The sequence below is a fragment of the Pseudobacteroides cellulosolvens ATCC 35603 = DSM 2933 genome (assembly GCF_001262605.1).
GTDB lineage: Bacteria > Bacillota > Clostridia > Acetivibrionales > DSM-2933 > Pseudobacteroides > Pseudobacteroides cellulosolvens.
Genome location: NZ_LGTC01000001.1, coordinates 5,837,501 through 6,068,186 on the forward strand (window position 1 = coordinate 5,837,501; position 230,686 = coordinate 6,068,186).

Annotated in this window: 192 protein-coding genes, 5 tRNA genes, 1 other RNA gene and 4 pseudogenes (2 of these 202 cut by a window edge); 113 read left to right on the plus strand and 89 right to left on the minus strand. The window is 34.1% G+C overall.

The window, feature by feature from the left end; genetic code table 11:
- Together gyrA and noc are read right to left on the minus strand one after the other, a co-directional pair.
- Positions 1 to 606, minus strand: the start of a protein-coding gene (gene gyrA, locus Bccel_RS24180) for a DNA gyrase subunit A (RefSeq protein ID WP_036943217.1). The gene continues 1,920 nt to the left of window position 1, outside the view; 606 of the gene's 2,526 nt are visible here — the first part of the coding sequence; the start codon lies at positions 604 to 606; the stop codon falls past the left edge of the window.
- Positions 607 to 842: 236 nt separating this feature from the next.
- A complete protein-coding gene (gene noc / locus Bccel_RS24185; RefSeq protein WP_036943220.1) occupies positions 843 to 1,724 on the minus strand; it encodes a nucleoid occlusion protein in 882 nt (293 codons plus the stop codon).
- Positions 1,725 to 2,059: 335 nt separating this feature from the next.
- On the opposite strand from noc, the gene Bccel_RS24190 reads away from it, so the two are divergent.
- Genes Bccel_RS24190 through Bccel_RS24200 form a run of 3 tightly spaced genes read left to right on the plus strand, consistent with a single transcriptional unit; the run spans position 2,060 to position 6,892 of the window.
- A complete protein-coding gene (locus tag Bccel_RS24190; RefSeq protein WP_036943223.1) occupies positions 2,060 to 3,070 on the plus strand; it encodes a hypothetical protein in 1,011 nt (336 codons plus the stop codon).
- Positions 3,071 to 3,088: 18 nt separating this feature from the next.
- Positions 3,089 to 4,636: a stalk domain-containing protein gene (locus Bccel_RS24195; RefSeq protein WP_036943225.1), complete on the plus strand. Its 1,548-nt coding sequence runs from the start codon at positions 3,089 to 3,091 to the stop codon at positions 4,634 to 4,636.
- A gap of 3 nt (positions 4,637 to 4,639) precedes the next feature.
- The gene (locus Bccel_RS24200; RefSeq protein WP_036943228.1) at positions 4,640 to 6,892 is read left to right on the plus strand and encodes a stalk domain-containing protein; all 2,253 of its coding nucleotides are present in this window, start codon (positions 4,640 to 4,642) and stop codon (positions 6,890 to 6,892) included.
- 135 nt (positions 6,893 to 7,027) lie between these two features.
- Here the strand turns inward: Bccel_RS24200 and Bccel_RS24205 are convergent, their stop codons facing one another.
- From Bccel_RS24205 to rpmH, 9 genes are all read right to left on the minus strand, one after another.
- Positions 7,028 to 11,884, minus strand: a complete 4,857-nt coding sequence (locus Bccel_RS24205) for a Kelch repeat-containing protein (protein WP_050753797.1) — start codon at positions 11,882 to 11,884, stop codon at positions 7,028 to 7,030.
- Between the two features lie 295 nt (positions 11,885 to 12,179).
- A complete protein-coding gene (gene rsmG, locus Bccel_RS24210; protein WP_036943231.1) occupies positions 12,180 to 12,899 on the minus strand; it encodes a 16S rRNA (guanine(527)-N(7))-methyltransferase RsmG in 720 nt (239 codons plus the stop codon).
- Positions 12,892 to 14,805, minus strand: coding sequence for a tRNA uridine-5-carboxymethylaminomethyl(34) synthesis enzyme MnmG (gene mnmG / locus Bccel_RS24215; protein WP_036943235.1), 1,914 nt, complete (start codon positions 14,803 to 14,805; stop codon positions 12,892 to 12,894). Before mnmG ends, rsmG begins: the two co-directional genes overlap by 8 nt.
- 14 nt (positions 14,806 to 14,819) lie before the next feature.
- Positions 14,820 to 16,193: a tRNA uridine-5-carboxymethylaminomethyl(34) synthesis GTPase MnmE gene (gene mnmE, locus Bccel_RS24220; RefSeq protein ID WP_036943237.1), complete on the minus strand. Its 1,374-nt coding sequence runs from the start codon at positions 16,191 to 16,193 to the stop codon at positions 14,820 to 14,822.
- Positions 16,194 to 16,297: 104 nt separating this feature from the next.
- A complete protein-coding gene (jag, locus tag Bccel_RS24225; protein ID WP_036943240.1) occupies positions 16,298 to 16,918 on the minus strand; it encodes an RNA-binding cell elongation regulator Jag/EloR in 621 nt (206 codons plus the stop codon).
- On the minus strand, positions 16,919 to 17,755 hold the full coding sequence (locus Bccel_RS24230; RefSeq protein WP_036943243.1) for a YidC/Oxa1 family membrane protein insertase: 837 nt from the start codon (positions 17,753 to 17,755) through the stop codon (positions 16,919 to 16,921).
- Between the two features lie 23 nt (positions 17,756 to 17,778).
- Complete coding sequence (gene yidD / locus Bccel_RS24235; RefSeq protein ID WP_152966180.1) at positions 17,779 to 17,988, minus strand: membrane protein insertion efficiency factor YidD; 210 nt, start codon at positions 17,986 to 17,988, stop codon at positions 17,779 to 17,781.
- The gene (rnpA, locus tag Bccel_RS24240; protein ID WP_036943249.1) at positions 17,988 to 18,338 is read right to left on the minus strand and encodes a ribonuclease P protein component; all 351 of its coding nucleotides are present in this window, start codon (positions 18,336 to 18,338) and stop codon (positions 17,988 to 17,990) included. The genes yidD and rnpA overlap by 1 nt, the downstream gene beginning before the upstream one ends.
- Positions 18,339 to 18,449: 111 nt before the next feature.
- Positions 18,450 to 18,584, minus strand: coding sequence for a 50S ribosomal protein L34 (gene rpmH, locus Bccel_RS24245; protein ID WP_036943251.1), 135 nt, complete (start codon positions 18,582 to 18,584; stop codon positions 18,450 to 18,452).
- Between the two features lie 623 nt (positions 18,585 to 19,207).
- Here rpmH and dnaA point away from each other — a divergent pair.
- The 6 genes from dnaA to gyrB all read left to right on the plus strand — a co-directional run bounded on the left by dnaA (position 19,208) and on the right by gyrB (position 25,756).
- Entirely contained in the window at positions 19,208 to 20,539 is a 1,332-nt protein-coding gene (gene dnaA, locus Bccel_RS24250) for a chromosomal replication initiator protein DnaA (RefSeq protein WP_036943255.1), read from the plus strand.
- A gap of 308 nt (positions 20,540 to 20,847) precedes the next feature.
- Positions 20,848 to 21,954: a DNA polymerase III subunit beta gene (gene dnaN, locus Bccel_RS24255; RefSeq protein ID WP_036943258.1), complete on the plus strand. Its 1,107-nt coding sequence runs from the start codon at positions 20,848 to 20,850 to the stop codon at positions 21,952 to 21,954.
- 28 nt (positions 21,955 to 21,982) lie between these two features.
- The gene (yaaA, locus tag Bccel_RS24260; RefSeq protein ID WP_036943261.1) at positions 21,983 to 22,189 is read left to right on the plus strand and encodes a S4 domain-containing protein YaaA; all 207 of its coding nucleotides are present in this window, start codon (positions 21,983 to 21,985) and stop codon (positions 22,187 to 22,189) included.
- Positions 22,190 to 22,216: 27 nt separating this feature from the next.
- Positions 22,217 to 23,329 carry a DNA replication/repair protein RecF gene (gene recF / locus Bccel_RS24265; RefSeq protein ID WP_242853142.1) on the plus strand — a complete coding sequence of 371 codons (1,113 nt, stop codon included), beginning with the start codon at positions 22,217 to 22,219 and terminating at the stop codon, positions 23,327 to 23,329.
- 132 nt (positions 23,330 to 23,461) lie between these two features.
- Positions 23,462 to 23,731 (plus strand): extracellular matrix regulator RemB, encoded by a 270-nt coding sequence (gene remB / locus Bccel_RS24270; protein WP_036943268.1) that lies wholly within the window; start codon positions 23,462 to 23,464, stop codon positions 23,729 to 23,731.
- A gap of 45 nt (positions 23,732 to 23,776) precedes the next feature.
- A complete protein-coding gene (gene gyrB, locus Bccel_RS24275; protein ID WP_081927014.1) occupies positions 23,777 to 25,756 on the plus strand; it encodes a DNA topoisomerase (ATP-hydrolyzing) subunit B in 1,980 nt (659 codons plus the stop codon).
- Positions 25,757 to 25,802: 46 nt separating this feature from the next.
- On the opposite strand, the gene Bccel_RS24280 is transcribed toward gyrB, so the two are convergent.
- Entirely contained in the window at positions 25,803 to 26,072 is a 270-nt protein-coding gene (locus tag Bccel_RS24280; protein ID WP_036943272.1) for a TMEM165/GDT1 family protein, read from the minus strand.
- 762 nt (positions 26,073 to 26,834) lie between these two features.
- On the opposite strand from Bccel_RS24280, the gene Bccel_RS24285 reads away from it, so the two are divergent.
- The 7 genes from Bccel_RS24285 to Bccel_RS24315 all read left to right on the plus strand — a co-directional run bounded on the left by Bccel_RS24285 (position 26,835) and on the right by Bccel_RS24315 (position 32,384).
- Complete coding sequence (locus Bccel_RS24285; protein WP_036943478.1) at positions 26,835 to 27,614, plus strand: ParA family protein; 780 nt, start codon at positions 26,835 to 26,837, stop codon at positions 27,612 to 27,614.
- Complete coding sequence (locus Bccel_RS24290; protein WP_036943275.1) at positions 27,611 to 28,471, plus strand: ParB/RepB/Spo0J family partition protein; 861 nt, start codon at positions 27,611 to 27,613, stop codon at positions 28,469 to 28,471. The genes Bccel_RS24285 and Bccel_RS24290 overlap by 4 nt, the downstream gene beginning before the upstream one ends.
- Positions 28,472 to 28,762: 291 nt before the next feature.
- Positions 28,763 to 29,260: a DUF4446 family protein gene (locus Bccel_RS24295; protein ID WP_036943277.1), complete on the plus strand. Its 498-nt coding sequence runs from the start codon at positions 28,763 to 28,765 to the stop codon at positions 29,258 to 29,260.
- Between the two features lie 141 nt (positions 29,261 to 29,401).
- Positions 29,402 to 30,145 (plus strand): tetratricopeptide repeat protein, encoded by a 744-nt coding sequence (locus tag Bccel_RS24300; RefSeq protein ID WP_036943282.1) that lies wholly within the window; start codon positions 29,402 to 29,404, stop codon positions 30,143 to 30,145.
- A gap of 247 nt (positions 30,146 to 30,392) precedes the next feature.
- Positions 30,393 to 31,664: a serine--tRNA ligase gene (gene serS / locus Bccel_RS24305; RefSeq protein WP_036943285.1), complete on the plus strand. Its 1,272-nt coding sequence runs from the start codon at positions 30,393 to 30,395 to the stop codon at positions 31,662 to 31,664.
- Positions 31,665 to 32,197: 533 nt separating this feature from the next.
- Positions 32,198 to 32,288 (plus strand) — tRNA-Ser (locus Bccel_RS24310).
- A 4-nt stretch (positions 32,289 to 32,292) separates the two neighbouring features.
- Positions 32,293 to 32,384 (plus strand) — tRNA-Ser (locus tag Bccel_RS24315).
- Positions 32,385 to 32,566: 182 nt separating this feature from the next.
- Here Bccel_RS24315 and pssA read toward each other — a convergent pair.
- The 3 genes from pssA to Bccel_RS24330 form a co-directional block, all read right to left on the minus strand.
- The gene (gene pssA, locus Bccel_RS24320) at positions 32,567 to 33,124 is read right to left on the minus strand and encodes a CDP-diacylglycerol--serine O-phosphatidyltransferase (protein WP_036943288.1); all 558 of its coding nucleotides are present in this window, start codon (positions 33,122 to 33,124) and stop codon (positions 32,567 to 32,569) included.
- A 532-nt stretch (positions 33,125 to 33,656) separates the two neighbouring features.
- Complete coding sequence (locus Bccel_RS24325; RefSeq protein ID WP_036943291.1) at positions 33,657 to 34,172, minus strand: hypothetical protein; 516 nt, start codon at positions 34,170 to 34,172, stop codon at positions 33,657 to 33,659.
- Between the two features lie 104 nt (positions 34,173 to 34,276).
- Positions 34,277 to 34,852 carry an S-layer homology domain-containing protein gene (locus Bccel_RS24330; RefSeq protein ID WP_036943293.1) on the minus strand — a complete coding sequence of 192 codons (576 nt, stop codon included), beginning with the start codon at positions 34,850 to 34,852 and terminating at the stop codon, positions 34,277 to 34,279.
- A gap of 248 nt (positions 34,853 to 35,100) precedes the next feature.
- Between Bccel_RS24330 and Bccel_RS24335 the strand changes: the two genes are divergently transcribed.
- Positions 35,101 to 35,613, plus strand: a complete 513-nt coding sequence (locus Bccel_RS24335; protein ID WP_036943294.1) for a hypothetical protein — start codon at positions 35,101 to 35,103, stop codon at positions 35,611 to 35,613.
- A 90-nt stretch (positions 35,614 to 35,703) separates the two neighbouring features.
- Here the strand turns inward: Bccel_RS24335 and Bccel_RS24340 are convergent, their stop codons facing one another.
- Positions 35,704 to 37,422 (minus strand): VanW family protein, encoded by a 1,719-nt coding sequence (locus tag Bccel_RS24340; protein WP_050753798.1) that lies wholly within the window; start codon positions 37,420 to 37,422, stop codon positions 35,704 to 35,706.
- Between the two features lie 400 nt (positions 37,423 to 37,822).
- On the opposite strand from Bccel_RS24340, the gene Bccel_RS24345 reads away from it, so the two are divergent.
- The 9 genes and pseudogenes from Bccel_RS24345 to ssrS all read left to right on the plus strand — a co-directional run bounded on the left by Bccel_RS24345 (position 37,823) and on the right by ssrS (position 44,515).
- Complete coding sequence (locus Bccel_RS24345; RefSeq protein ID WP_036943297.1) at positions 37,823 to 38,437, plus strand: NUDIX hydrolase; 615 nt, start codon at positions 37,823 to 37,825, stop codon at positions 38,435 to 38,437.
- Between the two features lie 50 nt (positions 38,438 to 38,487).
- On the plus strand, positions 38,488 to 38,973 hold the full coding sequence (locus Bccel_RS24350) for a YfcE family phosphodiesterase (RefSeq protein ID WP_036943300.1): 486 nt from the start codon (positions 38,488 to 38,490) through the stop codon (positions 38,971 to 38,973).
- Between the two features lie 364 nt (positions 38,974 to 39,337).
- Positions 39,338 to 39,559, plus strand: a pseudogene (locus tag Bccel_RS29230) (DUF2508 family protein); the annotation flags it as partial.
- A 132-nt stretch (positions 39,560 to 39,691) separates the two neighbouring features.
- Positions 39,692 to 41,353 carry a YceG family protein gene (locus Bccel_RS24355; protein ID WP_036943305.1) on the plus strand — a complete coding sequence of 554 codons (1,662 nt, stop codon included), beginning with the start codon at positions 39,692 to 39,694 and terminating at the stop codon, positions 41,351 to 41,353.
- Positions 41,354 to 41,718: 365 nt separating this feature from the next.
- On the plus strand, positions 41,719 to 42,297 hold the full coding sequence (locus Bccel_RS24360; protein WP_036943308.1) for a TerD family protein: 579 nt from the start codon (positions 41,719 to 41,721) through the stop codon (positions 42,295 to 42,297).
- A gap of 91 nt (positions 42,298 to 42,388) precedes the next feature.
- Positions 42,389 to 42,970, plus strand: a complete 582-nt coding sequence (locus tag Bccel_RS24365; protein WP_036943311.1) for a TerD family protein — start codon at positions 42,389 to 42,391, stop codon at positions 42,968 to 42,970.
- Between the two features lie 12 nt (positions 42,971 to 42,982).
- A complete protein-coding gene (locus tag Bccel_RS24370; protein ID WP_036943314.1) occupies positions 42,983 to 43,663 on the plus strand; it encodes a TIGR00266 family protein in 681 nt (226 codons plus the stop codon).
- Positions 43,664 to 43,846: 183 nt separating this feature from the next.
- A complete protein-coding gene (locus tag Bccel_RS24375; RefSeq protein WP_036943317.1) occupies positions 43,847 to 44,104 on the plus strand; it encodes a putative Se/S carrier protein in 258 nt (85 codons plus the stop codon).
- A gap of 203 nt (positions 44,105 to 44,307) precedes the next feature.
- A non-coding RNA gene (gene ssrS, locus Bccel_RS29235) (6S RNA) lies at positions 44,308 to 44,515 on the plus strand.
- 75 nt (positions 44,516 to 44,590) lie between these two features.
- Here the strand turns inward: ssrS and Bccel_RS24380 are convergent.
- Positions 44,591 to 45,892: a hypothetical protein gene (locus tag Bccel_RS24380; protein WP_050753799.1), complete on the minus strand. Its 1,302-nt coding sequence runs from the start codon at positions 45,890 to 45,892 to the stop codon at positions 44,591 to 44,593.
- A gap of 181 nt (positions 45,893 to 46,073) precedes the next feature.
- On the opposite strand from Bccel_RS24380, the gene Bccel_RS24385 reads away from it, so the two are divergent.
- The 5 genes from Bccel_RS24385 to Bccel_RS24405 all read left to right on the plus strand — a co-directional run bounded on the left by Bccel_RS24385 (position 46,074) and on the right by Bccel_RS24405 (position 53,831).
- Positions 46,074 to 46,997 (plus strand): hypothetical protein, encoded by a 924-nt coding sequence (locus Bccel_RS24385; protein ID WP_036943320.1) that lies wholly within the window; start codon positions 46,074 to 46,076, stop codon positions 46,995 to 46,997.
- Positions 46,998 to 47,500: 503 nt separating this feature from the next.
- Positions 47,501 to 48,430 carry an AAA family ATPase gene (locus Bccel_RS24390; RefSeq protein ID WP_036943323.1) on the plus strand — a complete coding sequence of 310 codons (930 nt, stop codon included), beginning with the start codon at positions 47,501 to 47,503 and terminating at the stop codon, positions 48,428 to 48,430.
- A gap of 42 nt (positions 48,431 to 48,472) precedes the next feature.
- The gene (locus Bccel_RS24395) at positions 48,473 to 49,768 is read left to right on the plus strand and encodes a DUF58 domain-containing protein (RefSeq protein WP_050753800.1); all 1,296 of its coding nucleotides are present in this window, start codon (positions 48,473 to 48,475) and stop codon (positions 49,766 to 49,768) included.
- 152 nt (positions 49,769 to 49,920) lie between these two features.
- Positions 49,921 to 52,251, plus strand: coding sequence for a DUF4129 domain-containing transglutaminase family protein (locus tag Bccel_RS24400; RefSeq protein ID WP_036943326.1), 2,331 nt, complete (start codon positions 49,921 to 49,923; stop codon positions 52,249 to 52,251).
- Positions 52,252 to 52,298: 47 nt separating this feature from the next.
- Positions 52,299 to 53,831: an extracellular solute-binding protein gene (locus Bccel_RS24405; protein ID WP_036943328.1), complete on the plus strand. Its 1,533-nt coding sequence runs from the start codon at positions 52,299 to 52,301 to the stop codon at positions 53,829 to 53,831.
- A gap of 156 nt (positions 53,832 to 53,987) precedes the next feature.
- Here Bccel_RS24405 and Bccel_RS24410 read toward each other — a convergent pair whose 3' ends face one another.
- Positions 53,988 to 59,180 (minus strand): protein kinase domain-containing protein, encoded by a 5,193-nt coding sequence (locus tag Bccel_RS24410; RefSeq protein WP_036943331.1) that lies wholly within the window; start codon positions 59,178 to 59,180, stop codon positions 53,988 to 53,990.
- Positions 59,181 to 59,322: 142 nt separating this feature from the next.
- Complete coding sequence (locus Bccel_RS24415; RefSeq protein ID WP_036943334.1) at positions 59,323 to 60,297, minus strand: GDSL-type esterase/lipase family protein; 975 nt, start codon at positions 60,295 to 60,297, stop codon at positions 59,323 to 59,325.
- Positions 60,298 to 60,704: 407 nt separating this feature from the next.
- On the opposite strand from Bccel_RS24415, the gene Bccel_RS24420 reads away from it, so the two are divergent.
- Positions 60,705 to 62,561 (plus strand): LTA synthase family protein, encoded by a 1,857-nt coding sequence (locus Bccel_RS24420; protein WP_050753801.1) that lies wholly within the window; start codon positions 60,705 to 60,707, stop codon positions 62,559 to 62,561.
- Positions 62,562 to 62,685: 124 nt separating this feature from the next.
- Here Bccel_RS24420 and Bccel_RS24425 read toward each other — a convergent pair whose 3' ends face one another.
- The 9 genes from Bccel_RS24425 to Bccel_RS24465 form a co-directional block, all read right to left on the minus strand.
- Positions 62,686 to 63,474, minus strand: a complete 789-nt coding sequence (locus tag Bccel_RS24425) for an NADH-quinone oxidoreductase subunit B family protein (protein WP_036943337.1) — start codon at positions 63,472 to 63,474, stop codon at positions 62,686 to 62,688.
- Positions 63,475 to 63,507: 33 nt separating this feature from the next.
- Positions 63,508 to 65,091 (minus strand): hydrogenase large subunit, encoded by a 1,584-nt coding sequence (locus Bccel_RS24430; RefSeq protein WP_036943340.1) that lies wholly within the window; start codon positions 65,089 to 65,091, stop codon positions 63,508 to 63,510.
- Between the two features lies 1 nt (position 65,092).
- Positions 65,093 to 66,574 (minus strand): hydrogenase 4 subunit F, encoded by a 1,482-nt coding sequence (locus tag Bccel_RS24435; RefSeq protein WP_036943343.1) that lies wholly within the window; start codon positions 66,572 to 66,574, stop codon positions 65,093 to 65,095.
- A gap of 21 nt (positions 66,575 to 66,595) precedes the next feature.
- The gene (locus Bccel_RS24440; RefSeq protein WP_036943346.1) at positions 66,596 to 67,252 is read right to left on the minus strand and encodes an NADH-quinone oxidoreductase subunit K; all 657 of its coding nucleotides are present in this window, start codon (positions 67,250 to 67,252) and stop codon (positions 66,596 to 66,598) included.
- Positions 67,245 to 68,204 (minus strand): respiratory chain complex I subunit 1 family protein, encoded by a 960-nt coding sequence (locus Bccel_RS24445; RefSeq protein ID WP_036943349.1) that lies wholly within the window; start codon positions 68,202 to 68,204, stop codon positions 67,245 to 67,247. The genes Bccel_RS24440 and Bccel_RS24445 overlap by 8 nt, the downstream gene beginning before the upstream one ends.
- A 64-nt stretch (positions 68,205 to 68,268) precedes the next feature.
- Entirely contained in the window at positions 68,269 to 70,320 is a 2,052-nt protein-coding gene (locus Bccel_RS24450; protein WP_036943352.1) for a proton-conducting transporter transmembrane domain-containing protein, read from the minus strand.
- A 144-nt stretch (positions 70,321 to 70,464) separates the two neighbouring features.
- The gene (locus tag Bccel_RS24455; RefSeq protein WP_050753802.1) at positions 70,465 to 71,253 is read right to left on the minus strand and encodes a helix-turn-helix transcriptional regulator; all 789 of its coding nucleotides are present in this window, start codon (positions 71,251 to 71,253) and stop codon (positions 70,465 to 70,467) included.
- Between the two features lie 228 nt (positions 71,254 to 71,481).
- Positions 71,482 to 72,450 (minus strand): hypothetical protein, encoded by a 969-nt coding sequence (locus Bccel_RS24460; protein ID WP_050753803.1) that lies wholly within the window; start codon positions 72,448 to 72,450, stop codon positions 71,482 to 71,484.
- Positions 72,451 to 72,577: 127 nt separating this feature from the next.
- The gene (locus Bccel_RS24465; protein WP_036943355.1) at positions 72,578 to 73,669 is read right to left on the minus strand and encodes a response regulator; all 1,092 of its coding nucleotides are present in this window, start codon (positions 73,667 to 73,669) and stop codon (positions 72,578 to 72,580) included.
- 319 nt (positions 73,670 to 73,988) lie between these two features.
- Here Bccel_RS24465 and Bccel_RS24470 point away from each other — a divergent pair, with 319 nt between their 5' ends.
- The 15 genes from Bccel_RS24470 to Bccel_RS32880 all read left to right on the plus strand — a co-directional run bounded on the left by Bccel_RS24470 (position 73,989) and on the right by Bccel_RS32880 (position 88,229).
- Positions 73,989 to 76,724: a hybrid sensor histidine kinase/response regulator gene (locus Bccel_RS24470; protein WP_152966082.1), complete on the plus strand. Its 2,736-nt coding sequence runs from the start codon at positions 73,989 to 73,991 to the stop codon at positions 76,722 to 76,724.
- 32 nt (positions 76,725 to 76,756) lie between these two features.
- Entirely contained in the window at positions 76,757 to 77,833 is a 1,077-nt protein-coding gene (locus tag Bccel_RS24475; RefSeq protein WP_036943357.1) for a response regulator transcription factor, read from the plus strand.
- 366 nt (positions 77,834 to 78,199) lie between these two features.
- Positions 78,200 to 79,459: an urea ABC transporter substrate-binding protein gene (gene urtA / locus Bccel_RS24480; RefSeq protein ID WP_242853143.1), complete on the plus strand. Its 1,260-nt coding sequence runs from the start codon at positions 78,200 to 78,202 to the stop codon at positions 79,457 to 79,459.
- A gap of 129 nt (positions 79,460 to 79,588) precedes the next feature.
- Positions 79,589 to 80,497, plus strand: a complete 909-nt coding sequence (gene urtB, locus Bccel_RS24485; RefSeq protein WP_036943359.1) for an urea ABC transporter permease subunit UrtB — start codon at positions 79,589 to 79,591, stop codon at positions 80,495 to 80,497.
- Between the two features lie 12 nt (positions 80,498 to 80,509).
- On the plus strand, positions 80,510 to 81,634 hold the full coding sequence (urtC, locus tag Bccel_RS24490) for an urea ABC transporter permease subunit UrtC (RefSeq protein ID WP_036943361.1): 1,125 nt from the start codon (positions 80,510 to 80,512) through the stop codon (positions 81,632 to 81,634).
- Positions 81,624 to 82,373 (plus strand): urea ABC transporter ATP-binding protein UrtD, encoded by a 750-nt coding sequence (gene urtD, locus Bccel_RS24495; RefSeq protein WP_457920566.1) that lies wholly within the window; start codon positions 81,624 to 81,626, stop codon positions 82,371 to 82,373. Before urtC ends, urtD begins: the two co-directional genes overlap by 11 nt.
- A gap of 1 nt (position 82,374) precedes the next feature.
- A complete protein-coding gene (urtE, locus tag Bccel_RS24500; protein ID WP_036943366.1) occupies positions 82,375 to 83,070 on the plus strand; it encodes an urea ABC transporter ATP-binding subunit UrtE in 696 nt (231 codons plus the stop codon).
- A gap of 56 nt (positions 83,071 to 83,126) precedes the next feature.
- Positions 83,127 to 83,429 (plus strand): urease subunit gamma, encoded by a 303-nt coding sequence (ureA, locus tag Bccel_RS24505; RefSeq protein WP_036943369.1) that lies wholly within the window; start codon positions 83,127 to 83,129, stop codon positions 83,427 to 83,429.
- Between the two features lie 14 nt (positions 83,430 to 83,443).
- Positions 83,444 to 83,815, plus strand: coding sequence for an urease subunit beta (gene ureB, locus Bccel_RS24510; RefSeq protein ID WP_036943371.1), 372 nt, complete (start codon positions 83,444 to 83,446; stop codon positions 83,813 to 83,815).
- Position 83,816: 1 nt separating this feature from the next.
- Complete coding sequence (ureC, locus tag Bccel_RS24515; RefSeq protein ID WP_036943374.1) at positions 83,817 to 85,535, plus strand: urease subunit alpha; 1,719 nt, start codon at positions 83,817 to 83,819, stop codon at positions 85,533 to 85,535.
- A gap of 105 nt (positions 85,536 to 85,640) precedes the next feature.
- Positions 85,641 to 86,102, plus strand: coding sequence for an urease accessory protein UreE (ureE, locus tag Bccel_RS24520; RefSeq protein WP_036943375.1), 462 nt, complete (start codon positions 85,641 to 85,643; stop codon positions 86,100 to 86,102).
- Positions 86,074 to 86,796: an urease accessory protein UreF gene (locus tag Bccel_RS24525; protein ID WP_036943378.1), complete on the plus strand. Its 723-nt coding sequence runs from the start codon at positions 86,074 to 86,076 to the stop codon at positions 86,794 to 86,796. The genes ureE and Bccel_RS24525 overlap by 29 nt, the downstream gene beginning before the upstream one ends.
- Before the next feature lie 13 nt (positions 86,797 to 86,809).
- The gene (gene ureG / locus Bccel_RS24530; protein ID WP_036943381.1) at positions 86,810 to 87,418 is read left to right on the plus strand and encodes an urease accessory protein UreG; all 609 of its coding nucleotides are present in this window, start codon (positions 86,810 to 86,812) and stop codon (positions 87,416 to 87,418) included.
- 2 nt (positions 87,419 to 87,420) lie between these two features.
- On the plus strand, positions 87,421 to 87,864 hold the full coding sequence (locus Bccel_RS32875) for an urease accessory protein UreD (RefSeq protein ID WP_476748366.1): 444 nt from the start codon (positions 87,421 to 87,423) through the stop codon (positions 87,862 to 87,864).
- 47 nt (positions 87,865 to 87,911) lie between these two features.
- Positions 87,912 to 88,229, plus strand: a complete 318-nt coding sequence (locus Bccel_RS32880; RefSeq protein ID WP_476748378.1) for a hypothetical protein — start codon at positions 87,912 to 87,914, stop codon at positions 88,227 to 88,229.
- Between the two features lie 75 nt (positions 88,230 to 88,304).
- Here Bccel_RS32880 and Bccel_RS24540 read toward each other — a convergent pair whose 3' ends face one another.
- The 3 genes from Bccel_RS24540 to Bccel_RS24550 form a co-directional block, all read right to left on the minus strand.
- Positions 88,305 to 91,820, minus strand: a complete 3,516-nt coding sequence (locus tag Bccel_RS24540) for a WG repeat-containing protein (protein WP_036943386.1) — start codon at positions 91,818 to 91,820, stop codon at positions 88,305 to 88,307.
- Positions 91,821 to 92,117: 297 nt separating this feature from the next.
- Positions 92,118 to 92,531, minus strand: a complete 414-nt coding sequence (locus Bccel_RS24545) for a hypothetical protein (protein ID WP_036943389.1) — start codon at positions 92,529 to 92,531, stop codon at positions 92,118 to 92,120.
- A complete protein-coding gene (locus Bccel_RS24550; protein WP_036943392.1) occupies positions 92,521 to 92,739 on the minus strand; it encodes a helix-turn-helix transcriptional regulator in 219 nt (72 codons plus the stop codon). Before Bccel_RS24550 ends, Bccel_RS24545 begins: the two co-directional genes overlap by 11 nt.
- A gap of 212 nt (positions 92,740 to 92,951) precedes the next feature.
- On the opposite strand from Bccel_RS24550, the gene Bccel_RS24555 reads away from it, so the two are divergent.
- Genes Bccel_RS24555 through Bccel_RS24565 form a run of 3 tightly spaced genes read left to right on the plus strand, consistent with a single transcriptional unit; the run spans position 92,952 to position 94,853 of the window.
- Positions 92,952 to 93,335, plus strand: a complete 384-nt coding sequence (locus tag Bccel_RS24555; protein WP_036943394.1) for a GntR family transcriptional regulator — start codon at positions 92,952 to 92,954, stop codon at positions 93,333 to 93,335.
- Positions 93,328 to 94,188, plus strand: a complete 861-nt coding sequence (locus tag Bccel_RS24560; protein WP_036943396.1) for an ABC transporter ATP-binding protein — start codon at positions 93,328 to 93,330, stop codon at positions 94,186 to 94,188. Before Bccel_RS24555 ends, Bccel_RS24560 begins: the two co-directional genes overlap by 8 nt.
- Entirely contained in the window at positions 94,185 to 94,853 is a 669-nt protein-coding gene (locus Bccel_RS24565) for an ABC-2 transporter permease (protein ID WP_036943398.1), read from the plus strand. The genes Bccel_RS24560 and Bccel_RS24565 overlap by 4 nt, the downstream gene beginning before the upstream one ends.
- A gap of 110 nt (positions 94,854 to 94,963) precedes the next feature.
- Here Bccel_RS24565 and Bccel_RS24570 read toward each other — a convergent pair whose 3' ends face one another.
- Together Bccel_RS24570 and Bccel_RS31785 are read right to left on the minus strand one after the other, a co-directional pair.
- Entirely contained in the window at positions 94,964 to 97,027 is a 2,064-nt protein-coding gene (locus Bccel_RS24570) for a sensor histidine kinase (protein WP_050753804.1), read from the minus strand.
- On the minus strand, positions 96,949 to 98,355 hold the full coding sequence (locus Bccel_RS31785; protein WP_050753805.1) for a response regulator: 1,407 nt from the start codon (positions 98,353 to 98,355) through the stop codon (positions 96,949 to 96,951). The genes Bccel_RS24570 and Bccel_RS31785 overlap by 79 nt, the downstream gene beginning before the upstream one ends.
- Before the next feature lie 570 nt (positions 98,356 to 98,925).
- Between Bccel_RS31785 and Bccel_RS24580 the strand changes: the two genes are divergently transcribed.
- The 7 genes from Bccel_RS24580 (at position 98,926) to Bccel_RS24610 (ending at position 108,912) form a co-directional block, all read left to right on the plus strand.
- The gene (locus Bccel_RS24580) at positions 98,926 to 100,506 is read left to right on the plus strand and encodes a DUF342 domain-containing protein (RefSeq protein WP_036943400.1); all 1,581 of its coding nucleotides are present in this window, start codon (positions 98,926 to 98,928) and stop codon (positions 100,504 to 100,506) included.
- On the plus strand, positions 100,496 to 102,460 hold the full coding sequence (locus Bccel_RS24585; protein WP_050753806.1) for a GAF domain-containing protein: 1,965 nt from the start codon (positions 100,496 to 100,498) through the stop codon (positions 102,458 to 102,460). The genes Bccel_RS24580 and Bccel_RS24585 overlap by 11 nt, the downstream gene beginning before the upstream one ends.
- Entirely contained in the window at positions 102,457 to 103,599 is a 1,143-nt protein-coding gene (locus Bccel_RS24590; protein ID WP_036943403.1) for a metallophosphoesterase family protein, read from the plus strand. Before Bccel_RS24585 ends, Bccel_RS24590 begins: the two co-directional genes overlap by 4 nt.
- Positions 103,596 to 106,262 (plus strand): ATP-binding protein, encoded by a 2,667-nt coding sequence (locus Bccel_RS24595; RefSeq protein ID WP_036943406.1) that lies wholly within the window; start codon positions 103,596 to 103,598, stop codon positions 106,260 to 106,262. Before Bccel_RS24590 ends, Bccel_RS24595 begins: the two co-directional genes overlap by 4 nt.
- A gap of 15 nt (positions 106,263 to 106,277) precedes the next feature.
- Entirely contained in the window at positions 106,278 to 107,210 is a 933-nt protein-coding gene (locus tag Bccel_RS24600; RefSeq protein WP_050753807.1) for a C40 family peptidase, read from the plus strand.
- Between the two features lie 271 nt (positions 107,211 to 107,481).
- On the plus strand, positions 107,482 to 108,072 hold the full coding sequence (locus Bccel_RS24605) for a PilZ domain-containing protein (RefSeq protein WP_036943409.1): 591 nt from the start codon (positions 107,482 to 107,484) through the stop codon (positions 108,070 to 108,072).
- A gap of 195 nt (positions 108,073 to 108,267) precedes the next feature.
- On the plus strand, positions 108,268 to 108,912 hold the full coding sequence (locus tag Bccel_RS24610; protein ID WP_050753808.1) for an SMI1/KNR4 family protein: 645 nt from the start codon (positions 108,268 to 108,270) through the stop codon (positions 108,910 to 108,912).
- Between the two features lie 101 nt (positions 108,913 to 109,013).
- Here the strand turns inward: Bccel_RS24610 and Bccel_RS24615 are convergent, their stop codons facing one another.
- Genes Bccel_RS24615 through Bccel_RS24630 form a run of 4 tightly spaced genes read right to left on the minus strand, consistent with a single transcriptional unit; the run spans position 109,014 to position 111,267 of the window.
- On the minus strand, positions 109,014 to 109,277 hold the full coding sequence (locus Bccel_RS24615; RefSeq protein WP_036943412.1) for a hypothetical protein: 264 nt from the start codon (positions 109,275 to 109,277) through the stop codon (positions 109,014 to 109,016).
- A complete protein-coding gene (locus tag Bccel_RS30465; protein WP_036943417.1) occupies positions 109,277 to 110,011 on the minus strand; it encodes a hypothetical protein in 735 nt (244 codons plus the stop codon). Before Bccel_RS30465 ends, Bccel_RS24615 begins: the two co-directional genes overlap by 1 nt.
- The gene (locus tag Bccel_RS24625) at positions 109,998 to 110,894 is read right to left on the minus strand and encodes an ABC transporter ATP-binding protein (RefSeq protein ID WP_036943420.1); all 897 of its coding nucleotides are present in this window, start codon (positions 110,892 to 110,894) and stop codon (positions 109,998 to 110,000) included. The genes Bccel_RS30465 and Bccel_RS24625 overlap by 14 nt, the downstream gene beginning before the upstream one ends.
- A 1-nt stretch (position 110,895) precedes the next feature.
- Positions 110,896 to 111,267, minus strand: coding sequence for a GntR family transcriptional regulator (locus Bccel_RS24630; protein WP_036943422.1), 372 nt, complete (start codon positions 111,265 to 111,267; stop codon positions 110,896 to 110,898).
- A 181-nt stretch (positions 111,268 to 111,448) separates the two neighbouring features.
- Here Bccel_RS24630 and Bccel_RS24635 point away from each other — a divergent pair, with 181 nt between their 5' ends.
- The 6 genes from Bccel_RS24635 to Bccel_RS24660 all read left to right on the plus strand — a co-directional run bounded on the left by Bccel_RS24635 (position 111,449) and on the right by Bccel_RS24660 (position 117,334).
- Positions 111,449 to 111,652, plus strand: coding sequence for a DUF6954 family protein (locus Bccel_RS24635; RefSeq protein WP_036943425.1), 204 nt, complete (start codon positions 111,449 to 111,451; stop codon positions 111,650 to 111,652).
- A gap of 135 nt (positions 111,653 to 111,787) precedes the next feature.
- Complete coding sequence (locus Bccel_RS24640) at positions 111,788 to 112,273, plus strand: MarR family winged helix-turn-helix transcriptional regulator (RefSeq protein WP_036943427.1); 486 nt, start codon at positions 111,788 to 111,790, stop codon at positions 112,271 to 112,273.
- Positions 112,274 to 112,443: 170 nt separating this feature from the next.
- Entirely contained in the window at positions 112,444 to 113,610 is a 1,167-nt protein-coding gene (locus Bccel_RS24645) for an ArsA family ATPase (protein ID WP_036943429.1), read from the plus strand.
- A 1-nt stretch (position 113,611) separates the two neighbouring features.
- Positions 113,612 to 113,830 carry a hypothetical protein gene (locus Bccel_RS24650; protein WP_036943432.1) on the plus strand — a complete coding sequence of 73 codons (219 nt, stop codon included), beginning with the start codon at positions 113,612 to 113,614 and terminating at the stop codon, positions 113,828 to 113,830.
- Between the two features lie 30 nt (positions 113,831 to 113,860).
- Positions 113,861 to 115,000, plus strand: coding sequence for a DUF6688 domain-containing protein (locus Bccel_RS24655; RefSeq protein ID WP_050753809.1), 1,140 nt, complete (start codon positions 113,861 to 113,863; stop codon positions 114,998 to 115,000).
- Positions 115,001 to 115,117: 117 nt separating this feature from the next.
- Complete coding sequence (locus Bccel_RS24660) at positions 115,118 to 117,334, plus strand: sialate O-acetylesterase (protein WP_050753810.1); 2,217 nt, start codon at positions 115,118 to 115,120, stop codon at positions 117,332 to 117,334.
- A gap of 86 nt (positions 117,335 to 117,420) precedes the next feature.
- On the opposite strand, the gene Bccel_RS24665 is transcribed toward Bccel_RS24660, so the two are convergent.
- Both Bccel_RS24665 and Bccel_RS24670 read right to left on the minus strand, forming a co-directional pair.
- The gene (locus Bccel_RS24665; protein ID WP_050753811.1) at positions 117,421 to 117,867 is read right to left on the minus strand and encodes a hypothetical protein; all 447 of its coding nucleotides are present in this window, start codon (positions 117,865 to 117,867) and stop codon (positions 117,421 to 117,423) included.
- 146 nt (positions 117,868 to 118,013) lie between these two features.
- Positions 118,014 to 119,231 (minus strand): MGDG synthase family glycosyltransferase, encoded by a 1,218-nt coding sequence (locus tag Bccel_RS24670; protein ID WP_050753812.1) that lies wholly within the window; start codon positions 119,229 to 119,231, stop codon positions 118,014 to 118,016.
- 219 nt (positions 119,232 to 119,450) lie between these two features.
- Between Bccel_RS24670 and ypeB the strand changes: the two genes are divergently transcribed.
- The 4 genes from ypeB (at position 119,451) to Bccel_RS24690 (ending at position 123,376) form a co-directional block, all read left to right on the plus strand.
- Positions 119,451 to 120,842, plus strand: a complete 1,392-nt coding sequence (gene ypeB, locus Bccel_RS24675) for a germination protein YpeB (RefSeq protein ID WP_036943435.1) — start codon at positions 119,451 to 119,453, stop codon at positions 120,840 to 120,842.
- Positions 120,843 to 121,037: 195 nt separating this feature from the next.
- Positions 121,038 to 121,841 carry an RNA polymerase sigma factor gene (locus Bccel_RS24680; RefSeq protein WP_036943437.1) on the plus strand — a complete coding sequence of 268 codons (804 nt, stop codon included), beginning with the start codon at positions 121,038 to 121,040 and terminating at the stop codon, positions 121,839 to 121,841.
- Between the two features lie 67 nt (positions 121,842 to 121,908).
- Positions 121,909 to 122,187 carry a hypothetical protein gene (locus Bccel_RS24685; RefSeq protein ID WP_036943440.1) on the plus strand — a complete coding sequence of 93 codons (279 nt, stop codon included), beginning with the start codon at positions 121,909 to 121,911 and terminating at the stop codon, positions 122,185 to 122,187.
- Positions 122,188 to 122,299: 112 nt separating this feature from the next.
- A complete protein-coding gene (locus Bccel_RS24690) occupies positions 122,300 to 123,376 on the plus strand; it encodes a type II CAAX endopeptidase family protein (protein WP_050753813.1) in 1,077 nt (358 codons plus the stop codon).
- A gap of 116 nt (positions 123,377 to 123,492) precedes the next feature.
- Here Bccel_RS24690 and Bccel_RS24695 read toward each other — a convergent pair whose 3' ends face one another.
- Both Bccel_RS24695 and Bccel_RS24700 read right to left on the minus strand, forming a co-directional pair.
- Positions 123,493 to 124,551 carry an ATP-binding protein gene (locus tag Bccel_RS24695; protein ID WP_036943447.1) on the minus strand — a complete coding sequence of 353 codons (1,059 nt, stop codon included), beginning with the start codon at positions 124,549 to 124,551 and terminating at the stop codon, positions 123,493 to 123,495.
- A 41-nt stretch (positions 124,552 to 124,592) separates the two neighbouring features.
- Positions 124,593 to 125,567 carry a DnaD domain protein gene (locus tag Bccel_RS24700; protein ID WP_036943449.1) on the minus strand — a complete coding sequence of 325 codons (975 nt, stop codon included), beginning with the start codon at positions 125,565 to 125,567 and terminating at the stop codon, positions 124,593 to 124,595.
- A gap of 263 nt (positions 125,568 to 125,830) precedes the next feature.
- Here Bccel_RS24700 and Bccel_RS24705 point away from each other — a divergent pair.
- Positions 125,831 to 125,906 (plus strand) — tRNA-Val (locus tag Bccel_RS24705).
- A gap of 105 nt (positions 125,907 to 126,011) precedes the next feature.
- Here Bccel_RS24705 and Bccel_RS24710 read toward each other — a convergent pair.
- From Bccel_RS24710 to Bccel_RS24720, 3 genes are all read right to left on the minus strand, one after another.
- The gene (locus tag Bccel_RS24710; protein ID WP_036943451.1) at positions 126,012 to 126,962 is read right to left on the minus strand and encodes a helix-turn-helix domain-containing protein; all 951 of its coding nucleotides are present in this window, start codon (positions 126,960 to 126,962) and stop codon (positions 126,012 to 126,014) included.
- 69 nt (positions 126,963 to 127,031) lie between these two features.
- Entirely contained in the window at positions 127,032 to 127,334 is a 303-nt protein-coding gene (locus tag Bccel_RS24715) for a hypothetical protein (RefSeq protein ID WP_036943454.1), read from the minus strand.
- Positions 127,335 to 127,387: 53 nt separating this feature from the next.
- Positions 127,388 to 127,630 carry a hypothetical protein gene (locus Bccel_RS24720; RefSeq protein ID WP_036943456.1) on the minus strand — a complete coding sequence of 81 codons (243 nt, stop codon included), beginning with the start codon at positions 127,628 to 127,630 and terminating at the stop codon, positions 127,388 to 127,390.
- A gap of 195 nt (positions 127,631 to 127,825) precedes the next feature.
- Between Bccel_RS24720 and Bccel_RS24725 the strand changes: the two genes are divergently transcribed.
- The 3 genes from Bccel_RS24725 to Bccel_RS24735 all read left to right on the plus strand — a co-directional run bounded on the left by Bccel_RS24725 (position 127,826) and on the right by Bccel_RS24735 (position 128,980).
- A tRNA-Thr gene (locus tag Bccel_RS24725) sits at positions 127,826 to 127,901 on the plus strand.
- A gap of 459 nt (positions 127,902 to 128,360) precedes the next feature.
- Positions 128,361 to 128,822 (plus strand): hypothetical protein, encoded by a 462-nt coding sequence (locus tag Bccel_RS24730; RefSeq protein WP_152966084.1) that lies wholly within the window; start codon positions 128,361 to 128,363, stop codon positions 128,820 to 128,822.
- Positions 128,823 to 128,906: 84 nt separating this feature from the next.
- Positions 128,907 to 128,980, plus strand: a tRNA-Arg gene (locus Bccel_RS24735).
- A gap of 145 nt (positions 128,981 to 129,125) precedes the next feature.
- On the opposite strand, the gene Bccel_RS24740 is transcribed toward Bccel_RS24735, so the two are convergent.
- Both Bccel_RS24740 and Bccel_RS24745 read right to left on the minus strand, forming a co-directional pair.
- Entirely contained in the window at positions 129,126 to 130,550 is a 1,425-nt protein-coding gene (locus tag Bccel_RS24740; RefSeq protein WP_036943462.1) for a site-specific integrase, read from the minus strand.
- A 15-nt stretch (positions 130,551 to 130,565) separates the two neighbouring features.
- Positions 130,566 to 130,811 (minus strand): hypothetical protein, encoded by a 246-nt coding sequence (locus tag Bccel_RS24745; RefSeq protein ID WP_050753814.1) that lies wholly within the window; start codon positions 130,809 to 130,811, stop codon positions 130,566 to 130,568.
- An 83-nt stretch (positions 130,812 to 130,894) separates the two neighbouring features.
- Here Bccel_RS24745 and Bccel_RS24750 point away from each other — a divergent pair, with 83 nt between their 5' ends.
- The 5 genes from Bccel_RS24750 (at position 130,895) to Bccel_RS30470 (ending at position 134,804) form a co-directional block, all read left to right on the plus strand.
- Complete coding sequence (locus Bccel_RS24750) at positions 130,895 to 131,116, plus strand: helix-turn-helix domain-containing protein (RefSeq protein ID WP_036943464.1); 222 nt, start codon at positions 130,895 to 130,897, stop codon at positions 131,114 to 131,116.
- A 3-nt stretch (positions 131,117 to 131,119) separates the two neighbouring features.
- Positions 131,120 to 131,362, plus strand: a complete 243-nt coding sequence (locus tag Bccel_RS24755; RefSeq protein WP_036943467.1) for a hypothetical protein — start codon at positions 131,120 to 131,122, stop codon at positions 131,360 to 131,362.
- An 11-nt stretch (positions 131,363 to 131,373) separates the two neighbouring features.
- Entirely contained in the window at positions 131,374 to 133,629 is a 2,256-nt protein-coding gene (locus Bccel_RS24760) for a virulence-associated E family protein (RefSeq protein ID WP_050753815.1), read from the plus strand.
- Between the two features lie 533 nt (positions 133,630 to 134,162).
- Complete coding sequence (locus Bccel_RS24765) at positions 134,163 to 134,477, plus strand: hypothetical protein (protein ID WP_036943470.1); 315 nt, start codon at positions 134,163 to 134,165, stop codon at positions 134,475 to 134,477.
- A gap of 150 nt (positions 134,478 to 134,627) precedes the next feature.
- The gene (locus Bccel_RS30470) at positions 134,628 to 134,804 is read left to right on the plus strand and encodes a hypothetical protein (protein WP_154673481.1); all 177 of its coding nucleotides are present in this window, start codon (positions 134,628 to 134,630) and stop codon (positions 134,802 to 134,804) included.
- Positions 134,805 to 134,870: 66 nt separating this feature from the next.
- On the opposite strand, the gene Bccel_RS24770 is transcribed toward Bccel_RS30470, so the two are convergent.
- The 5 genes and pseudogenes from Bccel_RS24770 to Bccel_RS30475 all read right to left on the minus strand — a co-directional run bounded on the left by Bccel_RS24770 (position 134,871) and on the right by Bccel_RS30475 (position 141,201).
- On the minus strand, positions 134,871 to 136,268 hold the full coding sequence (locus tag Bccel_RS24770) for an IS1182 family transposase (RefSeq protein ID WP_036936122.1): 1,398 nt from the start codon (positions 136,266 to 136,268) through the stop codon (positions 134,871 to 134,873).
- A 34-nt stretch (positions 136,269 to 136,302) separates the two neighbouring features.
- Entirely contained in the window at positions 136,303 to 136,581 is a 279-nt protein-coding gene (locus Bccel_RS24775; protein WP_050753816.1) for a hypothetical protein, read from the minus strand.
- Positions 136,582 to 136,647: 66 nt separating this feature from the next.
- Positions 136,648 to 137,718: pseudogene (locus Bccel_RS24780) on the minus strand (IS256 family transposase); the annotation flags it as partial.
- 218 nt (positions 137,719 to 137,936) lie between these two features.
- Positions 137,937 to 140,654 carry an HD domain-containing phosphohydrolase gene (locus Bccel_RS24785; RefSeq protein WP_050753817.1) on the minus strand — a complete coding sequence of 906 codons (2,718 nt, stop codon included), beginning with the start codon at positions 140,652 to 140,654 and terminating at the stop codon, positions 137,937 to 137,939.
- Positions 140,655 to 141,063: 409 nt separating this feature from the next.
- Positions 141,064 to 141,201: a hypothetical protein gene (locus Bccel_RS30475; protein WP_154673522.1), complete on the minus strand. Its 138-nt coding sequence runs from the start codon at positions 141,199 to 141,201 to the stop codon at positions 141,064 to 141,066.
- A 236-nt stretch (positions 141,202 to 141,437) separates the two neighbouring features.
- On the opposite strand from Bccel_RS30475, the gene Bccel_RS32885 reads away from it, so the two are divergent.
- Positions 141,438 to 141,710, plus strand: coding sequence for an RHS repeat-associated core domain-containing protein (locus tag Bccel_RS32885; RefSeq protein ID WP_050753818.1), 273 nt, complete (start codon positions 141,438 to 141,440; stop codon positions 141,708 to 141,710).
- Between the two features lie 194 nt (positions 141,711 to 141,904).
- On the opposite strand, the gene Bccel_RS24795 is transcribed toward Bccel_RS32885, so the two are convergent.
- From Bccel_RS24795 to Bccel_RS24805, 3 genes are read right to left on the minus strand one after another with little or no spacing between them, the layout of a single operon-like run.
- Positions 141,905 to 142,765 carry a glycine betaine ABC transporter substrate-binding protein gene (locus tag Bccel_RS24795; protein WP_036945760.1) on the minus strand — a complete coding sequence of 287 codons (861 nt, stop codon included), beginning with the start codon at positions 142,763 to 142,765 and terminating at the stop codon, positions 141,905 to 141,907.
- A gap of 20 nt (positions 142,766 to 142,785) precedes the next feature.
- Positions 142,786 to 143,616 carry an ABC transporter permease gene (locus Bccel_RS24800; protein ID WP_036945762.1) on the minus strand — a complete coding sequence of 277 codons (831 nt, stop codon included), beginning with the start codon at positions 143,614 to 143,616 and terminating at the stop codon, positions 142,786 to 142,788.
- A gap of 7 nt (positions 143,617 to 143,623) precedes the next feature.
- Positions 143,624 to 144,811 carry a quaternary amine ABC transporter ATP-binding protein gene (locus tag Bccel_RS24805; protein ID WP_036945764.1) on the minus strand — a complete coding sequence of 396 codons (1,188 nt, stop codon included), beginning with the start codon at positions 144,809 to 144,811 and terminating at the stop codon, positions 143,624 to 143,626.
- Positions 144,812 to 145,209: 398 nt separating this feature from the next.
- On the opposite strand from Bccel_RS24805, the gene Bccel_RS32890 reads away from it, so the two are divergent.
- Positions 145,210 to 145,362 (plus strand): hypothetical protein, encoded by a 153-nt coding sequence (locus Bccel_RS32890; RefSeq protein ID WP_242853218.1) that lies wholly within the window; start codon positions 145,210 to 145,212, stop codon positions 145,360 to 145,362.
- A 275-nt stretch (positions 145,363 to 145,637) separates the two neighbouring features.
- Here Bccel_RS32890 and Bccel_RS32680 read toward each other — a convergent pair.
- The 4 genes and pseudogenes from Bccel_RS32680 to Bccel_RS24825 all read right to left on the minus strand — a co-directional run.
- A pseudogene (locus Bccel_RS32680) lies at positions 145,638 to 146,078 on the minus strand (RHS repeat-associated core domain-containing protein); the annotation flags it as partial.
- A gap of 171 nt (positions 146,079 to 146,249) precedes the next feature.
- Positions 146,250 to 146,534 carry a hypothetical protein gene (locus tag Bccel_RS24815; protein WP_036945768.1) on the minus strand — a complete coding sequence of 95 codons (285 nt, stop codon included), beginning with the start codon at positions 146,532 to 146,534 and terminating at the stop codon, positions 146,250 to 146,252.
- Between the two features lie 164 nt (positions 146,535 to 146,698).
- Positions 146,699 to 147,031, minus strand: coding sequence for an IS110 family transposase (locus Bccel_RS24820; RefSeq protein WP_050753819.1), 333 nt, complete (start codon positions 147,029 to 147,031; stop codon positions 146,699 to 146,701).
- Between the two features lie 19 nt (positions 147,032 to 147,050).
- Positions 147,051 to 147,542, minus strand: coding sequence for a hypothetical protein (locus Bccel_RS24825; protein ID WP_050753820.1), 492 nt, complete (start codon positions 147,540 to 147,542; stop codon positions 147,051 to 147,053).
- A 113-nt stretch (positions 147,543 to 147,655) separates the two neighbouring features.
- Here Bccel_RS24825 and Bccel_RS24830 point away from each other — a divergent pair, with 113 nt between their 5' ends.
- From Bccel_RS24830 to Bccel_RS24845, 4 genes are all read left to right on the plus strand, one after another.
- Positions 147,656 to 148,408, plus strand: a complete 753-nt coding sequence (locus Bccel_RS24830) for a hypothetical protein (RefSeq protein ID WP_036945973.1) — start codon at positions 147,656 to 147,658, stop codon at positions 148,406 to 148,408.
- Positions 148,405 to 149,907, plus strand: coding sequence for an anti-sigma factor domain-containing protein (locus Bccel_RS24835; RefSeq protein WP_036945975.1), 1,503 nt, complete (start codon positions 148,405 to 148,407; stop codon positions 149,905 to 149,907). The genes Bccel_RS24830 and Bccel_RS24835 overlap by 4 nt, the downstream gene beginning before the upstream one ends.
- 265 nt (positions 149,908 to 150,172) lie before the next feature.
- Positions 150,173 to 151,075: an IS982 family transposase gene (locus Bccel_RS24840; RefSeq protein WP_050753351.1), complete on the plus strand. Its 903-nt coding sequence runs from the start codon at positions 150,173 to 150,175 to the stop codon at positions 151,073 to 151,075.
- A 126-nt stretch (positions 151,076 to 151,201) separates the two neighbouring features.
- On the plus strand, positions 151,202 to 153,661 hold the full coding sequence (locus Bccel_RS24845; protein ID WP_036945378.1) for a glycoside hydrolase family 9 protein: 2,460 nt from the start codon (positions 151,202 to 151,204) through the stop codon (positions 153,659 to 153,661).
- A gap of 299 nt (positions 153,662 to 153,960) precedes the next feature.
- On the opposite strand, the gene Bccel_RS24850 is transcribed toward Bccel_RS24845, so the two are convergent.
- The 5 genes from Bccel_RS24850 to Bccel_RS24870 all read right to left on the minus strand — a co-directional run bounded on the left by Bccel_RS24850 (position 153,961) and on the right by Bccel_RS24870 (position 157,856).
- A complete protein-coding gene (locus tag Bccel_RS24850) occupies positions 153,961 to 154,890 on the minus strand; it encodes a homocysteine S-methyltransferase family protein (protein WP_036945376.1) in 930 nt (309 codons plus the stop codon).
- A 137-nt stretch (positions 154,891 to 155,027) separates the two neighbouring features.
- Entirely contained in the window at positions 155,028 to 155,933 is a 906-nt protein-coding gene (locus tag Bccel_RS24855; protein ID WP_242853203.1) for an XAC2610-related protein, read from the minus strand.
- 112 nt (positions 155,934 to 156,045) lie between these two features.
- Positions 156,046 to 157,080 (minus strand): S66 family peptidase, encoded by a 1,035-nt coding sequence (locus Bccel_RS24860; RefSeq protein WP_036945375.1) that lies wholly within the window; start codon positions 157,078 to 157,080, stop codon positions 156,046 to 156,048.
- 120 nt (positions 157,081 to 157,200) lie between these two features.
- Positions 157,201 to 157,653: a hypothetical protein gene (locus Bccel_RS24865; RefSeq protein ID WP_036945374.1), complete on the minus strand. Its 453-nt coding sequence runs from the start codon at positions 157,651 to 157,653 to the stop codon at positions 157,201 to 157,203.
- Entirely contained in the window at positions 157,650 to 157,856 is a 207-nt protein-coding gene (locus tag Bccel_RS24870; protein ID WP_036945373.1) for a helix-turn-helix transcriptional regulator, read from the minus strand. Before Bccel_RS24870 ends, Bccel_RS24865 begins: the two co-directional genes overlap by 4 nt.
- Before the next feature lie 1,631 nt (positions 157,857 to 159,487).
- Here Bccel_RS24870 and Bccel_RS24880 point away from each other — a divergent pair.
- Positions 159,488 to 160,216 (plus strand): alpha/beta fold hydrolase, encoded by a 729-nt coding sequence (locus tag Bccel_RS24880; RefSeq protein WP_036945371.1) that lies wholly within the window; start codon positions 159,488 to 159,490, stop codon positions 160,214 to 160,216.
- Between the two features lie 126 nt (positions 160,217 to 160,342).
- Here the strand turns inward: Bccel_RS24880 and Bccel_RS32215 are convergent, their stop codons facing one another.
- Complete coding sequence (locus Bccel_RS32215) at positions 160,343 to 160,465, minus strand: hypothetical protein (protein WP_276326176.1); 123 nt, start codon at positions 160,463 to 160,465, stop codon at positions 160,343 to 160,345.
- A 137-nt stretch (positions 160,466 to 160,602) separates the two neighbouring features.
- On the opposite strand from Bccel_RS32215, the gene Bccel_RS24885 reads away from it, so the two are divergent.
- Positions 160,603 to 161,484 (plus strand): alpha/beta hydrolase, encoded by an 882-nt coding sequence (locus tag Bccel_RS24885; RefSeq protein WP_050753821.1) that lies wholly within the window; start codon positions 160,603 to 160,605, stop codon positions 161,482 to 161,484.
- Positions 161,485 to 161,640: 156 nt separating this feature from the next.
- Here Bccel_RS24885 and Bccel_RS24890 read toward each other — a convergent pair whose 3' ends face one another.
- The 3 genes from Bccel_RS24890 to Bccel_RS24900 form a co-directional block, all read right to left on the minus strand.
- Complete coding sequence (locus tag Bccel_RS24890; RefSeq protein WP_036945370.1) at positions 161,641 to 162,303, minus strand: hypothetical protein; 663 nt, start codon at positions 162,301 to 162,303, stop codon at positions 161,641 to 161,643.
- Positions 162,304 to 162,603: 300 nt separating this feature from the next.
- Positions 162,604 to 163,239, minus strand: coding sequence for an HNH endonuclease (locus tag Bccel_RS24895; protein ID WP_082225160.1), 636 nt, complete (start codon positions 163,237 to 163,239; stop codon positions 162,604 to 162,606).
- On the minus strand, positions 163,194 to 163,523 hold the full coding sequence (locus Bccel_RS24900) for an RNA-dependent RNA polymerase family protein (RefSeq protein ID WP_050753823.1): 330 nt from the start codon (positions 163,521 to 163,523) through the stop codon (positions 163,194 to 163,196). Before Bccel_RS24900 ends, Bccel_RS24895 begins: the two co-directional genes overlap by 46 nt.
- A gap of 72 nt (positions 163,524 to 163,595) precedes the next feature.
- Between Bccel_RS24900 and Bccel_RS24905 the strand changes: the two genes are divergently transcribed.
- From Bccel_RS24905 to Bccel_RS24940, 8 genes are all read left to right on the plus strand, one after another.
- Positions 163,596 to 163,811, plus strand: coding sequence for a hypothetical protein (locus tag Bccel_RS24905; RefSeq protein ID WP_036945366.1), 216 nt, complete (start codon positions 163,596 to 163,598; stop codon positions 163,809 to 163,811).
- A gap of 33 nt (positions 163,812 to 163,844) precedes the next feature.
- On the plus strand, positions 163,845 to 164,366 hold the full coding sequence (locus tag Bccel_RS31800) for a tyrosine-type recombinase/integrase (protein WP_036945365.1): 522 nt from the start codon (positions 163,845 to 163,847) through the stop codon (positions 164,364 to 164,366).
- Positions 164,363 to 164,746: a tyrosine-type recombinase/integrase gene (locus tag Bccel_RS24915; RefSeq protein WP_036945363.1), complete on the plus strand. Its 384-nt coding sequence runs from the start codon at positions 164,363 to 164,365 to the stop codon at positions 164,744 to 164,746. The genes Bccel_RS31800 and Bccel_RS24915 overlap by 4 nt, the downstream gene beginning before the upstream one ends.
- Positions 164,739 to 165,110 carry a hypothetical protein gene (locus tag Bccel_RS24920; RefSeq protein ID WP_050753824.1) on the plus strand — a complete coding sequence of 124 codons (372 nt, stop codon included), beginning with the start codon at positions 164,739 to 164,741 and terminating at the stop codon, positions 165,108 to 165,110. The genes Bccel_RS24915 and Bccel_RS24920 overlap by 8 nt, the downstream gene beginning before the upstream one ends.
- A gap of 47 nt (positions 165,111 to 165,157) precedes the next feature.
- Positions 165,158 to 165,445, plus strand: a complete 288-nt coding sequence (locus Bccel_RS24925; RefSeq protein ID WP_050753825.1) for a tyrosine-type recombinase/integrase — start codon at positions 165,158 to 165,160, stop codon at positions 165,443 to 165,445.
- A gap of 211 nt (positions 165,446 to 165,656) precedes the next feature.
- On the plus strand, positions 165,657 to 169,178 hold the full coding sequence (locus Bccel_RS24930; RefSeq protein ID WP_050753826.1) for a tetratricopeptide repeat protein: 3,522 nt from the start codon (positions 165,657 to 165,659) through the stop codon (positions 169,176 to 169,178).
- Positions 169,179 to 169,448: 270 nt separating this feature from the next.
- Positions 169,449 to 170,651, plus strand: a complete 1,203-nt coding sequence (locus tag Bccel_RS24935) for a glycosyl hydrolase (protein WP_081927234.1) — start codon at positions 169,449 to 169,451, stop codon at positions 170,649 to 170,651.
- Positions 170,652 to 170,967: 316 nt separating this feature from the next.
- Positions 170,968 to 173,250 (plus strand): diguanylate cyclase, encoded by a 2,283-nt coding sequence (locus Bccel_RS24940; RefSeq protein WP_036945362.1) that lies wholly within the window; start codon positions 170,968 to 170,970, stop codon positions 173,248 to 173,250.
- A 337-nt stretch (positions 173,251 to 173,587) separates the two neighbouring features.
- Here the strand turns inward: Bccel_RS24940 and Bccel_RS24945 are convergent, their stop codons facing one another.
- The gene (locus tag Bccel_RS24945; RefSeq protein WP_050753827.1) at positions 173,588 to 175,180 is read right to left on the minus strand and encodes an anti-sigma factor domain-containing protein; all 1,593 of its coding nucleotides are present in this window, start codon (positions 175,178 to 175,180) and stop codon (positions 173,588 to 173,590) included.
- Positions 175,181 to 175,193: 13 nt separating this feature from the next.
- Complete coding sequence (gene sigI / locus Bccel_RS24950; RefSeq protein ID WP_242853224.1) at positions 175,194 to 175,928, minus strand: RNA polymerase sigma-I factor; 735 nt, start codon at positions 175,926 to 175,928, stop codon at positions 175,194 to 175,196.
- Between the two features lie 179 nt (positions 175,929 to 176,107).
- Between sigI and Bccel_RS24955 the strand changes: the two genes are divergently transcribed.
- The 3 genes from Bccel_RS24955 to Bccel_RS24965 all read left to right on the plus strand — a co-directional run bounded on the left by Bccel_RS24955 (position 176,108) and on the right by Bccel_RS24965 (position 183,174).
- Positions 176,108 to 177,040, plus strand: coding sequence for a hypothetical protein (locus Bccel_RS24955; protein WP_050753828.1), 933 nt, complete (start codon positions 176,108 to 176,110; stop codon positions 177,038 to 177,040).
- Between the two features lie 224 nt (positions 177,041 to 177,264).
- Positions 177,265 to 182,517: a diguanylate cyclase gene (locus tag Bccel_RS24960; protein ID WP_036945684.1), complete on the plus strand. Its 5,253-nt coding sequence runs from the start codon at positions 177,265 to 177,267 to the stop codon at positions 182,515 to 182,517.
- Positions 182,518 to 182,976: 459 nt separating this feature from the next.
- The gene (locus Bccel_RS24965) at positions 182,977 to 183,174 is read left to right on the plus strand and encodes a cold-shock protein (RefSeq protein WP_036945685.1); all 198 of its coding nucleotides are present in this window, start codon (positions 182,977 to 182,979) and stop codon (positions 183,172 to 183,174) included.
- Between the two features lie 111 nt (positions 183,175 to 183,285).
- Here Bccel_RS24965 and Bccel_RS24970 read toward each other — a convergent pair whose 3' ends face one another.
- Positions 183,286 to 184,125, minus strand: a complete 840-nt coding sequence (locus Bccel_RS24970; RefSeq protein WP_036945686.1) for a CvfB family protein — start codon at positions 184,123 to 184,125, stop codon at positions 183,286 to 183,288.
- 342 nt (positions 184,126 to 184,467) lie between these two features.
- Between Bccel_RS24970 and Bccel_RS24975 the strand changes: the two genes are divergently transcribed.
- The 3 genes from Bccel_RS24975 (at position 184,468) to Bccel_RS24980 (ending at position 187,117) form a co-directional block, all read left to right on the plus strand.
- A complete protein-coding gene (locus Bccel_RS24975; RefSeq protein ID WP_036945687.1) occupies positions 184,468 to 185,955 on the plus strand; it encodes a methyl-accepting chemotaxis protein in 1,488 nt (495 codons plus the stop codon).
- A gap of 242 nt (positions 185,956 to 186,197) precedes the next feature.
- Positions 186,198 to 186,581, plus strand: a complete 384-nt coding sequence (locus Bccel_RS29245) for a LysM peptidoglycan-binding domain-containing protein (protein WP_051983574.1) — start codon at positions 186,198 to 186,200, stop codon at positions 186,579 to 186,581.
- Positions 186,569 to 187,117, plus strand: a complete 549-nt coding sequence (locus Bccel_RS24980; protein WP_050753829.1) for a TolB family protein — start codon at positions 186,569 to 186,571, stop codon at positions 187,115 to 187,117. The genes Bccel_RS29245 and Bccel_RS24980 overlap by 13 nt, the downstream gene beginning before the upstream one ends.
- Before the next feature lie 288 nt (positions 187,118 to 187,405).
- Here Bccel_RS24980 and Bccel_RS24985 read toward each other — a convergent pair whose 3' ends face one another.
- From Bccel_RS24985 to Bccel_RS25005, 5 genes are all read right to left on the minus strand, one after another.
- The gene (locus tag Bccel_RS24985) at positions 187,406 to 188,767 is read right to left on the minus strand and encodes an IS1182 family transposase (protein ID WP_338053617.1); all 1,362 of its coding nucleotides are present in this window, start codon (positions 188,765 to 188,767) and stop codon (positions 187,406 to 187,408) included.
- A gap of 89 nt (positions 188,768 to 188,856) precedes the next feature.
- Positions 188,857 to 189,759: an IS982 family transposase gene (locus Bccel_RS24990; protein ID WP_050753112.1), complete on the minus strand. Its 903-nt coding sequence runs from the start codon at positions 189,757 to 189,759 to the stop codon at positions 188,857 to 188,859.
- 115 nt (positions 189,760 to 189,874) lie between these two features.
- Positions 189,875 to 190,162 (minus strand): transposase, encoded by a 288-nt coding sequence (locus Bccel_RS24995; RefSeq protein WP_050753830.1) that lies wholly within the window; start codon positions 190,160 to 190,162, stop codon positions 189,875 to 189,877.
- Between the two features lie 133 nt (positions 190,163 to 190,295).
- Entirely contained in the window at positions 190,296 to 191,255 is a 960-nt protein-coding gene (locus Bccel_RS25000) for a hypothetical protein (protein WP_036943522.1), read from the minus strand.
- A 33-nt stretch (positions 191,256 to 191,288) separates the two neighbouring features.
- Positions 191,289 to 191,879 (minus strand): RNA polymerase sigma factor, encoded by a 591-nt coding sequence (locus Bccel_RS25005; RefSeq protein WP_050753831.1) that lies wholly within the window; start codon positions 191,877 to 191,879, stop codon positions 191,289 to 191,291.
- A gap of 221 nt (positions 191,880 to 192,100) precedes the next feature.
- Between Bccel_RS25005 and Bccel_RS25010 the strand changes: the two genes are divergently transcribed.
- The gene (locus Bccel_RS25010) at positions 192,101 to 193,735 is read left to right on the plus strand and encodes a sensor histidine kinase (protein WP_050753832.1); all 1,635 of its coding nucleotides are present in this window, start codon (positions 192,101 to 192,103) and stop codon (positions 193,733 to 193,735) included.
- Between the two features lie 130 nt (positions 193,736 to 193,865).
- On the opposite strand, the gene Bccel_RS31805 is transcribed toward Bccel_RS25010, so the two are convergent.
- Both Bccel_RS31805 and Bccel_RS25020 read right to left on the minus strand, forming a co-directional pair.
- Positions 193,866 to 194,144 (minus strand): sunset domain-containing protein, encoded by a 279-nt coding sequence (locus Bccel_RS31805; RefSeq protein WP_050753833.1) that lies wholly within the window; start codon positions 194,142 to 194,144, stop codon positions 193,866 to 193,868.
- Positions 194,145 to 194,194: 50 nt separating this feature from the next.
- Positions 194,195 to 194,857, minus strand: a complete 663-nt coding sequence (locus tag Bccel_RS25020; protein WP_050753834.1) for a thermonuclease family protein — start codon at positions 194,855 to 194,857, stop codon at positions 194,195 to 194,197.
- 353 nt (positions 194,858 to 195,210) lie between these two features.
- Between Bccel_RS25020 and Bccel_RS25025 the strand changes: the two genes are divergently transcribed.
- Entirely contained in the window at positions 195,211 to 198,384 is a 3,174-nt protein-coding gene (locus Bccel_RS25025) for a hypothetical protein (protein WP_050753835.1), read from the plus strand.
- Between the two features lie 14 nt (positions 198,385 to 198,398).
- Complete coding sequence (locus Bccel_RS25030; protein WP_420848050.1) at positions 198,399 to 198,857, plus strand: RCC1 domain-containing protein; 459 nt, start codon at positions 198,399 to 198,401, stop codon at positions 198,855 to 198,857.
- Between the two features lie 174 nt (positions 198,858 to 199,031).
- On the opposite strand, the gene Bccel_RS25035 is transcribed toward Bccel_RS25030, so the two are convergent.
- Positions 199,032 to 200,753 carry an ArnT family glycosyltransferase gene (locus Bccel_RS25035; protein WP_036943524.1) on the minus strand — a complete coding sequence of 574 codons (1,722 nt, stop codon included), beginning with the start codon at positions 200,751 to 200,753 and terminating at the stop codon, positions 199,032 to 199,034.
- A gap of 315 nt (positions 200,754 to 201,068) precedes the next feature.
- On the opposite strand from Bccel_RS25035, the gene Bccel_RS25040 reads away from it, so the two are divergent.
- The 3 genes from Bccel_RS25040 (at position 201,069) to Bccel_RS25050 (ending at position 204,408) form a co-directional block, all read left to right on the plus strand.
- Positions 201,069 to 202,094, plus strand: coding sequence for a hypothetical protein (locus tag Bccel_RS25040; RefSeq protein WP_036943526.1), 1,026 nt, complete (start codon positions 201,069 to 201,071; stop codon positions 202,092 to 202,094).
- A 229-nt stretch (positions 202,095 to 202,323) separates the two neighbouring features.
- A complete protein-coding gene (locus Bccel_RS25045; protein ID WP_036943528.1) occupies positions 202,324 to 203,874 on the plus strand; it encodes a phytoene desaturase family protein in 1,551 nt (516 codons plus the stop codon).
- Between the two features lie 54 nt (positions 203,875 to 203,928).
- Complete coding sequence (locus Bccel_RS25050; protein WP_036943530.1) at positions 203,929 to 204,408, plus strand: glutathione peroxidase; 480 nt, start codon at positions 203,929 to 203,931, stop codon at positions 204,406 to 204,408.
- 1 nt (position 204,409) lies between these two features.
- Here Bccel_RS25050 and Bccel_RS25055 read toward each other — a convergent pair whose 3' ends face one another.
- Positions 204,410 to 205,645 (minus strand): MFS transporter, encoded by a 1,236-nt coding sequence (locus Bccel_RS25055; RefSeq protein WP_036943532.1) that lies wholly within the window; start codon positions 205,643 to 205,645, stop codon positions 204,410 to 204,412.
- Positions 205,646 to 205,718: 73 nt separating this feature from the next.
- Positions 205,719 to 207,788, minus strand: a complete 2,070-nt coding sequence (gene fusA / locus Bccel_RS25060) for an elongation factor G (protein WP_036943533.1) — start codon at positions 207,786 to 207,788, stop codon at positions 205,719 to 205,721.
- Positions 207,789 to 208,348: 560 nt separating this feature from the next.
- Here fusA and Bccel_RS29255 point away from each other — a divergent pair.
- The 4 genes from Bccel_RS29255 to Bccel_RS25080 all read left to right on the plus strand — a co-directional run bounded on the left by Bccel_RS29255 (position 208,349) and on the right by Bccel_RS25080 (position 215,385).
- On the plus strand, positions 208,349 to 209,977 hold the full coding sequence (locus Bccel_RS29255; RefSeq protein WP_081927030.1) for a pectinesterase family protein: 1,629 nt from the start codon (positions 208,349 to 208,351) through the stop codon (positions 209,975 to 209,977).
- Positions 209,978 to 210,075: 98 nt separating this feature from the next.
- On the plus strand, positions 210,076 to 212,025 hold the full coding sequence (locus tag Bccel_RS25070) for a stalk domain-containing protein (protein ID WP_050753837.1): 1,950 nt from the start codon (positions 210,076 to 210,078) through the stop codon (positions 212,023 to 212,025).
- Positions 212,026 to 212,122: 97 nt separating this feature from the next.
- On the plus strand, positions 212,123 to 213,217 hold the full coding sequence (locus tag Bccel_RS25075) for a radical SAM protein (RefSeq protein WP_036943535.1): 1,095 nt from the start codon (positions 212,123 to 212,125) through the stop codon (positions 213,215 to 213,217).
- A gap of 290 nt (positions 213,218 to 213,507) precedes the next feature.
- Positions 213,508 to 215,385 carry an APC family permease gene (locus Bccel_RS25080; protein WP_036943537.1) on the plus strand — a complete coding sequence of 626 codons (1,878 nt, stop codon included), beginning with the start codon at positions 213,508 to 213,510 and terminating at the stop codon, positions 215,383 to 215,385.
- A gap of 232 nt (positions 215,386 to 215,617) precedes the next feature.
- Here the strand turns inward: Bccel_RS25080 and Bccel_RS25085 are convergent, their stop codons facing one another.
- Positions 215,618 to 216,439 carry an MBL fold metallo-hydrolase gene (locus Bccel_RS25085; RefSeq protein WP_036943539.1) on the minus strand — a complete coding sequence of 274 codons (822 nt, stop codon included), beginning with the start codon at positions 216,437 to 216,439 and terminating at the stop codon, positions 215,618 to 215,620.
- Between the two features lie 188 nt (positions 216,440 to 216,627).
- Here Bccel_RS25085 and Bccel_RS25090 point away from each other — a divergent pair, with 188 nt between their 5' ends.
- On the plus strand, positions 216,628 to 217,122 hold the full coding sequence (locus tag Bccel_RS25090; protein ID WP_036943541.1) for a metallophosphoesterase family protein: 495 nt from the start codon (positions 216,628 to 216,630) through the stop codon (positions 217,120 to 217,122).
- A gap of 55 nt (positions 217,123 to 217,177) precedes the next feature.
- Here Bccel_RS25090 and Bccel_RS25095 read toward each other — a convergent pair whose 3' ends face one another.
- From Bccel_RS25095 to Bccel_RS25105, 3 genes and pseudogenes are all read right to left on the minus strand, one after another.
- Positions 217,178 to 218,743: a vWA domain-containing protein gene (locus Bccel_RS25095; protein WP_050753838.1), complete on the minus strand. Its 1,566-nt coding sequence runs from the start codon at positions 218,741 to 218,743 to the stop codon at positions 217,178 to 217,180.
- A gap of 114 nt (positions 218,744 to 218,857) precedes the next feature.
- The gene (locus Bccel_RS25100; protein WP_036943543.1) at positions 218,858 to 220,249 is read right to left on the minus strand and encodes a sensor histidine kinase; all 1,392 of its coding nucleotides are present in this window, start codon (positions 220,247 to 220,249) and stop codon (positions 218,858 to 218,860) included.
- A pseudogene (locus Bccel_RS25105) lies at positions 220,249 to 220,930 on the minus strand (response regulator). The gene Bccel_RS25100 and the pseudogene Bccel_RS25105 overlap by 1 nt, the downstream one beginning before the upstream one ends.
- A gap of 370 nt (positions 220,931 to 221,300) precedes the next feature.
- On the opposite strand from Bccel_RS25105, the gene Bccel_RS25110 reads away from it, so the two are divergent.
- The 3 genes from Bccel_RS25110 to Bccel_RS29850 all read left to right on the plus strand — a co-directional run bounded on the left by Bccel_RS25110 (position 221,301) and on the right by Bccel_RS29850 (position 224,703).
- Positions 221,301 to 223,535 (plus strand): glycoside hydrolase family 9 protein, encoded by a 2,235-nt coding sequence (locus Bccel_RS25110; protein WP_036943545.1) that lies wholly within the window; start codon positions 221,301 to 221,303, stop codon positions 223,533 to 223,535.
- Positions 223,536 to 223,823: 288 nt separating this feature from the next.
- Entirely contained in the window at positions 223,824 to 224,036 is a 213-nt protein-coding gene (locus Bccel_RS25115) for a hypothetical protein (RefSeq protein WP_036943546.1), read from the plus strand.
- Positions 224,037 to 224,466: 430 nt separating this feature from the next.
- Positions 224,467 to 224,703 (plus strand): hypothetical protein, encoded by a 237-nt coding sequence (locus tag Bccel_RS29850; RefSeq protein WP_160317755.1) that lies wholly within the window; start codon positions 224,467 to 224,469, stop codon positions 224,701 to 224,703.
- 35 nt (positions 224,704 to 224,738) lie between these two features.
- Here Bccel_RS29850 and Bccel_RS25125 read toward each other — a convergent pair whose 3' ends face one another.
- On the minus strand, positions 224,739 to 226,901 hold the full coding sequence (locus tag Bccel_RS25125; protein ID WP_036943550.1) for a substrate-binding domain-containing protein: 2,163 nt from the start codon (positions 226,899 to 226,901) through the stop codon (positions 224,739 to 224,741).
- Positions 226,902 to 227,063: 162 nt separating this feature from the next.
- Between Bccel_RS25125 and Bccel_RS25130 the strand changes: the two genes are divergently transcribed.
- Positions 227,064 to 227,654: a dockerin type I domain-containing protein gene (locus Bccel_RS25130; protein ID WP_036943551.1), complete on the plus strand. Its 591-nt coding sequence runs from the start codon at positions 227,064 to 227,066 to the stop codon at positions 227,652 to 227,654.
- 19 nt (positions 227,655 to 227,673) lie between these two features.
- Here the strand turns inward: Bccel_RS25130 and Bccel_RS25135 are convergent, their stop codons facing one another.
- The 4 genes from Bccel_RS25135 to yedF all read right to left on the minus strand — a co-directional run.
- Complete coding sequence (locus Bccel_RS25135) at positions 227,674 to 227,952, minus strand: sigma factor (protein WP_050753839.1); 279 nt, start codon at positions 227,950 to 227,952, stop codon at positions 227,674 to 227,676.
- A 347-nt stretch (positions 227,953 to 228,299) separates the two neighbouring features.
- Entirely contained in the window at positions 228,300 to 229,409 is a 1,110-nt protein-coding gene (gene mnmH, locus Bccel_RS25140; protein ID WP_242857045.1) for a tRNA 2-selenouridine(34) synthase MnmH, read from the minus strand.
- Positions 229,410 to 230,399 carry a selenide, water dikinase SelD gene (gene selD / locus Bccel_RS25145; protein WP_050753840.1) on the minus strand — a complete coding sequence of 330 codons (990 nt, stop codon included), beginning with the start codon at positions 230,397 to 230,399 and terminating at the stop codon, positions 229,410 to 229,412.
- A gap of 76 nt (positions 230,400 to 230,475) precedes the next feature.
- Positions 230,476 to 230,686 carry the 3' portion of a sulfurtransferase-like selenium metabolism protein YedF gene (yedF, locus tag Bccel_RS25150; protein ID WP_036943553.1) on the minus strand. The gene runs 125 nt beyond the window's last position, so the window shows 211 of its 336 coding nt (coding positions 126-336); the start codon falls outside the window, past its right edge; the stop codon is at positions 230,476 to 230,478.

Consider the following 230,686-nt stretch of genomic DNA (forward strand, 5'->3'; position numbering starts at 1 on the left):
AATGATTTTAATAATTCCATCTATAACCTCACCCAAATTGTGTGGAGGTATATTTGTAGCCATACCAACTGCTATACCGGATGAACCGTTTACCAAAAGGTTTGGAAATCTTGACGGCAATACAACAGGCTCCATTTCATGCTCGTCAAAGTTTGGCTTAAAATCAACAGTATCTTTATTTATGTCGCTGAGCATTTCCATTGATATTTTTGAAAGCCTTGACTCTGTATACCTCATGGCAGCAGGAGGATCACCGTCTACAGAGCCAAAATTACCATGCCCATCAACAAGCATGTATCTTAATGAAAAGTTCTGAGCCATACGAACCATACTATCGTATACAGCTGCATCACCATGGGGATGGAATTTACCCAAAACTTCCCCGACAGTAGTTGCACATTTTCTATGCGGCTTATCCGGATTGAAGCCAAGCAGAGACATAGCATATAAAATTCTTCTGTGAACAGGTTTCAATCCATCCCTTACATCAGGCAGTGCACGGTCAGCAATAACACTCATGGCATAATCTATGAATGATTTTTTCATTTCAGATTCTATATCAACTGGTATAATCCTTTGTTCCCTTACTTCATTTGAATCTGGCATTAAATTTACCCCTTTTCTAGATTGCTATATATTTTTCCTAAAAATTACAAAGATTTTTAAAGAAAAATTTCACCACTACTAATTTTAATAAAGTTTTCAATGACTGTCCACTTTTTTTAAACTTTTTTTACTTTAACTTATGTAAAACTTTACAGCTAGGCACCTATATTGATATAACTACTAATAAATTAAAGGGAACAGAATCATCTGTCCCCCGTTTAACATTCTTTCTATTATTAAGTATTACCACCTTTAGGTATTCTTATAATAAATTCCATGTACTCTCCCCTGTCCAGTTGCGCAGCCTTCGCATTCACTCCTGATTTCTTCATCAGATCTATGGCTTGCTTAATGGTATTTACAAATATTCTAATATCTCTTATGGCCTTTGTAAATTTCTTTTCATGTACCGCTTCTCTTCCATTACTATTGCTGCCTGAATTATTTATATTGCTTGGTCTGTTTGTGTATCTCTCAATTGCCCTGTCCACAAGCTCCTCCGTTTTTTTTACATTCATACCCTTTTCACATACATGCTTTAATACCTTCATCTGTATTTGTTCATCGTGCAGCTTAAGTAGTGCACGTGCATGCCTCTCAGTCAGATTATTGTCCTTAAGGATTTTTTTAACCAATGGTCCTAATTTAAGAAGTCTTATTTTATTTGCAATAGTAGATTGGCTTTTACCTATTTTCTGTGCAAGCTCATCCTGAGTAAACCCATGGTCCTTAATGAGATTGTTGTATCCCTCTGCCTCTTCCATATAGTTTAAATCTTCTCTTTGCAAGTTTTCTATTAGTGCAATTACAGCAGAATCATTATCATCTATGTTCACTACAATTGCAGGAATTTCTTCAAGCCCTGCCATTGTAGCAGCCCTTAGTCGCCGCTCTCCTGCTACCAGTTCATAAGTACTGTTTGAAATTCTTCTTACATTAATAGGTTGAATAACTCCATACTGCTTAATTGACTCACATAATTCTTCCAGAGAAGAAATATTAAACTGCTTTCTCGGTTGATAAGGATTGGGTCTAATATTCTCAATCCTTATGTAAGACATGTTTTTAATACTTTCCTTCTTAACATTTCTTTCTTCTTGAACCCTGTTTTCCAGCATAATATGCACCATCCTTTGTATATTTTTTCCATCACGACCCATCTACCAGATGTCATTTTCTTTTGTTATTGGCATTAAAATACAAATAGTATATTCTCTTCCTTTTTTTTAAATCCTTTTTTTTATTAATGGAATCGTTCGTCCAAATGCCTCATATTGCAACATTTTACTAGCTAATTTAGTATAATAAAGATTATATTTTCTTTATTTATGTTAATCTATGTCAAATTTTGTCGAAAACTTTTTTTACCACTGTTTTTTCTTGATAGTGATGAATTTGTTTGATATTTAGTGTAAAATAATTATAATGTTTACGTAATAAAGGGGGTAATACAATGGCTAATAATTATGATATAAAATCACTTCTAGAAATAATTTTTAATGTAACAAAGAAAAATGCTAAGATTTTAGCACATCAATACTTATTAAAAGATGTCTCCATCATCTCAAAATGGAGGAGTAATGTGGCTCTTCCAAGAAACTATGATATAAGCAAAATTGTAGAGTTTGTTGATGATGAGTCTACTGCATCACAAAAAAGGATAATAAGAGATGATATAGAAAAGCTTCTTATGAATTCAAACATTAATAATAATCTAAAAGACATTGTCATTAGCATGAATGATTTTAACGATTTTTTAAGAGAAGCCATAAGTGTATCGATATCTAATGCTGAACAATCTCAATATGGTATTGAAGTATGCAGTGATAATAATGAAACTGACAATAATTCAGTAAAACAAATTTCCGATAAATCAGAAAACAGGTATACAGGTGTTGTTGAACTCGATCTTTTTCTTCCGGAAGATGGTAATTTAGATAACCTTTCAGGTGCAGGGATTGAATTTAAAGGAAAGGTTAATATTACTCCAAAGAAAAAAGTTGTAAAAGTTGCCAATTACTTAAGAAGCCGCTCTGTTTTCGGTGTTGTATTAGTTTGGATTTTTACCGGTACTTTGATAGCACTTTTCACCGGCTTACAGAATACCAACTTTTTTGTTTTTGGTTCAAAGGATGCTATTGTACAGACAACACCTACTCCATTTCCTTCTATAAAAAAACCTCAGGCATCCTTACAAGCTATTGTGCCTGCTTCAGCAGTTATTTCACCTACTGCTGTACCTGTACATAAGCCCACTCCTTCAAAGAAGCCTACTGATAAGGAATTAGCAGTAAGTAAAACCGTGAATAATAACAAGACAAATGTAAAGACAAATAACAATACTAAAAGCAAGACTAAAAATGAAACTACTATTAAATATAGCAACAATAATATAAGCCTTAATGGTCAGGATCAAGCCCTTGTTTTTGGGGAAAATAATGCTGTCAGCATCGAAAAGGATTAATATAAGTGGGAGATTTTAATGAAAAGCAAGCACATTTTATTTTTAAAAATTTATATACTAGTAGTACTCTTAATTAATTCCCCTTTTATAAGAGTTAATGCAAAAGATACTAGAATAACAACTGACAGCTTAAATATAAAAGATGCCAGGACTGAAACAATTAATGGCACTATTTATCTGCCTTTAAGGAACATTTTCCAATCATTAGGATGGAAGGTTTATTGGAGTTCTAAGGAAAAGTCTGTAAAATGTGTTTGTGACAACGGGGAAATTAACTTCAAACTTGGAAGTAAAGAAATTTATATTGATAAAACGTATAGTTTGATGGATTCTCCTTTTATAATAATTAAAAATAAAAGCTACATACCTAAAAAATTTATTACTCAGCAGTTTGGAATTAAAGCTAGATGGAATAAAAAAGGCAATATTATTATAACATCAGATAAAGATACCACTAGCGTTACAGTTAATGGAGGAAACAACATTGTAATTGTAGGAGACGGAATAATTGTTAATATATTTGAACCCTGCAACGTGGATACCATAAACGATATGATAAGCTATTCCGACAGGCTTCTTGCCTTTAATAATCCTGAGGAAGCCATAAAAAAGTATAACGAAATACTTGATAATATTTCTAAGGATGAAACGCCTGATGTATATGCCCATGTTATGAACAATATGGCAAATGCATACAGCAAGCTTTCAGAGTACAAGCAAACTAAAAGAAATATAAGTATTGCCATAAAATATTACCATGAAGCCATCGCATATTATAAAGATATTGAGGATACAGCAAACTATTCAATATTATTAAATAATCTTGGCAGCGCATATAGAGTATTGTGCAATATAACAGGTAATAATTCATTATTAAAGACTTCCATTGATTTATACAGGGAGTCTCTTAAATTTTATACACTAACCAAATATCCTATGGATTATTCACTAATACAATATAATATGGCCAAGGCCTATTCCGATATGGACAATTTTGATTTATCAATAGATTGTCTTTTAGAAGCAAAGGAAATTTTTACAAAAGTTCTTGAAAAATACACAATTGATAAATCACCCTCTTGTTATGCCCTTATTCAGTACAATTTAGGTTCAATCAATTTTATGCTTAAGGGCATATATCCATTAAAAGGAAGCACAGACAATCTATCAAACTATTTTAATGAAGCGTTAAAAGTGTGGACAGCAGAAAGTTATCCCATGAATTATGCCAAAGTTCATCAGTATTTAGGCTATATGAATATGAAATCATATGAAAACTCAGACATAAAAGAATATTTGTATACAGCAAAAGAAGAGTATAATGAGGCTTCCAAGTTTTATTCATTAGATCGCAGCCCATATAAATATGCTGAAATAAATTACGATCTGGGTTACGTTGAATTTCTTATAGCAAAGCTGAACAATAATGAGGATAGTATTTTAAATACTATATGCTGCTATCAAAACTGTCTGAAGGTTTTTAATATTGATGAATACCCAAAACATCATAAATCAACCCTTTCTGCCATAGAAAAATTAAACAATATAAAAGAGGATGTGAAATAACAAATGATAAAGATAGAAAAGAATATTCTCATGCTTTTCATTTTTTTTTGTCTTTTTACTTTTTTGAATTGTACACCCATATACGCTGCTTCAGAAGAGTATAAGATAAAAATAAATAATACTGAAGTTCAATTTACCATGGCACCGATAAAAGAAAAAGGCAATTTACTTGTGCCAATAAGAGAAATGTTTGAGATATTTGGATATAGCATTAATTGGAATGCTGCCTCCAAGTCTGTTAGTTGTGAAAAAAACACCAGTAAGGTTACATTTAAACTCAATGACAAGATTGCAATAATAAATGGTAAAAATATTGATCTCCCGGTTCCTATTTCAATAATCAAAGGCCGGATATACGCTCCTGTAATTATTATAAGCCAGGGCCTTGAACTCAAAACAGATATTTTAGAAAAGGAGAAAGCAGTTTGTTTCACAAGTAAAAACGGGTCTTCTATTTCGGTATCTGGATCCGATAATTTAGTTGCTGTAGGACAAAATATAATTGCAAGTGTACTTTACAAGGATAAAAAATTAAACAGCATATACAATGGAATTGAATCTGCAAATAAACTCTTTATGAATAAGAATTATCTTGGTGCCATTCATAGTTATGATAAAATACTAAAAAGCATATCCAGTGTAAAAAATCCTGGAGAGTATGCACTGGTAATGACTAATATGGGCAGCTGTTACTCAGAACTTGCACTCTTTATAAATAAAGAGGAAAACACACTAAAAGCAATATCCATATTCCAGGAAGTTTTGAATAAAATAAATGGCAGTAATTTTTCCATAGAAAGAGCAAATGCTTACAAAAACCTGGGCAATGCATATATCAATTTATTTAGGATTCGCAATGCTGAAGAAAACATTAAAAAATCCTTAGAAGCTCTTAATGAATCATTGAAGCTATATGACAAAGAAAAAAATGCACTTGATTACTCATATGTCCAACTTTTAAGGTCATTTTCCTTTTATACAATTGCCAATTTAAAAGACACCGAGGTAAACCTGTTTAAGGCAATTAAAGCAAATTATGAATCTTTAAACTCTTATAATGGTGAAAAAACATCAAAGCAATATATTGAGATTATAAAAATAAGAGGTCTTATTATATTATCAACATTTTATATTACAGGTAACATTGAAAATCTTAATAAAGCATTGGAAAGTTTTAAATATGCCTTAAAATATATTAACGAAAAAAATGAACCTTATGAGGCTGCTCAGATTAAGTATTATATCGGTAGTATTTATGATCTTATGACTACAACAGAGCCAAAGACAGAATACTTTGAAGAAGGAATCAGCTATTATAAAAAATCTCTTGATTTCTTTACTGTTGATAAATCTCCTGATGGTTTTGCCCTAATTCAAAACCAATTGGGTATTATGTACTTACAGCTTTCCAGATATTCAAATTTTGATGAAAATATTAAAAAATCTCTCGCAGCACTTGATGAGGCTGCTAAAATATACACAGTTGACCAATATCCTAAATATTATGCAAACGTTCAGTATGGTTATGCAGTTGTATTTAGCAGAATTGCAACTTACAAAAATGCTAATGAATCAAATGAGTATATTAATAAATCAATAAATGCTTTTAATAATTCACTAAAAATAAACACATATGAGAAATATCCCATAGATTATGCAAAAACATTAATTGAAATGTCAAATACTTACTATATACAAAGTAAAAAATTAGGAGGTTTGGAACCCATCCATAAAGCTATAAAATGCTGTGAGGAATCCCTAAAAGTATATACATGGGAAGATGAACCTTTGTATCACGCATATGCTCTGTCATATATTTCAACATACTTAGTCTATCTTGCAAGTCTTGATGAAGAACCTTTAAAAAATTCTATACGAGCTATAGACGTGTGTTCAAAAGCACTGGAGATCTTTAAACTTGAAAGCTTCCCTGAATATTATGCATCTATTAAAGAAAACTCCGGTATGGCCTATGAGATTCTTTCTAAAATTGAAAACAAAGATGAAAATATCATTAAGAGTATAGATAATTTTAAGGAATGTTTGAAATATTATTCATTACAAACCTTTCCTAATTATTACGCCAGCACTAATAAGAATCTTGGTGATTTATACTTGTTATTATCGGACATACAAAATAAAGAAGAAAATAAAAAGTTGGCAGCTGATTGCTATAACGAGTCATTGAAGTTCTATACCGATAAAGATAAAATTTATCCAGAAATATTGGAAAAAATAAAGCTGGCAGAGCAATAGTTTGTTTGAGTAATTATTTGAGGTCTATCATTCCTTATCAAATGTCAACAAACGGGTCATGGCATGTTGACATTTGATACTTCAATTTCTGGAAATTTGTGATTTCTGCCAGCTGAATAAACTGTTATTTTGTATCTACTGTTGCACAGGGAACTTTGATATCTTGCCTTGAGCAAACATAAGAATATGTCCCATATCTAATCCGTTTACCAAACCATTTCCATCTACATCAGCAGCTAATTGTCCATACTGGTATGTAAAACCCGAATTTGATCCTAACATATAACTTCTAAATGTTTCGGTATCATTCATTGAAACTGTTGAGTCTCCATTAACATCACCATATATGAATATATCAACAGATCCGTTATTTAACTTAAGCCCATCATATTGGAAATCAGGTGACTTATACAATTTGCAACCGCTTCTTTCCAAAGTAAGAGGTGTACTTCCTATCACATTTACACTATCAAATACATCAAATTCAATATTGGCAAATATGCCATTTGTTTTAATCAATTTCTGAAATACCATATCTCCGGTAAATATTACTTTGATCCTTCCAATTATACTGTCAACAGTATAAGTAAGATGGCATCCTTCCGAAATAGCATTTCCAGCTGTAATATTAGATACAGTGAGCTTTGCTGGGTCATACGACACCTCTGCCTCAGCATTATAAATACCATCTGTAGGAACATTATTTATTGTTAACGGTATAGATTTTCTACCGGCCCTAGGCTCCATCACACTGTTTCCTATAGTAAGTGAAGTTAAAAAGTCATCAGAAGAATATACATTGTCCAATGCAATGGCGATATCAAAGTAATATAGCCCTCCTAGTGCAAAAACCTTATTGTCTGCATACTCAATCCTGTGTCTATATGCGTTATTATAAGCAAAGCTTCCTTTTCTCACCCAGGTTTCTGTTGCAGGATCATATTCTCTTAAATTTTCACTTTTACTTCCAACAACATATATCTTATTATTCAAACTAAATGTACCAAACTGTAATTCTTTATCCGGCATTGGATTTTTAATCGTCCATTTATTTGCTGAAGGGTCATACTCTTCTATAGAATCCAGTATGTTGTCCTCATTTCTTTCATCCTGTCCTCCTAATGCATATATTTTTCCGTTTGCAACACCAACACAGTGGTTATTTCTTGGTATATTCATAGCAGCCAGAGTTTCCCATTTATCATTTACAGGATCATACCTTAAAACATTACCACCCATTGATCTTTCATAAAACTCATTTTCTGCATTATAAACAGCCTTAATACCACCTACAACATATATATAACCGTTTAACGAAACAGCTTGATGCATATACCTTCTCTCAGGCATTTTACTTTTAGTGGTCCATACCTTTTTAATTGGATCATATTCATACAAAGTGTCATAAAATTCTGATGCACCCAAGTGAGAATTGGAACCTCCGCAAAGGTATATCTTCTCATTTACAGCAGCGGCAGCAGCATTCACTCTTACATCAGGAATACTTGGGCAAAGAGTCCATTTATCAGTTGATGGATCATATTCTTCAACTTTATCAAGATCCTTAAATTCATAGTTTTGTCCTCCAAAACCACCAAATGTATAAATTTTACCATTTAACGCAGCAGAGGCAAAAAATGATTTTTGATAATTCATATCAGCTTTTTTGGCCCACTTTCCTTCATCGGTATTGTAGGAAAATACTTTATTTTGATATGCCATACCGTTATTACCGCCGATTATTAACAGTTTGCCTTTAAGTACAACCGATGTATGACCATATAATTGTGTTGGTAAAGAAATCCTTTCTGCTATTAATCCTGTTTCCGGATTATATTCCTCAATCTTATCAGAATTTTTTCCACCCGCTGAGATAAGAATTCCATTTATCTGTGAAAGTGAAAAATCTGAATTCCATTTGTTTAAATCTTTCCTCACAGTCCATTGATCTAATGACAGGTTATATTCTTCAACAGAATTCAAATTTGTTGTGCCATTTACGCCACCTAATACAAAAACCGATCCGTCCTTTACAGATATACCGAAATTACTCCGTGCCGTGGGCATCTGTTTTCCTGAAGACCATGTATCATTTACGGGATCATATATTTCTACTATATTTAATGGCTTTCCATTATTACCGCCTATGGTATATATCTTTCCATCTGCAAATACCGCACCTAAACCGCTTCTCGCAGTAGTCATGGGTGTTTTTTTAGTCCATAAACCGGTTAAAGGATCATACTCTTCAACAGTATTTAGGTATGAACCGTTATAACCCCCTATAACGTAAATTTTTCCATTACTTGCTTCAACAGCTGCCATACCTGTTCTAGCTATTGACATACTTTGCTTGCTTGTCCATATATCATTTTCAGGATCATATTCCTCAACTGTATTTAAATAAGTTTCAGAATCATTATTTCCACCAAAAACATAGACTTTACCACTAGTTGCCGCTAAAGCTGCAAAATCCATTCTTGCCTCTTTCATGGAAGCTTTTGTTTCCAATCCGCAATCTAATGTATTAATTGCTATTTTATTTGAAGGTTCACTTGCATTATTAGTTGTTCTTGCTCTTACAAAGAAATTATATTGGGTTTTTGGTTCAATTGATGTAAATGAATAATTGGTATTAACTGTTTGAAGCATTAATCCTCCTTCAAAATATACATCATAAAAGGTTGCCTCATTAACAGGCTGCCATTTCAAATTAATTTTACTTGTTGTTACGTCAGCTTTAACAACTGGATTATCCAAAACAGTAGATGTTGTTATTGTATTACTCCAATCACCTGTTTTAACAGAATTTTTAGCTCTCACCTTATATAGATGCTGTTTGTTATATTGAAGATTCTCGTGATTATAGTTAGTACCTGTCAAACTTATAATTGTTCCATCAACTGAAATATCATACCCTGTAGCACCTGGCACTGCATCCCAGCTTACATTAATTGAATTTGTAGATGAAGAAGCTTTTAAATTTTTGGGTGTGCTGAAGAAATCATAGGAAGCAACCAATGCAAAGGGTTGTGGTCCTTTTGAAACGCTATATCCTGATACCTCTATCTTATACATACCTTTTGCAGGATTATTAATTATTACATTTTCAACATTATTTAATCTATCAACTTCAGAATTATAAGGTGCTGTAAAGTCATTACCATTATAAACAACCGTTCCATCCGGAGATGTTACCTTTAAGTCCAAATCATTAACAAGAGCACTTGGAGCAGTTGAAGTGCCTGGATAATCTGTCCAAACTAAAGTAATCTTAAGGGGCTTGTCAGAGTTCTTGACATAGCACCCTGACTGATATCTTTTGTTTTTTCCCGTAATCAATGATGAATTCTGATCTATAATTTTCGTAGAATATAATGAGTCATATATGCTAACTTTTCCCCAACCCTTTTCATATGAATACCCATTAGTTAATGATCCATTTATAATTAATGATTTTATAAGGGCGGCACTTGGGTTTGTAATACCCTTCCTCTTTTGTAAAAATTCACGAATTACAGCAACAGTACCGGCTGTAAGAGGTGTGGACATTGATGTTCCACTCATGTACGTATAGCCCTTATTTCCTTCATCCCCGAGCATTCCTGATTTAGTTGATGATATAAAAGATCCTGGAGCGACTACATCAGGTTTTATTCTTCCATCTTTACACCCATAACTGGAAAATAGGGCCCTTTCATCAGGATTATCCGACATTGATAATCCATTTTGAAACTCTATATAAGGTCTGAAACTTTCTGATGCACCAACTGTTATACAGTTCTTGGCTGTTGCAGGTGAACCAACTGTACCGGGACCATTTCTACCCTCATTACCCGATGAAAATAAAATAGTCATATCTTTGTGTTCCCACAAAAACTTGTCCACTTCTGCCGATCTTTCAGTATATGACCCCTCAGCTTTGGAACCCCATGAATTTGTGTGGATTCTTGCACCATTTGTATAAGCCTCCTCAAGCAAATTATACAGGGTATCAGGATAATTTACATAACCTTCAGCACCAGGACCAATATCCTGCATAATGAGATTTGCCTTAGATGCTGTTCCTTTTATTTTTCCACCTGATATCTGTCCACTGCCTAAAACCGAACCTGAAACATGAGTTCCATGTCCATTTCTATCAGCACCGTCTTCACCATTTTCATCAATTATTTTAATTACTCTTCCTGTAAAATCACTATGAAGAGTATTATTTTTAAGTCCAGGATTTCCTTTATCAAGTCCCGTATCTGCAACACAGACAGTCTGACCTTCACCTTCATATGCCATGCTCTCTGCTGATTCAAAACCCATTATGCCCCTTGCAATATCATTGTTAATTTTTAATTCATAAGCTTTCTCAATAAACTTTACAGATTTGACTTTTGATATATCAATCAACGATTTACGTTTTACTTTTACTTTTTTAAGCTGGCTTTTCTTTTTTACTTTTGATATACCATCCTTATTAATTTCTTTTATGACATCACTGCAGTCAATATCAAAAGTGCTTATTGCTACATCTACTTCCTCCTCAAGCTCCTTCTCATTGCTATTATTGATTTCTTCCATGAGTTCCGGGTCTATTTTATATTCATCCAAATATGGAATAACATCTCCCACGCACTCAAATTCATTTACTTTTTCTACCGTATCAGGATGCATAAATGCCAAAAAAGAGAATTTAGGAATGTAATCAAGTAAAGTTACTCCAACATCTGTAACCATATCCTTCATTTCTTCTGTAATGGGTCCTGTAAAAGATATTATGTACGGACTGCTTTCATTTGAAGCCTTACTCTTAAACCTCTTTTCAGCCGCTTTCCTTTTTGTATTTTCTACATCGCTTTCAATAGTAGCTGCCTTTAAATGAACTTTAAATTGCTTCATTCTATTCTCTCTTCCGGCTGCAAATGAGCCTATGCTCATGCCGGCACTTGATACTAATATTGATACTGATAATGCCGATGCTATTATCTTTTTAAATTTCATTTTGTCCCCTCCAATGTAATTAAATAATCTAAATAAAATAACAATACATTTTACTTTGATAGGCAAATGTAAAAGATCAATCACAAAAAATATAGAATTACTTATTAATTCCGTCATAAGCATAAACTTATATTAATTATAAAGAATTTTAGAATATACATTGTGAAAAAAATTGAAAAATCAGTGAAAAGAATTGAATTATTTTTGCGGGCTATTTAAAAACCCGCAAAAATTAATGGACAGTATAAAATTTCTTAGATAAATAGTATTTTAGTCATTTATAAAAACATACAAACTATAATATTGGCTCCTTTGTTGGCTTTCCTGCTTTTCTGGGATATTTTTTCGGAGTACTTTTTATTTTCTTAACAATAACTATATTTCTTACTGCATCAGTAAATGGTAGATTAATATTTTCTATCTTTTCAATTTTTCCACCTAACACATCAAGTGCTTTATTTGAAGCATCAACCTCTTCAGTACTGTTTCCCTTCATTGCAATAAAAATTCCTCCTACTTTAACAAAAGGCAGACAATACTCGAGAAGCACAGGAAGATTGGCAACCGCTCTTGCAGTTGCAACATCATATTTTTCCCGGTTTTCTTCCATCATACCAAAATCCTCTGCCCTCCCATGGCATGCCCTTATATCTTGAAGCTTCAGCTCACTAATTACATTATTTAAAAACTTTATTCTCTTATCCAATGAGTCAAGAAGTGTTACATTTATTTTATCAAAGGCTATTTTAATAGGTATCCCTGGAAATCCTCCACCCGTTCCTACATCAATTAGTTTTATTTCCTTATTTTCCAAATAGGGAATTATACTAAGAGAATCAATAAAATGCTTTATTATTATTTCTTTATCATCCTCAATAGCCGTTAAATTAATCTTTTGGTTCCACTCCTTCAGTATATCCTTATACTTAATTAGTTCACCTATTTGACTATCGGTTAATAAGACAGAATACTCCTTTGATCCTGCTATCAGCATATCTACTATACCATTACTCATCTTTAGCCTGACTCCTTCTATCTCTGTTTCTTTGCTCCATATAAACCAAAAGAACAGATATATCGGCAGGAGAAACTCCTGTTATTCTTGAAGCCTGTCCTATTGAATCAGGCTTTATATTATTTAACTTCTGCCTTGCTTCAATCCTAAGCCCATCTATCTCCAAATAGTTTATATCCTTTTCCAGCTTTCTCTTTTCAAGCTTTTTAAACTGTTCAACCTGCAAAAGCTGTCTTTTTATATATCCGTCATACTTGATAGATATTTCAACCTGCTCCTTTATGGCAAAACTTAGCTCTTCTTCTCTATCATCTATTTCGGAAAGTGATTCATAATTTAGTTCGGGACGGCGTAACAATTCCGAAAGCTTGGCACCGCTTTTTAAAGGCGTGCTGTGCATTCTCTCCAAAAATATATTTACTTTCTGACTTGGAGGAATTACCTTTTTTTCCACTCTCTCTATTTCCCTGTTAATCTTATCTCTCTTTTCCTCAAATTTCCTATATCTTTCTTCAGTTATAAGACCAATTTTGTACCCAATAGGAGTGAGCCTTAAATCTGCATTATCCTGCCTTAAAAGAAGCCTGTATTCCGACCTTGATGTCATCATCCTGTATGGCTCCTTTGTTCCTTTTGTCACTAGGTCATCAATAAGAACTCCTATATATCCTTCAGATCTATCTATAATGAGGGATTCTTTACACTGTATTTTTAAAGCTGCATTAATTCCGGCAACAAGACCTTGAGCCGCAGCCTCTTCATAACCGGAACTACCGTTAATCTGACCTGCTGAATACAATCCGTTAATATCCTTAGCTTCTAGAGTAAGATTAAGCTGAGTAGCATTTATACCATCGTACTCTATTGCATATGCACTTCTCATAATAGATACATTCTCAAGACCGGGCAAGGATTTAACCATCTTTATCTGGACATCCTCAGGAAGGCTGCTTGACATACCTTGAAGGTACATTTCCTCTGTATTAAGACCCATTGGCTCTACAAAAACCTGATGACTTTCCTTGTCCGCAAACCTTACAACCTTATCTTCAATTGAAGGACAATACCTTGGACCTACGCCTTTAATATCACCGGAAAATAAAGGAGATCTATGAAGGTTCTCTTTAATTATTCTGTGAGTTTCTTGATTTGTGTAGGTTAACCAGCAAGATACCTGCTCTTTGTTAATCTCTTCAATCTCAAATGAAAAAGGTACAATTCTTTCATCACCGGGCTGCTCTGTCATCTTAGAAAAATCTACGCTTCTGCTGTTTATTCGTGCAGGAGTTCCTGTCTTAAATCTGAAAATTTCCAGGTCCAGTTCCTTAAGGCTGTCAGAAAGCTTATTAGCTGGAAATAGACCATCAGGTCCTCCACTGTAACTCACATCACCAATTATAATCCTTGCCTTTAAATATGTTCCAGTAGTAAGTATCACTGCTTTGCACCTGAAAATAGCACCAGTATGGGTTTTAACACCAATTATTCTTCTTTTCCCGCCTTCATCAGTTTCGGAGAGAAGGTCAATTATTTCAGCCTGCTTTATATCCAGATTATCTTGTTTTTCCAAAGTATGCTTCATTTCAATCTGATATCTTCTTCTATCAACCTGCGTCCGCAAGGAAAACACTGCAGGTCCCTTTGCAGAGTTTAACATCTTTGATTGGATAAACGTTTTATCTGTGTTTTTTCCCATTTCTCCACCAAGTGCATCAATTTCTCTTACAAGGTGGCCTTTTGCTGTACCACCTATACTTGGATTACATGGCATATTTGCTATGCTGTCAAGATTAATTGCAAATAAAACGGTTTTACACCCCATCCTAGCCGAAGCCAATGCTGCTTCACAACCAGCATGTCCAGCCCCAACAACTACAACATCATAATAACCTGCTTCATAATCCATAGCTAAAACCCCTTCTATTTTCCAATACAAAATCTTTTAAAAATCTCATTGAGAACCTGCTCATTTACTGACTCTCCGGTTATCTGCCCAAGATAGTAAGCTGCGTCCTTAATGTCTATAGTAATCATATCAAGAGGCATTCCTCCATCATAAGCAGAAAGTGCATTATCAATACTCACCATACACTTATCAATCATGTTTTTATGTCTTATATTTGTAAGTAGAATTTCATCATTTAGTCTAAGGCTGCCTTTATTAAAGAGCCCTGTTAGTTCTTCCTCAATTTTCTCTATTCCGCTGCCTGTTTTTATTGATATCTTAATTAAATTATAATCTTTGAAATAATTCTCAATTTCTTTTATTTTATCATTGCTTGATATATCAATCTTATTTAGTATTACAATATTTCTTTTATTCCTTACCTCATTAAATATTTCAATATCTTCACTTATTATTCCAGCCTCACCATCTATCATCATTATAGTAAGATCCGATTCATTAACTGCTTTTTTTGCTCTCTCTACCCCAATTCTCTCTACTACATCCTCTGTTTCTCTTATACCTGCAGTATCAATGAGCTTTATCGGAATACCTTTTATATTTATATACTCTTCAATTATGTCTCTTGTTGTACCGGGAATATCAGTTACAATAGCCTTGTTTTTGCCGCTCAATTCATTTAGAAGAGAAGACTTTCCCACATTAGGCCTTCCTACAATAACAACATTCAAACCTTCCCTAATCATTCTTCCGTTTTCAAATGTTTCTGATATATTGTAAATCAGACTCTTTATAGGCTTTAAGCTTTCATAAACCATATCCCCTGTTATTTCCTCAATATCATGCTCAGGGTAATCAACGGTCACTTCAATATGAGCAATAAGCTCTATAAGCTTTTCCCTTACTTCCTTAAGCTTTTTTGAAAGCTTGCCTTCTAATTGATTAAGTGCTGCTTTAGAACCAGCATCAGTTTTTGAATTTATTAGATCAATTACTGCTTCTGCTTGTGATAAATCTATCCTGCCATTTAAAAAAGCCCTTTTTGTAAACTCCCCTGGCTCTGCTATGCGGGCACCTTCCTTAACAATTAACCCTAGTATCTTTCTTAATACAATTATTCCTCCATGGCAGTTTATCTCAACTACATCCTCTTTTGTAAATGATGCAGGCCTTTTCATTTTTGATACCAGCACCTCATCAAGGGTTTCATGGCTTGAAGGATCAATTATCTTACCGTAATTTATTGTATGAGTTTTAATATTTTCAAATTCTACAGCTCCCTTAAAAATTCTTGAGGCTATTTTAAAAGATTTTTCACCGCTTATTCTTATTATTCCAATTCCTCCTGTGCCAGGAGGCGTTGATATGGCAGCTATAGTATCTTCCATAAAGTATGCTCCTTCTTTAAACTTCTCAATTAAAGGCCCAAGAGTAGCCTCCTGAGCCTTATAATATCCAACAAAATCTTTAATTATTAATATTTAGCCATAACCTATTTCATAGTGATTACAACTTTTCTATTTGGCTCGTCTCCAACACTATAAGTTCTAACGCTATTATTATTCTGAAGAGTAGAATGTATAACCCTTCTTTCATATGGATTCATAGGCTCAAGAGTAATATTCTTTCTATACTTTACAACCCTGTCTGCAAGCCTGTTTGCAAGATTTATAAGAGTTTCTTCCCTTTTCATTCTATAGTTTTCTACATCAACAACAACTCTTTTATAATCATCATTGTCCTTATTAATAACAAGGCTTGACAGATATTGAATAGAATCAAGGGTTTCTCCTCTTCTTCCAATCAAGATACCTATATCATTACCTTTAATATTTAAATTAACTGCTTCATCGGTTTCTGACAGCTCAACTTCAGCCTTAACATTCATCTTTTCAAATAACTCATATAAAAACTTTTTGGCCTTATCTCCCTTAGACTCACGAACAGTAACCCTAACTTTGGCCATCTTGTTTCCAATTATCCCAAAAATACCTTTATTACCTTCATCAAGTACTTCAATATCAACTTTATCTTCATTAAGATTAAGTTCTTCCAAAGCCAGTGAAACAGCTTCCTGTACTGTTTTTGCAGTTTTTTCTATAGAATAAGCCATTTATGCGTTCTGAACCTCCTTCTTTTTTGCCATTAGTTTATTAATAAACAATTGTTGGAAAATCTGAAAAATACCACCTACTATCCAATAAAGTCCCATACCTGCTGGAAATGAGAAAGAGAAAAACAATGTCATCAAGGGTCCCATAAACAACATGGACTTTTGCATTGGATTATCCATTGGCGTAGTAGATGTAACCATGGATAATTTAGATGATATATATGTAGTTGCAGCCGCTAAAATCGGTATCAACAAAAGTAAAAAATTAGTTTTATAGTCTGCTGAAGGAACAGTTCCAAGGTTAACTCCAAGGAATCTGAAACCATTCTCCATACCTTCTATTACATTTGCAATATTGGTAGTTATAATATCTCCAACTTTATTTATATCAAAATTTTTAATAATATCAATTTCCACATAACCCTTATTAGGTAATTTTAATACATTTGCTAATTTATCAATTGTATCAGGTCCAATATCTATCATATATCTTAATGGCTTTTGAATAACCTGCCATAAAGCAAGCAATATAGGCATCTGAATTAATAAAGGCAAACACCCACCCATAGGATTATAATTGTTTTCCTGATATAGCTTCATGCTTTCCTGTTGAAGCTTTTCCTTGTCGTTTTTATATTTAGTCTGAATTTCCTTTAATTTTGGACCTAGTTCCTGCATTTTTGCCATATTATTATATTGTTTAATCATCAAAGGCAAAAGTATAATCTTTACAAATATTGTAAATATAATAATAGCTATACCATATGATTTAAAAGCTAAATTATTATAAATAAAGTACAATATATCCCCAAAAGGTTTTGCAATAAAATCTAACATATTTTATAAAATACTCCTTATTCTTACTTTACTGGGTCATATCCTCCTGGATGAAAAGGGTGACATTTAATTATCCTTTTCACCGATTTCAGTACACCTATAAAAGCACCATATTTCATAATTGATTCTACAGCATATTGTGAACAGGTAGGATAAAATCTACAACTCGGCCTTTTTAAAGGTGAAATATACTTTTGATAAAATTTTATTAAATATATTAAAAAATTTTTTATCAATTTATTTTCTCCTGTTCAAATATATTAAGTTTCTTTAATAAATATTTCATTTCCTTTTTTATTTCAAAAAAACCAGGCATATCTTCAGAAGATCTTACTACAAAGACTATGTCAAAGCCATGCTTAATATGCTCTTCAACCAGCCTGTAGTTTTCTTTTACCAACCTTCTTATCCTGTTTCTTTTAACACTCTTACCAACTTTTTTACTCACAGTAATTCCAAGCCTGTTTTTGTCAATATAATTTGAGAGGGTATATAAAGTAATGTACTTACCGACATAAAAACGTCCTTTTTTATAAACCCTCATAAACTCATGGTTTTTTTTAAGAGGAATAGTTTCTATCATAAGCTATAATTTATCCTCATACTAATAATTAAATACCTAAAAAATATATTTAATATTAATTATTTCTAAATTTATAATATATTAAACAAAAAGACCACAGAATTTGCGGTCTTAAGCTGTTAATACTTTTCTACCTTTTAACCTGCGTCTTCTTAAAACTTTTTTTCCGTTAGCAGTACGCATTCTCTTTCTAAAACCATGTTCCTTTTTTCTTTGTCTATTTTTAGGTTGATAGGTTCTTAACATTTTAATTACACCTCCGTTTCATAAAAGCGGTAAAACCTTGATAAATACAAGATATATAATCAATTATATTTCATATTTATTCATATTTTAAAGAAATCAAACCAATTATATATTATATTATAAAGACATGTCAAGAATCTATTTTTATTGCCCCATAAACAAAGTTTGCATATATAGCTTATCAATACTAAATATTGAAAAGCTATATATGTAATAACTACATTTTGTATCTAGTTTTTTAGATTATTTTTTAAAAACTGGTAACCTATTTATTTTTAAAATTAATTGTGGATAAATATGAATTTTACTTAAAAATTTTGTGGATATCTTATTGAATATTGATTAAAAGTCTGATATATTTAATATGCTTATTGACTTTGGAATATTTTAAAATTGTGTATATAGTTATACACAATATGTCAATAATCTATAAAAATTAGTTTTACAAAAGATAATTTACAATTCAATTTGGGAATTTACAAAATTTTTTCCCTAAATAGTTTTAAGAAATAAATCTATTATTTTATACATAATGGTTTATTTTTTTTCTTCATCAGCTTAAAAATGTTTTCAAAACATATATTTTACGACCTGTGTATTTTTTCTTTAGTTTGGAGGATTTTATGAGTTATCAATTAACCGATTTGTGGAATAAAACGCTAGAGCTTCTTAAAACAGAGCTTACAGAGATAAGCTTTAATACATGGATAAACTCCATTGAGCCCTTATCTTTGACAGCAAATGCAATAAACCTTGGTGTACCTGACGAATTTAACAAGGGTATACTTGAAAGCAGATATTTAAAATTGATAAAAAATGCGGTAAAGCAGTTAACATACAAGGAATATGCAATTAACATCCTAATTCCATCACAGGAAGATGTTAAAAAGAATTCAATCGATGGTAATAGTATACATGATGAACAAGTAATTTCTGTATTAAATCCAAAATATACATTCGATACATTTGTGGTTGGTAACAGCAATCGTTTCGCTCACGCAGCATCACTCGCCGTAGCCGAAACACCTGCAAAAGCATACAACCCTCTTTTCATGTATGGAGGTGTTGGACTTGGCAAGACACACCTTATGCAAGCAATCGGTCATTACATATTGACACAGAATCCATCTCAGAAGGTGCTGTATGTGTCATCGGAAAAGTTTACAAATGAGCTTATCAATGCAATTAAGGATGATAAAAACGAAGAATTTAGATCAAAGTACAGAAACATAGATGTACTTCTAATAGATGATATTCAGTTTATAGGCGGTAAAGAACGTACTCAAGAGGAATTCTTCCATACCTTTAATGCACTATATGAATCAAATAAACAAATTATTCTCTCCAGTGATAAGCCTCCCAAGGAAATAAAAACATTGGAAGAAAGACTTCGTTCAAGGTTTGAGTGGGGACTTATAGCAGACATACAGCCTCCTGATCTGGAGACTAGAATAGCTATATTGAGAAAAAAGGCTCAGCTTGAAATGCTGGATGTTCCAAATGACATTATGGTTTTTATTGCTGACAATATAGCATCAAATATAAGAGAGCTTGAAGGTGCTTTAAACAGAGTTATTGCTTATGCTTCCCTAACTCAAAGTGAAATCAGCATTGATTTAGCAAGCGAAGCCTTAAAGGACATGCTCTCCAATAATAATACTAAAGTGATAGATTGTAACTCAATTAAAGAAATAGTTTCCAGATACTATAATATAAGGGTAGAAGAATTTAAATCAAAAAAGAGAAATAGGGAAATTTCCTATCCAAGGCAGATAGCCATGTACCTTTGCAGAGAACTTACCGATATGTCGCTTCCGAAAATAGGCGATGAATTTGGAGGCAGAGATCATACAACAGTAATACATGCATGCGAAAAAATATCTGAAGACATTGAAACAAATTCTGAAACAAGACGTGCAGTTAGTGAGCTAAAGAAAAATATTCAAGGTAAATAAGGTTTTATTTATCTAAAAAATAAAGTTACCTTTAATGGTAATCTTATTTTTTAATATAGAGATTAATTTAAAGTTAGATTTAAATTTTATCAACATAAATTGTGTATATGGGTATAAGTTATTGTGGACAACTTTTAATGTTAAAACTTAACTTTATACTGTTGATAATTTTATAACAGATATCAACAATTAATTAACAATCTTAAACATGGGAAATAATCCGCGTTGTATCGGTTATTAACAAAATCAACAGCACTTATTATTATTATTACTGAAAAATTATTAATTATTATAAAGGAGGAACTTGGATGAAAGTTATTTGTTCGAAGGAAAAATTACTTGAAGGAATAAATATAGTGCAAAAGGCTGTATCTACAAAAAGTACCATGCAAATACTTGAAGGGATACTGCTAAAAGCGGGAAATAATTTTAAGTTGACGGGTAATGATCTGGAAATTGGAATAGAATGTACAATAGAAGCGGATATAAGAAGAGAAGGATCAATAGTAATAAATTCAAAAATGCTGGGGGACATAGTAAGAAAGCTACCCGAATCGGAAATTCTGATTGAGGTAAAGGATAATGGAAAGGTCATAATAGAGTGTGAGAATTCGCATTTCGAGATTAAGGGCATTCCATCGGAAGGATATCCCGAACTTCAAATGATAGAAAACGAAAATATGTTTGTTTCTACTCAAAATATATTACGTGACATGATAAGACAAACTATATTTGCTGTTGGATTTGATGATAACAGGCCTGTCCTAAAAGGAATACTTATAGAATCAAATGGAAAGGAACTTGACTTTGTCGCTATAGATGGTTTTAGGATGGCACAAAGAAGAAGGGTATCAGAAGAAGAATTTAGCTTAATAAAAGTTATAGTACCAGGTAAAACAATGAATGAAATTGTTAAAATATTGCAGCCTGAAGATGAAGAAATGAAAATTATAAGTTCAAAAAATCATGTTTTATTTGATTTAAATAATGTTAAAATATTATCTAGGATAATAGAAGGTGAGTATTTGGATTATAAAAGTATTATACCTTCAGATTATGATACAGAGGTTATTGTTGAAAAAAAGGAATTTTTAAGCAGCTTGGAAAGAGCATCTTTAATATCAAACGAAGAAAAAAAGTATCCGCTTAAATTTGATATAGAGGATGAAAAAATTATATTGTCATCAAGTACTGAACTAGGTACAGTTAGAGAAGAGATTAGAGTTGAAATGACTGGGAGAAAAATGGAAATAGGTTTTAATCCAAGGTACTTTATTGAAGCACTAAAAGCGATCGATGAAGAAAGAATAAAAATAGTATTTACATCTGAAATAGGTCCAAGTACTATATTTCCAATAAGCGGGGAAGAATTTGCGTATATGGTTTTACCTGTAAGAATGAATAAAGATACATAAGTCGTGGGATTTACAAAAGGAGTAAAAAATGGAAAAAGTAAAAATAGATACTGAGTTTATTAAGTTAGATCAATTTTTAAAATGGATGAGTATAGTTGGGTCAGGTTCAGATGCAAAGGAAATAATTTATAATGGTTGTGTATGTGTAAACGGAGAAGTAGAGATTAGAAGAGGTAAAAAATTAAGACCTGGAGATATTATTGAAGTTGATGAAAAAAAGTTTATAATAGAATAGGCCGGGATAAATTTGTATATAGATAGAATGTTATTGAAGAATTATAGAAACTATAGTTTTTTAGAGGCCAGTTTTAATAATGGCTTTAATATTATTTACGGAAACAACGCTCAAGGGAAGACTAATATTTTGGAAGCTATCTATTTATGCACAACCGGTAGATCTCATAGGACAAATAAAGATAATGAACTTGTTAAATATGGAGAAGATAAATATTTTGTAAAAGTACTATTTAGCAAAGAAGAAAGAAATGACAATAGTATTGAAATAAATTATAGCAAAAAAGAAAAGAAAAGTATTTTAATAAATGAAATTGCTATTAAAAAAATTGGAAATTTAATGGGACAGCTAAATTCAGTAATGTTTTCGCCTGAGGATTTACAAATAATTAAAGAAGGTCCTTCAGAAAGAAGAAGGTTTATAGATATAGCTTTAAGTCAGTTAAAGCCATCGTATTTTTATAACCTACAGCAGTATCTAAGAATTTTAAATCAGAGGAATTATCTTCTTAAAGAAATTTATTTAAGAAAAGAAAGCATCACTACTCTGGATGTTTGGAATCAAAGCCTTGCTGAAACTGGATCAAAAATAATTGCCGAAAGAATAAAATTTATTAAATGTTTATATAAAATAGCTGAAAAATATCATAAAAATATTACTAATGAAAAAGAAAAACTTGAAATAAAATATATTTCTTCAATTAGGATTGATCCGGGAAGAGATGATATAAAAAATATTTTTTTAAAAAGACTTGAAGAAGAAAAGAGTAAAGAAATTCAAAAAGGTACTACTCTTGTAGGTCCACAAAGAGATGATCTTGATATATTGATAAACGGTACAAGCTTGAAGCAATACGGCTCACAGGGGCAGCAGCGTACAGCTATATTATCACTGAAGCTTTCAGAGTTGGAAATTGTTAAAGAAAGCAGTGGTGAATATCCAATATTACTTTTAGATGATGTAATGTCTGAGCTTGATTCAAAAAGAAGAGAGTATTTGATAGAAAATATAAAGAATATACAAACATTTATTACATGTACAGATAAGAATGAATTTATAAAAGGTATTGATAAAGAAACATGTTTTATTAAAATAGAAAATGGTAAAATTGTTAATAATATTAATGAAAACGAAGGTTGAAAATAATATTATAATATATTTAGTAATTTTTATAAAACGAATTTGCACTTTCGTTATACTTAATATAAAATATATAAGATATATATAAATAAATAAAATATAAAATAAATCCTTGAATCAGGAGGAAAACGAATGTTTTTACACATTGGAGGAGATGTAGTTCTTCCATTAAAAAATATAATTGCTATTATGGATATAGAAACTACTACTATATCAAAAGATTCTAAAGATTTTTTAAAAATAGCGGAGGAAGAGGGTTTCATAGAAAGTATATCGCAAGATCTTCCCAAATCTTTTATTATTACAGAGATTGATAAAAAAAGTAAGATATATCTTTCTCCAATATCATCTGTTACTTTACAAAAACGTTCAGGATTTATAAATGATATATCAAATATATAAAAATTAAAATATTTATAATTTTTAATATAGAATGTGGAGGAAAAGATGCAAGAAGAGGATAAGATAATTGAAGATGAAAATATAGAAAAAGATAGTAATATACTGGAAAAAGAGAAGAATAAAGCTGCTTATGACGAAAATCAAATTCAGGTTTTAGAAGGGTTGGAAGCTGTAAGAAAACGGCCCGGAATGTATATTGGAAGCACTTCTAGCAGAGGGCTTCATCATTTGGTTTATGAAATTGTTGATAATAGTATTGACGAGGCGTTAGCAGGATACTGTTCGGAAATAACAGTTATAATAAATAAGGACAACTCTATTACAAATATAGATAATGGAAGAGGGATTCCAATAGGTATACACCCAAAAATGGGGATACCCACAGTGGAGGTTGTTCATACAATTTTGCATGCAGGTGGTAAGTTCGGCGGTGAAGGATATTCAGTTTCAGGTGGATTGCATGGTGTCGGTGCATCTGTTGTTAATGCTCTATCTGAATATTTGGAGGTGCAAGTTGCAAGGGATGGAAACATATATAGGCAAAGATATGAAAGAGGAAAAGTAGTCACTGATTTGGAAGTAATTGGGAGTAAAGAAACTACAGGAACAAAAACTATATTTAAACCTGATCCGGAAATATTCGATGAACTTGTATACGACTATGATATATTATTAAACAGATTTAGAGAGCTGGCTTTCTTAAATAAAAATATAACTATTAAATTAATAGATGAAAGACCTGAGGAAAGAATTGAAAAGGTCCTTCATTATGAAGGCGGTATAATATCATTTGTTGAATACAATAACAGACATAAAGAAGTACTGTTTAAAAACCCTATATATATTGAAGGACATAAAGATGGGTCTATCGTAGAAATAGCATTACAATTTAACGATTCATATGTTGAAAATATATTCAGTTTTGCAAATAACATAGCAACTACTGAAGGGGGAACACATTTAACAGGTTTTAAAACTGCTATTACTAAAGTATTTAATGATTACGCAAGAAAATATAATTTTATAAAAGAAAATGATAAGAATTTACAAGGTGAAGATATAAGAGAAGGCATGACAGCCGTTATTAGTGTAAAGATACCTGAGCCTCAGTTTGAAGGACAAACTAAAACAAAATTAGGTAATAGTGAAATGAGAAGTCTTGTAGAAAATGTAGTTAATGAAAAACTAACAGATTTTCTAGAAGAAAATCCTTCAATATCAAAGACAATTTTAGAAAAGTGTATAACTGCAGCAAGAGCAAGAGAGGCAGCAAGAAAAGCAAGAGAATTAACCAGAAGGAAAAGTGCATTGGAATCTACAACTTTGCCTGGAAAATTAGCTGACTGTCAGGAAAAAGATGCATCATTATGTGAAATATATATTGTTGAGGGAGATTCCGCAGGAGGATCTGCAAAGCAGGGAAGGGATAGAAAATTTCAAGCTATACTACCTCTTTGGGGAAAAATGCTCAATGTTGAAAAGTCAAGAATAGATAAGGTTTATGAAAATGAAAAGTTACTTCCTGTTGTAACTGCTTTAGGTGCTAGCATAGGTGATGATTTTGATATTTCAAAGTTAAGATATCATAAAATTATTATTATGGCTGATGCGGATGTAGACGGTTCACATATTCGAACACTTTTGCTGACATTCTTCTTTAGGTATATGAAGCCTCTTGTTGAAGCCGGACATATTTATATAGCACAACCTCCATTGTATAAGGTATCAAAGGGAAAAGAATTCTTTTATGCTTATAACGAAAAGGAAGTTGATAAACTTAGTATTGAAAGGCAATGGAAAAAAGAAGAATGTTCTATTCAAAGATATAAAGGTTTAGGTGAAATGAATCCTGATCAGCTTTGGGAGACAACAATGGACCCATCGAAAAGAACTATACTAAAAGTAGAATTGGAAGATGCAGTAGCTGCAGACGAGATATTTACAATATTGATGGGAGATAAAGTTGAGCCAAGAAAAGAGTTCATAACAAATCATGCAAGAATGGTTACTAATCTTGATATATAGTAAAAAATAAATATTCTAAAAAATATAAAAGGCCTTAAATGGCTTTTTATATTTTACCTGATAACAAGAGAATTCCAATAATAATAAATGCTCCGCCGGAAATTAATTGTATATAGTATATTGGAATATACTTGTGTAATAAGGATCCTGCGAAAACACCTAATAAAGAAGATAATATAAGTGCTAAAGAGGACCCTAAAAATACATGCCAAATCGAATTTGATTTTGATGCAAGCATCATTGTAGAAAGTTGTGTTTTGTCACCTAATTCTGCGATAAAAACTAAAATAAATGTTGTAAAGATTGTTTTTAACACGTTATTACTCCTTTATAATTTTATTTATATAATTTAATTATGTTCATAAAATTATATGAGGATTGGGTTATATAATATTCTTAATAAATGATATTTTTAAAAGAAGTTTACATAATTAATTGAATTCTAATATAAATATATAACTAACCATAAGAAAATAAATATTTGTCTTGTAATTTAAATATCATATAATAAACTCAATGAAATGTACTATTAAACAATTAAAAGATGATTATATTTAATAATATATAAGCATTTATGTATAAAGTCAAAATAAATAAAAATTTTTTTGTAATAATAAAGATTTAATTATAAATTCTACTTTAAGAGACTGATGAGTTTAAAAGTATTGGTGAATTATATATCTGTATATAAATTTTAAAACATAAATTAATGTTTCACGTGAAACATTAATTTATGTTTAGATTATGTATTTTTATAAAAAAAGTTTGATAGATTTAGTAATTATTTATACAATATTAAATAAAATAGCTAATTAAAAATATATTTGTGATATTGTTTATTAAATGTATATAATTTATATTGAAAAAAAAGTCTAAGAGATATAACATATATATATTAGCCTAATTAGATATTTAAAGCTATATAAATATTCGTAAATGTGCATTTATATGAATATTAATAACTTTCTAATTAAATGAAATAAATATCTAAAGCGAATATTTAAAATTAGTAGATAATACAAAGTATAAAATTATCTAAAGAATTAAGTTAATAATAATATCTGGAGGAGTGGTGTTGTTGGCAAAAATTATTTCAATTGCAAACCAAAAAGGGGGAGTTGGTAAAACTACCACAGCAGTTAACCTTAGTTCCTGCCTAGCATATAAAGGTAAAAAAGTTTTAGTTATTGATATAGACCCTCAGGGTAACACAACAAGCGGTCTTGGTGTTGATAAAAAAAATATTGATTTATCAATATATGATGTACTTATAAACGATGTGGATATTAAAAATACAATGGTTGATACAGCTATAGAGGGATTAAAATTGTGTCCTTCAAATATTCAGCTGGCTGGAGCTGAAGTTGAACTAGTTTCTATGATGTCAAGAGAAACGAGGTTAAAGTTATCAATTTCATCTATAGTTCCCCATTTTGATTATATAATAATTGATTGCCCACCTTCTCTTGGTTTATTAACTTTAAATTCTTTAACAGCATCTAACACAATACTAGTTCCTATTCAGTGCGAATATTATGCTTTAGAAGGACTAAGTCAATTGATGAATACTGTAAAGCTAGTACAAAAACATTTAAACAATAAATTAGATGTTGAAGGTGTTGTACTTACTATGTTTGATGCAAGAACAAATCTTTCAATTCAAGTAGTGGAAGAAGTGAAAAAATATTTTAAAAACAAAGTTTATAGAACAATAATTCCAAGAAACGTAAGGTTAAGTGAAGCACCAAGTTTTGGACTTCCTATAATTCTTTACGATCCAAAATCCAAGGGTGCAGAGTGTTATTTAGAATTAGCCGAAGAAGTCATAGAATATACTGAGGAGATGAGTAAATTATGATTAAAAAAGGCTTAGGAAAAGGTTTAGGTGCTCTAATTGATGAAGGAACAACTAATGAAGATAAGGGAATAATGGAATTAAAGATTAATGAAATAGAGCCAAATAAAGGACAGCCTAGAAAATACTTTGACGACGATAAACTTACTCATCTTGCCGAGTCAATTAAACAACATGGAATAGTACAACCTATAATTGTAAAGAATGAAGATGGTGTATATAGAATTGTAGCGGGTGAAAGAAGGTGGAGAGCTGCAAGAATTGCAGGTCTTACAAAAGTCCCTGTACTGTTAAAAGAGCTTTCAAATAAGCAGGTAATGGAAATTGCTTTAATTGAGAACATTCAAAGAGAGGATTTAAATCCAATAGAAGAAGCTGAAGCATTTGAAAAGCTCATAAAAGAATATAATATGACACAAGATGAAGTTGCAAGTGTAGTTGGAAAGAGTAGATCTGCTATAGCAAATACAATAAGATTGCTGCATTTAAACACTACAATTAAGGAATATTTAATAAATGGTTCTTTGAGTTCAGGACATGCAAGGGCTTTGCTTTCTATTGACGATGAAAAAATACAGGAAAAAGTAGCAGAAGAAATAAAAAATAGTGGGTTGAATGTAAGAGATACTGAAAAGTTAGTTAAAAAGTACTTAACAAAGAAAAAAACGCATAAGGAAAATAATAGAAATGATAATTATAATGCCATTGAAGAAAGATTAAAAGATATACTAGGAACAAAAGTACAAATAGTAGAAAAGAATAAAAAAGGAAAAATTATGATTGAATATTATTCCTTGGAAGAGCTGGATAGAATTATTGAGATGGTAGAAGTTATGTCTACTAAAAAAACGACCTCCTAAAATTAAAAATAAGACAAGAAAATTAGATGGGTAATATAATATCATGTAAGAAATAAAAATTTGTTAAATGGCATAATAGAGAGTTTTAAAACGTACAATTCAAAATTATATAGTTTATTATAATAAAATATAATTGAGACAGAATAATAATGTTATAATTTTTTTTATGAAAATTTAAATGTTTCACGTGAAACAATATATTATTTATTTATATAAATTAAGATCTTTATGAAATAAAATATATTTATAAATTAATATTATTATACAAAAGAAATATAAAGGAGATATACTATGGATTTCTCTTTAGAAAATTTAAATATTGAAACAATAATTATTTTTTCCATAAACTTCGTTTTTAGTTTCATATTGTTTTTATTACTTATCTCAAATAGATCAAAAGTAAAAAAATTAAAGAGAAAGTACAATAGGTTTATGAGTTTGGAAGGAGAAAGAAATTTAGAAGAGTTGCTTAATATTATTATGGATAGAACAGATTCTATAATATCAGAAAATAAAGAAATAGATAATAGGATAACTAATATAGATAAAAAGCTAGTAAATTGTATTCATAAAGTTGGAGTAATTAGATACAATGCATTTGAAAATATGGGAAGTGATTTAAGTTATTCTATTGCTTTGCTTGACAGCAATGATAATGGTATTATTATAAGCGGAATTTACTCAAGAGATAGTTCTTCAACTTATGCAAAGCCTATTATTAATGGAAATTCGAAATATATGTTGTCTGAAGAAGAAGTACAAGCTTTAAATGAGGCTAAGAAAAATTAATTTTACACTATTATTTTTATTAAAGAAACATATATATATTTGCTATAAATTTGACTTGATTGTTGACTAATTCGTCAATATTAGATAATAAAAAAATAATTTTATCATTACTTAATTATTATATGTAAAGGTGTGAGATAGTTGGGCGATAAAAAAAATATAAAGAAGACGGTGTGGCTATATGCAGTTATACTTTTTACAAGTGCATTTGTTGTACTTTTATTAACATATTATAGCCAAATTAAGACTGATAAGAGTTTAAATGAATATATAGGTAAATTAACAAATGAAGAAAAGAAAAGTCTTCTGTATCAAAATAACTTAAATAGTGCCCTTGAAGAAAAGAATAATTTAAACAAGGAGATTGCTAATTTAGAGAAACAATTGGAGAATGAAAAAAATAAGTTGAAAACATCTAAAAATGAAATTGAAAATGTTAGAAAAAATTATTTAGAGACTATGAACTCATACGATCAGCTTTTACTAGCAAAAAAAGAATATGATAATAAAAATTATGTTAAAAGTGCAGATATATTAATGAATAATTGCGATAATAATAACTTGAATTCCATAGGAAAGGATATGTATAATAATTTATCAGTCGATGTATTTGATAAAGCTGCAAGGGATTTATATATGCAAGGTTATAAGAGCTATAAGCAAAAATTATATTATGATGCTATTCAGAAATTCGGAGATTCTTTGAATTTTTCAAAACATAATTACTTGTCAGATGATTGTTATTATTTAAAAGCATATTCATATTTAAATATTGGTGACAAGGTTAATTCAAGAAAAGATTTTGAAGAAATATTGAATAATTATAAAGATTCAAGCTACACAAAAGAAGTTAAAAGGCTTCTTAAGGTGTTAGATAATTACTAAAATATTGCTAGATTAATAATATAACCTTTAATTTATATGTTTTGCAATAATAATATTACATTTTTTAATATTGCAAAACATTTTCATTGATCAATGTTTTTTGAAAGATTCATTATCTTAATTCAAATGAAGGTGGTTCAACTGCATTTGCTAATGTTAAATCTTTTTTGCAACATATGTAGATTAATATGGTTTAATATAGTATAATTATTAAAAGTTATTAAAAGACAAAAGGGGATAAGGACTTATGATTGATTTAAAAACAATAAGGAGTAATCCGGAATTATTGAAGAAAGCACTTCAAAAAAGAAAAGAAAATTTTGATATCGATGGTTTTTTAAAACTTGATGAAAATAGAAGAGATATTATTCAAAATGTTGAACAATTAAAAAATAAACAGAATGTTACATCAAAACTTATTCCTCAATATAAAAAAGAAGGCAAAGATGTAGCTTCTTTAATGGACGAAATGAAAGCTTTATCTGATGATATTAAGGAATTAGATAATAAAGTAAGATCATTAGATGAAGAGATAGAAAAAATAATGCTGACTATTCCTAATATTCCTAATGAGAGTGTTCCTATGGGAGATACCGATGAGGATAATGTTGAAATCAGAAAATGGGGAGAACCGAGAAAGTTTGATTTTGAGCCGAAGGCACATTGGGAAATAGGTGAAAACTTAAATATACTTGATTTTGGAACAGCTGCTAAGGTTACCGGTGCCAGATTCACTTTTTATAAAGGATTGGGGGCAAGGCTGGAAAGAGCTTTAATGAATTTTATGCTGGACTTGCATGTTGACAAGCATGGATATACAGAGGTTTTTCCGCCATTTATGGTTCATAGAAATAGTATGGTAGGCACAGGTCAGTTGCCTAAGTTTGAAGAAGATTCATTTAAGGTCAATGGTACGGATTATTTTCTTGTTCCAACAGCAGAAGTACCTGTTACCAATATGTATAGAGAGCAAATACTTGATGAAAAAGATCTACCAATAAAACACGTAGCTTATTCAGCATGTTTTAGAGCTGAAGCAGGTGCAGCCGGCAGAGATACAAGAGGTCTAATAAGACAGCATCAGTTTAACAAGGTTGAATTAGTTAAGTTTACTACACCAGATACATCATATGATGAACTTGAAAAACTTACAAAAGATGCTGAAGAAGTTCTGCAAATACTTGGTATACCATATAGGGTAGTTAAGATATGTATCGGAGATTTAGGATTTACAGCAGCAATGAAATATGATTTAGAGGTTTGGATGCCAAGTTATAATAGATATGTGGAAATATCATCATGTAGTAATTTTGAATCTTTCCAAGCTAGAAGAGCAGGTATTAGGTTTAGAAAATCTGTAAAAGACAAGCCTGAGTTTGTTCATACTTTAAATGGTTCAGGAGTAGCAATAGGAAGAACAACAGCATGTATATTGGAAAATTACCAACAAGCAGATGGCTCTGTGATAATTCCTGAGGCATTAAGGAAATATTTTAATTCTATGGAATTATTAAAATAATAATATGTTAGCAAATTACAATTAACGTAGATATATGTTTAAATTTATAAATGAATATATCACAATTGTAAATAAATAAAATATAATATGATCTGGTTGTATTAAAGTAATTGTTATGTAATGACTAAGATATTACATCCGATATAAATCTATATATGTTACGAAAAATCTTTTACATTAGCAAATGCAGTTGAATCGTCTGCATTTGTATTATAAAAAATGAATTTTTCGCAACATATGAATCAAGGAAAATGTTTTGCAATAATTAAAACTGTAAAATGATTATTGCAAAACATATAGTTTTGAGAATTTAAGCTGGTATGTTAGAGAGAAATTATCAGCGGCAGTTATATTTGAGTCATTACTAATTACTACTTACTTGTTATATATAAAAGACAAATGTGTATAATATTAATTGAAATATTGATATTCTGACCTAATTTTAAATGGTAAAAACTTTAAATAAAATATTAGTGATAAAGTATTGACATAATGAGAATTTCAATGTAAAATATAATTCGTCGCTTGTTAATGGAGAGATGGTCGAGTTGGTTTAAGGCACCGGTCTTGAAAACCGGCGTAGTCGTGAGGCTACCGTGAGTTCGAATCTCACTCTCTCCGCCAATATGGAGAAGTACCCAAGCAGGTCGAAGGGGACGGTTTGCTAAACCGTTAGTCCGAGCAATCGGAGCCAGGGTTCGAATCCCTGCTTCTCCGCCATAGTTTAAGAGAATAACGGTACTGTTTTTATTTTGAAAGATAAAAACAGTACCGTTATTATTTTATTTCTACAAAAATTAGCATGAACTTCAATGAATAGAGGTTGAACTGAAATAAAGAATGTTATGAAATAAAATAGGCATTCACTATAAATATGAATGCCTTGTTTTAAATAATAAGTATTATATTTTTTTAAACTTTATTTTACTAACCATTAGGAAAGAGAGAACAATAACCATTCCGATTAGTATATATGAATTAATTTGAGAATACTTGTTACGTAACATTGAGAAGCATGTATACAGGTTCATTATTGAAATAAAAGCACCGGCTATAGTAATTGGTATGCCTCTAAATACATTGTCAAAAACGCTTATATTATATCGTGCAAGCCTATATGCACCAGCTACAGGAAAAATGACAGCTATTAAATAACCTAAAATGCCGAGATAGCTATAATCATTTATCTTCCATGCAATTATTATTGGTGCAACACCGAAAGATATTAAATCAGACAAGGAATCTAGCTCTTTACCTAGGTCACTGGTAACGTCAAGCAAGCGGGCTACCTTTCCGTCAAATCTATCAGTTAATGCTGCGATTATAACAAGCAGTGATGCCTGAAAAAGCTGATTATAATTGTTTTTTTCAGCATTTACAGCGAGTAATATAGCAATAACACCTAATGACAGATTTAATAATGTTAATATATTAGGTAAAGTGCCTTTAAAATTTTTCAACTAATCACCCCATAATTAAATATATTTATAAACAAATAATTTTCATTCTCTTAATTATATTCATTACTACTATAGCATATTTTTTTTTGCAGGTATTTATTATTTTTTTCCATGTAAATTTAAATAAATTTACATGGAATATCCTATACACTTGTTTGTCACAAATCCAGTTAGATTAATTGTTATTTGCTTTGTCAAATGCAAAATTATTAAAACTTTTATATAGTTTATATGTGATAATTAATTTTAATATTGCATATATGTTTACATCTAATAAGATTATAATTAAAATAATATTAATCTACAAGTGTTTTAGGTATAAAAAGTCTAGTTATGAAAAGTAAACAACAGCTTTTTTCAAAATGGATATATATGAATAAAAAATATATTTATTTTAGCTGTTATTTTTATTTATCGGGTATTTTATTGTAACTTTTCTTGAAAAAACTTAAGGGAACGTATATTAGGTAAAGAAAAAATATAAAATAGCGGTTTAAAAGTCTAAGCAATGTAATAAATTTATTAGATTTTATTAAAAATAAAACCTAATAAATTTATTGCAACATACAATAGTAATAAATATAATAGAAAATGAATTAACAATTACTAATAAAAAGTTCTTTATTTTATAAAAATAAGGTACAGTCTTAGCTATGTTTATAATGTTCAGTATGTCTATAAGCTTCAAAAGCCTATAAGCTATTAAAATTATTGATAGTTCTTTAAGTATTATATTATTTACGTAAAAGATACAATAAACAAAAAAGATTATAACAAAAAGATTCCAAAGAGATCTAATACCTTTTATTAGTTGTTTAAAATCAATATCTGAAATTGTCTCAAATTCCTCAATAACTTCTTCATCTATATTTTCAACATTTTCATCATTAGGGTTATTCTCAAAAAGTATCATATTTATTTTCTTCATAGATGATAATATAATTATTATTGATGTTATAGCGAAAAATATATTAGGATTAGAAAATAAAATTACAATGGGAAAAATAAATAGTAAAAGCAATATTATTATAACACTATCGAATTGCATCAATTGCCACCTTTAAAAAATTTCCTTAGCATTTTAAGTATAGTATAAATTAAATTATAGACTTTGATAATTTATTTTGTCAAATTCTATTATAGCATATTTGATTAATCAACCGTTTCAATTGAAATTGAGTTATCAATTATTAGGGCCATTTCACCTCTAGTAATCTGTGTATTTGGTTCTAGCTCAATATTATTGTCAATTCCCAATTCCGAAGCTTTTTCAATAACATTTTGAGGCCATTGGCCTTTTAGTGAGTTCTCATACCCAAGTGCTCTTACCATTACTGTTAAGGCTTCAGCATAGGTTATATTATTAGCTGGATTAAACTTATTTTCATTTGTTCCATATGCGAGTTTATTTTTAACTGCAGCTTTAATATAGTTATAAGCCCAATTAGTTTTGGAAACGTCTTTAAAGGATAATTTATAAGTGTCAAGATCAGAATCGCTATCATAACCTAACATCTTTACAATAAGGGTAACAAACTCACTTCTGTTAATTTTATTTTGAAGCCTTAAATCACCGTCGCCATAACCTTGCATGATTTTTAAGTTTACAAGATTATTTGCTGCAGTATCAATTGATGGATTTTCTGCTAAAGAATAATTTGAAGGAATAGAAATAAGAGAAACAGCAATTACTAAATTTAATAATCGTGATCGTATCTTAGACTTCATTTTTTACACCTCTCAAATTAATATAACGAACCTTATCAGGTTACTTTAAATTCATATATAAATTATACACTATAAAATATCCTTATCATATTAAAAATTAATTACACTTATTATTAATAAAGTTATACTATAATATTAAACTATAAAATGATTAAATGATTATTAAAAACAAATAATAAATATCAGAATAAAATTGATACACATACAAATAATAATCTATGAAAATGAATTATATTGGAGGCTAAGCAATGTCAAAGACTATTGTCGCTTTATTCGATAGTTACACAAATGCTGAGAACTCAGCGAATGAGATTAAAGCAAAAGGATTAAGAACTGATGATATATCAATAGTTACAAAGGATGAATCACAAGGCGATAGGGGAACATCAGCTACAATGGGTACCGACAATAAAAATACCGCTAGAGGTGCTGTTAATGATAATATTTCAGACGGTGTAGTGACTGGAGGAATATTAGGTGGACTAGCTGGCTTACTTATAGGTGCAGGCAGTATGGTGATTCCTGGATTAGGAATTATAGCAGCTGCAGGTCCTATAACAGGATTGCTTTCAGGAGCTGTAACAGGAAGTATTGTCGGAGGATTAGTTGATTTAGGTATTCCAGAAAATAAAAGCAAGCAATATGAGGGAGATATTAAATCAGGGAAGGTTCTTTTTAGCATGAAAACAGACGAGGACAAGATTGACAGTATTGCTAACATATTAAGATCTAATAATGCAACGAGTATTGACACATATTAATTAAGTAAAATAAAATCTAGGAAGTTATTGTTTATTAACGATTACCTCCTAGATTTTTGAAATTAATTATTAAAATAATATATTTAAATGCTATGGCTGTGGATTATCAACATCATCAACGTTTTGTATATTAGTAGAAGGTTTTTTTGTTGCAACAGGTGATGAAGTTGTGCCGCTAGAAGGCTTTTTTGTACCTACTTTTACTTCACGTGTAAGAGGCCTATAATAGCTTGTATGGATTTTTGAATCCTTAATTACCTTATTATCCACTTTAACTATTTTGTAGGTATCAATTACATATCCCCTTCCTCCTGATTTAACAACAGAAGTTGTTCCCACATTCATTGTTGGATCATTAATATTTTTTACAGTAGGCTCAATGGTTTTTACTGTTTTGGTATTTAGTATCACTTGTTTAGTAGGTGTATCATTCTTTCCAATTAACGAGAAATTAATATTATTGCTGTTTGTAACATAACAAACTATTTTAAGAGGCCACTTTGTAGAATTCCTAAATTTTAAATCAAGATCTGGATATGACACTGCTGCATCTCTTCCAAAAGGTACATATGATACTGTAAACTGATGATTAGATCTCCTAACTACATCAAGGTCTGACATTAAAACAGCGTTATATAGCGTAGTAGAAACTTGACATATACCTCCGCCTATTCCATCTACTATTTTACCTGCTACATAAGTGTGAGCTTCTTTGTAACCACCTTCTTTAGTCCTTTCTCCAACAGTATCGTTGAATGAAAATACTTCTCCAGGTGCTAAAATTTTACCATTTATTTTTGATGCAGCAAGTCTTATATTAACTCCTCTGTTTGCATCATTGGTGTTTCCTGTTGAAAAACGTGTACTAAACGTTGATAATGTATCTTTAAAAAGATTATTTTGTATATCATTTGCAGTTATATCAGGTTTTGAGAAAATTACTGGTAATACTTTCTCTGTATTATAACTTTCTTGTATTTCATTTATAATAGAAGCCAATACAGATTTGTCAATACTTCTTCCCATAATTTCCGGTTTAATTTTATAAGTCTTTCCTTCAGCTACAAACTGGGCATTTTGAGGTTTTTTGCTTATTTCATTATATACCTTTTCAACATCTATTTTTTCAGGATTGGTTTTTATGGAAGGAACATCAATCGTCTTGAAAACAGCTTTTTTAAGTAATTCTTCCAGTAATTTATATGTAGCCGTTTTATCAATAGCATCTCCGATATGACCTGTCTTTAATATTACTTTGTCATCTGAAAATTTAATCTCATGATTTTTAACCGGATTTGATACAGTCTTATTTAAATCTTCAATTGCTTTTTCCAATTCATCTTTATTGTATGTATAAGACATCTCAATAACTTTTTTATCTTTTCCAACTTTAAATACATCATAAACTCTTTTGAATATATTACCTGACCTTGCAATATCATAAGCCTCCTCAACGGCTTTATCTATTTGGTATTTGAAATCGATATCGTTTACTGAAATTTTTTCTACCTTATCTTTGTATTTTAATATAAGCTGCTTGTCGATTATAGACTTTGAATAATTTGTGTTAAGTGATTTAGTAAGTTCATCTCTAGTTAGTCCGCCTGCATTAAAACTGCTAACAAATACACCGTTGTATATTCTGTCATAATTAAGTACAGAATATAGGGAGAAGCCTGCAAACATAGCAGTAAGTATAATTAAAGTTAATACTGAAACTTTAATTATTTTATTAATACCTGTTTTTTTACTTTTTGAATTTGTCTTTTTGGGACTTGTCTTTTTTATCTTTTGAATTTCTGTATTCATACTAAACAGCACTCCAATTATTATAAATTTGGTATTGTATATATATAGAATAAATTATAATATTAATTAGTAGGATTTGTTTGTATTAATCTATAAAATTTAAGGGTTAATTTAAATTAGTGATTAAACTTAAAAATATATGTAAAATAACTTAAGACTTAAATTTATTAAGTCACCTAATAATAATGCTTATTTATTCTATATAATCCTATTCAGATATTTTTCATAATAACATTTGAATAAGGAGCAATTAATTTATATTATCGCAATTTTAATAGAAAAAAACAATATATTTTTATATGTTATTTATTACTAAACTAGGTCTTTAAAAATATAAATTTACATTTCGGATACATTAAAATAATCAAAATTAAAAATGGAGAAAGGTGTCTAAAAATATATGACTTTGAATATATTCAATCAGGATGAGTTTAATTGTTTGTGCAAAAAATATAATAAGGGGGCAAAAGCTGAAGATATAGAGATAAAATGTTCAAAATGTGAATATGTTATTAAGAAAAAAAGTATTACAAATAAAGAAAGGCGTGGAGAGGTTGTATTTTGCGTTCAACGGCCAAATGGAAAATATATACTCATAACATGTGATGAATATCCAAAAGGAACTTTTAGGGTTCCAACTGGAGGGATTAACTATAATGAGGACATAATTCAAGCAATTATTAGGGAGACTAAAGAAGAGCTTGGTCTTGAAGTTGAGATATCGGACTTTATAGGTGTTTTAAAAATTAAATTTACATATGATGGAGAGTACTCAATGTTTTATTCGTATATGTTTTTACTGAATGAGATAGGAGGTAGGCTTTTAGAAGATGCAACGGATGATGAGGTAAGTCAAGTCATGGAAGCCAATCTTGAGGATTTTGAAAGTATTCTTCAATCGTTACTGAATATGGATGGTGACTGGGTAGATTGGGGTAGGTTCAGGTATATGACTTCAAATGCCGTATATAAGTATTTAAAAGAAAGAAATCATGAAATGATTTTGAAGCTCTAATAACTTCAAAGATATATAAAAACACAAAATTAGTTAAGGACTAAACATATATGAAAATACTATTATTTAGTGATTCACACGGTTATACCTTAAATATGGTTAAAGCAGCTAAAAAGTATGATGATATTGATATGATTATTCACTTAGGTGATTTTTTAAAAGATATTTTAAAGTTAGGAGAAGAGGTTAAAAAGCCTGTGTATGAATTTGTTGCAGGTAATAATGATTGGGCTAAAGATTATCCAACTGAAAAATTAATTGTAGTTGAAGGGAAAAAAATTTTTATTACGCATGGACACCTTTATAATGTTAAAAATGATTATAAGAGGATAATATCTAAAGGTATCTCTTTAAAAGCAGACGCGGTTTTTTTCGGACATACCCATAAAACAGAGGAGTTTTATTATGAGAACATGATGGTTTTAAACCCTGGAAGTATAAGTGTTCCGGTAGAATCTGACAGGCCAACTTATTGTATTATAGAGATTAAAGAAGGTAGGATTGTTTCCAAATTTGCAAGCCCTGTAAGCTATTGAGAAGGAGGTTTTAAAATACGTAATAACCTAATAAAGTAATTAAATTATGCTCATGGGTGTATAAACAAGGCAAATTCTGTTTATACTTTGAATAAGGTATTAACAAATAATTTACTGGTAAATGAGGGATTTCAAAAATCTTAATTGATGATACTTATACAAAAAATACTTGAGTAATGTATTTTTTGAAATGCCCTAATATAAACTATAATTTAGATATGGGGAGATTTACCATGAGCACAGGAACTCTCAAAAATAATTTGATGGAACAGGATAAGGGAAGTATTATATCAAGGTTATCCAAAATATTTATGCTCAAAGAAAAGACTGGCTTACAAAATATTAAAAAAATGAATATAATGAGCTTATTGAAAGTATAAAAAACGCAAGAAGAGACTGGATTTGTGCAAGTTCAAATTTTAACTATGCAGATGATAAGGAAACGGTAGACTATTACACATATATGATGAAAGCATGCCAAATAAGATATGAATATCTAATAAAAAAAGCAAAAGAAAATGAAATAAAGGGACTACAGATTGAAATGGCAGATGTTTTAATATATGATAATGACGATATTAATTAAGTAATAAATATTATTTATATATTTTTTAAGGCAGGTGGCTTAAAAGGGAATATCAAAATAAAAACTGCTTGTTATTTTTATATAGTTTTGATTTAATATAATGAGAAGCAATATATCAAGCAGGTGGTATAAATGGAAACATTTAATGATTACAACACTATTAATATTTTAACAAATGATATATATCGCGATGTTCTACTAAAACCTGTCGACAGAAGAAGTTATTGCATAAATGGGGGTTTATTGAGCTTACCCGTTTATTTTTACAGAATAATTGGTATTGAACAATATAGTGACAGCGAATATTATAATGAACTTTATAATTTAGATATTGAGTTAAGAAAGATTGAAGGTATTTACCAGAGGTTTGAAAACAGGCTTGATACATCTGTTAGCCCTCAGTTTATTGACAAGGTAAATAGCATTTGGAATGAAATAAAGGCCGATACTAATCTAAGAGCCCCTTATTTAGCTGCTAATCTATCAGGAGCAGGAATATTGAAGTTTTCAACCAGCGAAATTAAGAATTATATAATAAAAAAGGCATTTGAAAAGTGTCTTAATTTATTTATGTCTAACCAGAAGCATCCTAAAAACCCAAGTATAATAAAAAATTTTTGTATTAAAATTATATACTGGTTTGAAAAATACGGGCTTCATTATTTTAAGAATTTTGATTTTACAGGGCATAATCCAAAGTTTTTGTTTTATGGAGATGTAAAAAGAGACGAAATATATTTTATGGCGTTCCTTTCAAATATAGGTTTTGACATAATTTATTTCAATTCCTTTTCGGATTCTGAATTTAAAGATGTTGATCCTGATAATAAATTTAGTGTTAAGCTTGAATTTGAAAGAAAGATTCCGATGAGGGAATTTCCAAAAGCAGAAAGTATTGTTACTATGGCAACAACTGCCTATCAAGCGGAAAAAAGCGTAGAGTCAACAGTTAATGCAGAAAACCCAAATCTCTTTAAACCAAGGCAATTTGAAAATTTTCCTACCAAGGCAATTACACTTAATACCACATACGAAGAAATTTTTTTCTTTTGGAGTAAAGAGGCCAGATATAGAAGTGGATTTAGAATATATAACAACACTGTAATTATTCCTAACATATTTGCCAAGATAAACGGAACACATAAGGAAATTGCAAGGTACTGGGAGAAAATAAACTCTCTTATACATGATAAAGGAGACTATGTTTATATTATTGACAGGGTACCATTTTCCAATGAACTATCTAAAGGATATGAATATAGGGATTTCTTTAATAATAATGGATTGCTGGACAAAAATAAAATAAAGTCATGTAAGGATTACCCACTCCATTTTTTAAAGACATCAATGCAGGACAATATATTAGATAAGGCTAACGAGATATTACAAAAGGAATATTTCAATTTTGAAATTGATCTAAATTTTAAAATAAGGGTAATGTCTACGGTGTTTAATCTTCAAATAGAGATTTTAAAGCTCCTTCAAAGGTTTGATTATCCTTTTGAGGTACCTAAGCTTATAATATATGACAATAGTGAAAAGTGCCTTAGTATGGAAGACTATATTACCATTGCATTACTCAACGCTATAGGTTTGGATATTATAATATTTTCACCAGCAGGCTATAACAATATAGAAAACGGTATCAGGAATGAACTTTTTAATACGCATAATCTAGAAGATATAAGATTTAATCTTAATGTAACAAAGGAAATTTATAAAGAAATAAAAAAAAGAAAAGTTACAAATAAGTCAAGTATGTTTGATGTGTTTAAGGGTTTTTTCCGTGGCTAGGAATTTAAGATGAATATAGCTGCATTTGCTAATGTAAAATTTTTTCGTAACATATATAACAGAAAATTATAAATAATTAATTATATAGAAATAATTAATTATTTGTTATAAAATATAACAAATATATATTAAAAAATGATAAAAATTAAGAAAAATATAAAAATTTTTAATATTTTAATTTAAATATTAAAAATTAATTTTACTTTTTTCTAATTTGTTATATAATGTATAATAAATTAAAAACTTTTGCCGATAATATACTTTGATAGATATTATTGTCGCTTTTAAAAGTTTTTACTGTTTTAAAAGTAATTTTTGTTGTTTAGTATTATCAAATAATATTAAAAGAAAGAAGGGATTTTTTAATGGCAATAAGTTTACAAAAAGGACAAAAGGTTGATTTAACAAAAACTAATCCAGGTCTTACAAAGATTATGGTAGGATTGGGTTGGGATACTAATAAGTATGATGGAGGATCTGATTTTGACCTCGATACCGCTGCATTTTTATTAGATGACGCTGGTAAAGTAAAGAGTGATGCGGATTTTGTTTTCTATAACAATTTGAACCATGCATCAGGATCTGTTACACATATGGGAGATAACCTCACAGGTGATGGTGATGGAGACGATGAGCAGATAAAGATCGACTTAAGTAAAGTTCCTGCAGAAGTTTCAAAAATTGACTTCACAGTAACTATACATGACGCTGAGCAAAGAAGACAAAATTTTGGACAAGTATCCAATGCTTTTATACGTATTGTTAAGGAAGATACCAACGAAGAGCTTATAAGATATGATCTAGGCGAAGACTTCAGCGTTGAAACTGCTGTTGTTGTAGGTGAGTTATACAGAAATGGTACAGAATGGAAATTTAATGCGGTTGGAAGTGGTTTCCAGGGTGGTTTAGCTGCATTGTGCGGTAACTTCGGTATTAATATATAAAGATTGTTATATAATAAAATAACATATAAATTGGCGTTTCAAATATTTTATTTGAAACGCCGTACTTTATTTTTGGACGAGGTGATAAATTATGGCAATAAATTTGGTAAAAGGGCAAAAAATAGATTTAACTAAAACCAATCCGGGAATGACTAAGGTTATAATTGGATTAGGATGGGACACCAACAAGTATTCCGGCGGAAGTGCCTTTGACCTTGATGCATCTGCTTTTTTGCTTGGTGAAAATGGAAAAGCTTTAAGAGATGACGATTTTATATTCTATAATAATTTAAAAGGCAGAAATGACTGTCTAATCCATACTGGTGATAACAGAACCGGAGAGGGTGAGGGTGATGATGAACAGTTAATAATGGATTTTAGCAAAGTACCAGCTGAAATACATAAAATAGCTATAACTGTTACTATTCATGATGCAGAAGGTAGACATCAGAACTTCGGGCAGGTATCAAATGCATTTGTTCGTGTTGTAAATGCAGAGACAAATGAGGAAGTTTTAAGATATGATCTTGCTGAAGAGTTTTCAGTAGAAACAGCAATTGTTGTATGCGAAATCTATAGATACAGCGGAGAATGGAAGTTCAATGCTGTTGGAAGCGGTTTTCAGGGAGGGTTAAGAGCTCTTTGCGGTAATTTTGGGCTTCAGGTAGGATAAGGAGGGATAATAGTGGATTATAAAATACTATATCAGGGAGCATTTCCTATTGTTGAAGCACGTCTGCAACAAGGAGAATTAATTAAAGCTGAGTCTAATGCAATGGTATCCATGTCACCCTCTATTGAACTTGAGGGAAAAATGGAAGGTGGATTTCTGCAGGGAATAGGAAGAATGCTGGCAGGAGAGAAATTCTTTTTCCAGACTCTTTATGCTAGAAAAGGTCCAGGGTCAGTATTACTAGCAGCATCATCTCCAGGAGGAGTTCAAGATATAGAACTCGATGGATCATATGGACTTTGTGTTCAAAAGGATGGTTTTTTAGCTGCTACTCATGGAATAGAAGTGTCCACGCAGATGCAGAATCTGTTTAAGGGAATATTCTCGCAGGAAGGATTCTTCATATTGAAAGTCAGTGGAAGAGGGATGGTATTTTTAAGCTCGTATGGGACAATACATGCTATAAATCTTGAAGCTGGGGAAGAAATTCTTATTGATAATGGTCATCTCGTTGCATGGCCTGATTATATGAGCTATAAAATGGAAAAGGCTGCAAGCGGATGGATTTCCAGTATTACTTCCGGTGAGGGAATTGTGTGCAGATTCCGTGGGCCAGGAACCATTTTAATACAAACAAGGAATCCAAAAGGTTTTGGTTCATGGATAAGACAATTTATGCCTCCAAATAGGTAAATTATGATTTTATTAAAAACTAATATAGAATGAAGGCTTATGTCAGCAAAATAATTGGCATAAGCCTTTTTGATTCGTGGGAAATTATGAATAAGAGATAATGATATTTTTCATTAATGCCTTAGTATCAAATGTTCCGATGACAACATAAACTAATACACGATATGAATTTGGGGTGAGCTTATGGATTGTCTGGGAATTATGGAATCTGGCAATTATGTGTATAAATTGTGTTCGATTTTGGAGAAAAAAGGATATGTCTTTGAGGTGGTTTCAGTTCCTTGTCATATAGCAAAAAGCGGATGCGGTTATTGCTTAAAGTTTCCTGAGGAATACATGGATTTAGTTGTGAATGAGGCTTATGTAAATAAAATGCCTATTCTGGAGATATATCAAGTAAAGCCAGGGTTTAAAAAGAATAAGTATACTTTAATTAAGTAAAATTAATTGATTTTTATATAAGTAATAATTAAATAATTAATAATTAATATATATGAAAAGTGCAAAACATATATAGACTTTGAATAAAAGAGAAATAAAAAGTTTTATAAGTGCCATTGTGTTTAAACAGGATATAAATAAAAAATGGTCAATTGTTATTCAATAGACTTTGGTGGTATAATAACTCTATATTAAATGTTTTGGTACTCCTGGGATGTTCGACAGTGCCTATATTTTGAACCTACAACGTTAATACGGGAGTCTGCGTTTAGAGGCGTATAGCAGGCCACAACCTAATTCCGACATTCTTTTATGGATGCAACGGCAGTGGAAGCTAAAAACTTATAGCAGGACACCCACCTAGCTTGGGCTAGGTGTCAAAATCTAGGTGAACGGCATTTTGGGTTTAACCGTGATAAAAAGTTCCTTTCCAAAAGAAAGGAACTTTTTATAATATTATTTTTATTTATTGTTTAAGGAAAGAAATTACTCATCTTTGCTATTCTGTATTTTATAATCGTCAGAAGTTGAACTTTCTTCACTAAATTTCATGTTACTTCTCAATTTTCCAATTTCATTTTCAAGATATGTTATTTTAACCGATTGCTTAATTAGTTCCTTGTGAATGGTTTTACACATGTTATCAATTTTTGAAATGCTTTCTTTGATTGAGTTGTCTGCTTCAAAGAGGTCTTCAACATTACCCTTCAAAAGATGCATGCCATCTACAATCATGCTTTTCAGTTCATCTGTCGATATGCTTGTATTATTGGTGCTATTCTGATGGAAAGCCAGCTTGTATCCATTTAAATAGCTTCCTGGAATCTCTCTTGCATATATACTGTCACTTTCATAAGGGTTGTTTGATTTATAACTAAAGCAAAGAAGCTGTTTACTAGCAGGAAAAATGAATTTAGAAGATTTGGTCCATGTTTTTCCCAGGTCACTTGACATGCTGTAGTATATGCTATCATCTCTTATCCAATAAACTATAATATTTCCGTTTAGAAGGATGATTGACGAGTTATTGAATGCATAGGATGAAGTCTGAATAATTGTCTCGGAGCTCCACATGTTACGCTCCGGCACCTTTTGCTGATATATAAGTTCTATTTGCTTATCAGTTTTTCTTTGATATATTATGCTTATAATGTCCTTATTATCTATTACTGTTTTTGGAAACTGGCAATCTCCATTAAATCTTGTAACGGGAGTAAATTCTCCCCAGATTTTTTGATTGGGATTGTATTTCTTAAAGCCAATTTGAAGATACTTCCCATCTGATACCTGGTAGAATACATAAATATTTCCTGATTTATCTGTTAATAAAGAATACGGATGATCATTTTTTAGTACATAGTCAATTACTTTAGGAGGGTTGATTGCTTTACCATTAATAGTTTGGTGTGCAAGTATATGTGAGTTATTATGGTCTATTATAAAGAATATATTTATAGTATTTCTTGAAACTATTAATTTGAGATATTTATTATAGGAAGTAGCCACGTTACTTTTTAATACCTGCAAAGTATTTACATTTGATTTGTCTAGAAAAGTATAAAAAATATTTCCTTGTTTATCCTGGAACAAAATATGAAAGTTGTCCTCGAAGTCCATATCTATATAGAATGGGGGTAAAAAGTTCTTATTTATTGAAATGGGCTCCGACCAGGTATTTCTTTTTGATAGAGTACTATAACACAAGCCATACCTTTCGTCAGAATAAAAGTTCAATATACTTCCGGTAGACTGTTTGAACAAGTACTGTTTATTTCTAGAGTTATACATTTCTTATACCTTGAAACATTAATCATATTAAATTAATATGCATAAAAAAAATATATATACAGCAATTTGCATACAAGTCTAAAATTAAATTTAAATTTCTTTGGTTTCTTAAGTAACAAAAACTTATAAACTACATATTATGTAATTGATAGTGATAATTCCTTATATAAGGGGGATAATTATGGGACATGAAAAACATGACAAAGTAGTTCCTGGGCTTTTATCCGAAAAGGACTTGTGTAAAATCCGGGAAGCAGTTTGTATTCAAGTGGAAAAAATATATGATTCATGTAGGGAAAAGGATTGTATAGAAAACGCAAGAGTAATATTCAAACACAATATACAAAATATCGTTGATGAAGCGATAAATGTAAAAGTAAGATGCGCTGAAGTAGTTGATGTTTATGCGGATATAGAAGAAGTTCCGTTTAAGAGAGGATTCTTTACAGTTGATGTAAAATTCTTTATTAGGGTAACACTGGATTTCTTTGTACCGGATAACGGCGGAGTGGATATTGTTACAAGAAGAGGTCTCGTTGTATTTGACAAAAAGGTTATCCTGTTTGGTTCCGAAGGTAATGTCAAAATATTTAAATCACACTTCAAAGGCGATTGCAGGATAGATAAAAAAGAAATCAATTTAGGATCAAAATTGCAGCAGGATAATTTGCCAATAGCTAAAGTGGAAGTTGCTGAACCTATAGCATTAAATGCAAAAATACAGGATATTCTTGATAAATGCTTCGAAGATTGCTGTTGCATAGATCAGATACCTAGAGGTATTGCAGATACCCTTGGAGTAGAAGATGATGATTGCAACGGTGATATAGGACCTGTAAATCAGATACCAAGAAGAAGAGTAGTTGTAAGTCTTGGATTATTCTCTATAATTAAATTGGTAAGACTTGTACAGCTTCTTATTCCAGCATTTGATTTCTGCTTCCCGAACAAAGAATGCATAGCAGCAACAGAAGAAAACCCATGTGAACTTTTTGAAACAATCGAATTTCCGTTTAATGAATTCAGCCCACCACAGAAATTTGATTTTCCAGGAGCGGTAGAAGCTGAAAAAAATATGTTGCAAGAGTTTGGGCTAGATGATTAATATTTTTAATCAATTCATAAGGGGTAGCATATGCTATCCCTTATGAATTTTACTTGGTTTTACAAAGAATCTATTTTTTGATAGAATTATTGATATGGTTCATATTATCTTAATAAAAAGGTGGACAAGAATTATGAATGATAATAAGAGGTTTAGTTTAGAAGATATATTTGGCTAAATGATGGAGCGATAATAGGGTGTGGGGGTGAGAATCTTTTATGCAGGAAATAAAGCAGTCTTTGTCGAATAATCAAGTAATAACTACAGCAAAAACTACAGCAAAAACTACAGCAAAAACTACAGAGGACTATATAAGTTACGAAAAAGATTTTACATAATCAAATGCAGTTGAATCGTTTGCATTTGCATTATAAAAATGAATTTTTCGCAACATATGGATAAAGGAAGATGTTTTGCAATAATATTTAAAAATGTAAAATGATTATTGCATAACATTTAGCTATAGATTAAAAAAGTTATAAAGATAAGGAGCATATTGTATAATGAACAATAGTATAAAGGTTTTGCTTGATAACATTGAGAAAATAATAGTAGGTAAAAGGCCTGTATTGGAACAGCTTGTCACAGCACTTTTGTGTGATGGACATGTACTTATAGAAGATGTTCCTGGGGTTGGTAAGACCCAAATTGTAGGAGCCCTTGCACGATCTGTTAATGGTATTTTTCACAGGATTCAATTTACTCCAGATGTAATGCCGTCGGATGTTATGGGATTTTCCATGTTCAATCCGTCCACAAGGGAATTTGAATATAGGGAAGGAGCTGCCATGTGTAATTTCCTTCTTGCCGATGAAATTAATAGAACATCTCCAAAAACCCAGTCCAGTCTTCTTGAAATTATGGAAGAGTTTCAGGTTACAGTTGACAGAAAAACTTATAGCTTACCCCGTCCATTTATGGTTCTTGCAACTCAAAATCCAGTGGAATGTTTTGGTACATATCCTCTGCCTGAAGCTCAGATGGACAGATTTTTTCTAAAGCTAACAATAGGATATCCAGGCAGGGAAGGCGAAATGGTTATACTGGATAGGTTTGGAAGCAGTAATCCTGCACCAGCTTTAGAGTCTGTTGCAAGTACCAGTGACATATTGGACTTGCAGGAACAGGCTAAAAGGGTGAGGATAGAACCTGAACTTAAGGAATATATTATAGATATCGTTGAGGAGACCCGTAAAAGTCCTGACGTTATACTTGGTGTAAGTCCTAGAGGAAGTCTTAACTTGTACAGGGCAGCAAAAGCCTGGGCTTTCATTAAGGGAAGGGATTATGTTGTGCCGGATGATATACAGCAAATGGCTGTTCCCGTTCTTGCACACAGAATTATTATGGGTTCAGGTGCAAAAATGAAAAATGTTACTGCTGCAGATGTTGTATTAGGCTGTATAAAGAATGTTAAAGTGCCTGTATTATAGTCTCTTGTTTTATTATCAACTTTGATATAAAGGATTTGAATCATGAGGAATTTTATTGTTTACATAACTATGGGTGTTGTACTTTATCTTTACTCCTATTTTCTAGGCGGAGACAACACTATGCTCATGCTTTACATGCTCATATTTGCACTACTGACATCAATTATTCTTACAATACCTCTCAAGGGAAGAATTGAGTTTTCCATAGATGCCCCAACAGTGGAAGTTGAAAAGGATGGTGTAGTGAAGGTTAATCTCCACATACACAATAAATCCATATTGCCGGTTCCCTTTATGGATATTTCATTCATAAAAAGTCATAATTTCAGTAATTTATCTTCTACTGACATACGACTTTCACTTGGTTCAAGGATGAAAAAAACAATATCTTTTGAGTATTTTGCATTAACTCGTGGTGTGAGCAAAATTGGAGTTGAGAGTATTTTTATTAAGGATTATCTGGGCTTTTTTAGGATAAATCTCACAAAAGGTATGGATTTGAGTAAAATGTGGGGGGAAGTAACGGTAATACCAAGGCTCTACAGTATAAATCTTAACAGTAAAATAATGCAAAACACATCACTGGCTTTAATGCCCGAGGATAACAGCATGACCACAAATAACATGGTCATTACCAATGGTGAACCGGGTTATGAGTTCAGAGAATATGTGCCGGGCGATCCTCTTCATAAAATACACTGGAAGTTGTCTGCTAAAAAGGAAACATTAATGGTCAGAAAGGATGAAGGCAGGAGTATTCCAAAAAAGTGCCTTATAATTGATCCCTGTCTTGTAAAAGTTGTTGAAAGCGAAAAGGGCAACTTTATCAGCAGACTTTTTAACAGGCCAAAGATTCAGCAAAGTGATGATACGATTTTTATTGAAGAAAAAATACTTGAAGCTGTACTTGCAGTAGCACATGGTACTGTATCAACCAACAGTGAATCGGATATTTGGTTTTATGAGGATGGCCAATGGAAGCTTTTTTCTGTGAGAGAAAAAAAGAATATCGGAGAGATGCAGAATGTATTTGCGGCTTATAATTTTGTTGAAAATAAAGATGTACCAGGAGACTTAAGAATGCCTGTTAGAAATCTCATGGAGCAAAAGAAGAACAGCCGGAATTTTGGCGGCGGTGAAGTTATTATATTTACCGGTCTTGTCGACGATAAGCTTATGGAGGCTGTTGGTCAGTTAAACTTTAATAAGTATTATGTTAATTTGGTTGCAGTTAAAAATATTGAAAATGATAACAAAAATAGAGTAAAAATTGATCAGACCGATCAGGGGACAATATATGAAGTTCCTATGGGAATGGATCTGTCTGAGGCATTTTAAGGCATGATTGAAATATTACTTACCGTTTTGAGCGTGTGTTCACGAGTTAAGTTAACACGAAAGCGAAATTATACGGGAAGTTATATTTCAACATGACTAAGGCATGATTGATTAATAATGGATGAGGTCCTGAGGAAAGGAATACGGGCAGAATGAAAGAGAAAATTCTAGAATTAAAATATTATATTTTTCCTCTTATGTTTTCAACAGCACTTACATGGTGGACTGTAGATTCAATATTTGGAGCGAATATTGTTTTTACTTTATTAATAGCGTTTTTTACAAACAGTTTATTATATATGGCACTAATAGCAGTCAAAAAGAGGGGCAGCAGTGGAGGTTTCATATTTATTCTTGGGTCTGTTGCTTATTTTTCATTAGCTATTTTTACATTGATGAGTACAGGTTATACCCAAGGAGGGCACTTTCTTGGCTGGCTTCTTTCTCAGTCTGATAACGGAGCTTTGATACCTGGATACTGGATAGGTACTATTCTTATATCAGCCTACATGTTTTCAACAACAGTTTTTTATTTCACGGCTGTAAACTTCAGGATTTGGGTATTATTCATGGTAGGGTTCATCCCGTTTTTATTCCATTCAGCCAAATCTGACAAGGAAATATCATTACCCTTTGTAATGTATGCGGTGTTCTTCTTTTCACTATTAATTGAAAGATCAAAAAATAAATCTGTAAATAAAATAAAATTTGAATTTGTAAGAAATCGATCCTATATGGCTGCCATGATTTTATTTCTTTTATTGACTACTATGATATCCATTATTGTTCCAAAGCCTTATTCCGTTCCACAAATAGTGTATCTGGATACTATTATTAATCAGACTATACAACCATTTGGTAATGCGGTTCAAAATGCAATACAAAACCAGAATAACTTCAGACTCTTTAATCCAATGACTTTAAAAAGGGAAAGTTATATAACTTCTGCAGGAGTACCTGTAGGAAGCAGGGTACTTTTTGAGGTGGAAGCTGATGAGCCACTGTACTTAAGAGTTCAAAGCTGGGATAAATATGAGAACAACCGTTGGTCCAACGGTGATGAATATATGCAAAAACAGGGAGATTTTATTTTTCATTCCAAGAAGCAGGGGTTTATAAATAGTTTTGTAACGTTATTAAATCAGTATGAAAATAAAAAGGAGCTACCTAAAGAGTTAAAACCTTTTGAAAGCGTGTATAAATACAAATCCACTTTACTGGAACAGAAGAAAGCATCAGTTATTCCCAGAACTGCCTTTTCATATTCGTATATGACACCTCCCGGGGTTGTTTCTGTAGAGAGTAAAATAAGGAATAATGAATATTTTACTATTGCAGAGAATTTAATTTGTCAGAGCAGAAACCGGCCATTAATGAATGCAGAGTATACAGTAAGTTATATTTCTCACAACATGGTTCCTTCGACAAGAGAATTTCAGACTGTAAAAATATTAAAGCCTGATATTATTGATTCTCTATTAGAGAAAAATGATAAAAATAAAATTTCTCTTGCAGGCGAAATAGATTATAAGCAACTTTTAAATCTAATTTATTCCGACGATGATTATGAGGAAGCATCAAGATACTATACAGGACTTCCGGACAACCTGCCTGAGAGAATATATAATCTGGCGGAAAAGATAACGGCAGGTAAGGATAGCGATTATCTCAAAGCTTTGGCTATTCAAAATTACTTCCACTCATCAGGATATAAATACAGCCTTAAACCCCCAAAGCTTACAGGAAATAAAGATTACAACGACTTTTTTCTGTTTGAGAGTAAAAAAGGAGTTTGTGTGCAGTTTGCTTCATCAATGGTAATACTGGCAAGGGCTGCAGGGCTGCCTGCCAGGTATGTGGAAGGATATGTGGCAAGAGAATATGATCATGCTACAAAGAAGTATGTGGTAAGGGATAAACATGCTCATGCATTTCCAGAGGTTTATATTGCAGGATACGGATGGATGGTGTTTGAACCCACTGTAAGTGCAGAGGATACAACAGAAGAGATAATAGCTTTCTTTAAGAAAGTCGGTGAAAGTATTGGATCATTTGTAAGCTTAGTAATAGGTTTTTTCATGGGTCTGCCTGTATGGACAAGAACATTTTTGATACCTGTCATAATAATTGATGCATTATTTACTATAAAGCTGATTATATTGATCAGAAAAGGAATGTGGAAAAGGAGAATGGTAAAATATCCTTGTAAAGAGTCTATTGAAGGAATATATAGAAGGATAACACTATTGCTTGGTAAAATCGGAATGGGAATAAAGAATTATGAAACGCCATCAAACTACTCTACAAGGATTTCACAGGAGGTTGGACTTCAATTGGAAAGTATTTCAGAGATGTTTGTAAGGTCCAGGTATGGGGGAATTATACCCACAAAAGACGATGTTAAAGTAGCAATGGAAACTTTTGTTGATGTTGAAAAGGATATTAAAAAGAGGGTCGGTAAAATAAGGTCAATCTTCATATAATGGGACTAAATTTAGTTGTAATTAAATGAAATAGGGGGAAATTTAACATGAAGAGATCATTAAGAGTTTTATTGGGTGTTTTTGTAATATCCATTACCTGCATCGCTGCTATTAGTATTGTCTGGAGTTATAATACCGTAAGAAAAATTGAGGCTATTGTAAATGATAATATAAAAATCTATTTAGATGATGAAGAGCAAGTTTTAAAAGAAACTGACGGCTCGAAGATTTCACCTGTTATAATAAATGGCAGGACATATCTACCATTAAGGCCTATGGCTGATTTAGCCGGTTTTGGGGTTGAATGGGATGATAGGTTACAAGAAGTTTTGCTTTCATCTGATAAAACAAAAGGTAGAAAATATTCAAAAGTTATAAGCCGCAATAAAAAAGGAGAGCTTACATTCTGGCATTTTAATAAGGATGAGATGCCTGAATTTGTTAAAGCATTTAATGAGGCTTATCCAAACATTAAAGTTAATGCTGTAGCGGTAACTGATAAGGATTATTTATACCAGAATAGGCTTATTTCCAGGATAAGAGCACATTTAGATGTTCCCGATGTATTTTCTGGAGAAGCTGCTTTTATTAAGCAATTTGTGGAAATGACGGATGCTTTTGCAGATATAACTGATAGGGCTAAGGATTATGTTGGTAATATGATACCTTATACTGTTGAAATGGGAACTGACAAAAATGGAGTATTAAGAGCTGTTTCACCTATTGGAGCACCAGGTGCTTTGGCATATAAAAAGGATGCTGCTAAAAAGTACCTGGGGACAGATGATCCTTTAAAGATTTCTGAGATGCTGTCAACAAGGGATAAAATGATAGCAGCAGCACAAACATTAAAGGAGAAAAGCAAAGGAAAAGTAGCACTGTTTCCAACCTTCGAGGAACCGCTTAGAATGTTTATGGCAGGACGCAGCAAGGGGTGGGTAACTGATGGTAAACTTACAATAGATCAAAAAGCCTTAGACTTTATAGATTTTGCAAAAGATATGAGAGACAATAAGTATGAGGCTACACTTGATCAATGGTCACCAGATTGGTCAGCTGCCATAGCTGATGATGAGAAGGCTCTAGTTTGGGCGTGCCCATCCTGGGGCATTCCCTGGATAATTGGATCAAATGATAAACAGGCAGCCAATGGGGGAAGATGGGGATTAGCCAGACCTGGAATTCCATATTTCTGGAATGGTACATGGTTAGGTATTTACAGCAAGTCTGAAAATCAAGATATTGCTTGGGAATTTGTAAAATATTTTACAACAAATGAAGATTTAATGAGAAAATGGGCTCATGAAAGTAAGGATTTTCCCAATAACTTACAAGTAATCGCTGAGGGGTATGGCGAAGAAAATAAGATAATGGGTATTGATATATACAAGTTCTATGAACCATTTATTAAGGACATAGATGGAAGTATATTTACTGAGTATGATAGTGAAATCCAAAATATTTATACAAACAATTTGGGATTTTACTTGAATGGTGGTGAATTCAAAACCAAGGATGAATTAATCAAAGCATTTAAAAACAGGGTTAAGAATTCAGTTGTTGATATAACTGTAGAATGATATAAAAAAAGGGCTGACAATTTGTGCAGCCCTTTTTATATTACTGTTCACTATGTAAACATAAAGCTTTTTTACACGACACAATATTTTTTTAATTATATTTTGAATCTACCACATCTTTTTTAAAGTTAGTTAAATTGGAGTTATAATGAATCATTATTCTATCTCTTCAATAGTGATAAATTTATCATCCACATCTGAATTTCTTTTCAAATTTGCCAAATAAGTCTTTATTTCTTCTCTGCTTAAGTTGTTTAAGTTCTGTAAATTAACATGTACTGCACGGTTTCGCCCTTTTTCCTTTGCTTTGTACATGGCAAAATCGCTAATATTTATGGTTTGTTCCAAGGTAAACAGATCTGATATTTCCGGTTCAAATGGCAAATATGTGCATCCTATTGAGCAGGTTATATATATTTTTTTGCCTTCAGGTAATTCTAGAGGAGTTTCACTGACAAGAGTCAAAACCTTTTTTGAAAATACCGTTAAGTATTCAACTTTTGTCTTGTTCAGAATAATTAAAAATTCTTCACCACCCCAGCGTACTATATAATCGTCATCCCTTATAAGGCTTTTTAACACCTTGGTTATTTTAATAAGCACTTCATCCCCAGTAGCATGACCATAAGTATCATTGACATTCTTGAAAAAATCTATATCAATTAAATATATACCTATAACATTATTTCCTATACTTAAGTCTCTTTTTTGCCTGTTATAATATACTGCTGCTTTTGATTTGACAAAGCTCTCAGATAAGCCTGTAATATACTCATATACGTATCTTCTGTTATGCAATCTTGTTAGAGGATCATGCAATGCCAATTCTTTTAATTCATTATTTGCCAGCTCTAATTGTTCAGTCCGTTGTCTGACTTTCTCTTCCAGGTTCTCATAAAGCTGTGCATTTTCGATAGATATAGTTATTTGGGAGGAAATTATTTTTAATGTCTCCAGCCTTTCAATGGTAAATACATTTTCAAGCAGGTTGTTTTCCAAATAAATTATGCCTTTAAGATCATTCTGGTATATAATTGGCATACACATAACAGATTTTGTTTTATTATCTAAAACATATTTAATGTTTTGGAAATTTGGGTTTTTGGAAGCGTTATCAATTACGATATTTTCTCTGGTTCTAACCACATACTGGACTATCTCAGGGCAAAAATCCTTGCTGTCGTTAAAAGGTATAGACTGCATAACTTGAATTTCTTCATCATCTCTGCTTTTTAATGCCTCTACATATAAATCGTTTTTTGTTTCTCTTTTTAGTATGAGACACCCGGATTGTGCACCGGCGTTTTCAATAATAGTATTCATGAGCACTTTTAGCAGTTTATCAATTTTTATTTCACTTGAAATAGCCTGTGTAGCTTTTAGTATAGACCCAAGGTCAAGAGACAGTGCTTCGGTAAACTTGGTATTAATGTGTTTCTTATTTGGGCTGGCAAACTTGAAATTAAGCTTGCTGAAATCTGTAAAGAAGTGGGCGTATTTCTTTTCCAATATTCGTATTTTTGAAAATGCACCCCATTTTGTATAAAAATAATATGCCTCCTTTATATATGCTTTTCCTATAAATTTATCATCCCTATTTATCCAGAATTCACCTAACAATTCATTTATCAATGCTTTCATGTTTATAAAATCGCCAGGGGCTATGGAGTTTAGTGCTTTATTATATAAAACTACAATTGATTCCAAGGATTTATTTTGAACCCTTGCCAATTCTGCACAAACTAAATAGTATTTATGTGCAAAATTGGAAGGGCAGTTATCTGACCAAACTTTTAATATCTCCACATTTTTCACAATGGAATCAACTAATATTTGTCTTTCATTTTCTGCTGATTTTTCGTATTTTTTTATAAGCACCAAAGACTGGAACATAATGTGATCAGGCATTGAAAAGTGACCTGTTCCGCCGTTCAAGTAAGGTTGGGTAAACGTATTCCATCTATCAGCAGCTTCAAAATTTTCTAATACGTAATTTGAAATTAAATTACATTGCCCGAATACACACAATAACCAAATATTTTGAGACAGTAATGCTTCTTGAAGCAAAGAATTTTCAACTTCATAGTTGTATGTTGACTGCAGCTGCTTTATGAAATTAAGAAAAATTCTAATTGAAGGTTCCAAGAATGAAATATTTACATCTTTAAAAAATTTCAGTACATTTTCTCCTTCTATCCTGCAATCATTAAGGTTAATTCCTGAGTAAAGTATATGTTTTAACTTATGGGTACAGGAATAAACAGCATGTTCAATATCACCTGTTTCTAATGCATTCTTTAGACACATATCAAAATAATTCAGACTTTCGGAATAATGAGCTTTCCAGTGAGATATAAAAGTAGCAAAAATAAAATAACAGCCTGCTTTATAGAGTTTTGCATCAAGTTTTTCTAAAAGTACGAAGCTTGTTTGACCAAAGCGATATGCCATATCATAATTATTTAGTAATGGGCCGTATATAATTCCGCATTCAGCAATATTCTTACAGGATACTTGTGTAGTTCCATAAGATAATGCCATATCAAACATAATAATTTGTATTAAAAAGTTTAAAGGAGGATAATATTGGAATGTGGCTGGTTGTACCTGAAAAAAGAGCTGCATTACCATTTTTCTGCTTTCATCTGTCATTTTTGGAAGATTAACAAAACTTTCTATAGAACATTTATCCAAATAAGCCTGCATTTTTGTTATCCCCTGGCTAAGCCTGCGGTCGATTTGTTCAGCATCTTCAGGCAAATGAACCCCAAGTAATTTTAATCCTTTTCTAACCTCATCAATAACTAAAGCTTTTTTTTCTCCTTTATTATCAAGTATCTTTGCTTTTAAAGAAATGGCACGGGCTTTTTGTATATTATTTGAGGCGGATTTAAGTAAACGACTACAACAATCAAGAGAATTCTCTATTTTACCTGCTAAATAGTTAGATTCAGTAAGCTCATAAGAAAACTCAAATAACTTTTCTGGGCATTCCTTCCATTCCGCTTTAGTCAGCAGACTTTTTCCAACATTGAAGTGATTTATAGCTATATCATAAGCACTATTACCCTTAGCTTGCTTTCCAGCTTTAAAATTCAATTCCATAAGATTAAAGCGTTCATTTTTTTCTATAAGCAGATCTTTTGCAATATTTAAATGGTTTATTACTTCAAAGATACTGCTGTCAATGCTATTTTCAACGGTATATGATTCGAATAAAGTTTTTCCTATTTCTTGGTGTATTGCCAGTTTTTCTTCATCAGAAAACAGTGAATAAGCAGCTTGCTGAATTTTGTCATGGCTAAAATGGAATCTTATATCCATACTGGATTTAATCAATTCCTCTTTTGGCATGTATAGCAGCCTATAATCATTATTCAAAGGAATAATAAGGTCTTTATCAATTATTGTCCATAATGCATCAGAAATATTTTCAAATTCATTGCATATAAGATAAAGGGTCCTTAAATCAAAAGAATTACCAATACATGATGCTTTCTTAAGAATTTTCAATGAATCCGCAGGAAGCATATTTAGTGATTGTATTAAGAACTCTACAACATTATCACTTATATGAACCTCATCTAATTCTTCCAGACTCCAATTCCACGTATGCTTATCATAATCAAACTTAAATGCACCTTTTTGATGCAGGGAGTATAAAAATTGTCTGGCAAAAAATGCATTCCCTTTAGTTTTCCTGTAAATATAGTTTGTAAGCATATATGTATCTGAATAATGGCGTTTTAATGTGTCTGCAACCATTTGGTTTACCACATGCTCCGGAAGCGGTTCTAAAAGTATTTTATTAAGAAACCCATCACTACCAAAAGTTCCTTTCAATTCATCCACCATTTGCAACAGAGGGTGTTCTTCATTAATTTCATTATCCCTATAAGACCCGATAATTAATAAATTACCGGCTTCAATTGTAGTGATAATATACTTTAAAAAATCTGTTGTTGAAAAATCACACCATTGTAGATCATCTAAAAATATTACAAGAGGATGTTCTTTTCTGGCAAAGACTCTTATGAAGTCACGAAATACCATGAGAAATCTGTTTTTTTCCTCAGACGGGCTGAGTTTAGGCACTTCAGGATGTTGTCCAATAATCTGCCCTAGTTCTGGAATAAGATCTATTAAAATTTTAGCATTAGGGCCTAAAGCTTCAATTAAGATATCTTTCCATTTTTCTATATTTGTATATTCAGTAATTATACCCCTCATTAATTCTCTAAATGCAAGGATTATTGCACTATATGGATTACTTTTTTGCATTTTATTAAATTTGCCTGATATAAAGTAATTGCTTTTATTTAGAGACATTCTATAGAACTCTTTTATAATGGTGGTTTTTCCAATACCTGAATAACCGGCTACCAATAGCAACCTTAGTTCACTGGACTTTAGTGACTCAAAAGCCTTAGCCAAATTTTCAATTTCTTTTTCTCTACCATACAACTTTTCAGGTAACTGAAACTTATCTGAAAAATCTTTCTGTGCTGTTTCAAAATTAATTAATTTTTGTCTTGATTCCAGATTTTCAAGACAAAAATTCAAATCATATTTAAGGCCTTGTATACTCTGGTATCTGTCTTCGGCGTTTTTAGCCATTAATTTCATAATAATGTCCGATATAGCGGTTGGAATTTCATTATTAACTACCTTTGGCTCTTTTGGAATCTTAGCTATATGACTATAGGCAATTTCCAGGCCATCCCCCAAAAATGGCAATTGACCGGTAAAAATTTCATAAAGCGTAACACCAAGAGAATAGTAGTCAGATCTATAATCTATTGCCCTATTTACTTTTCCTGTTTGCTCTGGAGAAATATAAGGAAGCGTTCCTTCCAGTACAAACAGATTTTGGGGTTTTTCTGATTTAAGATCTGTTGATATTCCAAAATCTATAATTTTTATTTGTTTGGTATTTATATTCAAAAGAATGTTGAAAGGATTAATGTCCTTATGTATTACTTTTTGTTTATGAATCTGCATAATAGCATCGGCAATATCAATGGAGATTAACAATTTTTCTTCCAATGTAAATTTAGTTGTTTTCAAAATTTCAGCCAATGATTTACCATCGAAATCTTCCATAACTATGGCCAAGCTATTATCAAAGTTATCAAGGCTATACATATTAATTACTTTATCGCCTGTTAATCTTCTAGTTAGCTCATATTCCCTGCGAAAGTTTTCCAACCTATCCGCTGCAGGATATTCGTTGTTTAAAACCTTAATGATAACTTTTCTATTATCGGAAATATGCTTAGCTCTTAAGACTGTTGTTTCAGGACTTTTAAAGATCTGCTCACTGATTTCATAGCCGGATAAATTGATCATAATATATTGCCTCCGCTTTAGATCAAATAAATATGTAAAAGTGATTTTTATATAGGATAAATTTCGGCTAATTATTCAACTTTGATAATAGTCAAAATGCTTAAAGATGATTGAAAATGAGTATAAAGATTAAATATAAAAATCAATTTGAAATTACATATTTTTTTATAGCATTTACCCATTTATGATATGAGCTTAATTTAATGTGTATGCCGTCTGAAGTATGAGTAGTATCTAACATGCCATCCTTGTCTTTATACAGGCTGCCTATATCTACAAACTTAATATTTAATTCTTTTGCTAATGATTGCAGACCTTTGTTGAGAGACGAAATTTTGGTATTTGCAGTATTAGGATCAAAGTTATGTACTTTAATACCAAAAGGAGGGAGTGACTGAATAATTATTTGAGTTTTAGGGGAAGCTATCTTGACGATATTTATTATATGTCTGTAGTTTGCCAGAGTTATATCTTCAGAAAAACCTCTCCATACGTCATTAGTTCCTAGCATTATAAATAGTGCTTTAGGCTTCACCATAATAACCTTATCAAGGCGGCCAAGTGCCCCAAAAGTCGTATCACCGCTTTTACCCTTATTGATAACTTCCGGGAAATACTTGTTTAGGTCGAAATTTTCTGTTAGGGAATCTCCAAAGAAAACTATTGGGTTTTTTCCTCCTATTGTCAGCAAAATGCTTTTAGAATGTGCATCCCAAGCAACGTCAGCACCCAATTTCTCAGCTAAATATCTTACTGGAACCATTATTGAACCTTTTGACTTTATGATTGAAACGGGCAGCATTTCAATTTTGCCTGATACCCCAACTTCTTTACTGCCTGAAGTAAATTCAAGAACGGTACTCCCTTTTGCAATACTAATATTGTTCTGGTTTTTGGATTTAATTACAGCACCTAGAGGTTTTGCTACATCCTCTATAGGTGCAAGAATATTATCCCCCTCAAATATTAAAGGGGCTGAAATAGATAAATTTTCTCCATTTATAGAAATTTTGGTTTGTTTTTGAGAAGGATTTTCTTTTTTATAGTTATTAAATAACGTTATAGTCAATGTGGCAGTTAGCAATATAATAATTAATGGGTATATGTATTTTGACATAAATATAAATCCCTCGCTTTACCCGCATTATTTCCATTATACAAGAAATAATGCAATTGACCATACTGTTGAAGATGATAAATAATACTTTTTATATAGTTGAATTTTATTTTATATATAAAGATAAGTCAATACTTAATGTTGCTGTATTGGGAAATGACAGTAATTAATTGTATTACAAAGATTTTTGATCTATAATAATATTAGTGACATAGGGGTAATCTAGATAAAAAGTGTTGATAATCTTACATTTATCACTTTTAATCTAGGTATATAAAGCCTTGGGAATGTTGAAAATATAACTTCCGATAAAACCTTTACTTTCGTGTCCACTGACTTCGTGAACACCCGCCCAAAATTGGAATTAATATTTCACTCATTCCTAAGTGAGTAGAGGAATCAAACTGATGAAAAAATTTTGTATTAATATAAAAAATCCTTTGGTAAGTATTCTTATATTGGTAGTACTGTCTATAATGTTGTCCTGTATGGGGTTTCTTATATCATCGGTATTTTCAATTGAAGTTCTGGTAAGATTTATAAAATCACCTATGATTTTTTTAATGAACACTTTACCTTTGGTAATTTTGATGATGTTTATTTATTTTCTCACGTCAAGATTATGGGCTTCATATTTTATATCAGGCATATTTTTTCTAATAATTCAATATGTGAATCGTTTTAAAATACAACTTAGACATGAACCGTTTGTTCCAGCAGATATACTGCTTGGCAATGAATCCACTAATGTTCTTAAGCTGTCCGAATTACAATTGAATGAAGGGTTTTATATTCCCATAACAGCGTTTTTGGTTGTTTCCCTATGCCTGTTTTTATTTATAAAATCAAAAAAATTAAATTGGACTATAAAAATAATCGGTGCAATACTCTCAGTTATAATTTCTATAGTGATGTACAGCACCTTATATGGTAATGTAAAATTATACAGCAGCTTTAAAGTGTATGGATCAGAGTTTTCACAGGTTGATGTAGTAAAATCAAAAGGATTCATATATTCATTTCTTGTTAAGGCACATGTTTTCGATATGTCCAAGCCTGAAGGATATTCTGTTAAGTATGCAGAGGAAATTCTTAAAAAGTATAAAAACACTAAGGCTTCTGTTAACAAACGTCCTCATGTTTTTGCAATAATGAGTGAGGCATTTTGGAATATTGATAAGGTACCCGGAATTAAATTTACCCAAGACAATAATCCTTTGACTAATTTCAATTCCATAGTCAGGGAGGCTTATTCGGGCAACATTATAACCACTGTTTTTGGGGGCGGTACTGCGGATACTGAATTTTCATTCCTCACAGGACACTCATTAGGCATTGCAAATGATATAACAAATCCGTATATATTGTATATACGCAAAAATATAATGGCATTACCCTGGATAATGAAAAATGAAAATTACACTACAACGGCATTTCATCCTGGACATTCATGGTTTTATAATAGATTTAATGTCTATGATTATTTAGGGTTTAAGAGAAGATTTTTTATTGATGATATGACTGGAATTGATGCTAATAAAGGTGAATATGTTTCCGATATGAAAGCGGTTAATTTTATGCTCGATGATTTCAACAAGTATTTAAGCCAAAAGCCTGAATCACCGTATTTTAATTTTACAGTAACAATTCAGAATCATGGTCCATATGCAAAGACCAATGCCGGTTATTCCCAGGTACTAAGCAAAAAATCAAATGTTCAGGAAGATTATTATTACATGATAAATAACTATATTAATGGCCTTAAACAGTGTGATGAGGCGTTAGGGCTTTTAGTCGGGGAATTTAAGGATATGGATGAACCGGTTGTTTTATTGTACTTTTCTGATCACCTTCCTTTTTTAGGAGAAAATTTTGCAGGATATAATGCAATGAATTATGAGGTGGGTACTTCTGGTAGTATGGAATCGTATCTAAATACTTATAAAGTGCCATATTTTATATGGAGCAATGATGCGGCAAAAGAACTGCTTAAAGAACAAGGAAACCCAGCACCTGTTGGGAAAGCACCTACTATTAGTTCAAATTATCTGTCAATAGAGCTGATGGACTATATTGGAATCAAAGGTTCTGAATATGCTAATTATCTGAGGGATATTAAGGGTAAGCTGCCTGTCATAACTAAAAGAGTTTATCAAAGGGCTAATGGTGAGGCTACAGAAAAAGCTACAGCTGAGGAGAATAAAATCATATCAGATTATCGTATTTTGCAGCATTTTATGATGTTTGAGAAGAAAATAGATTGAGTTTGATAGGATATTAGAATTATATACAACCAGTCTCACATATGATAATCTTAAGCAGAAACTATAAAACCTTGGAGCCTTGCAATATGTCTCCAAGGTTTTAATCTATCTGTTCTAGTGGAAACTACAGGCGATCCATGGCCTTTAATATTCCATACAAAATGGCATGAGGCCTTGGTGGACAACCGGGTATATAAATATCTACAGGCAATATACAGTCTATGCCGTTTCTAGTTGCATACATGTCCTTAAATATACCTCCGCTGCAAGCACAAGCACCAACAGCCACAACAAGCTTTGGATCTGGTGCAGCATTATATGTCTTTATTAGGGCAAGCTCCATATTACGTGTTGCAGTACCTGTTACAAGGAGCATATCTGCATGGCGTGGAGATGCTACAAAGTGTACGCCAAAACGCTCTATGTCATTAAACGGGTTATTAAGTGCATTGATTTCATAATCACAGCCATTGCAGGAACCGGCATCAACCTCCCTTATCTGAAGGCTTCTTCCAAATATCTTTCTGGCCTTATCATCAACCTTTTTTCCAAGTACCTCAAAAGATTCATCCGGAATACTACGGGCTTCAATAACCAAAGGGCTCTTTCTGATCTCCTGTCTTGATTTAGCAGCCAACTCAAATTCCTTTGACATTGTTATTGCCTTCTTTTGACATACATCTTCACAATTGGAGCAGAATATACATTCATCATAATTTATGCCGATACTTTTAGATTCATTATCAATTACTATGGCGGAAGAAGGGCATGACTTTACACATTCTCCGCACATGGAGCACTTTTCCCAATCAATTACCGGTTTACCTGTGATAAATTGGGAATCTAAAGGTTTATAAGGGTAATCCAATGTAAGTCTGGGATATTGGATTGTCTTTTTTATTATATTAAACATATCTGCCACCTCATGAAAATTATATTATAAATATCAAAGGTCATTACCTGCATAAGACAGGTTAAAGCTCTTATTAATCAAAGGAAAATCAGGCACTATATTTCCCTGTACTGCAAGGCATACAGCAGGCCAGTTGCAGAAGGAAGGAGTGCGTATCTTGTATCTGAAAATTGTATTGTTTTCACCGGACATGATCCAATGTACATTTTCTCCCCTTGGGGACTCTGTGCAGCCAATTGCCGCCTTGTAAGGTTCAACTTTTCCTATAGGCTCATATATCTTACCAGCCGTCATTTTATTTACAACCTGCTCAATTATACATATGGACTGGTAGCATTCTTCCAACTTAACCTTCATCCTGCAGTTAACATCCCCGTTATTATGTTCCGGTACACTAAATTCCAGTTTGCTGTAAGCACAGTATGGGTAATCCTTCCGCACATCATTCCTTACACCGGCTGCACGGCCACCTGGACCCACTGCATTCATATCAATTGCCTGTTGGAGTGACAGAACTCCTGTGTTTTCAACCCTGTCAATAAATAAGCTGTTGGAAAGTATTATTCTCTCCGTTTCTTCCAATTCCTTTTTAATTTTCTCCATATATTCCAGTATTCTTTTTTCTTTTCCTGCTGCAAAGTCTTTTCTTATTCCTCCAGGTTTGTTTACACTTCGCAAAAATCTGCTGCTACTGACCTCTTCAATTATCTGGTAGGCCCAACCGCGAAGCAGTCTAAACTGGAAGGCTGCAAAACCGTACGCAACATCCAGGCAAATTCCCGCAAGATCCCCCAAGTGACTAACTAGACGCTCAAGTTCTGCAAAAAGTACCCTTTGATAGTTTGCACGTACAGGAACCTCAACAGCGGCCAGCTTTTCAATGGCCAGACAGTATGCAAGTGAATTGGAAAATGTTTCATCCCCTGATATTCTCTCGGAAATATAAAAGCATTTATCAATACTCTGACCTTCACAAAGCTTTTCTATGCCCTTGTGGACAAAAAACAGCTGGGCTTCCAGGTTTATTATAGGTTCGCCTGCAACGCTGAATCTAAAGTGGCCTGGTTCTATTATTCCTGCATGAACAGGGCCAACTGGTATTTCAAAAACGCCAGTTCCTTCAACTTCTATAAATTGTTGTTCATTATTCACAAACTGCGGCTTCGTTTTAAGGTCAAATTCCTTACGTAAGGGGTGAACATCCTTGGGCCAGTTTCCATGGAAAACGAGACTTTTAGGGCTTGGATGACCAATGGGTTTTAAACCGTACAAATCCTGAATTTCTCTCTCATAAAGGTGTGCTCCATGAATGCTGCTAGATATTGAATTGAACACAGGATTGCATTCGTCTATTAGCGTTTTAAGTATAATATGACAGCTGTTTTCTCTGAGTGCAAACACATAATAAATAACGAATTTTCCTTCCATAGCCCTTTCGTCATTTGCAAAGAGAGAAACCAGTATACCACCCAACTCATCCCTTACATGGGTGGAAATATCCAGGATTTTAGAGTTGTTTACAGTTATATATATTTCAGTTTGATTTTGTATGGTATGGGTTATGACATCTTCGGCAAATATCCTTTTAAGGTCATCAAAGTATTTCAAAAGCTTCATATCAGTTTCCTCCCTTGATGATTAATACTGCAGAGTCCACAATGTTTTTTACGGGCTCCGGCATATAAACACCGGTAAAGGTGATTATGGCAAAGAGTAATATTATTGCAGTAAGACCTGGTTTATTTATTTCACCGGGCTGCAAATCATTACTGTCGGTATTTCCAAAAAACATTTTTAGTGTTGTCACAGCCATACCGGCAAATATAACTGCTACAAGAACAAGAAACATGGAGGCTAAAATGTAGTGATATGCTGAAGCTGCTGAAAGGCCGATGCTCAATTCACTGAAGAATACACTAAAAGGAGGCATTCCCGCTATAGCAAAAAGGCCAAGAAGGAAAACTGTGCCTGTTATAGGCATAATCTTAAGAAGGCCTTTGACCTTTTTAATTTCTTTGGTACCATATTTCAGGTAGACGTTACCTGACAGTAGAAATAGCATTGATTTTGTGAATGCATGATTAATCATATGGAAAAGTGCTGCAAAGATTGAGAGCTTTGTGAAAAATCCCAAAGCAAATACTATTATTCCCATATGCTCTATGCTTGAATAGGCTAAAAGCCTTTTATAGTCCTTCTGATACAGTATAAAAACTGCAGCTGCAGCTATTGATAATAAACCCATTCCAATCATAAGCCTCTTTGTGTAAAGGTCGTCAGGGCCTAAGTTTTTGTTTACAATTGAGACAATCCTAATAATTCCATAAAGTGCACTGTTTAACAGAACTCCTGATAATAAGGCACTAATTGGTGCGGGTGCCTGGCTGTGTGCATCAGGAAGCCAGGTATGCATTGGAGCAAGTCCAACCTTTGTTCCAAAACCTACTAGTATAAATATGAATGAAATTTTTAAGATACCGCTTTGAAGAGCTCCTGCATGCTCATTCAGAAAGGTCCAGTCTAAGGGTGCTTTTACACCTTGGAATACATTTCCTGAGGAAATATAAAGGAAAACTATTCCGAGGAGTGCAAATGCTATACCCACTGAACATATTATAATGTACTTCCATGCTGCTTCAATGGAGTGTTTGTTGTTATAAAAGCCGACAAGAAAAGCTGAGGCCAGGGTAGTTGCTTCTATGGCGATCCACATAAGTCCAAGGTTTTGCGTTGTTACAACAGTTATCATTGTAAATATAAATGCATACAATAGGCTGTAATATATTTTGATTTTCTTTGTGTCTATTGTTCTGTGGTCATATTCTATGTCCAGATATTTTATTGAATAAATACATACAAGAAAACCTATGGAGAGAATAATGTCCAGCACTAAGAGGCTCAGGGAATCTATATAAAAGAGCCCGTTTAAAAAAGTTCCTTGAATTACACCGTTACTAAGGTAGGAACATGTTGTATATATCATTGATACAAAAAGCATTATTGCTCCCGTAATATTTATAATATGAGCTGTAGCACGCTTTTTTGCGGTCCAGAACAATAGTGAAAATAATAATGGTACAAGTAAAATTAAAGCTTCCATTGGCGTTATCCTCTCAATCCATTAGCCCTTAAGATTTCTCATCTTGTTTATATCTATTGAGTCAAAGTTTTCATTTATTCTGAAAACCAGAATTCCCATTATTAAAACTGCTGTCAGAACATCAAAGAAAAGACCTAGTTCGACAATCATCGGCATACCGTTTGTTGTAAGTATTGCTGTAGTAAAAAGCCCGTTTTCCATTACCAAAAATCCAATTATTTGACCTATTGCCTTTTTTCTGCTTATCATGAATAAAAGGCCGATAAGTATTACCGAAATCGAGTTGACAAGATAGGTTTTAATCTGCGGATCCTTAATATCATTAATAGTTGAGACAGAGAAGTAAGTAAGTATAAACAGGCCGCAGCATATAAGTATCAGAGTAGGTATGTTGAGGAAGAAATCCTTTAGTACCCTGTACTCAACTTTTTTAACAGTTCGCTTTAATAATCTTGGTATGAGTACTACCTTAACTGCGAAGGTAATTACACATACTATCATAATATCTATTTCTCCATCTTCAAGGAAGCTGTGTATTCCCATTACCCCGGCAAGCAATGCAAGCAGTAGAGATTGTAACCGGAAGGTATTTATGTAGGAGTTTATTCTTTTATTTGCCACCAGTATAAAGGATGACAGGAGTATTAATATTGAAACCAGGTTTAAATAATTATCCATGACTACCTCCTACAATAAAGTATTGAAGAAATCCTAAAAAGGATAGTATAAACGAAATTGCCGCCAGATTCGGGACACTGAAAAGCTTCAGCTTGACGGTGTTGACTTCTGCAATTGCTATAAGTATCGAAGCTATTACAACCTTGGTTATATACAGTAAAATGGAAATTCCAATGGTAAATAATGCATTATCCAATGTTACAAGGCTATCCAAAGGTATGAACAGATTCACAAGCAATGTTATTAAAACCAGTTGCTTAACTGCTGCACCAAGCTCCATAAGGGCCAGGTGCCTGCCTGAATACTCCAGGAGCATTGCTTCATGGACCATTGTAAGCTCAAGATGTGTTGCAGGATCATCAACAGGTATCCGGCAGGTTTCTGCAATTATAACAATTATCATAGCTAAGAAGCATAGTATATAAACAGGCTGTAAAATATTCATTCCAATGAAGGATAAGGTCTCCATCATACTGTGTATCGATGTTGATTTTGAAATCAAACCAACTGTAAATACTGAGACAAGAAGTGTTGGCTCAATCATGGATGAGATAGCCATTTCTCTGCTGCTTCCCATTCCTCCAAAGGTGCTGCCTGTATCTAGTCCTGCGAGTGTCATAAAAAATCTTCCCATTGCGAGGATATATATAATGAAAATTACATCTCCGCCAAAGCCTATTGGAGTTAGCTTCAGACTTACAGGTATCAAGAGGCCTGCCAAAAGTGCAGTGGTAATGTTGATATATGGGGTTACCTTGAAAATCCATGAAGCAGTATCCGATATAACGGTGTCCTTCTTTAAAAGCTTGTAGATATCAAGGTAAAGCTGTAGTACTGGAGGACCCTTCCTTTTTTGGCTAAGAGCCTTTACCTTTTTTATAATCCCGCTTATGAGGGGAGCAATCAGCAATATAACAAGCAATTGCACAATAATATAAATAATATTATTCATCTTAAGGTTTCTCCTTTAAGTGATTATCAACTTAAATTTAATTTAGTATTTTTTCATTCATGCCTTAGCTGTTGCTAAATCGATAATATATCAGCAGGCCTACAATTGTTATAAATATATATATCAGATAAGCATGTACGCTTCCTGTCTGTACTGCGTGCCTGATTTTTCCTGAAGTAGAAGTAAACAAACTTGTTAAAGGTATATAGAGATACTTCTCAAATACTGATTGGGTACGTACTACATACCTCATTACCTTAGGGTAATATGGAGATATGCCGTCTTCAGTTTGAAGCTCTCGAGAAGGTCTGTATATTATCCTGAACACAATTCTAAGGGGCTTTGAAAAGCCTGTGGCGGTATATTGCATTCTGGGATTAAGTTCCCTAAAGCCACAGTCCCATGTACCATATTTCCGTTCTTTGGTAGCTCTGCTTATGAATTTAACTACAAGGAAAACTACAGCTGCCAATATAATTCCTGCTGCAAGAATAAACATAGGTGATATTTTATTTGCTTCAAGGCCTTTTGGGTAATATACAAAGGATGAAAATCCTTTGAGCTGAGGTACTATGGAAGCTTTAACTATAGAGTTGGAAACCTTGTCCAGCAATACAAGAACAATTTGTGGAAATAATCCAAATAAAACGCACATAAAGGTTAGCAATCCAGTTCCTAGAAGCATTGTAAAAGGTGCTTCAATTGAGTTCTGAGATTCTGTACTCCTAGGAAGTCCCAAAAATGAGATTCCGAAAGCTTTTACAAAGCAAGCAGCAGCAAGAGCACCAGCCATTGCCAGCACTGCGGTAGCTAATATGGCAATCAGCTTTATACCATGACCGCTTATTCCAATACTGTGGAAAAGAGCTTGCAGAGTAAACCATTCACTGATAAACCCATTAAAAAAGGGCATTGAAGAGATTGAAAGGCAGGCGATTAAGAAGAACAAGCCTGTGTAAGGCATTTTCTTAAGGAGTCCGCCGAGTTTTTCCATATTTTTTGTATGGGTCCTATAATATATGGAACCTGAACCTAAAAATAATGCACCTTTAAAGAGAGAGTGGTTAAAAAGATGTATCAAAGCAGCTACTAGTGCTAGAGAACTCAGAATGGCGTTTCCCTTGGCATGTCCATATATTGAAAGCCCCAGACCAATTAATATAATACCTGTATTTTCAATACTGCTGTAAGCAAGAAGTCTTTTTATATCTATTTCCATAAGTGCATAAGCAACACCTAAAACAGCAGAGATGCTGCCAACAATTAAAAGTGTTATGCCCCACCACTCAAAGCCTCCGCCAAGGACGACAAATACAAACTGTATCAGACCGAAAATGGAGGTTTTAATCATTATCCCAGACATGAGAGCCGATATGTTGCTTGGGGCCGCCGGATGTGCATAAGGAAGCCATATGTGAAGAGGTATGATACCTGCCTTTGTTCCAAATCCAATAAGCAGGCAAATAAATATCATATTTTTAGAAAATGAAGGTATTACTGTTGCAGCATTTGTAATATCAAATGAGCCAGTATATGAATATATTGTTAAAAAGGCTATTGTTAAAAAGGCTGTTGCTATATGGGTCATGATAAGGTAAAGGGTACCTGACTTTTGGGTTTCGGGATGTTCAGATTCAAATATAACCAAAAAGTATGAGGTTAGAGACATTATTTCCCATGCAAGCAGAAATAATAACATATTTCCTGAGCTGAAGACTGAAACCAGTGAAACAATGAATATGCCGAACAGTAAGTTGAATGAGCTTGTATTTCTTTTTCCGTAATACTGTGAAAGGTAACTTATGGAATATACTGAAACACAGAGAGTCAATATGGATAAAGTAAGTATGAAATATGCAGAAAGCCTACTCATTTCAAGCTTAAAGCTCAAAAACGGTATATTGGAATTAATATGTATTAGCTGTAAGCGGGCATTATTCGAAAGCAGATAGAATATGGAGGTTAAAATTCCTGTTATGGAGGCTATACAATAAATTACATTTGACAGCACATTGCCAGGTTTGGAATTTTTCAAGAATATGAGAGAAGATATTGATCCAATAATATAAAAGCCTAACATTAGTGAAAAAAGTAAATTTATGTCAATTAAATTCACAATTAATTACCTCCCCGATCAAGAAATTGACAAAAAAGTTTGCTCAAGGTTTTATCAAACAAACTATATTATACTCTTCTGTCTTGAAAATTCAATAGCAAATTAAGATAGGGAGGGTATAAATAATTATAAAATTGTAAATAATTATTGGTTTAGCTTTCTATAGCTGTTTAATGACATACCAGTGCACTTTTTAAAGCACTTGCCAAAATAATTTGGATCGTGGATACCAACCTTCTCACCTATTTCATATCCTTTAAGATCAGTTTCCTTGAACAGCTTTAGTGCTATGTTGATCCTTGTTCTGGTGATATACTCAACAAAAGTATAACCTGTTACCTGGCGGAAGATTCTGCTTAAATAGCTGGGATTCATATAGAATTTACCTGCAACTTTGGTAAGGGAGATACTTGGATCTGTTGCGTTTAAATTGATATATTGGACTATATCGCAGATTGTTTTGTTTCTCTTTTTACTGTGGGAATCTTTTATAAACTTAGCTGCACAGAGAGTTAACTTCTTAAGAAATTCTTTCATTTCTATAAGGTTGTTAAATTTAACGGAGTTGTTATAAGGAAGAATCTTAGTGTCGGAAATGTCAATAAAACTAAAGCCAAACTCGGTAACCGTATCTATAATTGTTGTTGTTATGTTTATATAAAGAACTTTAGCTTTTTCAAAATTTAAATTATTGCAGGTATAAAGATCATCAAATAGATTATCAATTATTTCGGTTGAGTTTTTTTCCACTCCATTTTTTATACAGAGCCCGATTTCCTTTATCTTGTCATTAGTGTTATGGTTGTTTAATTTGCTGGCCAATGATTCAGGCAGTTTAATTTCCACAACATGCCCATTAGCTGAAGTTTTATTAGGATAGTTCAAATTTATTCCACTATTGGAATATGAGGTACCTATTAAATGATCTGACATTTTAAACACGCCCCTTGTTATTGCTCTTTTTATCTATGAAAATTTTCCCCTACATAAATAATATTCGTTGTATTTTATAATTTGGGTGTAGATTTTATCAAATATTATTAAAAAAAAGCAAAATAAAAACCAGTTTATCATGATGGATTAGATTAAAAGTGATAAACTGGTTTTATAGTTCGGCATCTATATAAGTGATTTAATAAATGTTTTTATAAATAATTGATACTAATGTGCAAGCTTATTTCTTATATCCGCCTCAGGATCAGGAACATTTGGAACCTGAATTCCTGGAAGATTATTTGATGGGTTGTTTAATCCCGGTAAGCTGTTACTGTTATTCTGATTTGGATTTGTTATTGAATTTCGATTCTTTTCATTTTGATTTTGTATGCTTTCCAGCATTTTCTGTGTTATGCTGTCAGCTGTAATCAAGCTGTTCTGATCTATAGATATGAGCTTTTCGTTCTTTTTCTTTTCGTAAGAAGCCTTATCTTTGGAAAGCTCACTTATATCCAGATCCAGCTGCAGTGTAAGCAAATACTCGTCAAATACCTTCTCTTTACTTCCAAGAGTGCTTTTTATCTTAACCATATGGTAGATTGCCTTATCCATATCGATTTTAGCACTTAAATCCTGATATTTTGAACTGTCATCGTTTGAAGAGTCCTGAGATATACCGGGTTGAGGAAGTATACTGCCTGAGCTGCTAAAGGAGACTATCTGATTTAAATTGGAAACTACCCCTTGAACATACTGTTTGCTGCTGTCTATTTCTTCTATTTTAAAGCCTTCAGTTGGAAGTTTATCAACTTTTTGCTTCCAATTAATTTTATCCTGGTTGTCTTGCTGGGCATTATTTTGATTGCTTTGTTGATTGTCTAGCTTACTGTTATCTTTGTTGCTTGGTTCAGCACTAATCTGAGCAGTATTTACAATTTGCGAAGTTGCTTGTTGTGGAACAGGAGTGCTGTTTGGAACAGAGCTTTTATTAGCAGGGCTGCTGTTTACTTCAATTGAATTGCTTGGAGAAGAGTCAATAGTCTGATTGTTAACACCTGCAGAATTTTTGTCACTTATAAAATAAAGTATTAATGAACCTGTAAATATTGCAATGAATATCCCTGAAAAAATTATAACAGGTTTTATGCCTTTGAAACTTTTCATTTTACTAGATTTTTTCTTAGATTTTTTCATATGTATCCCTCCAACGAATATTATATTAGGTAATTTATAGAATTGTAAAGATAAATAGATAGATATGGAAGAATTAATGATTTAAGAAAATAGAAAAAGAAAACTGATTCATTATATATCTATTATTTTAATGATTTTTGGGAAGGCTGAAGTAAAATGTTGCACCTTTGTCTATCTCGCCTTTCATCCAGGATTTTCCGTTATGCCGTTTTAGAATACGTTGGCAAATAGCAAGACCTACCCCTGATCCTTCAAATTCTTCTTTGGAATGAAGCCTCTGAAATACTCCAAAAAGTCTTGATGAGTATTTCATATCAAAGCCTGCACCGTTATCTGAAACAGAAAAAATATATTCATTATTAACTTCCATTGATCCTACATCTATGATTGCTGTTTCTTTGTGCCTAGTATATTTAAATGCATTGGAAAGTATGTTTAATATTAATAGCCTTATCATAACACTATCCCCAATTATAAATGGCAGAGGCTCTAGATTAAGTATTATTTTTCTATGGGATTCCAGGCTTTTTAAGTCATTGTATACATCAAGGATAATATCACTAAGGTTTAGTGATTGATAATGAACTTTCATTTCACACATTTTAGAAAACTCAAGTAAACGGTCAACGGTATTTATAATTTCTATGGATTTTTCCTGTATATTTGAAATAAGTTCCTTTCCATTCTCATCTATTTGATTTATGTGGTCTTCAGCTAAAATTTCAACTAACTTGTTTAAGGACAGTAAAGGTGCCTTGAGGTCATGTGATACTGTGTAGCAGAAGCTGTCAAGTTCTTGGTTGGCCTCTTTTAAGGATTCGGTATGTTTTTTAAGAATAAGGTGTGTATTAACACGGGCAAGAAGTTCACTTGCATTGTATGGCTTGACTACATAGTCCTGGCCGCCAAAATCAAAGCCTTTTCTTATACTTTCTTCATCATTATAAGAAGTAAGGAATATAATGGGGATATTCCTTAGATCAGGAGTATTTTTTATAAGTTTACAAAGTTCAAATCCATCCATTTGGGGCATATATATGTCTAAAAGGATTAAGTCTGGTTTTTGTTTATAAATGAGATTTAAAGCCTCATCACCACTAGTTGCAACCCTAATTCTAAAGTTACTGTTCTTTAGGACGAGGACGGCTGCCTCTATATGTTCAGCTGTGTCATCAACAAGCAATATATCTGAAGGCTTGGATGAGTGTGAATTTTCCATATATGTGTTTTCCTTCCGTGTATTGGGATATATACTTTAACTTGTGTTCTTTGATTTCAATATATAACAAACTTAAATAATTTTAAAATATAGTACTTAAAAAATCAATAGCTGTTTCAACTGGTGCCAATCAAGAGATGTAAGTATGAATCTATATTTTAGAGGATAAAAATAGTAATTGTACAAATTGTAAAATTGATTTAAAATAAAAGAAAGGCACAGGTGCCAAGTGAGATACTTGACTCTTGTGCTTTTTTATTTGGGAAATTATAACATGTGCTATTCCATAATTTTTATAAATGTTGAAGATGGTGGTTATATGAAATCAAAATGGGTGATAAGGCAATCCGCTATTAGTGGGATTGTTTTGGTAGTTTTCTTTTTAATTGCGATTATGCTTGGTTGGAGCATACTATATATGAATTCCAGCATAAAAGCTGAACAAAATGCTGAAAAGAGACGGACAGAATTTAAGCAACTGGGAATTAATCTTGCTGATGCATCCGATTATTTGACAGATGAGGCAAGAAAGTTTGCGGTAACATGCGATATAAATCATTTAAATAGATATTGGGAAGAAATAAATGTAACAAGAACAAGGGACAAAGTTATTTCAAGACTTCAGGAATTAGAATCACCAAAGGAGGAATTGGAACTTCTTGCAGAGGCAAAAAAATATTCCGATGAACTGGTAGAGACTGAAAGAAGGTCTATGAGGCTTGTGATGGAGGCATTAGGAAAGAGCCAATCAAAGATGGTGCCTGAAATAGCAACATTTCAATTAAGTAATGAAGATAAATATTTAAACAGAGATAATAAACTGTTAAAAGCCATTGAAATAATGAATGATGCACGTTATGATGCAGATAAAAAAAGTATAATGGATCCTATAGATAGATTTCAAGAAATAATGAATTCACGTTTAGAAGCAGAGCTGGAGTCAGCGAGGAAAGGTACCGGCAGAGCAACTGCTTTGCAGGTAGTACTTGCGTTTATTATAATTCTTGCTATTGCAATCTTAATAAGAATATTATTTAGACAGGTGACCTTTCCAATAAAGAATTATACGCTTATGTTAAGGGACTTTTCTTTTGATAAAGAAGAATTTTGTCTTATACCCCAAGGAACTATGGAGCTAAAAATGCTTGCAAATAACTTTAATGAACTTTACGAATCATTTCAGGGTGAGTTGATACGAAGAAGGAGTGCAGAAGAAACAATGAAGGCTGCCAGGGATGAAGCTGATTTTGCCAGCAGGGCTAAAAGTGAATTCCTTGCTAATATGAGCCACGAAATTAGAACTCCGCTAAACAGCATCATTGGATACCAGTATTTACTTAAGAATACCAACCTTAATCCAAAGCAAGCTGAATACTCTGATAATATTGGTATGGCTGCTAAAAACCTATTGGGTATTATCAATGAAATATTGGATTTTTCCAAAATTGAAGCAGGAAGAATGGTCTTAGATGAAGTGGAATTCAATCTTGATTCAATGATAAGAGAGCTTTGTATAATTGTTGCCATGGAAGCTAAAAGAAAGGGCATTGACCTTGGTGTCAGTATTAATCCCGATGTTCCCAAGTTTTTAAGAGGAGATATTACAAGACTTAAACAGATTATCCTTAATCTATTGTCAAATGGAATAAAATTCACTCATGAAGGGAGTATTTCTGTTGGTGTTAAGCTGTGCCAGAAAGATCATGATTATGCTGTTATAAAGTTCTATGTAAGGGATAGCGGTATAGGTATTAGTGATGAACAAAAAAAGACATTGTTCCAGGCTTTTACACAAGGGGATGCTTCCACATCCAGAAAATATGGAGGCACTGGCTTGGGACTTGCAATATGTAAAAAAATTGTTGAGCTTATGGGAGGGGAAATAAGCGTAGAAAGTCAGGTTGGTGTTGGCTCAATATTCAGTTTTACTGTGAGATTGAAGATGGTTGACTCTATTTCCCAATCATATGAAAGTTTGAATCCGAATATTGCATCAGAACTGTTTAAAAATAAAAGAATACTTTTGGTAGAAGATGATACGATCAATTTGCAAATGACAAAAGAGATAATTGAGAGTATGGGAATTAAAACTGACACAGTCAACAGCGGCCCGGAGGCAATTAAGATGGTTCAACAGAATAAATATGAGGCTGTGCTTATGGATATACGTATGCCGGAAATGGATGGATATGAAACAACTAAACATATAAGGGGATTAACTGAAGGAAGATTTGTTCCAATAGTAGCATTGACGGCAGATGCGGTTGAAGGTGTTGACCAAAAAGCTGTAGAAGCTGGAATGGATGGTTATTTGACAAAGCCATTGGAGACAATAAAGCTTTTGGAGGTGCTTTCGGGTATTATGATCAGTGAGTACAGGAAACATTCTGAAGGTAATTATAATGGTTTACACCGTAAAAATTATTTAGAAAAAGATAAGACTTTGATCAGTGATTCTTTGGATTATATTGGAACAATAAGAAGGTTAGGTGGCAGTGAGCACAAGTATATCAGCCTTTTAAAAGTATATATAGAAAACCACAAAAAGGATGGTGCTAAAATTAAGGATTTAATATCATCTGGAAAACCCCAGGAACTTAAGGAATTTGTTCACACAATTAAGGGAAGTGCAGCCAATATTGGGGCTTCAAGTATAAAGGGCATACTTTGTAAGCTGGAGAATGCAACAATAAATGATAACATTGAGGAAGTTAGAAGTATAACAAGTGATCTTGAGGTAGAGCTAAAGGGGGTTTATGAGAGGGCAACCCAATATATTGAGTCCTTTGAGAATATAAGACGAAGCAAAAATGAACGTGTTGGAAAAGCATGTCATGCCAGTATAGGGAAAGATCTGGAGATGCTTTATAAGCTCCTTGATGAGGGAGATTCAACTGCCAAAAGCCTGTTTAATGAAAAAATGTGTTATTTGACTGAGTTTTTAGAAATAGAAGATTATAATGACTTAAAAGAAAAGATTACAACATATAAATTTAAAGATGCAGCATTAAGCGTTGGCAGAATTATGTGCAATATAAAAGGAATCTTGTATTGAGATGAAATGGTGTATTGGAAGGATGGTTGAGTATGTATAGGGTGTTGATTGTTGATGATGACAGGGCTGTAAGGTATATGCTGAAAAGATTTAAATGCTGGGACCTCTTTGGATTTATGCTGGCAGATGAAGCCTGTGACGGTAAAGAAGCATTGAACAAACTTCAGGCTGATGAATTTGATATTGTGATTTCTGACATAAAAATGCCTGGTATAGACGGTATTGAGTTTTTGAGTGAGTTAAGGAGTATGAAAAATGACATATGTGTTTTATTTCTCAGCACCCATAGTGATTTCTCTTATGCAAAGCAAGGCATACGATTGGGAGTTTTTGACTATCTTATAAAGCCTTTAAAAGATGAAGCTTTGTGTGAAGCATTAGAGAGGGTTAAGGTTTATTTGGACGGGAAAAATAAACAAAAAGGCAGCTCGGAGAGGGGTAGTATCTTTTTGGAAAATATACAAGCCTTTTATTCTAAAAACGATGAAAAGAAGCTTGTTTCAGATATACTCTCCGGAAGCTTGGATGCAGTAAACAAAGGTAGAGATATATGTAATAATTTAATTGACTTTATGGGAGTTGATCCGGCAAGACTTGCAATACTGCTTGAAAACATTATATCGGATATAGATGAAAGCATTTATAAGTTGTTTCCATGGATTAAAGAAGTGGAAAGTATTGTGTCAATAGGTGTTTTTAAAGGAGATGACACTATTTTGATAGAGAGACAATTTCTTGATTACATTAGCAGCTGGGTCAGAATTATTTCAAAGTATGAATTACATCAACCGGACAGCCTGATGCGGAAAATCTGTGAGTATGTGCTAAATCATATTGAAGATGATGTTAAAGTGGAGACAATTGCAAATGAGCTATACGTAAATAGAGATTATATCGGGAAAGTATTCAAACAAAAGGCAGGATATCATTTAAGCGAATATATTACAAAGGTTAAGATGGAGCATGCTAAATACCTCATGTCCAAGGGCAGGTATAAAAATTATGAAATAAGTGAGAAGTTAGGATACAAAAAGCCAGATTATTTTACTCAGTTATTTAAGGGTTACACAGGCTATACCCCAACAGAATACAGGAAATTTACCGTATAAGTCATAGTGGAATTATAAGGACGCTTGTGAAAAAATGCAGGATGGATTGAATCAAGTTGCAAAAAACCGGATTTTTGGTGTAAAAGTTCGGTTTTATGGGGTTCTATTTTTAGCGGTTTGAATGTAGAATCAATGTATAATAATTAATAAGATGACTGATTCCCAGGTTGAATCAAAAAGACATAGCTCAGGTGCTATGAATAGTGCATATTTGAAAAAGGACTTATGCATTGTTTATAGCACTTTTTGTTTAAAAAGCTTTAAAGTCATCAAAACATTTCTTGTGGCCATGAGATTTGTAAATCAAAGTATATATCAAAATTTGAAAAAGCGAAGTTATCATATTACTGAAAGGTGGTCAATATTATGAAAAAAAATAAATTATATAAAATGAGAAAAGCTTTAATAAGTGTTGCAGTGATTGCTTTATCCGCATCTTTGGTGCTTACAGGCTGCGGAACAGAAGCACAGGAATCGTCTGAGAATAAGCCGGGGACAAATTCTTCATCAGATTCCATAAAGGTTGGTATACTCCACTCATTGAGCGGAACAATGGCAATAAGCGAAGTATCTGTTAAAGATGCAGAAATGATGGCAATAGAGGAAATCAACGCAGCAGGTGGTGTCCTTGGTAAAAAAATTGAACCAGTGATTGAGGATGGTGCCTCCGATTGGCCGAAATTTGCAGAAAAGGCAAAGAAGCTTCTCCAAAGTGATAAGGTTGCTACTGTTTTCGGATGCTGGACTTCTGCCAGCCGTAAAGCGGTATTGCCGGTATTTGAGGAAAACAACGGACTTTTATGGTATCCTGTGCAGTATGAAGGAATGGAATCTTCACCAAACATTTTCTATACAGGTGCGGCACCAAATCAGCAAATTGTACCTGCTGTTGAATGGCTTTTACAGAACAAGGGAAAGAAATTCTTCCTTCTCGGATCTGATTATGTGTTTCCAAGGACTGCCAATAAGATAATCAAAGCTCAGTTAAGCTCAATGGGTGGTGAACTAATTGCAGAAGAATACACTCCATTAGGTCATACTGATTACAGCACAATAGTAAATAAAATTAAATCCGCTAAACCCGATGTAGTATTTAATACTTTAAATGGTGACAGCAATGTTGCTTTCTTCAAACAGCTCAAAGATGCTGGAATAAGTTCAAAGGATCTTACTACTTGCTCTGTAAGTGTTGCAGAAGAAGAGGTAAGGGGTATTGGAGCAGAAAATATGAAAGGTCATCTGGTATCCTGGAACTATTACCAGACTACAGATACACCAGAAAATGCGGAATTTGTAAAAAAATACAAAGCTAAATACGGAGACAAGAGGGTTACCGATGATCCTATAGAAGCGGCATATATAGCAGTTTACCTTTGGGCTGAGGCAGTTAAGAAGGCAGGATCCACTGAAGTTGAAAAAGTTAAGGAAGCAGCCAAAGGACTTGAATTTAAAGCTCCTGAAGGAACTGTAAAAATTGAGGGCGAGAACCAACACATATGGAAACCGGTAAGGATAGGTGAGGTACAGGAAGACGGACTTATCAAAGAAGTTTGGAGTACAGGTAAAACTGTAAGGCCTGATCCATACTTAAAGACATATGACTGGGCAAAAGGATTAAGCAACTAATGAGATTCTAAATGTGTAGGAAATTATGGTGTCTATAAGAAATGAAGTGCTTTTATAGCAGTAGATGTAGACACTATAATTTCCTAATAAAAAGATTGTATACTCGAAAGTTATTGGAGAGTGAAAAATATGAGTACTAATTTATTGCAAATTTTTAATGGCATAAGCGTTAGCTCAATTCTTTTGCTTGCAGCATTAGGATTGGCAATAACATTCGGTTTGATGAAAATAATAAACATGGCCCATGGCGAGCTGATCATGATGGGGGCATATGTAACATATCTTGTACAAAACTTCTTTATATCCTTCGTTGGGGATAAATTTTTCAATTTGTATTTTATACTTGCAATACCCCTTTCATTCTTAATAACTGCACTAATGGGATATGTGCTTGAAATTACCATCATAAAGCGTTTATACGGAAGGCCGCTCGATAGTATGCTGGCCACATGGGGTGTAAGTCTTGTCCTCCAACAGTTAGCAAGGAGCATTTTTGGGGCACCAAATGTGGATGTAAAAAGTCCTGAATGGTTAAATGGAGGATTGGTTGTTTTTAATGATCTTCAACTGCCTTACAAAAGGCTTTTCATAATTTTACTGGTTGGATTTTGTATAGTGGGCGTATATTTTTTTCTTTATAAAACAGATGGAGGAAGAAGAATTAGAGCGGTTATGCAAAACAGAAGCATGGCACAAAGCCTTGGAATTAACACAAGGAGGGTGGATGCAATGACTTTTGCTTTAGGAGCAGGGTTGGCTGGCATTGCAGGTTGTGCTTTGACACTTTTAGGTTCAATTGGACCAACCCTTGGAACAAACTATATTGTAGATACATTTATGGTTGTTGTGCTGGGTGGTGTGGGAAGGATAATAGGAACAGTGACGGGAGCCGGAGCAATAGGAATAGGAAATACAACCTTTGAGTTTTTTACAAACGCTTCAATGGGAAAAGTCCTAGTCTTTCTTATGGTTATTCTGTTTCTTCAATGGAAACCTCAGGGGTTTTTTACTATAAATAGCAGAGTTCTTGATGAGTAGGGGGTGAATATCATGAATGAAAATTTACTAAAAATTAAAGGGCGGTTACTTGGAAATAACATAACAGTTACAGTTGTATTAGTTCTTCTGGCTCTAGCACCATTATTTCTTTCAGACTTTCGAACCAACCTTCTTGGAAAGTTTATTGCCTTTGCTGTTTTAGCTCTTGGAATTGACCTTATATGGGGATATACAGGGATACTTAGTCTTGGTCATGGTGTTTTCTTTGGACTTGGTGCATATTGTATGGCTATGTACTTAAAGCTGGAAGCCAGCGGAGGAAAACTTCCTGATTTTATGTCCTGGAGCGGGCAGGAAACATTGCCTTGGTTCTGGAAGCCATTTGCTTATGCACCTCTGGCAATTATATTATCTGTTCTGGTACCTATGATTCTGGCGTTTGCAATTGGATATCTTACATTTAAGAACAGGATAAAAGGGGTATACTTCTCCATTCTGACCCAGGCACTTTCTATCATATTTGTGGTTTTGTTTGTAGGTCAGCAGGCATTTACAGGAGGTACAAATGGTATTACCAATTTTAAAACCATTTTCGGGTTTTCGGTTTCTGATTCATCAACAAAGGTCGGTCTTTATTATGTCGCATTAGCATTCCTAATACTAACGTTTATATTCTGTAAATGGATCGTAAAAAGACGTATCGGAAGAGTATTAATTGCCATAAGGGATGGCGAAAACAGGGCAAGGTTTTCAGGTTATAATCCTGCAACTTATAAAACCTTTGTATATTGCATTTCTGCAGGGCTTGCAGGCTTGGCAGGTGCCTTGTTCGTTCCTCAGGTAGGTATCATTTCTCCTGCTGAGATGGGTATTGTTCCATCAGTTGAAATGGTTATATGGGTTGCTATAGGTGGAAGGGGTACTTTGGTAGGAGCAATTATCGGGGCTATACTGGTAAATTCCCTTAAAAGTGCAGTAAGTGAAAGCTTTCCTGCTGCCTGGTCATATTTTATAGGTATTATGTTTATCGCTGTAGTTATATTTATGCCTTATGGTTTGATGGGATTGTCAAAGCAAATAAAGAGAAAGATTGAAGAAATAAAAAGTGTAAGAAAGAATTCTCAGACTAATATAAATATGTTGGAAGGGTTAGGATGTGATGAACATGTTGGATAATATTTTGGAAATTAAGGATTTGACAATCAGCTTTGATGGTTTTAAAGCGGTGAATGGACTTAATACATCAGTTAAAAAGGGTGATATCCACTTTTTTATTGGACCTAACGGAGCTGGAAAAACTACTTTGCTTGATGCAATATGCGGACGGGTCAAACCTGCAGAAGGCTGCATAATGTTTAATTCTTTAAGTGATGTCACCAGGATGTCCGAGCATCAGATTGTAGAACTGGGAATTGGCAGGAAATTTCAAGTTCCATCGGTTTTTATGGGCATTACAATTTATGAAAACATGGAGCTTGCAGCAGTAAAAAAGAGGTCTTTATATTCCTCACTTTTTACAAAATTAAATAAAGAACAAATTGAAAGAATAGAGGATGTACTTAGAACTATTGGTCTATATGAGAAGAGATATCGTACACCTTCAGCACTTTCTCATGGTGAAAAACAATGGCTTGAGATAGGCATGCTTCTGGTGCAGCAGCCTGAAATAATGCTTTTGGATGAGCCTGTTGCAGGTATGGGCAGAAAGGAAACCGAAAGGACTGGAGAGCTTCTTAGAGAAATTTCGGAAAAATGTTCGGTAATTGTTGTCGAGCATGACATGGAGTTTGTCAGAGAGTGTGCAGACAGGGTGACAGTGCTGCACGAAGGAATGCTTTTGGATGAAGGTAATATGCAGGATGTCCAGAAAAATCCAAAGGTTATAGAAGTTTATTTAGGGAGAGGGGGAGAGTAATATGCTTAAGGTAGATAATCTTTGTGCTTACTATGGAGAAAGTATCATATTGAAGGATGTGAGCCTCAGTGTTGAACCTGGTAAGGTGGCATGCCTTCTTGGGAGAAATGGGGTAGGTAAGTCAACTTTCTTAAAAAGTGTGATGGGGCTCGTAAAAACACCAAAAGGTAGCGTATATCTGGATAATGATGATATAACCAAGCTTCCTACTTACAACAGAGCACGAAAGGGCATTGGTTATGTGCCTCAGGGCAGAGATATTTTTCCTCAATTGACAGTATACGAGAACCTGGTTTTAGGTTTGGAGAGAAATGGATATAAAAAAGGAGTTTTAACGAAGGAAGTGTTTGAGCTATTTCCAGTTCTAAACACAATGATGAAAAGAAAGGGAGGAGATTTAAGCGGAGGACAGCAGCAGCAGTTGGCTATTGCCCGTGCACTGGTATCTGAGCCAAAGATCCTTCTTTTAGATGAACCTACTGAAGGAATTCAGCCCTCCATAATTCAGGATATAGGAAGGGTTATAAAAAAGATAAAAGAACGTGGAAATGTTACCATGCTTATTGTAGAGCAATATCTTGAATTTGTTATGGATGTAGCGGACTATTTTTATGTAATGGATAAGGGAAGTATCGTTTTGGATGGAAAAACTGAGGGAATTGATCCCCAAAAAATACAGGAAAAGATTGCAATTTAAGAGGCAATGCTATAAAGTTTGAGTAAAGTAATTATTGTGTAGGAGGTTGATGAAGTATGCATTTGACGCCTAAGGAAACAGAAAAGCTTATGCTCCATTTTGCAGGTGAACTGGCCAGAAAACGCAAGGACAGAGGCCTTAAACTTAATTATCCTGAGGCTATAGCACTTATCAGTGCTGAACTTATGGAGGCTGCCAGAGATGGAAAGTCTGTTACGGAGTTGATGCAGTATGGAGCAAAGATACTTTCAAAGGATGATGTGATGGAGGGTGTTGATGCCATGATTCATGAGATTCAAATAGAAGCCACATTTCCAGATGGCACAAAGCTTGTTACTGTTCACAATCCCATACGCTGAAGGAGGGCTATAAAATGATTCCGGGTGAATATTTTATTCAAAATGAGTTTGTAACTTTAAATGATGGAAGAAAGATTTCGTCTATCAAGGTTTCAAATACTGGAGATAGACCTGTTCAAGTTGGCTCACATTTTCATTTCTTTGAAATTAACTCCTGTCTCCAGTTTGATAGGAAGAGTGCCTTTGGTATGAGGCTTGATATTCCTTCCGGTACTGCCGTTAGATTTGAACCGGGAGAGGAAAAGGAAGTTCAACTGGTTGAAATAGGCGGAACAAGAGAAGTTTACGGGCTTAATGATTTGACTGATGGAATGATTGATCAAGGAAAATCATTGGAAGATAAATTGAAAAAAGCAAAAGATCTGGGCTTTAAGGGGGTGGAGTAAAGTGAGTATAAAAATAACAGGCAAGGATTATGCAGGTATGTACGGACCCACGAAAGGTGATAGAGTAAGGCTTGCTGATACTGACCTCATCATAGAGATTGAAGAGGATTACACCGTTTATGGTGACGAATGTAAATTCGGAGGAGGTAAATCCATTAGGGACGGAATGGGTCAATCACCCTCAGCTGCAAGGGATGAGAAGGTTTTGGATTTGGTTATCACCAATGCCATAGTTCTTGACTCGTGGGGAATTGTTAAGGGAGACATCGGAATCAGGGATGGTAAAATAGTAGGGATTGGGAAATCCGGAAATCCCGGTGTTATGAATGGCGTTTCACAAGATCTGATAATTGGTGCCTCCACTGAAGTTATTGCCGGTGAAGGACTTATTGTAACACCAGGTGGCATTGACACACACATACATTTTATATGTCCCCAGCAGATTGAAACTGCATTATATAGTGGGATAACCACTATGATAGGCGGAGGAACAGGGCCTGCAGACGGAACCAATGCCACCACCTGCACACCGGGAAGTTTTAACATCCGGAAGATGCTGGAGGCTGCAGAGGACTTTCCAATGAACCTGGGGTTTCTGGGAAAAGGAAATGCCTCTTTTGATAAGCCTTTGGCAGAACAGCTTGAAGCAGGAGCAATGGGGTTAAAGCTTCATGAGGACTGGGGGACAACTCCAAAAGCGATTGATACTTGTTTAAAGGTAGCGGATCTTTTTGATGTTCAGGTGGCAATTCATACCGACACATTAAATGAGGCGGGCTTTGTTGAAGACACTATAAAGGCTATTGCAGGAAGGACGATTCATACCTACCATACTGAGGGAGCCGGAGGCGGCCATGCTCCTGACATAATTAAGATTGCAGCACTTACGAATGTGCTACCATCATCTACTAATCCTACGATGCCTTATACGATAAACACCCTGGATGAACACCTTGATATGTTGATGGTATGCCACCACTTAGATAGTAAGGTAAAAGAGGATGTTGCGTTTGCAGACTCAAGAATCAGACCTGAAACTATAGCAGCTGAGGATATCCTCCATGATATGGGAGTTTTCAGCATGATGAGTTCTGATTCCCAGGCTATGGGACGTGTAGGAGAGGTTATTATAAGGACCTGGCAGACTGCCCATAAAATGAAGCTTCAAAGAGGTGCTTTGAAAGGTGAAAAAGGCGGAAATGATAATTTAAGAGCAAGAAGATACATTGCAAAGTATACCATAAACCCTGCAATAACCCATGGAATCTCTCAGTATGTGGGCTCTTTGGAAAATGGGAAATTAGCGGACATGGTTCTATGGAAGCCTTCAATGTTTGGTGTGAAGCCTGAAATGATCATAAAGGGCGGATTTATTGCGTCAAGCAGGATGGGAGATGCCAATGCTTCTATTCCTACACCTCAGCCTGTGATTTATAGAAATATGTTCGGGGCATTCGGCAAGGCAAAGTATGGCACATGCTTGACCTTTGTTTCAAAGGCTTCAATGGAAAGTGGTGCAATAGAGAAAATAGGTCTTAAAAAGACAGTTCTGCCTGTAATAGGCTGCAGGAATGTCTCTAAAAAGGATATGATACTTAATAATGCGACACCTGATATTTACGTGGACCCTGAAACCTATGATGTGAAGGTGGATGGAGAGCTTATTGCCTGCGAGCCTCTTAAGGTTTTGCCAATGGCTCAGAGATATTTTATGTTCTAGTTTTTAGATAATGGAAATGTAAGGTAGTGTAAAATTGGTTATTCCGCAGTACAGTTAATCTTTAAGTGATTTTAGAATAAATTTTCAAAAAACAGGAGTAATAAAATGATTGTAGATAAGGTTCTATATAATTTAAAAGACAAGGACAGCAATGATTTGGATGCTGATTTTATAGATGTAGAATGGTTTGAGGTTGAGAAAAAAATACTCCACAAGATTAGTTCAAATGGAGTGGAAGTTGGAATAAGAAATAACGGTGGAGGGGCTTTAAAGGAAGGTGATGTATTATGGCAGGACGGCAGCAGGGCTTTGATTGTAAGAATTCCTTATTGTGATTGCATAGTAATGAAGCCTCAAAACATGTATGAAATGGGCAAAACTTGCTATGAGATGGGGAACAGACATGCACCTCTTTTTATTGAAGGTGATGAACTGCTAACTCCATTTGACGAGCCTTTGATGAATGCACTCATAAAATGCGGACTTTCACCATACAAAAAAAGCTGTAAACTTATAACGCCTTTGGGGGGACATGCTCATGGACACTCGCATTCTCACTCCCACTGAGCATAATGGTATTCCTTTTTTTCACCTCTTGCAGATTAGTGATCCCTTATTTCCAATAGGAGGGTTTACTCAATCATATGGTCTTGAAACATATGTACAAAAGGGTATAGTACACGACTCGGATTCTTCTAAAAGATACCTTGAGAGCTATCTTTTAAACAGCTTTCTATATAATGATTTGCTGACAGTAAGGCTGGCATGGGAGTATACCGGAAATGGACAAATGGAAAAGGTTCTTGAGCTTGATGAGTTTTTTTCTGCCTCAAAGGCACCCAGGGAATTAAGGACAGCCAGTGTGAAGCTTGGTAAAAGGTTTCTTAAAATACTGGAAATTGAATTAGGTGGAAATAAAGTCTTTGATGTAATGCTTGAAAGAGTTAATAAAGGGAATATTCAAGGATGTTACCCTGTTATGTACGGATTTGTTACTAGGCTTCTTTCTATTGGGAAAGCTGAAGCTCTTTCAGCAGTATCCTATGGTGCAGCTGCTGCAATAATAAATAATTGTGCAAAACTGGTACCTATAAGCCAGAACGACGGGCAAAGGATATTGTTCGGTACGCATGGGATTTTTCAAAAACTTTTAGAGAAGGTGGAAGGCCTTTCGGAAGAGCATTTGGGAAGCTGCTGTTTTGGATTTGATCTAAGATCAATGCAGCATGAGAGGCTTTATACCAGGATATATATATCATAAATGGAGGATTAATATGAATTGTATAAAAATTGGGGTTGGAGGACCTGTTGGATCAGGTAAAACTGCCATTATAGAGAGACTAACAAGAGCGATGGCTTCTTCTTATAGCATAGGAGTAGTAACCAATGATATATACACAAAGGAAGATGCGGAATTTTTAATAAACAATAGCGTCCTGCCAAAGGAAAGAATAATAGGTGTAGAGACTGGTGGGTGCCCACATACGGCAATCCGTGAGGATGCGTCCATGAACCTTGAAGCAGTGGAGGACCTAGTAAAAGAGTTTCCCGATATACAGGTTGTTTTTATAGAAAGTGGAGGAGATAATCTTTCTGCAACTTTCAGTCCGGAACTGGCAGATGCAACAATTTATGTCATAGACGTGGCGGAAGGTGATAAGATACCACGAAAGGGAGGACCGGGTATAACAAGATCGGATCTTCTTGTCATTAACAAAATCGATCTTGCACCTTATGTTGGAGCAAGTTTAGAGGTAATGGAGAGGGATTCAAAGAAAATGAGAGGGGACAAACCTTTTATATTTACTAATCTTAATACCAATGAAGGGCTTGAAAAGGTTATTGCTTGGATTAAGAAAAGTGTGCTTTTAGAAGGTGTTTAAGTATGAAAAATCAATTCGGAAAAGAAAGCCGCTTATTAATAAAATCCAAAGCCTTAAATGGAAAAACATATTTGGAGGACTCATATTTCACAGCACCATTTAAAATTACCAAACCATTCTATGAAGACAATTTTGAAATAATGAGTATCATGGTTATGTCTGCATCGGCTGGAGTAATGGAAGGCGATATCTACAAGATTAATGTGGAGTTGGGGATGGAATCAAAAGTCAGGTTGGAAGGCCAATCGTACCAAAAAATTCACCGAATGAAGAATGGGCATGCATTGCAATACAACCGATTTAGTCTAGAAAAGGGGTCACTTTTGGATTACTCACCCAGACCAACAATACCATTTAAGGATTCACGCTTCTACTCAACAACAGAATGCAGAATGGCTGAAGGTTCAGCCTTTCTTTATTCAGAAGTATTGGCGGGGGTAGAATAAAAAGCGGAGAAGTATTTGAATTCGGAGAGTACCGCAGCGGTATCCGTATTTATTATGGTAAGGAGCTGATTTTTTTGGAAAATCAGTTTCTATGTCCTTCGGAGCAAAATCTTGGAGGGATTGGTTTTTTTGAAGGATATACACATTTGGGATCCTTGGGATTTTTCCATGATAAGGTGGATGATGATCTTATAGATAACATTTATGTAGAACTTGAAGCCGTGGAAGGTTTACAGTTTGGCATCAGTAAAACAAAGAAATACGGCTTGGTTGTCAGAATACTTGAAAACAGCAGTGATAAACTGGAGAATATACTTGGATGTGTCAAGAACACTATATTAAGAAATGGCCGTTACCTATTGTAGCGGCCATTTCTTAATGTTTAGACCCTTATACCACTAATATGGCACCATTAAATGGATGAAAATTATTTTCTATAATTATTTCTTCTTCAATGAATTACTTACTATTGCTGCTGCTTCAGCTCTGGTAACATTTTTTTCAGGCTTGAAAGTCATATCTTCATAACCTTTTATGATTTGAAGCTCTATAGCTTTTGTTATATAATCCCTAGCCCAATTCTGGATGGCTGAGGAATCTTTTAGATTCAGCTTTTTGTTAGAACTTCCAAATTTGAATGCACGCATAATCATAACCACAATTTCCTGTCGTGAGCAAGGTTTGTCTGATTTAAAGGTGTTGTCCCCATATCCAGAAATTATACCTGATTCTGCAGCTGTATTTATGTATGCTTTTGCCCAGGCAGGAATATCATTATCGTCGTTGAATTTTGTATCTCCTGATAAGAGCTTTAACCCAAGGACTTTTACTATGATTACAGCCAGTTCTGCTCGTGTTATATTGTTATCAGGTCTGAAAGTGCCGTTCTCATAACCGCTGATAACGTTTTTACCAACCAATTCTGTAATTTGAATTTTTGCCCAATGGCTTTGTATGTCTTTAAATATAATAGCAGCAGGTTTGCTTTTTGTTGGCTCAGTTTCTAATGCAGGCGTTGCAGAAGGTGTAACTGTTATTTTAGCAGTTGGAGTAGCAGAAGGTGTTATTGTCGGCACTGCAGTTGGAGTTGCTGTAGGACTATTTGATACAGCGGAAGAAAGTGACGGATTTTGTCCAGATGGAGTAGCATTTTTTATACTAGTAGGTGTATTAGTAGGGGTACGTGTAGGCGTATTAGTAGATGTGGAGGTGAGTCTTAACTTAGAATAGGGGATTGATATTGCTGCAGATAGTGTTGGTATAGGTGTATGTGTAGGGGTAGGGGTATATGTAATTTGTCCAGTAACATATATTCCACCACCTGAACCGTTTGTATATGATGATGGCGTAGGTGTAGCTGTAGCCGTGAATGTAGGTGTTGGATAATCGGTTGTATAAGGAAATGGAGTAATGGTATATGTTGGTACTGGTGAGTTTGTAGGTGTAAGTATTGGCGTAAATGCAGGCGTAGAGGTAGGTGTTGGAGTCAGAACCGTGGGCACAGGTGTATGTGTATTTGAAGGTGGTGATATGGTAAGCTTTGTAGGTGCTGGTGTAGCAGTTGATTCAGGTGTTTCAAGCGTTGTTAAAACCTTTATTGCACCAAAGAGATTATTTTTCATTGTTTGTATGATACCATTATCATTGAAGCAGCTTACATTATCTATATCTTCTGTCAACCCACCAATATAATTGCCTTTTTTATCAATAAAACAGAATTTTCCATTATTCCTTACCAGAGCTATTCCATTTGCAAAGGTAGTAAAGCTGTCATAAGAAGGTTTAATTATTACATTCCCAGTTTTATCGATGCATCCCCATTTGTTATCCTTTTCTACCCAAGCCAAGCCCTCCTTGAAAATGTGCATATTATCCCAAACAGGATTTATTGCATATTTTCCGGTTTTATCAATAGCACCCCATTTGTTGTTTTGAGAGACTACAGCGAGACCTTCAAAGAACGCTTGTTTGTTGTTGTTAAGAAAGACATTGTCAAACTGTGGTACAACTACGTATTTGCCAGACTTGTCAATAAAGCCGAATTTTATATTACCGTTTTTTTCTTTACTGCCTGCAAGGGCCAGTCCCTGATCAAAACCGTACAGGTATCCAGGTTCAGTTTGTTCAGGATAGATTATATTATGGTTTATATCAATAAAACCGTTTCTTATAGAGCCTTCCAAAGTATTATAGAATGCCCCGCAAGATACATTTTCAGAAAATGGTAACAACCACATTTTAAATGACTCATCACTTCCAAAAGCAAAAGTACCATTAATGTCAAATATATCAGTACAATTAAGTGGTGGTAGGTTGAATCCGACTATACCTTGTGAACATACTGCGGAAGAAGCGTAATCTCCGTTATAACCGGTGTATTCGTTAACAAGATTTGCAGAATCAAGTACCACCTTTCCTGTCTTATCAATAAATTTTATTGTACCATTCTTTACAGAGGCTACTCCTTCGTTAAAATCATCTGCTTCCAAGTACTTTGGACTGATAACTGTTTGTCCTGTAGTGTCTATGTAACCCCAACGTTTACCCAATTGTTCATCACCTGTATCCATTACAACTGCTGCCAAGCCTTCTGAAAATGGATGTGCCTGTTCCCATTTTGGAGTAGATATGACTTCGTACTTTACACCCTCAAATGACTCTGCAGGAAACCCTTTCCATGGGTTTGTAAATCCTTTGCTGCCTTCGGCGTAATAAAATTTGAAGTCTTTGTTAATGACCAAAGAGAAGGATACAGGGTAAGTTGCTTCAGGTGCATCACCATAAAAATACATTGACTTTAAATTAGTGCAACCAAAAAATGCTGTTGAATCCAGGCTTGTTACACTGCTTGGAACGTTAACTCTTGTTATGGAATTAACAATATTAAAAGCGTTGGAGGGTATTTTTTCAACACCTAAAGGAATTGAATAAACTGTATCGGTTTTACACCTTGGATAGCTGATAAGTTTCAATTTGGCTTTATCAAATAGTACACCATCCTCACTTGAATAAACAGTATTTTTTTCATGGACAGCAATACTTTGTAAATTGGTGCAGGATGACAAATTACTAGGCATTTCATAAACGCTTTCTGGAATAGTGACAGTTTTCAGATTGTTTGAGTCCATAGAACTTAGGACGTTAACAGTTGAAGGAATAATATAATCAGAATTACTTTTATTCTGAGGATATTTTATCATTATGGTTTTATCTTTATTATAAAGTATTCCATCATCACTGGTGAAATGTGGATTATCAGTAGATACGTTTATCAACTCTAAGGAATTACCATTAATTGAATGGCTGAATATATCTTTTACATTTTCATGTATATTAATGCTAATAAGATTATCGCATCTTATCGATAATGGGCCTAGATCTGTTACACTTCGAGGAATTGTATACTCAGTATCCCTTTTACCACGTGGGTAATATATAAGTTCTGATTTGTCCTTATTAAATAATATTCCATTTTCACTTGAGTAGTTTAAATTGTTTTTCGATACATCAATTGATTGAAGTTTTCTGTTAGTCATAAATGCAATATATACGTCTTTAATTTCTGTAACCGTACTTGGGATCTCAACAGTCTGAAGATTATCACAGCTGCTAAACATGCGACCCACAGATTTTACGTTTTCCGGGATTATTATTTTTTTCAATACAGTAAATTCAAAAGAATTGGGAAAGGGAACAGGAACGGGAACGGGTGTACCGCCAGTTGAAGATTCTTCCCTGATAAAAATGCTATCTGCTATTGAAGTAACAGGCTTGCCATCTATAGTCCCTGGAATTGACAGCTCACTTACATCCGGCCCGGTATACTTTGTAATTGTTATTTCTCCGTTTGACTCGGTATAGGTATACTCTTGCTCATTTTCGGCAAACACTGGAACTAAAAGCTGGTTAAAACAAAATGATAAAATTAGAAATAAAACAATAAGTCTTCTACGCATATAAAATCCCCCTGGTTTCATAAAATTGAAGTTATTAAAATATTAGGAATGTTGAAAAATCAATATCTCTTTATATTTTTATAATAAAATATTATATAATACTAGCTGTATTTTGTAACCAGTTTTTTCTTATATTTGTCCCAATTTAATCATGTTGAAAATATAACTTTCTGTATAATTTCGCTTTCTAAATTACTTAACTCGTGAACACCCGCTCAAAACGGTAAGTAATATTTCAATCATTCCTTAACACCAGGGGGATTAGAGTTTTTATCAATGTAAATAGTGGTTTTTATTCTAATATCGTCTTCTGAAAAAAGCAAATAAAGCTGAAAAGGCAAAGAACAGAATACCTAGTCCTAAAAATATATTTTCTATTATTGTATCTATACTGATAGTAATTATATGATGTTTATTAAAGTTAAAGTGAAGCCATATACATGCTATTGCAGATATGGACATAAAAATCATCAATGCTGTAAAGCTCGTTATATAGGTCAAGGATTTTACTCTTTCATCACCATTTTTTAGCTTTCTAAAAGGCATGAATGTAAAAATGAATGGAATGAATAAAATTGGTATTCCGTAAATATAAATATAATCTATGGAACACATGCCTAGTAAGGTAAAAACAACGGAAACTAAAGATACTAAAAAGATGTCATAATTGGATTTTATTAAACTTTGTTCTCTAAAAGTACTATTTTTCATTTTCAGGTTCCTCCTCCTTGTCGAATATAAAAACTTGCTCAATGGTTAATTCAAATAACTGTGAAATTTTATGAGCCAGCATGATTGAAGGATTGTACTTGCCTTTTTCCAGTGATATAATTGTTTGCCTTGATACGTCTACCTTATCTGCCAATTCATCCTGTGTCAATTTAAACTTCTCTCTAAGTTCCTTTATCCTATTTTTCAAATACAAATCACCCCAATTCCACGAAAAAGGTAAAGTTAACTTTACATTAATAGTATATCACTACCCGTGTTAAATGTAAAGGTAATTTTACATTTGATTTGTAATGTATAATTAGAAATTTTTATTCCACCAATTGACAACAACTATTATACAGTTTATAATGTATATATAGTATATGTACACTATAAACTATATAACAAGGTGGTACCAACGTGAGAATAGTTATATCAAATAGCAGCGGGGTTCCTATATATGAACAAATCAAGGAACAGATAAAAAATGTCATATTAAGCGGGGATATATCGGAGGGTGAGCTGCTGCCATCCATAAGGCAGCTGGCAAAGGATCTTAAAATAAGTGTTATCACAACAACCCGTGCTTATGGTGATCTGGAGCAGGAAGGTTTTGTAGCAAACGTGCAGGGAAAAGGCTGTTATGTTCTGCCTAAAAACTCAGAAATGGTTCGCGAGCAGCTTTTGAGGGATATTGAGGGCAGTTTTACTACAGCTATAAACTCAGCGAAAATAGCGAAAATAAGCAAGAATGAACTTCAGGGTATTTTCGAAGCAATGCTTAAGGAGGAGAATTATGAGTAATGTATTGGAAATTAGCAATTTAAATAAGTGCTTTGGGGATTTTTCCTTAAAGAATGTTAATTTCTCGTTACCTGAGGGCTATATTATGGGGTTTATTGGGCCCAATGGTGCAGGAAAAACTACAACCATAAAGCTTATACTTAATATGATAAAAAGACAATCCGGTGATATCAAGGTATTCGGCCTTGATAGTATAACTCATGAAGATAATATAAAGGAACAGGTTGGGGTGGTATTTGATCAACCCTATTTTGTGGATGAATGGAATCTTAATGATGTTGAGAAAGCTGTAAAGTTCTTTTATAAGAAATGGTCCAGCAATAAATTTGTTGGTTATCTGAAGGAGTTTAACCTGGAGAGAAAAAAGAAGGTTAAGGATTTGTCAAGGGGAATGAAGATGAAGCTTATGATTGCAGTGGCTTTATCACATGATGCCAGGTTTTTAATACTTGATGAGCCTACGAGCGGACTTGACCCGGTGGCTAGGGATGAACTCATGGACATATTAAGCGAGTTTGTAATTAACGATACGAGAAGTGTTTTATTTTCGACCCATATAACTTCCGATCTTGATAAAGTGGCCGACTACATTACATTTATAAATAACGGAGAGATTGTCTTTACAGGGACAAAGGATTTGCTTTTGGAAAGCTATTGTATTGTTAAAGGCGGAAAAGGCGATATTAATCCGGAGCAAAAGAAAATGATAATGGGTTTAAGGGAGCATGGGGCAGGGTTTGAAGGCCTTATAGGAGCTGATAAATCGGGCATGATGGGTAATAAAGTCCTGATTGAAACATGTACAATGGACGATATTATAGTCTTTATGAATAAGGGGAGGGCATTGGTATGATGAAAGCAGTTAATGTGGTAAGGATTGATATTCTAACTGTTAAGCCATATATGAAACTATTTTTACTTCTTATTGCAGTAGGTCTTTTATTTGGGATGGGTAATAAAGAGCCTTATGTGATACCACCAATGTTTATGATCTGGGCTTCATTTTTTGTGGCATATCCGTTTTCAATAGGGGAAAAGAATTCTCTTGATAGGCTTTACGGGACCTTTGCTCTTAAAAGAAAGGATATTGTAGCAGGAAGATATATATTTTCATTATTTTCGGCAATATTATCAATGATATTTGCCATATTATCAGTATATGTATCATCTGTATTTATAAAAAAGGATATAGAGATTGAGGCCTTATTGTTTGTAGTATGTTTTGGTTTTTTAATGTTTGCTGCAGTTATTTCTTTTCAAATTCCCATGTATTTTAAAGTTGGGTACACTAAAGCAAGGGTATTGACATACCTGCCTTTAATGCTTATCGGGTTTGCAGCACCTATGATTAGCCTTATTCCTTCAGATAGTACAGTTGGCAGATTATTTAGTGATATAGGTAAGATTCTTGAGGAGAAAACGTATATGGCTTATGCTATATTCTTAGGTGCATCCATCATTGTGCTTTATATATCATATCTTATATCCAGCAGAATTTATGAGAAAAAGGATATTTGATTTACCCTCTAATCCTTAGTAATGACTAAGAATTAACTTACGCTATAAATTTAGCTCATGTGTTGACTTAACTTGTCAACACCCGCTCAAAAGCGTAAGTAATATTTTAGTCATTCCTTAATTGGAAACTCTATTACAAAACTAGTACCTTTTCCGGGCTCGCTTTTACAGACAATAGTACCTTCAAGCATCTGATACACTATGTTATAAACTAAATGAAGGCCTAAGCCGGTACCGCCATTACCCCTTTTAGTGGTAAAGAAAGGATCGAATATTTTGGACACAACATCTTGCTCCATACCTTTTCCATCATCGGAAAATTCCAGAATAAGTTTGTTGTCGGCAGAATTGTAAGCCTTTATAACGATTGTACCCGTATCATCTATTTCATATGCATGCATAAGTGAATTCATAATAAGATTGGTGATTATCTGGGATACTGAGCCTGCATACACTTTGATCTGTATGTTGTCATCACAATTTATATGAATATTGATTTTTCTCTTTTTTAAAGATGGCGTAAGACTTAAGACAATTTCTTCAAGATACTTTTTCACATTCAGCTCTCTTTTATCCTCATGAGTTTGGTCAACTGCAACCTGTTTAAAGCTTTTTATCAGTTCTGAGGCTCTATGTAAATTTCTTAATAAAATTTCCATTGCTTCAGTCAGGGTAGTTGACAATTCATTAAGATCGCTTCTTTTTAAAGTTTTACTTTCCAATAGAGAGGTAAAGTCCTGAGTTTTTGACATTATATGAGAAGCTGCTGTCACACTTATACCTATAGGAGTATTGATCTCGTGTGCAATGCCCGCTACAAGGCTTCCTAGAGAGGCCATTTTTTCTGATTGCACAAGCTGTGCTTGCGTATTTTGAAGGGTGGTTAGGGTTTCGATAAGTTCAAGCTGACTATTTTTAATTGATTTTATATTTTCTTTTTCCTTATCCTGTATTTTATTAAAAGCAATTACAAGATCTCTAATTTCGTCATTGGATGTTATCTCAAGCCTTTTGTCCAAATGTGTTTCTCCTTCTGCAATATCAGAAAGCCCTTTGGCAACGGTTTTTACCGCAATTGATACATTGAGGGAAATACCCATTGATATGATAAATGCTATAAATACACATATGCCCCATATAATTATGGAAATGTATATTGCCTTATAGGTGTCCCTGTAAAGCAGCGAGTTGTCAATTATGTTAATAAGCTTCCAATTTTCATTTATGCTTATATCTATTGCACTTATATAGGAATCGGTATTATTAACAGTAGTTCGAAAGCTTGTTAACCCTTTTGAAATTTTTATTCTGTCAATTATTGGTTTGCTTTTAATGAATGCTGCAATATTCTGTCCAATTATATTTTCTTCCATGTGGGATACTATATTTCCGTTTTCATCAATGATAAAGGAAGTATTATTTATGCTTTCATCATAAATGCCATCTGGTGAGCATAAATCACTAAGTTTATATGTTTTAAGCTCCATTATCAGAACTATATTTCTTGTACTGTCAATTTTATTAAAGTTTCTGCATATAATAATGCTATTCATTTTTTTATTAAAGTGCACAAGCCATTCTGCAGGAGAAACCCAAACAGGAGAACCATTGGCCGACACTATTTTTTTGAGTAAATTATTTTCTTTGCCTGCTTCGTCAAAAAAACTATTGGGAGAAATACCTTTTGGAAAAACTCCAAAGCTATAACCTCCGGATGCATATATTCCAAGTGCACTTATATCTGTTGACTTTGTGGATAAAAAGTCAGAGATGCTTGTATTGATATAATCCAGGTTTTGCTGTTTCTCTTTGTTGCTGTCCTTTAGATTTATTGATTTCCATATTGCAGACTGTATCTTTGGGTCAACTATAAAATGAGACATCATATCATCATAGTATTTGGTTACAAAGTTTATGTTTTCTGCAATCTGAGTAACAATTTGGTCTGAGTGGCTAATTGCTTGTTTTTGTATAGTTGATCTTGTTATAATAAACGAAGTTAAGCTGGCAATCATTAAAGGTATAATGGACATAATTATAAAAGAAACCATTATTCTAGATCTTAAACTGAACCTGTTTAAAAAGCTGAAGCTTCTTATAAGAAGTTCAGCAAAACGGTTTTTAAGAGCAGACCATTTTGATAAATTTTCTTGTTCCGTAGTATTTTCAAACATTTAGGGTAACCGGTGCCGTTATATTTTTCATGATGCTGAAGAGCAATAATGGCTGCAGCCTTAAGAGTCATTCTTGAGGAAGTCTTTAAAAGATCATAACCTAATTGTGAATGAGCCTTCATAATTTCAAACTCTTCCGATGTAAGCTTGCAGGGCTTATTTAATATTTCATCCGGAATAGCGATTTTGCCTATATCATGCATCGGGGCAGCCTGTGCAATTATATCGGCTTCTTCAACTGAAAGCCCATAACCTAAGGCAATTATTCTGGAAAACTCTGCAACCCTTAAAACATGCTTACCCAATTCTTGAGATCTTGCCTCAGCTATTCCACCTAATGTATATAAGATTTCCTTTTGAGTACTTTCTATCTCATGGGATAGTTCTAAGTTGTTCAGATTAACAATGGCATTGGAATAAAAAATTGATAAAAGGTTTTTTTCCATATAAGAAAAATCATGGTTGCTTTTTATATAAACCAGAACTAAAGGATTTAGTTCGGATTTAATGCAAAGCAGTACATTTTTATCGGAAAAATAACATCCACTGTTGGATGTGAAGTCTAAAATTGAAAGATAATCACCTGCAGATACGGAATCCTTAAGCTGTAGGCCTACATTTAATGAGAAATCTCCTTTAGCCGAAACAATTGGAAAACCACTGTCATCCTTTACACAAACAAGTCCGGATATTACCTCAGATACATTGTTCCTTCCTGCTGAAACGATTGAAATAAGACCCTTCAACAATATGTCATAGAATCCGTCTTTTGTATGGCGACTGAATATATCAGTAGTAGAAACGATTATCTCTTCAAGGCCCTTTTTGCTATGCTCTAGCTCGGTTATATGCTGGTATGTCCTGAGTGCTGTTATCAAAGAAGTGAATAATTTCTTGGATGTGAGTTCTGTTTTTTCTTTATAATCGTTAATATCATAATTTTCAATGGTATGCTCCTCTGGTGCCTGGCCGGGCTGTCCTGTACGCAGAATGATTCTTACAGATCTGTTTTTGAGCTCATCTCTTATAAATTTTACTATGGTTAATCCTGAATCTTCTTTATCCATTATGACATCAAGAAATATAACCGCTGTATCAGGGTGTTGGCAAATTTGTTCCTTGACTTGTGCCTCTGAATAAGCACTAAGAATCTCAAGGCCTCTTTCCTGGAATTTAAAATTCTTTAAGACAAGTTTTGTAACCCTGTGGACTTCGATGTCATCGTCAGCAACAATTATTTTCCAGGGGGTGGTATAATTAGAGTTATCTTCAACTACATCTTCGAGAATTTCTAAATCATCATACTCCATTTGTGAAATATTATTCATCAAAGTCACCTCATGTTTTTTCGATCCATGGATTAACATTACTTCTCTTTTGTATTGAAATTCACGTATGTCAATTGATACAAATACTACAATTTCTCATGACAACACCAAGGTTGAAAAATCACAGCTTAACTTTTACCATAGGAGAATTCTAAAAAATCAATTTGTATTACAGAAAGGCGAGAAATACATAATAATTTGAAATTTGTATAAAAATCTATTGATCCTTACATTTGTCTATCGTAAATCCCGTTAAATCGTTCGTTATTTACTCTGCAAATGTAAAATTTATAATGATTTTTATTTGGATTATTTTAAAAGAGTCAAATATGAGCCTATATGAATATTATATCAAACATCCACACCTGGTTGTCAAGTAAAAGAAATTTTTATTGATGTAATGGCATATTTTATTGGATAAAAATATGCTCATTACTTACTAAGCAAATGCCGATTATTATTTTGTGTACTCTTTTTATATCTATGAAATTACGGAATATTCTATATAAAGATGATAATAAAATTGTTTGTTGAAAATTACCAACAGTACCCATTATAGGAGTGGATTCGATGGAAGATGTAATATATATGGACAGGTATATAAAAATTACAAAGAAAAATGAAGAGTTTTTCATTGAATCATTTGAAAAAGGAATGACAATGGATGCATTTAACGGTATAATAGCCAAACATCCTCAAATTCAGATCACAAGCTTTATGGCCATTAAAAGTGCTGTTCTGTATTCTCCGGTGAAGAAAATCAAGTTTGCCGACGTAAAGGAACGGGTAACTGTAGAAGTATCAGATGATGGTCTTAAAGCATATATAACATTGTTTGTTTCAGATGATGAGTTAAATACAGGCAGGAATGTTGAGCTTTTAAAAGAAATTTTAAAAAAGCTCAGTGAAAAGGGAGTTGTTTTTGGGGTAAAGCAGGAAGCTTTACTTGGAGAATTGAAAAACCAGACTAAAATTCTTATTGCTGAAGGCATTGAGCCAATAAATGGTGAAGATTCGGTAATAAAAATGTATGAAATAGTTGAACCCAAGCCCAGTATAATGGACGATGGCAAGGTTAATTATTATGAATTAAGTCTAATCAACCATGTAAAGGAAGGAGAATGGCTCGGAGAACGAATTGATCCTACTGCAGGGACACATGGGAAATCCGTTAGGGGAACACTTATAATGGCTATGCCCGGAAAAAAATATCCGCTTCTTTATGATAAAATTTCCGTAAGGGAATGCTATGAGGAGGGAATAACCAAACTATATGCTTTAAGAAGTGGTGCTGTTAATTATATAGGTGATAGAATAAGCGTTTCAAATCATCTTGAGATTCCTGACAATGTGGATTTCAAAACCGGGAATATTGATTTCGACGGTTATATTACAGTAAAAGGCTCAGTTGAAGATAATTTCTCAATAACAGCTGATCATGATATTGAGATTTTAGGTATCTATGGTGTGGGAAGCATAAAGGAAATTATCAGCCGCGGCGGCAACATATATATTAAGGGCGGGGTAGCAGGTAAGAATAAGGCTGTTATTAAGTCCAAAAAAGATATTTATACCAAGTTTGTATCCGATGCAGTAATAATTTGCGAAGGGCGTGTACATATAGGATTTTACTGTATCAACAGTACCATAATTGCAAAAGAGGTAATAGTGGATTCCCCTAAAGGTCAAATAATAGGTGGAAATATACAGGCAGAATATAAGGTTGTTGCTACCGTAATAGGTTCTCCCAGCGAAGCCAAGACTCAAATCAGTGTAAAGGGATTTAACAGAACAGATCTTAAGGAAACCTATGAAAAAATAGATATAGTTATAAGAAAATTAAAAGATGAATTATTAAAAGCCAAACAGGAAATGTCATTGTATTCCACAGATCTTACCAGTGCACAGATGTTAGCCCTTGAAAGGGTTAAGGAACGATTTTGTGATATAAAGAACAAGTTGAAGTACAGCGAAGATGGAAAGAAGGCTATTTCTAACTATCTAAGGACAAAGGGAGAAGGGGAAGTAACTGTCCTAAAAAAGGCATATCCCAATACAATAATTGATATAAGAAAGAATGTAAGAGAGATTAAAACGACAATTCTCAATACTACCTTTTACTACCAAAACGAAGAAATTAATGAGATATGATAAGGAACGATTAAATATGGAATATGATCAGATTTTAAGCAGAATTGAGCAGGAAAACAAGGAAAGATTTCTTTCAACTAAAATATTCAGGTATTCAGGAATAATAAAGGCCATTGATTTCTTTTCTCAGAGGTTGACTTTTGAGCAGATAGTTGATGGAGCTTTTGAATTTACAAATGAGCTATTGACTATAGAGCGGTCTGCAATATTTTCTTTGCAGGGTAAAGACTTTGTTCTTAAAAACATAAAAGGCGAGGATAGTGTTATTACTCGGATAGAAAACACAAAAGAGCTATCAGACTTGCCCAAATTTTACGGATACCTTCTTTATGAACACGATGTTCTAAGGAAGTACTTTGACGAAGTTATTATTAAGTCCTATAATGTTGCAATGGTTATTCCTCTTATAATAGATGATTATCTATTTGGATTTATATTAATATCAAACAAGGCTATGGGACAGCTTGAAAGTGAAGATTATATCATAGCCGAAGCATTGATGAAGCTCTATAACAATGCACTTGAGAACTACAAAAGGTTTGAAGATCTTCAGGAGATGAACAGGGAACTGGATGAAAAAGTATTTAACCTTTTTGCAATCAATCAATCTTCAAAAGCACTATTGAGTGAACTGAATTTAAATGCACTTTACAATCTCGCAATCGATGTTTTTTCAGAGCTTACACTAAGTTCAATTACTGGATTTGTTTTATATGATGAGGCTAGTGAGGATTTCAAGCTTAAGGCATTTAAGGATATATGTTTTAAGGATGCGGAACTGATGCTGGGTTTAAATGCAAATGAGAAAACCTTAGTTGATGCATCCAAGGTGATTTTAAACATGGAAGAAAAGGAATCTGCCGACTATTTTAACAGTTTATTTAAAGAAGGTATCGATGCAATAAAATTTTTAAGGAGTAAATTTATCATACTTCTTCTAAAATCCGGGAAAGTCCTTGGTTTTGTATCTTTAGGGCCTACTACAACAGGTGCTGAATATAATAAAGGCGTTTTTGAACTGACTGAAAGCCTTGCATCAGCTGCATATATCGCATTATCAAATGCACAGCTTTTCAAAAAGGTTAATGACCAGAAAAAACTTTTGGAGAATAAATTGTCAGATCTTATTTCACTGAACAAACTTATGAAAAATGTTAACAGCTCAAATGATATGGACACGCTTATGGACTTGACGCTAAAAACACTTAATGTATCCTTTGATGTTGAAAAAGCAATAGCTGCATTATATGATGAAGAGAAAAAATGCTTCAAGATTAAAGGCTGTCTTAACATAAAAACAAGAAAAAAAGAAATTAAAATCAATAAAGACTGGAAAAAAATAATGGAAGGAGATATTGTATTTGAGGCCAGAGAAATGGCTGCACATAAATATCTAAGCAAATCCCTTGCAGATGATATAGGAAAGTGCTCGGGAATCCTTATAATTCCAATTTTTCTAGATAAGTTGGAACTGGAGATGTTGGGAGTCATAATTGTTTTAAAATACAAAGATTCGCTCATCTGTGATGATGAATATATGTTGACATTAGAAACCATAGCAGGGCACATGGCACCCGTTATATCATGTATGAAGGCGGTCCAAAGGAATAAAAAGATAACTCGCCCTGATTATAATTATTTGCTTAGTAAGGAACTGGAGAAAGAGATGGTTGAAGCAAAGAATCTTTTTATAGATCTTAATGTAGTATATATTGAGGATAAAAATTTCAAATCCCTATTTGAAAACAATCCATTTATTGATAAAATAAAGGAAAAATTTAATAAGGTTTTTCCCGTTTCCAATAACCATATATTTGTAATTACAAATGAGCCGTATGAAGATGTTAATAAAAAGATTACAAGCCTTAAGGAAACAAATAAATTTAATTCACGAATTTTAGTGTTCGGAAAGGATTTTGAAAGCTATAATCAGTTTACAGGGTGTTTTGAATGAATAAACTTAAGTTTCTGCATTGCTCCGACATACACTTAGACATGCCTTTTACTTCATTAGGAGGAGATACAAAGAGGTCATCTGCCAGACGTCAGGACTTGAAGGATGTTTTATCCTTTATTGTGGATACTGCAAAAATAGAGAAGGTTCATATGATTCTTATAAGCGGGGATTTATATGAGCATGCATATATTAGACGCTCTACAATTAACCATGTAAATGAGCTTTTTAAAAGCATACCTCAAATAAAGGTGGTTATGATGCCGGGCAACCACGACCCTTATGCATCAAATTCATTATATCAAAATTACTCTTGGGCAGATAATGTCTTTATATTGAGCCCCGAAAAGAGTTTTTTTTGTTTTGAAGATATTAATGCCTGTGTATTCGGTATGGGATTTGAGAACAGCAACAGGGTGGAACCGGCTATGCCGGATATAACTTTAAACAACGACTATTATAATATACTTATGCTGCATGGAACTGTAGATATGAATTTTGGCAAGACTGTTTTAAATCCTGTATCAAGCCACAATTTGGCTGATTGGGGCATGGATTATGCAGCACTCGGCCATTTTCACAAGAGGGCTGAAGATATTGGCGGCTATGGGTGTATATTTAATCCTGGAAGCCCGGAACCTTTGGGATTTGATGAAGAAGATGAACATGGTGTATTTTTATGCACTTTATACAGAGAGTCAGCCGATTTAAGAAAAAAGCTGGAATATGAATTTATAAGGACTTCTAAAAAGCAGTATTACAATATGGAACTAGATGTTACAGGCTTAAATACATATGAAAAGTTAGTTGAAAAATTAAAAGATCTTTTAAAAAATGTTTCTTCAAATGGTTTGGTGTCTATCAAACTAAAAGGTTTTTCGGAATATGAGTTAGGCTTAAGTCTCAAGCAGATAGAGGAAGATTTTAACGAGAAGGTTTTCTTTATTAAACTCATAGATGATACAAGGCCTCCATATAGTATTGACGAAATTTCCAATGAGCCGGGACTTCGAGGGTTATTTGTCAGAAAAATGCTTAGAAAGATAGATGATGAAAAGGATGAAAGAAATAAAGAAAAGCTTAAAAGATCTTTAGACTTTGGACTTAAAGCCTTGGAGAAAGGTAAGATTGATCTATGAAAATAAAAAGGCTGGAATTAACTGCATTTGGTAAATTTAATAATCACGTAGTGGATTTAGATGATGGCATAAATTTAATATATGGTGAAAATGAAGCTGGAAAAACTACACTGCAAAACTTCATAAAATATATGCTTTATGGAATAAAAGGTTCAAAACAGATAAAAGGCGGGGGTGCTGACAACCCTAAAAAGTACAAGCCATGGAAAGAGGCCGGTTTTTCAGGATCTATGGAATATATCCTGGATAATGGACAGCAAATTAGGGTAAATAGGAATTTTGAAGATAATTCAGCAAGGGTCTTTGACTCTTTTTTTAATGATATAACAAATACATTTGAGATAGGTAAAAACAAAAATCTTTTGTTTGCACAAAATCATTTAGGGCTTAATGAGGTTTGTTTTGAAAAGACTGTTTTTGTAAGGCAGACAGGTGCATTGATTGATGATGCAGGTCTTAGCGAACTTAAAAATATTCTTATTAATCTTGCCCAAACAGGTTTTGAGGATGTATCCCTTATTAAGGGAGAAAAAGCCTTAAAGGAGGCTATAAGAAAATACTCAGGAAATGTAAAAGGTTCATCAACTTCTCTTGAACGGATCAATGCCAGATTACAGGAACTAAAGTCTGCAAAGGCTGAAATGCAAAGGGAAAGAAACCAGCTGATACTTTTAGAGCAGGAGCTTAAAGAAAAGTTTGCTCATTTGGAGAGGCTCAATAGCTTCAAAGATAGCATAAATAAATCAAGAGCTTATTTGAAGCTTAGAAAGGATTTGGAAGATGCAAGGTTTAGGGAAAGCAGCCTTAGAGAGATTTTGGATAGAATGAAAGTGCTTCATGATGAGCAGGTTTCATTACTGGAAAATACCAGGGAGAGTGATACAAATAATAATTGCGATTTGAGGCTTATGGAACTTTCGGATGGTGAGCTGGCACAGTTAGTCAGTGAATTCAAAGATTATCTGGATTGTTATGAAGAGTTGGCGGCAAGTAAAGAAAGGTTATGTAAGAAGAAAGACAATATGGAGGAATTAGAAGGTTCTTTAGAAAATATATCGGCCTTTAAATATTTAGGCAGCGATGTAGACCAAGAAATGCTGGAATTGAATATTAAAGTTGACAATATAAAAAAACAAATTAATAATATAAGAGGAGAGGTATTTTCGGATAGTTATGCCAGGGAAAAGTTTTATACCACCAATAAGAAAAAGGGACTGGGTATTTATAATGCAGCAATTATAGTCAGTTGTGTACTTGTGGCTTTGTCTATAGTATGTTTTTTTATAAATCCATTATTTCTTGCAGGTGTACCTGTATTTGCCATAATTGCCATATTGATTTTCATACTGAAATCAAGCTATGATAAGGCAGATTTATTGGTGTCGGAAGACAACAGGCATGGTAGTTTCCATGATGATTCTAATAACGAGAAACATTATGAAAAAGATGACTTGGAATCAGAGCTTAATAAACTTGAGGAAAGAATAGAGGATATTCTTCTCACAGTAAAAGCAGCTTCAGTAGAGGAGTTTTTCAGGCTCCATGCTCTATACAAAAGCAATGTAAGCTATTTTAGCGACTTGAATAATGATCTTTCCATGCTTGAAGAAAAGCTTACCTCTTTAGAAAAGCAGAAAGCGGTATCATTAAGTAACATACAGGAGAAGCTTTTTGCAGCAGGCATTGATATGGAGCAGGAGTCCATAAATAAAGAGTATTTTGATATTGTTAAAAATACATATAACAAAAAGGCTTCACAATATAACGGCAGCAGCAGGTATATGGCATCAAGAAAAGAAGATGTAAAGTCTGAATATAAAAAATGCATTGAAAAGGCGGTACAGATATCGGGTGTTAATATATTGGATACGATTGAAGATGTGAACAATGAACTTTATAAGGCATCCCAAAATATAACAACCATTGAAAATGACTGTGATATTCTTCTTCAAAATATCAGGATGACTTTATTGGAAGGACAGCTAGGTCATTTATTATCACAGCAATCATCCCTTTTAGAGCTTGAGGAGACACTTGAAAAAGAAGATAGGAATAATGCTGAAGATATCCAGAATATTCTTTTAGAAACAAAAGAACTTGAAACTATTTTAAAGAATTCCTTAAAAGATGAGGAACTTCAGAAAATAGTCGAAGAGTTAAATGATTTAGAGGCAAGTAAAGAGGAATTGGAGGATACAATATTTTCTCTTAAAACTGCTCTTGAAACCCTTAATGAAGCCAGCATGGAAATTCACAGGGATTTTGTACCTGCATTGAATGAAAAGACCGGGCATATACTAAATAAAATGACCGGTAATAAATATGACAGGCTTAAGCTTGATGACAATCTTGTATTGAGGCTTGTGGAACCGGAAACAGGTGCGGTGGTGCCGGCGGACATGCTTAGCTGCGGCACGGTGGAGCAGGTTTATCTTGCATTAAGAATTGCAGCTTCGGAACTTTTGATGTTAAAAGGAGAGACTCTTCCCCTTATGCTAGATGAGATATTTTCTTTTTATGATCATAAGAGGACTATCGATACATTGAAAGTACTTAAGGACTTATCAATAAAAAGGCAAATAATTCTTTTTACCTGTAAGGAATGGGAAATGGATACAATTTGCCAAATGTACCAAAATGATGTAAATGTTATAAAGTTATAGTTGAGTGGGGTAACAATGGGTAAGAAAGTAATACTGACGATATTAATGACGCTAATAATTTTTGGCGGGTGCAGCAATAAAGAAAAGGAGGAAAATGCCGGAGCAAGTTTTTCCGGAGCCTTCACAACATCAGCATCATGGAATAACATAGGTGTTATAACCGATACTGTCGTAGATTTATTCAAGGAATCCACTGTTCAGGCTGACAAGGTTACACAGGTTTTATACAACCAGCCAGTCAATATAATTGAGACTAAGGAATCATGGTCTAAGGTAGAGACTGGAGATGGATTAAAGGGTTGGGTAAAAACCAGATATATAACCAAGGACACGTCGTCGTTGGACCAGGATAATTCTGAATCTAGAATAATAGTTACCGTAAAGAAGTCAAGTGTCCTGTCTCAAATCGCAAATGGTTCACTTATAGAGGATGTGGTGATGGGGACCGAGTTTTCGGTAATCAAAAGCGTTCAGGATTGGTATGAAGTTGCACTGCCCAATGAAAAGACAGGCTGGATAAGCGAAAATGGTACCATACATATTGAGGCAGGGAAGAAGGTTGCTAAGACTTCTGCCGAGTCATTCGTAGCTACTGCATTAAAATTCAAGGGAACAGTATTTCTTCAAGGTGGTATTAGTGCTTGGGGAATTGATAGTTCAGGTCTCACGTATATTTGCAGCAGAATAAATGGAGTTAAGCTTCCGAGAAGTATACAAATGCAGTACAAGATGGGGAAGGCCATTGACATCACAAAGGAGAAACCAGCGGCAGGAGATCTTGTTTTTTTCAGCTTGGATGAACAGCGAAAAGATCTAGCTACTGTAGGCATTTTTGTTAATACCAGTGAGTTTCTGATTGCCAGCAAACTAGGTTATTCTGTAACAATAAGCTCGCGTGAGGAAGAGTATTTTAAACAACGGATTGTCGGTGTAAGACGAATTTTTTAATATCTGGCAAACTATGGTGCAAGCTTTATTGTTAATGACTGAAAGTTATTTATTACTGATATTAAAAGTGTTAATAATTTTACATTTGACGGAGCAAATAACGAACGCTTCAACGGGGTTTGCGACAGACAAATGTAATAGATTTATCACTTTTAATATGATATAAAAGAAGGATTTTAATGACCTTTTATAGAATATTTATATATACAGATAAACTTATTTTCGTTCATGCCTTATTTCATATGAAATGTCAACATATTGAGGTGATAAGATGGAATTAAAGACTGACAAGATTGTTTTAGTTAGTCACTATTCAGCAGTCAAGCCCTTTAGATGTGATATAATAGATGCAAGTGATTCTTCAATTACTCTTCGTTTGACAAAACAGTTCTCAATTCTGAATTTTCTTGAAGGCGATCCAGCAGTTATTATGATAAAAGAACAAAATAATATAATAAATATAGGGTGTAATGTTACATCCATAGAGCCAAAAGCCAACGTAATAAAACTACGCATTGATACCATAGAACCAGGCTCCGAATTGAGACTTCATGAGAGGAAGCCGGTTTCCTTATATGCTGATGTAAGAAAAAAGGGTAAAGACAAGAAATATATTGCAATTATAAAGGATATAAGTGCATTTGGCCTTAAAATATATTCCAAGGAAACATTTTATCTTAATGATGTTCTCCAGTTTGATTTATATATGCAGCATAAGATTATATTTTTAAAAGCTGTTATTCTAAGAAAAATTCCCCACAAGGATTTTTTTGAGTATGGTATGAGAATAGAATATGAGAGCTATGAAACATTGAATTTTATTCAAACGTATATCAAAAATCTGTCTGAGGATTATTCATAATACTTTCTTTTAAATGTTTAATATTTACTTGTGGATACTTCATAATGTATCATATATAATAAAAGTGGTTTTACTGCATAATAATTATACACTTATTTGCAGCAAAATCGCTTTTTACTGTAGATGGTACTAACAAATAATAAACTGATCAATGGGGCATTCCTAAGTAAATATTTTTGAAAGAGGCAGATATGAATGAATAATGTGGAACAACTAAGTATACAGGAACTTTGGGACTATGTGACAGTAGTATATGAAAAAGAAAAACCGGGCTTTAAATCATATTTAAATCCGAGGGTTGATATTGAAGAAGTCAATGGAATTGAAGAAAAAATGGGATTTGAATTGCCTGGCCAATTAAAGGAACTATACCATTGCAACAATGGTGAGAAGGAAAATCTTGAGGGCAGTATACTTGGATTAAGGTTCCTTTCAGTAGGCGAAATGTTTATGAATTGGTGTGACTGGCTGTATGTATTAAAAGATAAGGAACTGATGAAGGAATGTGGGAAAGATGCGGAATCTATTCCTATGAGTGCTGTTAAGAAGGTATATGCAAATAGAAAATGGATTCCATTTGCCCATGACCAGAATGGCAACTATATAGGGATTGACCTGGATCCTGATGAAAATGGAACTGTTGGACAGGTCATAAATTATGGCAGCGATGAGAACAAGAAATATGTTATAGCAAAAAGCCTAAGGGAGTTTCTGGTTTTGATGGTGAGAATCCTTGAAAACAATAAACCTACCATAAAGACAAGGTATAAGAGAATAATAGTAAAACTGGGTGATGATCAACCCATACAAATGATAATTTCCAAAATAAATGAAGTGTAATCGTTGCTTTCATGATACAAAAATAATAAAAACTTCCGCTATAATTGCCTTACATTCCTATATGGAGGCAATAAGCGGAAGTTATATTTATGTTCAGGAAATTATGGTACCTTAATCCCTATATTGATTCCGTTACTTGTACTTTTAATTATTTTACCGGAAGTTTCACCATTCATGTCAAATAATGATCTGTATTTATCGAACTGCATCATGGGAAGCCATGGCCAGGTTGAGGTAACTACTTTATTATTTGGTTGTTGGCCAGTCAGGGGCTTCTCAATATTTTTGGTATTGTTTAGTGGAAGCAGCGTTGATAAGAAAGATAATGCAGTTAATAGAAGCAAGGCAATAAAAATTTTTTTCATTACTTATTCACCTCCATGCTTTTTATTGGTATATAACTTAAAAGCTGAAACACAAGGGTACAAGCAATAAGCTTGATGGCTAGCAGTAGGGACGATTGCTCTCCGATAAAAAACATAATTGACTTAAAAATCATGTTTCTGCCAAAGGGGAATAATAATAAAAATATAGTAGCAACAGAGATAGTTACGATGCTCTTAAGGCCATACCTTGAAATAATTACAAATAGCATGTATGAAAACGCTGTAAATGCTACAATGTACAACAAAGAAATTAGGAATCCAATAGCGTATACTTCAAAGGTAACTTTATTTATATAAACAAAATTTTTGTAAACCGACTTGAGTATCATGGAGGTCAGAAGTTCTAATAAATATGCACTACATGTTACTATCAGTAGTATAAATGTATTTATATAAAAAGATACAAGATTACCAATAGTATATATTTTTCTATTTATAGGAAATATAAATTTAGTTTTAATAGATTTATTGAGTGGAAGTATTATTGAATATATAAACATAACAATGAATGCAACACCAAAACCTACTGTCAGGACTCCACCGTTATTAGAGCTGTTTTGTCCTAATGAAAGCATAATTATTTCAATCATTGTTGACAGCAGTAAGTTTGCCAGGATTATAGAAGCTCCGATTATATAATTCTTCTTTGAAGTTAGGAGCTCACTTAAAATATAGCCCTTCAAAGATCTCATCTCATTATTACTTGAAATCATCAAAACCACCAGCCTTTCTGTTGTTTGTAAGCCATATATAAACATCTTCGATGGAAGCCTTGCTTATATCAACGTTGTTTTCATTAAGGTAATTGAGATCGTCCTTTGTCAAATTGTTTTCAATACCTGCAATAAGGCTTGAACCAAAGGTTTCTGTCTTTAGCACCTTTTTGTTCGCTATAAAGGGGTGTATTATTTCTTTTTTTCCATTCAGAATAAGTCCATATCCTTGGAGGTCTTCGATACTTTTATGAAAAACAATCCTGCCGTCATGAATCAGAACCATTTCCTCCAGTAAATTTTCCAGTTCGCTCATGAGATGGCTGGAAATGATTAATGTCCTCGGGTTCTCCATATAATCTTTTATCAAAATATTGTAAAATTCTTTTCTCACAGCAACATCAAGACCCAAGGTAGGTTCATCCATCAGTGTAAGAGGGGCTCTGCAGGAAAGACCCATTATTATATTAAACTGTGTCTTCATACCACGGGAAAGCTTTCTGTATTTCTTTTTACCATCAAGGTTAAAGTACCTGATTAACTTATCTGCATATACACTATCCCAATTTTGATAGAATGCCTTTCCAAGGGTTAATATGTCATTGAGACTGAGGGATTCATCATATTGTATTTCTTCATCTATGAATGTCACATTTGACAGTACGTCAAGGTTATCAAATGGGTTACCTCCCAAAATATTAATGGAGCCGGATGTAGGCTTTAAATAGCCAGCACAAGTTTTCAGGAATGTTGTCTTACCTGCACCGTTTCTTCCTATTAACCCAATTAATTTATTTTCACCAAGGTTTAAATCTATAGAGTCAAGTGCTGTCTTATCCTTATATACCTTTGTTAATTGATTGCAGACTATAACATTATTCAAGTTATTCCCCTCCTTCAAACCTGTCTATCATGCTTTTTAACTCTTCTCGGGATATTCCCAGCTTTTGTGCTTCATGAATGATTTCCTTAAGAAGAGTGGATAAAAAATTCTGCTTTCTTTTATTTTGAATTATATTCATTGCGTTTTCCGATACATGCATACCCATACCTCTTTTCTTATATAAAATTCCCTCTAAGACTAAAAGATTTATTCCCTTTGCGGCTGTAGCAGGATTAATGTTAAACTGCCTGGCAATCTGATACTGGGAATAAGCCTGATCATCAACAGCCAATAAGCCGTTTAATATATCATCTTCGATACCTTCGGCTATCTGTACATATATTGGCTTAATACTGTTTTGGTCTAGTTTCATTTCACCACCACCTATACTGCATTAGTTATGTAATGTAGTATAACACCAAAGAGGTAGTAAGTCAATATATGTTCAAGTGTTTTTGCATTAATAATATTAAAAGGTGGTACAATTATATGTATAAGTGATATCGAACGTATAAAAATTCATAGTCCGGTATCTATAATAGGAGGAAAAACTTATGATTATGAATATATTTTTTGGCGTAATAATGGCGGCTGCATTTTTACTTGTAACGTTTTTCGGTCTTGGGCCGGTTATGTTTGCCGATGGTTCTATGAGTGAGAGAATGACAACACTGGCGGTAGTTGTTCTTACTTACGCTGCACTTGTAACGATATCTGTGGTTTTTGTAAGAAAGAGGATGGCAAAGACAGGTCACTAGAGAATTAATAAATTATGGAGTAGAATATAACTTCCTAAATGTTAAAAAATAGGTGTTGACAAAGTGATGTAAAAGGAGTATTCTGTTATTAGAATATTTCGGATGTCGAAATATTCTAATAAAGGAGATTGGTTCATGCAAATAAATTCCACCATATTTGATTTGATTTTTAATAATATAAATAAGATTTTTTATCCGAGGGATATTATTAATATAGACTTGGAGTTATCCAAGTCTGAAATTGTTCTTCTTCTGCAGCTTGAAAAACAGGGTGAGCTTATGATGTCAAAAGTATCAGACAGCCTGAACGTCCCCATGAGTACAGCCACAGGTATAGTAGAGAGGCTGGTAAAAAGCAGCTATGTTATTAGGGATAAAAGTGAGACTGATAGGCGGATCGTTGTTATAAAGCTGACGGATAAAGGGAAAAGTCTGGTATCCAAGATCCATACCATTGCTCTTGGATATATAGATGATATTTGCAATGAGCTTGAGCCTGAGGAAATTCAGATGATCATAAAAATATTTTATAAGGTCATAGATGTTGTTGAGAGGAAAAAAGCAGCAGACCGAAAGCCAAAAGCCAGTGAAAATGTACTTAGAAAGATCCAAATCGATTAAAAACCAATTTGAGGACCAGTAGTAAGCCCTTTATTAGGTAAGGAATGACTAAAGAACCGTAAGGCTATATAGCCGTTCTATATACTTAATAAAAGGGCTAAAATTAAAATCGATATTTCGACATGCGAAATATTTGAAAAACGTAATAGAATAAAAAGGAGTGAATGATTATGAGAATTATTGTATACACTGGTAAAGGCGGCGTTGGAAAGACTAGCATAGCTGCTGCTACAGCTTTAAAATCGGCAAGAAGAGGACTTAAGACTCTAATTATAAGTACCGATGCAGCACATAGTCTTGGAGATTCCATGGATATTGAGCTTGGCTCAGAGCCCGTTAATATTGAGGAAAACCTATGGGCTCAAGAGATTGATACAATACATGAAATTGAAAAGGGTTGGGGAAAGGTTCAGGAATATCTGACAACACTTTTTACATCCAAGACTGTAAAAGATATTACGACTGAAGAACTAACTGTGTTTCCGGGAATGGACGAATTGTTGAGCCTTATAAGAATACTGGAGCATTACAAGGAGGGATTTTATGATCTTATTGTAATAGATTGTGCTCCTACCGGAGAAACCCTTGCACTTTTAAGTTATCCGGACCTTTTCAGGTGGTGGATGGAGAAGCTTTTTCCACTAAAGAGGAAGGCTATAAATCTAACAAGGCCAGTAATAGAGCCGCTTTTGGGGATACCTATGCCTTCGGATGGGGTTATGGGGGAAATAGAGAAAATATTTAACCAGTTGGATGAGATGAAAAAGATATTTACCGACAGGAAATCCACCAGCATCAGAATAGTGGTAAACCCTGAAAAGATGGTTATCAAGGAAGCTAAAAGAAGTTTTACCTATCTCAACATATATAACTTTAATGTCGACGCAATTGTTGTAAACAGAGTTATTCCTAAAGATATAACCGACAACTATTTTGCACTATGGAAGGAAATACAGAGTAATTATATTGATGAAGCTAAGGAGTGCTTCTCACCAATACCCATATTGTATGCACCTCTCTTCGAAAAGGAGATAGTTGGATTAAATATGCTTGAAAGGCTGGGGGAAGTAGTATTTACCGAACTGAACCCTGAAGGCATATTGTACAATATTAAAACCCAGTCAATTGAAAAGATCGGAAAGAACTATCTGCTGAAGATAAATATGCCTTTTTGTGAAAAGAATGACTTGAGTTTGGCACAAAAGGCAGATGAACTAATAATCAGGGCAGGAAGAATTAAGAGGAATATAACCCTTCCTAAGACACTTCAGTACCTTTCAATTACATCAGCCAAGTTTGAGCAGGACACACTTAATATAATATTTGGTGGTGAATAAAATGGATAACAAGGCATTAATCAAGGAACTAGTGAAGCTGGAAATTATGAAAACACGGCTCATAATGGATATTTTGCCGGGGCAGGTTGGAAGATATGCAAAAGAAGGGTTTGATTCTATTATTGATGCCGTAAATGAGGTTACTAAAGAGTATGCAGAAAAACGACCCAAGGAAGAGAAAACGAGAGAAGGCGGGATTAATAGGGTGAAGATAGAGTAAGACAATAAACATTAGTTATGGGAGTTGACTATGCATGTGTTTTTTAGTCAGATATTTAATATGATAATGGGCACGGTTCTTATAATAATTATATTTGCTTTGCCAATTGTGTTAACTTTTACAAATGTTATCAATCTACTTAGAAATAAACCAACTACGCTGCAATTTGTGGAGGTTTTAACAATAGTAGCAGGAACGATTTTGACATTAATACTATATGGGGTTATAGGACTGGTGGACTATGATAAGCCCCTTTACACAGGGGCTATATATCCGGCATGGCACGCACCTATAGCATCCTGGCATATGCCTACAATACTTGTTCTAGGGTTTATTGGAATTATTGGGTTTTTACTGATCAGGCTAAGTAATGGAGCACTTCCTCCACTGACGCTGCTCTTATGTTTTGCAAGTATGTTTATAGGCTGTATATTAGCTTTAATGTGGATAATACAATTGTCACCACATCTATTTGATGGAGTTCTGTACAGGGTTGATACTTTCTATCTATGCCTTTTTCCCTTCAATTGTATAATATTGTATATTTCTGCTGTAATAAAAGCAGTAGGAGCATATATACCTGAGGAAAAAGAAACTGTATATAAAAATGCAATTCTACAAAAATTGAACATTATACTAAGAAACAGCAAGAGTTGGCCGCTAGCAATTGTTGTTTTGACAATCCCAATACTTGCAGTTGTCATGATTGTGCTTGTAATACTGGGGCAGCATCCCGATGCAGCCATTAAAGCCTTTACAGAGACAAGCGACTGGCTGTTGTCCCAAAAGATATCTCCGCCTTCGGTTGAAGCACCCAGTGGCCATTATTTATGCACTGTTTCATTAAGAGGACATAGACGAGTGGTAAAACCCTTAAGATATGGTTTAAGGCATAACAACAAAATTGTAGTAAACAGGCAGCTATGTGTGGCAAACGCTTTTGAGGATCTTTTGAAGGAGAGGGTTCCGAAGGGACATAGGGTTATAAGGTATATATATGACAAGTATGGTTATCCCCTGTCAAAGCACATCAAAACGCCATTAAGTGCGGATGTTGTTTATATTCTAATGAAACCTCTAGAATGGATATTTGTTGCTGTGTTGTATCTGATGGATAGGAAGCCTGAAAATAGAATTGCAGGACAGTATCTGCCATACAGGCTGTATTAGTAAATGGTGACCAAAACAATACCCTAAATGACACTTTGCTTGGGTTTATAAATTATCCATCTTATATTAATATATATATATAACTAAAAAAGCAATTACATATCTGGGGGAATTATTATGAAACTGATGAGAAAAATTTCTGTGCTTATGGTTTTTGTACTGGTGTTTTCCATAGCTGATATGGGCAGCTTGGACACTGTAGATGCCTACCTCGATAAGCCCTTTATCAATTCAATGTTTGCAGACCATATGGTATTGCAGAGGGATGTCGAGAACCCTGTTTGGGGCTGGACTACGCCAGGCGAGAAGGTATCAGTAGAAATTGACGGCATAACTTATACATGCATGGCTGGCACAGATGGTAAATGGATGACAAAAATCGGACCTTTTCCTAAAGGCGGGCCTTATGATATGAAGGTAACTGCATCCCAGACAGCAACAATAAAGGATATCCTGTTTGGAGAAGTATGGTTTTGCACCGGTCAGTCCAATATTGTGCTCCAGCTTCGTGAAGCATTAAATCCTACTACTGAAATCCAAAATGCAAATTATCCGAACATACGCTTCTTTAATGTTCCGTATGGATATGCTGGCACTCCTCAGGATAAGTTCAGTTACCCCGATCAATGCAAATGGCAGGCCTGCTCACCAACAACAGCACAAAATCAAACAGCTGTAGGGTATTTTTTCGCCCGCAAATTAAGTGCCGAGTTGGATGTACCTGTAGGAATAATTCTTTCAGCTGTTGGTGGTACCAAGATAGAGTATTGGATGAGCAGGGACATTCTGCAAACTTTTCCCGATTATACACAGGAATTGGCTAATCTGCAAGTGAACTCAAATTCACTGACAGGGCTTTATAACGGAATGATAGCTCCCGTTTTGCCGTATAGAATAAAAGGTACCATATGGTACCAGGGAGAAGGCAGCACTGAGAACGATTACAAGTACAATAAACTTTTACCTTCTCTAATTAAAGATTGGAGGGATAAGTTTGGTATAGGTGATTTTCCGTTTTTGATAATTCAATTGCCAAACATTTCAGCTCTGCAGTCTGCACCGGCACAAAACGGCTCATGGACCTTAATACGTGAAGCACAGCTTCAGACTGCTCAAAATGACAGCAATAACGGGCTAATAGTTACAATAGATATAGGTGATGCCAACAATGTACACTGTCCGAATAAACAGGACGTAGGTATGAGATCTGCATTATATGCACTAGGCAAGGTTTATGGAAAGAATGTGGTTCCTTCCGGTCCGATTTATAAAGCAATGACAAAGGAAGGAAATAAAATAAGGGTTACCTTTGACTATACAGGAAGCGGACTGATGGTTGGACAGAAGACCGGACTTGATCCGGTAAAGATGGTTCCCGGTGGTGTATTAAAGGGATTTGCCATAGCAGGAAGTGATAAAAAATTTGTATGGGCGGATGCTGTAATTGAAGATGACAGCATAGTCCTGTCGTCTTCCTCTGTAAGTGCTCCGGAAGCTGTAAGGTATTCATGGTCGGATAATCCCATTGGAAACCTATACAACAAAGAAGGTTTTCCTGCTTCACCATTCAGAACCGATATAGATAACAGGCTTGCTGTTATTGATGGAACAGGCAGTGGTACATATAAACCTGGTGATGAAATAAGTTTATCAGCTGCAACACCACCTTCAGGAAAGAAATTTGAAAGATGGATCGGGGATACAAGCGGATTGGATAATGCTTACGGTGCAAATGCAAAATTAACAATGCCAGCGGCGTATCAATGTATTAAGGCAAACTTTATTGATATTAATGCAACTATCATTCCGCCTTCACCTACACCGACGGCAGCAAAGGAATATGCTGTTTCGGGCTATGTGAAGCCAGATTTTAATTTCACACAAGGTGCTGGGGAATTGATTAATTCAGGCTTTAATGTAGAATTGGAAGGAACCGGATTTAAGGATGTGACTGATTCAAAAGGGTATTTTGAAATAAAAGGTGTTCCTTTGAATGGTGTTGGCTATACATTAAAAATCAGCAAACCCAACTACTTATCCCATGAGATTAAAAATGTCTTTGTAAAGGGAAATGTCGAAGTATCATCTTCTACAAATCCGATTAATATATGGGCAGGCGATATTTTAAAAGATGGTGTGCAGGATAATACAATTAATATGGTTGACATAATAGAGATTGCTCGTGTATTTGGAAGTGTTGCCGGGGATGGGAAATATATTGAGAGCTATGATTTTAATATGGATAATGTTATAAACTTGAATGAAGTAATTATAATTGCAAGACATTTTAATGCAACATCTTCAAACTATCCGGATATAAGTTTGGATAAGTAATAGAGTATAATCACTTATAATATATTTTAAATGAATATAGAATAAAAGCTCATAACCTTATAATTAGAGGTTTTGAGCTTTTTTATTCATTCCGTAAATAAAGATTTTGCTTCCTTGTATCTTCCCATAATTTCATTTCCAATTTCGGGATTGAATTCAATAACTCTTACTATATAAGATAAAGAATTACCTTCATACTTACCCATGTTTTTACCTAATAGAGCTGTTTCCATGCATATTCTGGTAACATTGACAACACAATTTCTTTCATGCTCAATATCGCATTGCCTGCATTGCAGTAAAATTTCTACAATGGCATCTATCAAATTCTCGCTTCTATATGATTTAAAGTCTTCCTTCGGTACTTTTTCCATAGCATGATGTAAAATAGTATTTTTACTTTCAAAATAATAATCCAAAACAATTTTGCTAAACCCTATAAGGCAGTCTTTTTTAGTACAAACAGGGCAACTTTCGGATGTTTTGCAGCAGCTTAGAACTTCTTTTTTTATTCTATCAAAGTCAATATCCATATTTTGGCCTCCAAATTAGTAATTTGGTATTCATTTATATCTTCGGTATAAATTAAAAATTAATTTATAGTAAAACTTTTAATTATTTAGTAAATAATATGCCAAATATTTAAATATTAATATTGATAGAGTTATTAGTGACATTATTAGTAAGACCACTGGTTATCCGGGCTTGACATATTAAGAGTATTGTTGCTTTGAGTTATGATGTTTTGAGGAACATTGAGCTGCACCTGACACTGACATTCCTTGAATGCTAAGGACATTTCTGCAAGCAAACTCGCTACTTTTTCTGTTGCATCGGGTTTGGACAAAAATTTAGCCATTTCTTTCATGTGGCACATCCTCAAGGGGTTATCTATTACCTGATTAAGCACATTGTTTAGGTCAGATTTTTTTATAACCCTTGCAGCAGCACCTATATTTGAAAGAAACTGTGCATTTCTTTCCTCCTGGCCTGGAATTGGAGAAATAAGTACTAGAGGTATATTTTTGATTAATGCCTCAGAAACAGTCATTCCCCCTGGCTTTGTTATCAATATATCCGACATATCCATATAATCGGAAATTTTATCAGTATAACCGATTATCTTAATGTACTTTTTAGACCCTTTTGAACATTTTTCCAGATGGCGAAGAAGCTTTTTATTTGTACCTGTTATTACTACAATCTGGATGTCTCTTTCTAACTTTAACAGTGACAGAAATGTTTTTTGCATGTCACCAAATCCAAGACTACCACCCATAATGAGTATTGTAGGCTTGTCTTCCAGGCCATATTCAAGTAGAAGTTTATGCCTGTCATTGCTTTGGTAAAAGTTCATTCCTACTGGAATCCCCAAGGGGTATATAATGTCACTGGGAATTCCTTTGTTTTCAAGCTCGGCTTTTATAAAGTCATTTGCAACTACATATGCTGATACGTATTGGTGTATCCAATAGGAATGGGTAGTATAATCGGTTATAACAGATATTGTGGGAATTTTGAGTTTGTTTTTCTTGTGAAGCATCGCCAGTATTTGCAGAGGGATAAAGTTGGTGCAAGCGATAACCGACGGATTGAATTCATTTATCAGATCCATCAGCTTTATTGCTAAAAATCTATTTAATATACTCCCGAAATTATAACTGCTTCCTACAGGTTCGGATAATGAATAATATTTGCCATATATTTTGGGAGTCAGTTTTAGAATACTCATATACCCTCCAACAATGACCCTGTCCAATAACGGGCTTATGTATCTATATGTATCGACAACCATTATATTGGAGTCAGGATACTTCAATTTAATCTGCTCACTAATGGATTCAGCTGCTTTAATATGCCCTGCCCCGGCAGAGACTGTAAGTATAAGTATTTTCATATAAATCAAACCCTTGCTATTAAATCAAAAGTTATGTTTTAATTATTACCCAATTTGTTAATATTAACCGCCTTATAGTCAACTGCTACATCTATATTTTTCTCTCAAATTAAAAAAAATATCATAAAATATTGTGTTTTGTTTCAAAATACATATGGATATTTTTTTAAAATGTGATGTGCTGTTAATATAAATTTAATTTGGACAGGAGGAATTATTTTGGGTGTTAGAGACAAGCTTTTAGATTTTAAACGAAGACTATCTGATAGAAAAATGTACAGTATTGTTATAGTAATTATTGGTGCATTAGGAATTTGGGGAATGTATCAGTATAAGCATTCCGGCAACCTGAGGCAGGAGCTTGACAACCAGTATAACAGGGCTTTTTTTGATATGGCAGGGTATGTGAGGAATGTTGAAGTGCTTTTGGTGAAATCACTCATCACCTCATCGCCGCAAAAAACGGCATCAACTTTACAGGAGGCCTGGAGGCAGTCAAATTTGGCACAGTATAACTTAGGTCAGCTTCCTATTTCATCAGGTGTGCTGTCAAATACCTCCAAGTTTCTGACGCAAGTAGGAGATTTCTCATATTCTATGAATAACCAGAATCTACAAGGTAAGCCTTTATCAGATAAGCAGTATAAAACATTAGAGCAGCTTCATGACTATGCTGTAAAGCTGGGGTCAAGCCTTAGTAATTTGCAGGGTGAACTTTCTGCCGGCAGGTTAAAATGGGGAGAGGTTTCTAAGAAAGGAGCCAGTGTATTTAAAAAGACTTCTGCAACACTGCCGTCTAAGGAGTTTGAGAATATTGACAAAACATTTCAGGCCTACCCTACCCTTATATATGACGGTCCCTTTTCCGATCATATAGCAAGTGCACAGCCTAGAGGTATTACAGGAGAGATGCTGACTTTACAGCAGGCAAAGAATAAGGTAGGAGAAATATTTAAATATAAGAATGTAAAAGCGATAACAGAAACAGGGAAAAATAAATCTGATTCCGTGAAAACCTATGGTTTCAGGGTGACTTTCAATGGTGTACCTGACGAACAGGCAGCAAACATAGATGTTACGCAAAAGGGAGGACATATATACTGGATGCTCATGAACAGGCCGTCAGGTAAAGGGAAGCTCAGTATTGACCAAGCTAAGGAAGCCGGGAAAAAATATCTTGAAAAGCTAGGCTATTCAGGAATGACAGACACATATTACCTGAAAGAGGACAATACTGCTACTATAAACTATGCATACAAGCAGAATAATGTCATCGTATATCCTGATCTCATCAAATTGAAAGTAGCCCTCGATAATGGTGAAATTATAGGTGTGGAAAGCAAGGGGTATCTTTATTCCCATACCACAAGAAACATAGCAAAGCCTAAAATTACTGAACAGCAGGCACGAAGCACTATAAACAGGAAAATGGAAGTATTGTCTTCGGGATTAGCCATAATACCTACAGATTATAAAACAGAACTGTTTACTTATGAATTTAAAGGAAAATTAGGAAATAATGACTTCTTAGTATATATAAATGCTGAAACAGGAAGGGAAGAAAATATACTTATGATAGTTGACACCGACAGGGGTATTCTGACGTTCTAATTGCCGGGTTTATGGGATTGTAAAATTAGCTGTTACAATAAATTAAGGTGATTTTGCTTGTGATAACAGACTAACGAAATTTTTGTTATTTTCAGCAGAGTCACTTTTTTAATGCCTAAAATTATGGCTAAAAAATTGAAGGAATATGGAATTTTATATAGAAAATATTAATTTATTAAGCCTTTAGGGGGATTTATGCAATCTAAAGAACCTAGTGATATTAGTATTCAACCTTTAATTAAAGACAATTTTGAGCAAATATATTTGTTATATTTTAATAAGATATATAACCTTGCATTTAAAATAACCGGAAGCTCGGATGCTGCTGCAGACATTACTCAGGAAACCTTTATCCAGGTTTTAACTAATGCCGATAAATATAGAGGTGATAGTCAAATTTATACCTGGATATATGCTATAGCAAAAAACAATTGCTTTAAGTACATAAAAAAGATTAGGAAAAATTCTTTCCACTCAATGGAAGAGTTAATTAAGACAGCAAGTTTTAATGTAGAATATAGTCAGCAGGAAAAACAGCAATATATTGTGCAAGTGAAGGATGGGTGCCTTTTGGGCTTGCTCAGATGTCTTTCTTTTAACCAACGTATAGCATTCATTCTCAATGTTTTATTTGATGTTTCTATGAAAGATGTAGCATCAGTTATAAGTAAATCTGAAAACTCCACTCGAATACTGATTTGCCGTGCAAGAAAAAATATAAGAGAATTTTTGTGTAGGAATTGTTCTTTGTATGATAATAACAACAGCTGCAGGTGTGAGAATTTAATATCATTTTCATTAAAGCAGGGATGGATAGAGAAATATAACCCTAATATTTCACCTAATCTTGTAGAAGCGGAGATAAAGGTATTTAAGAATGAGATTAGCCTATATAAGACAATAGCATTAAGAAGTGAAAGCGATGATTTAAAGATGAAAATTCTATTTTCTATTAAAGAACAGAAATTTAATATTTTTTCTCAAAAAAAAGTGAAATAAACCTCCTTGTTTTGTATCAAATAAGTTAAAAATACTTTAAATTAAAACTTAATTTAGGAGGCTTATTATGAGATTTTTAGTAAACGTAAGGGTTAACCTTACAACAATGTTGGAATTCGGACAAAAACTGAAGCAAGGAGAGTTAGACAGAAGTTGTATAAGAGGGGAAACATATTGTATAAAAAATGACCCTGCTGTAGGATATAGCATTTGGGAGGCGGAAAGCAGGCAGGAATTTGACGAAAAGTTTAGCCCGTGGAAAAAGTACTATGAAGAAACGGATATAAGGGAGGTTATTGATCCAAATGAATCAATGAGATTATTGATGGAACAAACACAAGAATAAAAGTGATTTAAAGATGCAAGCATACATATATAATGGGAAGGCGGTTTATTCTTGCATAAATATGGCTATAGTTGTATTATAATTAATATCATACATTATGGAGGATTTTTCTGTGAATGAAAACAATTTTGAAAAGCAAAACATAGAAGACCCGGAATCTAATGAAGGGAGTGCTGGCAGACTATTTAAAAAGCCCACTGTCAAGGAAGCCAGCATTTTGTTCTCTGTAGTACTAATAATATTTATGTTGCTTAGTAATGTGTTTTTAAGGCTGCCTTTGGGGGATTATTATATTAAGGCTATTTCGTCAGAAATATTGCTGGTTATGGTCCCACCCATTATATTCTTGCTCTATAAGAAATATGATATAAGGAAGATCCTTCGGCTTAACAAGATCAGTTTTGTTAATATTATTCTGATAGTATGCATAACGGGTTTTTCCATACCGGTTGTTGGTATTCTCAACCTTGCCAATATGGTTATAATAAAGCTGATATTTGGCAGCACTAATTTACCTCAGGTTCAAATACCTGATATTGTAACACTGATAAAAGGCTTTATTGTAATAGGAATGTCTGCAGCTATTTGCGAGGAAGTGCTTTTTAGAGGAGTTATAATGAGAGGCTATGAAAAGCTTGGCAAGACAAAGGCGATTATAATCACTGCTTTCTTGTTTGGTTTAATGCATCATGACTTCCAGAGGTTTTTAGGAACATTTCTCCTCGGTATTCTGATGGGTTTTCTTGTTTACAGAGCTGATTCATTATATGCAGGGATGGTAGCACATTTCACAAACAACTCTCTTGTTGTATTGTTGAGCTATGGGTTGGGAAAGCTGACATCAAAAATGGGAGGGACTCCTGGGGGGACAGGATCAGATGCGGATCAAAGCCTTTCAATGCTTTTGTCTATGCCTAAAATTCAGCTTATTACTACATTGGGAATATTTGGAGTAATGTTTTTGTGTTTTTTAGCCGCTTTAGCAGGATTGCTTTATGCATTCATGAGAAATACCACTGTTCCTGTGGATAATGGCTTTGAAACCCGTGAAGAAAATAAGGTAAAAGGCTTGTTGTGGGTCATACCTGGCGTTATGGTAATTGTCTTGATTTATTTACTTCAGGGCATTTCCCTTGCGGGAGTGGAAAACGAGTTTTTAAGTAATATAATAAAAATATTGGGGCTGTAAGCAGCCCCTTTGTTGTCCAATTGGTGTGATAATTGCATCAACAAGAATCCACACAAGTGTAAATGATTCCAGGTATAATAAAATCACTAACAATGTCTTTCAAAGTCGATTTTAAGCTACTCATATCTTTCCTTCCCGACTTGATTTGTAATTCTTTGAGATTTTGTTTTACTCCTGATGTCTTCTCCAGCAAACTTGATAAAGGAAAAACCGCCTATTATTCGGGATGCTACTCTCTCTTTATAATAATCATAAAGTTTGTTAGCCTCTATATTGGTAGATATAATAATTTTGCACGGCCTTGCAAGATTATTAAGCTGTCTGATATTCAGAATATTTAAAAATTCTGCAAACCTGGATGTTGTCTGGGACTCAGTACCTAAATCATCAATTATGAGAAGATCGGTTTCAAATATACTGTTGTACTTTGAATCTTCGTCAACTTCATCTTTAAAAGATTTTATCTTGGAGCTGCTTATAGTGTCAAACAATATTGGAGCGGTCTGGTAAAGGACAGTACCGCCTTTTTTTAATATTTCTGATGCGATGCAGCTGGCCATAAAGGTTTTGCCGACACCTGTCGGACCGCAGAAATAAAGGTTCTTCTCATTTGGATCAGAAAAATTTTCTATAAACTTAAGGCACTTTTCTTTTATACCAAGGATGTGATCCCTTGGAGATTTTTTGATCCCATATTTTTCTTCATTAATATTGTCAGGAAAAAGGGTTTCGTCAAAATTATCAAAATTCTCATTCTCGGTTAGCTTAAGGTTGGATTTTTCAAAGCTTAAGGCAATAAACTGCTGCTTAAAGCAGGTACAGCTTTCAAAACCGTGAGCACCTTCGGTATATCCCTTATCCTTGCATTGGCTGCATTCATAAACTGCTTCTAAATAATCTTTGGAATACCCCATACTTAGGAGAATATTTTCACGCTCCTTCTTCAAAGAATCAATATTCCTCGTTAATTCGTCAACAGCCTGATGATATGAGTTTTCTGAAAGCAGAATCATTTTATTATACTTTAATCCCAACTTGTTTATTTCATCTTCAATCTCCATCAGTCTTGGGACTTTTTCATATAGTGCATTACGCCGTTCTGTAAGGTTATCATAAGCAAGCCGTTGTTTTTTATCATATTCATTTTTAATTATATTATATAAATTCTTTCTCATAAAACCTCCAAAAAGGTTTGAATTGTATTAATGCGGTGCTGTTAAATTTCTTCATATAAGTTTTCAAAGAAATCCTTGTCATATTTTCGCTGGTCATAGTTGGAATGCTGTTGTATTTCCGAAACCTTGTACTGCTGCTTCATGCTTTGCTTTCTAGCGTTATCGTAAGCCAGTATTTCATCCTTTGTTTTTAGATTATTGTTATACCAGTCTGTTATGATTGAGTTTAAGTATTCAAAGCTTGGATTGGCCTTTTTTGGGGTTTTCTTAAGAGCCAGCTCAATTATTTCAAAGTCGTATTTGTATTTTTCAATCCATTTTTCAACATATTCACTTTCGTACTCAGTGAGATTTCTTCCAAGACCAAGTTTTTTAACTATTTTTCCGCGTATACTTTTGAATCTTTCATACTGCAGAGAATAATTGTCCAGGTCTATTGAATTGCGGACGTTTTTGCTTTTCCAGCTGTCCGCAACTTTTATTATGTAGTTTTTCGAAAGTCCGTTATGTTCATAACAATACTGGAAGAGTGCAAACATAACATCATCCTCAAAATTGTATTTATCAAACCAGGCATCAATATCGGTATACCATGAGGGCGGCATTACGCCCTGGAAAAACTTGTTGTTGATGGACTTTATTATGGCGTTCCGGGATTTGTTTCTCTCAGTGCTCAGAATAGCTTCCTCAGGAGTTGAGGTTTGTTTGAGCCTGTATATTTTTTTGATTTCCTTTTCCTTTAGGTCACTGATAGTTATACTGCTGCTGTTTTCCTTTCTTGTAATGACCCCTATACTCTCAAGATATATCAAAGAGTCCTTGACCTTATTTAAATCAATGCCAAGCTTCCTGGAAAGATCCTTGGCTGATGCATATTTGTTATATTTACTTAGGAACAGGCAGTGCACGAATATTTTAACACAATCCCCGTCCATTGAGGGCATGTACTCATTAATAAAAATATCCGGCACCAGTGTGTCCGAATAAAGTATTGATTTATATGATTCAAAAAACATAATATCTTCCCTTCAGTTGCTTAATGATTATTTTCCATAGTATTACCATTATATCATATGTAGATGCCGTACTGTAAAGTTTTATATAAGGTCGTTTGTGTTAGGAATATATATAGACCGGGCGTTTTTATCAGTTATGCACTCTATATAAGAGAAATAAAAATGCGATAAAACTTTTTTAAAAAAAATTAAAAAATATTTTAAAAATGGGTTGACTTATATATAAAAAGAGTCTATAATAACATCTGCACGGTGAATTTGACGGGCGCTTAGCTCAGCTGGGAGAGCATCTGCCTTACAAGCAGAGGGTCATAGGTTCGAGCCCTATAGTGCCCACCATTTAAAAACAGCTTACTTTCAAAAGTAAGCTGTTTTGCTTTTGTTCAAGAATTTTTACCCTTTTAATCTAAATTCCCATAATGTGATAATTGTAACATTTTAAATCTACTTCTGGTCCACACTTGAATTTACTGCAATATTTCCATCGGAATCATAGTATAAACCAAGCTCATCGTTTAGTTTTTGGAGTATTGTCTGGTATTTGTCATAATCGCTGCTGAGTATTCTTAGATTGTTTACGAATCTATCATAATATCCGCTGGATTGGAGTCTGTTTTTAAAATCTAAATTCGATTTCCACATTTTTTGTCGGATTTCAACAAAATCTTTATTTTCATTCATGGAGTTTAATGACTCCATGAACTTAATTTTATATTCTTCAAGCTCTTGAGGGGTATAGTTTAAAAGGCTTTGAATTTCTTTATTGTTTTCTGCAGCGATTTTCTCAAGTACATCATCCGAAAAATCACCGGAATTGTTATAAAATTCTTGAGGATAATTGAATGGCTCAGCCTCATCAAGAAATTTAACAATATCATTCCAGGCCTTTTCTTTATCCTCATCATCAACCGGATCATTTAAAAATGGAGAAAAATGAAGTATAAGCATTTTTCCAAAAGAACCGGGAAATATTTTTAAAAGTTGTCTTTTTATATAACCGAATTTATTTTTGTCCTCTAATTCAATGTTTTCTTTTAAGCTTTTCAATTTTTCCATAAAATCGTTAGTGCTATTGATCTTGTTATTTTCAATGATCTCATTGATCAAATTTTTACTTTTTTCCAAGTCCTTAATATTTCTATTGATTTTATCTAGGTGGAGTTTCAGAACATCATTAATGCTGGTAGGGGAATTAACCAATTCTTTGATGTTATCTATACTTAAGCCGATTTGCCTTAAAAGCGAAATTTTTATCAGCTTGTCAATATCTTCAGAATGATAATCCCTATAGCTGTTTTCATTGTTAATCGAAGGATTTATTAGGCCTTCTTCTTCATAGTAACGAATTGCTCTTTTAGTAAGTCCGGTTTGTCTCATGACTTCACTTATAGTCATATAATCATCTCCTGTCTTTAGAGGTTAATAACACTTTTCATAATAGTAATGTATAACCTAACGTAACAGTCAAGTACCAAAAATCGCAGTACCTAAAGTCCAGTACAGAAACGGGAGTAAAAATAGTGTTGAATTAAAGGCAATGCCAAGTTTTGCAGTTAGGCTTGATGATTTTTTATATGAAGTATAAGCAAGGAAAAATCCTACCAGGCATATTGGGGGCGTTATTAGTAAGGGCATACCTTGAAGCTTTTGAAAGGGAGTTATTTTAAAAAGCCAGTTTAGTATGAGGACAATAAGTACAGTTGGTAATAAAATAGATAAAAAGCTTGATATTTTGATTGAGTTTTGATGTAATGTATTATTTTCCACAGGATAACCTCCTTAGAGTAAAGCGTATAGTTAATTTTAGCAGAAGAATCCACTTATTCCAAGAATTTATTTGCTTTTATTATTTTGTGTCTTGTTGTAGGCAGAAAATCTTTCTCTGTATCCTTGAGTTCAAAATTATAATTTTTACTTTTCATATCATTAGTAAATTGTTCAATGCTATATTCATTTATCTTGTCACTATTACTGCAACCCATAGATGCAAGTATTAGTATTAAGAATATAGCAATAATTAATTGTTTTGAATTGTTAATCTTCACATTAGCTTGAGTTATCATATCTATATACTCCAATTAATTATAATGGTGCCTGTTAAAGTTTATTTTAAATTAGACTCGGATCTGAATAAAAAGTTCCCAATATAAGTAATTTAGATTTTTCACAAAAAGTGTTGACACATAAATAATTCCCTGCTATACTATCAAAGTGTCGGGGCACGAAATACTGCTCTTGATAGCAAAGCGTTTATATATGCTGGTGTAGCTCAGCAGGTAGAGCAGCTGACTTGTAATCAGCAGGTCGGGGGTTCGATTCCGTCCACCAGCTCCAAACCTCATAACCTAACGGTTATGGGGTTTTTGCTTTGTTCTGGGTTTCAAAGGTTCAATTAAGGAATAAATATACGTTTCATTATTTAGGGTTTTATGTATGGCAGTACATACACTCAAATATATTTTATCATAAATTTAGATTTTTTGTTTAAAGAAACTAGCTTAGGGTATATATTAATTACCAATTAATTATACAAAAAGGAGGTGTTTCAAATGATGGTATGTTCACCTGAATGGAATGGATGCAAAGAAGTAGATTTTGAAGAAGATCTTGTTGAAACATCTGAAAAGAGTAAAACTGAATAAGCTTATTAATATTAATTTAATAAAAAATACACGGTTTAATGATCGTGTATTTTTTGTTTTTATATTTGACCTTTTAACACTTGGCTTTTCTGCATGGCCCTGGTATGATATAATAAATATGGAAAGAGAATTAATTTGGAGGGGTCAGCATTTGAGGAATAATGATGGAGATAAAAGGCGTTTATTAAGGCAGCTTAGGCGAGACCAGGAAGACTTTAGAAGTGCAGGCAGAAGCTTTATTTATTTTATTGTTGGGATGGCCCTCATTGCTGGCGGACTGTATTTGGTTTTTCAAAATACAATAATTACAACTAATTTTACACTGATGAATTTCTTCGGATATACTCCACCAACGGGTGTTATTATATTGCCACTTTTAATAGGTGTTGCTATGCTATTCTTCAATAGTAAATCAATACTGGGATGGATTATTACAATTTTCGGCATTGTATCTATTGTGCTTGGGCTAATTATGACACTTCGTATGCATTTTGGTGCTGTTACTTTATATCAGGGATTGATAATGTTCGGTTTGCCTTTTGCAGGGGCTGGATTAGTGCTTAAGGCCTTGGCTGGAAATAGAAGCAAAAGCGGTGAAGATAGCGAAATGTAATGTTTGGATGAAAATAACATTAAATTATGCTTGAAAAATTTAAATTTATCTTGTATAATATATAAGTCCTAATATTTATCGCCTGTGCCCATAGCTCAGCAGGATAGAGCGTCGGTTTCCTAAACCGCAGGCCGGAGGTTCGAATCCTCTTGGGCACACTATGAAAAGCCGCTTACCGGAATGGTAGGCGGTTTTGTTATATGTTGGGAAGAGTTAACATAATAACAAAATGACTACTATTTGACTACTATTTTAAATATACATACAATCAGTTAAGGTTAGTAAAGTGTAAAAAGCAAGTCTTTAAGCCTGCTTTTCAGAAGCAGTATTTTTTGTTATGAGGCTTTCCATTACATTAGCTGCTTCCCTATCTGCAGACTGTAAAGCATGAGAATAAACAGCCAAGGTTACACTTGGATTTGCATGCCCTAACCTGGAAGCAACAGCTCTAATATTTAATCCGGAATGAATCAGCATAGTTGCGGCAGTGTGCCTCAAATCATGGAGCCTTATATTGGGGAGATTGTGACGCTTTAAAAACTTTTTAAATGTCTCTGTAAGTGTATCAACATGCATTATATAACCGTCGATAGTCGTAAATAACCATTCAGGATCTTTCCAAAGCTCACCCTGTTTTTCCTTTTCTTCTTTTTGCCATAGGGTGCCCAATTTAACTTTTTGCTCTAATTGCCAAACCTTATATTGCTTCAAAGTTTGTACTAATGATTTGGGAATTGCAATTTTACGAATTGATGAATGAGTTTTAGGCTGCTTAATCTTTATTCCAGTAGCAGGGGTATATTCAGCTGCTTGTTTTATATGTATTATTCCGTTATCAAGGTCAACGTGTTCCCACTGCAGTGCAGCAAGTTCCCCTCGTCTGCAACCGGTCATTAAGGCAAGCATGATAATTGCCTGTTCCCTTATAGGTTCAGTCAACAAGCATTCATACAAATTAGTGAAACCTTCTTCATTTAGGCATTCCATTTCCTTTGATTTTACCTTTGGAGGTTGGACCTTAAGACATGGATTTTCCTTTATCATTCCCCATCGATATGCATCATTAAGCATGACTGATATTACCCGGTGATAGTGAAGAATGGTTCTGCTTGATAGAGGCTTAGGATCAGAAGCAGGAACAAATATTTTATCGAATTTAACTTTAAGAGCATTGCTTATTCTTCTTGCCACAATGGTTGTATTTCCTGATAAGATACCGTTCAAGGTTTTTACAGAAATATTTGCAGATGATGCCAGGTTAGTTAATTCTAGTTTACGATCGTCGATGGTTTTTTGAAGCTCTGGTTTTGCTATATATTTAGTATCTTCACGAATGCCATTTTCCTGTAAATTACGGTAAAAGTCTAATAGGTGTAAAGGCTTTAATTGGTCAAGTTTTAAATGTCCTAAAGCTTCTGTTACACGACCTTTTAGCATTGATTCATATCGATAATATGTTTTATTCTCAAGATTCTTTCCATGCTCTGAAAGCCATTTGTTAATGAAATCTGATAATGTAAATTTTGATGACTCGTAATAGTCGCCGTTTTGAACTGATAGTTCAAATTCTGTGGCGATTTTATTGATTTCTTTATCCCACTGCCGGTCTGTCATTCCTTCAGGACGTTTAATAGTCTTTTGTTTAAATAGCTTTTTGTCATTACTATCATACCCACATGAAACAGTTATAAGATATGAGTTTTTTCCTCTTTGCCGAATACTGGCCATATACGTCATTCCTCCTTACTTTCCTATTTTTCTTGACTTTTCTATGATTTCTTGGAGTTTATATTTTATAAATGAACATGTACTGTTACGTAGGTCTTCTATGCCACTAGCCTCTATTTCATATTCGCCGCTGGGAGTTTGAAGAATTATATATCCATCTGAAGGATCATATATTATTTCAAAGCCAAATATACTTATTAGCTGTTCGATATGATAATCTATGCTTAGATTAGTTTTTTCTACACCTTGAAATATATCCATGAGTTTAACTCCATCGACAATTAAATTATCTATAATGTCAATATAGCGACAATTAAATTACCGGTTTAGGAGGTGTTAAGATCATGCGAATTAATAAATTAAAGCTGGAAATGGCTATGGCTAATATGTCTATGTCCTATCTGGAACTATCAAGAGTAAGTACTGTTACTCAAACTACTCTAGCAAGACTTAAAAGAGGGGTACAGAATCCTAGAACTGAAACGGTTGGAAAAATAGCAAAGGCTCTAGAAGTTAATGTATCAGACATTATTGAAGGGGTATATGAAGCAAGAAAGGAGGGGTAAGCTATGCCAGCACAACGTGAAAAAACTAATACAACCTCTAAACATTTTAATCTGCCATACACATTTTTAAAAACAGGTGCAAAAAATGGGCTTCTTTCAGGTTGCTTCTTTCGTATAGGCAGTAGAGGAGATATTATCTGGGACTGGGATCTTTTGGAGGAGAAACTAAAAGAGTTAGCAGCTAGAACAGATAAAAAAGTACCTGAAGTTGTAGAGTATGGCAAGTTGCGTCGAGTTCAACCATAGGCGGTGTACATATGAGTTTACAATATGACAGACAAATAAAAATTTCATCAGCAGGATCACGAAAAGCAACCTTATGGCCAGCACAAGCATTATACTGGTCGGAGCTTATAGAAAAGCTTAAAACGCCTACACGCGGCGTTGAGTCATTGCTTGAATATCTTAGATTGCCTAAGTCACGTCAAGATGAGTTAAAGGATGTAGGCGGTTTCGTGGGTGGTACTCTTAAGGATAATAGGCGTAAGGTAACTAATGTTCTAGGTCGTGACATTGTTACCCTGGACCTCGACAACATACAGTCAGGTGAGACTAATACAATATTACTCCGCTTAGAGTCTTTAGGTTGTGGCTATGCAGTGTACAGCACCCGTAAGCATGAGCCAATTAAGCCGAGGCTCCGCATACTGGTACCATTAGACCGTACAGCAACATCTGATGAGTATAAGCCGTTAGCTAGAAAGCTTGCATCGTGGATCGGTATAGATATGTGCGACCCTTCCACCTTCGAGACTCATAGGCTTATGTACTGGCCTAGCTGCTGTAGTGATAGCCAATATGTGTATCAAGTAGGTGATAAGCCTTTTCTATCGGTTGACGGCGTTCTGGCCCAGTATGCTGACTGGCGTAATGTTGCAGAGTGGCCACAGGTGCCAGGCGTGCAAGCTGAACATGTAAAGCTGGCACAAAGGCAGGGCGATCCGCTTACCAAGTCCGGGGTTGTAGGTGCTTTCTGCAGAGTATACGACGTTTATAGTGCAATAGAGACTTTTTTACCTGGTATTTATACAGTTTGTGACAACCTGGAAGATAGATTGACTTTTACAGGCGGTAGCACTGTAGGTGGGGCTATTATATATGAAAATGGTAATTTCCTATATTCCCACCATGCTACAGATCCAGCGGGCAGTAAATTGTGTAATGCTTTCGACCTTGTAAGGCTGCATAAGTTTGGCCACATGGATGATGATGTAAAGCCAGATACTCCGGCCAATAAATACCCATCATATACGGCCATGTGTGAATTCGCTGTGTCTGACGGTCAGGTTAGTACCCTACTTAATCAGGAACGGTATGAGAAAGCCATGAGTGAATTCAAAGGAGTTTCAGTAATAGAAAACTCAAATTGGATCAGTAAACTCAAGGTTAACTCAAAAGGCTCTATTCTGAAAACAGTTGATAACATCCTTACTATATTGGAAAATGATCCGATGTTAAAAGGTAAAATTGCTTATGATTCTTTTTTAGAAAAGGCCATAGTAGGAAACGATCTACCGTGGGCGTCAAGTGATTCGGAGGATTATTGGCGGCCGTGGGATGATGCAGACGAATCTGGTCTTATAGGGTATTTGCAAAAAGATATGTACAGAATACCTAACTGCAGTGATATAAAACATGCTTTGAACCTAATGTGGAGAAAAAATACTTTTAACGAGCTGAAAGACTATATATCTTCGTTGGAGTGGGATGGTATACCAAGGTTAGATACACTATTTATAGACTACTACGGTGCAGAGGACACCCTATATACAAGAACTGTAACAAGAAAAACATTAGTAGCTGCTATTGCCAGACTGATGAATCCAGGGTGTAAATTCGACTATATGCTTATATTAGAAGGGCCTCAAGGTATTGGAAAGAGTAAACTCTTATCCGAGTTGGCAATAAAAAGAAAATACTATCTTGATGAGCTAAGAACATTTGAAGGGAAAGAAGCATCTGAGCTTATTAGAGGAAAGTGGATTGTAGAAGTTGCGGAGCTGAGTGCTTTTAACCGTTCTGAATCAAATGCCATTAAGGGCTTTCTAACACGATCGACTGATACATATAGACCGGCATATGGCCATAATTCGAAAGACTATCCTCGTAAATGTGTATTCATAGGTACAACTAATTCAGATGAATATCTAAAAGATGCTACAGGAGAAAGACGGTATTGGCCTATAAAACTTAATCTCAATAAAGCTGTAAAGAATAAAAATGAAATTCCTAATTTGGTAGTTCAAATATGGGCAGAGGCGTACTCAAGATGGCAATTAGGAGAAAACCTATATCTATCAGATGAATTAGAAGCAGTGGCTGATACAGTAAGGCAAGGTCGAAAGGTAAGAGATGATAGGCAAGGTTTAATAGAGGAATTTTTAAAAAGGCCGATTCCTGTTGATTGGGAAAAAAAACACTTGAACAAAGAAAATTCTATTGGGGCAGTGAATTCGAAAAACACAATATTGAAACTAAGAAACGAGAAACGACTTGTGTTGCAGAAATACTAGCTGAGCTATTCAATCAGCCATTAGGCAACTATAAAAGATCTGATAGTTTAGCTATTTCAAACATACTAAGAATGTTGAATTGGAATCCATCAGCATATCCGTTGTACATACCTATTTATGGATCTCAGCGTGTGTTTTTCAACCCCGAGAAAACTGGAAATTGAGTTTACTACATAAATTTTCTGTAGTGCCTATGTAGTAAACTCTGTAGAAACTCAAAGTCCGTGTGTAGGAAGCGATTTACTAATTTACTACTGATACTACAGAGATACATATAATTACATACGATATAGGCAAATAGGCTCATATCCAACAATTAAGCAGCCTAACACCCCTATTTCACATTAATATATAACAACTTGGTAGTGTTTGTAGTTTTTAATAAGCTTATAACCATAAAACCCTTCAAAATAGAGCAGTTGAGGGCAACTCTATTAAACTACAAACTATGTAGTAACTTAATCCTATGAGGGTTATTAATAAAAAGGCAAAATGAAAACAAAATTACTGTTTAAACGAGAGGAGAATGAGAAATGTTAGTGCTTTCACAGAAAACTGGAGAACTTATCGAATGTAAGAGGTTAACTGCTATCAGGTTGGTATGGGTACCTGAAGCACAGCGATATGTTGATAAGATCCCATTAAGTCAACCAATTAGATGCTATACAAAATTTAATAGCAACGAAATTGTGTGTCCTCAAAAACTATGGTTTGGTATTGAAGCTGACGGGATGTTGGTCGCTGAATACTACGATGAAGCTGAGGTCAAAGAGGTATTGCGACAAGCTTCTAAGAAAGCGTCGGATGGAGAACTTGTTGACTTCAGCATGATACTATCTGAAACATAAGGTTAATCAAGTGACTTGCTATATTTCTACATGGTGATAACTGTAAATGGGTCCTTCTGGAGGGTTAGAACAAAACGGCACGCGACTCGCATCACTTGCCTCGATATAAAATAAAAATTTCACTTGTGATTGTGAAAGGATGTGATATTTATGGCTGAAAAGCAGCATGCAAAAAGGATTAACGGCAAATTGCATTTTTCAACATGGGCAATGTGTAACACGCTTGGAGTAACTCAACAAGCATTATCACAATGGGCTACGTCAGGCTGTCCGAAAATTAAATTTTTAGATATTTTACAACATTATGCAATTTTAAATATAGAATAATGATTGGAATCTGGAAAGTTTGAAAAATAACACTTATTAAATTACCCTACATTCACCTAAATCATCTTAAATTGAAGCGACTATTTCCTTTGTTCCTTTGATGTTTATTAACCTTTTCATATTATAACAAAAGAAAGCTAGGCCTGTTTCGCCTGAAACAAGCTTTTTGCCACGAAGTAAGAAATATTCAAAATTCATAACTCTTTTTAGTGTTCCAAATGGATGTTCCACAATCATTTGTCTTTTTTTGTACTTAGCACCATTAGCATTAAATCGTTCTATAGCATTTTCAACTATCTCTTCCTTTGGGTTGCGTTCAATGTGACGACCATATTTTGATGTTGTGCATTTATCCCGATATGGGCAATTTTGGCACTCTTCATAATTATAATAAATTTTCATCTTTACATCTTCACTTTTTGAACGCATATATAATTTTTTCCCAGCCGGGCAAATGTACATGTCATTATCCTTGTCATATATAAACTTTTCTTTTATATATCCAGAATCGATATTTGGTGTTACTACTTTTTGTTTTGGAACATATGGCACAATTCCGTTTTCTTCACACTTTATAATATCTTCACTTTTAAAATATGCTTTATCTGCTAATACTTCTATACTGTCAACTCCCAATTTCTCCTTTGCATTTTTAGCTACATCATATAACAACCCTTGATCAACTGCATCATTTCTCACTTCATAATCTATTATTAATTTGTTTTTCTCATCTACTGCTGTTTGTACATTGTAGCCAATTATTGTTCCTTTTGTATTACCAGTTTTCATTCTTTTTGCATCAGGATCAGTTAAGCTTATTCCTGAGGTATCGTTAAGCACTTCTTTAAGTTCATTGTAGAGCTCTTTCTTTTCTTCAAGGACTTTAATTCTATCGCTAATTTCTTTTGTTGCTTCTTTACAATCATTTTCTTCCAATGCTTTTAAATATTCCTTTAACTTTTCCTCTGTCAACTCTTCCATGAATTTAAGTTTCTTTAAAGTATAATATTTACTCTTGGCCGCATCTGCTCTTATTTTAGTCCCATCTATAGCAATTAATTCTTTTCCTATTAGGTTAAAATCATTACATATATTAATAAGGTTTTTAAATAGATTATCAAAACAGTCAATATGTTCTTTACGAAAATCAGATATTACTGAATGTTTTGGTTGTACTCCTTTCAATAACCATTTAACTTCCAAATTTATTTTTGCTTGTTTTTCTAGCTTTCTAGAACTTCTTATACCATTGAAATATCCATATACATACAGTTTAATTAAATCCATTGGTGAATACATTGATCTTCCAGAATTCTCATTATTCCCTTCTTTAAATCCCAGATCTTTAATATCCATTGATTCAATTAATGCATCAATTGCCCTAACTTCACTTTCTTCATCTATATGGTCTTCTAGGCTACTTAGCTCAACCTGTTTTCTACTAATGCCTTTTACATAATTCATAATTTTATAAACCTCAAAATTATTATTTGTTATATTATATCATATATGTTAATATAATGCATGATTTTCGGACAGCCTGTCGTTGGCGTTCTTTAAGAACAGAGTATTTGCCAGTATACTTGTTTTTGTTGTCACTGAGGTATTCCTGAAATAATTTATCTGAAGGTTCAGAAATCCCCTTGTTTTGTGCGAGTGAATTTACAACATGAAATTTCTTTTGGTACCGCAGAAGAGTCTCAGTGCTATATTCCTTTTCTTTTAGAGATTCTAATGTAAGACGTAGAACTTCTTCTAATTTAGTTTCTTCTGGCATTATAATGCACCTCCCTTTAAGATGAAGATACATTATATAGAAAAACTATGCCGATATTTTTTCTGGTATCCTTTTATTTTCTGGGATTTCATAAAATATCGGCATAATTATTTTTTCGGTATAAGTTGTGTAGATTATTTTCCGTACCTCTTCCGAAAATTTATAAAATGGACTCAATACATCCCAGTTGTTCTCCCAACTTCTTATTGCAAATGGATATTCCTTACCCCACTTTTCCTTTAGTTCGTAAAGCTTTTCTAAGGCAACATCCTCGTTTATAGCTTGATACACTTCTTTAAAATCACTGCTGAACTCCTTGGCATCTTTATAGGATACGTATTTAAATGAATTACGCAACTGATGAATTATACAACGCTGAACTTCTGCTTTTGGATATGCTGCATTTATAGCGTCTCTAAGCCCAGTAAGGCCATCTACACAAAAGATTAAAACATCCTTTACACCTCTGTTCTTTAAGTCATTTAGAACACCAAGCCAAAACTTTGATGACTCATTATCTCCAATCCAAATACCCAAAACATCCTTACTTCCATCAACAGTAACTCCAAGTACTACATATGCCGCACGGTTTACTATTCGTCCGTCATCCCTTACCTTGTAGTGAATGGCGTCTAAAAAAACAAAAGAGTATATGCTCTCTAAAGGTCTTTGTTGCCATTCTTTTATTTCAGGTACAATACGGTCTGTAATTCTACTTACCATTTCAGCAGAAAAATCAATACCATAGAGTTCTTCAACCTGCTTACTAATATCTCTGGTAGACATACCACTTGCATATAGTGATATAACTTTATCTTCAATGCCTGTAACATTTCTCTGGTATTTAGGAACAATTTTTGGTTGGAACTCCCCTTTACGGTCTCTTGGAACCTGTATTTCTACTTCTCCAAACTCACTTTTTAAAGTCTTTGGGGTGTAGCCATTCCTGCTGTTATCTGTATTCTTTTTGTTTGGTTCTTCCTTAGAATATCCAAGATTTACTTCAAGTTCTGCCTCTAATAGTTCTTGGATTACATCTCTAAAAATATCTTTCAAATAAGCACTTACATCCGAAACACTTTGGAAATTATTTCCCTGAACGATTGCTTTAACCTGCTCTTTTGTTAGTGTTGACATAAAAGTCTCCTCCTTGACATTAATTATTACTAATTCTTGCCAAGAAGGAGACTACTTAATCTTTCCATACACAAAATTTGATACATCCTCAAACGCAACTGCAAAAAAGCTTACCTTCATAATTTTTGAAGATAAGCTTTATCAACTTAAAGTGTTGGTATTATAAACATGTACATCTGGATAGATTTAATTTTAAAGTGAATATCTATAGTATATTTTTAGCCAATAGTCACTGACTCATTTTGGATAGCCTCAACATATTTATTTTTTATTTCAATGAATTCACTGAGATTTTCAAAAAATACGTCAACCAATTGAGGATCAAAATGCTTTCCTCTTTCATTTTTTATTAATTCCAATATTCGATCCATTTCCCAGGCTTTCTTATATACACGATCACTGGCCAGTGCATCAAACACATCTGCCAAAGCTAAAATTCTTCCATAAATACTTATTTCCTCTCCTTTTAATCCTCTTGGATACCCCGTACCGTCATATTTCTCGTGATGCTCATAGGCGATTATAGAGGCAAGCTTCAACATTTTTCTATTTGATTTATTAATCATATTGTATCCGATTTCTACATGGTTTTTGATAATTTCATATTCTTGCGGAGTAAGTTTTCCGGGCTTATTTAAAATTTCATCCGCTATAGCTATCTTTCCTATATCATGCATGGGCGAAACAAGTTTTAACATATTGGCTTCTTCCTGAGAAAAGCCAATCTTTATGGCTAGTAAATAGGAGTATTCCGCCACTCTTTTCACATGATACCCTGTTTCTCTTGAACGGGCTTCTGCTGCTTCTCCCAGCGTATATATCATTTCGCTCTGGGTCTCATTAATCTCTTCGTTAAGCTTTAAAATGTCTCTAATCGAATGATTTAAAAGAAGCAGTGTTTTGGTTCTGGATAAAAGTTCTTTTTTATCAAAAGGTTTATTAACATAATCATTAGCCCCAGCCTCAAATCCTGCAACTAAATCTTTGGGCTGATTTTTAGCAGTGAGCATTAACACAGGGAGTTCAAAAAGGTTAAATTTTTCTCTAATTTTTTTACATACATCATATCCTGACATTTTGGGCATCATAATATCCAAAAAAACTAGGTCATATTCCCTTTCATTTAAAATTTCCAATGCTTCAATTCCGCTTTCTGCAAAAGATACATGATAGTGCTCTAATGATAAGTGGTTAAACAAAACCTGTCTGTTTACTTTTTCATCATCTACCACAAGAACTCGATATTCTGCTTCCTCATAAGGAACTTCGAAAAAATTGGTTATAATAGCACTTTCTTCATATTCAAACTTTGTTAGTAATTGGGGTTCCAATGGAATGTTTTGCGACTTTTGGCCTACAGGTAGCGTAAAACCAAATTTTGAGCCTACTCCAAGCTCTGAATCTACCCATATTGTGCCTCCATGGATCTCAACCAGTTGTTTTGAAATGGCAAGTCCGAGTCCAGTACCCCCATATTTTCTTTCAATAGAGCTGTCTACCTGTTCGAAGGATTTAAATATGTCCAAGCACTTTTCTTTTGGAATCCCAATCCCTGTATCTTCAATATATATAAAAATCCACTCATCTTTTTGTTCCGCTCTGATCTTAACGTAACCTTCACTGGTAAATTTGATGGCATTTCCTAATAAATTAAACAAAATTTGCTGAACCCTGTTTTCATCGGCAAAAGCACAAGGGATATCATCGGGAATTTCATTTTTCAACGCAATATTTCTTGTAGATGTCAGTGATTTTAAAATGTTTAAAACCATCTCAGAAGCCTGCTTTAAGTCAATATTTTTACTGGATATTGCAATATCGTTGCTTTTTAGCTTTGAGAAGTCAAGGATATCATTGATAAGACTGGAAAGTCTCTTGCTACTGGAAATAATCATATTGAGATTCTCTTTCATTTTGGGGTTGGGTTCCCCCGCCACACCGTCAACCAATGATTCAGTGAGGCCAATAATACTATTGATGGGTGTTCGAAGCTCATGTGAAACATTTGCTAAAAACTCATCTTTTAGTTTATCCAACTGTTTCAATCTTAGAACAAAGTTATTAAAATTATCAACTACTTGTCCGATTTCATCCTTTGAACTGATTTTTATTGAAGTGGATAATCCGCTATCATTATTGGCAAGACTTCTAAATGCCAGGATTACATCCCTGATTGGCGTATATACTACTCTTAAGGAAATTATAAATACGATAATAAGCATTGCAATTGACATTACATTTGAATACACAATTTTTTGCATTTGTTTTGAATATGTTTCTCTTAATTCATTTTGAAATAATTCTATCTTTTCTTTATATATTTCACTTGATATTTGGTTATTATTGTTAATGTTTTGGTCTACCGTTAATCGAATTGAAGATACGATAGTTAAACATGTTATTGTGAGTTGAAGGATAATAGCCATAGGAATAATTATCGAAATACTAAAAAATTTCATTTTATAATTTATATATCCCTTACCTTGGTGAACCCCCAGCTCAGATGTTTCTTTTTCAAGATAATATATTAGTATAAATGTTAATGAAATACAAAGAAAAAACAACTGAGGAAGCCCTCCTAAAAGGACAATTGCAGCACTATATTGTTGTTTATTACCCGAAAGGAAAGTTGAAAATAACCCCACAGTATTATACACTATCAAAAATACAATAAAAAAGTTTTCAATGAATTTTATATTATTTCTTGCTACTTGTTTAAGATTTTCTTGTTTTGAATCCAAGTATTTTATGATGGGTGTTAGTTTGTAATTAATCACGGTAGAACCTAGTATAGAAAATACCAGTATGTATATAAAAACCGCGATGGGGATATTTGTTAGACTTTCACCTTGCAATATAGAAGTACTAAATCCAAAAAATGGACAAACCAAAACAGAAAAGAACAAAATGAAGTTTATTTTTTTTCTTAAACTCATTCGAAATCCTCCCTAATTTTTACATATGAAGAACAGCCAAAGCAAACAGTATCTAAAATTACATGAAGTGCATGATTAGATCAATGCCGTATAATACGAAGACTCTATACACTTTTAATATCGGATAAATTCTAGTTTTATTAATATATATATAGAGTTAGTTCATGATGATATTTTTGGTATTTTTCTCTGTTGGACTTCTGTATTATTTTTGCCAAACTATTTAATAAGCTTAAGACACGATTTCCCATCCTTTAGCATGATTATACTATTTCCGTACCAGGTGGATTCATCCAATTGGGTAACAATAAGAATGGTAATGCTTTTTATGTTGATTTCCCTTAACAGCTCAAGAATCTCTGTGCCGGTTTTACTGTCCAGATTACCAATAGGCTATCTACTAGGATCATTAATTAAAGCTGCTAAGGCTTTCCTTTACTCTATTTCCGATCATTCCTTGGTCATGTGATTTTTTCAATGCAAAATCCCTACTGTATCCAACAATTCTAACGAGGAATATACTTTTCCATGTGAACATTGAAGACACCGGATGCCTCTCTTGAAAAAATGATACTTATGAACATCACTATTGCTACCTTTGGGACGAAAATCCAATGCAATTCACGTATGTCGAAATTCACAGCGTCCCTCTCTACTTGCACCGCGAAATTGTCTTCACTTTATAAGGCCAAACTAGCCGTTTAAGGCAGACCTCAGCTTCTTTTATGATTTGTAGGAACAACTCATTGATAGAATGATTCCATACCTGGGTGTTTGCTGCCATTGTTGGACACATCCGTTCTTTTGTCTATTATACAAGCTTTCTATGTGTCCATCAAATTGGATGTACTCCAGTATCAGTATGATGCATTTGGTAATACAGTTGAAGCTGTTGAGAAAGTACAGAATAGATTTAGGTATGCTGGGGAACAGTTTGACTCTGTGACTGGTCAATACTACCTTAGCACAAGATTCTATAACCCAGTTGTAGGAAGGTTCACACAAGAACACCTTCAGAAGAGACGGAATGAATCTTTATTCATATGTTCGAAATAATCCGATTAAATATGTCGATCCTACAGGACATTGGGGCGATGCTGTTCATAGAGGAGTTACTGAAAGTATAGCATCTAACTTATTAGAAAATCCAACATTAATTACACCATTCATATACATTAAAATTTCTTTTATAATGAATTAAAAGGAGCATTAAGCTCCTATATAAATCAAGGTATATGTTTATCAATTAATTAAGTTCCCAGCATTTTGTCCACCTTATCTTTATTTTTATCAATCCATGCTTTTGCAACATCTTCAGGGGAGATTCCATTATCGATTTCAACTATCATTTTTTCAATTTCACTTACATCAATGTTCCACTTGCTTAAAAAATTATACGCTTCAGGTGCTTTGTTTTTTAATTTGTTATTTGTAAGTACGTGTACTTCTGATGTTTTGAAAAATCCCTTTGGGTCTTTTAATACTTTCAGTTGGTATTTAACAAACATGGGGTGGGGACGCCAGCCAAGGCAAATAACGGGTTTTTTGCTTGCGATTAATTTTGATGCCTGAGCCAGCATTGCACCTTCACTTGATGCAACATACTCCAAATCCAAGCCGTATGCCTTGATCATCTCTTTTGATGTCATAGTCATGCCGGCCCCTTCTTCAATACCATATATCTTTTTGTCAAAAAGGCTTTCTTTTCCCTTAATATCCGCCACTGAATCAATACCTTCAACATAGGTAGGAACCACCCAACCTAATTCCCCGTTTGGATAACTTACAGATACATCATCAATGGTTCTGCCGAATGTATTCATATAATTTTTGTGCATGTCCGGCAGCCAGGAATCCATGAAAATATCTATATCACCTTTTGATAACCCTGCATAGACACCCCCAGCGTCTGCACTGATTTCTTCAACTTTATATCCCATATTTACCAAAATAGACTTTGCTATTTTGGTAGGAGGTACAGTGCTTGACCAAGGTGTTACACCCATTGTCAGCGTTATGTTTTTGGGAGAGGCGGCATTATTGCTGCCGCATCCTATTGAAGAACATATAATTAAAAAAGACATAATGAAAATTTTGATAAATTTTAACATAGAAATTCTCCTTGTATTTATTACTTTTTTTGTCCCAGTCCCTGGGTTATCCTGTCGAGAATAATTGCAAGAACTACAATTCCCAAACCGCCAACCAGACCTTTACCAACATTAACGCTTGATATTCCTGAAAGAACCAGTGAACCAAGGCCTGGAGCGCCTATCATTGAGGCAATGACTGCCATTGAAAGTGCCAGCATGATAGTTTGATTGATTCCTGCCATAATGGTTGGGATAGCCAATGGCAGTTGAACTTTTAGTAGTAATTGTTTTTGTGTGGCACCAAAGGCTTGAGCAGCTTCCATAACATCGTTGGGAATCTGTCTTATACCAAGGTTTGTCATACGTACCGACGGAGGTGTTGCAAATATAAAAGTAGAAATAACCGCTGGAACGTTTCCAAGCCCGAATAGGAGTATGGCTGGAATTAAATATACAAAACTTGGCAAAGTCTGCATGAAGTCCAGAATAGGTCGCACTATGCGGTCAACTGTTTTGGATTTGGAAGTTATAATACCTATAGGAATGCCAACAATAATTGAAAGGATTGTGGCAACAACTACCACTGATAATGTCTGCATAGCTTCCCGCCATATATCAACGGAGCCTAAATAGAGAAAGCCTATGGCGGAGAATAACGCAACCCATCTGCCTGCAAATTTCCAAGCCAAAATGATAATTATGATTGCCATCAATTCCGGAGGTATTTTGGTGAAAATATTGGTGATTAAATCTATAAATCCACCTATTATATCGCTAATACTGTTAAAGAAATCACCCAAAGTAGGTATGAGCCAATCATTAACAAATATATTGGTCCATTTTTCAACAGGTAAATTAAAGTAGTTCATTAATTGCCTAAACCTCCTTTTTCTTTCCTAGTGCCAATCCGGATAGAATAGAAACACGAACAATAATACCCAATAGCTTGGTTTCTTCTACAACAGCAATAGGAAATTTTGTATCTGCAGCAATCCCAATCAAATCGCTTAAGGGTGTGTTTGGAGATGTAGTATGAAAGTCAGATCTTAAAACATCTTCAACCCATTTGTTATCCTCCACAGCTTTCAGGGCATCATCAATAGTTAAAATACCTTTAAGATTTTTGTTCTTATCAACAACAAAAATACTGGATAGACCGGCTTCCTCCATTTTATGAACAGCAAGGCGGGGACCTCCCCTCCATGTGGTAACAAGGTCAGGTTTTCTCATGACCTGTGAAGCCACTAAAACCTTTGATCTATCAACGTCCTCGACAAAGTTTGATACATATTCATTAGCCGGGTTTGTAAGAATTTCTTCAGATGTTCCGATCTGGACTATTCTGCCGTTTTTCATGATAGCAATCTTATCTCCAAGTTTTAATGCTTCATCAAGGTCGTGAGTAATAAATAGGACAGTTTTTTTTAGTTTGCCTACCAGGTTTATAAGCTCGTCCTGCATCTCTTTTCTGATCAAGGGGTCAAGTGCACTAAATGCTTCGTCCATCAGGAGGATATCGGTATCATTTGCTAAAGCACGAGCTAAACCAACACGTTGCTGCATTCCGCCGCTTAATTGTCTTGGATAACTATGCTCATACCCTTTAAGTCCTACAGCTTCAATTGTTTTTATTGCTCTTTCGGCCCTTTCTTCCCGTGGAACACCTTGGATCTCCAATCCGAATTCTACATTACTCAGAATTGTTCTATGGGGTAGGAGTCCAAAATGCTGGAATACCATACCAAGCTTTTTACGACGTGTATTTATCAATTTATCTGCATCCATTTTCGTTATGTCTTCACCATCTATAAAGATTTCACCGGCAGTAGGCTCAATAAGTCTGTTTATAAGACGGATCAATGTAGATTTTCCGCTTCCCGACAAACCCATAATTACAAAAAATTCTCCTTCATTTACACTAAAGGAAGCCTGGTTAACTCCAACTGTTGCACCTGTTTCTCTTAATATCTTTTCCTTATCTTCTCCGGATTTTAAACGTTTTAATGCGTCTTTTGAATTATGTCCGAATATTTTTATTAGATTTTTAACTTCCAGTTTATTCATTTGTGTCCTCCTAATAGAGTTGTAATTTTTTCTAATGTATTATGTGTTATCTCAGAAAAACATATTTTTCAAAAGACGTATGCCTTTATGACAATAATTTAAAAGTAATAAGTTTTATAAAATTAACAATCTGCTCATCAGGCGTTTCAAAATGCTTGATTTATAATAATTTGTATTAAACATATAAATCATGAATTTTCGAATTATCCCAGATGATAAATTTATTATGACTATTCCAAATGGTTATTATGCAGGAATTAACTTAGTTTGATACTGTTATATAAGTGATGAAAGAGATTTTATATTAAAAAATGAAGGAATTTAATAATGGAGTACACCCAATTTGATGGACACATAGAAAGCTAGTATAATAGAGAAAAGAACGGATGTGTCCAACAATGGCAGCAAACACTAATTTTACAACTGAATATAAGAAAGAAATAATAAAGTTGGTTACAGAAAAACAAAAGGCAGTAAGAGAAGTAGCAATGCATTGGAGTAACAGAAACAACAATAAGAGATTGGATAAGAAAGTATCACCAGCATGGTGAAGATGCATTTCCAGGGAAAGGTAATCTTTGACCTGAGGATTAAGAACTGCGAATATTAAAAAAAGCCATGGCCATATTCAGTCGAGACGTGAAGTAAAATATAAGTTTATTAAGGAAAATAGCTCCAAATTTTGCGTTCTGAAGATGTGCCAAATATTAAATATCTCAAGGAGCTCATTTTATGAATGGCTAAAAAGGCCTGAACGTAAAAGAAAGAAGAATGATAAAGAATTAATTGAACTAATAAATAAAATACACAAAGAATCATATGAAACCTATGGGCAAAAACGAATAAAAATTTCTTGTTGATATTTCAATAACATCTCCGCTCCAGGACCCCATATACCTTTGAGTGATCTTGTATCTACACCAGTACCTTTGTTATGATCGAAATGCCAGTGCTGTGTTGCTTTAGTGAATGGACTGGTCATTGGGCTTGAGTCAACACCTGTATTAGCTTTTCCAACTATTTCTCCATATTGAGGATTATCAAGCATTTTACTTGCTATTCTTGAAGTAACGCCATGATGAACGGCATCACCCCAATGACCTGTAGGCTCAACGTAGTTGATGGGATTATTCTTAACATATGAATAGAGGTTTAATCCATCGCCTCTATAGGTATCCTCTTGCGTAAACCTACCTACAACCTGGTTGTAGAACCTGGCACATAAATAGTACTGGCCTGTAACCTGATCGTACTGCTCCCCTGCATACCTGAACCTATTCTACACTTTCTCAACAGCTTCAACTGTATAACCAAACGCATCATACTGATACCGATTCACCACTGCACCTTTGCCATCCACTAATGCTGTAACATCCCCGTGGCCTTAATTAGGTAATATAGCACTTCATTATTGTTCAATATTATTTATTAAACCCTTTTAAATAGGTAACATTAAAAACAATTTAAATATTCCAATATAATGGTAGACATTATTATTTGCGTTAACAGTATAGGTGGAGAACAAATAAAAATTGTTTCTGTTAGAATACGAGTCAAAGAAATCTGATGAAGGTGCAAACATATATAACATACTTACATCAGAAGTCCTATTCTCTAAACTTTTTTTCACAATCCAGCTATTAAAATCAGTTTTATCTGGATTGGTCAGAAACATTGCAACAAGCAATATACAAGTTAATACCGCAATTATAATCTTTTTCATAGGTCATCTCCTATGCATGACAGCATATATAAAAGCCCTGTAAAAACAAGGCTCATATATATACTATCATGCATTTTCTGTTTTGGAAACTGTTGGTTTTATGTACTCCCTTTGATGAACCATCATTGAATAAATAACCTTTGCAATCTGCCTCATTACTGCGATTAAAGCCTGCCTCCGTGCTTTCCTTCTGATATCTTCTTATTATAATACTCAAGAAAAGTTTCATTTATCGGGCTTTTCTTATCCCTACCCTTGCATATATTCCTTGATGCAATATCCCTTAGTATCTCATACAATCGCCTGTTACCCTGCTTATTCCTAAAATTCTTGTTCTTGTCACCTGATGAACAGGCCACCGGACTAATTCCAATGTACCGACACATTTTATCAGCACTTGAAAACCTTCTAATATCCCCAATCTCGCTAATCAGCATAGTAGTGGTTATTGTATTAATTCCAGGCATGGTTTCAAGCCTGTAGGGAAATTGCTTCATATGCTTTTTATCTCTGCCTCTAATTATAATGCTTAATTTCCTTTATACAATGAGACACAATAAAGTTCCTTGTTTCCTGATATTCCGTTGATGTATCGCCATCTTTTGCAACAAGCATCAATATCCTTTCTGCATGTTCAATTCCCAAAAATCCGCTGCTATGAATAGACAAAAATTCCGCAAGCTCTTCCTTTGTAATGCCTTTTAACTTTGACGGTGAGGGAAAGTTTTGAAAGAATTCCATTCCGGCCTTACAGTAAGTTACCGTAAAGAATTTAGGATGGCTTGGATAATGATGCGAAATGTAGCTGTGAACCTGATTTTTAGAGGCAGCCCGTACCTTGACTATTGAATTACGCCGAGATACTAAAAGCTGCAAAGTCCAGCTATCATCATGGATTGAAGCATCTGGAAGGGTATCCAATTGATTTAATAAAACTTTGGCAACACAAAAGGCATCATATGGATGGTAAAAACACATCCTTTTTAGATGTATTACTTCCATGGTCAAAAGATCTACCAGCTGAATGTCGCAAATAGGAAATATCTTGATTAAACAAAAAATCAGATAAGCCACATAAAAATATTTTATACTTACGCCTTTATTAATGAGGAGTGGTTTTATTGTTCGGGTTGGACTTACTAAAAAACAGAGATAAATTTTCTATCGATTCGATAATTGAAATAATAGGCAGCATTAGAAAAGGGGACTTGCAGCTTAGAGACAGGTTTATAAGTGAAAGCATGCCTTTTATTATGAAATCACTATATAAAATTTTAAAAAGACATATTGATATTAAAAACGATGAAGAATTCAGTATAGGCTTGTCTGCTTTTAATGAAGCAATAGATCATTATGACCTGTGTAGAAAAGGTAACTTTTACAGGTACTCATATATTATGATCAATCATAGGATTATTGATTATTTAAGAAGTACAAAAAGAAACGATAAAACTATACCATTTTCAAGTATTGAAGATAAAGAATCCTTTGAACAAAGATACCTTACTTCAAATACACAAAATCAATACGAAATAGTGGAACTAAAAGAAGATATTCTGATTTTACAGCAGAATTTAATGGCGTTTGGCATAACTTGGGATGATTTGATAGGCAATTCGCCTACACACAGGGATACGAGATGTCTATGTATAAGAATAGCAAAAGAGATATTGGAAAACGAGGATTTATATACAAAATTCATAAATACCAAGAGAATTCCTCGATCTCAATTGGTGGAACGGTTGAAGATTCACCGGAGAACAATAGAAAATCACAGGATCTTTATTATAGCAATTTGCCTGGTTTTAAGAAGTAATCAGGATGAATTGAAAGCATTTCCCATTCACTTTGAAGAAAGGGGGGAATCATTATGAAATACATCGGGTTAATAATTGGTTTGGAAGAAAATAGAGCAGTTGTGTTGACTGCTGAAAGCAAGGTCATGGGGATTAAAAAAAGTGAAGGAATGTTTTTAGGACAAAAAGTATTTTTTTCCCATAATGATATACTGACTGTCAAACGTAGGAGAATAAATTTTTATATGCCAGCTATTGCTGGAGTTGCAGCTTTGCTGATGCTTGTCTTCGGTTATTTTAAATTCTTTTATAGCAGTGAAACTTTGGTCTTTATTGACGTTGATATAAATCCAAGTATTGAATTTGCTGTTGATGGTAAGAGTGTTGTAAAGGATGTACGTCCAATAAATAAAGATGCTGATGCATTGACACAGAATTTAGATTTGGAAAACATTCCTTTTGCAGAAGCGTTAAAAAAATATATAGATAATGCTATTGAAGAAGGTTATTTGAATGAAAACAAAGAAAACTCAAATTACCTTCTTGTATCGGCAGCTCTCAATCCCAAATCCAGCGAGTTTAAAAAAAGCAGGGTAAATACAGAGAAGAGATTGGATTTTGAGTTAGAAAATTTAAAAGATGATCTCCATAAAGTTTATAGCCGGAATTTCAAATTTGAGATTGTTAAAGTTCCTGAATATTATAAGGAAAAATCTATGGAAAACAATATTTCTTTGGGGAAATACATGGTTTATGAAAGGATAAGAAAAAAGGGGAATTCCATAACAATTGATGAAATAAAGTCTGATAATTTGTATAATTTATTGAAAAAAAATGGGCTATTACCATTGTATGAAAAAAATACTAATATTTTGCCTAAAACTACACCTGTTAAATTCCGTGAGACAATTACTGATCATAGTCCCATTGTTCCGACTCCTACAGTAGCTACAAATACAAAGGCTATTATAAGTACACATGCTGTTTCCAATACGCTACAACCCAAATTTACTCCTGAAGTTACTGGAAGAGTAAAAGTTACTCCTAGCACATACAAAACACCTGTATATTATATAACTCCAACTTTTACATTAAAGCCGACGCAGATAATAATTCCTTCAGATATGCCAAAAGAGACTGATACAGCACAGTACAATTTTGAAAACGGTATCCAGGATTTTAAAATTACAAATGCAATTGAATTTTATAGCAGCTCCGATAATGCGTATGCAGGAACTAAGAGCTTAAAAATCCGTATGAGACCTGGAGAAGACGAATATATAGACACTTCAAAGGTTGATCCGAGTATAAAGTATGGAACAACAATTACATTTCATGTGTGGATTCCTGACACTACTGAAATAACAGCAGTTGAAGCATTTTATCAAGATGCCAACTGGGAGTGGACTGGAAACTGGAATTTTTACTCCCAGCTTACTCCAAACAAGTGGAATACAATTAAGTTAAAAGTACTGGATGATGAAATATTACCTATTCGAAGAATAGGAGTAAAAATTGCTGCAAAAGATAAAAATTTTTCAGGAGATGTTTATATTGACAGTATTTCATGGAATTAGATAGATATTTAAGGTTTGAATAATTAAGTTGTAAGACGGTAAACATTATAGCACATTAAATTAGAGATATAGTTAATATAAGTTTTTGTCCAGAAAGGAGGGTAAGTTTTTGGGGATAAAAACAATTAACTAAACTAAATATTATAACGTGAGTTCGATAATATGATTGTAATAAGAATGAAACAGAAATGAAAAATGAAGCTCCTGTCCGAATCTGTATAATCAATGTTGGCAAAACAAATTTAACAGAGGGAGATGGAGCTTCATGGAAGATTTACTTATTAAAATTTTCTGCGATACTGATGATTTTTGCATTAGGCTCAACAACTATTTAAAGCATCATTTGGTTACTGATAATAGACTGAAGGAACCTAACCTCTTTAACATTTCAAGAATGATGACACTAAGTGAAGTAATAACAATAACAATATATTTTCATCATTCGAGTTATAGAAACTTTAAGCATTATTATAAAGAATTTGTTTGTAAAAGATTAAGTGGGTACTTTACGAGCCTTGTAAGTTATACAAGGTTTGTAGAGTTAATGCAGCAAGCACTAATTCCATTAATATTATACACACAAAAGTTTAGACTAGGCAAGACAACAGGAATTTCCTTTATTGACTCTACGACATTAGATGTTTGTGATAACAGGAGGATTCACTCTCACAAAGTTTTTAAAGATATTGCTCAGAGAGGTAAATCTTCTACAGGTTGGTTCTACGGGTTTAAGCTGCACATTGTAGTAAATGAAATAGGAGAAATTTTATCGTTCTTTTTAACACCAGGTGATACAGACGATAGAGACTCAAAGGTGATAGATATACTTACAAAAGATCTATTTGGAAAACTTTTTGGAGATAAGGGCTATTTATCACAGCCTTTGTTTAAAAAGTTGTATGATCGAGGGATAAAGCTAATAACCAAGATAAAAAAGAACATGAAAAATAAGCTAATTGATATAGAAGAAAAGCTTCTACTCAGAAAGCGAGCTCTTATTGAGACAATAAATGATTTTCTGAAAAATACTTGCCAGATTGAACATACTAGGCATAGAAGCTTTACAAACTTTTTAACTAATGTTGTAGCTGGTATTGCTGCGTATAGCTTTTTGCCGAGCAAACCAAGCTTAAAGTTTAGTAAAAGCATTCTTGTTGCCACACTCTAAGGTTGCTTTTCATAATAAAAAGGCTTCAGAATTCAAGAAACTAAAGCCTTACTTAATTATAATCTATGAGTATGGTTAATTATGGCACTTATTTTATCGAACTCACGTTATTATAAGGAGGGTTTTATGAAAATAAAACGTTTGTTAGTTTTTTGTGTTTATATTTCAGTACTATGTACCGCTGCAATCGGACCTATGATGGTAGTCGATGCAAGTGCTCCTGCCGGGTGGAGAAACCTTCCGGATTTTTATGTATTCAAAGATAAGGTCAGTGGGTGGTCCGGAAGTGGTGCAGGCGAATTAGAAACTGTAAATGGCAATTTGCCTGTTGACACTCAAGTTACATATCAAAATCTACCTTCTTTGAGATTTAATCTTAAAACGACGCTTTCGTCATATTGGATGTCGGTTATACTTTGTATGGCTGAATGGAACTGCCATGATGTATCAAGGTATGTTCCGAACGGATACCTGGAATTTAATGTGAAAGGTAAAAATGGCGGGGAGAAATTTGTAATCGGTGCAGTTGATCATGTAACAGAGCGTCCATCAGGTGTTGAGAAGACAATAACAAAACCGATAACAGATTACTGCACGATTACTACTGAGTGGCAACACGTAAAGATACCCTTAAAGGATATTTTAGATCCATCACTTGGTATGGATCCATATAATGCAAAGGCTATCGTTCTGGACAAAGTGAATCTGGATCCGTTTTGTGTTTGGATAAACCAGCTTAAACTAACTTCTCCCGATAAAGAAAATGCATTTCCGGCTATTAAAGTGAATCAGGTTGGATTTCTCGAAACTTCTGAGAAATATGCCTATGTTTCGGGATTTGAAGATGATTTTAAAGCTGCTGCCGGAACCCAGTTTCAGGTGATGAGAGTTTCTGACAACTCGGTTGCTTATAGCGGGCAATTGGTTCTTGTTGCAGATTATGATGCAAATGATTCAGGAGAAAGGGTTTTTAAAGCTATATTTACCGACCTCAAACAACCTGGTGAGTATTACATTACGGTTAATGCAGTAGGTATAGATAAGTCTCCCAGGTTTAAGATAGGAAATGACATTTATAAATCTTTATTGGTTGACGCATCAAGATACCTGTTTTATCAACGTGCCAATATAGACCTTGCGGCTCCGTATTGTACTGATTATCCAAGGAAAGATAAATCACCCCAGGATTTTAATTGTGCCTTAGCCTCCAATTCATCGATTACAAAAGATGTGTCAAAAGGATGGTACGATGCTGGCGATCCTAATAAGTATGTAATTACCGGGGCACAGACAGCATCAAATCTATTGAGTGCTTATGAGATGTACCCGGAGGTATTTTATGATAAGCAGAATAATATTCCTGAAAGCGGCAACGGCGTTCCTGATATACTTGATGAGGTTAGATGGGAACTTGAGTGGATTTTGAAAATGCAAGAGGCTGAAAGCGGTGGTTTTTATTGCTGTGTCGCTTTTACAGAAAACTTTTCAAATGGCCAAAGGGTTATAATGGATAAAAAAGACAATGTGGGAAATATAAAATCAACAAATGATACTGCAGCTGCAGTTGGGGTTTTAGCTCAGGCTTCAATGATATATTCGAAGTATGATCCGGCCTTTGCTAAAAAGTGTTTAGATGCTGCTAAAAGCGGATGGGCGTTTCTTCTCCAGAATCCAAATAATATTAAAGCCCCAGGTGGAGCTTATCCTGCAGACAACGATGAATCTTCAAGGTTCTTCGCTGCAGCATCTGTGTATAGGGCTACAGGCGATTCAAGTTGTAATGATTATGTTAAGTCAAACTATAAGAAAGTTTATTCAAGTGAATCCGGAGATGGTTCTTTTGGGTGGGAAAATGGATTTTACAATTACATGAAAGCTACAAACCGTGACAGTAATGTTGAAAACGGGTTTAAAGATAGTTTTACCAAATGGGCAAATAACAAACTAAATAGATCAAAAAACAATCCTTGGGGTAATGTTATTGAAAACGGTAATTATTACTGGGGTAGTAACAGCGTAATACTTGGTTGTCCCAGGGAAGTTTTACTTGGATCCGCTATTTTTGGGACAAATTCTGATGATATTAATATGATGGGTCGTTCTTCATTAAACTGGATTCTGGGAGCTAATCCTATGAGAAAGAGCTTGGTAAGCGGATATGGCGATGATTGTATTAAAGAAATATTCGGTACATGGAGCGAGGACGGATTGGCAGGGATTCCCAAGGGAGTTATGCCGGGAGGTCCTAATAAATATAATGGTGCAAACATATCGATATTTCCTGCTAAATGCTATATGGAAAGTGCCGCTGAATTTACAACAAATGAGCACACTCTTGGATGGAATTCCCTTCTTGTGTTTATGGCAGCATTTGTTAACAGTACATCACCAATACCTCAAAATAGTCCTGACTTGAACAAAGACGGTGTTGTTAATATGACAGATGTTATTTTATTAGCAAAGGTATTTAATTCGGTACATGGAGATAACCAATATATTGCATCTTATGATTTAAACAATAATGGTTCAATAAATATGTCAGATGTAATAATTATTGCTAAAGCATTTAATACTGTCATCACCTAAGGTTTATAAAATTAATAATTAATTATCACGAGAAGTAAAATATTTGTTTTGGCCAGGGGAATTATACGATAAGAATTTTTATCGTGTACTTTCTCTGCCTTACTCTGCAAGAACATTGCTAAGCAGCTTTTCAGTTGCTTAAAAGATGCTATAAGATGCTAAAGTATTGCTTCGCCAGCCTTTCTAAAGTGTGGGGGAAATTGGTTTTCCTAAGACTCACTTCGTCAGTGTCTACTAAGCCAGCTTTGAAGCCATACTTAAGACTCAATACTTAACGTGTATTAGTGTGTAAAGTGTTCTCATTTCATCGAGATAAAAGTAGAGGCAATTTTGCTAATATGGGTATTATCCGTTCCACAACAACCACCTATAATTTTTAGTGTCAGTACTTCTGTAAGTTTATGCATTGCTTGTGCTAGCTCTAAGCAATCCGAGCATTTTAAATCCGTGGAGTTGTCTAATTGTTCTGGCGGCAATGTCGAGGTATTTGCCTGTATTCCGTGAAAGCGTTGTTTCACAAGAGAGGTTTGGTTAAAACTCCATTTCAATGCTTTATACAAAACAGTAGGATGTATGCAATTAGACATATAACAAACAGGTTTTCTTTTAACACTACTGTCGACTTTTTCAATTGCGTCATTTATGGTGGTTCCATCAAGCAATCTACCAGTATCTCTCACCATAAAACTAATTATATAAGGCAATTCTGTTTGTTCCATTGCCATTGCCATTCCAATTACCTCTGGTAAAGTTGGCATAATTCCAGCATAAAGGAAATCAACACCTGCTTGAGTAAACAAATTTGCTTGCCAACTATGAAACTCTTTTGCTTCAGTTGGATGCAAAAATTCAGTTGCTTTATAGGCATCTCCCCTGCAACCCATTAAACCACCAATATACATTTCTATATCAGTTAAATCACGTAACTGTTTTAATGTTGAAACATTGTCTAAAATAATGCTTTTGTTATATCCAACTTTAGCAACTCGTTCTATATTTGCCCGCCTTGTTGGTGTTGTCGCCATAAATGGTAAATTGTTGACTTTTGCTACATCAATATATTGATTCCATAATTCAAATAATGCTTCTTTGCCTCCTTGACGATAGATAATATTTGCAAAGGCAACATCATCATCAGGTTGCAAACCATATTCTCTTTTCAATCTTTCACCTAATGCACCTTCCATTAAGATGATAGAGTTTGTTTCATAACAAGAAATAAAACTCACTATTACTCACCCCACCCAATATTGGTAATCCTTATTTTGCCTAAAAAACTTATTCGTACTTTTTAAATATAACGAACTTACTAAACTTAGTATTATACTTATACTATGCCTTAGACCTGTAAAACAAGCAACATTAGTCATTCCAGCCATTTATCCGCAACATGACCGCCAATTCCATACCATCGTGGATTTTTCAACTGCCAAAGCTCATCATTGTTATAATTTGTTTCGTTGAAGGACACTTTCTCATGAATAACATCCTTGTGTACGATCTCCATTTTACCGTCTATGAGAGCTTCCTCCGTTACCTGAATTCCGAGATAATTACCACTTTCTACGTCGTGCAGTGCTTCAAAACTTAAGCTGTTAGAAATGACAAACACACTGTTTATGAACTTATATATATTCCAACTATGATTAACTGCTCCCGATCCTCCAGTAGAGTAAATGCATTTATTAACTGGATCAAGAGCGGGATTACAGATATTGGCGAAGGATTCAGAATGGATAAAGGCCGATTCTTTCACATCCCACAGCCAGCAATCATACCATGAATTACTATGTGCACCATGGAAACAATTCAGAAGGATGACGTCCTTATAACTGTCAAAGTTCACATCAGTCACATGCAAGCCCATAGTATCCATCATTTCAGGATAAACTGGACAGCTTTCTGGGTCATTTGATACAGAAAGAATAGATGCACCGTTTTCATTATAAACATCTAAACCTGTCACAAAAATATTCTCACCCGATGCCACAAAACGGTATTCTGGCATATTTTCATGGATATGAGCACTGACTTCATATTTATATCGCTTTGGTGTAGGTGTAGATTCCGGCTCGTTCGTTGGCTCCGTGGCTATGGAGGTTGAAAGTGGTTCATTTTGCATATTTAATAATGGCTTATTTTGCGTGCTAAGGGGAGATGAAGATGAGAATGCAGGGTAATATTCAATCTGCCCTCTATCAGATGGCAACTTATTTGAACAGGCACATAACAAAAGCGTTATAAGTGCTAGTAAAAAGATATGTTTTGTCATAATAACACATCCTTCCGATAATATAAATTTCATGCTTCGCATTATTTAACTTGCACGCACTGGAAAAATGATGCTAACTAAAAAGTATGTTAATAATCTTTAGTTTAATTGACTATATTGTTGCACTCTCCAATAAAGTAATGGTTTTCTTTTCACAGTTTAATTCTGTGATGATGCCGTACGGAATTACTCCTATTGGCTTGGCATGACCAAAGTTTACGTTATAAAATATTGGCAACTCATGCAATTTTTCTTCTGAAGATACCACCTGAGTAATTGCTGTTTTGTACTCTTCATAATATTTTTCGCCTTGCGGCTTTGCGACAATAATACCTTTTAAGGCTTTTAAAATACCTTGTGCAGCAAGATTTCGGAATGACCACTTGATAAAATCGGGAGATGGTTTATCCTCACTTGTTTCGACAAACAGGATTGCATCTGTCCATTCGTTTATTGTAGGCCATATTTTTGTGCCATTTGCCATCATGAAAACATCTATACATCCACCGAGCAAATGACCTTTAACAGAGCCACTTCCATTAATAATCTCATACCCGTGCTTATCTGGTTTTAGCGTGTGAGCCGTATTTATGTTGTTTTCATTCCACAAAATATAATCATCTGTCCATTCAGGACTTGGAACAAGTGAATACTGTGTCCAATCGCCAAACAATACATCATCTACAGCCGATTTAGTATAGTCAAACATTTTTACATATTCACCAAATTCACACATAATGGATGGTCCATAAAAAGAAACTAGCCCTGCTTTATACATCATGAAATGATTAATAGTGCTGTCAGAATACCCCATGAAAATTTTAGGATTATTACGTATAACGTCAAGATTTATGTATGGGAGAGTACGTATTGTATCATCCCCACCAATAGCACAAATAACAGCAGAAATCGATGTATCTTCAAAAGCGTCCATTAAATCCTTAGCACGCAATTCAGGGTGGTTGGCTACAAAATCACTTCCCTTTAGGGCATGAGGCATAGGAATAACCTTTAAACCAAAGTCATTTTCCAATCGTTGTATTGCTATATGGTACTTATGAATAAATACATCATCACCTAACCCACCCCAAGATAAACTGACAATAGCAATTTTGTCGCCTTTTTTTAACCTCTTAGGCTTTATCATTTTGATTTCCTCCTTCTTACTGTTATACAAATAATCGTTAGTTCGCAGTTTCTAACTTGTCCGTACTTTATAAATGATGCTAATCACTTTATCTAAAAATACTATTCATTTTTTTAGCTGCTAATATTTAATAACATAAATCAAATCAGTTACTAAAACGCCGAGCCACTGAAAAACTGCAAATAAAAATATAGTTTCTATCGCATAAGACGGGTCACTCAAAAGTAATATAACAATTATTGGTAGCATCAAAATAGAAATTAAACCTGCAACTATTATACTTTTAGATAATATGCTAATTTGGTATTCATCATATTTTTTCGTTGGCTTGAAAAGAATAAACAATATAATTATAAGAGCTAAAACTATTATTACATAACCGACATATTTCATATTTCCTACTCTGATAAAATATGACCAACTATTCCAAAAATCAGATTGCAAAGTATTAGTGTTTGAAAGCAGCCGTAGAAATTCAATATGATTTGACGTAATGATAAAAAGAAAAGAATATACCGCCGACATTGTACCTATAAATATTGCATTTACCATTGAATGTCTTAAAAGTTTCATTTTCGTTCACTCTCCTCAAAATCAAAAATATCTTCTATTGCTATATTAAAAAACTTTGCTAAATCGTATGCTAACCATATTGATGGGTCAAATTTATTGGTTTCGATTGCATTAATGGCTTGGCGTGATACTTTTACTTTCTCGCCCAATTGGGCTTGAGTCAAGCCATATTGCTCTCGGAGTTCTTTCACTTTGTTTTTCAACTATATACCCCCTTTATGTAAAGCGGACCTTACACTATAAGAATATATTAAAGAAGAGAATGTGTCAAGTTAACCTTACACATTCTCGCTTCGTATAATAAAACCTGTTCGTACTTTATAAATATTCAGAATTAATTCTTTTTCTTTAATTCATCTAAAATTGTGAATGTACAAAAGATGATTGCAAAGATATTTCCACTTCCCATACTGACTATTTGGCTATTATTAGTTAGGTTACTTTCAAGCACGCCATTAATGTAACTTTTGCCTTCAATAAAATTATCGAAAATAAAAACTCCTAATACAATAATAGCAGTGTAAATTACCGACTTATAAAATTTCCTAAAAAACAAGCTATATCTGGTAGTTCATTTTCTTTTTTATTAATCATATTTGCCTCAATATAATTTACAATACATAATAATAATGCCTTAGATTATGAAGAAACTATACCATATTTTCCTATGAATATAAATACTTTAAGATACTTAAGAGCAGAAGGTTTTCCATGTTTATTTTTTACTCTAGTCTTTTTACGAAGCGGCTTATAAGCATCTTCAAGTAAAAAGCTCATATACATTTTGTAGCTTTTTACTTGTGATATGACAAAAAGAACTGCATTGCATAAGTGAAAGGTACTGGTGTAAGAAGAATAATATTTCTTTTTCGGAGCTTTAATATGTACCTCTTAATAACAGAACTCTTGGACTATTTTAAGGTGCCAAATAAATATCCACTTTACCATTGCTTGGCTTACAGAAAATTAGCATTCTTGATGGATTCCCCTTTAGAGGATAATAGTCTGTATCTTCAAGCTTTAAATTCCACCAATCAAAAATCTTATTATTCTCACAATAATAGCCAAACATTTCAGTATCAAATTTTTGAGGTCCTATAGATGTATAGTTTTTTCTTTAAAATCTGCAATCTTATTAACTGGTAAAGTAACCTTTGCATAATAACTAATTGATGTCCCATCAGGTGAAAACCCGGACACAGTAATTTTCCCAACATTTTTTACTTCTGCGTCTTTTACCAAAGCAACGCAAAATTTCTTTTTAAATAGTTGCATTTAACACGAAAATAAATTTTTGAACAATTTAAAGTCCTTTGGGAAAGCCAGTCTCAAAGCAGCTTATGAAGCTAGCCTAGAGCGAAACTGTCCCCCAATTCTTTAGAACGGTTAGCAAAGCCATACTTTATCCGACTCCTGAAAGTTTCATGATGTTATGCAGTATTATTGTTAGTTCAATTATAAATTACAATACTCTTGGTAAGGTATAAATGTTTGTACTTGAATGCTCATGATACCATTTATCAAATTAGGGGTGAATGATATGATTACACAAAAGCCAAAGCATAAAGACTTAAAAGAAAGTAGCAATGTGGGCGGAGCGTGTAAAATGGAATAGCCTGAATTGCACATTGCTATTTATGTTATTTGCAAAACTCATGAATTATCTTTCCTTTTATTTAAAAACTACAATTTGGGTCATTGAAATTCCCTGATATCCACTTTTTTGAGACCTCTTTTTATTCTATATGATATAATTCATATTGCTTCTATATAATTTCATCTAGTCTTGCAAGGTGATGTATGGAAGTAAAAAAGGATATTGGAGTGATGAGGGATGTATTATGAAGAATATGGAAGCAGAAATTTACCGACTCTTATTATGCTGCATGGTGCCGGATTGGTGCATAGTTTTGTTAAACAATATACTCTATCTGACAGATTCCATATAGTAGTCCCCCATCTATATGGTGGAGGACGAGAGTCTGATACTTTATTCCGCTCTGACGAAACCGTTAATGGTATAGTTGAAATTATAAGAAGTCTCAGTAAAGACAAAGTTAGTCTTGTAGGATTTTCAATCGGGGCACAGCTTATAATACCTATTGTTTGCAGGTATGAACAACTGATTGACAAGGCTATTCTTGCAAGTCCATGGGTCTGCAAAACTGAGAAAACAGTCAAATTCTATTCCAGATTAACTGCTTATACTTATCCGTTTACAAAAATAAAATTTCTTATAAAACTTCAGTCCAAGCTAGTAGGTTTAAACAAAACACAACTTGATGAATGTGTAGAATATTACCAGAAAATGAAAAAGGAAAACCTTGTAGCATATATAAAAGAAGGAATTGATATTAGCACTTATCCAGAATTTACAGACGTAAAAATCCCAATGCTTGTTCTGGCAGGAGAGAAGGAAGATTGCGAAATGATAAATTCTGTTAATTATCTAGGCGAAATAAATCCGAACTGCAAAGTTGAAATATGGGAAAAATATCGACACGATATACCTTTTAAAAATCCTAAAAAATTCAACATGGTTATAGTTGACTTCTTCAAATAATAAAGCTGAAGAATGAGTACAAAAAGATTGAATCGAGACAAAAATACAAAAAAAGCATAAAAACTTACAATAGGTATTAAAACCTTTTGATATAGCATGCTTACAGTAATTTGTGAAAAGGGGGTGCTAATTATTGGGAATTCTGCTTGCACCCCTGATATTCCTTAATGGTTTTCCAGAAATAATGCTAGAGTTATTTTTTCCAAAACCAAATTTTGAGATTTCTATAAAACAGCCCTTTACCTTCACAAAAGTATTCCCCTGATCAACAAAAAATTATTATGATAACTTTTCTGGGTTTCAGACTTTATAGAAATTTAAGCGTATATATATCTGTATGTAACCTTTTCCAATTTAATAAAATGATAATTAAAAGGAATGTAAATATGTCCCAAAACAATAAAAAGTATAAAAAACTTAAAATAGCAGTCTTGTGCTTGATTATTCTTTTCTTGTCGGTGTATGTAGTTATTCCGGTTGGATTTGGGTATTATGCAACATTACGATATGAAGAGAAATTGAGTGAACCTCCAGAGAATTTCACCAAAATTTCTTTATCAACATTAGACCAGACATCTCTTGCTGCCTGGTATACATCTACACAAAACGGTGCGTCTATAATTCTTCTTCATGGAGCGACAGGCTCGCGTGAAGGAATAAAAGGATATGCCGAGTTTCTTAAAAAGAATGGATTTGGAGTACTTGCATTTGATATGCGTGGTCACGGTGAAAGCGAAGGCGATGGTGTTAATGGATACGGGTGGAATAGTACAGATGATATAATGGCAGCGACCGAATACTTATCAAAGCAGAGTAATGTAAAAAGTATTGGAGGGCTCGGTTTATCTCTTGGTGGGGAAGCACTTTTAGGAGCAGCTTCAACATGTACACAATTGGAGGCAATCGCAACAGATGGAGCAACTTACCGTACAATAGAAGATTATCTTGTTTTGCCATCAAGGCAAAACATTTTTAGAAGTTTCACAACGCACCTTATGTTTGCATCTGCTCAATTATTTGGGGGAACAAAACCGCCTGGCAGGCTAGTTGATTCTATAGCTAAAGCAAATAATACGTCATTTTTATTCATAGCAGCAGGAAGAGTAGAAAAGGAAATTGAGTATAGTAATTTTTTTGTTGATATCGCAAAAGAGAGAGCAAAATTGTGGATCGTCGATGATGTTGAACATACAGAAGCATATACCAAATATTCTACTGAATATGAAAATAAAATAATAGAGTTTTTTAATAAGGAATTACTCAAATGAAAGCTTTGTCGTGCCTATAACCACCACCGTAATGGTATGCAAAATTTGGTGACCCTGTTCCAATGTACCGCTTTTTTACTTTAATAAAAGATTGCCCTGCACCCCTTATATTCTCTGATGGCTTTCCATAATAAGTGTATTCTCAAACACCTTTTATCAGTTTTTTTCAATCTTGTCTTCAAGTACTTGTTTAGAATAAGCCTGTATATCTTCTTTGGTAATGTCGTTATTCTTATTTACTTCCAAATCTTCGTTAGTAAATTGACCTATTGCATATCTTTCGAGGGTTTTCTTAATATTTTCATCTCCAGCTCTTACTAAAAGGCTACCACATCCTTTTATCCATTTCCATTCATTCTTTGCTACTAATATTTTTGCTATATCTATAAATTCTTTAGTTATATTGTTATATTCAAGGTCAATAAGTGATGTCTGTAGAGATATATTAATTCCTTTGAATTTTTCACCCTTTTTCCTGTATATAACGCTATCGTATATCTCATAACATCTTAAATCTTGGGTATCAATAACAACCTCTATTTTGGGCTCATAAAAATCACCCTCTATGTGAAAGAAAGAGAGGTTCTCCTTTTTAGATGCATCCATTATTGTAACGCTTGTCTGATAGTCAGGAAAATTTTTTGTAACAAAATGTAACGAAAACTCATCGCCCTGAATACCCTTTAATATACAGTCTCCTTCTTTAACTGTACCATCTGTCCATCCTTCAAAAGCTGTAATACTTGCTACAAATATAATTCCTGACACGAACAGAAAAGATATAATTAATGAAATAATAATAATTTTTTTGGCATTCATTCTATTATTTCTCCTATGCATTTGATCAATCTGATATAACATCTTTTCAGATGTAATTAATTATATCATTTCCATTATTCCATTGGAATTACTGGTTCCCGATATTCTGACTTATCCCGCATCATTTTATATGTGATAGTTACCAACTTTCTCAGGATATATTTTATTGCTAGGGTAGGACTAACAGCGTCTTACTTGTTTTACCAAGCATATTTCTGCGTCCCCCCTCAGAACCGGACTTACACCTTTCAATGTATCCGGCTCGCCAGCTGTTTCTAAGTGCGAAGTCACTTGCTTTATCTATATTTCTTTTCCAAAATGGATGTCTTTATGGCATTTTTTGCATACTATTAAAGTTCTACGATTTAGTTCAATCATTCTTTGTACCCAATATGGAGTTATTATATTTGCCTTAAAGTATTTGTCTTTTAGGCTTTTAAGTTTTTTAATGTGATGAACTGCAAAATCGCCAGGAATACTACTTTGTATTCCACAAAGTTCACATCTACAATTCTCCAGCCTTTTGATTACTAAAGGTTTTTTATAGTAGATTTCATTAGTTTCCTTTAGCCATTTTTTGGGCTGGTTCAAGTATATTAAGGGCTCATTAAAATATGTCATGGTTTTACTTCCTGTTTTAGTCTCATAATTTACACCGATTATTTTACGAGTTCCTGTACCGTGCTTTCTGGGCACATCTATTCCATATTTTTTTATAACCTTTGTGATTGAACTAACTTCCTTTCTGGCTATAGTTGCTGCCATACTGGAATAATGGTAGTATTTGTACTTTCCCATTTTGGAGCTTATATCCGTTGCAATTCTGTAGTAGTTGTACATGCCTCTAATTTCTGAGTTGTATTTGCCAATTATATCTGCAATGGTTAGGTTTATCCTATTGCAGTGATGAGTGTGTTTTTCTTTGTGAAAGTACAATTGGTAGTTTTTAAAATCTCAAATCCAAGGAATCTTGCTCTTTCAGTCGCTAAGTTTGTTATAATGGTTTTATCCATGTTAAGTTCCAATTTTAGTCTAGTATTGAGTAGTTCTTTAATTTTATCCATTATTTCCTCTGCTGACTTCTTACTTCCAATTATACATACAACAAAATCATCGTCATATCTGGTGTATTTGACCCTTATATAATCAGGAACCATAGGGTCTAATGAACGTAGAGTATGCATTTGTTTTAGTATTTCTTTAGCAGTTTTATTATTCATCTCGGCATAATACCTGCCGTATTTCGTAGAACTTGATATTCTGTAATCATCAAAAAGAAAGGGGCTTATAAGATGAAGCTTGAAATGATTACAGAAGGTCTAAAGGCCTTATTGCTGGAGAATAATTATAATCCAGTAACCATACATTTTTATAAAAGAGAATGGAACAAGATCCAATCATTCCTCATGGATGAATACGAAGATACTGAGTTCGATATGGAATGCGGTCTGAAGTATCTTGAAAATCAATACGGTTTTATCAGCAAATGCAATGAGGGAACCCTATAACAACAGCGGGTTCAGTTATTACGGGTTATCCATATGTTGGAGGACTACAGTCTACATAAAGTTTTAACCCGCAGATATTTCGCATCAAAAAATCCTCTTGTGCTGAATTCTTATTATTCTACAATATTTACCGGTTACACAACATACCTGGAATCTACCGAATTGTCAGCTACCACAAAAGAGCATTACAAAAAAGAGTTCTATGATTTTTATGGATTATCTTACACAGATGAACAGAAGGTCTGCGGTATACGGCATTTTCTGAGATATCTTTATTCAGAAAGCCTGATTCCGGAGAACAATGCAGAAAGGATTCATATGCCACCTATTTCAAAGAGTGCAAAGATTCCATCTGCGTGGAATATAGATGAACTGAAAGCTATGATTTCTGCAATCCATCGTAACAATCCAATTGGAAAGAGAGATTATGCAATGATCGTCCTTGCATGTGTTCTTGGCTTACGGATTGGCGATATCAAAAATCTCAGATTCAGCAACCTCAACTGGGAAGAAAAGAAAGTTTCCATTATCCAGCACAAACTCATAAGCCGATGACACTGCGTATTCCAGATGCAGTTGGATGGGCTGTCATTGATTACATTAAAAACCGACGCCCTTCTTACTATGAATCAGACAGAGTGTTTTTAAAGCATATGCCTCCATTTGCTTCAATCGGAGAGAATAATCACATGGAGCAGCTCATCGTCCGCTACATGAGAAAGGCAGGTATTGACAGGCGTGGACGGAAACGCTCAGGTTTTCATTCCCTAAGACACTCTGCTGGTTCCATGCTCCTAGAAATGGAAACGCCTCTTCCTGTCATTTCAAACATCCTTGGGCATTCCGATCCTAATATCACTGCAGTGTATCTGAAAACTGATATCCAGAAGCTTGCAGAATGCATTCTACCTCCGGAGGGCCTTGGAAATGACTGAAATCAAATACTACAGCGTACTTCAAAAAGAGTTTCAGGATCTTGTATATCTGAAAAAGGCTCTTGGATTTGAATATACAGCAGAGACTGCTGCATTTAAAAGGATCGATACTTTCTTCACCCAGAATGAGTTGACAGAAAAAATTGTTTCAAAAGATTTATGTGATATATGGTGCCGCAAAAAATCTTATGAATCGATAAGTAATCAGTCTCACCGCATCAGTAGCATGAGAGTATTCTGCAGGTATTTGAATGACATCGGGATACAGGCCTATGTTCCTCCAAAGGGAATCACAAGGAAATCTCCAAAGTATGAAGCACATATCTATAGCGATGATGAACTGAAACGCTTTTTGCGGAAGTAGATAAAAGTCAATCAATTCCATGTGAATGTCCTTACAGAGGCACTGTCATGCCAGTTTTCTTCAGAATCCTGTACACAAGCGGAATGCGTGTCTCTGAATTAAGACTAATAACAGTAGGTGATGTAAACCTTGAAGAAGGATATATCACTGTTCGAAATGCAAAAAATCATAAGGATCGTATTGTTCCGGTTCATCCTAAGCTTATTGAAAGATGCCGAATGATTCAGGCAGAAATCCATGCAGTTTCACCCGATGATGAATACTTCTTTATGATCCGACCAGGACAGGCATTATTGCCGGAACGCTATAATGATTTTTTCCAGCCAAGTAATTGAGTTCTAAGAATAGCTTTAACGGTGCCCTTGTAGCAGTTTTAAAGCTGCTGAAAAGCTAATTCGCAGTGGTCTTACAGAGTCAGACCAGAGTTCTAGACTTTTTACCATATCTAGACTCTCTTTATTTTGTTTTTTGGAATGAAGAGGTATGATATAATATAACTAAAAGAAAATAGCTTGATATTGCCTAATATAGATTGAGATGATATGTATGAAAAATAACGACTTTGAATTCAATAATATCTCCAAGTTAATAGAGCGAGATAGACATATTTGTATCCTTTCAGATTTTCTAAAACAGTTACAAACTGAAAAGCGTGGGATATTAAGAATTGTTGCGAATCATGGTTCCGGGGCAACAAGCTTTCTTAATTTAGCTTCTAATAGTGCTCTAAAGCTTAATTATGAGGTTATTAATATAAATGAATATAATAATGATAAGTCAATAGATAAATTAATAACCTGTAATACAAACGATTTCCAACATTTCAAAAACCACTTATACGAAAGAGTAATTAATAGTAAAAAAGATGGACAAATTATAATAATTGATACCATTGATCAGATTGATAAAGATATCCTAAGTATTCTGAATAAGCTATTATCTAGTGAGACTAATTTTGTTCTAGCCCTGATTTATTCAACAATTTCCAATCTAACTACAAATATTGATTATGTTGATATCCCAATTTATAAGACCATATTTTTGGAGCCGTTGTCACCAAAAGGACTACATCAATTGCTGAATACTATACTTATTTGGGACAAACCTCCTAATATTTTACTTGAGTACCTATATAACAAGACAAAAGGAATGCCCAAATATATAATGACTGAAATTGAATTTCTGATAAACGAAGAAATGCTAGTTTATGACAATAATAATGGCTGGAGTATAAATGAAGAGGATTTGTCAACTTTAGTAAATAAGATAAATAGAAATAACTGTTTTCCAAAAAACAATTTACCAGCTGAGACAACCGAATTTGTAGGGCGTAAAGATGAGATCAGGGAAATCTTAAGATTACTTGAAAAAGCCAGACTTGTCACGCTAATTGGCCCTGGAGGGATAGGAAAAAGCAGATTATCACTTAAGGTTGCTTTGTTATGCCTTTCCAAATATACAGATGGAGTTTTTTGGATTTCTTTATCGCAAATTATGAAAACAGAACTATTGATATCCAACATTGCAAAAATGTTAAATATACCAGAAATAGAAGGATGTAACACATTAGACTCTATTAAAAGTACCTTAAAAAACAAGAAAATCCTGATTATTCTAGACAATTTTGAGCAAATTATTGATTCTGCTTCGGTATTAGCAGACCTTCTATCCGCAGCAGCTAATTTATCATTACTGGCAACAAGCCGTCAACCGTTGAAAGTTTATGGAGAACATTTATTTAATGTTCCGCCCCTTGAAACTCCTGGTCCGAACAGTTGTGTTACTGTTGAGTTGCTGGAAAAACAACCAGCCGTCAGCTTATTTTTAGCACGTGCTCAAGCCATTAAAAACGATTTTAGTATTACAGAGGAAAATGCTTCACAGATAGCAAATCTATGCCAATTCCTTGAGGGAATACCCCTGGCTATTGAACTTGCAGCAGCAAACATTGCACAAATTTCCATACAAACAATGCTGAATCAAAGTCAAAATCGCTTAAGTTGGCTTATAGAAGGAGCTAATAGTTTGCCCGATCGTCAGCGTACGATGAAAAACACTATTGAATGGGGATATAATCTACTGAGCACTAACCAAAAAAGAATTTTCATGAGGCTTGGTGTTTTTAAAGGAAAGTTTAACATAAAGGCTGTATCTGCTGTAATAAACAAAAATAATGATATTGAAAATTTATATGAGGATTTATTGTCATTAACAAATAAAAGCATCTTAACCCTAGATTCAGAATTTGAGGAAAGGGACGAAGTATACTTCAATATGCTTGAAATAATCAGGGAATATGCGGTTTTGTTATTATCAACAGATAGTGATGAAAAAATAATAAAAAAATGCCATGCAGATTATTTTTTTTCTTATGCTATTGAAGCTGAGAACAATTTTTATTGTTCAAACCGTCAAACGAGTCTTAATATGGTGGATCAGGCATATTTAGACATAATTTGTGCTTTGGAGTATTATAGAATAACAGGTTGTCTGGAAAAAGAATTAGAACTGGCTGTAGCAATGGGTTATTACTGGGAAGCACGAGGTTATTGGAAAAAAGGTCAAAGTATATTTAAATCAATCATTCAAAAACAGAATAATTCGTTAAATACCAATTATTATATTAAAGCATACCAATGGTTTGGCAGATTTGTTTTTTTGAATGGCAATTATGAGGAAGCAGTAAATATTTTTGAACAAGGGTTGAGATTAGCAATGGAAAGAAATGATCTTATAGGCGAAGCTTCACTTAAGTATAATTTAGCTTTGACGTATAATATATCAGGCAATTTAAAGTATGAAGTAGAATTGTTGAATCAAAGCTTAAGTGCATACAGAGAAGCTTATTACAAGCGTGGTATTGCAGAGGTCCTTCAAGAACTTGGACAAGTTTATTATTTTAAAGGATCATATGATACAGCAGAGATGTATTTAAATGAAAGTCTTGATATCTATAAAGAATATAGCGACAGGTACGGTATATTAAGGTCATTTGGAAGGATGGGTCTGGTTTTAAGGGGTAAGGGTGAGTTTGAGCAGGCAATGGAAATGTTCCATAGATATCTTTTAGCTTGTGAAGAAATAGATGATAGAGTTGAAATTGCCTTTGCGTTAATTAATATTGCAGAATTGGCACGATCACAAAATGATTATGTAGTAGCAGAGAGTTATTATTTGAGAGGGTTAAATCTTGGATATGAACTGGGATATATGGCTATAATAGCATCTATAAAAAAAGACTTGGGCGAAATATATCACTATATGGGGAATATCAATAAAGCATCTGAGTTATTTGACGAAAGCTTAACAATACTAGAAGAAACAGGATATAAGGGAGATGTGCCTTGGGTATATCGTAATATGGCTGAGTTGGAATTATCAAGGGGAAATTATTTAAAAGCTGAGGAGTTATTTTTAATAGGATTAAAGTTTTATATTGAGATAAAGCAAAACACTCTTAGTTATATTTTTCTGGTATTTGAGGGTCTTGCTACTGTTTCAACAATGCTGGAGGATTACAACCGGGCTGCTTGTCTTTATTCAGCAGCAAACAAGTTATTTAAGACAGTAGGAAATCTGTTGGCTATTAATGACATAAATTCATTTAATCTAAGACTTAATGCCCTTCGCTCCAAGATGGATGCAAGTACATTTGAAACTTCATGGAATGAAGGACATAGTATGAGCCTTGAACATGCCATAGGATATGCTTTGGATGATAACAAATATGATAGAACAATGGCAAACAAAATGATTAATTACATAAATGAAAATTATGATAAAGATATTTCTCTTAATGAAATATCTGAATATTTCAATATGTCTACTTCATATCTTAGTACAATGTTTAAATACTATACAGGGCAGAATTTCAAGGATTATTTAAATATATGCAGGGTTAAAGCATCTAAAGACCTAATGCAAAAAAATGGCAGCTTAAAAATCAATGAAATTGCGTCAAAAGTAGGATGTAATGGTTCTGTGACTTTTATCCGCATGTTTAGAAAATACGAAGGCATGTCCCCAGGACAATATTATTCCAACCTTAAAATAAATGAAAAAAAGTAAAATACATTTCAAATATTTCAAATTAAAATTTTTTATCAAAAAAAAATATAATGAATTGAAAATAATGCTTATGGAAACTATTAGTATGCTTAATATAAAATTATTCTAAGAGGCCTAAATAAATTACAATAAAAATCTTACATTACGGAGAGTATGTAGCTCAGGATCCAAGGATACATTCGAGAACGGAATGTAATAGATTTTTCGTAATTTGTATAGATTTAAAAATTTAAAATTAAAAATTTAAAGAATAATTTAGGGGGATATTTTATGTTTAAGCAAAAAAAACTTTCTATTCTGGCAATAATAATATTGTTAACAAGTTTAACTTTGTTTCCTTCTGCTGGAGGTTATGCTGTTAGTGATCTAAAAGTAGGTGCTTGGATAGGTGAACAACCTACTGATCAAGGAGTCGAAGCATTTAATCAGTTGCAAAACAGAAATCTAGATATAGTTCATATGTTTGTGGACTGGAGCACTAATTTTGATTCCATAAGAAATAATGTAAATTCTGCGTCTGCAAACAATGCAATTTTATTATTTACGTGGGAACCTTGGGAATATGATACAGTTCAGATTATGAATGGTAACGCTGACAACTATATTAAAAAAATGGCTCAAGATATGAAGTCGTATGGAAAGGAAATTTGGTTAAGACCTTTGCATGAAGCCAATGGTGATTGGTATCCATGGGCTATAGGCTATAAAAGCGGTAAAAATACAAACAGCACATATATATCTGCATTCAGGCATATTGTAGATATTTTCAGGAATGAAGGCACAAATAATGTAAAATTCATATTCAATGTAAACTGTAGTAATGTAGGACCAAATACCTCTTTTACAGGAATTTATCCTGGTGATAATTATGTAGATTACAATTCCATAGATGGTTATAATTGGGGAACTACACAATCATGGGGAAGCACTTGGCAAACTTTTGATCAGATTTTTTCAAGTGCATATAACAGCTTGAAAAACTATAATAAGCAAATTTTTATAGCTGAGTGGGCTTCAACGGAAATAGGAGGAAATAAGGCACAGTGGATTACCGATTCTTTTAATAAGATTAAATCATCATATGATAAAATTTTTGCACAAGTTTGGTTTAGCCACAATAAAGAAACTGATTGGAGAATCAACTCAAGTGAATCGGCTCTTACTGCATATAAAAATGCTATAAAGAAAACAAGTGCAAATCCAACACCTACTAATACCCCTACTAATCCTCCAACGAATACACCTTCGAATACACCTTCGAATACACCTACTAATACATCTATCAGAATTGCTGAAGACATTAATATGGATGGTGTTGTAAATATGGCTGACGTATTGCAGATAGCTATTGCTTTTAATTCAGTTAGGGGAAATCCTAATTATAAAACAATTTTAGATTTAAATAACGATGGTGTAATAAACTTGAGCGATGTAATTATGTGTGCTGTTAAGTTCAACACTATTTGCTATTGATAAATTAAATTAATAAAAAATATGGTTAACAAAATTATATCTAATTTATGTGAGGCCGGAATTTTTAAATTCCGGTTTTTTCCACGTTTATTGATGTCTTAAGTATATCTGTGTCATATTTCATTGCTCTACCCTTATATTCCTTAATGGCTTTCCATATAGCTATGTATTTATAATTGATGAACTCTAATCTAGAAGTCCTGCTTGTAATGATTCACCAGGAATTGGTCACTAAACTGTTAGCCAAAACAATCCGATAAAAATAAAAATATTAAGAATTTTTAATAGAATGAACATAAATGGAGGTTCCAGCAGCATGAGGATCGGTCTGCAGATAGCAAAGCTTGAATATGGTTATGGAGTGAAAATCTGGCAAAGTGCAATGGAATATGCAAAACAGATACAAGCTGATCTTATTATATTTCCAGGTAGGAACCTCAATACACCCCATGGCTTTGATTATCAATACAACTCTATTTTCCGGTTTATGAACAAGGAAAACCTGGATGCTCTCATCCTTGTGTCAACACTGGTAACAAATTATGTTAACAAGTCTGACATGCTGGATTTTTGCTCTCAATTCAAGGGAATTCCACTTATCAGTTTGGGATTGAAGCTACCTGGCATTCCAAGCGTAATTATAGACAATCGTTCTGGTATTAGAGATATGGTGAAACACATGATTGAGGTTCACAATGCTAAAAACATTGCCTTTATTCGGGGACCTGTGTTAAACTGGGAAGCTAATGAGCGATATGAAGCGTATTGTGAAGAAATTATGGCACAGGGTATTCCCTTTAACGAAAATTTAATAGGTCAGGGTGATTTTACATTTCAAAGCGTTGAACCGGCACTGAATGGTATTTTGAGCAAAAACAAAATAATTCCGGATGCTTTTATTTTTTCTAATGATGAAATGGCAATCCAGGGTATGAAAATACTCCAGAAAAGAGGAATTATAATCCCCGAAATGACAAGTGTCACAGGATTTGATGATATAAGCGAAGCTTCAAATCTTATAACTCCTTTAACTACAATAGAGCAGCAGCAGGAACAGATGGCTATAGTTGCTATAAATCTCATGAAAGATCTTGTTGATGGTAAGAAGGTTGATGATATAACCATACTTCCAACCAAAGCAGTTATCCGTTCAACCTGCGGCTGCAAGCTCCAATGTCTAGAAGAAGCCAATGCAATCGACTTAGATATTTTGGAAAGAATCAGGCTCGGCAACAACAACATTCTCGAGTCTGTAGCTTCCTCTCTTGAGGCAAAGGGTTTTTCAAGATTTCTTACAATCCAAAGAAAAGAAAGGATACAAAAAAACATTCAAAATTTGATTGAAATATGCAAAAGCAAGGAGAATTTACATGAAGAATCAAAATACTCTTTAATAAGCGAGTTTGAAGAAATATTAAAAAGAGATTTGATTGAGGGAAATAATCCTGATGACTGGAAGTTTATTTTTCATGCTATAACAACTACAATTGAAAATCTGAATAATAAACAAATTAACATTAATATATTTAGATCCTTATCACGTTCCTATTTAATGATTATTAATGAGTTTGCCTTTTTGTACCAGCGAGTAATTGATTCCAAGAAAAGAGAAACAAATATCATACTTAGGGATATTTTGAATAGGCTTTTGTCCATCACACATACAAAGAATCTTGCACAAGTTATCCATGAACAATTGCCTCGTATTGGAATTAATACGTTTTTCCTCTCTCTGTTTGATAGAGAATTTACACATGAACGACTCAGTCCTTGGGAAGTACCTGAAAAAATCCGTTTTATAACAGGGATGGTCGATGGGAGTATAATATTAGATTTTGATAAAGTAAATACAGCATATAATTCCAATTTGATTTTTCCGCCACAAATCACAGCGGAATTCTCATCAAGAACACTTACGGTTTTACCTCTGTTCTTTAGGGATGTACAGTACGGAACTATCGTTTTCGAGATGCCCAATTTTGATGGCTTCATATATGAAACGCTTGCAACTCAAATTTCAACTATCATGCTTTTTAATTCCAAGGAAAAAGTTGAAGAAAAGTTACGTCAAGCTATGCAGGTTCTCGAGACCACCAATATACAACTCAGTGAACTATCTCTGAAAGACGAGCTAACCGGCCTTTATAACAGGCGGGGTTTTATTCAGTTGGTCAGCCAGCAATTATATTTGAACAGACAAGCAGGAAAGTCATGTCTTATCATATTTGGAGATATTGATAATCTGAAAACAATTAATGACACATACGGTCACAAGGAAGGGGATTATACCATTCGCAGGATTGGTGAGATATTAAAACAAGCTTTTCGGGAAATGGATATTATCTCACGTTTTGGCGGTGATGAATTCACCATCCTTGCAACCAACGCTGGAAGAGCCCAGATACAGGTATTCAATGATCGAATTACGGAATTACTAGCCAACGAAAACAAAATAAGTTCAAAGCCTTATAAATTATCCATAAGCTTAGGATTTAGTGTGTGCGAAAGCGATTCTGGCAATCCACTAGAAGACCTCATTCGTGAGGCTGATATCAATCAATACAATAATAAAATGCTAAGAAAAAAATCAAATATATGATTATTACCATCAACAAAAAATAATAGTTTTTTTCATTTTCTATATCATCCACTCCAATACTAATTAAATTTCATTCCTTCAACATTGTTATATGTTATATGGCTTCTTCCCTTATTTTTAGCAAATAATAATAAGGCATTGTACTAAACTGTAATTTTGGATAACCACAATGTGGAAATATTATGTAATTACTTGATATCACCTACAGTACCCTAGAAAGTATGTGATAAAAGATTTATCGTCTACTTTCTAGGTCTGACTCTGCAAGATGATTTTTAAGAATCTTTTCAGTTGCTTAAAAAGCTTCGGACAAGGTTCTAAAGCACTACTTCGCCAGCTATTCTAAATGGGGGCAAAAAATCCCTTGATTAAAGCCATTAAGGATGGAAGTAGGAGGTACTTTCACATCATTAGTTTTTGGCGGAATGGGAGTAGGAGGTACTTTTACATCATTAGTTTTTGGCGGAATGGGAGTAGGAGGTACTTTTACATCATTAGTTTTTGGCGGAATGGGAGTAGGAGGTACTTTCACATCATTAGTTTTTGGCGGAATGGGAGTAGGAGGTACTTTTACATCATTAGTTTTTGGCGGAATGGGAGTAGGAGGTACTTTTACATCATTAGTTTTTGGCGGAATGGGAGTAGGAGGTACTTTTACATCATTAGTTTTTGGCGGAATGGGAGTAGGAGGTACTTTTACATCATTAGTCTTTGGCAGAATAGGAGTAGGAGGCACTTTTATATCATTAGTTTTTGGCGGAATGGGAGTAGGAGGTACTTTTACATCATTAGTTTTTGGCGGAATAGGAGTAGGAGGTGTTTTTATATCATTAGTTTTTGGCAGAATGGGAGTAGGAAGTACTTTTTTATTTTCACCAGATTTTAAATCTACATTAATAGCATTTCTTTCTTGAACTTCTAATTCAAGTCCAATTGAGTCTTTTTCATCTTTATTTCTTTGCTTTTTAGATTCTTTTTCAGGATGAGTATCTTTTGTATCAATAACAGTTGGTAAATTCTCACTTTCACCATTATTAGGTATATTTGTTTTGTTTTGAGAAGGCAATACCTCTTGAGTAATAGCAGGCCGATTGGTCGCATTTTGCTTAAAATTTTGATCTTTTAAAATTTCTATTTTTTTCTCATCATTAGTTAAAGCTTCATTTGTAATTGATAAATATGGTATATTGACTTTTTTAATAAGTTCACCAACCTGCATATCTCTGGCTTGTTCAAGACTTATATTTTTCCCCTGTTCTTGTGCTTTTTCAAAAATATAATATCTTCCCATTGAAATATTGTTTTTTACTGCTAATCTTCTAGCGTCATAGTTTATTCCAACAAACCTATAATCAACATTATTATCTAGCTCATCGACGGAACTTTTGCATGCTAGCAAAACTTTTTCTATATTTTTGTTTGCGTAACTTTGATCATCCTTCTTGTGCTTTGTATATGCTGAAATAATTATACAATCACTACTCGTATAACCATCCTGCATAATATTGTTTTTATTCTTTAGCACAACAGATAAAGCAGTTTGAAATGGTTTTGATTTTAAGTTAATTTTCATAAGATTTTCTTGCGATTTTTTATCAATACTAGTTGCTTTTACTACTTTCATATTATTGTCAACAGCAAACTCAATACTTGCCTTACCATCAATGCAAACATATGTGTAATTTTCGCTATTACGGAAAAAATGCAAGTTCAAAAACACAAATATAAAAATTGCTGCTATGGATGAAACAATTTTTATAGTCATATTCACCTTGTTTTTACTAGAAATTATTTCATTTGCTCCAAAGTGTATCTCCAGCCCTAAATACATGCCAGGCTGCTTTTTTATATATAGGATTTCACAGTCTTTAGTCATTATGGCTGCTTTATCATCAATAATCTTTATAATAGTTCCAGTTATTTTTCTCATTTAAATTACCCCCCTACTTAAGCAAATCTTCAATATATTTTTTCAGAACGTCAAGATTACTTTTTAATATCAAAACCATTGCTATAATAAATTTTCTGTTTTTTTCAAGTGTTCTTTGTGATAAATTGACTTTTTGTTTCAAATCGGTAAATGGTAATGTTTTTTTAAAACAAAATTTTTGATATAAATCTTCATTTTCTGCAATTAGCCTTGAAATTTTTATACAATTAGCTCTAGTGTCTTTATGTTTTGGAGAGGAATTTATTAATTGCTCAATTGTTATTCCGAAGCTATTAATAGATTTTTCCAAATAAACAAACTCTTCCTTTAACTCGAATTCATAAACATGATTGGAACGGATATCCATAAGAAATTTTTCTTCAAAGTTAGTAGTATCATCAAAAGAAGAAAAAGGGTAAACATTGGCATTCTTTTGTGAAAGTCGTATATAGTCGATAACTCGCCTTCTAATGACTTGTTTTGAAAAATCCATAAATGAATATTTTTTTTCTTCGTTATAACATTCGATGGATTCGTTAAATGCCATAAGACCAATGCTAAACTCTTCACTTGATTCAATATCTATATTTTTATTTATTATTTGAGATACAGACTTGATAATAAAGGGCTTATAGCTATTTATGAACTCATTTCTCAGTAAATCATCACCTTTTTTAACTTTTCTAACTATATCAATAAAAGAATCTTTCTCTCGTTTGAATTTACTCAAAAGCATAATTTCTGCCACACTATAACACCTTCTTTCATATAGTATATTCGAAATTTTTGCTTGTTTTTGTTCGGTCCAGAAAAAAATAAATTTGTGATTACCCGAATAAAAAAAAATACAATTTTCGAATACCTTAAGTAGACGGTTAACCATCTAAATTATTTTAAATTCTAAATTTTTTAAAGGAGAAGATATCTATGTCTATTAAAAGGTATGTAAGTGCTGCATTAACAACAACATTACTTGTATCAGTTACTTTCTGTTCATTTGCAACAGATGCTATTTCAACTACAGTTCCATCAACAAAGCCTTCAACAACTCCAGCTCCCGTTATTAAAGCGGAATCAGAAGTTGATAGGCTAACTAAGGAATTTGGTGCTGAAGCTGCTTTAATAATCATTGCTGCTCAAAATGAGATTAAAACAATACATACAAGTTTAGATTCGCTAAGAAAAGATATTAAAGCTGCTAAAGAAGCAGAAGAAGTTGATGAAGCAGCTTTATCTGCACTTCTTGAAAAAGAAAAGGCTTTACAAGCGGATTTAAAAACTAAAGAAGATGCTTTAAGAATTCTTAGAGACGATCTTAAGTTAAAAGCAGAGTTTGGTGCTGAAGCAGCTGCTAAAATCATAGCATCTAAAGATGAAATATCAGTTGTTCGTTCCAGCTTAGATTCACTGAGAAAAGATATTAAAGCTGCTAAAGAAGCAGAAGAAGTTGATGAAGCAGCTTTATCTGCACTTCTTGAAAAAGAAAAGGCTTTACAAGCGGATTTAAAAACTAAAGAAGATGCTTTAAGAATTCTTAGAGACAATCTTAAGTTAAAAGCAGAGTTTGGTGCTGAAGCAGCTGCTAAAATCATAGCATCTAAAGATGAAATATCAGTTGTTCGTTCCAGCTTAGATTCATTAAGAAAAGATATTAAAGCTGCTAAAGAAGCTGAAGAAGTTGATGAAACAGCTTTAGCTGCACTTCTTGAAAAGGAAGAGGCCTTAGTTAGTGATTTAGCTACTAAGGAAAAAGCCCTTAAAGACTACATTAAAAGCTTAAGACCAACACCACCAACACCACCAACACCACCAACACCAACTAACACTGCTACACCTGCACCAACAACATCAGCTAACTAAAAAATAATATTTTATTACTATTATATTTTAAAAACAAAGATTGACTTCAATAATAGTCAATCTTTGTTTTTTTGAATATTAATTTTATAATCAGGATTTTTCCTGGTATTCTTCAAAGTAGAAAAATGGTTAATTTTATTTCATAAATGCCGAAAAAGTATATGCACATAGAAATGAGGTTATTTAATAGAAAGAAAGTTATAATGGATAATGGAGGATACATTATGATCCATCTGACAGGATATAAAATCAATGAAGAGATTTTCAAAAGTAACATCTCAACAATCTTTCGAGGGACTCGTGTTTTGGATAATTGTCCTGTCGTAATTAAGCTATTGAATAATGAATACCCAACCGAAAAAGAGTTATCTCTTTTTAAAAGGGAATTTGAAATAATGGAAAAATTAGAGGGCAGCGGAGTTGTCAAGGCTTATTCGTTGGAAAAATATAACAACAGCCTGGCTATCGTAATGGAAGATGTTGGAGGAGACTCAATTTCAAAGGGTTTAAGAAAATTTGAAATGGGTTTGAATGATAAATTAGCTTTATCTATAAAAATTACACAATCATTAGTTCAAGTACATCAGAAAAACATAATTCATAAGGATGTAAATCCATCAAACTTTATATGGAATATAAAAACTAATGAAGTAAAAATCATTGATTTTGGGTTGTCTACTGAGCTAACCAGGGAAGCATCCCAATTTATTAACTTAAATATTTTGGAGGGAACACTTAATTATATTTCTCCTGAGCAAACAGGGAGAATCAATAGACCAATCGACTATAGAACTGATCTGTATTCTCTTGGTATTACCTTTTATGAATTATTTACGGGACAATTGCCCTTTAGCGGAATAGATGAATTGGAGCTGATTTACAACCATATAGCTAAAAAGCCAGCTCCGCCCATTGAGAAAAATTCTGAAATTCCTGTTTTACTATCAAATATAATTATGAAATTGATATCCAAGACAGTAGAAGAAAGATACCAGTCGGCATTTGGATTATTAAAAGACCTGGAATTTTGTCAGGAAAATCTTAATAAAAAAATGAGTGCTGCAAATTCATTTATACCAGGGCAGTTTGATATTTTGGACAGGTTTGAGATTCCACATAAATTGTATGGTCGTGAAAATGAAATTGAAATGTTGATAAACGGTTTTGAAAAAGCTGCAATTGGTAGTAGTGAATTTTTGTTGGTCAAAGGTTATTCAGGTGTAGGAAAGTCCTCATTAATCCATGAGATTCGCAAACCTATAACCGGGAAAAAAGGTTATTTTATCTCAGGCAAATTTAATCAATTTGAAAAGAACATTCCATATTTCGGCATAACTCAGGCATTTAGGGAATTGATAAAGCAGTTGCTTGCACAATCCCAGAATAGTTTGGATAATTGGAAACAAAACCTACTGGATGCAATGGGAAACAATGGGCAAGTAATTATTGATATTATACCCGAATTGGAGCAAATTATCGGTTCTCAGCCTCAGGCAATCCAACTTAATCCCTTGGAAGCTCAGAACAGATTTCAGATGACTTTCCGCAAGTTTATCAATGTTTTTGCCAGTAAAGAACATCCGCTTGTTGTTTTTTTGGATGACCTTCAATGGAGTGATACTTCTACTTTGGATTTAATAAAATATATTTTATTATCGGGTAACGTCAAGCATGTTTTGTTTATTGGAGCATACAGGGATAATGAAGTGCAAGCCGGACATCATCTGCTTGGATTTATGGAAGAACTAAAAAATAGTCAACAAGATTTAGGTAAGCCATTTGAAGAGATATACCTTAAACCTCTGGAATTTTCTTCAGTAAAAAACCTCATTGCTGACACATTTCATAGTAGTATTCACGAAACTGAACCTTTGACTGATATCATTTTTCACAAGACAAAAGGAAATCCATTTTTTATAAACCGTATTTTAAACTCTTTGTATCTTCAGGGTACATTTAAATTTATGGTAGAAAAAGGTCAATGGGTATATGAGCTTGAAAAGGTAAAAGCTGCTGAGATAAGCGATAATGTTGTTGACCTGCTGGTAAAAGGGCTGGAATCTTTACCGGAAGAGACCATGAACATTCTTAAGCTTGTTGCCTGCATTGGTACTCAGTTTGATCTAAATACAGTATGTTTAATCAGTAAAAAAACAGTTAGAGAGATCGGTAAAAATTTATGGAGAGCCATAGAGAAGGAAATTATTCTGCCTTTAAATAACAACTATCGTTTTATTAATGCAATAAAAAATGATATGAGCCCTACAGACTTGGAAATGAGGTTTACTTTTGCCCACGACCGAATCCGTCAGGCGATATATTCTTTGATACAGGAAGAAGAAAAATGTCAAATTCATTTAAGTATAGGCGAGTTTTTACGCATGTTCAGAGAAACAGAACGGGCTGACGAGATTTTTGACATGGTTAATCATTTGAATATTGGTAAGAATTTGATTAAGGGGAAAAATGAACGCATAGAGCTGGCAGACTTGAATATATTGGCTGGAAATAAAGCCAAGAAATCTACTGCTTTTGCAGTTGCATTAAATTATTTTGAAACATCACAATCATTATTATCAGAGGAAGAGTGGTCCTTGATGCCACAAAAGCTTTTTGGTTTGTTGATGGAACAAGCAGAGACTGCATTACTATCCGGTGACTTGTTAAAAGCCGATGCAATTTGTGAGTGTTTATCAGGTATTGCAACAAACAATCTTGAAAAAGGTGCTATTTCCAATATAAAAGTGCTAATTTTGATTTTCCAGGGTAAATTGTATGAATCAATTGATGAGATTCGAAAGACTCTGCTTATATTTAATATTTCCTTACCGGAAAATACTGATGATATTGGGGAAAAGACAAAAGAAGGCGTCATGAAAATGCAGCAATTCTTAGCTCGTACTCCAGTTGAGGAGTTGGTCAATCTTCCAGTAATGAGTGATCCGGAAAAAATTATGGTCATGCAGTTGCTTTTCCAGGTTGTACCACCTGCTCTACAAGTCAACCCTATGCTTTATATTCTTGTATCTTTGATGATGTTTGAACAAACCCTTACCTTCGGAACGTCACCTTTGTCCTGTAAATGTTTTGGCGATTGTGGAGTTATTCAGGGAACCATGCTTGGCGACTATAAGACTGGTTATAAGTTGGGAGAGGCTGCGTTTGCTTTGATAAACAAATTCAAAGCTGAATCACAAAAACCACCCGTTTATTTTATTTTTACATATCTCTCACATTGGTGTGCTCATTATAAGGAAAGTCTGGATTATTATATCATGTCCTACCGAACAGGATTGGAAACAGGCGACCTGATGCATGCCACATATGCCATTGCTCATAAGGCTCATTTATTGATGTGGGTGGGTAAAAACCTGACCGAATGTAAAGCAGAGACGGAGAATACCATCGCTTTTTTAAAACAGGCTAAAGGTGTCGCACCATTACTTTTGGCTGAGATTGTTTACTATGTGATCGGAAAGTTCCAAAATACTGAAAATAGCGGTAACTTTGATTTTGAAGAACAAGACAACAATATGATGGGCATAATTGACCAAAGTCACAATCTGGTCTTTATGGCTAGGTTTTTCCAATACAACACCTATTTGAATATCATTATGGACAATTTTGATGAAGCTGAAAAATGGAACGTGATGGCTGAAAATATTATCTTTGCAGCGATTTCAGATTTTCCACTACCTGATCATTATCTATTTCAAGGCTTAATACTTGCAAATAAATGGAGTAAAGCATCTGATGAAGTTAAATTACATATTAAAGACAAATTAATGGATATCAAACAAAGATTGAATAAATGGGCAGAAAATTGTCCGGCAAATTTTGCTCATAAATACCTTTTATTATCAGCAGAAATAGCTATTATTGAGAATGAATCCTTTGATACAATAATAAATATTTTTATGAAGACAATGGATTCAATTGGCAGTAATGATTTTATTCAGTTTAAGGCTTTGTGTTATGAAAGATATGGTAAGTTCTGGCTTGATAAGGGAGATGAAATTATAGGTAAGGCATATATTCGTGACGCTTATTATTTATATAAACGTTGGGGAGCTCACCGTAAAGTTGTTCTTATGGAAAAAAACTACTCTCAATATTTTGTAACTGAAGAAAATACATTTAAAGGAACCAGAGGAAAAAAGGGAACTATTTCTCCAACAACCCATAGTTCCATTGATATGACTTCAATTTTGAAATCTTCTCAAGCTATCTCAATTGAAATTAAAATTGAAAAGCTTCTTAAAATATTAATCCATACTTTAATTGAGAATGCTGGTGCTCAACGAGGTTGTCTTTTATTGAAAAACGAAGCTGATGGACAATTTTACATAGAAGCAATCCAGGATGTAAATACAAATTATTTAAAGGTTATGCATTCTCTCCTTTTTTCTGAAAGTAAGGATTTGTGCTTGGAAATAGTACAATACGTGACTCGAACCAGAGAAACCTTGGTTATTCATGATGCATATTCTGATGAAAATTGGCAAAACAACTTATACATTACAAATAACCACATTAAGTCAGTTTTGTGTATGCCTGTAATTTATCAGAACCGATTAAAGGGTATAGTATATTTGGAGAATAATCTTTCGGATAATGTGTTTACCTCTGAAAGATTGGAAATTCTAAAAATTTTATCTTCCCAGGCATCTATTTCGATTGAAAATGCCAAGCTCTATGAAAATATGGAGGAGAAAGTTAAAGAAAGAACCGCCCAATTGAATACTGCCAATGAAAAGCTTAGGGAGCTGTCATTGCATGACCCATTGACAAGCTTGTACAATCGAAGGTATGCTTTTGAATTTACACATGACAAAATAACAAAATTTATAAAGAATAAAATAATGTTGAAAAAGAAATTAGAAAAAAGAAATAGCTCAATTGAAGAAAATGTAATTGGAGTGTTTTTAATTGACATTGATCATTTTAAAGAAGTTAATGATACATATGGTCATTTGGCTGGGGATAATGTTTTGATAGCCCTATCACAAACTCTTAAAAAGATAATCAGGAACGAAGATATTCTTGTACGTTGGGGTGGTGAAGAATTCTTGATAATTCTTTATAACACAAAACCTGAATATCTTGATAAGTTCTCTAGGAAAATTCTTGACAAGATAAAAGGTACTCCAATAAAAGTGAGCGAAAATGCAACTATTTATAAAACATGTTCTCTTGGCTACTTGGAAATGCCTTTGGCTTTATCCAATCCTGATCTTTTAAACATGGAACAGATGATTAATATAAGTGATTATGCGTTATATCAGGCAAAGGAGAATGGAAGAAACTGTGCAGCACATTTCAAAATTATAAAACAAATTGAGAATGAAGAGGAAATTAGAAACTATTTGGTTCGATTAACAAAAACAACCAAGTTGGATGAAGAATATTTTAAAATCGAATTCATAAATTCTTCAGATAGGGTTCCCGTGGCTGGACTATCTTCAACAAAGGATTAGATTGTAAGTCTCCAACAAAAACATTTAAGTGTTTCTGTCTAAAAGTGGAATGAAATATTCAAATGGCAAAAAGCATCAGTAAGAAGGGTGCTTTTTGTATTATACTTTTGTCACGAAACTACCAGGAAAGTATAAGAAAAAGGGCTCCGTAAAAGTAGCTTCAAATATAGATAAATGGATAGACGTATGCACCTTTCACATATATAGAGTATAAATGATTAAAAAGGTTTTGTAAATTTTAAAAACTGCAATATATTAATATTTTAATCAATTTAATAATTGACCTTGCGTTTAACGATAAGCTGTGTTACAATTATTGAGAACTTAAATTAATAGTTAATAATCTAACACCAATATATTTCAATTAGTACTTAGTAAAGTATGTTAACATTCGAGATTTTATTAGTGAATTATTACCATAAGTTTAAGAATTATAAAATTTCGGAGGAACATATTATTATGACTGGTACAGTAAAATGGTTTAATGGAGAAAAAGGATTTGGATTTATTCTTGGAGAAGATGGGAAAGATGTTTTTGCACATTTTTCTCAAATAAATGCAGACGGCTATAAATCACTTGATGAAGGCCAAAGAGTTTCTTATAACGTGGTTAACGGACCAAAGGGAGCTCAAGCAGAAAATATTACTATTATTTAATTAATTAATGAATAATGAAATATTTTACACCTTAAATAGTTTCTATTTAAGGTGTTTTTAGTTTTCAAGTAATTCATTCTTCGAAAGGCGGCTGATATGGATCAACTTGCTCTACCACATCATTTTTATACCTTCATCAGTGATCTCAATAGCACCCTCCTTCAAAAGTCTTCCGACAGCTCTTTTAAAGGCAGCTTTACTCATATTTAGCTCAACTTTAATAAGCTCAGGAGAGCTGCTATCATTTATGTTAAGAGTACCTCCTGATAATTTTAGCCTGTTCATTATTATTTGTGCATCACTCTCTATTTCATTATAAGCCTCTTTTCTAGTGCTCAATTCCAGTTTCCCATCAGGTTTGACCTTTTTAATCCTTACTACAATATTATCACCTTCAGAAAAATTACCATACAACTCCTTGTTAGGAATCAATCCCTGATACTTGTTGTCTACAGCAACAAAAGCTCCAAGCTCTTTACTTATACTATAGATAGTTCCACGAGTTTGATCATTTACTTTATATGGAGAATCAGTTCTTAATAAATTATATATATTCATAGTTGCACATAACCTGTCACTGCTATCAATATACAGTGCTACCAGGTATTTGCCGCCTTTAACAACCTTACCTACCTGTTCTCTAAAAGGGAGAAACAGATCTTTATCCAACCCCCAGTCTAAAAAAGCACCAATTCCAGTAGTTTCTACTACTGATAAAACTGCCATTTCACCTATTGTAAGCTTAGGCTTTTTTGTTGTAGATATCATTCTATCCTCAGAATCCTTATATACAAAAACCTCAATTTCATCACCTATTTCAGCGTCATGGGGCATCTGATTTTTGGGTAATAAAACATCATCCTTACCTCTATTACCTTTCACATTGAGATATAACCCATTCGGGGCCTTCCTTGTTACTTCCATCTTCTGAATTATTCCTAAATCTACCATTTTATCCCTCTTCCTCTTTAGTTGTTAACGTTGTTGTGCGTTGATTTTTTTATTAATAAGATACCCTTTATTATACCATAAACCTGCAAGCTTACTCTAAATGAATGATACTAAATTAAAAGTGTTATTTTAGAGGAATTTATCTATTTCTATAGAATATATTTATTGATAGAATTATAAATGAAATCAATTCGTTATCGTCCGTCTCATTACAAATGATTCAGATTTCTTCTTGTTTACTCACTAAGTTTCTCCTATTTTTAAGGTATTACTTTATCAAGTGATATATTAAAGCTATGCATAAGTTAATAATTAATAAAATAAATTTACGGAGGAAAATACATGAAAACAAAGTCAATAGGATATGACTTGAAAAGAGTAAGTAAAGTTAATTTATTTGTTATATTTGGTGCAGGACTGATAATTTTGCTGGAGGGTCTTATTTATAATGGAGCTAACCATATTTTTTTTGAGAATGTTATAAAGATATTTATTATATTAGGAATTAATACTGCCTTATATTTTGTTCCCATTAAAGAACAGATTAAAGGAGGTGTATTTAGTATAGTCATGAGTACTGTAGCACTACAATCAAATATGGAACAAACCAGTATTGGTAGTTTTATGTTAATGATGCTGGCTTTCTCAATGTCGGCATTATATTTCCAGAAGGAACTTGTGTTAATAGTAGGAGGCTTTATTGATATTGTTATAATTATCAGCTATACCATAAACCCCTTGGCTATGGCTAACAGTACTAATGCAGCTTCTGGGTTAACTAGGATATTGGTGTATTTTAATGTTGCCATTATTCTAATATTTTTCCTTACCAAATGGGGAAGGGATTTGGTTAACTCAGTTATGAAGAAAGAAGAAGAAACCGGTGAACTTCTTGAAAAGCTTAAGTTTACTTTAAATAAGGTGAATGATGTGTCTGAGGTATTTGATGTTGACTTAATAAGATTTAGTGAAAATATAGCTTCTATTAAGAAATCCAATGACACTATAATGGTATCAATGACGGAGGTTACATCAGGAGCTCAGGAGCAGGCTGTAAATATTGGAGAAATCAATAACAATATGATTAATGCGACAGAACTGCTAACTGAGGGCAAACAGCTATCTGATAGCGTTGCAAAAATTTCTTGTGAAATGGGAATGAGTGTTAATGAGGGCTCAGAAAAAATAAACCATGTAAATAATCAGATGGAAACAATTAATAAATCTGTTAATACAGCTTTGGAAACGGTAGGGGCACTTGAGTCAAGCATAAATGAAATAAGTCATTTCTTACAGGGGATAACAGAAATAGCTGAACAGACGAATTTATTAGCTTTAAATGCAAGTATTGAGGCAGCCCGGGCAGGTGAAAACGGCAAGGGGTTTGCAGTTGTTGCTGATGAAGTCAAAAAGCTGGCGTATGAAAGTGCAGAAAAAGTTAGCAGTATAAATAAAATAACCAAGGATATAACGGAGAAAATGAATCTTGCATCAGCAGAAGTTAAGAATGGTGTAAGTGCAATAGAAATAGGAAATGCTTTAATTTCTGATGTTACGAATTTCTTTAACCAACTAAAGGATACCTTTAATAAACAGAATGAAATGTTAAAAGATCAAACTGAAAAGACCCAAAAAGTATTTGGAAATTTCCTTAAAATGAGTAATGAGGTAGAGAGCATATCTTCCATATCGGAACAAAATTCAGCCGCTAATGAGGAGTTTTTGGCTTCACTTGAAGTTCAGAATGTTGATATGTCTAACATGCTTGTTGGGGTAGGAAATATAAATAAAAAATGGAATGAACTTAAAGAAATCCTGGAAAACAGCTGAAAATAATTATATACTATTAAAAACTATTGCCTTTTCACTTGTATTCATTACAAAACATATAAATAAAGCATAACTAAATTTGCCGTTTTACAGGAGGAAGAGTTATACAAATTTTCTATACAGTTCAGCCCGGTGATACTCCCATTTCAATCTCCAGGCGGTGGGAAATTCCTTTAAACTCACTCATTGCAGCAAATAGACTTACAGCACCATATACAATATATTCCGGTCAACAATTATCTATGCCGCCTGGTGTAAATACTTATTCAGTACAACCTGGTGACTCAATATTCTCAATATCTCAAAAGTACAGAATTCCTTCTGACATTATTATTAACGCCAATGGCATTGCGAGAAAGTATAATGTGACATTTAATGGACAGCCAAGGCCTGATTATATTATCCGTGCAAATCCAGGTATTGCCCAAAACATCATACCTGGAATACAGCTGTCCATTCCATATCCTCCCCCTGTAGGCTGGAATCATTCAGGAACAAGCTTAAATATTCTACAGGAGAAGAAATCAGGATATATGATATCACATCACTTAAATATACCTCTATCAAAAAAACCAATGTATCCGATCCCCAATTTTTCACTGGCGATAAAGAATTGCTGTACGTAAGAGAAGATACAGCTGGGATCAGGCAGATTTATAGAAGCAATATATACGGAAGCAATGAAAAGCAGATTACCAACATGGACTCTAATTCTCTTAGCAATGCAAGGCTCTCTCCTGATGGCAGTTTTGTATTATATACATGGCCTGGTGCCAGCATATCCATGATATATACAATTGAACTGAGATCAGGAAAAACCTATGGTATACCAGGCTGGCCTGAGGGAAAGAACTATAATCCTGTATGGTCCCCCGATTCAACCAAGATAGCTTACAGTGCAACCCACTACTCTAATGGAAGGTATTATTCACTAATTCGTTCTGTAAGCCCAAGAGGTGAAAGCGATACTACCCTTGCAGCTTCAAACGGCTTCTTCACACCTGTCACATGGTCACCTGACAGCAGAAGGATTGCATATTTATCCGGCTGTGGAGATATTGATTATACTTATAAACAGATGTGGAGCATTGATATAACAAAGCCTGTACCTATAAATATGTTGTACGATACCAATTTGTACACCCTCCAGTGGTCCCCTTGATGACAGGATTTTTTATATGAATTCTTTACAATTTATAACTTTACTTTTATACCAAAAAGTTACTTTATATTCATTATGGGATAAAATTTTTTTGCAGGTGGTTCAATATATATATATATAGAAAAGGGGCTGTTGCAATTACGATTTATAATCGTAGTACAACGCCCCATTTCTATAATGATAGTGAAATATTTTAACCAAAATATTATATTCTTTTTCTTTCTTTTGAAAAAAGAGTATAGCAAATAAAGCTTACTGATTTATGCTCTTTATTATAAACATTTTTATCTAAGCTGTTTTTAATGGATGTAAATATGTAGAACATCGTTCTGACTGAATTTTGTTGTGCAGTTTGTTTACATTATGAGCTAAGCCAAGAAGAATACATTCTGCCAAGATATTCTTTTTCCCTTTACACAAAAAACGTCTGAATCCCATATCTTGTTTTATTTCTCCAAAAGCACCTTCAGACTGAATACTTCGGTTCATTCTGAGCTCTTTTCCCTCATCACTAAGGATTCTGGTTATCGCTGCCTCACGTTTTTGCTGAAATAGTTTTGAAACTTCAAGATGCTTGGTTCGTTCTTCCAATGGCTTTTTGCTGTTTCCCTTAATGCATTTTGATTTAATAGGGCATTGAGTGCAATCTTCACATGTATAACAGGTTTTCTCACTTCTATAGCCAGTCTTGCTTTTGCTGAATTTAATCCCTGTGGCTACAAGCTTTTTACCGCTGCTACATATATAAAAGTCGTTTTCTTTGTCATAGCTCATATTTTCCTTCCTACTGATATCAGTTTTATATTTCCGTGTCTTACTAATTTCATAATTGGAAGGTTTGATAAAAGCAAGCTGACCGTTCTCATCGAGATAGACGTAGTTTTCCTCACTTTCATAGCCTGAGTCTGCAACTATATTTCTGTAAGTATACTTCAAACGACTCTTTATGCTGTCTAAAAATGGTATTAGCGTGGTTGTATCTGTAGGCTGTGGTCCAGCACTAATCCATACTATATATTCAGCATCTACCCCAAACTGAATGTTGTAGCCGGGTTTTAGTTGCCCATTCTTCATAGCATCTTCTTTCATCCTCATGAAGGTTGCATCAGGGTCTGTCTTTGAATAGCTATTTCTATCCCCCATAAGATGCAGATGCTTATTATATTTCTTGAGCCTTGATATGTATTCATCCAGCTGTTCAAATGTTTTTTGGAGAGGAGATTTTCTTTTTCCTATACCAGAGACAAATTGAATATCTTCATCGTTTTTTATTTTGCAAAGTTTACGTCTGAGCTTTTCCAAATGGTGCATCTTGATTTCTTCACCATATAAAATCTTAAATCCAAAATTCTCTTCTGTTTGTTTTAAAAAAGTTGGGAGCTTATCCATCAGTTTTTTCTGATTCTTAGTGACAGAACCTTTCCAGACAAAAGTATATTTATTTGATGCAGCTTCAAGCTTTGTCCCATCAATAAATAGATTTTTCATTGAAATTTCTTTGTTTTCAGCAAGCATCTGCGTAAACTGTGCCAAAAGATTTTCTGAAACAGGTGCAAAATGAATACTTCTGAATCTTGCAATTGTTGTATAATCCGGAGCAGGCGAGCCTTCAAGAAGGTACATATAATTAACGTGAGTTCGATATAACAAGTGCCATAATTAACCATATCTATAGATTATAATTAAGTAAGGCTTTAGTATCTTGAATTTTAGAGCCTTTTTTATTATGAAAAGCAGCCTTAAAGTGTGGCAACAAGAACGCTTTTACTAAACTTTAAGCTTGGTTTATTCGGTAAGAAGCTATAAGCAGCAATACCAGCTACGACATTAGTTAAAAAGTTTGTAAAGCTTCTATGCCTAGTATGTTCAATCTGGCAAGTATTTTTCAGAAAATCATTTATTGTCTCAATAAGAGCTCTCTTTCTGAGAAGAAGCTTTTCTTCTATATCAATTAGCTTATTTTTCATGTTCTTTTTTAACTTGGTTATTAGTTTTATCCCTCGGTTATACAACTTTTTAAATAAAGGCTGTGATAAATAACCCTTATCTCCAAAAAGTTTTCCAAACAGGTCTTTTGTAAGTATATCTATTACCTTTGAGTCTCTATCATCTATATCACCCGGTGTTAAAAAGAATGATAAAATTTCTCCTATTTCATTTACTACAATGTGCAGCTTAAACCCATAGAACCAACCTGTAGAAGATTTACCTCTCTGAGCAATCTCTTTAAAAACTTTGTGAGAGTGAATTCTTCTGTTATCACAAACATCTAATGTCGTAGAGTCAATAAAGGAAATTCCTGTTGTCTTGCCTAGTCTATATTTTTGTGTGTATAATATTAATGGAATTAGTGCTTGTTGCATTAACTCTACAAACCTTGTATAACTTACAAGGCTCGGAAAGTACCCATTTAATCTTTTACAGACAAATTCTTTATAATAATGCTTAAAGTTTCTATAACTCGAATGATGAAAATATATTGTTATTGTCATTACTTCACTTAATGTCATCATTCTTGAAATGTTAAAGAGGTTAGGTTCCTGCAGTCTATTATCAGTAACCAAATGATGCTTTAAATAGTTGTCGAGCCTAATGCAAAAATCATCAGTATCGCAGAAAATTTTAATAAGTAAATCTTCCATGAAGCTCCATCCCCTCTGTTAAATTTGTTGCCAACATTGATTATACAGATTTGGACAGGAGCTTCATTTTTCATTTCTGTTTCATTCTTATTACAATCATATTATCGAACTCACGTTAATTAATGTCCCGCTTGCAGGCTCTTTCGATTTTCCTTGTAGAATAATTACTATTCATATAAGCATATAGCATGATCTTCAGCATCTGTGTTGGGGTTGCTTGTTTTTTCCTTAAACGGGAATAAGTCTTATATAATTCTGATAAATTCATCTCCTCTACAATTTGACCCAGCAACCTTACAGAATCATCATTCGGAATCATACATTCAACATTTAACGGCAATTTTAATTGATAGAAACCACCGTGCGTAGTATAATCTTTATGTGTTAAATTTTTTACTAGCATAAAAATATTTTACACCTTTTGCCGGACTTTGAATAGTCTGGCAATTGTTTTTTGCAAGTAAAAAGGGCTCCTACACTAATTTCTTAGTGCAACAGCCCCTTCCAGCTTTATATTATATTACTTTATCCATCCTTTAGTTATTATGCTTTGATTTATACTCATCGATGAAGTCTTCAACAAACTTTTTGGTAACTTCATAGTCAAAGGCATCAAGGTCAGTGCCGCCTTTAGCTACATAACCAGCCAGGAAATGAAACCCGTCCATATCAAATTCAATAATCTTCTGCTTAACAATACCTTTTGGCTGTTTTGTATTATCAGTATAAGCAAATTGTCCATCAAATACCATTGGGTGATCAGCTTTTACTTGTGCAGTATATCTGCATTCTACACCTTTATATGAAAACTGGCTGATTTTTTCCTCGAAAGTGGAATCATCCCTAAATGGTTTTTCAAGTGGTTTTGCCATATGAATAAAAAGCACATAATCACCAGAAAATTGACCGCTTTTTGAAAATACCATTGAAAAACGTGTTTTTGAATTAAACCCTTGAAGTCTTTCATCATTGGGGTAATTTCTAAGCATTTCCATTAAGTCACTATTGCTTAATTGCAATAAGTCACTTGACTTTCCATTTAAGCTCATACCTATTTCTGCCTCTACCTTTTTAAATTCACCAAGCTTTTCCGGCACAAAAGGCTCAAAACCAAGCTTGTTAATTAGTTGATCTCTGGCAAATTCCTCTATATGTATTCCGCCGAAATTTAATATGGTCATTTCTTCTGTTGAGTCCTTTTCAACAATTTTATAGGAATCGCCTTCTTTATCTAATGAAAATATAGTCTGAACTATATTGGAAGCAGCAATCCTTACATCCTCCGAAAATGCCATCATCCCCGTAAAGGCAATAACAACAGAACATATGGCTGTAACAGCTATTCTAACAGAAAATCTCATATTTTTCACCGCTCCTTTTCTTTCCTGTTTTCTTGCAGCATCTTCAATTGCCGCTTCTGTAATATTCTTTTCAGGACTTATAGCTGCTCTTAGTTTTAGAAAACCGGACAATTCTTTGTCAAAATTATCATTCATTTATAAATACCACCTTTCGGTTTGCCATGATTTTTACCTGTAATAACTTGCCTTCTTTATATTTCTTCCTTCCATAAAGCTTTCGCTGCTTTCGTCTACAGCATTCTCCAGCTTTTTACGCAAAACATTCCTCGCATAGTAAAGCCTGGTTTTTACTGTAGCTCTTAAACTTCCTGTAACTTTTGAAATTTCCTCTATGGACATTCCATTAAAATAATGAAGTATAACAACTGTTTTTAGGTTATTGGACAGCCTATCTACAGCATTAATAACGCTTTGATTCATCATTTCCACTTGAACTTCTTCTTCTGTACTATATTGAGTGACGCTTTCCTTAGAAAGTATATCATCAGGCACTAATTTTTCATGATTCTTTACCATTTTCCAACCTATCCGAGTAATCATTCTGTAAAACCATACATTAAAGGCTTCAGGACTCCTCAAAGTCTTTATTTGTTCTATACAGCACACAAATGCCTCTTGGACGATATCCTCTGCAAGTCCTCTTTTACCCGCTATAAGGTATGCCGTTCCAAAAGCTTTTTGCTCCATATGATTAAATAATTCTCTAAACGCTTCTGTATCTCCTAGCTGACACTTTGTTACTGTTTCCTCAAGATTCAATGTATCATCTCCTCTCAAAAAGGTACCTTTCATATATATAGAGCATAAAGGATTAAAAAGGTTTTGTAAATTTTTAAAAAATTGCAATATTTATTATAATTTGAAATTCTATTAGTCAGGCAGGTAAATTATATATGTAATTTATAGAATATAGTGTAAAGAAATGATAAAATAAATTGCTGTTTTATAATGTATTAAATTAGTTTTTTTGGGGGCAATTAATGAATAAAGTAACTAAGAACATTGATAGCTATTATAAGCTTCTCTTTGAAAACAATCCTGTAATGCAGATCATATTGAACCGAGACAGTTTTCAAATTATAGATGCGAATAAAGCTGCCAGAGATTTTTTCCGGGACATTAGTTATAGTTGTAACGGTGAATGCATAACTAAAATTATGCCAGAAGACACTGTGCTTTTAATAACAAAGCATATAAATAATTTATCTATTGCTAAAAGTGAGAAAGTTTCAATAAACCTTGAAAAGGAGAAAGAAAAATTCAACTTTTTGCTGGAGATAAGTTTTATTTTTTCAGAACAAACTACAGATTTGTTATTTAGCTTTACTAATACCACCGATTACTTAAACACAGCTGAAAGCAAAATTAAGACGATGGAGCAGGCACTAGAGCTAAGCCAAGCGAAATATAGAACTCTTATTGAGAACACTTCAGATATCATGTTTTCATATGATGCTAAGGGAGTATTTACATATATGAGCAATTCTGTAAATAGATTCGGTTATCAAGTGGATGAGATTATCGGGAAAAATGTTATGGATTTTATTCATGAAGAAGACAGGGAATATGTTTATAAAGAAATAAGCAATTCGCTGTCAGGCTTAAAAGGTCAAGTTCCAAGGATCTTCAGGATAAAATTAAAAGACAATTCATATATAGTGGTTGAGGAAATTGGAGAAAGCATTCTGGACGAATTGGGTAAGGTGGTCATGATTACTGGAATTTTAAGAGATATTTCTGATCGGAAGAAGAATTTGGAGCTGACCCAAAAAATTGAGCAAAACAATTTATTATTGAGAGAGGCAAAGGAATATGACAAACTGAAGACTGAGTTTTTCGCAAATATATCCCACGAGTTCAGAACCCCACTTAGTGTTATTATGGCTACGCTTCAGCTTTTTAAACTCATCGCAAAAAAGAATTGTAAAAATTGTGAGCAGATGGAAAAGTTTAATAGCTACTTTTATACAATAAAACAAAACTGTTACAGATTAACTCGATTGGTTAATAATTTAATAGATATCACTAGAATTGACTCGGATTTTTATATTATCAGCCTGCAAAACCATAACATTGTAAAAATTATTGAAAATATAGTATTATCAATATCTGAATTTGTTGAAAATAAAGGCCTTACAATAGAGCTGATAAAAGAAGATGATGTCATAATAACAGCTTGTGACCCTGATAAGGTTGAAAGAATTATGCTGAATTTAATATCCAATGCCATCAAGTTCAACTTAGAGGGAGGAAAAATTACAATTAAAATTAAGCGGGTTGACAACGATATACAAGTATCTGTTATAGACACCGGTATAGGTATACCACCTGATAAGCTCAATATAATCTTTGAACGATTCAGACAAATTGATAAGTCTCTTACAAGAAATAGGGAGGGAAGCGGAATTGGACTTTCGCTTGTTAAAAGCCTGGTAGAAATGCATGAGGGAAAAATATATGTTGAGAGTAAGTATGGATGCGGCAGTAAATTTATTATTAACCTGCCTCAAAGGTATGTAAACAACAAGGAAATTCATCAAAATAACTATGATAAAAAGAGAGAAGTACAAATTGAAAAAATCCAGATAGAGTTTTCTGATATTTACATGAAATAGATGTATATGGGATAGGCCCTATAAAAACAAATATTAGGTTTCGTATATTTCCGAGAAATTATGGCGTATACTACACCATAATTTCTCACGACAACAATCAAGGTTGAAAATCATTTAATGACTTTGTCACCTACCTTTTAGAGCGTCTGTAGCCGGCGGCTTGAGCCTCCGCTTCCGTATCAAAGTATTCCTCTGCGATTGTCCTATCATAGAATGCTCCTCCAGGTACATGATATATTTTCTCGCCGCTTGAGCTGATATTGCCTTTAATTTTACCTTTTGTCTGATTGGCATCAGGCGGTTTTGTGGAGGTGGGTTTTTTAGTTTCAGTAGGTTTTTTAGTAGGAGAGGGCTTTAAAGTAGGCTTTGCAATAGGTGCTTTGTTAGTCTCAAGCGACCAAAGACCCACACCTGCTTCCCTTGCTTCTATGGAGAATCTTATGAAATATTCTGAATACTTTACATCGGGGGATAAGTAGAGGCCTGAGCATACCCCTTAAGGACCAATATAGCATTAAACATTTTCGAACGTATGCTTGTCTCATTAATTGTCCCGGGGTCTTCCAGCCAAATAATTCGTAGTAGTCTTCCATATCTATCTCTATCGCTTACATCTTTTTCGAGATATATAGTTTTACCTGTAAGAGAATTTTTCGTAAATTCAGAGGCTTCACTTCCATAGGGCTCATGGCGGGTAGTGCTTTCAGGAGTATTAACTCCAATAAGCCTTACCTTTTCTGTACTGCCATTTGAAAGGCTTACTTCAAGGGTGTCTCCATCCACTATTCTAACAACTTTAACAGATTCAAGAGATGTTTTTTTGGTCTGATTATCTGGCTGAAGCGTTGGTGCTGTCGGGCTACCGGGATTTGCAGGACGCTTTTGTGAATATTCATCAATTGTGTTTTCATTCTGGGATATATTATTTGGGGTGTTTTTATTGTTTGAAGGAATTATTGCAAACAAAAATATAGAGGAAAATACAAAAGTAAGTATTAGGCGAGCAGTCAAAGTGTATCTCTTGTTTTTCCACAATAAGTACGCTCCTAAAGGAGCAAATAATATAAGCATAGCCCACATGAACCAGGATTTATTGTAAAACCTGACCTGATTATTATTCATTTAATATAAAACCTCCTATGAAAAATCTAAATTAGTTATAAAAGTATTATTACATTATGGTTATAATACTATGACTTTAAATGTGTTGAAAATAAGCAATTATATGCCAATAGAATTTATAGGAAGAGGGCTCTACAGTGCAAAGTTATAATGCAGATGGAAAGTGTGTAAAACCTGCATTACAAAAATGGACAAAATAAAAGAAAAAATCACTCCTTTTATGTATATTTAACTTAACATAAAATATTTGTAGAATTATGCCAAGATTGGGTACAAAATAGCATGCTTTAACATTTACATATGAATAATCAAATTATAAAATAATGTCATAAAAATAGAAAGGGGAGTTGTAAATGTTAAAGAAGGTTTACGTGCTGCTTATTATTTTACTTGTGAGTCTTGGACTTAATGGGAGCTTTAGCTTTGCAGAAGGGGATAGCCAAGGGGGGAATAAGGTATCGGGCTACATAGATGCAGATTTTACATATTCCAAAACAGCTTCACTATATGTAAAATCAGGTTTTAAAGTAGAGATAGCAGGTAATACAAAATATACTGCTTTAACAGATGCAAGCGGATATTTTGAAATAATCCTTGCCGACAATTCAGAGATTTCCAAGTGTGATATTATTATAAGTAAGCCAGGTTATCTATCGAGGATTATTAAAAATGTAATCCCTAATAATCCTATATTGACTTTATCAGATATGGATAAACCAATAAAGCTTTTAGCTGGTGATATCCCAAACAATGGAAAGCAGGACAGCGTAATAAACATGGCCGATATTGTGAGTATTGCAAAATGCTTTGGTACAAAAAATGGTGATGTTGATTTCAGTGAAATATTTGATTTTAATAGGGATAATAAAATTAATATGGCTGATATAATGATTATGGCAAAGTCTTTTAATATGACAATATCAGACTATCCGGAATATATTATTAACTCTGGTTCAACGGCTACTACTAAACCTACTGTTTCCGCTACTTCAATACAAACAGCAACTCCTATGCCTAAAGAACAATGGATTCCCTATGAATTATCGCCTGAGCAGATCAGCTTATGTGTAAAGAAAGATTCGAAAGGCTATTTCTATGGAATTGTGGAATTGACTTTTCCAGATAGTGGCTATAGAGTCAGCTATGATGACGAGATAGGTGGGTATACAGATTTAAGCAAGGATGACAGCCAAATAAGATATATGATAAATGTGTTTAAACCGAAAGTAGAAAAATGGACAGGTCCCAGCTTAACAGTTATTACTAAGAAAACACTGGTATATGATCTTGGAATGGGTACTGAATTGGTGCCTTTTGTAAAATACATTTTCTCATTTACATCTGACTTAAACAATAAAATATCTTTCCAATTTACTTCAGATTCAGATATTCCGCTTTTATCAACGGTTATACCAACAGCAACACCAACTCCTGCACCTAAAGAGCAGTGGGTTCCCTATGAATTATCACCAGAACAGATAAGTGTAAGTGTAAAGAAGGATGCTGCAGGCTTTTATTATGGAGTTGTACAGCTTACTTTCCCTGATAGTGGTTTCAGAGTAAACTATGATGATGAAACAGGTGGTTATACCGATACAACAGGAGATTGGCAAATGACATATATGACAAATGTGTTTAAGCCAAAGGTAGAGAGATGGACAGGCCCTAGCTTAACAGTTATAACTAAGAAAACACTTATATATAAACTTAACATTGGTACAGTATTAGTACCATTTACAAGATATGTATTCTCATTTACATCTGACTTAAATAACAAAATATCCTACCAGTTTACTTCAGATTCAGACATTCCGCTTCTGCCCATAGTAACTCCTATAGCTACTAATCAAGCTACTCCTACAGCTACTCCAACAGTTACACCAACTCCTACTTCTAAAGAGCAGTGGGTTCCTTATGAATTGTCGCCTGAACAGATCAGTGTATGCGTAAAGAAAGATTTGCAAGGGTTTTACTATGGAGTTGTACAGCTTACTTTCCCTGATAGTGGTTTCAGAGTGAACTATGATGATGAAACAGGTGGTTATACCGATACAACAGGAGATTGGCAAATGACATATATGATAAATGTGTTTAAGCCAAAGGTAGAGAGATGGACAGGCCCTAGCTGCACAGTTATGACTAAGAAAACACTTGTATATAAACTCGATATAGGTACAATGTTAACACCATTTACAAGATATGTATTCTCATTTACATCTGACTTGAATAACAAGATATCCTTCCAGTTTACTTCAGATACAGACATTCCGCTTTTGCCAACAGCAACTCCTATAGCTAGTTCAGCAGTTACACCAACTCCTGAACCAAAAGAACAGTGGGTTCCCTATGAACTATCACCTGAGCAGATAAGTTTAAATGTAAAGAAGGATGCTGCAGGATTTTATTATGGAATTGTGGAACTGACTTTTCCTGATAGCGGATACAGAGTCAGCTATGAAGATGATACAGGCGGGTATATCGATGGCAGAGGCGACTGGCAAATGAGATATATGATAAATGTGTTTAAGCCAAAGGTAGAGAGATGGACCGGGGCGAGCTGTACAGTTATGACTAAGAAAACACTTGTATATAAACTCGACATAGGTACAATTCTAACCCCATTTACAAGATATGTATTTTCATTTACATATGACTTAAATAACAAGATATCATTCCAGTTTACTTCAGATTCAGACATTCCGTTTCTATCTACAGAAGTAACTGCAACACCATACCCTACATTTATACCTCCTACTCCTACCCCTGAAGATCCTAAGGGTGAATGGGTTCAGTGCAGTCCTTTGAAAGATTGGATAAATGTGTCTGTATCAAAAGATTCCAGCGGCGAATACGGTGATAATAGATACCTGGCCACAGTTAAGTACAATTTTCCAGACAGTGGCTATAAGGTAGATTATGTAGATCGTGTGGGCATTGTTTCAACTGTTATGTCAGATGGAACAACTCAAATATCATTTAAGCCTGTAAACGAACCCATAGTAAAAAAGTGGACAGGAAAAAGTGATGGTGTACCTACTGAAATAAAAATAGCTTACAGCCTTTTCATAAAAAAAGGCAGCAGCAAAAACAAATACATTTTTACATATAGAAACGGCTCAGATAATATTTCATGTCAATTTGCTGCGGTACCATCACCAACATCGACTGCTTCCTTATTAAAAGCTAAGTCGGTAGCTGCAGGTGAAGGATTTACTGTAGTTCTAAAAGATGATGGTACTTTCCAGGCATGGGGCACAGAAACCAATAACCGCTGTGATGTTCCTAAAGATGTGAAGGGAGTAAAAGCTATATCGGCAGGTCTTTGGCATGGAGTGGCTCTTAAAGATGATGCTACCGTTGCTTTATGGGGGTGTGGTGATGAGGGACAACTTGATGTACCGAAAGGACTTAAGAATGTTGCTGCAGTTTCTGCAGGAAGTCTTCATACATTAGCACTTAAAGAGGATGGCACAGTTATTTCCTGGGGAGGCGGAGAAGGCTTGGATTACCATATTCCTGAGGGTTAAATAATGTTAAAGCCATAGCAGCAGGCGGTTACCACAGTCTTGCGTTAAAGAAAGACGGTACTGTCGTTGCTTGGGGGCTTAATGCCGATGGACAATGTAATATACCTGCAGGATTAAAGAATGTAAAGGCTATAGCAGCAGGACAATATCATTCCATCGCATTAAAGGATGATGGAACTGTGATTGTCTGGGGATCTTTCGGAAGAAGTGAAATATGTGATGTTCCCGCAGGATTAAAAGATGTCAAAGCCATTGATGGAGGAGACAGCTTTACTGTAGCGGTAAATGAAGACGGTACAGTTGTAGTCTGGGGGACAAACTTCAGTGGTCAATGCGAAATACCATATGGCTTGACTAATGTAAAGACTATTGATGTAGGACCTTTCCATACTATTGCTTTGAATGAAGATGGAACTATAACTGCATGGGGAGATAATAGATCAGGAGAATGTGATATTCCGCAAGCTCAATAGCAGAAATTATCAGGATAAATGTGAAGAAGTTTTAAAATTATAAGGGCTACTAAAAAGAGCAGATATAAAACTATAAAATCAGTTTTTATCTGCTCTTTTTCATTTCATTTATTAATAATATAATAGATACCAGACTGATATATCTTTGCAGTCCTGTATCTATAGAGAAGGAGCCTATTTCAAATAATAAGCTCTGAAAGTAATAGAGTTATCGTTCATATCTTGTTTATTACGGCGAGAAAGAGTTGGAAATAATTTTTCTACTGTTTCATATTGATTGCTTACAACAAGGTCTATTGCTTTATTATTTATCAAATTTTTAATTTCCTCGGCATTCTCTTGTCTCAATAGAATAATTTTCCTATCTTTGAGTAGTTTTTCAAATTGGCTTCCGCCACTCCATCTGAGTCCAACATAACCATATACATCAAACGGTGCATATTCATGTATAACTATTGTAGCCTCTGGTTTGCGTTCGAGGTAATTGTTTACAAATGGAATTACACAATTTGAATATGTCTTTTTTTCATCATATGTTCCTTTCTCCAATGTAAAAAAATTCAACAACTGGTATGAACAAACTGAAGAAATCAGAACAAGAAAGGTTATAGAGATTGTTACAGGTTTCTTGCCCAGTTTAATATAGGATTTTTTATAAATAAAATCGCCTATGAAATAAAAACTATATGCTATAAAGAAGTATATAGGCAGACACGCCAAATAATCTCTAGAAGGATTTGGGAGGCCAATACCTGACATAAGGCTTGGGGAAAGTGAAACAAAAAATACCATAATGGGTATACAATAAAATATATTTTTCCTCTTTATCATATTAATAACCAAAAGTAACAAACCTATAACCATAAATGGCATAAGAAATTTAGGATACAATATTGTGTCAATTTTGTTATAGCTATTGGCTATATTCGGCCATAAGTAGCTGCTGTCAGGTGAATTTAATGTTAGCATTTGTTTTGCTGTCAGCTCAATATTTGTACCAAGCTTCTCCTTAACAACATTAAAATCAAGTTTCTTTTCAGGATTGTCTCTAGCAATGACAGACAAGCTTTCACCCCTGGCATAAAAGTATACTTTCAAAGAATCATCAAGAGTATTTATTTGTGGAAGAAATAGCAAAAAACATCCCATAATGAAACTTACAAGAGGTACAAACCTTATTTTTTTAATAAAAAAGCATATTATGACAAAAGCAATGATAAGTGGTGCAAATGCTCTTGTACTGGCATGCCCATACGGCAGAAAACCAATTGAGATACCTGCTAAAAATGCGATTATTAAACTATTTTGTTTTTTAAGCATAAATATCAAAAGACTCAATGCCAAGGTTACCAATGTAAAGCCAAATCCAACAATACCGCCTGACCTGGAATTAATAAGGTACCATGGAGATGTTGCCAGCAAAACAACAAAAACTAAAGCAAATTTGTTTTCAAACAACTTTTTAGTAGAAAAGTATAAAAGTACAATTGAAAAAAATGCTATAAGTGTCGTAAATATACGTACACCAAATAATGACAGGCCGAAAATTTTCAACCCAAGCCAGACAGGCCATCCGTACACAGGCGATGCACCACCTCCATGCTGATGCATATCTGTCCATTTCCAAGTCATCTCTTTCATGGGTGTTCCATCAAGAACATTATTTACCTGTGGATGTATCATATGTTCAACGACTGCATCAAACCATCCAGGGTAAGAACCAAGCTGGAATAGCATGAATACAAGTAGGACAACTAAGACTGCTATATCGAATATATTTTTACCAATGTATTTATGTAATGCCCCATGAAATTTATTTTTTTTAGAAGGCATATTTAAAGGATCTATTGCAGCTTTATTTTCCAATTCTGTCTCTTGTTTTTGTGAATCAGTCATGACTTTGCTCCTTTTATATAAAATATTATGCATTATGATTTTACAATCCAAAACAAAACTTGTCAATGATGGTTTACATCAATGTTTATTAATCATATGCAATTAATTTTGGGATTGTTGTATTAGTCATTTGTAAAGTATATTCGTTCAATTAAAACATTTCAACCTCAAATCACAACATTTCATATCCTTCCTAATACATTCGGAAGCTATTTTGGCACAAAATGGAAACAAATTATATAATAAAGATAGATTTTCTATTCAGGCTGAAAAGAAGTATAGAATTCAAACTAATAATTTTAGGAGGTGCTTTATATGAAAAAAAGAATTATGCTTTTAATCTTCGTAATTTTGTGTTCAAATCTAATGTTTGTGAGTGCTGAATCTTCAAGTTCGGTTATAGATATTGGAAATGAGTTGATTCCAATACCGGTACAACCTTTAAGACTGGTTGTTCAGCCGGAATACCAAAGTAATGGGGAATTTATAACTAATGTTACATACACAGCGTATACAAGTTCTTCAATTCCTGATGGCAGCAAGATTGATTTTTACACAGGCAATCCAAGCAACCCTTATCCAACAACACTTTTAGGTTCCGGCTATGTAAAGGGTGGAAAGGCTGTATTTAAAACATATCAGAAAATTAACAACTATTACCTTGGTAGTGCCGTTTGGACAAGGCCATTAGGTATTGCTCCAGATCTACCATCAAAATATCCGCCATCAAGGATTTACTCCAATATTGTAACTTACCATTTAGCACTGTCCGACAAAGTAATTGATTTAAATGTGTTAGTCAAAAATATATCTATATCGAATAATGTATCATATACAGCTAAATTTAGTAACCCAACAACAGATACCAAAACTCTAGAAGCTGTACTAATCAATCCGGGAGATATAAAGATAAATGGTGCACAAATGAAGGTAAGATTTTTAACATATCAAATACCTGCAGCTTTAGATGTGAAAACGCTTGATTCAATAACACTTGATAAAATAGCTTTTGAGAAACCATATAGAGAAGACTATGCCATTATAAAAGATTGGGCTGCTAGTGTAAGCTTAAATTTGCCTGTTGGAAGATACATCGTCTTTGCAGATTGCATTGAATTGACTGCAAATTCCGATGTAAAGTCATTTAGCGTTCCTAAGGTCATAATTATATCTACTGTACCGCCTGTAACGCCGGAGATAGTAACTACACCGCGTGTGGTGGTAACGCCGCCAGTTAAAATAACGCCACCTGTTGAAGTAACTAAGCCGGTTGTAAGTGCTCCAATTGACATAATTACACCGGATGAAATCCTACAACCAAAGATAGCTAAAAGATTCTGATTTGAATAGCGTTAATTAAGGAATTATACTTCGGCCTGGACAGAAAGTTCATTAAGGATAATACAGTATCTATAAATCCCCTTCCTTGAGGGGATTTATTTTCTTATTGAGAGATTAAATAAAGGCGGTGATAATAGGTATGTAAATGCATTGCAACTATATATTTGATTAATTCAATGTAATGGTGGTAGAAATATATCAACATAAGTTTTATGAGGAGGTCAAAGTCTTGAGTAAAAAAGTTGTTATTGTTGGAGCAGGTCCAGGAGGGCTGTCGGCAGGAATGTTGTTGGCTTACAATGGATATGATGTTCATATTTATGAAAAAAAGGACTGTGTGGGAGGCAGGAACGGCAAGATAGTTTTAGGAGATTTTAAATTTGATATAGGGCCTACTTTTCTTATGCTTCCAAAGATTTTGGAAGATATTTTTTCTTTTACAGGAAGGGATATAAACAGCTACCTTGAGCTTATACCTATAGATCCATTTTACAGACTAAGATTCAGAGGACAGGTAGACTTTTTGCCATCATTTAACAAAGATTATACCGTAAAACAGATAGAAAAGCTTTTTCCAGGTGATGAAGGTGGCTATATAGAGTTTATGGATAGAGAGAAATTGAAGTTTGAAAAACTTTTTGGATGTCTTAAAATTCCTTATCACAGCTTCATTCATTTTTTGCGGCCCCAGTTTTTAAAAGCAATTCCAAAGTTTGATTTGACAAAGACTCTTCACAGTAAGCTATCAGAATATTTTAAGTATGAAGACATGAGAATTGCAATGACTTTTCAGTCCAAGTATCTTGGCATGTCACCATGGACTTGTCCCGGTGCATTTACTATTCTTTCCTATATTGAACATAAGATGGGAATATTTCACCCTATAGGGGGCCTTTTTAAAATTTCTGAAGCCATGGCAAAGGTTATTGATGAGGAAGGTGGCAAAATACATCTTTCTAAAGCTGTAAAGGAAATCATTGTAGAAAAAGGAACTGCCAAAGGATTAGAACTTATGGATGGTGAAAAGGTAATGGCTGATTATGTAATAATAAATGCAGACTTTGCTCATGCCATGACCAATATTGTCGATAAGAGGAACAGGAAAAAATATACCGATAAAGATCTTGAATCAAGGGATTATTCCTGTTCTACCTTTATGTTGTATCTGGGACTTAACAAGAAGTATCATATTAATCATCACAACATTATTTTTGCCAATGACTATAAAAAGAATGTCAATGATATTGCAGAGCTAAAAGTGCTTTCAGATGATCCGTCTTTTTATATTCAGAATGCATCAGTTATAGATCCGACTTTGGCACCTGAAGGCAAATCTGCATTATATGTCCTAGTACCTGTACCCAACAATTCCAGTGGTATAGATTGGAAAAAGGAGAAAGAACGTTTTAGAAGGCTTGTCATTGATAAAATAAAGGAAAAGACTGAACTAAAGGACATTGAGGAACATATAGAAGTTGAAAAAATAATTACACCACATGATTGGGAGCATGAATATGGTGTTTATAAGGGAGCTACATTTAACCTCAGTCATAAACTTTCTCAAATGCTTTATTTCAGACCACATAATAAGTTTCAGGAGTTTAAGAACTGCTATCTTGTGGGAGGAGGAACCCATCCCGGAAGCGGACTTCCAACGATCTACGAATCAGGTAGAATCTCAGCCAATCTTATAATGCAGGATGGGGCTCTTGGACTTGGCTTTGATTATCAAGATGTTTTTGAGAAGAAAACTGTTAAAGACAAGGGAATTGGAGTATAAATGTATTATTAAGTTGTAGGTGGTTAATAATAAAGCATAGAAGGGGGTATATTTATGTCCGAATTATATAATTTTACCGCTAAGGATATAGATGGTAATGATTTTACTTTTGATACACTTAAAGGAAAAGTTGTATTGATCGTAAATACTGCAAGTAAATGCGGGTTTACTCCTCAATATGAAGGACTCCAGAAACTATATGAAAAATATAAGGATAAGGGTTTGGTAATTCTCGGGTTTCCTACTAATGATTTTCTTTTCCAGGAACCTGGTTCAAACAGTGATATTAAAAATTTTTGCATGTTAAATTATGGAGTAGATTTTCCCATGTTTGAAAAAATACATGTAAGGGGTAAGTATTCGCATCCATTGTACAGATATTTGGTAGATGGGGCTGGTAATAAGGAACATAAAGGATTTATTAAATGGAATTTTACAAAATTTCTTTTCGACAGGGAAGGCAATATTGTGGAAAGATTTGGTCCCAATACTGTACCTGAAAGCATAGAGGAGAAGATTAAGGAGCTTGTGTAAATCAAAAGTGTTGTTTTATCCTTGACTTAAAAATCAGAATGGGAACTAATACAGTAACAATCATTGTGCCGCATGCTGTGAAGCCGATATTAGGGCCAAAACGCTCTGTAATTGTTCCCGCAAAAAGGTTGCCGATTGGGGTAGTTCCTGCAAAAACCAATGAATACACGCTCATAACCCTGCCGCGAAATTCATCCTTTGAATTTAGCTGCATGGTGGAGTTTGCTGTGGAACTGTATGTGACGAAGCTAAGTCCTGACAGTGCAAGAAGTAAACAGCTTAATGCATAGCTTTTCACAAAGCCTGTAATGATAATAAAAGTTCCTAGCACTAGTGGCATAATATTAAGAATGAAATAAATAAGCTTTTTAGAGCCTGACTTGCTAATTGTAGCAATAAACATTGCACCAATAAATGAGCCTATTCCAACAAATGACATAAGAAAACCGAAGCCGGCTTCCTGCTGATTTAGAACTTCTTTAGCCAATACCGGGACCAGAACACTAAAGTTCATCCCGAAAATACCAATGATGGTCATAATAATTATGGTATTAAATAAAACTTTTGTATTATAAATGTATTTTAATCCATATTTTATATTAATCAGTATTTTTTCGCTTTTATGAGTATCCTGTGGTTTTTCAATTGGCTTAATGAAAAATATTAGGCTGATTACTACAGCTGTAAAGCTTATGGCATTTGCAAAAAAACAAATCGAAATACCCGCATATCCCATTACAATACCTGCAATTGCCGGGCCTATAACCCTTGCTATGTTAAAAACCGAGGAGTTTAAAGCAACTGCATTCATCAAATCGTCACGACCTACCAGATCAATAACGAAGGATTGCCTTGTGGGCATATCCAGAGTATTTACAATGCCTAAAAGAGTTGCCATTACTAGTATATGCCAGAATTGTATGCTTTCTGTCCAAACAAGTAGTGCAAGAATGAGGGTTATAACCATGGATGAAGTCTGGGTAAAAATTAAAATCTTTCTCTTGTTAAATCTGTCTATAACAACCCCGGCAAAAAGTGAAAACAGAAGCACAGGTGTAAATTGAAGAGTACCTATAAGGCTTAACAAAAATGGAGACTCGGTTAGCGCATAAGCAAGCCACGGCTGTGCAATGTTTTGCATCCATGTTCCTATAAGGGATATGCACATTCCAAGCCAGTAATATCTGAAATTTTTATGTTTTAATGCCGAAAAAGGATCATTGTACTTAATTCTCATTATATCCTGCTCCTTTAAAGGGATAGGGAGGTGTGAATAATTATATATTCAACCTCCCCTTTATTGAAAGTGATTAATTTTTTCCTAAAATACAGTTCTGTATATTTAAAGGAACTTCTTCAAAATGACTTATCTGCATGCTGAAGGTCCCGCGACCCTGTGTTTTTGAACGAAGGGGTGTGGAGAATTCAAACATTTCAGATAGAGGCACATTTGCCCTGATCATTTGGCAACCCGATCTGGATTCCATGCCCTCAATCCGGCCTCGTCTCATGCTGATCTCACCAATCCCATCACCAGTATACTCCTCCGGAACAGATACATCAACCCTCATGATAGGTTCCAAAAGCACAGGATCAGCTTTTTGGCAGCCTTCTTTAAAGGCTATAGCCGCAGCATTTCGGAAAGCTAGTTCTGAGGAATCAACTTCATGGTATGAGCCGTCTAACAGGGTAACTCTTATGTCCACAACATTGTATCCACCTAAAACACCGCAATTTAAAGCATCCCGTATACCCGATTCTACAGGGCCTAGGTACTCTTTCGGTATAGCTCCACCTGTAATTTTGGAAATAAACTCAAAACCGCTTCCACGTGCCATAGGTTCAATTTCCAGTACGCAATGAGCATACTGTCCGCCGCCTCCTGATTGTTTTACCAGCTTGTGTTCGCATTTTACCTTTTTACTTATTGTTTCCTTGTATGAAACCTTGGGCTTGCCAATGTTAGCTTCTACATTGAAATCAGTTTTCATCCGGTCTACAATGATTTCCAGGTGAAGTTCTCCCATCCCTTCAATTATAGTTTGACCCGTTTCTTTATCAATATGAACCCGGAAAGTGGGGTCTTCTTCAGATAACTTGTGTAAAGCAATATCCATTTTATTCTGATCAGCCTTAGCTTTAGGCTCAACAGCAACAGAGATTACAGGTTCCGGAAATTCCATGGATTCTAGAATAAGAGCATGATCTTCCACACATAATGTATCTCCTGTTGTTGTATCTTTAAGTCCGACAGCAGCTGCAATATCACCAGCATAAACTATGTCAATATCCTCCCGGTCGATTGCATGCATCTGCAATATCCTGCCAATTCTTTCTCTTTTGCCTTTGGTAGAATTATACACGTATGATCCAGCCTTTAAAGTTCCTGAATAGACTCTAAAGAAGCAAAGCTTACCTATATAAGTATCCGATATTATCTTAAATGCCAGTGCTGAAAATGGTCCCTGGTCGTCAGCAGGTCTTTCCAGTTGGGTTTCCCCATCCGTTGATACTCCTTTGATAGGGCCAACATCCAATGGTGATGGAAGATAGTCGATAACCGCATCCAAAAGCTGCTGAACACCTTTGTTTTTATATGCTGACCCACAAAGCACCGGTGTGATGGAAGAAGCAATGGTTGCTTTCCGCAGGGCTTCTTTTATCTCATCAACTGGCAACAATTCTCCGGCAAGATATTTTTCCATTAGTTCATCTTTTTGCTCTGCAACTGTTTCTATAAGAATCGTGCGGTACTTGTCAACAAGATTCATCATCTCATCAGGGATTGAGCATTCTTCTATGATTTTGCCTGAGTCATCCATATAGGAGTGGGCTTTTAACGTTATAAGATCCACAATTCCACAGAATGAATCTTCCTTGCCAATGGGAAGTTGGACCGGTATGGCATTTGTCTTAAGCCTTTCTTTCATCATGGCAACACAATTGTAAAAATCTGCTCCCATGATGTCCATTTTATTCACAAAAGCAAGCCGGGGCACTCCATAGTTATCAGCCTGCCGCCATACGGTTTCAGACTGAGGTTCAACACCACCCTTTGCACAAAATAATGTTACAGAACCATCCAAAACTCGCAGAGATCTTTCTACTTCAACTGTAAAGTCAACGTGGCCGGGTGTGTCGATGATGTTGATCCTATGTCCTTTCCACTGGGCTGTAGTAGCTGCCGAGGTAATGGTTATGCCTCTATCCTGCTCCTGGGGCAAGTAATCCATAGCAGCACCTCCGTTATGAACCTCACCCATTCGGTGAATCCTGCCTGTATAGAACAAAATCCGCTCAGTGGTAGTTGTCTTTCCGGCATCAATATGAGCCATGATACCAATGTTTCTTGTGTTTTCCAAACTGAATTGTCTTTTCATATAATTCTCTCCTTTTATAACTGAATATTGTGTGTCCCAATTTTTAGACATTAAAAAAGCGGCTAAGTCATTTACACAATGACTTAACCGCCGATTTCTCTCAAATGCTGTATGTATCTGCTAGTCTGGTCAGCCAGAACCAACATGGCATAAAAGATAACGCCTTTTGGGCAATAGGGAAGTAAGCCAATGCATATTGATATTGATGCTTTGGAATATTAGTGCTTTATTAAGATTGTTAAAACACAGCATGCATAATCTTTGCATTGCTTAATCCTCCTTAAAAATTTCTGAGTAAGTATAATTTCGTTGTCTCATTCAAAAAGAGAACAACACATTTTTTGGCACACAAATTTCAGAATATCATATAATTGTGAATGTGTCAAATAAATGGATAAATTTTTATATTAAAAGCCTATCTTGAATGAAACATATATTTGCATGCCCTAAAATAAATTGATTCTACGCATTGTTTTATATTAAGGATTGTTGCAAAATGGAAAGTGATTTTTATTAACAAGTGATGCAATTCCTTAAATAATTTGATTTGGAGGGATACTATGATGAAAAAATTTTCGGCACTATTATGTATCATGTTTTGCATTACAATCATATTACCGTTTAACAATATAAATGTATCTGATGCTGCAAGCCCTGATATCATAGTTGCCAAGGATGGAACAGGAAAATTCACCACAGTTCAGGCTGCTATAGATTCAGTGCCAGCAAACAATACCAAACAGGTAATAATATATGTGAAGAAAGGAACTTACCAAGAGGTTGTTACAATAAGAAAAGATAACATATATCTTATTGGTGAAAGCAACACCGGGACAAAAATTACTTATGGGAATTATGCCGGAAAGCTGAAAGCAGATGGGACTACATATGGTACATCTGGCTCTGCATCATTCTATCTTTATGGGAAAAATTCTATTCTTGAAAATATTTTAATAGATAATTCATTTGATGAAAATACAAACACAGCCGGCAAGCAGGCTGTGGCCGCCTATATACAAGGTGACAGAAATATAATCAGAAATTGTGTTTTTACCGGTAATCAGGATACTTTGTATGCAAATGGGGGAAGGCAATACTATATTGATTGTAAGATTGTTGGGGACACTGATTTTATATTTGGCGGAGCAACAGCGGTATTTGACAATTGTGAAATCGTTTCAACAGTCAGAGGTGGTTATGTTACAGCAGCAAGTACTGATATTTCCAATTATGGATACCTGTTTCTAAACTGCAAATTAACAAGTGAAGCACCGGCAAATTCTACATATTTGGGAAGACCCTGGCGGCCAAATGCATATGTTGTTTACAAAACATGCTATTTGGGAGCCCATATCAATAAGAATGGCTGGACTACCATGAGCGGTAATTTACCTGAGAATGCCAGGTTTTTTGAGTATAAGAATACAGGTCCGGGAGCATTGGTTAATTCCTCCAGGAGGCAGCTGACTGATGCTAATGCTCTGGAATTTACCCCAGAAAACCTTTTAAAAGGGACTGATAACTGGAACCCTGTTGCAAGTGTGAAACCAACATCTACACCAACAGTAACGCTAAAGCCTACTCCCGAATCGGGATATTCCATTTACCAGGCTGAAAATGCTTCTTATAATCAAGCGGTATATGAGACGAAGAATGCAGGCTATACAGGTACGGGCTACATCAATTATGACGGTGTGGCGGGCGGATATATCGAATGGTCGGTGAATATTCCGTCTAGTACCATAGTGAGACTAAATTTCAGGTATGCAAACGGTACCACAAACAACAGACCTATGGAAATTAAGGTTAATGGTGCTGCAGCAGTTGGCAGTATGAATTTTTATCCAACAGGTTCGTGGACAACGTGGAATGTAAACAGTACGGATATTTATCTTACTAAAGGCATAAACACAATAAGAGCTGCTTCACTTACTGCAGAAGGCGGCCCAAATATTGACTATATGGAAGTATCGGAAATAAAGAATACTCCAACCCCATCCAATTATGTAAGTGTCGATTTAAATGGGGACAGGATAATAAATATGGCTGATTTAATTATTCTGGCATCAACCTTTAATGCAGTCAGAGGAGATGGCAAATATGCTGAAGCAAATGACCTTAACAAAGATGGAGCGATTAATATGTCAGATGTTATTGTCATAGCGGCAAAATTTAATTCTTCAATATAAGAGTGGTGGACGAAAACTATTAATAACTCCCTAAGAATGGTATAATTATTAGCAAAAGAAGCAAAAGAATAATATTTTTAAAAAGAGAGGCTATGTTGATGGGGAAAACAGGGAAATCTGCAAAGGTGCTTTTTTGTGTTTTAATTATACTAAATCTGCTTGTTTTAAATTATGCTGGCATATATGCACAGCAGTCTTATCCTTATCATGGAAAGAGACTTAATTATAATAAAACTACACCTATAGATTTTATTACATATGATGTATACGGACAAGAAGCTAATAAACTGCCAAAGTTTGTAAACCCAGGTCAATTTGATATTAAGTGGAGGTATGATATTGATTTACCGTCTAATGCAATTAAAGGCCCGAACGGTACCATTTATTTAATAAGTTTAGACGGTGTTTTATATGCCATTGATCCTAACGGTGAAAGATTATGGGGGCGGAAGATCAAATCATACAGCAATTTGACATTATGTCCTGACGGGACTATTTATGCGGTTTCACAGGATAGTATTATCGATACTGATGCTCAGAGTAAGGCAGAAGTATATGCATTTAATCAGAAAGGAAATGAAGTGTGTTCGTATACTATTAAAAACCCTATTTCCTATTATGGAGGGTATTGCCTTGCAGGTGATGAAAAAGGAAATTTAATTATTCCTACTGAGGATGGAATATTTTCATATGATAAAAAAGGAAATTTGAATTGGAAAAATACTGATATTCTTAAAATGGAGGATACTTTCTCTATTAAATATTCAAATGTTCAGAGTATTAGAGCTATGAGTTCAGAAAATATTATAATTGTTACAAATGATAAGGTGTACTCATTAAATTCCAGCGGAAAAGTTAACTGGTCTATTAATAACAGCTATTTTGGACTAGAAATATACTCAAATGAGCTTGGGTATATATATAATAGAGACGGTAAGTATAATATAGCTGATACAAAAAATGGCCATGTGTTAACTGATGCAGAGATTAAAAAATTGAATATCAAAGATTTCCCATCTAAAACCAGTTGGGCTGGTGGATATTATTATAATAATTTCCTGACTGATAGAAAAGATAAGAACTATAATAAAGGCATAGTATCCTATGACAATAATAACAAAGTAAAATGGGTATATACTGTACCATCGGGCTTTAACGGTTATGCTTGTGATATTGCTGCAGATATGGATGGAAATGTGTACTTTTCGGATTATGGCGGGAATTTATACTCACTTGACAAGGACGGAAATGAGCGGTATATGTTTCTAAGACATAAATCAATGATGTCATCATCACAGATAATAGTAGCCAATAATGGCGATGTTGTCTGGATTACAGATGAAATCGGGGCTATATGCATAGGTACCAAATCAATTCGTGTACTTATTGACGATGAAGAAGTAAATTTCAGTAACAAACCATTTATAGATAGCGGAACAACTCTAGTACCATTTAGACCTGTATTTGAAAAATTAGGAATTACAATTAACTGGGATGCGAAGACCAAAACAATTTCAGCATCAAATGATGAATTGACAATGACTATGCAAGCCGGTTCAAAATCATGTAATGTAAACGGTTCTAAGAAAGAGCTTTCCGTAGCTCCGAAGATTATAAATGGGAGTACTTATATACCGCTGCGTTTTATTAGTGAAACAACAAAAAAAGAAGTAAGTTGGGACCAAAAGACTAAAATTATTTATATAGGGTCGGCAGAGCAGCAGATAAAGCACATCGTTGATCAATTCTTTTCCTACTTAAACAAAAAGGATTATAAAGGAATTAACTCATTGTTTAATATTGATGAATTAACTGATGTTGATGATAGTTATAGAGTTATTGATAAAGCGTTAAATGGTGTATTGATGTGTAATGATATAAAGGTTCAAATAAATATAAATTCAGATATTAAGGCAACCGCTCAAACAAGCTATAATTTGACTACAGCAAAAGGATTTAATTTGTACAACACTGAAAATATAACTACCACATTTAATTTTGTTAAAACACAAGGAAGAGGTTGGAAGATTTCCAGTGTATCAAAATAAAGCAAGCTCCCTGAATTATAAATTAATATAAAATTCCAAGACATTTAAAATTTGCCAACGTATATTATATAAATGAATTATATTTATGGAGGGCATAATGAAAAAGGATTTTAATTTATCTGAATACATGAGCAGTGGGGTTGAGAATGTTATAAAGGGTGTAATAAAGGCTTCCTTCAAGAACCCGAAGGAAACGGCTTTTATATTGAAATATGCCTTATCCAGCAAGGAAGCTAAAAAAAAGAGGGAAACATTTAATAGAAATGGTGAAAACATTCCGGCATTTTTGATTTCAAGCATAACAAGTAATTGCAACCTGTTTTGCAAAGGTTGTTATGCAAGGGCGAATAAAACCTGCGGAGAAGGACTTAAAAAAGAACAGCTTTCCAATGAAATTTGGGGGAGAATATTCAAGGAAGCTGAGGAATTGGGGATTGCGTTTGTACTTCTTGCAGGCGGAGAGCCTTTAATGAGAAAAGATGTGATTGAAAAAGCAGCAGAGTATAGAAAAATAATGTTTCCTGTATTTACTAATGGAACGATGTTTGGGGAAGAGTATTTGAGGCTGTTCGATAAAAACAGAAATCTCATACCTATACTTAGTATAGAGGGGAAACAAGAGCAGACAGATGAAAGAAGGGGTAATGGAACATATAATGCTTTAATGAATGTTATGGATACACTTAAGAGAAAAGGCATAATATATGGTGCTTCTGTAACTGTGACAACTGAGAATGTTGAGACTGTTACCAGTAAAGATTTCTTTGACATACTTTATAAAAAAGGCTGCAGGGGATTGATTTTCATAGAGTATGTTCCGGTTACGGAAGATACAAATCACCTGGCCCCGACTGATATAGAACGTGAAATGCTGGAAGATAGGCAGCAAGATCTTAGAGAGATGTATGAAGATGTGATATTTCTATCCTTTCCTGGCGACGAAAAATACTCGGGAGGGTGTCTTGCAGCAGGAAGAGGCTTTTTTCATATTAATACAGATGGGTCAGTAGAACCGTGTCCATTCTCACCTTTTTCAGACACCAACTTAAAAGACTGCTCATTGAGAGAAGCTTTAAAATCACCTTTGTTCAGAAAGCTTGATGAAACAGGGATGCTGCTTGGGGAGCATGATGGAGGATGTATTCTGTTTCAAAAGGAAATGGCTGTAAAAGAGTTGCTTGGTAAGGGATGACTAGAGTGTTAAATAATAACTACTTAAAAAGGGTTATATTTATTGTTCGATTGAGAGAAATGTATAGAAATTCTATGAAAATACTATCTGTTGTACGATACATAGATATATTAAAGCAAAATAAACAATTTTCAACAAAAATAGCCGTAATTCAAACAAATTGGAAATAACTTTTTTAGTAATTTAGATATATAATAATCTAATAATGTTTAGTTTTGCTAAACTACGCAAGTAAGGTTTTACTCGTGTAGTTGTTTTTATTTTGACTTATACTTCGAGGAGAACTATTTATGTTTAAAGATTTAAAAAGAGTATTGATAGGCCGACCGCTTAAGAATGAAGCCTTGCATGGTGAAAAGTTTGGTATATTGTGGGGCCTGCCCATTCTCTCTAGTGATGCTATATCATCAGTTGCATATGCTGGTCAGGAAATTTTGTTTGTTTTATTTCCAGCAGTAGGTATGCTGGCTTTTAAGCAATTAACATTTATATCTGCAGGAATTATCGCTCTGCTGGCTATACTGACGCTGTCTTACCGTCAGACAATCGACAGCTATCCAAACGGCGGTGGTGCTTTTATTGTTGCTAAAGAGAACATTGGCGAAATTGCAGGTGTTGTAGCCGGGTCTGCTCTTAGTATAGGATATATACTTACTGTGGCTGTTAGTATAGCTTCAGGTGTTGACCAGGTTGTTTCGGCTTTCGAAGTATTAAAAGACTATCGGGTTTATTTATGTTTACTTATTATTTTGCTTATGACAATAGGAAATTTGAGGGGTATAAAGGAGTCTGCGGCTATGTTCAGCCTTCCCACCTATTTCTTTATACTATCAATACTAATTATGCTGGGTGTTGGTGTCTATAAGATAATGAATGGCTACCAACCTGAACCTTTGCATGTAGTAAAAGATACTTTACAACCTCTTTCCTTATTTTTGATATTGAAAGCATTTACAAACGGTTGTGCAGCCCTCACAGGGGTTGAAGCGGTTAGCAATGCAGTTCCCAATTTTAAAGAGCCGTCTGCTAAAAATGCCAAAACCGTACTGGTGCTTCTTTCAACATTAGTATTGATAGTATTTGGTGGAACTTCAATTATAGCCAACTACTATCCCACAGATCCTGAAAACGGTGCCATGCTTGTACAAATCGCCGGAATGGTTTTTGGACAAAACACCATATTCTATTACATTATTACTGCTTTATCATTTGTAATCCTCGTTCTTGCGGCTAATACAGCATACTTTGGGTTTCCAAACCTTATTTCTGTTATGGCAAAAGAGGGATATGTGCCAAGGCAGCTTAGCATGAGAGGTGACCGTCTTAGTTATTCAAACGGTATAGTGGTTCTTTCAGCGATAGCGGCCTTACTAATTGCAGTATTCAATGCAAATGTTACTTCGTTGATAGGCCTTTATGCTATTGGAGTATTTATATCATTTACCCTATCGCAGAGCGGTATGTTTTTAAAATGGGTACGCGGTAAAAGTCAAAACTGGTTGATTAAAGCTATAATAAACGGATTTGGAGCTTTTGTTACCCTTACAATAGTTGTTGTCATAGCAATAACAAAGTTTACTCAGGGAACATGGATTGTTGTTATAGTTATACCAATTCTCATATTCCTTATGAATAAAGTTAAAAAACACTATATTGCAGTTTCAAAACAGCTTAGAATAAAGCCTGAGGAACTGCCTGATATCGGCATAGAAACTGACGTTTATAAAAATCGTGTTATTGTGCCTATAGAAAGCATAAACAAGACAAGTGTAAGGGCATTGAGGTATGCGAAAACCATTTCGGATGATGTGGTAGCTTTTAGCGTACAAATCGATGAAGAAAGTGCTGATAAGCTGAGAGAAAGGTACAGCATGCTTAATACGGAAATACCTTTGATCATAAAGTATTCGCCTTTCAGAAAGGTTGTTGAGCCTCTCTTACGGTTTATAGAATCTACCGAGTACGACTATCATAAGGGCGATATGATCACAGTAATATTACCTCAGTTTTCTGTTAAATCATGGTGGCATAATGTGCTCCACAACCAGACAAGGTTATTCCTTGAAAGAGAGCTTCTTAAGCACAAGCATATTGTTATATCTGTAATGCCTCTACAGCTTAAGGATGACAATTATGTTCTAACACAACCAAAGTATAAAGACAGATAATAAAATAATTGAATTTAAATTATGATAGAATATAGTAAAGGCTGGGGATTTTCCCAGCCTTTGATATATGTTTTGCAATAATCATTTTACATTTTTATTTATTGCAAAACATTTTCCTTGATTCATATGTTATGAAAAATTCATTTTTATAATGCAAATGCAGACGATTCAACTGCATTTGCTAGTGTAAAATCTTTTTCGTAACATATAAAATAAACCAGATGCAAAGCAATTAATCTTTATCCACAAAACGGCCCTGATCAGGAACGGCTATGTCATTAAAGTGATTTACAAGCATATCCAGATGACGTGCAAGTTCATCACCTTTAATTGGATGTCCATGACTCAATATGGCTAACCGAGGATTCAAGCCTTTTATATAATCAATGGATTTTTTAGCTGAGACCCAATCTGTTGTAAGGTATGCAGGAGGCCCCTTAATCTGCTCATGTTGGGTCAACACAGAGGTGAAGGATTCCTGTTTGGTTGTTGTGAAGGCATCTCCCACAATCACGGTCTTATCACTTTCCCGGTACAATGATATATGTCCCTCAGTGTGACCGGGGGTATGAATCCATTTCCAGCCTGGCATGCCCGGTATGCTTCCATCAGATGGCAATGCTACGGCACGATGTCCAAGGTTTATGCTCCTGTTTGGAAATGATGGTGACATTTTGGCAACGAGGCCTTCATCCACCGAAGGATCACCTTCAGGATAATCCTTTTTGCCTGTAATATAAGGAAGCTCGAGCTCATGGGAATAAACAGGAACATCCCAAAGTTCAGCCAGATAATTTACCGAACCAACATGGTCAAAATGACCGTGGGTTAGAATAATTGCTTTTGGACGGCTGCTTTCACCAAAACGTTTGTCAGTGCATTTAAGAATATAGTCTGCTGAATTTTCCAGTCCTGTATCTACAAGGACCCATTCACCTGGTTTACCGACAATTGAGGCGGTTACTATTGTAAACTGAATGAGCAGGGTGTCCGTTGCTACTTCTTGTGACGATGATGTCAATTTGGATAATCCATTTAGCAATTCATTTATCATTTAAAATCTCCATAACCTAAAGAAACTGAACAGCAAACTTTACAGCTTCGTTTCTTTAATTGAAATATTGTATACTTTTAATATTGGAGATTATAATGTCTTTTATTCATTATTAAAAAGCTATACAATAGGACATATTAGTAATATCGAGTTTAACAATGGTATTTTAATGACTCAAGGTGATAACTATGAAGATTGGTGTTATATCCGATACGCACATTCCAAGGGCATCAAAAGCAGTACCCAAAGAGGTATTTAAAATATTTTCAGGTGCAGAATTGATAATACATGCCGGCGATATTGTAGAAGAAGCTGCAATTAAGGAGCTTGAGTCTATTGCACCTGTTATAGCTGTGCACGGAAATAGAGATTCCGAAGAATTGAAGAGTTCACTTCCGGAAAACAGGATACTGACATTAAAGGGATTTAGAATTGGAGTTTTGCACGGACATGGCGAAAAGGGAACCACCCTTTCAAGAATGCCTGAGTTTTTTAAGGATGAGGCCCTTGATTGCATAATATTTGGCCACAGCCACATTCCCTATAATCAAATGATAAATAATACATTGTATTTTAATCCGGGATCTCCCACGGCAAAGAAAAGGCAAAAATATCCTTCTGTGGGTATTATAGTTTTGGATAATGAGATTCATGCGAGTATTGAGTATTTACAGACAAAATAATAGATCTCTCGCCTATGGAGAGATCTATTAAGAAATTTGTTAACTCTGTAAAATTTTATTCCCTTTGCTTGTTTGATCCAATATTGGACGCTTTTCTGACCAGCTCTATAAATTCCTTATCTTCATCGCTTGCAACCAGTTTTGATTCATCATTTTTTAGGAAATCATAGATTTGCTTTATGCTTACGCTTGAATATTCACTGCTCCTCAAATTCTCTGCAAATTGTGAAACCATATTGATAAATCTGAATCTTGGAGTGGATGAATAGAAGTCCTTTTTAACCTCCGATGCTTTCACTGTTTTGCTTACTTCATCAACCTTATAAGTTTGGGGGTCTTTATAGCGTAATTTTACGACTGCTAAATCATCCCTGACATCCTCTTTGAGCTTTAGTTCGTATAAGGCTGTTACTGCATGACCAGCACCAATTTCACCTGCATCAATGCTGTCCTTTTCAAAATCCTTATCTTTTATGCTTCTGTTTTCATAACCGATTAGTCTGTAGGTTTCAACGCTGTTTTTATCAAATTCAACCTGAGCTTTTGCATCTTTAGCTATAACCTGTAAAACTGATGTAAGTTCATTGGTAAAAATCTTCTTTGCTTCATCCAGGGTATCAATATAGGAGTAATTGCCATCACCCTTATCTGCTAATTTTTCCAGGAAAATATCATTATAGTTATCCATACCGAACCCGATTGAAGAGAGTGTTACACCCTTTGCACTGTAGTCTTCTATAGTCTTTAAAATATCCTCTGCGTCCGTGAGCCCTTGATTTGCAACACCGTCAGTGCATAGAATGATCCTGTTATTGGCATTATCTCTGAAATTTTTATCTGCCATCTTATATCCCAGACGCAATCCTTCCGATGCATTTGTAGATCCTTCAGGTTCCAATTCATCAATCTTTTCCTTGATCAATCTCTTATTAGCGGCAGAAGTATGCTCTAAGAGTGTTCTTCCATCTGTTCCGTATACTACAATTCCGATGCTGTCGTTTTCACCCAGTTGATCAACGAGTATATCCAGACTTTGTTTCACAAGCCCTAATCTGTTGTCCATGTTCATTGAACCTGAAACATCTATAACAAAGGTCAGAACCGAATCTTTCTTTTCGCCAAGGCTTACTTCCTTACCCTGCACGCCGACCTCCATAACATGGTAGCCTTTTTTAGAGAGAGAAGGTGCAACTTCAGTATAAATAGAAAATGTATCATTTGTCGGAGGAGTGTAATGCCTTTTAAAATAGTTTATGAATTCTTCAACTCTCACTGATTCTTTAGGTGGTAATACTCCTCGCTCAATATAATTTCTTACCTTGGTGTAGGACGCAGTATCCACATCTAAAGCAAATGTAGATTGAGAGTCTTCAGTTACACTAGTATCAGGGTTGACCCCATAGTCTTCGTAATATGTACCGGAAAATTTGCTTTCTCCGTTTACACTGTTTCCAGTATTTCCAAAGTTTCCGATATTAGAATAATCATTTTGTGTGGAACGATTGGATGAATCCCATACACCATCCGGTGCTTCAGAACTGCTGCCACCACATCCTGACATATTTGCTACTAGTGTTATTGCCGCCATTAACAATACTATTTTTCTAATTGTCTTTTTCATAATTAAAGCCTCCCTGTTTTATGAGTATAAAGTTTTTCTATGCTTTTATTATAGATAAGACCTTTTTCTTTTTTATGTCTATGTTGTGTCAATTTTGTGACATTTGAAAAAATTTCACATAAGAGGAAGAACTATTTTAACTGAGGTGCCTTTATTCTCATTGCTTTCTATGCGTATTTCTCCCTTGTGCTTTTCAATAATAATATTGGAAATGGCAAGGCCAAGCCCAGTTCCTGTAATTCCGTTTGCGTTGGAAGCCCTGTAAAAACGTTCAAAGATGTTTTTCATGTCCTCCTTCGGAATACCTATACCAAAGTCCTTTACTATAAATACAGCATTATTGTTTTCGGTAAACATTTCTGCATCAATTATACCGCCTCGATGAGAGTATTTAATGGCATTATCCAGAATATTAACAACTACCTGTACCATCTTTTCAGGATCTGCATTTATAAATACATCAGGAGAGATTCTTGGATCTATTGTAAGCTTGTTGGCTGCAGCCTTGTTTTCCATTTTTTCAATGGTATCCTTAAGTAAATTGGAAAAGTTGGTCTTTACAAATACAAATGACCCCTGAAACGAATCGTGCCTGGCCAGTTCGAGAAGCTCGCTTACCAACTTTTCCAACCTTCCTGCCTCGCTTTTCAAATGGGTTAGTGCGGCTTCGGTATCGGGATCACCCGCAATTTCGTCGTACAAAAACTCGGAGTAACCCTTTATTGCAGTAAGGGGTGTACGGATTTCGTGTGATATGTTTGATATAAACTGCTTTTGCCTTCCGATATATTCGTATAGCTGTGAACCCATGGAATTAATGCTTTTGCTGAGCTTTCCCAGTTCGTCATTTCTATTTAATTCCAATACTGTAAAATCTCTTTTTGCATAGCGTTCAGTGGTCTCAACCAGCTGATTTATTGGCTTAACCATCTTTTTAGAAATATAGATGCTTATTATCACAATAAGGATGCAAAAAGCAATTGCTCCAGTAAAAAGTATGCTTAACACATTTTTTAAGTACTCATTAATAAGGTTGAGCCTATATATTATTACAAGCACACCTGCCGTTTTTCCGTTATTGATAATGGGGACAGAGTAATAAACTACCCTGTTTTTAGTAAGGAAAACCTTATCACCCTTTAGTGCCGGCTTTAAAATAACCTTTTTGTATTCATCCGGTTTGTAGCTGGATTCCTCTTCGATTTCTACTGGATTACACAGCAATTGAAGGCTTTTGCCATAAAGCTCAACCTGTCCGATTCCTGAGCTTAAGTTACCTGCAATTATCTTTGCACTGTCAGGATTTATTTCTGTTTGAGACGCTTTCTGAAAAAGAAAAACCTGTCTAATATAGGCAAAAATCAAATTGCTTTGATCGGTTAATTGGCTTTCAACTGTTTTTTTCTTATAGAGTTCAAGGCTTCCCCATGCAGCTGCTCCAATGATGACCATGGAAACTATGGCAGCAGCCAGATAAAATACAATAAGGCGGGTGCGAAATTTCATCAATCCTTACCTCCGAAACGATATCCTAGCCCAAATATGGTTATTATGTATCTTGGATTTGCACTGTCGTCTTCGATTTTTTTTTCTAAGCCTTGTAATACAGGTGTCTACCACCCGTGAATCACCCAAATAATCATATCCCCAGATCTTTTGCAGCAAGTCTTCACGGCTGAAGACTTTTTTGGGATTCCTGGACAAGAGCTCTAAAAGCTGAAATTCTTTTTGGGTGACTTTTATATCCTCTTCACCTTTGCTTATAACCATATTCGTCAAATCGATTTTTAGATTCCCACAAACTATGGTTTCGGAGGAATTATCGTTGCTGCGTCTTCTCAGTATTGCCTTTACCCTTGCAATAAGCTCAATTGATTCAAAGGGTTTGGTAATATAATCATCAGCACCGCTTTCAAACCCCAGGACTTTATCAATCATCTCGTTTTTTGCAGTAAGCATTATAATAGGAATATTGCAGCTATTGAATATTTCTTTACATATGTCATATCCGCTCATATCGGGCAGCATCAGGTCTAATATTATAAGATCCGGCTTATTGGCTTTTACAGCGGATAAACCGCTCTTGCCATCTGTTGCAGTAATCACTTCGAAACTTTCTCTCTTAAGTATTAACTGAATTAGATCCCTCACAGAGCTTTCGTCTTCAATAATGAGTATTTTCTTCATCAACTTCTCCCCCCTGTATAAGTGCATTTCAAAAAATACATTATTCATTTGCCCTATTAATTATATTAACATCCATTTTGCTTTCTGTCATTTTGAATATCGTCCATGTCCTCAAAAACTTAAACCATTTGGCATGGTGCTGTTAATTTACAACAGTACCAACAATCAACGATGGCAAAGCAGCAAACGATTTTATCCTGCAGGAAACCTTATTATATGCTGAATATTGCATGTTTTTACCTGTACATAATATTAATATCATTATATAATTAAGGTAATAACAAATAATAACTGGTCAACGGGGCATTTCAAAAAGTTGAATTTAATTTTTATATAGATATTATAAATTTTAAAGGAGGATTATGTTATCATGAAAAGACAAAAATGGAAGGTGTCTGGAAAAGGGCTTTCCCGAGTCATTATCTCAATACTCGTGACTACTTTGTTGCTGCCTTCAACGGTTTTTACCCCCAAAAGTCATGCAGCTTCTTCGCCACGTACAGGGGGGGCGTTTTACAATTATGGAGAAGCTATGCAAAAAGCACTGCTTTTTTATAAAGCCAACCGTCTTGGCGATTTACCCGATGATTACATTTTACCGTACCGTACAGATGCGGCAATGACGGATGGTCAGGATGTAGGGCTTGATCTTACAGGAGGTTGGGCAGATGCCGGTGATGGCATTAAATTCACTCATACCATATCCTATGCTGCAGCACAATTAGGATGGAATGTATATGAATACCGCAAGGCATTTGAAAAGTCAGGCCAATTAGATGTTATTTTGGATGAAATAAAATGGGGTACTGATTTTCTATTAAAAGCACATCCAAAGCCGGATGAATTATACTATATGTGCGGATATAACGATTCCGACCATGGTTGTTGGGTTCCCCACGAGATGCTTGATGTTATGACCAAGAGAACTTCATTCGTGCTCAATCCTTCAACACCAGGGTCTGATATAGCAGGTATAACTGCAGGTGCTTTGGCTATTGCATCACTTATATTCGAAGAGACTGATCCTGAGTATGCAGCAGAATGTTTAAAGCACGCAAAAGAAATTTTTGCATTTGGTGATAAATATAGAGGCAAAAATCCCCTTAATGTGTTGTATCCATCAGGAGGATATTTGGATGATCTTGCTTGGGGAGCTATATGGCTGCATATAAAAACCGGAGATGCTTCTTATCTTGAAAAGGCAAAGGCATGTCTTCCAACCACTTCATTAGGCGGCGGACATACCCATTGCTGGGATGATGTCAGTTACGGTGCAGCAATGAAGATAGCACAGGCTTCTCACGATGAGGGCTATGCTGCCATGGTTGAGAAAAATCTGGACTATTGGATGCCAGGCGGAGGTCTTACTTATTCACCAGGCGGGTTGGCTTGGCTTTCACCATGGGGTTCATTGCGTTATGCTACTACAGCAGCATTTTTAGCATTTGTATGGTCTGACGATAAAACCGTTGGAACAGCTTCCAAAAAAGAGACATACCGTAAGTTTGCAGAAAGCCAGATTAACTATGCTTTAGGAGATAATCCACGAGGAGGAAGTTATGAAGTAGGGTTTGGTGAAAATGCACCTGTCCATCCACATCATAGGACTGCCCATGGTTCCTGGGCAAGTATGCTTGATGTACCAGGGTTCCATCGTCATATACTTTATGGTGCATTAGTTGGAGGCCCTAATTCAGATGACAGCTGGAAAGATGATATTACCGACTACAGGTTAAATGAGGTAGCGATCGATTACAACGCAGGTTTTGTAGGAGCACTTGCAAAAATGTATGATATGTATGGCGGTGATACCCTGGAAAACTGGCCCAAGCCTGAAGATTTCAGAGCTAAAGAGGATAATTTGACTGAATACTTCTGCAGAGGTTGGATAATTTATGAAGGTTTCGGTTCAATGAATATAATGTTCCAGCTTAACAACCGTTCAGCATGGCCGCCAACAATTAAGGATAAGCTTTCTGTTCGTTACTACATGGATCTTTCAGAATTATTTGAAGCAGGAAAAGGACTGGATGATGTCCAAATAACCCTAGGGGAACACCAGGGGGCAAAGCTTAAGGGTCTTGAAAAATACAAGGACAACATATACTATTTTACAGTTGATTTTACCGGAACAAAGATAATGCCTACTGAATGGGAAATGTGTGAAAAAGATGCAACTGTAACAATTAAATACAAGGATATGAATATCGGCTCAAACAAAAATGACTGGTCATATCAGACATTAAGCGGCCCACCGGATTATGATGCTGTATCATTTAAAGGAATGACTCCTTACATACCGGTGTACGATGACGGAAAGCTTCTTTGGGGTGAAGAACCGGGAGGAATAAAGCCTTCTGCAACACCTACAAAGGGACCTGCTTCCAGTACACCTACTCCAACAGAGCCAACGGCCACCACCATAGTTGAAGATGTTAACGGAGACAGAGCTGTAAATATGGCAGATGTAATTCTTTTGGCCAAATGCTTTAATTCAGCCCTAGGGGACAGTAAGTACAACGAAAATTATGATATCAACAAGGATAATGTAATAAATTTCAGCGATATTATGAAGATTGCTGTTAGGTTTAATTACTCTTACTAAATATAATTGTTTAGTAATATGTAGCTATTTATTATTCTGGGGACTTACTCATAGCGGCTAAAGCTTCTAATGGTAAGTCCCTGAGTTTTTTATTTATAGAATTCTATTTGTAATTTATGTTTCAATCAACATTTCAAGGATAAAATACTACACTTCATAATCAAAAAATGACATTTCACTTTATAATCATTTTATACAGGTTGTTATGTTATATAATCACGATATAAGCAGTACAGACCATAACTTTATAGGTGTGGGGAAAATTTGCTGTTTACAGGAGGTGTTAACATGAAGAAATGTTTATTGGTGATTTCAGTAACGGCTGCAATGGTACTTGTAAATGTGGTAAGTGCATTTGCAATAAACCCTCAGCCAGAACCGCCAGCAGATAGACAGATAATTAAGTATGTAAATCCAGGAACCTTGGTTGGTTTTAATCCTCAGCCGGAACCCCCAGGAGATAAGGTTGCAAGGCTTGCTAAATCAATAATAATGAGATAATATACGTTAAGTTTTTGGGAGGCTTAAAATTAGAAGCGGTACTATTAAAGTGCAAGTAGACAATACCAAACAGTTATTGTTTACCTGCACTTTTTTTGTAGTAGGGTGCTCTGGTGCATAATGGGACAGTATATCTTTATAATGGGCATGATGAGGCGGCAGTTGGCCTAGAGTCCTATGTTATGCGTGATTGGCGATGCTTTTCATCAATCGATATGAAAAATTGAACTGACCGCGGTAGACCACTTGCTGTAAGTGCTTTTAGTTAGCCCTTGGACGTATAGAGGCATAATTATGGGTTTGACAGGAACAAGCAACACTAATCACCAGGCATAATTGAGCTTAACAATCAATTCTACTTTATTTATCATAACGGTTCATTACCTAATGGCGGTTATAGACGTTCTGTGCATAGAAAAATTATACTATAATGCTGATGGACTTCTTTATAAGAATTGATGCCAATAACGATTTTGCACTGGTTAAAAACGATGGGAGCAGACGTTTCGCAGCAGATGGAACTTTCAAAATATTATCTGACACAATTATCCCGCCTACACCTACAGTTTCAACATCAACAAATATACCTGTGCCAACAAGTACACCTGCACCAACAAAAACAAGTACTACGATAGCAAGCCAATACTGTAATATCCACAAGTATTAATTCAATGCCTATGGATATCTTTTGAAGTCTCTGGTTTATATAAGATCGTTAACATTGTGCTTATCAACTACATCGGTCCTTGTCCAGATTATGTCACTTTCAGGCTTTTCATTGGCTGCAAGATAATTGTAGAGATAAATAATGGGATCATGACCCTGGCCGAATGGGTCTTGACCAATGGCTGCATATATTATATCCTCTTTTATACATTCAAAAATCTCTTTGTCAAAATCAAAGCATACAATTTTGGTTTTTCCAACAAGATTCAGTTCCTTTATAGCTTTTGCTGCACCAGTTATTCCGCCTCCGGTTGTGAAAATACCATCTACGTTTGGGTTTTTGCTTAAGTAGCCTTTAACTGCATTGTAAAGTACATCGTGGTTATCGGAGGCTTCCATTTCTTCGACGATTTTAATTTTGCTGAGCTTTTTTAAACGTTCCTTTATTTTTTCTGTTCGTGCTTTATGAACTGATATAGCAAGACTTCCTCTGAAGATAGCTACATTTCCCTTACCGTTTAGTGCCTTAATCATAAATTCAGCGGCTAAAGTTCCAGCTTCATTTATATTTGGTCCAAAGTATGCTGTTTTCTTTGAAGGTACTGGTAAATCACAGTTAAATAGCATTACAGGTATATTTTTTTGTGATGCTCTGTCAATTAGAGGAACGAGTTCCAGAGTGAATCCGGGGCAAACAATTCCGTCGCAGCCCTTATCCAAGTACTCTGCAAAGGTCTCTGCTATTCTCTCGCCAGTATTACTTTGAGTAAAACCAATATATTCAATTTCAGTATTTTTTGCAGCCAATTCCTTTTGTGCATACAGCACACCCTGTCTTACACCAACCCAGAATTCATGATCTAGTGGGCTTAAAAAAATAATTTTAAGCTTTTTCTTACTTACTGCTTCCACTGGAACTACAGCAGTTTTAAATCGTCTAACCAACCTTTCAATTCCGCTAAGCATATTCTTTAATGATGAAATATTGTTATTTATTGTTTCCGCACCTGCAAGTTCTTCCTGAGTAACAGCTGCAACTTCCTGAGTTTCTGAAGAAATTTTGTTGGATGTATTAAAAAGGTTCTGACCCTTTTCCTCAGCTTCATGGGTGCTTTGGGATATAACACTTGCTTCGGAATATACTTTTTTTGTATCAGCACTTAATATATCAGCATTTTCTTTGATCTTATAAAATGAGTCCTTTATAGTAGAAAACAATTCTCTGCTTATGTCATAACTTTCAATACAGCTTGTAATACTGTTTTTAACATTGTCACTGCTTTCTGATACATTGCTTAATAGTGTTTTGATTTTAGTAATGCTTTGTCTTGTATGATCGGATAGGTTGGTCATCTCGGCAGCTACAACAGAAAAACCCTTACCGCTGGCTCCTGCTCTTGCAGATTCAATGGATGCGTTAAACGCAAGCATTTTCAACTGATCAGTTATATTTATTATTAATTCTCCCAATTGATGAATTTCCTTCAATTCTGAATTCAAATTGTCAATGAAGCCTGATGTACTGGTAAGATTATTTGCGATAACATTCATTTGGCTATAATAGTCATCCAGGTTTTTACTTCCTAGATTAGTAGAATCCACCATGCAATTAACAAGGTTTTCAATATTTGCCAGGCTGGCTTCAATTGAAACAACCCTTTCATTGACATTATAAATACTATCTAATGTATCTTTTACGATTTTTAGCTGTTCATGAGCTTTGTCTGCTACGTTACTCATGCTTGCAGCAATTTGCTCATTACCTTTATAGCTGTTGTTAACACTTTTTGAGACCTTGTCTATTGCATCGGAAATTACTACAATGTTAGTTTTGGTTAATTCAGTAAAGCTCAATAAGTTGGACTTCATATCGTTAAAGGCTATGCATAGTGTTTCAAGGCCTTTTGTCTTACTAGATAAAATATCACTGATATTAAGGCTTCCTTTAGCAAGTAAATTTGCATTATAGTTTATCAAATCAATACCCTTGTGAAACTTTACAAGGAAAAATACCAGATATCCTGTTATGGCTAAAGCTATTAGACAGGAAGCAATATGGACTGTTACAAAAGTTTCATTATTATCTATCCAAAAAACAGATGACAATAAAAACAATAAAATAACGGCCATGGAAACTACAAGAGCACAAAGTACATTTCTCACACGATTACTGGTCTTGATGCCATGCGGTTTTGCCATAGTTAATGCACCTTCCCTTATTTAAGTCTTACTTATATTTCGGTAAATTTACAATAAAATTAATATGAAATTTGAAATTGTGGACATAAAAATACGGTTATTTTCGAATTCATTGCACGAATTAAATTAATTATTATTTATTTTTTAGGAGGAGAATGCAATATGAAAATCAAAAGGAAATTAGTTTACTGGGTGCTAATGTGCAGCATATTGGCTACATGTTTAACACAAGGAGGTATTTCATCTGGTGCAGCAGGTTCAGGTGACTTGAATAATGACGGGATCGTTAACATTGCTGATGTGGTTCTTTTGGGCGTTATATTTAACTCAATTGCTGGAGACAACAAATATCGGCCTTCCTGTGACTTAAATAGTGATGGTGTAATAAATATGGCTGATGTAATCATTATTGCCGGTAATTTTAATAAAGCAGTAACTGTTCCATCAAATACACCTACTCCAACTCCAACTAATAAGCCAACACCAACACCTACAAAGGGAACTTCAGCTACTCCAGTGCAAATAAGAGTACCCATTAGCGGTATGAATATGGATACATCACAAATAAAAAACAAATACCTTGATGTTCCCTATAGTACTGTATCCAAAACACAGACATTGGATATTTTCCTTCCTAGTGGAATTAGCGGCCCATATCCGGTAATTGTTGCAATTCATGGTGGTGCATATATAGGCGGAAGTTCAAAAGGCAGTGATAATGCTCCTATGGTTGAAGGTAGGATAATTAAATGATTGTAAAGAAGTTGCATTTTTATCGGCCAAACCAGGCAAAACTTAAGAAGCTTTTGTTTTTACTGGTATCATATTTTTCAATAGCTTCATCAAAAGCTATTAGACCAATACTATATTCATCTCTATTTTCAACGTCAAATAGCTTCTTTGAATAGAAACTTGAAATGATTTTTATTATAAATGGGATATAGTCACGAATAAATTTTTCTCTTAATTGTTTATCACCATTTTGTATTTTTTTAACAATATTAGCAGCTGTCTCACTGGTATATTCGAATAAAGTCCAAATAAATAGCATATCTTTCCCCCGACAATTTTTTATGTCTAGGAAATTATGATGTATACACCACAATTTCTCACGATAATGGTTAAGATTGACAAAATCGCAGGCCATTTTGTTCAATTCCATTTAAGTAGTCACTTGAGCAGTTTGTAAACTCTTCAATATATTAAGATATACTTATAAATTGAGTTTTTGCTATAAATTCGAATTGCTTTGTATTTTTAAGTCCAGAATTTTATAGTTAATTTCGGAATTTTTATAAATATTTTTAAGATGTTTTTATAGATTTGTGGAAAGGGGGGATTTAGAAGAACAAATCCATATATCTAAAGGCTTTGCTTAGATACGGTCAAAAGCGGAAGTTATATTTGAGTTGTTGCCAAGTACTCAAGCACCTCATTTGTATTACCTTTAAATAAGATTTTCCTTGTAGTGGTTTGTATCTGATAATCATACATAGGATCGTAGTATTCCTTAAGCAAAATTTCTATCCAATTTTTGTGAGCGGTAGCATCACCTGACTCTAATTGTTTTTGATATGCAAACTGTAAACAGTCAATAACACGGTTGTATAGGTCGCCGCCAAGCCTTTTTTTAATTCTACTCATACTGCCACTTATGTATTCGAACCAGTTGGACAGGCCAAGGTCACCAAATTCATTTAAATACTCTTCTTGAGATTCAATTACATATTCATTATGTGTATTAATAAGACGCTCTTCAAAGGGTATATCCAGCAATATCAAATTTCCAGTTCTAAAGTAGGCGTAGAGTGGCTTTGGAATTATGCATTTGCCGATGTTTACACTTTCATCCTCCAGTAATAGCTTACTATAACCCCTGTGTTTATGCCGGATAAGGGCATATGCAAGGTTATTCTCAAAGTCTATCTGGGTGGGCTGAGGTGTAACATACCGGCCAAACGACGAACCTCTATGATTTGCAAGGCCTTCCAGGTCGATAGAATTATCCAGTTTTTTAAGTAGAACGGTTTTACCACAACCTGTTAAACCACCCAGTACCAAAGGCACAATTTGTTCCGGCGGGACAAGGTGGTCAATGAGGTAGTTTCTGAAAGCTTTATATCCGCCATGGAGCTTCGTAACTTCCTTTCCTGTGGTCTCATAGATCCACTGCTGGCTAATAGAAGAACGCAAGCCTCCCCTGAAGCAATAAATTATGCTGTTAGGGTATATATTTAGATGGGATGCCCATGCATCAATTCTTTCCTGCCGGGTTTTGCCCGATACCAATTGATGCCCCAGTTTAACCGCTTCTTCGCTGCCCTTTTCCTTATAGCAGGTTCCTACGAGGTGCCTTTCTTCATCATTCATAAGGGGTAAATTGACAGCATTTAAAAAAGAACCTTTAATAAACTCAATAGGAGCACGTACATCTATGAGTGGTATTTTATTTAAGACTATTTTTTCATAATCATCAGTTATATTTTTAATTAAATTTGACATATCCATTTATATAACCCTAATCAGCTTCTCCTGAGCACCAGTAATTTCAAGGAAGGCTGGAACATTCTCTTTTTTAACAATAGCAAGGAGTCCCCCCGATGTCTGAGGATCGCACAAAATACATTTTTGTTCTTCTGATATTTCTTCGACAGTATGCCCGTAGCTTTTGAAGTTATTTATTGTTCCTCCGGGGACACAATCCAATTGAAGATATTTTTTAGTGTTTGGAAGCAACGGAATTTCATTGTAATAAATTGTTGCGGATATGCCGCTTCCCTCACACACTTCACCTAAATGGCCTAAAAGTCCGAAGCCTGTAACATCAGTTAGTGCAACGACGCCTTCTAATGCGGATATTTCTGCACCTATTTTGTTAAGGGTACACATTGCTTCAACTGCATGTTCTATATGCCCGGGTTCGATTTTTTTCCTTTTTTGTGCGGTTGTTAAAATACCGATTCCCAGGGGCTTGGTTAAAAATATTTCACACTCTGGAACTGCTTTATTATTTTGCTTTAACCGCTCATTATCGACAATACCTGTAACAGCCAGTCCAAATATTGGCTCGGGCGAATCAATTGAATGTCCTCCAGCAAGAGGAATACCCGCAGCATCACAAACCGAACGGCCTCCTGCAATTACCTGCCTGGCAATATCGGCTGATAGGACTTTAACAGGCCACCCCAAAATGGAAATTGCCATAAGGGGTTTGCCGCCCATAGCATAAATATCACTAATTGCGTTTGTGGCAGCAATTTTTCCAAAAGTAAACGGATCATCAACGATTGGCATAAAGAAATCAGTTGTACTTAAAACAGATGTACCGTTACCCAGATCGTAAGCTGCTGCATCGTCCTTACTGCTGTTTCCCACCAATAGCTGGGGATATGCGATAGTATTTTCTGTTCCTTTTAATATTGAATCCAATACAGCCGGAGATATTTTGCATCCACAACCGGCTCCATGGCTATACTCAGTTAATTTAATATTTTCCATAACATTACCCTCTGTCAAATTATTGTCGACCAATATTATATCACAATGTTGCAGAAAAAACACAAATCATATATTTTTAAACAGTTATAACCTTATTATAACTCATCATAATTGAAACGATTTCGCCCATATCGGATCTTCTTCCAACTTCAATACTATTTCCAAGGTCATAATGGTCAATACATGTGCCGCACGCAATAATTTCAACGCCTTTTTCCGATAAACCATGCAAAGCATCCAAAACTGCGGAGCCTTTAGCCATAATCTTTACACCGGAATTATAGCAT

Bases quoted from the DNA above. Each gene is read 5' to 3' on its own strand.
- noc (WP_036943220.1), bottom strand. From the start codon at position 1,724: ATGCTGGAAAACAGGGTTCAAGAAGAAAGAAATGTTAAGAAGGAAAGT.
- Bccel_RS24190 (WP_036943223.1), top strand. From the start codon at position 2,060: ATGGCTAATAATTATGATATAAAATCACTTCTAGAAATAATTTTTAAT.
- Bccel_RS24195 (WP_036943225.1), top strand. From the start codon at position 3,089: ATGAAAAGCAAGCACATTTTATTTTTAAAAATTTATATACTAGTAGTA.
- Bccel_RS24200 (WP_036943228.1), top strand. From the start codon at position 4,640: ATGATAAAGATAGAAAAGAATATTCTCATGCTTTTCATTTTTTTTTGT.
- Bccel_RS24205 (WP_050753797.1), bottom strand. From the start codon at position 11,884: ATGAAATTTAAAAAGATAATAGCATCGGCATTATCAGTATCAATATTA.
- rsmG (WP_036943231.1), bottom strand. From the start codon at position 12,899: ATGAGTAATGGTATAGTAGATATGCTGATAGCAGGATCAAAGGAGTAT.
- mnmG (WP_036943235.1), bottom strand. From the start codon at position 14,805: ATGGATTATGAAGCAGGTTATTATGATGTTGTAGTTGTTGGGGCTGGA.
- mnmE (WP_036943237.1), bottom strand. From the start codon at position 16,193: ATGGAAGATACTATAGCTGCCATATCAACGCCTCCTGGCACAGGAGGA.
- jag (WP_036943240.1), bottom strand. From the start codon at position 16,918: ATGGCTTATTCTATAGAAAAAACTGCAAAAACAGTACAGGAAGCTGTT.
- Bccel_RS24230 (WP_036943243.1), bottom strand. From the start codon at position 17,755: ATGTTAGATTTTATTGCAAAACCTTTTGGGGATATATTGTACTTTATT.
- rnpA (WP_036943249.1), bottom strand. From the start codon at position 18,338: ATGATAGAAACTATTCCTCTTAAAAAAAACCATGAGTTTATGAGGGTT.
- rpmH (WP_036943251.1), bottom strand. From the start codon at position 18,584: ATGTTAAGAACCTATCAACCTAAAAATAGACAAAGAAAAAAGGAACAT.
- dnaA (WP_036943255.1), top strand. From the start codon at position 19,208: ATGAGTTATCAATTAACCGATTTGTGGAATAAAACGCTAGAGCTTCTT.
- dnaN (WP_036943258.1), top strand. From the start codon at position 20,848: ATGAAAGTTATTTGTTCGAAGGAAAAATTACTTGAAGGAATAAATATA.
- yaaA (WP_036943261.1), top strand. From the start codon at position 21,983: ATGGAAAAAGTAAAAATAGATACTGAGTTTATTAAGTTAGATCAATTT.
- recF (WP_242853142.1), top strand. From the start codon at position 22,217: ATGTTATTGAAGAATTATAGAAACTATAGTTTTTTAGAGGCCAGTTTT.
- remB (WP_036943268.1), top strand. From the start codon at position 23,462: ATGTTTTTACACATTGGAGGAGATGTAGTTCTTCCATTAAAAAATATA.
- gyrB (WP_081927014.1), top strand. From the start codon at position 23,777: ATGCAAGAAGAGGATAAGATAATTGAAGATGAAAATATAGAAAAAGAT.
- Bccel_RS24290 (WP_036943275.1), top strand. From the start codon at position 27,611: ATGATTAAAAAAGGCTTAGGAAAAGGTTTAGGTGCTCTAATTGATGAA.
- Bccel_RS24295 (WP_036943277.1), top strand. From the start codon at position 28,763: ATGGATTTCTCTTTAGAAAATTTAAATATTGAAACAATAATTATTTTT.
- serS (WP_036943285.1), top strand. From the start codon at position 30,393: ATGATTGATTTAAAAACAATAAGGAGTAATCCGGAATTATTGAAGAAA.
- Bccel_RS24325 (WP_036943291.1), bottom strand. From the start codon at position 34,172: ATGCAATTCGATAGTGTTATAATAATATTGCTTTTACTATTTATTTTT.
- Bccel_RS24330 (WP_036943293.1), bottom strand. From the start codon at position 34,852: ATGAAGTCTAAGATACGATCACGATTATTAAATTTAGTAATTGCTGTT.
- Bccel_RS24335 (WP_036943294.1), top strand. From the start codon at position 35,101: ATGTCAAAGACTATTGTCGCTTTATTCGATAGTTACACAAATGCTGAG.
- Bccel_RS24340 (WP_050753798.1), bottom strand. From the start codon at position 37,422: ATGAATACAGAAATTCAAAAGATAAAAAAGACAAGTCCCAAAAAGACA.
- Bccel_RS24345 (WP_036943297.1), top strand. From the start codon at position 37,823: ATGACTTTGAATATATTCAATCAGGATGAGTTTAATTGTTTGTGCAAA.
- Bccel_RS24350 (WP_036943300.1), top strand. From the start codon at position 38,488: ATGAAAATACTATTATTTAGTGATTCACACGGTTATACCTTAAATATG.
- Bccel_RS24355 (WP_036943305.1), top strand. From the start codon at position 39,692: ATGGAAACATTTAATGATTACAACACTATTAATATTTTAACAAATGAT.
- Bccel_RS24360 (WP_036943308.1), top strand. From the start codon at position 41,719: ATGGCAATAAGTTTACAAAAAGGACAAAAGGTTGATTTAACAAAAACT.
- Bccel_RS24365 (WP_036943311.1), top strand. From the start codon at position 42,389: ATGGCAATAAATTTGGTAAAAGGGCAAAAAATAGATTTAACTAAAACC.
- Bccel_RS24375 (WP_036943317.1), top strand. From the start codon at position 43,847: ATGGATTGTCTGGGAATTATGGAATCTGGCAATTATGTGTATAAATTG.
- Bccel_RS24380 (WP_050753799.1), bottom strand. From the start codon at position 45,892: ATGTATAACTCTAGAAATAAACAGTACTTGTTCAAACAGTCTACCGGA.
- Bccel_RS24385 (WP_036943320.1), top strand. From the start codon at position 46,074: ATGGGACATGAAAAACATGACAAAGTAGTTCCTGGGCTTTTATCCGAA.
- Bccel_RS24390 (WP_036943323.1), top strand. From the start codon at position 47,501: ATGAACAATAGTATAAAGGTTTTGCTTGATAACATTGAGAAAATAATA.
- Bccel_RS24395 (WP_050753800.1), top strand. From the start codon at position 48,473: ATGAGGAATTTTATTGTTTACATAACTATGGGTGTTGTACTTTATCTT.
- Bccel_RS24400 (WP_036943326.1), top strand. From the start codon at position 49,921: ATGAAAGAGAAAATTCTAGAATTAAAATATTATATTTTTCCTCTTATG.
- Bccel_RS24405 (WP_036943328.1), top strand. From the start codon at position 52,299: ATGAAGAGATCATTAAGAGTTTTATTGGGTGTTTTTGTAATATCCATT.
- Bccel_RS24410 (WP_036943331.1), bottom strand. From the start codon at position 59,180: ATGATCAATTTATCCGGCTATGAAATCAGTGAGCAGATCTTTAAAAGT.
- Bccel_RS24415 (WP_036943334.1), bottom strand. From the start codon at position 60,297: ATGTCAAAATACATATACCCATTAATTATTATATTGCTAACTGCCACA.
- Bccel_RS24420 (WP_050753801.1), top strand. From the start codon at position 60,705: ATGAAAAAATTTTGTATTAATATAAAAAATCCTTTGGTAAGTATTCTT.
- Bccel_RS24425 (WP_036943337.1), bottom strand. From the start codon at position 63,474: ATGTTTAATATAATAAAAAAGACAATCCAATATCCCAGACTTACATTG.
- Bccel_RS24430 (WP_036943340.1), bottom strand. From the start codon at position 65,091: ATGAAGCTTTTGAAATACTTTGATGACCTTAAAAGGATATTTGCCGAA.
- Bccel_RS24435 (WP_036943343.1), bottom strand. From the start codon at position 66,574: ATGGAAGCTTTAATTTTACTTGTACCATTATTATTTTCACTATTGTTC.
- Bccel_RS24440 (WP_036943346.1), bottom strand. From the start codon at position 67,252: ATGGATAATTATTTAAACCTGGTTTCAATATTAATACTCCTGTCATCC.
- Bccel_RS24445 (WP_036943349.1), bottom strand. From the start codon at position 68,204: ATGAATAATATTATTTATATTATTGTGCAATTGCTTGTTATATTGCTG.
- Bccel_RS24455 (WP_050753802.1), bottom strand. From the start codon at position 71,253: ATGTCAGATCATTTAATAGGTACCTCATATTCCAATAGTGGAATAAAT.
- Bccel_RS24460 (WP_050753803.1), bottom strand. From the start codon at position 72,450: ATGAAAAAATCTAAGAAAAAATCTAGTAAAATGAAAAGTTTCAAAGGC.
- Bccel_RS24465 (WP_036943355.1), bottom strand. From the start codon at position 73,669: ATGGAAAATTCACACTCATCCAAGCCTTCAGATATATTGCTTGTTGAT.
- Bccel_RS24470 (WP_152966082.1), top strand. From the start codon at position 73,989: ATGAAATCAAAATGGGTGATAAGGCAATCCGCTATTAGTGGGATTGTT.
- Bccel_RS24475 (WP_036943357.1), top strand. From the start codon at position 76,757: ATGTATAGGGTGTTGATTGTTGATGATGACAGGGCTGTAAGGTATATG.
- urtA (WP_242853143.1), top strand. From the start codon at position 78,200: ATGAAAAAAAATAAATTATATAAAATGAGAAAAGCTTTAATAAGTGTT.
- urtB (WP_036943359.1), top strand. From the start codon at position 79,589: ATGAGTACTAATTTATTGCAAATTTTTAATGGCATAAGCGTTAGCTCA.
- urtC (WP_036943361.1), top strand. From the start codon at position 80,510: ATGAATGAAAATTTACTAAAAATTAAAGGGCGGTTACTTGGAAATAAC.
- urtD (WP_457920566.1), top strand. From the start codon at position 81,624: ATGTTGGATAATATTTTGGAAATTAAGGATTTGACAATCAGCTTTGAT.
- urtE (WP_036943366.1), top strand. From the start codon at position 82,375: ATGCTTAAGGTAGATAATCTTTGTGCTTACTATGGAGAAAGTATCATA.
- ureA (WP_036943369.1), top strand. From the start codon at position 83,127: ATGCATTTGACGCCTAAGGAAACAGAAAAGCTTATGCTCCATTTTGCA.
- ureB (WP_036943371.1), top strand. From the start codon at position 83,444: ATGATTCCGGGTGAATATTTTATTCAAAATGAGTTTGTAACTTTAAAT.
- ureE (WP_036943375.1), top strand. From the start codon at position 85,641: ATGATTGTAGATAAGGTTCTATATAATTTAAAAGACAAGGACAGCAAT.
- Bccel_RS24525 (WP_036943378.1), top strand. From the start codon at position 86,074: ATGGACACTCGCATTCTCACTCCCACTGAGCATAATGGTATTCCTTTT.
- ureG (WP_036943381.1), top strand. From the start codon at position 86,810: ATGAATTGTATAAAAATTGGGGTTGGAGGACCTGTTGGATCAGGTAAA.
- Bccel_RS32875 (WP_476748366.1), top strand. From the start codon at position 87,421: ATGAAAAATCAATTCGGAAAAGAAAGCCGCTTATTAATAAAATCCAAA.
- Bccel_RS24540 (WP_036943386.1), bottom strand. From the start codon at position 91,820: ATGCGTAGAAGACTTATTGTTTTATTTCTAATTTTATCATTTTGTTTT.
- Bccel_RS24545 (WP_036943389.1), bottom strand. From the start codon at position 92,531: ATGAAAAATAGTACTTTTAGAGAACAAAGTTTAATAAAATCCAATTAT.
- Bccel_RS24560 (WP_036943396.1), top strand. From the start codon at position 93,328: ATGAGTAATGTATTGGAAATTAGCAATTTAAATAAGTGCTTTGGGGAT.
- Bccel_RS24565 (WP_036943398.1), top strand. From the start codon at position 94,185: ATGATGAAAGCAGTTAATGTGGTAAGGATTGATATTCTAACTGTTAAG.
- Bccel_RS24570 (WP_050753804.1), bottom strand. From the start codon at position 97,027: ATGTTTGAAAATACTACGGAACAAGAAAATTTATCAAAATGGTCTGCT.
- Bccel_RS31785 (WP_050753805.1), bottom strand. From the start codon at position 98,355: ATGAATAATATTTCACAAATGGAGTATGATGATTTAGAAATTCTCGAA.
- Bccel_RS24580 (WP_036943400.1), top strand. From the start codon at position 98,926: ATGGAAGATGTAATATATATGGACAGGTATATAAAAATTACAAAGAAA.
- Bccel_RS24585 (WP_050753806.1), top strand. From the start codon at position 100,496: ATGAGATATGATAAGGAACGATTAAATATGGAATATGATCAGATTTTA.
- Bccel_RS24590 (WP_036943403.1), top strand. From the start codon at position 102,457: ATGAATAAACTTAAGTTTCTGCATTGCTCCGACATACACTTAGACATG.
- Bccel_RS24595 (WP_036943406.1), top strand. From the start codon at position 103,596: ATGAAAATAAAAAGGCTGGAATTAACTGCATTTGGTAAATTTAATAAT.
- Bccel_RS24600 (WP_050753807.1), top strand. From the start codon at position 106,278: ATGGGTAAGAAAGTAATACTGACGATATTAATGACGCTAATAATTTTT.
- Bccel_RS24605 (WP_036943409.1), top strand. From the start codon at position 107,482: ATGGAATTAAAGACTGACAAGATTGTTTTAGTTAGTCACTATTCAGCA.
- Bccel_RS24610 (WP_050753808.1), top strand. From the start codon at position 108,268: ATGAATAATGTGGAACAACTAAGTATACAGGAACTTTGGGACTATGTG.
- Bccel_RS24615 (WP_036943412.1), bottom strand. From the start codon at position 109,277: ATGAAAAAAATTTTTATTGCCTTGCTTCTATTAACTGCATTATCTTTC.
- Bccel_RS30465 (WP_036943417.1), bottom strand. From the start codon at position 110,011: ATGATTTCAAGTAATAATGAGATGAGATCTTTGAAGGGCTATATTTTA.
- Bccel_RS24630 (WP_036943422.1), bottom strand. From the start codon at position 111,267: ATGAAACTAGACCAAAACAGTATTAAGCCAATATATGTACAGATAGCC.
- Bccel_RS24635 (WP_036943425.1), top strand. From the start codon at position 111,449: ATGATTATGAATATATTTTTTGGCGTAATAATGGCGGCTGCATTTTTA.
- Bccel_RS24640 (WP_036943427.1), top strand. From the start codon at position 111,788: ATGCAAATAAATTCCACCATATTTGATTTGATTTTTAATAATATAAAT.
- Bccel_RS24645 (WP_036943429.1), top strand. From the start codon at position 112,444: ATGAGAATTATTGTATACACTGGTAAAGGCGGCGTTGGAAAGACTAGC.
- Bccel_RS24650 (WP_036943432.1), top strand. From the start codon at position 113,612: ATGGATAACAAGGCATTAATCAAGGAACTAGTGAAGCTGGAAATTATG.
- Bccel_RS24655 (WP_050753809.1), top strand. From the start codon at position 113,861: ATGCATGTGTTTTTTAGTCAGATATTTAATATGATAATGGGCACGGTT.
- Bccel_RS24660 (WP_050753810.1), top strand. From the start codon at position 115,118: ATGAAACTGATGAGAAAAATTTCTGTGCTTATGGTTTTTGTACTGGTG.
- Bccel_RS24665 (WP_050753811.1), bottom strand. From the start codon at position 117,867: ATGGATATTGACTTTGATAGAATAAAAAAAGAAGTTCTAAGCTGCTGC.
- Bccel_RS24670 (WP_050753812.1), bottom strand. From the start codon at position 119,231: ATGAAAATACTTATACTTACAGTCTCTGCCGGGGCAGGGCATATTAAA.
- Bccel_RS24680 (WP_036943437.1), top strand. From the start codon at position 121,038: ATGCAATCTAAAGAACCTAGTGATATTAGTATTCAACCTTTAATTAAA.
- Bccel_RS24685 (WP_036943440.1), top strand. From the start codon at position 121,909: ATGAGATTTTTAGTAAACGTAAGGGTTAACCTTACAACAATGTTGGAA.
- Bccel_RS24695 (WP_036943447.1), bottom strand. From the start codon at position 124,551: ATGAGAAAGAATTTATATAATATAATTAAAAATGAATATGATAAAAAA.
- Bccel_RS24700 (WP_036943449.1), bottom strand. From the start codon at position 125,567: ATGTTTTTTGAATCATATAAATCAATACTTTATTCGGACACACTGGTG.
- Bccel_RS24710 (WP_036943451.1), bottom strand. From the start codon at position 126,962: ATGACTATAAGTGAAGTCATGAGACAAACCGGACTTACTAAAAGAGCA.
- Bccel_RS24720 (WP_036943456.1), bottom strand. From the start codon at position 127,630: ATGATAACTCAAGCTAATGTGAAGATTAACAATTCAAAACAATTAATT.
- Bccel_RS24740 (WP_036943462.1), bottom strand. From the start codon at position 130,550: ATGGCCAGTATTCGGCAAAGAGGAAAAAACTCATATCTTATAACTGTT.
- Bccel_RS24745 (WP_050753814.1), bottom strand. From the start codon at position 130,811: ATGGATATATTTCAAGGTGTAGAAAAAACTAATCTAAGCATAGATTAT.
- Bccel_RS24750 (WP_036943464.1), top strand. From the start codon at position 130,895: ATGCGAATTAATAAATTAAAGCTGGAAATGGCTATGGCTAATATGTCT.
- Bccel_RS24755 (WP_036943467.1), top strand. From the start codon at position 131,120: ATGCCAGCACAACGTGAAAAAACTAATACAACCTCTAAACATTTTAAT.
- Bccel_RS24760 (WP_050753815.1), top strand. From the start codon at position 131,374: ATGAGTTTACAATATGACAGACAAATAAAAATTTCATCAGCAGGATCA.
- Bccel_RS24765 (WP_036943470.1), top strand. From the start codon at position 134,163: ATGTTAGTGCTTTCACAGAAAACTGGAGAACTTATCGAATGTAAGAGG.
- Bccel_RS30470 (WP_154673481.1), top strand. From the start codon at position 134,628: ATGGCTGAAAAGCAGCATGCAAAAAGGATTAACGGCAAATTGCATTTT.
- Bccel_RS24770 (WP_036936122.1), bottom strand. From the start codon at position 136,268: ATGAATTATGTAAAAGGCATTAGTAGAAAACAGGTTGAGCTAAGTAGC.
- Bccel_RS24775 (WP_050753816.1), bottom strand. From the start codon at position 136,581: ATGCCAGAAGAAACTAAATTAGAAGAAGTTCTACGTCTTACATTAGAA.
- Bccel_RS24785 (WP_050753817.1), bottom strand. From the start codon at position 140,654: ATGAGTTTAAGAAAAAAAATAAACTTCATTTTGTTCTTTTCTGTTTTG.
- Bccel_RS24795 (WP_036945760.1), bottom strand. From the start codon at position 142,765: ATGTTAAAATTTATCAAAATTTTCATTATGTCTTTTTTAATTATATGT.
- Bccel_RS24800 (WP_036945762.1), bottom strand. From the start codon at position 143,616: ATGAACTACTTTAATTTACCTGTTGAAAAATGGACCAATATATTTGTT.
- Bccel_RS24805 (WP_036945764.1), bottom strand. From the start codon at position 144,811: ATGAATAAACTGGAAGTTAAAAATCTAATAAAAATATTCGGACATAAT.
- Bccel_RS32890 (WP_242853218.1), top strand. From the start codon at position 145,210: ATGGCAGCAAACACTAATTTTACAACTGAATATAAGAAAGAAATAATA.
- Bccel_RS24815 (WP_036945768.1), bottom strand. From the start codon at position 146,534: ATGAAAAAGATTATAATTGCGGTATTAACTTGTATATTGCTTGTTGCA.
- Bccel_RS24820 (WP_050753819.1), bottom strand. From the start codon at position 147,031: ATGAAGCAATTTCCCTACAGGCTTGAAACCATGCCTGGAATTAATACA.
- Bccel_RS24835 (WP_036945975.1), top strand. From the start codon at position 148,405: ATGAAATACATCGGGTTAATAATTGGTTTGGAAGAAAATAGAGCAGTT.
- Bccel_RS24840 (WP_050753351.1), top strand. From the start codon at position 150,173: ATGGAAGATTTACTTATTAAAATTTTCTGCGATACTGATGATTTTTGC.
- Bccel_RS24845 (WP_036945378.1), top strand. From the start codon at position 151,202: ATGAAAATAAAACGTTTGTTAGTTTTTTGTGTTTATATTTCAGTACTA.
- Bccel_RS24855 (WP_242853203.1), bottom strand. From the start codon at position 155,933: ATGACAAAACATATCTTTTTACTAGCACTTATAACGCTTTTGTTATGT.
- Bccel_RS24860 (WP_036945375.1), bottom strand. From the start codon at position 157,080: ATGATAAAGCCTAAGAGGTTAAAAAAAGGCGACAAAATTGCTATTGTC.
- Bccel_RS24865 (WP_036945374.1), bottom strand. From the start codon at position 157,653: ATGAAACTTTTAAGACATTCAATGGTAAATGCAATATTTATAGGTACA.
- Bccel_RS24880 (WP_036945371.1), top strand. From the start codon at position 159,488: ATGTATTATGAAGAATATGGAAGCAGAAATTTACCGACTCTTATTATG.
- Bccel_RS24885 (WP_050753821.1), top strand. From the start codon at position 160,603: ATGTCCCAAAACAATAAAAAGTATAAAAAACTTAAAATAGCAGTCTTG.
- Bccel_RS24890 (WP_036945370.1), bottom strand. From the start codon at position 162,303: ATGAATGCCAAAAAAATTATTATTATTTCATTAATTATATCTTTTCTG.
- Bccel_RS24900 (WP_050753823.1), bottom strand. From the start codon at position 163,523: ATGAATAATAAAACTGCTAAAGAAATACTAAAACAAATGCATACTCTA.
- Bccel_RS24905 (WP_036945366.1), top strand. From the start codon at position 163,596: ATGAAGCTTGAAATGATTACAGAAGGTCTAAAGGCCTTATTGCTGGAG.
- Bccel_RS31800 (WP_036945365.1), top strand. From the start codon at position 163,845: ATGTTGGAGGACTACAGTCTACATAAAGTTTTAACCCGCAGATATTTC.
- Bccel_RS24915 (WP_036945363.1), top strand. From the start codon at position 164,363: ATGACACTGCGTATTCCAGATGCAGTTGGATGGGCTGTCATTGATTAC.
- Bccel_RS24920 (WP_050753824.1), top strand. From the start codon at position 164,739: ATGACTGAAATCAAATACTACAGCGTACTTCAAAAAGAGTTTCAGGAT.
- Bccel_RS24925 (WP_050753825.1), top strand. From the start codon at position 165,158: ATGCCAGTTTTCTTCAGAATCCTGTACACAAGCGGAATGCGTGTCTCT.
- Bccel_RS24930 (WP_050753826.1), top strand. From the start codon at position 165,657: ATGAAAAATAACGACTTTGAATTCAATAATATCTCCAAGTTAATAGAG.
- Bccel_RS24935 (WP_081927234.1), top strand. From the start codon at position 169,449: ATGTTTAAGCAAAAAAAACTTTCTATTCTGGCAATAATAATATTGTTA.
- Bccel_RS24940 (WP_036945362.1), top strand. From the start codon at position 170,968: ATGAGGATCGGTCTGCAGATAGCAAAGCTTGAATATGGTTATGGAGTG.
- Bccel_RS24945 (WP_050753827.1), bottom strand. From the start codon at position 175,180: ATGAGAAAAATAACTGGAACTATTATAAAGATTATTGATGATAAAGCA.
- Bccel_RS24955 (WP_050753828.1), top strand. From the start codon at position 176,108: ATGTCTATTAAAAGGTATGTAAGTGCTGCATTAACAACAACATTACTT.
- Bccel_RS24960 (WP_036945684.1), top strand. From the start codon at position 177,265: ATGATCCATCTGACAGGATATAAAATCAATGAAGAGATTTTCAAAAGT.
- Bccel_RS24965 (WP_036945685.1), top strand. From the start codon at position 182,977: ATGACTGGTACAGTAAAATGGTTTAATGGAGAAAAAGGATTTGGATTT.
- Bccel_RS24970 (WP_036945686.1), bottom strand. From the start codon at position 184,125: ATGGTAGATTTAGGAATAATTCAGAAGATGGAAGTAACAAGGAAGGCC.
- Bccel_RS24975 (WP_036945687.1), top strand. From the start codon at position 184,468: ATGAAAACAAAGTCAATAGGATATGACTTGAAAAGAGTAAGTAAAGTT.
- Bccel_RS29245 (WP_051983574.1), top strand. From the start codon at position 186,198: ATGCCGCCTGGTGTAAATACTTATTCAGTACAACCTGGTGACTCAATA.
- Bccel_RS24990 (WP_050753112.1), bottom strand. From the start codon at position 189,759: ATGGAAGATTTACTTATTAAAATTTTCTGCGATACTGATGATTTTTGC.
- Bccel_RS24995 (WP_050753830.1), bottom strand. From the start codon at position 190,162: ATGCTAGTAAAAAATTTAACACATAAAGATTATACTACGCACGGTGGT.
- Bccel_RS25000 (WP_036943522.1), bottom strand. From the start codon at position 191,255: ATGAATGATAATTTTGACAAAGAATTGTCCGGTTTTCTAAAACTAAGA.
- Bccel_RS25010 (WP_050753832.1), top strand. From the start codon at position 192,101: ATGAATAAAGTAACTAAGAACATTGATAGCTATTATAAGCTTCTCTTT.
- Bccel_RS25020 (WP_050753834.1), bottom strand. From the start codon at position 194,857: ATGAATAATAATCAGGTCAGGTTTTACAATAAATCCTGGTTCATGTGG.
- Bccel_RS25025 (WP_050753835.1), top strand. From the start codon at position 195,211: ATGTTAAAGAAGGTTTACGTGCTGCTTATTATTTTACTTGTGAGTCTT.
- Bccel_RS25035 (WP_036943524.1), bottom strand. From the start codon at position 200,753: ATGACTGATTCACAAAAACAAGAGACAGAATTGGAAAATAAAGCTGCA.
- Bccel_RS25040 (WP_036943526.1), top strand. From the start codon at position 201,069: ATGAAAAAAAGAATTATGCTTTTAATCTTCGTAATTTTGTGTTCAAAT.
- Bccel_RS25050 (WP_036943530.1), top strand. From the start codon at position 203,929: ATGTCCGAATTATATAATTTTACCGCTAAGGATATAGATGGTAATGAT.
- Bccel_RS25055 (WP_036943532.1), bottom strand. From the start codon at position 205,645: ATGAGAATTAAGTACAATGATCCTTTTTCGGCATTAAAACATAAAAAT.
- fusA (WP_036943533.1), bottom strand. From the start codon at position 207,788: ATGAAAAGACAATTCAGTTTGGAAAACACAAGAAACATTGGTATCATG.
- Bccel_RS29255 (WP_081927030.1), top strand. From the start codon at position 208,349: ATGATGAAAAAATTTTCGGCACTATTATGTATCATGTTTTGCATTACA.
- Bccel_RS25070 (WP_050753837.1), top strand. From the start codon at position 210,076: ATGGGGAAAACAGGGAAATCTGCAAAGGTGCTTTTTTGTGTTTTAATT.
- Bccel_RS25075 (WP_036943535.1), top strand. From the start codon at position 212,123: ATGAAAAAGGATTTTAATTTATCTGAATACATGAGCAGTGGGGTTGAG.
- Bccel_RS25080 (WP_036943537.1), top strand. From the start codon at position 213,508: ATGTTTAAAGATTTAAAAAGAGTATTGATAGGCCGACCGCTTAAGAAT.
- Bccel_RS25085 (WP_036943539.1), bottom strand. From the start codon at position 216,439: ATGATAAATGAATTGCTAAATGGATTATCCAAATTGACATCATCGTCA.
- Bccel_RS25090 (WP_036943541.1), top strand. From the start codon at position 216,628: ATGAAGATTGGTGTTATATCCGATACGCACATTCCAAGGGCATCAAAA.
- Bccel_RS25095 (WP_050753838.1), bottom strand. From the start codon at position 218,743: ATGAAAAAGACAATTAGAAAAATAGTATTGTTAATGGCGGCAATAACA.
- Bccel_RS25100 (WP_036943543.1), bottom strand. From the start codon at position 220,249: ATGAAATTTCGCACCCGCCTTATTGTATTTTATCTGGCTGCTGCCATA.
- Bccel_RS25110 (WP_036943545.1), top strand. From the start codon at position 221,301: ATGAAAAGACAAAAATGGAAGGTGTCTGGAAAAGGGCTTTCCCGAGTC.
- Bccel_RS25115 (WP_036943546.1), top strand. From the start codon at position 223,824: ATGAAGAAATGTTTATTGGTGATTTCAGTAACGGCTGCAATGGTACTT.
- Bccel_RS29850 (WP_160317755.1), top strand. From the start codon at position 224,467: ATGCTGATGGACTTCTTTATAAGAATTGATGCCAATAACGATTTTGCA.
- Bccel_RS25125 (WP_036943550.1), bottom strand. From the start codon at position 226,901: ATGGCAAAACCGCATGGCATCAAGACCAGTAATCGTGTGAGAAATGTA.
- Bccel_RS25130 (WP_036943551.1), top strand. From the start codon at position 227,064: ATGAAAATCAAAAGGAAATTAGTTTACTGGGTGCTAATGTGCAGCATA.
- Bccel_RS25135 (WP_050753839.1), bottom strand. From the start codon at position 227,952: ATGCTATTTATTTGGACTTTATTCGAATATACCAGTGAGACAGCTGCT.
- mnmH (WP_242857045.1), bottom strand. From the start codon at position 229,409: ATGGATATGTCAAATTTAATTAAAAATATAACTGATGATTATGAAAAA.
- selD (WP_050753840.1), bottom strand. From the start codon at position 230,399: ATGGAAAATATTAAATTAACTGAGTATAGCCATGGAGCCGGTTGTGGA.